The 230686-nt window shown below is 56.7% G+C and carries 166 protein-coding genes, 7 tRNA genes and 1 pseudogene (1 of these 174 cut by a window edge); 110 read left to right on the forward strand and 64 right to left on the reverse strand.

The annotated features are described in order from the left end of the window. Positions 1 to 461: 461 nt before the first annotated feature. Positions 462 to 3356: a glycoside hydrolase family 3 N-terminal domain-containing protein gene (locus tag NBH13_RS07065; protein WP_250779414.1), complete on the reverse strand. Its 2895-nt coding sequence runs from the start codon at positions 3354 to 3356 to the stop codon at positions 462 to 464. A 450-nt stretch (positions 3357 to 3806) separates the two neighbouring features. Here NBH13_RS07065 and NBH13_RS07070 point away from each other — a divergent pair, with 450 nt between their 5' ends. From NBH13_RS07070 to NBH13_RS07100, 7 genes are all read left to right on the forward strand, one after another. Beyond that, the gene (locus tag NBH13_RS07070; RefSeq protein ID WP_144163974.1) at positions 3807 to 5849 is read left to right on the forward strand and encodes a serine/threonine-protein kinase; all 2043 of its coding nucleotides are present in this window, start codon (positions 3807 to 3809) and stop codon (positions 5847 to 5849) included. Between the two features lie 167 nt (positions 5850 to 6016). Continuing rightward, positions 6017 to 7000, forward strand: a complete 984-nt coding sequence (locus tag NBH13_RS07075; protein WP_099571570.1) for a DsbA family protein — start codon at positions 6017 to 6019, stop codon at positions 6998 to 7000. 156 nt (positions 7001 to 7156) lie between these two features. Then, positions 7157 to 7230, forward strand: a tRNA-Thr gene (locus NBH13_RS07080). Between the two features lie 275 nt (positions 7231 to 7505). Beyond that, positions 7506 to 9011, forward strand: coding sequence for an aggregation-promoting factor C-terminal-like domain-containing protein (locus NBH13_RS07085; RefSeq protein WP_144171119.1), 1506 nt, complete (start codon positions 7506 to 7508; stop codon positions 9009 to 9011). A gap of 74 nt (positions 9012 to 9085) precedes the next feature. Further along, complete coding sequence (gene rsmA, locus NBH13_RS07090; protein ID WP_099571572.1) at positions 9086 to 10015, forward strand: 16S rRNA (adenine(1518)-N(6)/adenine(1519)-N(6))-dimethyltransferase RsmA; 930 nt, start codon at positions 9086 to 9088, stop codon at positions 10013 to 10015. After that, the gene (locus NBH13_RS07095; RefSeq protein ID WP_250779416.1) at positions 10012 to 10920 is read left to right on the forward strand and encodes a 4-(cytidine 5'-diphospho)-2-C-methyl-D-erythritol kinase; all 909 of its coding nucleotides are present in this window, start codon (positions 10012 to 10014) and stop codon (positions 10918 to 10920) included. The genes rsmA and NBH13_RS07095 overlap by 4 nt, the downstream gene beginning before the upstream one ends. 44 nt (positions 10921 to 10964) lie before the next feature. Next, positions 10965 to 11588 carry a LytR C-terminal domain-containing protein gene (locus NBH13_RS07100; RefSeq protein WP_099571574.1) on the forward strand — a complete coding sequence of 208 codons (624 nt, stop codon included), beginning with the start codon at positions 10965 to 10967 and terminating at the stop codon, positions 11586 to 11588. Positions 11589 to 11721: 133 nt separating this feature from the next. On the opposite strand, the gene NBH13_RS07105 is transcribed toward NBH13_RS07100, so the two are convergent. Continuing rightward, on the reverse strand, positions 11722 to 13143 hold the full coding sequence (locus NBH13_RS07105; protein ID WP_099571665.1) for a CCA tRNA nucleotidyltransferase: 1422 nt from the start codon (positions 13141 to 13143) through the stop codon (positions 11722 to 11724). Positions 13144 to 13216: 73 nt separating this feature from the next. On the opposite strand from NBH13_RS07105, the gene NBH13_RS07110 reads away from it, so the two are divergent. The 4 genes from NBH13_RS07110 to NBH13_RS07125 are packed head-to-tail and all read left to right on the forward strand — an operon-like array spanning position 13217 to position 19798. After that, on the forward strand, positions 13217 to 13879 hold the full coding sequence (locus NBH13_RS07110; protein WP_180753446.1) for an NUDIX hydrolase: 663 nt from the start codon (positions 13217 to 13219) through the stop codon (positions 13877 to 13879). Then, positions 13843 to 16005: a DUF6049 family protein gene (locus NBH13_RS07115; RefSeq protein WP_250779417.1), complete on the forward strand. Its 2163-nt coding sequence runs from the start codon at positions 13843 to 13845 to the stop codon at positions 16003 to 16005. Before NBH13_RS07110 ends, NBH13_RS07115 begins: the two co-directional genes overlap by 37 nt. Then, positions 16002 to 17717 carry a murein biosynthesis integral membrane protein MurJ gene (gene murJ, locus NBH13_RS07120; RefSeq protein ID WP_250779419.1) on the forward strand — a complete coding sequence of 572 codons (1716 nt, stop codon included), beginning with the start codon at positions 16002 to 16004 and terminating at the stop codon, positions 17715 to 17717. Before NBH13_RS07115 ends, murJ begins: the two co-directional genes overlap by 4 nt. A 41-nt stretch (positions 17718 to 17758) precedes the next feature. Further along, positions 17759 to 19798, forward strand: coding sequence for a hypothetical protein (locus NBH13_RS07125; protein WP_180753728.1), 2040 nt, complete (start codon positions 17759 to 17761; stop codon positions 19796 to 19798). 205 nt (positions 19799 to 20003) lie between these two features. On the opposite strand, the gene NBH13_RS07130 is transcribed toward NBH13_RS07125, so the two are convergent. Further along, entirely contained in the window at positions 20004 to 20639 is a 636-nt protein-coding gene (locus tag NBH13_RS07130) for a 5' nucleotidase, NT5C type (protein WP_250779421.1), read from the reverse strand. A gap of 552 nt (positions 20640 to 21191) precedes the next feature. Here NBH13_RS07130 and NBH13_RS08685 point away from each other — a divergent pair. Both NBH13_RS08685 and trxB read left to right on the forward strand, forming a co-directional pair. Further along, a complete protein-coding gene (locus NBH13_RS08685) occupies positions 21192 to 21314 on the forward strand; it encodes a hypothetical protein (RefSeq protein WP_260805169.1) in 123 nt (40 codons plus the stop codon). A gap of 291 nt (positions 21315 to 21605) precedes the next feature. Next, positions 21606 to 22541 (forward strand): thioredoxin-disulfide reductase, encoded by a 936-nt coding sequence (gene trxB / locus NBH13_RS07135; protein WP_099571670.1) that lies wholly within the window; start codon positions 21606 to 21608, stop codon positions 22539 to 22541. Positions 22542 to 22774: 233 nt separating this feature from the next. Here the strand turns inward: trxB and NBH13_RS07140 are convergent, their stop codons facing one another. The 8 genes from NBH13_RS07140 to rpmH all read right to left on the reverse strand — a co-directional run bounded on the left by NBH13_RS07140 (position 22775) and on the right by rpmH (position 28934). Beyond that, positions 22775 to 24130 carry a ParB/RepB/Spo0J family partition protein gene (locus NBH13_RS07140; RefSeq protein ID WP_250779423.1) on the reverse strand — a complete coding sequence of 452 codons (1356 nt, stop codon included), beginning with the start codon at positions 24128 to 24130 and terminating at the stop codon, positions 22775 to 22777. A gap of 2 nt (positions 24131 to 24132) precedes the next feature. Continuing rightward, the gene (locus tag NBH13_RS07145; protein WP_099571671.1) at positions 24133 to 25077 is read right to left on the reverse strand and encodes a ParA family protein; all 945 of its coding nucleotides are present in this window, start codon (positions 25075 to 25077) and stop codon (positions 24133 to 24135) included. Between the two features lie 278 nt (positions 25078 to 25355). Next, positions 25356 to 26168 carry a 16S rRNA (guanine(527)-N(7))-methyltransferase RsmG gene (locus NBH13_RS07150; protein WP_410050772.1) on the reverse strand — a complete coding sequence of 271 codons (813 nt, stop codon included), beginning with the start codon at positions 26166 to 26168 and terminating at the stop codon, positions 25356 to 25358. A gap of 214 nt (positions 26169 to 26382) precedes the next feature. Next, positions 26383 to 26910, reverse strand: coding sequence for a Jag family protein (locus NBH13_RS07155; protein WP_099571581.1), 528 nt, complete (start codon positions 26908 to 26910; stop codon positions 26383 to 26385). A 143-nt stretch (positions 26911 to 27053) separates the two neighbouring features. After that, positions 27054 to 28088, reverse strand: a complete 1035-nt coding sequence (yidC, locus tag NBH13_RS07160) for a membrane protein insertase YidC (protein ID WP_099571582.1) — start codon at positions 28086 to 28088, stop codon at positions 27054 to 27056. Then, positions 28088 to 28393 carry a membrane protein insertion efficiency factor YidD gene (gene yidD, locus NBH13_RS07165; protein ID WP_004222749.1) on the reverse strand — a complete coding sequence of 102 codons (306 nt, stop codon included), beginning with the start codon at positions 28391 to 28393 and terminating at the stop codon, positions 28088 to 28090. Before yidD ends, yidC begins: the two co-directional genes overlap by 1 nt. A 26-nt stretch (positions 28394 to 28419) precedes the next feature. After that, complete coding sequence (gene rnpA / locus NBH13_RS07170) at positions 28420 to 28782, reverse strand: ribonuclease P protein component (protein ID WP_099571672.1); 363 nt, start codon at positions 28780 to 28782, stop codon at positions 28420 to 28422. A gap of 17 nt (positions 28783 to 28799) precedes the next feature. After that, complete coding sequence (gene rpmH / locus NBH13_RS07175) at positions 28800 to 28934, reverse strand: 50S ribosomal protein L34 (protein WP_003807168.1); 135 nt, start codon at positions 28932 to 28934, stop codon at positions 28800 to 28802. Positions 28935 to 29251: 317 nt separating this feature from the next. Between rpmH and dnaA the strand changes: the two genes are divergently transcribed. From dnaA to NBH13_RS07210, 7 genes are all read left to right on the forward strand, one after another. After that, positions 29252 to 30727 carry a chromosomal replication initiator protein DnaA gene (gene dnaA, locus NBH13_RS07180; protein WP_099571583.1) on the forward strand — a complete coding sequence of 492 codons (1476 nt, stop codon included), beginning with the start codon at positions 29252 to 29254 and terminating at the stop codon, positions 30725 to 30727. Between the two features lie 555 nt (positions 30728 to 31282). Further along, on the forward strand, positions 31283 to 32407 hold the full coding sequence (dnaN, locus tag NBH13_RS07185) for a DNA polymerase III subunit beta (protein ID WP_099571584.1): 1125 nt from the start codon (positions 31283 to 31285) through the stop codon (positions 32405 to 32407). A 164-nt stretch (positions 32408 to 32571) separates the two neighbouring features. Further along, entirely contained in the window at positions 32572 to 33774 is a 1203-nt protein-coding gene (gene recF / locus NBH13_RS07190; RefSeq protein WP_099571585.1) for a DNA replication/repair protein RecF, read from the forward strand. After that, on the forward strand, positions 33774 to 34259 hold the full coding sequence (locus NBH13_RS07195) for a DciA family protein (RefSeq protein ID WP_099571586.1): 486 nt from the start codon (positions 33774 to 33776) through the stop codon (positions 34257 to 34259). The genes recF and NBH13_RS07195 overlap by 1 nt, the downstream gene beginning before the upstream one ends. A gap of 270 nt (positions 34260 to 34529) precedes the next feature. Then, positions 34530 to 36647 (forward strand): DNA topoisomerase (ATP-hydrolyzing) subunit B, encoded by a 2118-nt coding sequence (gene gyrB, locus NBH13_RS07200; protein ID WP_236824500.1) that lies wholly within the window; start codon positions 34530 to 34532, stop codon positions 36645 to 36647. Between the two features lie 53 nt (positions 36648 to 36700). After that, positions 36701 to 39406, forward strand: coding sequence for a DNA gyrase subunit A (gene gyrA / locus NBH13_RS07205; RefSeq protein ID WP_250779427.1), 2706 nt, complete (start codon positions 36701 to 36703; stop codon positions 39404 to 39406). 75 nt (positions 39407 to 39481) lie between these two features. Further along, complete coding sequence (locus tag NBH13_RS07210) at positions 39482 to 40021, forward strand: DUF3566 domain-containing protein (protein WP_099571589.1); 540 nt, start codon at positions 39482 to 39484, stop codon at positions 40019 to 40021. A 522-nt stretch (positions 40022 to 40543) separates the two neighbouring features. Here NBH13_RS07210 and gdhA read toward each other — a convergent pair. Further along, a complete protein-coding gene (gdhA, locus tag NBH13_RS07215) occupies positions 40544 to 41890 on the reverse strand; it encodes an NADP-specific glutamate dehydrogenase (RefSeq protein ID WP_250779429.1) in 1347 nt (448 codons plus the stop codon). A 241-nt stretch (positions 41891 to 42131) separates the two neighbouring features. Between gdhA and NBH13_RS07220 the strand changes: the two genes are divergently transcribed. After that, entirely contained in the window at positions 42132 to 42635 is a 504-nt protein-coding gene (locus NBH13_RS07220; RefSeq protein ID WP_099595722.1) for an MscL family protein, read from the forward strand. Between the two features lie 433 nt (positions 42636 to 43068). Here NBH13_RS07220 and NBH13_RS07225 read toward each other — a convergent pair. The 3 genes from NBH13_RS07225 to NBH13_RS07235 form a co-directional block, all read right to left on the reverse strand. Continuing rightward, positions 43069 to 43141, reverse strand: a tRNA-Ala gene (locus NBH13_RS07225). Position 43142: 1 nt separating this feature from the next. Next, positions 43143 to 43215 (reverse strand) — tRNA-Ala (locus NBH13_RS07230). A 39-nt stretch (positions 43216 to 43254) separates the two neighbouring features. Continuing rightward, positions 43255 to 43328: transfer RNA gene (locus NBH13_RS07235), tRNA-Ile, on the reverse strand. A gap of 102 nt (positions 43329 to 43430) precedes the next feature. On the opposite strand from NBH13_RS07235, the gene NBH13_RS07240 reads away from it, so the two are divergent. Then, positions 43431 to 44207, forward strand: a complete 777-nt coding sequence (locus NBH13_RS07240; RefSeq protein WP_502801763.1) for a YgjP family zinc-dependent metalloprotease — start codon at positions 43431 to 43433, stop codon at positions 44205 to 44207. Between the two features lie 319 nt (positions 44208 to 44526). Further along, on the forward strand, positions 44527 to 45510 hold the full coding sequence (locus NBH13_RS07245; RefSeq protein ID WP_250779431.1) for an L-lactate dehydrogenase: 984 nt from the start codon (positions 44527 to 44529) through the stop codon (positions 45508 to 45510). Positions 45511 to 45673: 163 nt separating this feature from the next. On the opposite strand, the gene NBH13_RS07250 is transcribed toward NBH13_RS07245, so the two are convergent. Then, positions 45674 to 47005, reverse strand: a complete 1332-nt coding sequence (locus tag NBH13_RS07250; RefSeq protein WP_250779433.1) for a hemolysin family protein — start codon at positions 47003 to 47005, stop codon at positions 45674 to 45676. Positions 47006 to 47378: 373 nt separating this feature from the next. On the opposite strand from NBH13_RS07250, the gene NBH13_RS07255 reads away from it, so the two are divergent. Further along, entirely contained in the window at positions 47379 to 48713 is a 1335-nt protein-coding gene (locus tag NBH13_RS07255; protein WP_099595718.1) for an ATP-binding protein, read from the forward strand. 13 nt (positions 48714 to 48726) lie between these two features. Here the strand turns inward: NBH13_RS07255 and NBH13_RS07260 are convergent, their stop codons facing one another. Together NBH13_RS07260 and NBH13_RS07265 are read right to left on the reverse strand one after the other, a co-directional pair. After that, positions 48727 to 49422, reverse strand: a complete 696-nt coding sequence (locus NBH13_RS07260; RefSeq protein ID WP_099595717.1) for a carbonic anhydrase — start codon at positions 49420 to 49422, stop codon at positions 48727 to 48729. Positions 49423 to 49774: 352 nt separating this feature from the next. Continuing rightward, entirely contained in the window at positions 49775 to 52531 is a 2757-nt protein-coding gene (locus tag NBH13_RS07265; protein ID WP_099571597.1) for a phosphoenolpyruvate carboxylase, read from the reverse strand. A 361-nt stretch (positions 52532 to 52892) separates the two neighbouring features. Between NBH13_RS07265 and NBH13_RS07270 the strand changes: the two genes are divergently transcribed. Both NBH13_RS07270 and NBH13_RS07275 read left to right on the forward strand, forming a co-directional pair. Continuing rightward, positions 52893 to 54629 (forward strand): threonine/serine exporter family protein, encoded by a 1737-nt coding sequence (locus NBH13_RS07270; protein ID WP_236824354.1) that lies wholly within the window; start codon positions 52893 to 52895, stop codon positions 54627 to 54629. A gap of 324 nt (positions 54630 to 54953) precedes the next feature. Further along, on the forward strand, positions 54954 to 56582 hold the full coding sequence (locus NBH13_RS07275; RefSeq protein WP_144171125.1) for a sodium/proline symporter: 1629 nt from the start codon (positions 54954 to 54956) through the stop codon (positions 56580 to 56582). 120 nt (positions 56583 to 56702) lie between these two features. Here NBH13_RS07275 and trpS read toward each other — a convergent pair whose 3' ends face one another. Beyond that, a complete protein-coding gene (gene trpS / locus NBH13_RS07280; protein WP_250779435.1) occupies positions 56703 to 57803 on the reverse strand; it encodes a tryptophan--tRNA ligase in 1101 nt (366 codons plus the stop codon). 127 nt (positions 57804 to 57930) lie between these two features. Between trpS and NBH13_RS07285 the strand changes: the two genes are divergently transcribed. Further along, a complete protein-coding gene (locus tag NBH13_RS07285; protein WP_250779437.1) occupies positions 57931 to 58311 on the forward strand; it encodes a DUF3073 domain-containing protein in 381 nt (126 codons plus the stop codon). A gap of 110 nt (positions 58312 to 58421) precedes the next feature. On the opposite strand, the gene NBH13_RS07290 is transcribed toward NBH13_RS07285, so the two are convergent. Continuing rightward, complete coding sequence (locus NBH13_RS07290) at positions 58422 to 58859, reverse strand: sterol carrier family protein (RefSeq protein ID WP_144165972.1); 438 nt, start codon at positions 58857 to 58859, stop codon at positions 58422 to 58424. Positions 58860 to 59214: 355 nt separating this feature from the next. Between NBH13_RS07290 and NBH13_RS07295 the strand changes: the two genes are divergently transcribed. Next, positions 59215 to 61659, forward strand: a complete 2445-nt coding sequence (locus NBH13_RS07295; RefSeq protein WP_250779439.1) for a glycogen/starch/alpha-glucan phosphorylase — start codon at positions 59215 to 59217, stop codon at positions 61657 to 61659. 117 nt (positions 61660 to 61776) lie between these two features. On the opposite strand, the gene NBH13_RS07300 is transcribed toward NBH13_RS07295, so the two are convergent. Further along, entirely contained in the window at positions 61777 to 62004 is a 228-nt protein-coding gene (locus tag NBH13_RS07300) for a hypothetical protein (RefSeq protein ID WP_080788031.1), read from the reverse strand. A 186-nt stretch (positions 62005 to 62190) separates the two neighbouring features. Between NBH13_RS07300 and NBH13_RS07305 the strand changes: the two genes are divergently transcribed. Together NBH13_RS07305 and NBH13_RS07310 are read left to right on the forward strand one after the other, a co-directional pair. Beyond that, on the forward strand, positions 62191 to 62985 hold the full coding sequence (locus NBH13_RS07305; protein WP_099595711.1) for a rhomboid family intramembrane serine protease: 795 nt from the start codon (positions 62191 to 62193) through the stop codon (positions 62983 to 62985). A 377-nt stretch (positions 62986 to 63362) separates the two neighbouring features. Then, positions 63363 to 64712, forward strand: a complete 1350-nt coding sequence (locus NBH13_RS07310; protein WP_250779441.1) for a THUMP-like domain-containing protein — start codon at positions 63363 to 63365, stop codon at positions 64710 to 64712. Positions 64713 to 64976: 264 nt separating this feature from the next. On the opposite strand, the gene crgA is transcribed toward NBH13_RS07310, so the two are convergent. Then, positions 64977 to 65489: a cell division protein CrgA gene (crgA, locus tag NBH13_RS07315; protein ID WP_180753442.1), complete on the reverse strand. Its 513-nt coding sequence runs from the start codon at positions 65487 to 65489 to the stop codon at positions 64977 to 64979. 90 nt (positions 65490 to 65579) lie between these two features. On the opposite strand from crgA, the gene NBH13_RS07320 reads away from it, so the two are divergent. The 3 genes from NBH13_RS07320 (at position 65580) to NBH13_RS07330 (ending at position 68311) form a co-directional block, all read left to right on the forward strand. Further along, the gene (locus tag NBH13_RS07320) at positions 65580 to 66347 is read left to right on the forward strand and encodes a DUF881 domain-containing protein (protein ID WP_099595708.1); all 768 of its coding nucleotides are present in this window, start codon (positions 65580 to 65582) and stop codon (positions 66345 to 66347) included. Between the two features lie 39 nt (positions 66348 to 66386). Beyond that, positions 66387 to 67478 carry a class E sortase gene (locus NBH13_RS07325; protein WP_250779442.1) on the forward strand — a complete coding sequence of 364 codons (1092 nt, stop codon included), beginning with the start codon at positions 66387 to 66389 and terminating at the stop codon, positions 67476 to 67478. A 188-nt stretch (positions 67479 to 67666) separates the two neighbouring features. Then, on the forward strand, positions 67667 to 68311 hold the full coding sequence (locus tag NBH13_RS07330) for an anthranilate synthase component II (protein WP_144171169.1): 645 nt from the start codon (positions 67667 to 67669) through the stop codon (positions 68309 to 68311). A gap of 214 nt (positions 68312 to 68525) precedes the next feature. On the opposite strand, the gene pknB is transcribed toward NBH13_RS07330, so the two are convergent. The 7 genes from pknB to NBH13_RS07365 are packed head-to-tail and all read right to left on the reverse strand — an operon-like array spanning position 68526 to position 77508. After that, positions 68526 to 70613, reverse strand: a complete 2088-nt coding sequence (gene pknB / locus NBH13_RS07335; RefSeq protein WP_250779443.1) for a Stk1 family PASTA domain-containing Ser/Thr kinase — start codon at positions 70611 to 70613, stop codon at positions 68526 to 68528. Further along, positions 70610 to 71554 (reverse strand): serine/threonine-protein kinase, encoded by a 945-nt coding sequence (locus tag NBH13_RS07340; RefSeq protein ID WP_144165958.1) that lies wholly within the window; start codon positions 71552 to 71554, stop codon positions 70610 to 70612. Before NBH13_RS07340 ends, pknB begins: the two co-directional genes overlap by 4 nt. Continuing rightward, entirely contained in the window at positions 71551 to 73017 is a 1467-nt protein-coding gene (locus NBH13_RS07345; RefSeq protein ID WP_250779444.1) for a peptidoglycan D,D-transpeptidase FtsI family protein, read from the reverse strand. The genes NBH13_RS07340 and NBH13_RS07345 overlap by 4 nt, the downstream gene beginning before the upstream one ends. Beyond that, the gene (locus NBH13_RS07350) at positions 73014 to 74639 is read right to left on the reverse strand and encodes an FtsW/RodA/SpoVE family cell cycle protein (protein WP_250779445.1); all 1626 of its coding nucleotides are present in this window, start codon (positions 74637 to 74639) and stop codon (positions 73014 to 73016) included. Before NBH13_RS07350 ends, NBH13_RS07345 begins: the two co-directional genes overlap by 4 nt. Next, positions 74636 to 76252: a PP2C family protein-serine/threonine phosphatase gene (locus tag NBH13_RS07355; protein WP_250779446.1), complete on the reverse strand. Its 1617-nt coding sequence runs from the start codon at positions 76250 to 76252 to the stop codon at positions 74636 to 74638. Before NBH13_RS07355 ends, NBH13_RS07350 begins: the two co-directional genes overlap by 4 nt. A gap of 5 nt (positions 76253 to 76257) precedes the next feature. Continuing rightward, positions 76258 to 76773: an FHA domain-containing protein FhaB/FipA gene (locus NBH13_RS07360; protein WP_099595705.1), complete on the reverse strand. Its 516-nt coding sequence runs from the start codon at positions 76771 to 76773 to the stop codon at positions 76258 to 76260. A gap of 27 nt (positions 76774 to 76800) precedes the next feature. Continuing rightward, positions 76801 to 77508 (reverse strand): FHA domain-containing protein, encoded by a 708-nt coding sequence (locus NBH13_RS07365; RefSeq protein ID WP_099595704.1) that lies wholly within the window; start codon positions 77506 to 77508, stop codon positions 76801 to 76803. A 213-nt stretch (positions 77509 to 77721) separates the two neighbouring features. Here NBH13_RS07365 and NBH13_RS07370 point away from each other — a divergent pair, with 213 nt between their 5' ends. After that, a complete protein-coding gene (locus NBH13_RS07370; RefSeq protein WP_250779447.1) occupies positions 77722 to 80127 on the forward strand; it encodes a prolyl oligopeptidase family serine peptidase in 2406 nt (801 codons plus the stop codon). Between the two features lie 295 nt (positions 80128 to 80422). Here the strand turns inward: NBH13_RS07370 and NBH13_RS07375 are convergent, their stop codons facing one another. From NBH13_RS07375 to NBH13_RS07385, 3 genes are read right to left on the reverse strand one after another with little or no spacing between them, the layout of a single operon-like run. Then, complete coding sequence (locus NBH13_RS07375) at positions 80423 to 81655, reverse strand: sensor histidine kinase (protein ID WP_250779448.1); 1233 nt, start codon at positions 81653 to 81655, stop codon at positions 80423 to 80425. Positions 81656 to 81689: 34 nt separating this feature from the next. After that, positions 81690 to 82349: a response regulator transcription factor gene (locus NBH13_RS07380; protein ID WP_022244653.1), complete on the reverse strand. Its 660-nt coding sequence runs from the start codon at positions 82347 to 82349 to the stop codon at positions 81690 to 81692. Between the two features lie 4 nt (positions 82350 to 82353). Next, on the reverse strand, positions 82354 to 82518 hold the full coding sequence (locus NBH13_RS07385) for a hypothetical protein (RefSeq protein ID WP_155497134.1): 165 nt from the start codon (positions 82516 to 82518) through the stop codon (positions 82354 to 82356). 141 nt (positions 82519 to 82659) lie between these two features. Between NBH13_RS07385 and NBH13_RS07390 the strand changes: the two genes are divergently transcribed. Both NBH13_RS07390 and NBH13_RS07395 read left to right on the forward strand, forming a co-directional pair. Further along, on the forward strand, positions 82660 to 83730 hold the full coding sequence (locus tag NBH13_RS07390; RefSeq protein ID WP_250779449.1) for an alpha/beta fold hydrolase: 1071 nt from the start codon (positions 82660 to 82662) through the stop codon (positions 83728 to 83730). Positions 83731 to 83828: 98 nt separating this feature from the next. After that, positions 83829 to 84812, forward strand: a complete 984-nt coding sequence (locus NBH13_RS07395; RefSeq protein WP_250779450.1) for a DMT family transporter — start codon at positions 83829 to 83831, stop codon at positions 84810 to 84812. 165 nt (positions 84813 to 84977) lie between these two features. Here NBH13_RS07395 and NBH13_RS07400 read toward each other — a convergent pair. The 3 genes and pseudogenes from NBH13_RS07400 to tgt form a co-directional block, all read right to left on the reverse strand. Further along, positions 84978 to 85121: pseudogene (locus NBH13_RS07400) on the reverse strand (NAD(P)-dependent oxidoreductase); the annotation flags it as partial. A gap of 146 nt (positions 85122 to 85267) precedes the next feature. Further along, a tRNA-Leu gene (locus NBH13_RS07405) sits at positions 85268 to 85353 on the reverse strand. Between the two features lie 465 nt (positions 85354 to 85818). After that, positions 85819 to 87186 carry a tRNA guanosine(34) transglycosylase Tgt gene (tgt, locus tag NBH13_RS07410; RefSeq protein ID WP_186291038.1) on the reverse strand — a complete coding sequence of 456 codons (1368 nt, stop codon included), beginning with the start codon at positions 87184 to 87186 and terminating at the stop codon, positions 85819 to 85821. 274 nt (positions 87187 to 87460) lie between these two features. On the opposite strand from tgt, the gene NBH13_RS07415 reads away from it, so the two are divergent. Both NBH13_RS07415 and NBH13_RS07420 read left to right on the forward strand, forming a co-directional pair. Beyond that, complete coding sequence (locus NBH13_RS07415; protein ID WP_250779451.1) at positions 87461 to 89455, forward strand: S1C family serine protease; 1995 nt, start codon at positions 87461 to 87463, stop codon at positions 89453 to 89455. Positions 89456 to 89829: 374 nt separating this feature from the next. Then, entirely contained in the window at positions 89830 to 92265 is a 2436-nt protein-coding gene (locus NBH13_RS07420; RefSeq protein ID WP_250779452.1) for an HAD-IC family P-type ATPase, read from the forward strand. A gap of 176 nt (positions 92266 to 92441) precedes the next feature. On the opposite strand, the gene NBH13_RS07425 is transcribed toward NBH13_RS07420, so the two are convergent. Together NBH13_RS07425 and NBH13_RS07430 are read right to left on the reverse strand one after the other, a co-directional pair. Continuing rightward, on the reverse strand, positions 92442 to 93452 hold the full coding sequence (locus NBH13_RS07425; protein ID WP_250779453.1) for an asparaginase: 1011 nt from the start codon (positions 93450 to 93452) through the stop codon (positions 92442 to 92444). 218 nt (positions 93453 to 93670) lie between these two features. Beyond that, entirely contained in the window at positions 93671 to 95170 is a 1500-nt protein-coding gene (locus NBH13_RS07430) for an amino acid permease (RefSeq protein ID WP_250779454.1), read from the reverse strand. 446 nt (positions 95171 to 95616) lie between these two features. Between NBH13_RS07430 and NBH13_RS07435 the strand changes: the two genes are divergently transcribed. The 5 genes from NBH13_RS07435 (at position 95617) to NBH13_RS07455 (ending at position 100429) form a co-directional block, all read left to right on the forward strand. Further along, positions 95617 to 97086: an FAD-dependent oxidoreductase gene (locus NBH13_RS07435; RefSeq protein ID WP_250779455.1), complete on the forward strand. Its 1470-nt coding sequence runs from the start codon at positions 95617 to 95619 to the stop codon at positions 97084 to 97086. Between the two features lie 294 nt (positions 97087 to 97380). Further along, a complete protein-coding gene (gene htpX, locus NBH13_RS07440) occupies positions 97381 to 98481 on the forward strand; it encodes a zinc metalloprotease HtpX (protein WP_250779456.1) in 1101 nt (366 codons plus the stop codon). Positions 98482 to 98766: 285 nt separating this feature from the next. Then, positions 98767 to 98840 (forward strand) — tRNA-Gly (locus NBH13_RS07445). Positions 98841 to 99277: 437 nt separating this feature from the next. After that, a complete protein-coding gene (gene yddG, locus NBH13_RS07450) occupies positions 99278 to 100195 on the forward strand; it encodes an aromatic amino acid DMT transporter YddG (protein ID WP_250779524.1) in 918 nt (305 codons plus the stop codon). Between the two features lie 96 nt (positions 100196 to 100291). Next, positions 100292 to 100429 (forward strand): hypothetical protein, encoded by a 138-nt coding sequence (locus NBH13_RS07455; RefSeq protein ID WP_186291039.1) that lies wholly within the window; start codon positions 100292 to 100294, stop codon positions 100427 to 100429. Between the two features lie 67 nt (positions 100430 to 100496). Here the strand turns inward: NBH13_RS07455 and NBH13_RS07460 are convergent, their stop codons facing one another. Together NBH13_RS07460 and NBH13_RS07465 are read right to left on the reverse strand one after the other, a co-directional pair. Next, positions 100497 to 102821, reverse strand: coding sequence for a YhgE/Pip family protein (locus NBH13_RS07460; RefSeq protein WP_502801766.1), 2325 nt, complete (start codon positions 102819 to 102821; stop codon positions 100497 to 100499). 2 nt (positions 102822 to 102823) lie between these two features. After that, positions 102824 to 105523, reverse strand: coding sequence for a YhgE/Pip domain-containing protein (locus NBH13_RS07465; RefSeq protein WP_250779458.1), 2700 nt, complete (start codon positions 105521 to 105523; stop codon positions 102824 to 102826). A gap of 308 nt (positions 105524 to 105831) precedes the next feature. Here NBH13_RS07465 and fbaA point away from each other — a divergent pair, with 308 nt between their 5' ends. The 8 genes from fbaA (at position 105832) to NBH13_RS07505 (ending at position 116530) form a co-directional block, all read left to right on the forward strand. Further along, complete coding sequence (gene fbaA / locus NBH13_RS07470; protein ID WP_250779459.1) at positions 105832 to 106899, forward strand: class II fructose-bisphosphate aldolase; 1068 nt, start codon at positions 105832 to 105834, stop codon at positions 106897 to 106899. A gap of 210 nt (positions 106900 to 107109) precedes the next feature. Continuing rightward, positions 107110 to 108396: an adenylosuccinate synthase gene (locus NBH13_RS07475; RefSeq protein WP_250779460.1), complete on the forward strand. Its 1287-nt coding sequence runs from the start codon at positions 107110 to 107112 to the stop codon at positions 108394 to 108396. A 312-nt stretch (positions 108397 to 108708) separates the two neighbouring features. Beyond that, on the forward strand, positions 108709 to 110283 hold the full coding sequence (locus NBH13_RS07480; RefSeq protein WP_144089970.1) for a ClC family H(+)/Cl(-) exchange transporter: 1575 nt from the start codon (positions 108709 to 108711) through the stop codon (positions 110281 to 110283). 384 nt (positions 110284 to 110667) lie between these two features. Then, a complete protein-coding gene (locus NBH13_RS07485; RefSeq protein WP_250779461.1) occupies positions 110668 to 111795 on the forward strand; it encodes a fluoride efflux transporter FluC in 1128 nt (375 codons plus the stop codon). Beyond that, positions 111795 to 112187, forward strand: coding sequence for a fluoride efflux transporter FluC (locus NBH13_RS07490; protein WP_250779462.1), 393 nt, complete (start codon positions 111795 to 111797; stop codon positions 112185 to 112187). Before NBH13_RS07485 ends, NBH13_RS07490 begins: the two co-directional genes overlap by 1 nt. 538 nt (positions 112188 to 112725) lie before the next feature. Next, positions 112726 to 113811 carry a LacI family DNA-binding transcriptional regulator gene (locus NBH13_RS07495; protein WP_250779525.1) on the forward strand — a complete coding sequence of 362 codons (1086 nt, stop codon included), beginning with the start codon at positions 112726 to 112728 and terminating at the stop codon, positions 113809 to 113811. 390 nt (positions 113812 to 114201) lie between these two features. After that, positions 114202 to 115716, forward strand: coding sequence for a sucrose phosphorylase (gene gtfA, locus NBH13_RS07500; protein WP_099595684.1), 1515 nt, complete (start codon positions 114202 to 114204; stop codon positions 115714 to 115716). 157 nt (positions 115717 to 115873) lie between these two features. Further along, positions 115874 to 116530, forward strand: coding sequence for a YesL family protein (locus tag NBH13_RS07505; RefSeq protein WP_163237315.1), 657 nt, complete (start codon positions 115874 to 115876; stop codon positions 116528 to 116530). Positions 116531 to 116645: 115 nt separating this feature from the next. Here NBH13_RS07505 and NBH13_RS07510 read toward each other — a convergent pair whose 3' ends face one another. Continuing rightward, a complete protein-coding gene (locus NBH13_RS07510) occupies positions 116646 to 118547 on the reverse strand; it encodes an alpha-amylase family glycosyl hydrolase (protein WP_237919522.1) in 1902 nt (633 codons plus the stop codon). Positions 118548 to 118885: 338 nt separating this feature from the next. Here NBH13_RS07510 and NBH13_RS07515 point away from each other — a divergent pair, with 338 nt between their 5' ends. The 6 genes from NBH13_RS07515 (at position 118886) to ilvC (NBH13_RS07540) (ending at position 127048) form a co-directional block, all read left to right on the forward strand. Beyond that, positions 118886 to 120172, forward strand: a complete 1287-nt coding sequence (locus tag NBH13_RS07515) for an ABC transporter substrate-binding protein (protein ID WP_250779463.1) — start codon at positions 118886 to 118888, stop codon at positions 120170 to 120172. An 85-nt stretch (positions 120173 to 120257) separates the two neighbouring features. Continuing rightward, a complete protein-coding gene (locus tag NBH13_RS07520) occupies positions 120258 to 121136 on the forward strand; it encodes a carbohydrate ABC transporter permease (protein WP_250779464.1) in 879 nt (292 codons plus the stop codon). After that, positions 121136 to 121993, forward strand: coding sequence for a carbohydrate ABC transporter permease (locus NBH13_RS07525; protein ID WP_237919520.1), 858 nt, complete (start codon positions 121136 to 121138; stop codon positions 121991 to 121993). Before NBH13_RS07520 ends, NBH13_RS07525 begins: the two co-directional genes overlap by 1 nt. A gap of 331 nt (positions 121994 to 122324) precedes the next feature. Continuing rightward, positions 122325 to 123926 (forward strand): MFS transporter, encoded by a 1602-nt coding sequence (locus NBH13_RS07530; protein ID WP_250779465.1) that lies wholly within the window; start codon positions 122325 to 122327, stop codon positions 123924 to 123926. A gap of 451 nt (positions 123927 to 124377) precedes the next feature. After that, the gene (locus tag NBH13_RS07535) at positions 124378 to 125727 is read left to right on the forward strand and encodes an MFS transporter (protein WP_250779466.1); all 1350 of its coding nucleotides are present in this window, start codon (positions 124378 to 124380) and stop codon (positions 125725 to 125727) included. 268 nt (positions 125728 to 125995) lie between these two features. Then, on the forward strand, positions 125996 to 127048 hold the full coding sequence (gene ilvC, locus NBH13_RS07540) for a ketol-acid reductoisomerase (RefSeq protein ID WP_250779467.1): 1053 nt from the start codon (positions 125996 to 125998) through the stop codon (positions 127046 to 127048). Positions 127049 to 127506: 458 nt separating this feature from the next. Here the strand turns inward: ilvC (NBH13_RS07540) and ilvC (NBH13_RS07545) are convergent, their stop codons facing one another. Further along, on the reverse strand, positions 127507 to 128547 hold the full coding sequence (gene ilvC / locus NBH13_RS07545; protein WP_144165905.1) for a ketol-acid reductoisomerase: 1041 nt from the start codon (positions 128545 to 128547) through the stop codon (positions 127507 to 127509). A 274-nt stretch (positions 128548 to 128821) separates the two neighbouring features. On the opposite strand from ilvC (NBH13_RS07545), the gene NBH13_RS07550 reads away from it, so the two are divergent. Next, complete coding sequence (locus NBH13_RS07550) at positions 128822 to 130639, forward strand: sialate O-acetylesterase (RefSeq protein WP_250779468.1); 1818 nt, start codon at positions 128822 to 128824, stop codon at positions 130637 to 130639. Positions 130640 to 130872: 233 nt separating this feature from the next. Here NBH13_RS07550 and NBH13_RS07555 read toward each other — a convergent pair whose 3' ends face one another. After that, positions 130873 to 132057 carry an SGNH/GDSL hydrolase family protein gene (locus NBH13_RS07555; protein ID WP_250779469.1) on the reverse strand — a complete coding sequence of 395 codons (1185 nt, stop codon included), beginning with the start codon at positions 132055 to 132057 and terminating at the stop codon, positions 130873 to 130875. 458 nt (positions 132058 to 132515) lie between these two features. Here NBH13_RS07555 and NBH13_RS07560 point away from each other — a divergent pair, with 458 nt between their 5' ends. From NBH13_RS07560 to NBH13_RS07590, 7 genes are all read left to right on the forward strand, one after another. Continuing rightward, positions 132516 to 133883, forward strand: coding sequence for an ATP-binding protein (locus NBH13_RS07560; RefSeq protein WP_250779470.1), 1368 nt, complete (start codon positions 132516 to 132518; stop codon positions 133881 to 133883). A gap of 115 nt (positions 133884 to 133998) precedes the next feature. Then, complete coding sequence (locus tag NBH13_RS07565; protein ID WP_226852107.1) at positions 133999 to 135366, forward strand: GH1 family beta-glucosidase; 1368 nt, start codon at positions 133999 to 134001, stop codon at positions 135364 to 135366. A gap of 486 nt (positions 135367 to 135852) precedes the next feature. Beyond that, complete coding sequence (locus tag NBH13_RS07570; protein WP_250779471.1) at positions 135853 to 137226, forward strand: ABC transporter substrate-binding protein; 1374 nt, start codon at positions 135853 to 135855, stop codon at positions 137224 to 137226. 131 nt (positions 137227 to 137357) lie between these two features. Further along, entirely contained in the window at positions 137358 to 138407 is a 1050-nt protein-coding gene (locus NBH13_RS07575; RefSeq protein ID WP_126015824.1) for a carbohydrate ABC transporter permease, read from the forward strand. Next, positions 138404 to 139300 carry a carbohydrate ABC transporter permease gene (locus NBH13_RS07580; protein ID WP_226670914.1) on the forward strand — a complete coding sequence of 299 codons (897 nt, stop codon included), beginning with the start codon at positions 138404 to 138406 and terminating at the stop codon, positions 139298 to 139300. The genes NBH13_RS07575 and NBH13_RS07580 overlap by 4 nt, the downstream gene beginning before the upstream one ends. A 115-nt stretch (positions 139301 to 139415) precedes the next feature. Continuing rightward, positions 139416 to 142148: a glycoside hydrolase family 2 protein gene (locus NBH13_RS07585; protein ID WP_250779472.1), complete on the forward strand. Its 2733-nt coding sequence runs from the start codon at positions 139416 to 139418 to the stop codon at positions 142146 to 142148. Positions 142149 to 142376: 228 nt separating this feature from the next. Beyond that, on the forward strand, positions 142377 to 143420 hold the full coding sequence (locus NBH13_RS07590) for a LacI family DNA-binding transcriptional regulator (protein ID WP_144165889.1): 1044 nt from the start codon (positions 142377 to 142379) through the stop codon (positions 143418 to 143420). A 48-nt stretch (positions 143421 to 143468) separates the two neighbouring features. Here NBH13_RS07590 and NBH13_RS07595 read toward each other — a convergent pair whose 3' ends face one another. Next, on the reverse strand, positions 143469 to 144089 hold the full coding sequence (locus NBH13_RS07595) for a YesL family protein (protein WP_144165887.1): 621 nt from the start codon (positions 144087 to 144089) through the stop codon (positions 143469 to 143471). A gap of 171 nt (positions 144090 to 144260) precedes the next feature. Here NBH13_RS07595 and NBH13_RS07600 point away from each other — a divergent pair, with 171 nt between their 5' ends. Further along, positions 144261 to 146462: an alpha-galactosidase gene (locus NBH13_RS07600; RefSeq protein ID WP_250779473.1), complete on the forward strand. Its 2202-nt coding sequence runs from the start codon at positions 144261 to 144263 to the stop codon at positions 146460 to 146462. Positions 146463 to 146658: 196 nt separating this feature from the next. Here the strand turns inward: NBH13_RS07600 and NBH13_RS07605 are convergent, their stop codons facing one another. Together NBH13_RS07605 and NBH13_RS07610 are read right to left on the reverse strand one after the other, a co-directional pair. Beyond that, a complete protein-coding gene (locus NBH13_RS07605) occupies positions 146659 to 147408 on the reverse strand; it encodes a hypothetical protein (protein ID WP_250779474.1) in 750 nt (249 codons plus the stop codon). Positions 147409 to 147681: 273 nt separating this feature from the next. After that, positions 147682 to 149151 carry an amino acid permease gene (locus NBH13_RS07610; protein WP_250779475.1) on the reverse strand — a complete coding sequence of 490 codons (1470 nt, stop codon included), beginning with the start codon at positions 149149 to 149151 and terminating at the stop codon, positions 147682 to 147684. A 263-nt stretch (positions 149152 to 149414) separates the two neighbouring features. Between NBH13_RS07610 and NBH13_RS07615 the strand changes: the two genes are divergently transcribed. Continuing rightward, positions 149415 to 152582, forward strand: coding sequence for an FtsX-like permease family protein (locus tag NBH13_RS07615; protein WP_250779476.1), 3168 nt, complete (start codon positions 149415 to 149417; stop codon positions 152580 to 152582). A gap of 120 nt (positions 152583 to 152702) precedes the next feature. On the opposite strand, the gene NBH13_RS07620 is transcribed toward NBH13_RS07615, so the two are convergent. Beyond that, positions 152703 to 154196, reverse strand: coding sequence for a cation:proton antiporter (locus NBH13_RS07620; RefSeq protein WP_250779477.1), 1494 nt, complete (start codon positions 154194 to 154196; stop codon positions 152703 to 152705). 297 nt (positions 154197 to 154493) lie between these two features. On the opposite strand from NBH13_RS07620, the gene NBH13_RS07625 reads away from it, so the two are divergent. The 6 genes from NBH13_RS07625 to NBH13_RS07650 all read left to right on the forward strand — a co-directional run bounded on the left by NBH13_RS07625 (position 154494) and on the right by NBH13_RS07650 (position 163657). After that, positions 154494 to 154955, forward strand: a complete 462-nt coding sequence (locus NBH13_RS07625; protein WP_099571141.1) for a hypothetical protein — start codon at positions 154494 to 154496, stop codon at positions 154953 to 154955. A gap of 17 nt (positions 154956 to 154972) precedes the next feature. After that, on the forward strand, positions 154973 to 156145 hold the full coding sequence (locus tag NBH13_RS07630) for a class C sortase (protein WP_427187769.1): 1173 nt from the start codon (positions 154973 to 154975) through the stop codon (positions 156143 to 156145). 388 nt (positions 156146 to 156533) lie between these two features. After that, the gene (locus NBH13_RS07635) at positions 156534 to 158948 is read left to right on the forward strand and encodes a DUF7604 domain-containing protein (RefSeq protein WP_250779478.1); all 2415 of its coding nucleotides are present in this window, start codon (positions 156534 to 156536) and stop codon (positions 158946 to 158948) included. A 149-nt stretch (positions 158949 to 159097) separates the two neighbouring features. Next, positions 159098 to 160717, forward strand: coding sequence for an isopeptide-forming domain-containing fimbrial protein (locus NBH13_RS07640; protein ID WP_250779479.1), 1620 nt, complete (start codon positions 159098 to 159100; stop codon positions 160715 to 160717). A gap of 332 nt (positions 160718 to 161049) precedes the next feature. Beyond that, a complete protein-coding gene (locus NBH13_RS07645; protein ID WP_250779480.1) occupies positions 161050 to 161556 on the forward strand; it encodes a hypothetical protein in 507 nt (168 codons plus the stop codon). A gap of 586 nt (positions 161557 to 162142) precedes the next feature. Continuing rightward, on the forward strand, positions 162143 to 163657 hold the full coding sequence (locus NBH13_RS07650) for an amino acid permease (RefSeq protein WP_250779481.1): 1515 nt from the start codon (positions 162143 to 162145) through the stop codon (positions 163655 to 163657). Positions 163658 to 163784: 127 nt separating this feature from the next. Here the strand turns inward: NBH13_RS07650 and NBH13_RS07655 are convergent, their stop codons facing one another. From NBH13_RS07655 to thiS, 3 genes are all read right to left on the reverse strand, one after another. Continuing rightward, positions 163785 to 164699: a thiazole synthase gene (locus NBH13_RS07655; protein WP_003833695.1), complete on the reverse strand. Its 915-nt coding sequence runs from the start codon at positions 164697 to 164699 to the stop codon at positions 163785 to 163787. 82 nt (positions 164700 to 164781) lie between these two features. After that, positions 164782 to 165495 carry a sulfur carrier protein ThiS adenylyltransferase ThiF gene (gene thiF / locus NBH13_RS07660; RefSeq protein ID WP_250779482.1) on the reverse strand — a complete coding sequence of 238 codons (714 nt, stop codon included), beginning with the start codon at positions 165493 to 165495 and terminating at the stop codon, positions 164782 to 164784. A 127-nt stretch (positions 165496 to 165622) separates the two neighbouring features. Next, positions 165623 to 165817, reverse strand: coding sequence for a sulfur carrier protein ThiS (gene thiS / locus NBH13_RS07665; protein ID WP_284703045.1), 195 nt, complete (start codon positions 165815 to 165817; stop codon positions 165623 to 165625). 555 nt (positions 165818 to 166372) lie between these two features. Here thiS and NBH13_RS07670 point away from each other — a divergent pair. From NBH13_RS07670 to NBH13_RS07690, 5 genes are all read left to right on the forward strand, one after another. After that, positions 166373 to 167338 carry an aldo/keto reductase gene (locus tag NBH13_RS07670; RefSeq protein ID WP_099571134.1) on the forward strand — a complete coding sequence of 322 codons (966 nt, stop codon included), beginning with the start codon at positions 166373 to 166375 and terminating at the stop codon, positions 167336 to 167338. A gap of 126 nt (positions 167339 to 167464) precedes the next feature. Further along, positions 167465 to 167959, forward strand: a complete 495-nt coding sequence (locus tag NBH13_RS07675) for a MarR family winged helix-turn-helix transcriptional regulator (protein WP_126015846.1) — start codon at positions 167465 to 167467, stop codon at positions 167957 to 167959. A gap of 305 nt (positions 167960 to 168264) precedes the next feature. Then, on the forward strand, positions 168265 to 170232 hold the full coding sequence (locus tag NBH13_RS07680; protein ID WP_099571132.1) for an ABC transporter ATP-binding protein: 1968 nt from the start codon (positions 168265 to 168267) through the stop codon (positions 170230 to 170232). 1 nt (position 170233) lies between these two features. Continuing rightward, positions 170234 to 172066, forward strand: coding sequence for an ABC transporter ATP-binding protein (locus NBH13_RS07685; protein ID WP_126015850.1), 1833 nt, complete (start codon positions 170234 to 170236; stop codon positions 172064 to 172066). Positions 172067 to 172278: 212 nt separating this feature from the next. Beyond that, positions 172279 to 173418 carry an ATP-binding protein gene (locus NBH13_RS07690; RefSeq protein WP_250779484.1) on the forward strand — a complete coding sequence of 380 codons (1140 nt, stop codon included), beginning with the start codon at positions 172279 to 172281 and terminating at the stop codon, positions 173416 to 173418. A gap of 16 nt (positions 173419 to 173434) precedes the next feature. Here NBH13_RS07690 and NBH13_RS07695 read toward each other — a convergent pair whose 3' ends face one another. Continuing rightward, positions 173435 to 174451, reverse strand: coding sequence for an FAD:protein FMN transferase (locus NBH13_RS07695; protein WP_099571129.1), 1017 nt, complete (start codon positions 174449 to 174451; stop codon positions 173435 to 173437). A 217-nt stretch (positions 174452 to 174668) separates the two neighbouring features. Between NBH13_RS07695 and NBH13_RS07700 the strand changes: the two genes are divergently transcribed. The 8 genes from NBH13_RS07700 (at position 174669) to NBH13_RS07735 (ending at position 184814) form a co-directional block, all read left to right on the forward strand. Continuing rightward, positions 174669 to 176093 (forward strand): MFS transporter, encoded by a 1425-nt coding sequence (locus NBH13_RS07700; RefSeq protein ID WP_502801764.1) that lies wholly within the window; start codon positions 174669 to 174671, stop codon positions 176091 to 176093. 392 nt (positions 176094 to 176485) lie between these two features. After that, positions 176486 to 178258, forward strand: a complete 1773-nt coding sequence (locus NBH13_RS07705) for an FTR1 family iron permease (protein ID WP_250779485.1) — start codon at positions 176486 to 176488, stop codon at positions 178256 to 178258. Positions 178259 to 178352: 94 nt separating this feature from the next. After that, a complete protein-coding gene (locus tag NBH13_RS07710; RefSeq protein ID WP_154035484.1) occupies positions 178353 to 179009 on the forward strand; it encodes an iron transporter in 657 nt (218 codons plus the stop codon). 345 nt (positions 179010 to 179354) lie between these two features. Next, on the forward strand, positions 179355 to 180626 hold the full coding sequence (locus NBH13_RS07715) for a DUF2318 domain-containing protein (protein WP_250779486.1): 1272 nt from the start codon (positions 179355 to 179357) through the stop codon (positions 180624 to 180626). A 16-nt stretch (positions 180627 to 180642) separates the two neighbouring features. Beyond that, positions 180643 to 181998, forward strand: coding sequence for an ABC transporter permease (locus NBH13_RS07720; RefSeq protein ID WP_250779487.1), 1356 nt, complete (start codon positions 180643 to 180645; stop codon positions 181996 to 181998). Positions 181999 to 182123: 125 nt separating this feature from the next. Continuing rightward, positions 182124 to 183344, forward strand: a complete 1221-nt coding sequence (locus NBH13_RS07725) for an ABC transporter permease (protein ID WP_250779488.1) — start codon at positions 182124 to 182126, stop codon at positions 183342 to 183344. A 2-nt stretch (positions 183345 to 183346) separates the two neighbouring features. Continuing rightward, positions 183347 to 184168, forward strand: a complete 822-nt coding sequence (locus NBH13_RS07730) for an ABC transporter ATP-binding protein (protein WP_099571124.1) — start codon at positions 183347 to 183349, stop codon at positions 184166 to 184168. An 88-nt stretch (positions 184169 to 184256) separates the two neighbouring features. Further along, on the forward strand, positions 184257 to 184814 hold the full coding sequence (locus tag NBH13_RS07735; protein ID WP_099571123.1) for an FMN-binding protein: 558 nt from the start codon (positions 184257 to 184259) through the stop codon (positions 184812 to 184814). 139 nt (positions 184815 to 184953) lie between these two features. Here NBH13_RS07735 and NBH13_RS07740 read toward each other — a convergent pair whose 3' ends face one another. Genes NBH13_RS07740 through NBH13_RS07750 form a run of 3 tightly spaced genes read right to left on the reverse strand, consistent with a single transcriptional unit; the run spans position 184954 to position 190540 of the window. Then, on the reverse strand, positions 184954 to 185607 hold the full coding sequence (locus tag NBH13_RS07740) for a TetR/AcrR family transcriptional regulator (RefSeq protein ID WP_099571122.1): 654 nt from the start codon (positions 185605 to 185607) through the stop codon (positions 184954 to 184956). Continuing rightward, the gene (locus tag NBH13_RS07745; protein WP_250779489.1) at positions 185604 to 187796 is read right to left on the reverse strand and encodes a YhgE/Pip domain-containing protein; all 2193 of its coding nucleotides are present in this window, start codon (positions 187794 to 187796) and stop codon (positions 185604 to 185606) included. The genes NBH13_RS07740 and NBH13_RS07745 overlap by 4 nt, the downstream gene beginning before the upstream one ends. Next, positions 187793 to 190540 carry a YhgE/Pip domain-containing protein gene (locus tag NBH13_RS07750; RefSeq protein ID WP_250779490.1) on the reverse strand — a complete coding sequence of 916 codons (2748 nt, stop codon included), beginning with the start codon at positions 190538 to 190540 and terminating at the stop codon, positions 187793 to 187795. Before NBH13_RS07750 ends, NBH13_RS07745 begins: the two co-directional genes overlap by 4 nt. Positions 190541 to 190912: 372 nt before the next feature. Here NBH13_RS07750 and NBH13_RS07755 point away from each other — a divergent pair, with 372 nt between their 5' ends. Then, entirely contained in the window at positions 190913 to 192184 is a 1272-nt protein-coding gene (locus NBH13_RS07755) for a putative ABC transporter permease (protein WP_250779491.1), read from the forward strand. A gap of 160 nt (positions 192185 to 192344) precedes the next feature. On the opposite strand, the gene NBH13_RS07760 is transcribed toward NBH13_RS07755, so the two are convergent. Together NBH13_RS07760 and NBH13_RS07765 are read right to left on the reverse strand one after the other, a co-directional pair. Then, positions 192345 to 192581, reverse strand: a complete 237-nt coding sequence (locus NBH13_RS07760) for a glutaredoxin family protein (protein ID WP_003833732.1) — start codon at positions 192579 to 192581, stop codon at positions 192345 to 192347. Between the two features lie 432 nt (positions 192582 to 193013). Continuing rightward, a tRNA-Lys gene (locus tag NBH13_RS07765) sits at positions 193014 to 193086 on the reverse strand. Between the two features lie 147 nt (positions 193087 to 193233). Between NBH13_RS07765 and NBH13_RS07770 the strand changes: the two genes are divergently transcribed. After that, positions 193234 to 194889 carry a C69 family dipeptidase gene (locus tag NBH13_RS07770; protein ID WP_250779492.1) on the forward strand — a complete coding sequence of 552 codons (1656 nt, stop codon included), beginning with the start codon at positions 193234 to 193236 and terminating at the stop codon, positions 194887 to 194889. A 357-nt stretch (positions 194890 to 195246) separates the two neighbouring features. Here NBH13_RS07770 and NBH13_RS07775 read toward each other — a convergent pair whose 3' ends face one another. Both NBH13_RS07775 and NBH13_RS07780 read right to left on the reverse strand, forming a co-directional pair. Beyond that, complete coding sequence (locus tag NBH13_RS07775; protein ID WP_250779493.1) at positions 195247 to 196278, reverse strand: glycosyltransferase family 2 protein; 1032 nt, start codon at positions 196276 to 196278, stop codon at positions 195247 to 195249. A 304-nt stretch (positions 196279 to 196582) separates the two neighbouring features. After that, positions 196583 to 197392, reverse strand: a complete 810-nt coding sequence (locus NBH13_RS07780; RefSeq protein ID WP_250779494.1) for a TetR/AcrR family transcriptional regulator — start codon at positions 197390 to 197392, stop codon at positions 196583 to 196585. Positions 197393 to 197572: 180 nt separating this feature from the next. Here NBH13_RS07780 and ftsY point away from each other — a divergent pair, with 180 nt between their 5' ends. The 10 genes from ftsY to NBH13_RS07830 all read left to right on the forward strand — a co-directional run bounded on the left by ftsY (position 197573) and on the right by NBH13_RS07830 (position 211253). Beyond that, complete coding sequence (gene ftsY / locus NBH13_RS07785; RefSeq protein WP_250779495.1) at positions 197573 to 198835, forward strand: signal recognition particle-docking protein FtsY; 1263 nt, start codon at positions 197573 to 197575, stop codon at positions 198833 to 198835. 329 nt (positions 198836 to 199164) lie between these two features. Beyond that, a complete protein-coding gene (locus NBH13_RS07790) occupies positions 199165 to 200460 on the forward strand; it encodes an ammonium transporter (protein ID WP_250779496.1) in 1296 nt (431 codons plus the stop codon). Position 200461: 1 nt separating this feature from the next. Continuing rightward, positions 200462 to 200800, forward strand: coding sequence for a P-II family nitrogen regulator (locus tag NBH13_RS07795; protein ID WP_003807443.1), 339 nt, complete (start codon positions 200462 to 200464; stop codon positions 200798 to 200800). Between the two features lie 193 nt (positions 200801 to 200993). Then, positions 200994 to 202820, forward strand: a complete 1827-nt coding sequence (locus tag NBH13_RS07800; protein ID WP_250779497.1) for a [protein-PII] uridylyltransferase family protein — start codon at positions 200994 to 200996, stop codon at positions 202818 to 202820. 419 nt (positions 202821 to 203239) lie between these two features. Then, positions 203240 to 204688: a replicative DNA helicase gene (gene dnaB / locus NBH13_RS07805; protein WP_250779498.1), complete on the forward strand. Its 1449-nt coding sequence runs from the start codon at positions 203240 to 203242 to the stop codon at positions 204686 to 204688. 2 nt (positions 204689 to 204690) lie between these two features. Next, positions 204691 to 206217 (forward strand): Mur ligase family protein, encoded by a 1527-nt coding sequence (locus tag NBH13_RS07810; protein ID WP_250779499.1) that lies wholly within the window; start codon positions 204691 to 204693, stop codon positions 206215 to 206217. 105 nt (positions 206218 to 206322) lie between these two features. After that, positions 206323 to 207081, forward strand: coding sequence for a type 1 glutamine amidotransferase (locus NBH13_RS07815; protein ID WP_250779500.1), 759 nt, complete (start codon positions 206323 to 206325; stop codon positions 207079 to 207081). A 197-nt stretch (positions 207082 to 207278) separates the two neighbouring features. Then, entirely contained in the window at positions 207279 to 207527 is a 249-nt protein-coding gene (locus tag NBH13_RS07820) for a phasin family protein (protein WP_250779501.1), read from the forward strand. A 210-nt stretch (positions 207528 to 207737) separates the two neighbouring features. Then, complete coding sequence (locus tag NBH13_RS07825) at positions 207738 to 209591, forward strand: ABC1 kinase family protein (protein ID WP_250779502.1); 1854 nt, start codon at positions 207738 to 207740, stop codon at positions 209589 to 209591. Between the two features lie 597 nt (positions 209592 to 210188). Next, the gene (locus tag NBH13_RS07830; protein ID WP_099571110.1) at positions 210189 to 211253 is read left to right on the forward strand and encodes a glycerophosphodiester phosphodiesterase family protein; all 1065 of its coding nucleotides are present in this window, start codon (positions 210189 to 210191) and stop codon (positions 211251 to 211253) included. 115 nt (positions 211254 to 211368) lie between these two features. Here the strand turns inward: NBH13_RS07830 and upp are convergent, their stop codons facing one another. The 4 genes from upp to NBH13_RS07850 form a co-directional block, all read right to left on the reverse strand. Then, on the reverse strand, positions 211369 to 212010 hold the full coding sequence (gene upp / locus NBH13_RS07835; RefSeq protein ID WP_099571109.1) for a uracil phosphoribosyltransferase: 642 nt from the start codon (positions 212008 to 212010) through the stop codon (positions 211369 to 211371). A gap of 320 nt (positions 212011 to 212330) precedes the next feature. Further along, a complete protein-coding gene (locus NBH13_RS07840) occupies positions 212331 to 213074 on the reverse strand; it encodes a hypothetical protein (protein WP_250779528.1) in 744 nt (247 codons plus the stop codon). Position 213075: 1 nt separating this feature from the next. Next, on the reverse strand, positions 213076 to 214164 hold the full coding sequence (locus tag NBH13_RS07845) for an NUDIX hydrolase (protein ID WP_502801765.1): 1089 nt from the start codon (positions 214162 to 214164) through the stop codon (positions 213076 to 213078). Positions 214165 to 214260: 96 nt separating this feature from the next. Further along, positions 214261 to 216495 carry an RNA degradosome polyphosphate kinase gene (locus tag NBH13_RS07850; RefSeq protein ID WP_250779504.1) on the reverse strand — a complete coding sequence of 745 codons (2235 nt, stop codon included), beginning with the start codon at positions 216493 to 216495 and terminating at the stop codon, positions 214261 to 214263. An 826-nt stretch (positions 216496 to 217321) separates the two neighbouring features. On the opposite strand from NBH13_RS07850, the gene NBH13_RS07855 reads away from it, so the two are divergent. The 8 genes from NBH13_RS07855 to NBH13_RS07890 all read left to right on the forward strand — a co-directional run bounded on the left by NBH13_RS07855 (position 217322) and on the right by NBH13_RS07890 (position 223064). Beyond that, positions 217322 to 218152: a P-loop NTPase gene (locus NBH13_RS07855; protein ID WP_099595829.1), complete on the forward strand. Its 831-nt coding sequence runs from the start codon at positions 217322 to 217324 to the stop codon at positions 218150 to 218152. Further along, positions 218133 to 219122, forward strand: a complete 990-nt coding sequence (locus NBH13_RS07860; protein WP_144090859.1) for a TadA family conjugal transfer-associated ATPase — start codon at positions 218133 to 218135, stop codon at positions 219120 to 219122. The genes NBH13_RS07855 and NBH13_RS07860 overlap by 20 nt, the downstream gene beginning before the upstream one ends. A gap of 14 nt (positions 219123 to 219136) precedes the next feature. After that, positions 219137 to 219886: a type II secretion system F family protein gene (locus tag NBH13_RS07865; RefSeq protein ID WP_427277611.1), complete on the forward strand. Its 750-nt coding sequence runs from the start codon at positions 219137 to 219139 to the stop codon at positions 219884 to 219886. After that, the gene (locus NBH13_RS07870) at positions 219886 to 220410 is read left to right on the forward strand and encodes a type II secretion system F family protein (RefSeq protein WP_250779506.1); all 525 of its coding nucleotides are present in this window, start codon (positions 219886 to 219888) and stop codon (positions 220408 to 220410) included. Before NBH13_RS07865 ends, NBH13_RS07870 begins: the two co-directional genes overlap by 1 nt. 212 nt (positions 220411 to 220622) lie before the next feature. Beyond that, positions 220623 to 220910 carry a DUF4244 domain-containing protein gene (locus tag NBH13_RS07875; RefSeq protein WP_099571102.1) on the forward strand — a complete coding sequence of 96 codons (288 nt, stop codon included), beginning with the start codon at positions 220623 to 220625 and terminating at the stop codon, positions 220908 to 220910. A 3-nt stretch (positions 220911 to 220913) separates the two neighbouring features. Then, on the forward strand, positions 220914 to 221282 hold the full coding sequence (locus NBH13_RS07880) for a TadE family type IV pilus minor pilin (protein ID WP_099571101.1): 369 nt from the start codon (positions 220914 to 220916) through the stop codon (positions 221280 to 221282). A 146-nt stretch (positions 221283 to 221428) separates the two neighbouring features. Further along, positions 221429 to 221818, forward strand: coding sequence for an Rv3654c family TadE-like protein (locus tag NBH13_RS07885; RefSeq protein WP_099571186.1), 390 nt, complete (start codon positions 221429 to 221431; stop codon positions 221816 to 221818). A 115-nt stretch (positions 221819 to 221933) separates the two neighbouring features. Further along, positions 221934 to 223064, forward strand: a complete 1131-nt coding sequence (locus tag NBH13_RS07890; protein ID WP_144165622.1) for a diacylglycerol/lipid kinase family protein — start codon at positions 221934 to 221936, stop codon at positions 223062 to 223064. A 200-nt stretch (positions 223065 to 223264) separates the two neighbouring features. Here NBH13_RS07890 and NBH13_RS07895 read toward each other — a convergent pair whose 3' ends face one another. Both NBH13_RS07895 and NBH13_RS07900 read right to left on the reverse strand, forming a co-directional pair. Continuing rightward, positions 223265 to 224248: a DUF5692 family protein gene (locus tag NBH13_RS07895; RefSeq protein WP_250779507.1), complete on the reverse strand. Its 984-nt coding sequence runs from the start codon at positions 224246 to 224248 to the stop codon at positions 223265 to 223267. Positions 224249 to 224297: 49 nt separating this feature from the next. Then, positions 224298 to 224894, reverse strand: a complete 597-nt coding sequence (locus tag NBH13_RS07900; protein WP_099571098.1) for a TetR/AcrR family transcriptional regulator — start codon at positions 224892 to 224894, stop codon at positions 224298 to 224300. Between the two features lie 271 nt (positions 224895 to 225165). On the opposite strand from NBH13_RS07900, the gene dnaX reads away from it, so the two are divergent. The 4 genes from dnaX to NBH13_RS07920 all read left to right on the forward strand — a co-directional run bounded on the left by dnaX (position 225166) and on the right by NBH13_RS07920 (position 230145). Further along, entirely contained in the window at positions 225166 to 227763 is a 2598-nt protein-coding gene (gene dnaX / locus NBH13_RS07905) for a DNA polymerase III subunit gamma/tau (RefSeq protein WP_250779508.1), read from the forward strand. Between the two features lie 64 nt (positions 227764 to 227827). Next, entirely contained in the window at positions 227828 to 228430 is a 603-nt protein-coding gene (gene recR, locus NBH13_RS07910) for a recombination mediator RecR (protein ID WP_099571096.1), read from the forward strand. Between the two features lie 302 nt (positions 228431 to 228732). Continuing rightward, positions 228733 to 229494: an aspartate kinase gene (locus NBH13_RS07915; protein ID WP_099571095.1), complete on the forward strand. Its 762-nt coding sequence runs from the start codon at positions 228733 to 228735 to the stop codon at positions 229492 to 229494. An 84-nt stretch (positions 229495 to 229578) separates the two neighbouring features. Beyond that, positions 229579 to 230145 (forward strand): ACT domain-containing protein, encoded by a 567-nt coding sequence (locus NBH13_RS07920; protein WP_099571094.1) that lies wholly within the window; start codon positions 229579 to 229581, stop codon positions 230143 to 230145. A 245-nt stretch (positions 230146 to 230390) separates the two neighbouring features. On the opposite strand, the gene asd is transcribed toward NBH13_RS07920, so the two are convergent. Further along, positions 230391 to 230686 carry the 3' portion of an aspartate-semialdehyde dehydrogenase gene (gene asd, locus NBH13_RS07925; RefSeq protein WP_099571093.1) on the reverse strand. It continues 799 nt past the right edge of the window, so 296 of the gene's 1095 nt are visible here — the last part of the coding sequence; its start codon lies off the right edge, out of view; its stop codon occupies positions 230391 to 230393.

Here is a 230686-nt window from a genome sequence, read left to right on the forward strand (position 1 = left end):
CACTCACCCACCTCAGGGAACCCCAGCCGGGGAACCACTCGCTGAGCGGCAGCAAGAGATAAACCTACAGCACAACGGCCGGCAACGCAAATCGGACATCCACGAACACCACGAAAACCATTGCAAACACTGGACTCCACCGGCGTGTCGAAAACGCGGGAAAAGCGGGCAAGGAACACCATCGCGCGGCAAAAGACCGTCGGAAAAACCTCAAAACACCCCACCGCAAGCCAACATCCGGGCGTGTCGGCACTACATAAGGAACATATGAGGAATCCAGCACCGCTTTACGAAGGCAAAAATAGACCTGGCCACACTGGAAGTGACATACGCAATGAAATACACGTTGAAATACAGCGAGGGCCGCCGACTGGGGAAAGCTGGCGACCCTCGCTGTATTTCAGCTGCTATCTTCAGTTGTTATTCAGTTATTGATGTTGATCCACTAGAAGGAAACGAAATCAGGCGGAGATTTCAGCCTTGGCCTTCTTGCGATTCATGTAGCGCTTGATAGCCAGAGCCTCAAGTGCAATCACCAGAACAGCGGTCACGCCCCAAGCCACGTACATGGCGGTCTTCCAGATCGGGGTGGCGACCTTCGGCTCACCGTCTGCATACTGCCAGCTGTTGGCGGCGGTGTACAGAATGTTGTGAGCAGCGGTACGCATGGCCTTCACGGAGGTTGCGGACTTGTCGGTGATGTGGTTGGTGATCTTGGTGGTGGCCAGCATGGAATCGTTACCGTTACGAATCTCCTGATCGGCATTCTGGTAGCCGTAGCCGCCGAAATAATCGGTCAGGACGAAGCCCTTGAAGCCCCACTCGTCACGGAGCACGGTGTTCAGCAGGTTGTTAGAAGCGCCGGCATAGGTGTTGCCGATGTAGTTGAAGGAGCTCATCACGGCCTGGGCGCCGCCTTCCTTCACGCTCATCTCGAACGGCTTCAGATAGATCTCACGCATGGCCTGCTCGTTGGTCCAGGTGCAGAGCATCTCGATACGCTTGGTTTCCTGATCGTTCAGTGCGAAGTGCTTCATGAAGGAGTACACGCCCTTCTCCTTGGCACCGGCGATCTCGTTGGAAGCCATGGCACCGGAGAGCAGCGCATCCTCAGAGAAATACTCGAAGGTACGGCCGGAGAATGCGTTGCGGTGGATGTTCATGGCCGGAGCGTACCAGCCGGCAACGTGCATGTCGTGAGCCATGTCGCCGATCATCTCGCCGAACTGCTTGGCCAGATCCTTGTTCCAAGTGCAAGCGAATGCGGTGGAAGCCGGGAATCCGATAGAACCGACGCCGGTGAAGTTGTTGTTCAGCGAGGCCGGGCCGTCAGCATCGGTGAGCTGGATCTTGCCGACGGAGGAGACGGCCGGAGTGCCGTAGCCGCCATTGGCGATGAGGTTGTCCATATCGTCGAAGGTCAGCTCGTCAAGCAGCTTGTCCCAATCAGCGTCGTCATAATCCTTGCCGTACATGTCGGCCAGACGGAGACCATTCTTGGCGCCAGTGGTCGGCATTTCGTCGGAATCATCGTTGAACTGAGACGGATCGTAGTTGGTGTTGTTGTAGAAGGTTTCCTTGGCGGAGTCAGACATTTCGAAGTTGGTCGGAGCCGCAGTGGCTTCCTTGTAGTTGGCGAAATGTCCGGCACGGCTCAGGTAGGTCACATCGCCAGCGGCGTCATCGAACTGGTTGGTGGCCACGGTCTGGTCATCATTGTGGGTGTTCGAATCGGAATCGTAGGTAATGGTGTCTTCCACGGTGATCTTCTTGGAATCAATCACGGTGTGGGAGTCGGAGTTGATGGAAATGTCGTAATCGCCCTTTTCGAGCACGTACGCCTTGGCATTCTGGTAATCGTAGGAAGCCATGTCATCGTCGTCGAATTCGACGGTCACGGTCTCGGAAGCGCCCGGCTTGAGTTCTTTGGTCTTTTCGAAGCCAACCAGGTTGGTGCTGGCCTTCTCGATGCCACCTTCGGTGTACGGCGGGTTGTAGTAGACCTCGACAACGTCCTTGCCGGCAGTATCGCCGGTATTGGTGACGGTCACGTCAACGGTGACCTTGCCATCCTTGTACGTTACATCGTTGAGCTTCTGCTCGAAGGTGGTGTAGCTCAAGCCATAGCCGAACGGGAAAGCGACCATGGAATCGTAATCGATAGCGCCTTCGGTGGCTGCGGTCTCATAGAACTTGTAACCCACATAGATGCCTTCGGAGTAGTTGACGAAGCCCGGGATGGCGGTGACTTCATCACCGGTGAAGCCCTTGTACTTGGCGGCCTTGTCATCCATGTTGGTGTATTCGAACTTGCCGAAGTTGTTGTAGGACACCGACTGGGTGAGATCCTTCAGGAAGGTGTCGGAGGTCTTGCCGGACGGGTTGGTTTCGCCAGCGAGCACGTCACCAAGCGCGGAGAAGCCGGTCTGGCCCGCAGGCGGGCACCACACCACAGACTGGATCTGCGGATAGTCGTTCAGGAAGTCGAACTGGAAGGTGTTGGCGCCGTTGTACACGAGCGTGACCTTGCTGAAGTTTTTGGTGACCAGATCAAGCATGTCGCGCTCGGTCTGGCTTAGCTGCAGGAAGCTCTCGCCATCCTTGAAGTCCTCGTAATCCTTGGAGTTGTTCTCGTAGGTAATGCCTTCGGCCTTCATGTTCTTCGGCAGGTCGGCACCTTCACCGCCAACGCGGGTGAGCACCACAACGGCCTCATCAGAGAAGCTCTTCGCATCGGAGATCAAGGAATCGGAATACTGGTCGGCCGGAACCTCAGGCAGGGTCCAATCCTGAACGGACATGCCAACAACTGGGCGATCTGCACGGTAATCGGTGTACAGCTTGGTCAGGTCGGCGTTGGTTTCAAGACCAGCTTCCTTCATGCCATCAAGCAGGGAAACGGTGTCGTACTGGTCAGACATGGAGCCGGAGCCGGTGCCGCCATAAACCGGGTTGGTGGAACCCCAACCGAACACGTTGACCTTCTTGTTGCTCAACGGCAGGTTGGAATCGTCGTTCTTCAGCATGGTGATGGCTTCCGACTGCACTTCCTTGGCCAGCTCGTTGGCCTTGGAAACAGTAGCATCAGACAGCATGTACTTGGTGGCGGTCGCGTTGTTGAGCAGCGTCGACAATGGACCGGACAGCATCATGGAAACCGCGACGACAATACCGACCAGCGCCACAAGCCAAGACTCGGAGTGGATGATCTTACGGGTCGCCACTTCCTTCACCGTCTTCTTATTGACGGCAAAAGTGATGATCAGCGCGAGCACAAATATTACGCCAATCGCAATCAGGTACGGCGTCAACGAACCAATAACGTTCATGACGTCAGCCATGTTGATCTGCAGCATGGTCTGCCTCCTCCTTGATTCTCATAACCAAACGACATACAGGCCCCGATTTCCTCATCGAAACCAAAAATCACGTAACGCTGCCCCGCACCGCATGATTTTCAGAAGTGAAGACACTTCTTCATGTCGATGTTTTAATTTCACCAAAATCCGCGGAAAAAGCGTCCTGATTTTTCCCAGCCTGTCGTTTCACGCGCATAATCTGCATGCCACTTGCGCATGCAAAACCACCGTTCGCGCACATATAGTCCTGTTGCATGATTGCGTATGCAACAATATGCATTTCTCCGCAGATTGTTGTAAATCCTTGCTTATCTTACTGAATATCGTTGCTATATTGCGTAAATCTCTGTTCTTAATCGAACGTTGGATGCACGATCGCGGTTTTTATGATGATTTCGGCACACTGCGGCGAGCTGCTTCAACGGCAACTGACGCAAGGCAAGTACCATGGGTTCCATGAGCGACTTAAGCGCATTGAATCTGGAGGCGGGCAGCCTCGTTGGCGGATACACGTTGATTTCACGGCTTGGATCGGGGGCGATGGGATCGGTATGGCGCGTGCGCGATGACGGCGGACACCAGTATGCGATGAAGATCTTGCGCGATTCCCTTGCCGAGGAAGATGCATCCGGCGAACGTTCCCGCGATCAGCTGACCGCACGCGAGCGTCTGCGCAGGGAGGCTATGGCGCTGCAGAAGGTGCGTCATCCGGGCGTGTGCGGCATTGTGGATATGGAATTGGATGATGCTCTGGCCTTCATTGTGACCGAGTTGATCGAGGGCAAGAATCTGCGTGAGGATGTGCGAGCCAACGGCAGGTATGTGGGCGACGATTTGGAGCGGTTGGGGCGCAAGCTGATCGAGGCGGTGAAGGCCGTGCATGCGGCCGGTATTGTGCACCGCGATATCAAACCGACGAATGTGATGGTGTCGAATACCGGACCGGTATTGGTGGATTTCGGTATTGCCATGGGCGAGGGCGAAAGTCATGTGACGCGCACGGGTTTGGTTATGGGCACGCCGGGATTCATCGCACCGGAGATCATTGATGGCGCGGAATCCGATGAGATGAGCGACTGGTGGTCAGTGGCGAGCGTGCTGGCGTTTGCCGCTACCGGCGAGCCGGTGTTCGGTACGAAGCCGATGATGACCGTGTTGGAGCGTGCCGCTGCGGGAAGCGCGAATTTGGCCGGGCTCCCGGCGGGAACCATGGCCGCGTTCCGTTCAGCGTTGAATCCGGATCGTACGAAACGTTGCACGCCCGACGAATTGTTGCAGGCGATTGCGTTGGATGCGTTGAATCCGCAAGCTTGGGATGCTGCAGATACTGCCAGTTCAGCTGCGGGCACACCGGAGGCGATGCCCCCTTTTGCTGAATCGCCTGACAATCCACGAGAGCTTTGGCGGGCGCTGGATCACGTAACGGGCGAAGACGCCATCGGCACACGCACCTTGCCGCAATTCGTTGAGGCCACGCAGCCAATCGGAACAACCGGTATTGCTGACATAACCGATACCGTTATTGCCGATGCGCCCGATGCCGGCACCTCGGTCATGGATATCAACGCACATACCACGACGATTCCTCTTGGCACCGGCACGCGCATGCTGCCTGTTGATAGCGGAGATACCAGCGTGCTGCCGCAAGATGCACCACTGGACACACCGCAATCCACGCGGGTGATGCCGGTGCAGGATGCGTGGAATCCCACTCAAGAAGCCACGCAAATCGATCCGGCCATCAAACCGGCGTTGCAACGCATTGCCAACCAGCGACCACCGGCGGTAATACCGAATGCGTCGGTTGAAATGGCGCAAAACGTGCAGGCGCAAGACATACCAACGTCCACTATGCCAGTTATGCCGGCCACTCCGATCACGCCGACAGCCCCGGTGGCCCCGCTCAACCCGAATGCGCCGCAGCCACCGAATCCAGCCGATGTACTTCGTGGCGAGCTGTTGAGCCGAGGCACGCTCCTCTGCGCGCTCTTGGCCATTCCCGTAGCGATATTCGGCTTGTTCTCGCCTTGGCTGGCATGGGCTGCGGGCGCACTGCTGGCTTGGCTGCTCACCACCATAGGCTTCAATATGGAAGCGCAGCTGGAACGCGAGGGACGCCGTGGAGGCAGCCGCAAAGCCTCTGATTGGTTCGCACGCGCCGCCACATTGCCTTGGCATGTGCTCAAGGGGCTGGGTTATGCGGTGCCGCGCGCATTGATCATGGCTGCGATCGCCGCATTGGGATTGGCGATCGCCACAGTCGCATTGCAATTGCCGTTCACCATGGTGGATACCGCAATATTCGGATTCACGATTCCACTGCCGACTTGGATTGAAGGACCGGTTTCGCAAAGCGGCGTCGTCCAGGCTGGTTGCTGCGCCATCGGTTGGCTGGTCTCCGCCCTCACTCCGGGAGCTCTGGTGTTGCGATTGGGAGCTGGAACGCTACGTGGTCGCCCGAAATCCAGCACTCCTGCGGAATCCATATGAAATGTAGCGAAAACCAAGAATCGGCAAACGTTTGCAATCCTCAGAAAAACGTCAGACAATCGCACGTAGTATGGCAACGTAAGCTTTTACGAAATACTTCATTCAGCAATAACGCGCCCACACTACTATGGTGCGCAGCAAACGATGAAACATCGAAAGGAATGTGGATGGCCCAGAACAGTAAGGATGCGCAGAAGCGCGCCAGCCGCGCCGAGCGTAGGGCCGCTGAGGCCGCGGCCATGAAGGCCCGCGCCGAACAGATGGAAAAGGAACGCAAGCAGCAGACCATCATCGGTGCCATCGTGGTGGCCGTGCTGGTGATCCTGGTGGCGATCGGCGCGTTCACCGTGTATCACAACATGCACAAGAATGCCGAAACCCAAGCTTCCACCCAAACCGTGGAAGAGGCATACGACAAGCTGCAGAAGGCCGAGAACACGCCAAAGCTCGTCGACAACAAGGGCGGATTGCTGATTTCGAAGGATGGCTACGGCAAGTCTGTCGAAGGCGCTCCGACGGTTGCGATCTACATGGATTTCCTGTGCCCCGGTTGCGGCAATCTGCATCGTCAGCTTGATGCGGATCTGCAGAAGATGGTCGACGCCGGTCAGATCAATCTTGACTTGCATTTCATGGCGTTCATGGACAAATGGTCCACTGACGAATATTCAAGCCGTGCCGCGAATGCCGCAATCTACCTGGCCGAACATGACAGCAATCCAACGCATCTGATCACGTTCATGGAAAAAATGTACGCCGAGGATTTCCAGCCTGAGGAAAGCTCTAACTACAAGTCAGTCAGCGATGATCAGATCAAGAAGCAGATGATCGCTTCCGGCGTTTCCGAAGAGGTTGCCGACAAGGCGTTCGGCCGTGACTACCAGGATTGGCTCGACGCCATCGATGCCTATACGCCGAAGCGTTCCGAACTGTGGAACACGTCCGGAAACTACAAGGGCAGCATGACCACCCCAACGGTGACCATCAACGGCAAGTTCTGGGATATGAACCAGCTGAGCACCGCGCAGGAGACCATCAAGGAAGGTCTGCTGGAGGCCATTGGAATCAAGTCAGACGATATTGGAAAGGAAGGCGTGATGCCCTCCATCGGCTCCGACAAGGATCCGATCTCCAACACCACTGGTAAGTGATCGGCCCTCCTACTCAATCCTCATAATCGAAAAATAATAGCCCCCTACTCGCCAGCGTGCCAGCCAAAGCGCAGTTCCAAGTTGACGGCATCGGGCACGCTGGTTATGCTATTCAATCGTTGCCGTTTTTATGCATTATGCTAGAAAGCGGCACAAGCCTCCTTAGCTCAGATGGCCAGAGCGGCCGCCTTGTAAGCGGCAGGTCGTCGGTTCGATCCCGACAGGAGGCTCGAAACCCGTTTTGACGGGCTTTAACCTCTTACCATGGGTAAGTGATCCAGAAGTCTTCCCCCAACTTATGGCTTCTGGTAACCGGACAAGGCTTCCCCCAACCTGCCTCGTCCGGACAGGGGGCAGGATATCCCCTTCTCTCCTGCCCCCTTTTTCTTTATTCCTTTTCCTCAAAAATGTGGCGGTATAGATAAAACCAGCGGGAACCATGCCACTCGTCCCGATCTGACCGTTACAATGACGGCGATGTAGGCAGTCGCTGGAAAGAGGACGTATGACAAGAAGGTGGACCCCCCGGAGATTTGTGACGCTTCGGCGTGTTCGTGTGACGGCATGCGTGGTCTCATTGACGCTCGCCTCGACGCTCGCATTCGGCGTAGGCGCGCGCAAAACCGTAGCTCTGACCATCGATGGCAAAACCACCACAGTAACCACATACGCGATGAGTGTCGACCGTCTGCTGCAAGAGCGTGGCGTGAAAGTCAAAACGCATGATCTTGTGGAATCCACCAGCCCCACCAGCATGCTGAACAACCATGACGTGGTGACTGTACGAAGCGCCTACCAGACCACCATCACCATCAACGGGCAGGAAGTACCTTTCTGGACAGTGGCGACCAGCGCGGATCAGCTAATCGGCTTTTTCGAACAAAATGAAGCAGACGCAGCAAAAGTCACCGTCAATATCGACAACGTGTACAACAAACTCACCGGCGGACTGATCATCAACCAAAACGGGCCGGTCACCGTCATCGCAGACGGGCAAAGCTCCGCAGCACCAAATGGCAAACTGCCGGCGGCCTCCATTCTTGACTCCAAAGGCATCACGCTGAACAAGGAGGATCGCGTCAGCGTCGAAAAAGACAACGGCGAAACGATCCTGCGCGTCCGCCGCGTGACGCACGGCGAGGAGACACGCACGAAAGCGGTGCCATTCGGCACGCAAACCATCATCGATCCCAGTCTGCAGCCTGGCGAAGTCGTAGTCAGGCAGGAAGGCGAGGAAGGCGAAATCCAGCAAACGTACGACGTCACGTATGTGGATGGCGAGAAGGAAAGCGAGACGCTGACCAACGAAACAACCACGAAAATCGCCCTTGACCGGATCATCGCAGTAGGACCGGCAGCATCTTCCGACGATTCTGGTTCTGGTGGCGGATCCGGCAATTCCGGAGATACCGGCAATGCCGACAATTCCGGGAAAAAGGATAATTCCGGAAAGAACGATAATTCGGATAAGAACAACAATTCCGATAATTCCGACAAGAAAAACGATTCGAACAATAATTCCGATAATACGAACAATTCGGGCGACAACAATAAAGACGACAGCAAGAAAGACGATTCCGGATCAAAAACGGACCCGGATCCGACGCCAACTCCGGACCCGGCCCCCACACCGGATCCGACACCGACGCCCACCCCGACACCGCAACCTTCCGATCCTTCGGCAGGATGCCGCCTCTACCACCCTTCCCCCGCGCAGGCACAGGCCTACGCAGCCGGAGCCGCGGCGCAATATGGCTGGACCGGGCAAAACTGGACCGATCTGGTGAAACTGTGGACGCGCGAATCAAGCTGGCTGTGGTATGCGGAAAACGCATCTTCCGGAGCTTACGGCATCCCGCAATCGCTTCCAGGCAGCAAAATGGCGGCATTCGGCGCAAACTGGCGTGACGATGCGGCCGTACAGATCGACTGGGGTCTAAGCTACATCGCGCAACGATACGGCAACCCATCGAAGGCATGGGAGCATTCCGAGCAAGTCGGATGGTATTAAACAACGCCGATCGCAACAATACGCAAACGTAACAACACACACTTTTTCATACCAGTTGAACGGATAATGAGGTAATGACAGAAAACGCGAACGAAACCAACGAAACCGACGAAACTGTGCAAGGCCACCTGTTGGGGGCTGCTGACATTCGCCGTATCGCAGCCGAGGCCGGTATCAGCCCGACAAAAAAATTCGGGCAGAATTTCGTAATCGACCCGGGCACGGTTCGTCGTATCGTGCGCGAGGCGGGTGTGACCGCCGACGATCACGTGCTGGAAGTCGGACCTGGATTGGGTTCACTGACATTGGCGATTTTGGAAACCGGTGCAACGATGACCGCCGTGGAGATCGACCCGCCCGTTGCGGAACGACTGCCTGGCACCATCGCCGAATTCATGCCGGACGCGGTGGATCGTTTCCGTGTAGTCAACCGTGACGCACTGACCGTAACGCCGGAAAATCTGCCTGATTTCAATAATGACGATTCGTTCACCCTCGTAGCAAATCTGCCATACAACGTGGCCACGCCGATTCTGCTGACGTTGCTGGAACGTTTTGACAATCTCGGAACTTTTCTGGTGATGGTGCAGAAGGAAGTCGCGGACCGACTGAGTGAAAAACCCGGTTCAAAGATCTACGGCACTCCAAGCGTGAAGCTCGCATGGTACGGCACCGCGGAACGTGTGGGCATTATCGGGCGCAATGTGTTCTGGCCGGCGCCGAATGTGGATTCCGCGCTGGTGCTGTTCAAACGATACGAGGGCGGGCACACGCCTTCCGCCAACAATCCCGACGGTTCCGTGGTGGACCGCGAAACCGTGTTCCGTCTCATCGACGCCGCATTTGGGCAGCGACGCAAAACCCTGCATGCCGCGTTGAAGAAAATCGTACCTTCCGAAGCGTTTGAGCGGGCAGGCATCGATCCGACGCGACGCGGCGAGACGCTTACCATCGACGAATTCGTGGCACTGGCACGAGCCATGGGCGAGGTGCCGGAAGCATGAGCGGCAACGGCAACGCAATCAACACGGTCAGTGTGGACTGCCCGGCGAAAACGAATCTGACCTTGCACGTAGGCAAGCCACGCAGCGAATGGGGCGGCCGGCACGAGCTGGACACCATTTACTGCGCCGTCAGCGTGTACGACACCGTCACCGCCAGCCGCAAAAGACCTGGATCCGGGTTTTCACTGAACCTCGAAGGCGCCTATCTTGGCGACCTGGCCTCCTCAGGCAACGATATGCGACGCAACCACGCAGTACTTGCCCTGTTCGCTTTGGCCGAGGCGAGCGGCCATGAACCGGATGTGGCGTTGAACATCGAAAAACGCATTCCCGTCGGCGCAGGCATGGCGGGTGGTTCCGCGGATGCGGCTGCCACGATTTTGGCGTTGAACACGCTATGGAATCTTGATTGGCCCATCGAACGGTTGCAGCAGGTTGCCGCCACATTAGGCGCGGATATGCCGTTCTGTCTGACCGGAGGCTACGCGCGAGGCACAGGCTTCGGCGAGCAGATCGAACAGCTCAGCGAGTACAGCGACGACGTGCGAAATCTGACGAGACAGGGTTTTGCAGGCCGCCTGCTGGTCGGCGCATATCAGGCGGAACTGCGCACGCCGGAAGTGTATGCCATGTTCGACCAAATCGGCGCCGACCCGGGAGACAACAATCATCTGCAACAAGCGGCGATCTCACTGCACCCACGTAGCGGACAGGCGATTGACGAAGCATTGCGAGCAGGCGCAAAGCAAGCGTTCGTCTCCGGATCCGGCCCTTCCGTAATCGCATTCGTACCAACCGACGATGCCGCACACGCGGTGCAGTCGGCATGGCAGGAAAGCCGTTGCGTCGACCGCATCATCGCCACCAAGGCACCGGCCCATCCGATTGTGCATATCATCGCGTAACAGTAAGGTTGAAGTCAACAGATTTTTTGGAGAAGGACTCGTACATGACTCAGGCTAACGATGAGCGCGCCGCGCGCAAACAGTACATTCGCCGCCGTCAAAAGGTGGCGTTCACCATAACTGGCGCCATTTTGACGGTCGCATTGGTGACTTCCCTGCTGTTCTTCTTCCATGTTGGAGGATTGGGCAGGGTCAAGTCGGCTGCAGTACAACCGAATTACGGCCAGCAGGCTCCTTGCGCCACCCAGGAACAGGACGGAAGCAACGGCAAATACGTGGAGAACCGCAACATCACCGTGCGCGTGCTCAACGGCACTGAATTCTCCGGCTTCGCACAAGCCGTCAGCAGCGCGCTACAGAATCGCGAGTTCAACACCCAGGCCGCCGGCAACTACACCAGTTCCCAGGTGGAGCGCACGATGATCATCTTCGGCAAGAACGCCGTTAATCAGGCGTACACGGTGAACAGCAACTTCACCGACGCGAAAATGGTGATGGACGATCGCGAGGATATGCTGATCGACGTTGTGGTTGGCGCAACCTTCGACAATCTGCAGGATCAAAAGCAAGTGCCGACCGCCGGCAAGAAGATCGAAAGCTTCGAAGGATGCGTTACCGTCGACAAGATGGCCGACGTGCAGAAGGCCCCCGAACACGACGCCGTGTGATTTGCAGATTTTTTTGATTTGCAGATTCTTGGATTGACCTCGCGATTTTCATTTTCTGACCTCATGATTTCGATTTTTTACTGAAAATCAAGATCATGAGGTCAGTTTGCAAATCGTGAGGTCAGAAGGCGGATTATTCGGCCTGCTGTTCCTCGTACCAACGGTTCAACTCGGCAACAGCAACATCACGCTCGACCGGGCCGTTATCGAGACGATATTCCAGCATGTGCTTGTACGCCTTGCCAACCAGCGGTCCCGGTTCAATGCCGAGCAGCTGCATGATTTCGTCACCGTTCAGATCAGGGCGGATCGCGTCGAAATCCTCCTTCTCCTTCAGATCGCGCACGCGCTGTTCCATCTCGTCCATCGCCGACGAGAACACCATGGCCTTGCGCTTGTTCTGCGTGGTCGCGTCGGCACGCGTCAGGCGGTTCAAACGCTCGTACAGCGGGCCTGCGTCTTTGACGTAACGGCGGACCGCGGAATCCGTCCACGGCTCCTCCACGTATCCGTGGAAACGCAAGTGAAGGTTGACCAGTTCGCTGACGTCCTCGACCATATGATGATCGAAATGCAATGCCTTAAGGCGCTTGCGGGTCATTTTCGCGCCGACCGCATCATGATGATGGAAACTCACCTTGCCGCCCGATTCGAAACGACGCGTCTTCGGCTTGCCGATATCGTGCATGAGCGCGGCAAGACGCAACGTCAGGTCTGGAGCTGGCACAGGACCGTCCGGGCCGGTTTCGAGAGCGACAGCACGATCAATGACGATCATGGTGTGCTCGAACACGTCCTTATGACGATGATGTTCGTCGATTTCGAGCTGCAATGCCGGAATTTCCGGGAAGACGATATCCGCAAGACCGGAATCGACCAGCGCTTCGATACCTGCACGCGGTCGATCGGACAGCAGCATTTTGACCAGTTCGTCACGTACGCGCTCGGCGGAAACGATTTCGATGCGATCGACCATGTCGGTCAACGCTTCGGCGGTTTCCGGTTCGATGCGGAAGCCCAGTTGCGCCACGAAACGCACGGCGCGCATCATGCGCAGCGGATCGTCATCGAACGACTGGCGAGGATCGACCGGCGTGCGCAACACGCCCTTGGCCAAATCGTTCGCACCGCCGAACGGATCGACAAATTCCAGTTCGGGCACGCGCAATGCCATGGCGTTCACCGTGAAATCACGGCGGGAAAGATCGCCTTCCAGCGTGTCGCCATAATTAACTTCCGGCTTGCGCGAGTCGGGGTCATACGTGTCGGAACGGTAAGTCGTTACCTCAACCTGCACTTCCGTGCCATCCTCGCGACGGCGCATCGCACCCAGCGTGCCGAATTTGCGTCCCATATCCCAAAAGCCATCACGCCCAAAACGGCGCAAAATATGTTCAAACTGCTCAGGACGCGCCGACGTGCAAAAATCCAAATCATGCGATTTACGATGCAACAGCAGGTCCCGGACGGGACCTCCCACCAACGCCAATTCATAGCCTTCCGCGGCGAACATACGCCCTAATTCAATGGCCTCTGGCCACACTTCGAAGTTCACGCCATCCCTTTCCGACACCACAAGTTTCTGCCTTACTAGCATACCGTTACCCCACCTGCACACAGAATTGAGTATGGTTGGAATCATGATTACGCCCGCAGACCTTGCACGCATGCTTGCCCATGCTGCGGACGACCATACCCAAAATCCGATGGAATCGGACAAACTGCTGTACACATCGCAGTCCGTTTCCTTGCGGCAAGAGACCATCATCACGCCCAGCGCACCCACCCCAGCAATGATGCCGCAACGGCGCGCCACAGACGGTCCGACCACATTCGCCTCGCTCGACGCGCAGGAACTGCCGGTGGTACGCGAATATTCGGCGGGCGGTCTCGTGTTCGATGACAAGGGCCGTGTGGCGATCATCGCACGTCATTCACGCAGCGGGCATTTGGAATGGTGCCTGCCGAAAGGTCATATCGAAAAAGGCGAGACACCGCAGCAAACCGCCGTTCGCGAGGTACATGAGGAAACCGGCATTTTGGGTGAAGTGGTCGATTCCATCGCTACCATCGACTACTGGTTCACGGGAACCAGCCAGCGCGTGCACAAGCTGGTGCATCACTTCGCATTGCGCCAGATCGGCGGCGAGCTGACGGTGGAAGGCGACCCGGACCATGAGGCAGAAGACGCGATTTGGGTGGATTTTGCTGATTTGGACGACGTTCTCAGCTACCCGAACGAACGAAAGATAGCATGGTTGTACGCAAGGAAACTCAACAGACAGGCGTGAAGGTGAATCAACCCGCACAACGGAACGTTCCGCACGGCATACGTGCTCTTTCGGCAATCCTCGCCATGGTCATGACCATGGCGTTGATGTTGTTATACGCACCTACGCCACATGCCAAAGCCGAAGAAACACAGGAAACACAATCGGGAGCCATGCTGTCAATCGACTCCTCCACAGCCGTGCTGACAGACACTTCCGGCTATCATCTGAGCGCAACGGTGACCAACACCACAGATCAGGAAATCCCATCGGGCACGCTGACCCTCGCCATGAACGCCTTCTACACGTTCGTGTCGCGCAACGATATCCAGGAATGGTCGGAAGGCATCGGGCAGATCCCAACGCCCAATATCGTGGGCCAAAGCGAGGTTCCCGCGCTTCAGCCGGGAGCTTCAGCGAACGTGCGCATCGACGCGGAATCAAGCCAAGAGGCACTGGCATCCATCAACTCCTGGGGTCCCAAGCCCATCACTCTCAGCTATGAGGCCGGCGGAGTCCAGCAAGACAAAGCACACACTTTCGCAACACGGACCGGAGCTGGAATCAATACCCCCGACACGCCCGCGATGAATATCACCATCGTGCAGCCGCTCGAAGCGCAAGGATGGACCACCGACAACACCATGCTGGAACAGCTCGTCAACAAAGGTGGCGTCACTTCCGCAGAACTTTCGAAAATCGCCGTTCCCGGCAAAGAAGACGAGGCACGACTCAAGTCGCTGGAACAGACGTTCACCAAGCATGACAAACTGCAGGTGGTGGCCGATCCGACCTATCTGAAGGCGATGCCGATGCCGACGCAAGTCGACGGCATCACGCAACCGGCCCTATTCGACATCACCGCCTATTCCGCGCTGAACGACAGCAAAACCTATGATTCGGCAAGCGTCGGCACCTCGCAATGGAACGCCGAACAGGCCTTGGAAAACTATCAATCGGCGTTGGGCGACCCGAACGCAAGTATGACCACGTATGCATGGCAGGGCACCGGCAATTGGACGATCGAGGCGCTCACGAAAGCCAAGCAGCAGGGGTACGACACCGTCATCGCCACGCATGATTTCGAAGAGAACGATGCGGCTACCGCAGAAACAGGCAAGGCCATAGTGGCCACCGACGCGGGCGACGTCACCGTACTGACCGCGCAAAGCGTGCTTTCCAACCTTGCACAGGGCAAGGCGACCAGTGCCGACGCCGAAGCGGATGGCGAGGGAACAACGGCCGGGCGTCTCGCACGATTCGTCGCGCAAAGCGCGTTCTACCAAATGGAACAGCCGTATGCGGAACGCAACCTGCTGGTCTGCCTAAACGACAATTCCGACCCAGCCGTCGTGGATGCGCTGATGACGGACGTCGAACAATCGCCGTGGCTGAACATCACCGATCTGAACACATTAAGCAACGCCGACCCCGCCTTGAGCGATGACGATGCGGCCGCGATCGTACCACAATCCGACGGAATCAATGATGCGACACAAGCCAATCTCAGGCAGACGCTCAACACGCTGGCAGCCTCGACAAGCGACATCAAACGATTCAACGCGTCCATCCTCACCGACGTCGCCGACGATGCCAAGCAGTCCCCCGCAGGCCTCAAAGCGTGGCGCAGACAGCTCGTCAACGCGCACGGCATCATGGCCCTGCACGCGCTAGGCGGCGAAAATCCAGCCGGAAGCACCATGGTGGAAGGAGCCGGGCAACTGGCGTCCCTGCTCATCAACGGAGTGACCATCACACCGACGGAAAACGTCAACGTGGTCAGCGAAACCGCGCAAATGCCCGTTACCATCAGCAACAGCCACCCCTATCCGGTCACGGTAAAAGTCTCATCATTGACCAACTCCATGCAGATTGTCACTTCGCGTTTCGACACCGTGGAGGTACCCGCAAACGGCGAAGCCCAAGTGGCATTCATCATCCGTGTGGCCACCTCCGGCACCGCGGACGCCACACTCAGCCTGCAGGACAGGCAGGGCATCGCATTCGGAGCGACACAAACCACCCACATCACCAGCGCATTGCAAATCAGCGACAAAACCGGCTTCATCATCATCGGCATCGCCGTGCTGCTTGGAGCTTTGGGACTGTGGCGCCAATTCCACCGTAAGAAGGATCCCGACGAATGAGTTCTTCCGTTGGCCGTAATTCACTGATCATGGCCTCTGGCACCGCGGCCTCGCGCGTGACCGGGCAAATCCGTACCATTCTGCTCGCCTGGGCTTTAGGCACCACCGGCTATGCGGCAAACGCCTACCAGGCCGGGTCCATGATTCCGCAGGTCATCTACACCCTGGTTTCCGGCGGTATTTTCAACGCCGTGCTCGTGCCGCAGATCGTGCGCACGTTGAAGGCGAAAGACGCCGAAACCAAGCTCAACAGGCTCATCACGCTCGCCATCACCATGTTGTTGGCGGTGACGATTCTGATGGCGCTGTGCACGCCACTGCTCACCAGACTGTATGTGAACGGCGGCCCGGAAACCATGGCGTTGGCAACCTCGTTCACTTTGTGGTGCATGCCCCAGATCTTCTTCTACGGCCTGTATACGGTGATCGGTCAGATTCTCGCAGCCAAAGACCACTTCACCGCGTATGCGTGGAGTTCGGTGGGTGCGAACATCATCAGCTGCATCGGCTTCGGCACATTCATCGCATTGTTCGGCCGCGCCACGGAGCATCCGCTTGATTTCTGGACCGCCGACAAAATCGCTTTGACGGCCGGAACATGGACATTGGGCGTGGCATTCCAAGCGTTGGTGCTGTTCATTCCGCTGACCAAAATCGGATTGAAATACCGCCCGCAATTCGGACTTCGCGGCATCGGCTTGCGTTCGATGGGACCGGTCGCAGCTTGGAGCGTCGGCATTGTCGTAATCGACCAGCTCGCCAATATCGTAATCACGCGCACGTCCACCAACGCGCCGATGCTCGCGCAGCAGAAGTTCGGTATCAATCCGCTCGATGTGGCCGGCAATGCCTCATACCAGAACGCGTACACGATTTACATGCTGCCATATTCGCTGATTGCCGTTTCGCTTGCAACCGCGATTTTCCCGAAAATATCCCGTGCGATCGCCGACCATAATATCGCCGAAGCGCGCACCGATTTAAGCCAGGCAATGCGCAATATGGGCGTGATCATGTGTTATTTCTCGGTCGCTTTCGTAGTGATGCCCGTTCCGATCATTCTCGCGTTGCTGCCGTCTGTGAGCGTCAGAGAGGCGATTCTTATGGCGGGACCGTTGGTCACGCTTGGCGTGGGACTTCCGTTCGCCAGCGCGTATCTGATTATCCAGCGCACGTTCTATGGATTCGAAGACGGCAAATCGCCGTTCATTTTCATGCTGTTCGCCATGGGCATTCAAGCGGTAGGCGTGATAATCGGCGCGAAGCTACTTCCCCCTACCGAATGGACGACAATGATCGGCACGGTAGGAGCCATAAGCTACATACTGCCGATTCCCGTCCTGTATGTCATGTTGCGCAAACGTTTCGAAAACAATATCGACGGTCCGCGCATAGCCATCTCGTATCTGAAATCGATTGGCGCGGCAGCAGCTGCCATGCTCATCGGCGTGATGGCACGTGACAGCGTCTACCAGCTCGTCGGCGCCCAAATCGGAGCGGTGGACGGTCATATGAACTGGATTCAGGCAGTGGTGTGCGCTGCGCTGTTGACCATAGTGACTTTCATCGTTTACGCGGGCATGTTGCGGCTGCTGCGTTCTGAGGAATTCGACGAGGCGATCGTACTGCTTTCCTCACGTATTCCCGGACTTCGCAAGCCGACCAGCCCCAACGATAGACTGGAGCAAGGCGACGCCGAAAACGGCGAGTGACCATAGGCAGAACAAACGTTTACAAAAAGTTGAAGGAACCCATGAAACCTCAGCTGGGAGATACCATCAGCAATCGCTACGTGCTCGTTTCGCCGTTGCGCGAAGAAACCGGACTGCAGGTCTGGAAGGCCAGCGACCATGTGCTCGCACGGGATTGCCAGCTGTTTATCGTCAGCAGCAGCAAGGCATTGCAGGAAGTCAACGCAACCGCTTCCATGCTGGCCATTTCGCACGACTCCCACTTCACAAAAGTGTTGCAACTCCAGCATGTCGGCAAGGTCGCGCTGGTGGTGACACAGCTTGACGAAGGCATGGCCCTCAGCGAATATCTTGCGCTGAACGCCAACCAGCCGTTGAGCTATACAGCCATGCGTTCCATCATTGGCGAAGTCATCGAATCGTTGCATGTGCTGCAAAAAGACAATCTCACGCATTTCTCCATCAGCACCGACACGGTGCGCCTGACCCGTTCCGGCATTCAGATTGCAGACGCTCCGGTGAGCGTCATGCTTGCCGACACTTCTCGCGCGCAGGCTTTGGAAAATCGGGAACAGCTTGCGATTCGGCAGATTGCGGCATTGTTGTATGCGATGCTGACCCGCCGTCCGTCCACATTGTCGACTGATTTCCGTCTGGACGCGCTCGCGCCGACCACGCCGATGGAATTCCGTGTGATCTGCAAGCGCGGACTTGAGCTTGAAGAGGCCGACGGCTTCCCCACCGTTCCGATGGCGACTCTCGCGGAATTGGAGGCGCTGCTTGGCGAGTACCAGCCGCTGTCATCGTTGGGGGGTATGGATGTCACGTTGCCTTCCATGGATTCGGAGTGCTCGATCGCCAATGTTCCGTTGCTGCAGATCCTTGAGAAGGATACGCTCCTGCTACCGGATACGCTGGCGGTGACTGGAAGCATTCCGGAAATGACGTTCACGGCTCCCGAACCGCATAACGATTTTTCCGATGGCAAGGAGGCTTTGGCGAAAAGCGTCGCAGCCACCAGCGGAGCGGTGAAATCGTTGTGGAGCAGCGGCCGTGAGCTGCTGAGCGAAGAAGACATCGATGGCGTGACCGACACCAGCGATTCCCCCTTCTCCTTCCCTATCAGGGTTTCAGTACCGTCCGACGGCATGTCGTCAGACGATTCCCAGTTGGAAAAAACCGGCCGCATTCCAGTGATCGGCGCGGACGGTCAGGTCATTCAGCCCGGCGAGGAGTCCGCTCGCGCGTTGAAGGCAGAGCAGGAGGCGATCGACGCCGCGTATGCCGCCGGTCGAGCCGCAGTTCCGCCGAGCTTCACACCGAAGAATCCTTCTCCCACGTCGGCGAGTACTGACGTTGCCGACGCGAAACTGTTTGGCAAGCTGAAAACGAAGGTCGTTGCGATTATCGTTGCCGTTCTTGTTGTTGCGGTAGCGCTTGGTTTCGCTATTCAGGGTTTGATGAAGCCTTCAGATTCGGTTACGACTGATTCCGAAGGACCATGGCCGGAAATAAATCTTGACAAGGTGCCGTTCGGCGAGGGCGATCAGACGGATGCGAATTCCGCGGATTCTTCCAATTCTGATAAGTCCGGCAATACCGATAAGTCCAACAATACCGATTCGTCCAATTCCGCGGATTCTTCCGATACTTCCGCCAATGCGCCGGCATCTGGCGATTCATCATCCAAGAAACTCAAGAAAACCGAAGACAAGGTCGTGACCGCTGACAAGCAGTCGAAGAAGGTACCGAATCCGAAGCAGCCGGAAAACACGACTGCATACGAAATCGACAATCGTCAGTTCCTGTCGAACCCTGACGGACAGCAGGGCTACGGATATTACGTGCACCTGAGCCAACCGCAGAACGTGTCTCGCATGGTCATCAAGATTCGTTCTTCGGGCGGCCAGGGATACATTCGCGTAAACGCGACGAACAGCCCGTCCCAGGGTGAGCAGGTGGCACAGTTCAAATTCGACGATTCCGGCACTACCGAAGTGAAGTTCGACAAGTCTGTGAAAACGCAGGACATCATGCTGTGGGTGCCGCTTGACAGTCTGCCCGGCAGCCAGCTGTACATCGATTCCCTGCAGATCTTCTAATCGTTGTCACCGTCTTTCTAACGTTTTCCGGAAAAGACGCGCATGGAGGGCACGTGTAATATGCACGTGCCCTCCTTTGTATCTGCCACTCGATTGTCTGCCGAAATCGTTGATGTCAATCAACTACATATCCCAAATTAGTGGTCAAATCGACTTGTGCAGACATACAACCGGGGTTGTACAGACAATCCGCCGCGCAGACCACTTACTCCGGCCAGTGTTCGAAGAGGGTGAGGAGCTTTTCGACGTTGACGTCGCTCCAGCTGTCGATTCGAGGACCATCGTACGCGCTGTTGTACGGCTGATCGAACACAACCACGTGCTGCCCGGCTTCGCGCAGGGTTTCGATGTTCGCCGGCGAATCGTCGATGTGGATCGTGGCCTGCATACTGTCTTTCAGCCCAGTGAAGCACAGGCTCATGTACGGAATGTGATTGCTATCCAACCATTGCGCGGTGTCGGAAACGACCATCTGATGCTGGCCGGACACGAACAGCCGATGCGTGACGATGCGAATGTACACGTGCTCGCCCGCCAATCGTTGCAGCGCCTGCGCTACCCCCGGAAGCGGCTTCATCGTCGCATACAGATGCTCACGTTCCGCGGCTTTATGCGTTTCGATGTAATCGTCAAGCGTGTCGAACGGCCATCCATCCTCGCGGGTGAGATTGTAGCGCGCGGCCCGCAACGCACGTTCCGGCACGTCAATGCCCTGCCGATGCAGATAATCGCGGATCGCACCTTTGTAATCCGCGCAGACGCCGTCCAAATCGAGATTGAGCACGCGATATCCCTGCACGCCCACGCGCTGACTCTCGTATTGTTCAGGAATAGTCGCCATATCACGTTCCTTTCTTATGCCTGATGCCGATCAGCCCGTCGAATAGCCACGCCAATCAGCTCGCTATCAATCAATGTACCGTGACATTCGTCGGCAACAAGCGCAAATACTCCCGCAGGTAAGGAAGATAGAAAAGGGATAGAAAAAGACGAGATTGCCAAAAATCTTACAGAAGAACGATTTTGAGACTTTCATAAAAAGACAGAAAATTCAAAGATCACACCACTTCTTTTTGCGACGGCGATACTGCCCGGCAATCGACGATCAACTTTCATCACAGCATCATTACGTTTATTTCAAGATTAGCCGATGAAAATACAAAAGAATCAACGATCGTTGCATGACATTGACGGTTGCACCTGCCTATAATGAAGGCACAACAGAACAAAGAGACACGATGCGGCAGGGACCGGAGAGAAAACCGGAACCGCACCCCACACGCGGGGAAACGGCAACGCCACCCGCGCTGAAACAATAAACAAGACTTACGGCAGCGGCCAGAGGAAAGAAAAGAAAACAAGAACGCCGCCAAGCCGAACGAAAGGAAACATCATGAAGAACAACACTTTCAACCAGATCGTCAACGCCAACCTCGCTTCCATCGATCCAGGCTTCGGCCAGTTCGCACTCGCCAAGGCTAGCGCCGATCTGTTCAAGAAGGTCATCAACAAGTGACCCAAGGCCTGCACAAGCAGGCGTCACACTTAAATAACCAAAGGGCTTGCGTTCCGCATGGAGCGCAAGCCCTTTTCTCATGTTCCGCTCAAGCACTGCCAAGAATCCAGCCACCACCAGCAACTGCACACACAGCCCCTCACATAACCACACACAACAACTCGTGTTTCACGTGAAACTCTGTAGATGATCCGATTCGGAAGGTACTTGATAATACGCCATAAGAAAAAGGAATGCGCGAAATCGTGAGATGCGTGGATGTCCGTTTTGACGATTCGCTACAGTGGGAATATGAGTGATTTGCGAGATGCGATTATTGTCGGGTCCGGCCCTGCCGGATATACCGCAGCCATATATTTGGGCCGAGCTGGATTCAAACCACTGGTCATCGCGGGCGCGCTGACCCCAGGCGGGCAGCTCGTCAACACCACCGAAGTGGAGAATTTCCCAGGCTTCCCCGATGGCGTTATGGGACCGGAACTCATGGACAATATGCAACGCCAAGCGGAGAAGTTCGGCGCAGAAATCATTTGGGATGACGTTGTTTCCGTGAGCAACGATGACGCCACCGGCGTGAAAACCGTGCGCGTCGATCTGGGAGACGTTTTCGAAACCCGTGCTTTGATCATCGCAACCGGATCGGAATACCGCAAGCTCGGCATCCCCGGAGAGGCGGAATATTCCGGCAAGGGCGTGTCATATTGTGCGACTTGCGACGGCTTCTTCTTCCGAGATAAGCCGATTATTGTGGTCGGCGGCGGCGATAGCGCATTCACTGAAGCTGATTTTCTTTCCCGATTTGGATCGTCGGTGACGTTGATTCATCGTCGTTCCGAATTCCGCGCATCGCAGATTCTCGTGGAACGCGCTCAACAGAATCCGAAAATCACCATCATCACAGATTCCGTGGTGGAGGAAATATTGGGAGACGACAACGGAGCACAATCCGTGAACATTCGCAACGTCATCACCGGAGAGATTGGCACGATTGCCGCAAACGGTATTTTCGTAGCGATCGGCCACTCCCCCGCCACAACTTTTATTGACGGCATTGTGCAGCGAGATGCGGCTGGATATATTCAGGTGGATGGCGCCAGCACACGCACCAGCACTGCCGGTATTTTTGCAGCAGGCGATTGCGTTGACAGTATTTACCGTCAGGCGATCAGTGCCGCCGGCATGGGCTGCCGGGCTGCCCTTGACGCCCAAGCCTACCTAGAGCAGTAGCACTCCCCATGACGGTCATTCATACAGTCATCTCACAATCATGACTGTATGAATGACCGTTATGTGACCGTGATACACGGTCATGCCCTGCAAAAACTGGAAAAACGAACGGAAGGGCGGCATATTCTGTTCACGACTGTAAGCTTGGTCAAACAGCCTTGAGTGTGTCGTGAATAGAATATGCCGCCCTTCTGCGAACATCACACTGATCAGACAGAGAAACTCGAGAAATACTATTCTTCAGCAGAAGGCATGAGCATGTCGACAATGCGCTTCATGTCGTCTTCGGATTTGAACACGATTTCGATGCGACCATGTTCCTTGGATCCCTTGATGGACACCTTCGTGTCGAACCTCTTTTCAAGGCCGACCTGCATTGGCGTTCCCGCCCACGGATTCAGTTTGCTGGTCTTCACCTTCTTCGGCTGATCCGATTCGGCGGCCTTCATCGACACGATTTCCTCGGTGCTGCGAACAGACAGTCCTTCGGCGATAATGCGCGTCGCAAGCTGTTCCATATCAGCTTCGGCCGGCAATCCCAGCAGCGCACGCGCGTGACCTGCCGATAAGAGTCCGGAAGAGACCTTCTTTTGCACGGTTGCAGGCAGATTCAGCAATCGCAAGGTATTTGCGATCTGCGGGCGTGATTTCGATACAGATTTCGACAATTGCGCCTGTGTCAGACCGAAATCGTCGATCATTTGCTGATAGGCAGCCGCTTCTTCCAGCGGATTCAACGCAACGCGATGCAGATTCTCCAGCAGAGCGTCACGCAACATGTCATCGTCTGCCGTGGTTTTGACGATCGCAGGAATCGTTTTCAGACCTGCGATCTGTGAAGCACGCCAACGACGCTCGCCCATGATGAGCTCATACATGCTATCCATGCGACCGTCGAACATATTGTGCGGCTCGGCATTGTTGGCGGCGTTCTCCTTGCGCGCGGCCTCAATCTGCGAGAGTGGACGTTTCCGTACGACAATGGGCTGCAGCACGCCGACTTCCTTGATGGAATCGGCAAGTTCACGAAGATCATCCTCGTCGAAAATAGTACGCGGCTGATGCAGGTTGGGTCCGACGTCACTCAGACGCAATTCAACCAAGTATCCACCCTGCACCGGCAGCAGTTCCGGTTCGCTGTTCTTTGCATCTTCGTTCTTTTTTACCGCTATAGTTTCACGTGAAACACTCCCCTGCTTCACATCGGCAGAAGGAGCGACAGGACTAGTGGCACCGAAGAACATGTCAGCTGGATGAGCCGCTTCGTTCAGCGTGATGGAAGGCATGCTGGCACGATGAACGCCTCCCTTCTTGATTTCACGTGAAACGTTTTTCTTCATGTCGCGGACGGCATCGACGGAAGCCTTGGCTGTCACCATGGAGCTTTTAGCGCCTGCATTCTTTTCCACAGACGGCACGTCGGCACTGTCAGCCATATTTCCGGAAGTTTTCGCGGACGATTTGTTATCGGCCTTCACCCCTGCAGCAGGAGTAGCCGGCTCAGCGGCAGCTTCCGATTTTGCCGACTCTCCTGGAAGAGACGGAAACAGCGCGCCGAGACCCCTGCCTAAACGTGATTTCGTAGCCATAATCAGTTCTCATTCCTTCTTGCATCGATAGCCTGCAACACCGTCTGCGAGCGACGTGCGAGTTCCAACGCGGCCTCGCAGTAGGAGATTGCACCCATGCCCTTGGGGTCGTAGGCGATAACGCTTTGATTAAAGCTTGGCGCTTCCGATATTTTCACCGTTCGTGGAATCGTGGTGTCCAACACGATGGTCGGATAGTGGCTTTTGACCTCGTCATGCACTTCACGGCTGAGCAGGGTTCGCTTATCGAACATGGTAATCAGCATGGTAGAAACGAGCAGTGACGGATTGAAATGTTCCTGCACCAGCCCGATGGTATTGATAAGCTGGCCAAGCCCCTCCAACGCATAGTATTCAGCCTGGATCGGAATCAGCATCTCATGCACCGCGCACATGGCATTAATTACCAGCAGTCCAAGGCTTGGAGGGCAATCGATAATCACGTAATCGTAGTGTTCCTCGCTGTTCTCAAGAAACTCGTCAACCGCGGTTTTCAGCAGCACATTGCGATTTTCCATGTCGGCGACTTCCAGCTCGGCACCACTCAGATCAATGGAGGCCGGTACCACATCAAGCAGATCGAAATCAGGGCAGGCACGCTTGACTTCGGCAATGGTTTTCCTACCTTCGATCACGTCGTATACCGACGGCTCTCCCGACGCATGCGGAGCACCCAACGCGGTCGACGCATTGCCCTGTGGATCCATATCGATCAGCAGCACTTTGGAACCGAACTGAGCCAACGCAGCGGAAAGATTCACCGCAGACGTGGTTTTGCCAACGCCGCCCTTCTGGTTAGCGACCGCAATCAGTCGCGTCTGCTCCGGCTTTGGGCAAACGGCCTTCTGCAAGGCGCGATAGCGAGACGATTCGTCGGCGATCTGCGAACCAAGAGGAGAATCCGATCCTCCGAAAATTCGTTTGATGGTTTCCGTTGCCGATTCCATCGATGTCAGGTTATCTGGTCCTTCAGGTCCAGTCATACGTCAGCCTTCCTTACGATATGCTTAACATTCAAGTTTCATCATTTGGGTGGACAGAATCAGCCCATCTCACCCATTGTGCGCAAATGTGGATAACTGTGGATAGTCAGTGGATAACTTGCGCTACTCACAAAAAGTTATCCACAGATATTTTATTGCCATTCCAACATTTTCTCTGCGGTTTATTTCAACGATTCCCCAGCTGTGGATAATGTGGACAACTCGCCTAAATTGTGGATAACTTACTTTTTATCCACCATGAGCACATGGGTCGATTCAAGCCCCGGACCGACCTCGGCATTCACCACTCGCGGACGAACGCCGCCGCGCTTGGCGATCTCCATGGAGGCTTTTTCGATCTCCTCCTGAGCGGATCTTCCCTTCAATGCGACCAGACATCCACCGCGTTCAAGCAACGGCAACGTCCACCCGGATAGTTTGGTCATCGGCGCAACGGCACGACAGGTCACCACGGCGAACGGATGCCTTGCCTGAATGGGCTTGCCATCCAAATCCAGTACAGGACCGCGGGCAACCGCTCCCCTGCCGTTCCTGCCGCCTTTGCCGTTTCTACCGTTTCTGGCGTTCCCATTGCCACGGTTGCCGCCTTGAGTGCCAGACGCACCCACAATGGCCTCGATCATCTCATTGGCCCTGGCACGCACCACCGTAACATTCTCCAGCTCCATGTCCGCCACGCACTCGTTCAGCCATTCGATACGCCGTTCCATAGGCTCTACAAGCGTGAACTGGTGATCCGGCAGGCATGCGGCCGCAACGATACCGGGGAAACCGCCACCGCTGCCAATATCGGCAACCGTTTTAAACTGCTTATTGGCCGTGGATTCCCTCACGAAAGGCACAATGGCAGCCGAATTCAGAATATGGCGTTCCCAAATAATCCCAACGTCTCGTGGCCCAATCAAGCCACGGGGTTCGCCTTCTTCGGCAAGTTTCGCATGAAAGACACGCAGCTTGTCCAACGCATCCCCCAGCACTTCCTCAAGAATCGGCGAATCATCAAGTTCGTCTGTCACATCACTCATGGGCACCATCCTATATCCTGCTCTTCCTCATTGCTGGTATTCCAGCCATTACTCCCCGACCAATGCCGGCAATATCGCACGGCCTACGCAGACCGTAAGCAAGTCCATGCGCACATAGGCGTCACGTATCCAGCGCACGACTCGCGTGCAGTCATTCACCAATCGCAATAAAAAAAAGCGCCACCAAATAGTGACGCCATGTTTCACGTGAAACGAGCCGAACTCAGGCCTCATCCTCGTCTTCGGTTTCCTCGGCGGCGGAAGCCTTGAGATACACCGTAACGTAACGATGTGGCTCCTCGCCGTGGGAACGGGACTTCATGCCTTCCTCACGCACCACGTCATGCACGATCTTACGCTCGAAGGAATTCATCGGCTTCAGGTCGACCGGCTCTCCGGTCTCGTGCACCTCGTCGATGGCGTCCAGCGCGATGTCATGCAGACGCTGACGCTTGCGCTTTAGATAGCCGTCGACGTCCACAATGAGATGGGAACGTTCGCCGGTCTTCTGCTGCACGGCAAGTCGCGTCAGCTGCTGCAATGCGTCGACGACCTCGCCGTTGCGTCCGATGAGATGCTTGATATCCGTATCATCATCGGCGACGATTTGCACGGTAGGACGATTGTTGCGCACGCCCATTTCGATATCACCTTCGTAATCAACGATATCGAGCAGTCCTTCAAGATAATCGGCAGCGATATCAGCTTCCTCATTGAGCTGATCGATGGTCTTTTCCTCATCTTGCGCCATGGTGGTTGTACTCCTTTGAGCGGGGTTTCTATTACTAAAAGTCTTGCTATGTAAAGTCTAATTACTGTTTACCACGTCGACGATAAACGCTGATAAAAGTGGTGTGTCCCGCGTTTCACGTGAAACACGGGACACACTCTTACTCACTTCTTTTTCTTTTTACGGCTCGGCTGATGACGCTGGTAGCCGTTCTTTTCCTTCACTTCGGCGGCTTCCTTGGCCTTCTGCAGCGCCTCTTCCTCGAGGGATGGCAGACCGGCCTTGGCTCGGCGGGCGTTCTCATGAACATGATCACGCTTTTCCTTCGCTTCGGCGGCCGGAGATCCCGGAGTCGGGAAGACGTGGATCTGCCAGATGGAACGCAACAGATTGCAGATGTTGTTGGTGAGCCAGTACACCAGCACAGCGAACGGCATGGCAATACCGGAGACAATGTACATGATCGGGAACATCCACAACATCATCTTCTGCATCATTTCGGTCTGCTTGTTTGCCGCAGACTGAGCCATGTTACGCTTCATGCTGTTGTACTGCATGAACCACAGGCAGAAGCACATCAATGCAACGAAGATGGCGATAACTACTTTGCCATGCACGGCGGCGGTCGTGAAGTTATCAGCCACGTTCACACCAAACACTGTGGTGGACGTGAACTGCTTGGCTGTGGCGATGTCGAAAGCGCCAAGACCCTGTCCGTCCCTGAATTTGCCGCGTGCGATGTACGGAATGGCTGACAGCGTATAGAACATGCACATGAATACGGGACCCTGCACGAACATAGGGAGCATGGAAGTGCAGCCACCCATCGGGTTCGCATCATTGTCCTGGTAGAGCTTCATCATCTCGCGCTGCATGGCTTCCTTGCTGGCGGGATCGTTCTTGCCCTTGTATTTGTTTTGGATACGCTGCATCTTTGGCTGCAGGACGGCCATCTGGGCCTGCATCTTGCGCATACCCTTCATGGACTTGTAGAACAGCGGAAAAACGCATGCCTGGACCACAAGTACTAGGAATACGATGGACATGACCCACGAGAAACCGATCTCGTTCATGCCCAGCATCACCAGGAACTTATGGAATACGGCCATGATCTGCGTCATGAGCCACTCGACGGGATACAGGAGCTTATACAGCCAGCCCCAGAAACCGCTGTCGAGGAGGAATTGATTTTGATTCATTACAGGCCAGTCTCCTTATCGCCTATAGGTTTTTCTACGTTCAGAGGCGTGAGCCGAGGTTCCTCGTGTGCCTTCGACCACGAACATCTGTAAAACAAGGAATAAAGCTGCGGAACGTCGTCAATTCCCCCACGGTTCCACTGATTGCAGCGAAGAAGGCGCAATAACGCAAGAAGGCCACCCTTAAGGCGGCCAAATCGTTCAATCGCCTGAATCGCATAATTGGAACAACTTGGATAATATCTGCAGCAGGGTGCGGTATTCGCGGAAATATGACGTTGGTACCAGCGAATGGCGCGAATCATCCAATTTCCGTCACAACCGGCGTTCATTACTGACGCACGGCCTTACGATTCACCGCTTCAAAACATGCTACGATCTGCTGTTCCAACGATAGAAAATCAGCATGTGCAGCACTTGGCTTTGCACGCAACACGATATCGCAGGATTCAGGTAAGGCAGATTCGTACTTTCGCGCAAGCACGCGGAAACGACGTTTAACGGCATTACGCGTTACTGCGTTGCCGACAGCCTTGGAAACGGCCAAACCGACACGTCGGCCCCGCTTCGCCGTGGAATCGTCAATAATGGCATCGTCGTGCATCAAATAATGCACGACGATGTCTTCTCGCGATACCCTACGACGGCGTTTGAGCACCGCGACAAAATCGCGATGGCTTTTCAGCCGTTCCACCACTCTATGCCGTTAAATCAGGCAGCGAGGGACTTGCGGCCCTTGGCGCGGCGACGGTTGATCAGAGCGCGGCCTGCGCGGGTGCGCATGCGCTGACGGAAACCGTGCTTCATGTGGCGACGGCGGTTGTTCGGCTGGAATGTCCTCTTCATAATTAATGCTCCCGGTGTTTTAGCCATGCCAAGGCACGGCTCCTCATGAGTCAAGCTCTACCAAATTACTCTGACCCCTGAACAGAGTAATTGCCTCCGCTAATTCCTTCACATTTTCATGGGGACTCTCCCCACAAAACAATCCACAAAAAACGTTGGTATATCGCCAAACTCCCCACAAAAGTTATCCACAAACTACATCACTGTTATTCACAATTCAATTATTTCAACACGCTTACCGGTGGATAACTCGGGGAAAAGAGAGTACAAATAAACAGTTGCACTACTGGTAGAAGTCTGTCGAGAAAGGGGAATCCGTGGCCGATACGACAACCGATCCTCTCGATCAGGCTCGCGGAGTATGGTCCGACGCGCTGGCGTTGCTGCACCAGAATCCCGCGCTTTCCGTACGTGACAAAAGCTGGCTGGAAAATGTTTTTCCGGAAGGCATGTGGGGTCCCACCATCGTGTTGTGCGTGCCCAGCGCGGCCGCGCAGCAGACGTTGCAGAACGAATTGAGCCAACCTTTGCTGAAGGCGTTGCGAGAGGCCGCCGAACAGGATATTTTCCCCGCATTCAAGATCGTGGAAAAGAAGGAACCCGCCCAGCCGGCCGTCGAGGAATACCCTCATTTTACCCCCGCGCCTCATGTTGAGGAAACCACGCAGGGCCAGCTTCCCATTCCGGTCGTCATGCCTCCGGAACGCCCCAACACCTTCCAACGAGGCCAGAACAGGCCTTTGCTGGATCCTAAGACCCACCTGAACAAAAACGCCACCTTCGACACCTTCGTTCCTGGCGATTCCAACCGTTTCGCGCGCACCGTCGCATTGGCCGTCGCGGAAGGTTCCGGCCATGATTTCAACCCGCTGTGTATCTATGGCGGCTCCGGCCTGGGCAAAACCCACTTGCTGAACGCCATCGGCAACTACGCGCTGGTCAAGGATCCCTCACTGAAGGTCCGTTATGTGACCAGCGAGGAGTTCACCAACGAATTCATCGAAGCATTGGGCGACACCAACCAGAATTCCGGCCAAATCAAGGAATTCAACCGTCGCTACCGTGAAGTCGACGTGCTGCTGATCGACGATATTCAATTCCTCAGCGGCAAAGACGCGACACTTGAACAGTTCTTCCATACGTTCAATACCCTGCACCAGGCGAACAAGCGCATTGTGATCGCATCCGATGTGCCTCCGAAGGATCTGCAGGGCTTCAACGAACGCCTGATCTCCCGCTTCGAATCCGGCCTGACCGTCGACGTCAAGCCGCCGGATCTGGAGACGCGAATCGCCATTCTGCGCATGATCGCCCATGGGTCCAACGTTCAGGACGACGTGCTCAACCTTATTGCGGAACGTTTCACCGAGAACATCCGCGAGCTGGAAGGCGCACTGAACCGCGTGACTGCCATGGCTTCCCTGAGCGGACAGCCGGTGACTCGCGCGCTGGCGGAGCATACTCTGCAGGACTTCTTCGCGACCGATGTGGAAATCAAGCCCACCGACATCATCACCCAGGTGGCGAAATACTTCTACATCACGTTCGATGACATCGTCGGCCGTTCTCGCACGAAGAAAATCGCGCTGGCCCGCCAGATCGCCATGTATTTGGTGCGTGAGCTCACCAGCATGAGTCTGAACGACATCGGCCAGGTGTTTGGAGGCAAGGACCACACCACGGTGATGCACGCCTACACCCGTATCAGCGATGAAATGCAGGAAAAGCAGGAAATCTACAACTATGTGACGGAGTTGACACTGCAGCTCAAGCAGCGTTCCGGCGAGAAATAACGTTTCCCGCGACTTCGCTCGTTTACGTGTGTTTTTGGACGCCTCAAAAACGATTTTGGCGTTTTCCGCCTTTTTAGGCGCATTTCAGACGCTAAGTGTGAATATTAGTAAAACCTTTATCGGCTACTTTACCGACCGGGCTGACACGCCGGGCTGTGGAAGATTTTTATTGAAGTTATCCACATAGTTATACACAAATTAGGGATTTCTCGGTGGAAAACCCGTTGGAAACGCGAAAATTGGCGGTGGATGAATTGTGGACTATACACAGGCTTCTGTGGATAACTTTTTCTCATTGCCGAGCCTGTGGATAACCCCATGATTTGTCCACACTCCATTCAAAAGTTATCCACAGGTAGTGAGGTGAACTGAACCCTTGCAAAATGTGGGGTCTAATCACTTACCCACATTATCCACAGGCCTTATTATGACGAATATAGATTGTTATAAGAAAATCATCATCGTCACCATAAGTGGGGAATTCCCCACGCTTCGTCAAAACTCTGACAGCTCGCTAAAATGACTTATGGACCGAATGAAACGAGGAAATTAGCCATGAAAGTTGAAGTCAATTCCCAAGCGCTGGCCGACGCAGTAGCCTGGACCACCCGCGTGATCGACGCTCGTCCTGCATCCCCCATTTTGGCAGGCGTCCGTTTGGAGGCCATCGACGGCACTCTCCAGCTTTCCGCCTTCAATTACGCCATTTCCGCCCGCCATCACATTGAAGCAGGCATCGATGAAGCCGGATCCGTTTTGGTGCTCGGCAAGCTGCTGGCGGATATCACCAAGTCGCTTCCTGCTGCGAAAACCTATCTTTCCACCGATGGATCGACCATGACCATCACCTCCGGCAAGTCCACTTTCACCATGCAGCTCATGCCAGATGCCGAATATCCGGATCTTCCGGTAATTCCGGCCAAACTGGGCCAAGTGGACGCACAAACCTTTACCCAGGCCGTCACCCAAGCATCCGTTGCCGTTTCCCGCGAGGAGAATCGCCCCGTGCTCACCGGCATCCGCGTGCAGTTCCAAGGCGACAAGGTGATCATGAGCTCCACCGACCGTTTCCGTCTGTCTCGTTCGAGCTTTACGTGGACGCCGGAAAACCCGGACACAAACGCCACCGCACTCGTTCGCGGCGCACTGCTGCGCGACGTGGCACGCTCTCTGGATGAGCACCAGAACATCGTTGTGGACTTCGACACGGAGAATCCGTCGCTACTGGGCTTCGAGAACGCCGGACGCGTGTCTACCTCGCAGCTGATCGACGGCGAATTCCCCGCGGTCGACCGCCTGTATGCCGACGAATACCCGATTCATGCGGTCATCAACAAGCAGGATCTCATTAGTGCCATCAAGCGCGTCTCCCTCGTCGCCGAGCGCAACGCACCGATCCGCATGGCCTTCACCAGCCAGGAGCTCACGTTGACCGCAGGAACCGCGGACGAAGCCCAAGCCAAGGAAATCCTCGACATCGACATGGATGGAGAAGACATCACCGTGGCCTTCAACCCGACCTACCTGATCGAAGGCCTGAGCGCCATCGCGGAACCGTTCGTGCGCATGAAGATGACCACCGCTGTCAAGCCTGTGGAATTCAACGGCCAGAAGGAGTCGGATTCCGCGGAATCCATGGACTACCGTTACCTGCTTGTGCCCATGCGTTTCAACAGCTGAACATAAACCGCTCCGCACAAAACGTGGGTGCATCGCAAAAACAGGGCTGAACATGGCTATTACTGCCGGTTCAGCCCGTTTGCATGAATATTCATGAACAATCATATTCGTAAATAATTGCGACTGTCCACGTAAGAAATTTGCTTTATTCTCAAGGATTGTGAATGTATATTTCCCGCCTAGCGCTCGACCACTACCGTTCTTGGGAACATTGCGTGCTCGACTTCGAACCGGGAATCAACATTCTGCAAGGAGCCAACGGACTCGGCAAAACCAATATTGTGGAAGCCGTCGAAGTGCTTTCCACGGGATCAAGCCATCGCACGTCATCATCATTGCCGCTAATCGAAAAAGGGTGCGCTTCGGCCACCATCCGAGCCAATGTGGAAGACGACGAAACGCAACACACCTATGAAGCGACCATCGTGGCGCGAGGTGCGAATCGGGCGCGAATCGATGGCGGAAAATCGCAATACATGCGCGATCTCATCGGGCGCACGCCCTCCGTCTCCTTTACCCCCGAAGATCAGCGTTTGGTAGCAGGCGACCCAGCAACCCGACGTAACTTCATCAACCAGGCCGCTTCCCTGCTGCTCCCCCACTACGCGCAGCTGCTGCAACAATTCACGCACGTGGCGAAACAACGCACGGCACTGCTCAAACAACTCGGCGACGGCACGAATACCGATTTGCAATACAGCCAGCAGACGGTCTTAAGCGGGTTGGAAATCTGGACAGGACAATTCATCGATCTCGGCATGAGACTGACACAGGAACGCAACGATGTAATCGCACGCTTAGGGGAGCCTTTCGCGCGAATCTACGCGTCTTTGGCAGGCGACGGCGAGCGGGCGGCGCTCGCATACGAGCCATCCTTCGACGAAGTGATGCTGTTCGACGATCCGGGCGCGGAAATCAGCCGTCATTTCCAGCGCATCTACCCGGGCGAAGTGGCACGCGGGCAGAATCTGATTGGCCCGCATCGCGATGACCTGACCTTGCTGCTCAACGACATGCCCGCCCGTGAATTCGCGTCCAACGGCGAGATGTGGACCATGGCTTTGGCGTTGAAAATGGCGCTATATGAAGCGGTTTCCGCACAATTCGAAAGCAAGCCGATCGTGATTCTCGATGATGTGTTCGCACAGCTTGACGAATCCCGTCGTGGACAGATCCTCGATTTCGCGATGAGGCAGGATCAAGTGCTGATCACCGTCGCTGCGGCAAGCGACATTCCGCAAACGGACGTCGTGCACGCGCATGTAATTGACGTGTCCGCGTTGCGTCGGCAATCGCAAGATGGCGGCGATGCCGATTTGGCGGCGATGATGGCGCAGCTTGCGGCAAGAAGGGAGACTGACCGCTGATGCCTAATCCTCCAATCTGCGAAACATTGCATCTCGACCAACGCAAGTTGCCCGCCGAAGTGTTCGAACGCATCAGCAAACGCGCCGGACGTTACAAGGAACGTGAGGAACGTGCGCGGCAGGCATGGGAGAATTTCGGCAAACCCGGACGCGACCCGCAGACGGTCGGCAATATCTTCAACGTGATCGCAACGCAAGGTTCGTGGACGCCGCATTTGAAAATCGCGCAGATGCAGAATCATTGGGACCAGGTGGTCGGTGACGAAAACGCACGCCACTCCTACCCCGTCGACCTGCGCGACGGCATTCTGACGATCCGATGCGACAGCCCCGCATGGACCACCACCATGACGTACATGATTCCGCTGCTGACCGACACCATTCGCAGGAGACTCGAGGGCCTGACCATCAACGAAGTGCGCGTCACCGGCCCCCAGCAACAGGGATTCAGCCGAGGGCGAATGGCCAGAAGGACCCGATATTAGCGAAATATCACGCGATATTGGTGTGATAGTTGGTTTGCGATCAGCCATTCGTCGAATATGTCCCGGAGATGACCTTTGCGAGGGTTGGAAGATACTTTTCCGAACGTAAAAGACAGGGGTAAACGGCTGAATTTCAAGGATAAATGCCTCTGGCGTGCTGTCCCCCTGCATGAGTAGAATATCAAGCAGTGTATGTAAACGCCTAGAAGGGGCCTTTATTTGCGTTCTAGGTGGTATCACCTGCGTGAATGACCCTCATTGGCGGGAAAAATGCAGGAAGGAATCTCTGTGGTAGACCTTGATGCGGATTCGCTGAACGAATCAGCTGAAAACACGCAGGAAGATCGGAACCAAAACGATCAGCTCGAAGATGCGCAGCTCGACGACACTTTGGCTCCGGAGCATTACGACGCGTCCGATCTGAGAGTGTTGGAAGGCCTTGAGGCGGTGCGAATCCGCCCGGGTATGTACATCGGCTCCACCGGCCCCCGTGGCCTGCACCACCTAGTGTATGAAATCGTCGACAACTCCGTCGACGAGGCGCTGGCGGGCTATGCCTCGCATATCGAAGTGACGATTCTGCCGGACGGCGGCGTGCGCGTGGTCGATGACGGACGAGGCATTCCGGTCGACGAAGTGCCAGGCGAAGGTGTTTCCGGTGTGGAAACCGTGATGACCAAGCTGCACGCAGGCGGCAAGTTCGGTGGCGGCGGCTACGCGGTCTCCGGCGGTCTGCACGGCGTGGGTATTTCCGTGGTGAACGCGTTGTCGACCCGCGTCGACATCGAAGTGCGCCGCCAGGGCTTCCACTGGACCCAGACCTACATCGACCAGAAGCCGACCTCACGTTTGGTTAAGGGTGAACCGATGGGTGAAGACGAGTCCACCGGCACTTCCGTGACCTTCTGGGCCGACGGCGCGATCTTCGAAACCACCACCTACGATTTCGAAACCCTGCGCAACCGCTTCCAGCAGATGGCGTTCCTCAACAAGGGTCTGAAGCTGTCCCTAACCGATCTGCGCGAGCCTGACCAGGCAGGAGACGAAGTCGCAGGTGACGGTGACGACAATGCCGAACCGAAGCATCAGGCAGTCACCTACCAGTACAACGACGGCATCAAGGATTACGTCGATTACTTGGTGAAATCCCGCAAGGCAACCCCGGTCGAACCGGATGTCATCGATTTCGAAGCGGAAGATCTGAAAATCGGCATTTCCGCGGAAATCGCCATGCAGTGGACCACCGCATACTCCGAAGCGGTGCACACCTTCGCCAACACCATCTCAACCACCGAAGGCGGCACCCACGAAGAAGGCTTCCGTGCGGCTCTGACTTCGCTCGTCAATCGTTACGCACGTGAAAAGAACATCCTCAAAGACAAGGACGAGAACCTTTCCGGCGACGACGTGCGCGAAGGCCTGACCGCAGTGGTGTCGGTGAAGCTCACCACCCCGCAATTCGAAGGCCAGACCAAGACCAAGCTCGGCAATTCCGAAGCGAAAACCTTCGTACAGCGCGTGATGACCGACAAGCTCGGCGACTGGTTCGATGCGCATCCCAGCGAAGCCAAGAACATCATCCAGAAGGCCATTGAAGCCTCCCGTGCGCGTCTTGCAGCCAAGAAGGCACGTGAGAATACCCGCCGTAAGTCAATCTTCGAATCCGCGGGCATGCCAGACAAACTGAAGGATTGCCAGTCCAACAATCCTGAAGAGTGCGAACTGTTCATCGTGGAGGGTGACTCCGCAGGCGGCTCCGCAATTCAGGGACGCAACCCGATCACGCAGGCCATTCTGCCGCTGCGAGGCAAAATCCTCAACACTGAGCGTGCAAGCCTTGACCGCATGATGAAGTCCGAAACCATCGAATCGCTGATCACTGCGGTCGGCGGCGGTTACGGCGAGGATTTCGACCTGAACAAAGTCCGCTACCACAAGGTCATCATCATGGCCGATGCCGATGTGGACGGCGCGCATATCGCAACCCTGAATCTGACGCTGTTCTTCCGTTACATGCGCCCGATGATCACCGCCGGTTACGTGTATGTGGCCATGCCGCCGCTGTACCGACTCAAGTGGACCAAGGGTGCGCACGACTTCGTGTATACCGACGCCGAACGCGACCGCGTGCTCGCCGAAGGCAAGGCTTCCGGCCGTCAGCTGCCGAAGGGCGAAGGCATCCAGCGTTACAAGGGTCTGGGTGAAATGAGCTACCAGGAACTGTGGGAAACCACCATGGATCCTGACCACCGCATTCTGAAGCAGGTGCAGATCGAAGACGCGGCCGCAGCCGACGAAACCTTCTCCATGCTCATGGGCGACGAAGTCGAACCTCGCCGCCTATTCATCCAGCGCAACGCACGCAACGTCAGCTGGATCGACGCGTAGGAATTTCAAGGACTTCAGGCAAGGTTTCATAAGGATTTAGAAGGACTTAGAAGTTGGCAGACGAAAACAACAGCAACGAAGACGGCCAGTTCGTGCCTGACGGCTCCATGGAGCCGTTGAGCCCGCAGGAGGCCGACAACACCGATTACGGCCTGATGGTGGGCGAACGTATCCAGAAGAAGGATCTGCAGCAGGAAATGCGCGATTCCTACCTGGCATACGCCATGTCCGTGATCGTGGACCGTGCGCTCCCGGACGTGCGCGACGGCATGAAGCCTGTGCATCGCCGTGTGATCTACGCGATGTACGACGGCGGCTACCGTCCCGACCGCGGTTACTCCAAGTGCGCCCGCGTGGTCGGCGAGGTCATGGGTAAGTACCATCCGCACGGCGATGTCGCGATCTACGACACGTTGGTGCGTATGGCACAGTCGTGGTCGATGCGTTACACGCTGGTCGACGGCCAAGGCAATTTCGGCTCCCCCGGCGACGATCCGGCCGCAGCAATGCGTTACACCGAATGCCGTATGGCTCCGCTCGCCATGGAAATGGTGCGTGACATCGACAAAGACACCGTCGATTTCCTGCCGAACTACGATGGCAAGACGCAGGAGCCGACCGTGCTTCCAGCACGATTCCCGAACCTGTTGTGCAATGGTTCGTCTGGCATCGCCGTCGGTATGGCCACCAACATTCCTCCGCACAATATGCGCGAAGTGGCCGAAGGCGTGCATTGGGCGCTTGACCACCCAGACGCAAGCCGCGAAGAGCTGCTCGAAAACCTGATCCGCATCATCAAGGGACCGGACTTCCCTACTGGCGCAACGATTCTCGGACACAAGGGCATCGAGCAGGCCTACCGTACCGGCCGTGGTCTGATCACCATGCGCGCGGTGGTGAACACCGAGGAGATCAAGGGCCGTATGTGCCTCGTGATCACCGAACTGCCATATCAGGTGAACCCGGACCGACTGGTCGTTTCCATCCGCGAAGCGGTGCGTGACGGCAAGATCCAGGGCATCGCAGACATGCGTGACGAAACCTCCGGCCGTACCGGACAGCGTCTCGTGCTCGTGCTCAAGCGCGACGCAGTGCCGAAGGTTGTGCTCAACAACCTGTACAAGCATTCCCAGCTGCAACAGACCTTCGGTGCCAACATGCTGGCACTGGTCGATGGCGTGCCACGCACGCTGTCTCTGGACGCGTTCATCCGCCATTGGGTGGGCCACCAGCTGGAAGTCATCGCACGCCGTACCGCCTACCTCAAGCGTGAGGCAGAAGAGCGCGACCACATTCTGCAGGGCTACCTGAAGGCCCTCGACATGATTGACGAGGTCATCGCGCTCATTCGTGCGTCCGAATCCGCGGAAGTCGCACGCACGGGCCTTATGGACCTGCTGGACGTGGACGAAGTGCAGGCCGACGCCATTCTGGCCATGCAGCTGCGCCGACTGGCCGCATTGGAACGTCAGAAGATTCTCGACGAACACAACGAGCTGATGCGTCGTATCGCCGACTACAACGACATTCTCGCCAAGCCGGAGCGTCAACGCAAAATCGTGGGCGACGAGCTTGACGAAATCGTGTCCAAGTATGGCGACGAACGTCGAACCAAGATCCTGCCGTACTCCGGTGAAATGAACGTCGAAGATCTGATTGCGGAAGAAAACGTGGTCGTGACCGTCACCCACTCCGGTTTCATCAAGCGCACCAAGGCCGACGAATACCGTGCGCAGCACCGTGGTGGCAAGGGCATCAAGGGAGCCAAGCTGCGTGAGGACGACGTGGTCGACCACTTCTTCCTGACAAGCACTCACAACTGGCTGCTGTTCTTCACCAACAAAGGACGCGTGTACCGTTTGAAGGCTTACGAGCTGCCGGAGGGGTCGCGCGATTCCAAGGGACAGCATGTGGCCAACCTGCTGCAGTTCGGCCCTGACGAGACGATCCAGACCGTGCTGTCGATTCCGAACTACGAAGTGGCCAAGTACTTGGTGCTCGCCACTCGTTCCGGCAAGGTCAAGAAGACCGCGCTCGCCGAATACGATTCCCCGCGTCAGGGCGGCCTGATCGCAGTGCGTCTCATGGCCGACGAAAACGGCGAGAACGCCGACGAGCTAATCGGTGCCGCACTGTGCAATGCAGAGGATGACATCATTCTCGTGTCGAAGCTGGGCATGAGCCTGAAGTTCCAGGCCAACGACGAGCAACTGCGCCCGATGGGACGCCAGACTGCCGGCGTGCAGGGTATGAAGTTCCGCGAAGGCGACGAACTGCTGGCCATGGACGTGGTCTGGGGCGATTCCGACAAGGATCTGTTCGTGGTCACCAACGAAGGCTTCGCCAAGCGTACCGCCATCAGCGAATACCGCCTGCAGGGCCGTAATGGCTTTGGTGTCAAGGCCGTGCAGCTCGCCGAAGGCCGTGGTTCCCTCGTGGGCGCGGTGATCGTTGAGGAAGATGACCAGATCATGGCCATCATGAAGTCCGGCAAGGTCATCCGTTCCAACGTCGACGAGGTCAAGCGCACTGGACGTACCACTCAGGGCGTGACGTTCGCTAAGCCTGACAAGAACGACGAGATCATCTCTATCGCGCGTAACGAGGAAAAGGACGACGACGAATCCGCGGAAAACGTGGAAAATGCGACCGTGGACGCAACTGCGAACGAGGGTACTGCGCAATCGCCTGAATCTGCCGTTGAAGCCCCTGCTGAAACCAACGCCGAATCCGGCGATGGCGAGAATGTAGAGGCCTGATCGAAGCACGGACAATCGTCTGTGAAAACTGGTAGCCTCAGCTAAGAACTGGGCACAATCTTGCAAGGAGCAACGATGAGCGAGAACAACGAAGGACAGCAAATGCCGGAGGATGGGCATGCACCGCGCGTGGCACGTTCCGCTTCCAGCCAGCCGCTGATTGGTGAGGATCAGGTTCAGGCACATGAGGGTGTCTCCTCCCCCGCTTCCGGCGGCGTGAAGGTTCGTGAGAAGCGTCGTGGCGGTACTCCGCGCGCACGCCGTATGAGCCTGTCTCTGACGCGTATCGACGCATGGTCGGCCGCTAAGGTGGCGTTCATGCTTTCCATCGCGGGAGGAATTATTCAGATCGTTGCGGCAGCTATTCTGTGGGGCATGCTGAACGTGGTTGGCGTGTTCGACCAGGTTACGCAGATCGTGTCCTCCACGGGCTTGGATGCCGGCGGATTTGATTTGACGAACGTGTTCTCGCTGAGCACCGTTCTGAGTGCCGTCACCATCTTCTCCATTGTGGAAGTGGTGCTGATCACCGTGCTCGTGGTGATTCTCACGCTGCTGTACAACGTGGTGAGCACCCTCGTCGGCGGCATCCACGTCACGCTTGGCGACGATTAATAGCTCTGCGGGCTGTTAACAGCAGCGAGCGGCGATAGTGAGTTCAAGCGCAACAAGGCGGTCTGTATCGTGATTCCAATCACGGCACAGACCGCCTTCGTATTTGCCAAAACAGTCTCTCTTGCGTCTCTCCCCTGCCCATATCTGCCCTATCTATGGCAGATTTCGTCCTCTGACCGGTGACATCTCGCTTATATATGGCAGATCAACTTGCGAAAAAGCCAGTTCGGGGGTATGTTTTGGGTTGTTTTGCCTACCAAGGCTGCCATATATAGGCGAAATATCACCGTACGAACTCTCAAATCTGCCATATATAAGCGAGATAGCGGAGCTGTATGAGAGGAAGTTGCGGTGATAGCTAAAACTATCATGTTTTTTGAGTGGTTGTTTCAGATATGATTGAAACTAGATTGGGTGCGCTGAAATACGTGTTGAAATACGAAAAGAGGGTCTGCCTGGAATAAACCAGACAGACCCTCAATTTCTTCCCGATAATCAGCCGTATTGGCTAAATCGACTAGATCACAGCACGCCCTGGGCGACCATCGCGTTGGCGACCTTGACGAAGCCGGCCGCGTTGGCGCCGAGCATCAGATCACCCTCGTGGCCGTATTCCTTGGCGGCTTCCAGGGAGTTGGCAACAATGTTCTCCATGATGGACTTGAGCTTGCCGTCAACCTCTTCGAAGGTCCAGGAAAGGCGGTAGGAGTTCTGGCTCATCTCAAGGCCGGAAACTGCCACGCCGCCCGCGTTCGCGGCCTTAGCGGGGCCGTAGAGCACGTTGTTGGACTGGTAGACGGCGATTGCCTCCGGAGTGGACGGCATGTTGGCGCCTTCGCACACCACGGTGCAGCCGTTGGCGATAAGGGCCTTGGCGGACTCCTCGTCGATCTCGTTCTGGGTGGCGCACGGCAGGGCGATGTCGCACGGAACGGTCCACACGCCCTTGCAGCCCTCGTGGTACTCGGAGCCCGGCACGCGCTCTGCATATTCCTTGATGCGGCCGCGATGGCCCAGCTTGATGTCCTTGACCACGTCAAGCTGAATGCCGTTCGGATCGTAGACGTAGCCGTTGGAATCGGAGGCGGTCACAACCTTCGCGCCGAGGGCCTGAGCCTTCTCGGTGGCGAAGATGGCCACGTTGCCGGAGCCGGAAATGACCACGGTTTTGCCTTCGAAAGAGTCATTGCGCAGCACGCGCATTGCCTCGGCGGTGTAGTAGCACAGGCCGTAACCGGTGGCCTCAGTGCGAGCCAGGGAGCCGCCGAATTCGAGGCCCTTGCCGGTGAGCACGCCGGAATACTCGTCGCGGATGCGCTTGTACTGGCCGAACAGGTAGCCGATCTCGCGGCCGCCCACGTTGATGTCGCCGGCCGGAACGTCGGTGAACTGGCCGATATGACGGCACAGTTCCGTCATGAAGGCCTGACAGAAACGCATGACTTCGGCGTCGGACTTGCCCTTCGGGTCGAAGTCGGAGCCGCCCTTGCCGCCGCCCATCGGCAGGCTGGTCAGGGAGTTCTTCAGAATCTGCTCGAAGCCGAGGAACTTGATGACGCCCTCGTTCACGCTCGGGTGGAAGCGCAGGCCGCCCTTGTACGGGCCGATTGCGGAGTTGAACTGGATGCGGTAACCGCGGTTGACCTGCACCTTACCCTCATCGTCGGTCCATGCGACGCGGAACTTCACCACACGTTCCGGCTCGACGATGCGCTCGAGCACACCCGCCTTCTCATATTCCGGATGCTTCGCGACCACCGGTTCGAGGCTTTCGAAAACCTCGCGAACGGCCTGCAGGAACTCCGGCTGGTCGCCGTCGCGCTTTTCCACCTGCGCGTACACGCGCTTGACGTACTCATCAGTGAGCATATTCTTCCCCTTCGGGATAGTTAGGTTATCAATAGACGGCCTCATTCTATGTGCACGAATATGGGCAGCACAAGACCTTGTTCAGGATTTGGAGACGCTTTTGGCGAGCGCTGGTTCCGAACTTGCTTCTTTTTACGGGATTGCCATGCCTTGCGTTGACTATAGGATGGAAATGCGGAAAGCGTGGGAGAGAGTACGTCCGTAACAGCATCTCGTAATCTCACATACTGGGAGAATCATCATGATTGAAGGATTCAAGAAATTCATTGCACGCGGCAACATGATCGACATGGCGGTCGGTGTCGTCATGGGCGGTGCCGTCACCACGGTGGTTAATTCGATCGTCAACAACGTGATTAATCCGTTCATCGCCATGATTTTCGGCAAACCGAATATGGATGGTCTGCTGGCAATTACATTCAATAATGCGACGGTTTCGTTTGGCGCGGTACTTGGCGCGATATTGAATTTCCTGATTATCGCGGCGGCCGTGTATTTCTGCATTCTCGTGCCGATCAACAAATTCCGTGATGTGACCGAGGCGTTGCTCGCCAAAACCAAGCTTTCGGAAGAACGGAGCAAAGCCGAGGAGGAAGCCGCCAAAGAGCCGGAAATCTCCACCGAAGAGCAAACGATCCTGCTGTTGCAGCAAATCCGCGACGAACTTGCCAAGCAGAATGCACAGGATGCACAGAACGTGCCGAACGATTCTGGCACGGTTGCCGGCGCGGACGTAGTGCGGTAGTCATCGTCAGCAATCGTAAGTATCGTCAGCAATCGTAATAATCAATAATCCGAGGCCGTTTCAAGCGGTGATGCAAGTCCCGTCTGAGACGGCCTTTTGCAATGGTCTTTCAGCGGGTAATTCTTCCATGCGCTGGAATAATACGGACTCTGGAAGGTGCCTCAGCGGGTCATTTGTTCCAGTGACTGGGGGAATCTGGACTGTGGGATGTCTGGTTGCGTCTAGTTTTCTCCAGTGACTGGAGGTTTTGGGATGCTGGGAGGCTTGTTGGCGGGAGGATTCTTCCACTCGGTGGAGGTTTTTGGACTGTGAGGTGCTTGGCTGCGTCCGGTTTTCTCCAGCGGGTGGAGGAATTGGGATGCGGGTTTGGATTTTGGATTTTGGATTTGGGTATGAAAAAAGGGTTTCCGGAAATCACCGGAAACCCTGCCTGTGGAGCTAAGGGGATTCGAACCCCTGACCCTCTCCATGCCATGGAGATGCGCTACCAGCTGCGCCATAGCCCCGTGGAGCTAGCCGGGTTCGAACCGGCGACCCTCTGCTTGCAAAGCAGATGCGCTACCAGCTGCGCTATAGCCCCATAGTTGAAAAAAAGCGGCCGCGCCGCTCTTAATCACTGTGGGCCCGGGAGGACTTGAACCTCCGACCTCATCCTTATCAGGGATGCGCTCTAACCACCTGAGCTACGGGCCCGTTTCTGCTGCACTGTTAAGCACAACGAATTGAAATAATACGTGATAATCAGCGAAAGTCAAAATCCGGTGCGTCTTCGGCGTGTCGTGACATAATGCAGACATGCTGAACAATCATCGTAGCCAGCGTAACAACAGTGGGAGAGCCAGTAGGGGAGCGCGCAATCGTAATCGCACGCTATCCGAAGAAACCACGCAAATCGCTGGAATGACGGTGATCATCATGCGCAAGTCCATCAAAAACATGTATTTGCGCATCAAACCGCCGAACGCGCAAATCGTCATCTCCGCACCTTCTTGCATGTCACAAGCGGCAATCGCACGATTCGTGACGGAACGCAAACCGTGGATCGAACGTGCGCGACGCACCATGCTGCAAGCCAAGGATGAACAGATCCGTCAAAGCGATTTCAATGGTTTGGACGGTGTGAATGGTTCGAATGGTCCGGAAAATCTGAATGGCCTGGAAAATTCGGGCGACGTGGGCGATCGAAACAATCCAGGCGATCCCAATAGCTTGAATAATCCGCGCGCTTTCGTGTGGAGCGACGCGGCGAAGGAACGGGCCGTACAGGCCATCAATGCGCAACTGCCGGCTCTGCTTGCGAAATGGTCGCCGATTATCGGTCGCGAGCCAACGCATGTCACACTGCGCATCATGACGTCGAGGTGGGGATCGTGCACGCCGAAAACCGGCCGCATCCGACTCAACCTGCAACTCGGTCTTATGGACCCCAGATTCCTGGAATACGTGCTTGTGCATGAAATGACGCACCTGTGGGAAAATGGGCACGGAGAGGGCTTTCAGCGACGTATGAGCGCATATTTGCCGCAATGGAGGCAAGTGCGGCGGGAGCTGAACCGTCATGTTGTGTTGTGATGCTCGCGATGCTGTTGCGTTTGCCGTCATGCTGCCATGCTGCGATGAGTTTGCGTAGGGCGATGTTGTTGCGTTGTCTGGGATGTTGAAATACTTGCGATATCGCGCCGTTGCCGTCACATTGTGCAGATTGCCATGACTTGTCACGGCTTGCGAATGTTTGATAACGACGTATAGGTGATTCGTATAGCTTTTTGTGTCCATAAGATGTTCAAAATGCTGAACATCCGCGATTTGCAAGCCTACAATCATGTCAGCTGAAACGTTTGCATGCGAACAGTCATGCAGAAAGATCGAACAAGTGAGGAAGGGACCGGCCATGGCTGTATTGAGAAAAGTCGGCATTATCGGAATCGGACACGTGGGTGCGCATGTTGCAAATGCCGTGCTTTCCGCAGGACTGGCCGAAGAACTGAAACTGTGCGACATCAACGATCAAAAGGTAGTCAGCGAATGTCAGGATTTAAGCGATGCGTTGAGTTTCTACCCGCATAATTGCGTGATCGGCAACTACGGCACGCAATACGAGCAGCTAGCCGACTGCGACGTGGTAATCAACGCTGCCGGCGACGTGAAAACCAGTGCCAAAAATCGTGACGGCGAACTGTTCGTCACCACCGACATTGCACGCACCTGGATCTCCCGACTGTTCAACGCAGGCTTCCACGGTGTGATCATCACCATCTCAAATCCGTGCGATGTGGTCGCAACCGCAATCTGGCACATCACCGGCTACGATCCGCGCAAAATCATCGGCACCGGAACCGCGTTGGATTCCGCACGACTGCGCAACGCCATTGCGAAACGCGTCAACGTGGACCAGAAATCAATCTGCGCATACATGCTGGGGGAGCATGGCAATTCGCAGTTCGCCTACTGGTCGAACGTGAACATCGCAGGCAAGCCGCTCACTCAGCTCGCGCAAGACAATCCGCAACGATTCACTCTTGACGAGGAGGAAACTGAGCAGGACGCCTGCCGAGGCGGATACCGCGTGTATGCCGGCAAAGAGTGCACGGAATACGCCATTGCAGCCACCGCGGCACGCTTTACGCAAGCCGTGCTCTGCGACGAACACTATGCGACCGCCTGCTCCACGCTGCTTACCGGCGAACAAGGCGAAAGCGGCAATTATGCAAGCCTGCCGTGCATCATCGGCGCGAACGGCGTCGAAGAAGTACTCAATCCCACACTCACCGAAAGCGAACAGGCCAAATTCCACGCGTCCTGCGAGCATATCCGCGCCAATATCGCGCAACTTGCATGGTGGGATGACGAATGTCATTCCACACTGCGTAGCTGAATCTGTAGTAAATCGACAGATTTAATAACATGACAAACGTAATAGACAGACTTGCGATTACTGATGTTGATATTGATGTTGATCGTACGAAAAATCAACATTTACATAATCGCAAGCCTGTTTTTATTTCGATTTATCTCAATTTATTTCGATTAATTTCAGATTATTTTGCAGTCTTTACGGATTTCGCAGTATCGTCATCAACCGTATGCTTGCGGATTTCCAACGTTTCGATACGACGGCCGTCCACTTGCGTGACAGTCATGTCGTAACCGTCGTCGGAAGGTAACGTATCGCCGACTTCGCCCATCTTGCCAGTGTGCGCCAGAAAATAGCCGGCAACCGTCTCGTACGGGCCGTCCTCAAGCTCGATACCAGTCAAATCAGCGAAATCCTCAATCGTCATACCACCTTCGATAGTGGCGACGCCATTGACGAACGCAGTACGTTCCGTGCGTTCGCCACCCTTCTCCTCTGGCAGATCGTATTCGTCGCGAATATCGCCGACCAGCTCCTCCGTCATATCCTCCAACGTGACGATGCCGTCGGTGCCGCCATATTCGTCGATGACCACCGCCAGATGAATGCCGCGCTTTCGTAGCAATTCAAGGCTTGGCAGCAGCTTCGACGTGCCCGGCAGCGAAATGCCCTCGCGCGTCACGTCGGCAACCGTCCGTGCTTTGGGGTCGCGGATGTCAAGCAGATCGCGCACGTGCACAAAGCCGAGCACATCGTCGAAATCCTTGCCGGTCACCGGATAACGAGAGTATGGCATTCCGCGTACGTACGCGGCCGCCTCCTCGATTGGCATGGCACCATCCAGAAACACCACGTCGGCGCGCGGGCGCATCACTTCCGCCACAATCGTTTCGGACGCGTCGAACACGTCGTCGAGGATCGTGCGTTCGTCTTTGCTCAAGTTCGTATTGGTGTTGACGAGTACGCGCAGCTCCTCGTCGGACACTTCGCTGTCGGTCTCGTTCGGATCAAAACCAAGCATGCGCACAATAATGTTCGTATTCTTGCCGATCAGCCAAATAATCGGCTTGCACACCTTCGCAAACACGTGAATCGCGGGCACCACGGCACGCGCGATCTGCTCGTTGCGCTGCATGGCGATACGCTTCGGCACCAACTCCGAAATCACAATCGAACAGTATGAAATGATCAACGTCAGCACAATGGTTGTTAGGGGAGCGGCCACGCTCGTCGGCACGCCCCAACTTTCGACGATCGGCACAATGTATGGCGAAATCGACGATTCGCCGAACGATGCGGAAAGAAAACCGCTCAACGTCACGCCGATCTGCACGGTCGACAGAAACGTGTTCGGATCGCGTGCGATTTGTGCGACGCGCTTGCCGCGGGCATCCTCCTGTTCCATTTGGTCGATCTGCGATCCGCGCAGACTGACCAACGCCAGTTCGGTGCCGGCGAACACGGAACCGAGCAGCAGGAAGATGAAGATCAGGAGGATATTCAAACCGAGTGACATGGTTCCAATCTAAAGCAACGGCATGTCAAAACAGCGCGACGCAACGGACTTGGAAGCTGTCTTTTCCGGAAAAACGTCAGAAGCTCAATACTCCGACTTTTCCGGTGTCGAGCTGGTAGCGTGCTCCGGTGATCATCAGCCGGTCCTTGTCGGTATTCGGTTGCTCCTAGTCCAGTGGGGCAACATGACGTCGATATGATGTTGATATGGAGATTATGTATGTGTAAACTTTTAATTTCCCCTAGAAAATGTAGCTTAAGCTGGTGATTATCCCCTAGAAAATGGTATTTTTGTTTAAAACGACTATTCCTGTCAATTCGCCATTCCGACAGCAAATGGTGTATTGGGAAAGTTGATCGAGCGAGGTGCATCTATGAAACGTTGGATGATGAAACGGCTTATCGCATGGAAGAACGATGCGCATCGCAAGCCTTTGATTCTGGACGGTGCCCGACAGACCGGTAAGAGCTGGTTGGTTAAAGAGCTCGGACGCACTCAGTTTGAATCGATGGCGTATGTCTCACTGGAGAACAATGAGGCTATGGATCAACTTTTTTCCGGTTCTCTGCGTCCTGAACGGTTGATTGCAGGTATCGCTTTGGCTTCGCGAACGCGCATTGAACCCGGGAAGACTTTGATTGTGCTTGATGAGGTGCAGGCGATTCCCAGAGCCGTCGAGGCGTTGAAATATTTCGCAGAGGAAGCTTGCGAATACGCGCTGATCGCAACCGGATCATCGTTGGGCATCACCGTGCATCCAGGCACTTCCTATCCCGTGGGGAAGGTGGATCGCTACCGTCTATATCCGATGAATTTTCTGGAATTTCTGGACGCCGTTGGCTGCCATAATCTTACGGAAATCATCGAAAACGCGGATCTGGACATGATGTCGGTATTCCACGAGCAGCTCATGGAATGGCTGAAATACTACATGGTGGTAGGTGGCATGCCGGAAGCCGTCGAGATTTTCGCCGATACATATCCTGGTGCTGATTTCAATCGGATAATGCAGGTGCAGGAAGACATCCTGCAGGGCTATCGCGGTGATTTTTCGAAGTATGCCGATGCGATGCCGAGGGGATTTTCCTTGCGCCTTGCACAGGTTTGGGATTCAATTCCCTCCCAGCTTGCGCGTGAGAATAAGAAGTTTCTTTATGGTGCGGTGCGTTCCGGTGGACGTGGCAAAGATTTTGAATTAGCGATTCAGCGGTTGCTTGATTCATCGATCGCATTGAAGGTCGCGCGGGTCACCGCTCCGGAATATCCGCTCAAATCATTCGATGATGTCGATGCGTTCAAGCTTTATACGTCCGATGTCGGTTTGTTGCGTACCATGAATGGCGCGAGTCCGGAGAGTATTTTGGATGGCGATTCGGTATTTGGTTCAGCGAAAGGCGCTTTTGCCGAGCAATTGGTATGTCAGGAACTTGTTTCGTATGGATTTGAGCCCCGCTATTGGACGAATGCCAATTCGACGAACGAACTTGATTTTCTTGCGCAGAACGATCGGTATGTTATACCGATTGAAGTGAAGGCCGGCATCAATCTTCACGCGAAAAGTCTGAAGGCCGCCATCAAACGATTCGGCTTTGAGCATGCTGTGCGGTTCTCGCCGTTGCCTCCACGCAAGGATGGTGACATACAGGATCTACCGTTGTATGCGGTGGCTGTGCTTGCACGTACAACGGCAGATCGACGTCTGTCATGAATCGTATAGAAAATCAGAAGCTCAATACTTCGACTTTTCCGGTGTCGAGCTGGTAGCGTGCTCCGGTGATCATCAGCCGATCCTCCGCCAGCGCGCGCTGAATCACCTCGGACTGCTCCACCAGTTGCTCGATGGTGCGTGCGATGTGCACGCGCTCGAAATCCTCCGTCGATTCCAGCTCCGACTCGTGCGCCTGCCAAATCGAAAAACCGACGGTGCGCAGCATCAGCGATTTCGCGTTCAGAATACGTTCGTCAAGGTCGGCAACGCTGTCAGCGGCCATCAGCGAATCCTCCGCGTCGGCGGTCAACTCGTGCAACAACGCCTCGTATTCCTTGCATGCCTGCTTGATCGCGCCGCAATTCTGATGGCCGAGCACCACCAAAAGGCGCACGCCGAGCACATCCACCGCGTATTCCAAAGAGGCGATCACGGCATCGTCTATGACCTGCCCTGCCGTGCGCACGGTGAACAGATCGCCGATGCCTGCGTCGAAAATAATATCGGGGCTGACACGTGCATCAGAGCAGCTCAATACCGCCGCATCCGGCTCATGCGTGTCGATAACCGCCTTGCGTGCTTCCGCACTGCGGTTCGGATGTTCCAGCTTGCCTTCCGTGAATCTACGGTTGCCCGCCAACATGCGGCTCCACACGCCGTTCGCCGTGCCCTCCACGTCGTTCTGGTTCACAAATGTTTCGTCCGTCATTGATTCCACCTCTTTGTCATTTCATCACAGGCTATGGTTCATCATAAACGGTGTTTCTGAAGTTGTTTCGATTGAATCGCCATCTAAGGCAGGGGCTGAGGACGTTTTCTTGGGGATAATCACGCAGCTATTCCTTGGCTCTGACGGTATCGTGCCGGACTCATCCAACCGAGCGACTGCCCCGGATTCTAAATAGACGTGCAACGCCTTGTCTAGGTTTGGAAGTGTTCAGTTTCTAATTTAAGAAGGCGTTGCGCTTACAAGTTGAATCCGGGAACGCGAGCGGGGAGGCCCGCGCCGTTTATTGGCACGGAACCTCCCCGCTCGCTTTTGTCAGGCGGTCAGCCGAAAATCAGCCGGTGTTCTGCAGGCCTGCTGCGACACCCGACACGGTGCACAGGATCAGGTAGGTGTAGTTCGCCTTCTGTCCGTGCGTGAGCTCTTCCTTGTCCACGCGCTTACGCAGCGAACGCAGGGCGAGCACCTGGGTGACAGACAGTGCGTCCACATACGGCGAGCGTATGCGGATGGCCTGGCCGAGCACATGGCGGTGCTGCAACGGCCATTCGTCGCCGACGATCTTGAGCACCCATTCACGGGTGAGCTCCATCTCGTCGAGCACCTTCTTGTTGAGATCCTCACGGTCGCCGAGTGCCAAGTACATCTTGGCGATACGCTCGTCGGTCTTAGCCAACGACATCTCGATATTGTCGATGAACGTCGAGAACAGCGGCCAATCCTCATACGCCTGACGCAGGGTGGCGAGATCGCCGAACGCTTCGCAGGCGGATCCGAGGCCATACCATGCGGCGAGGTTGATGCGTGCCTGAGCCCAAGAGAAGATCCACGGAATGGTGCGCAGATCGTCCAAGGACTTGGCGCCGAGACCACGCTTTGCAGGTCGGGAACCGATCGGCAGCAGACCGATTTCGGTCAGCGGCGTGACGGTGGAGAACCACGGTGCGAAATCCGGAGTATTCAGCAGATCCAGGAAGCGATTGTGTGCGACTTCGTCGAGCTTGCTTGCCATGTCGGCATACTTCTCGGTCATGTCGGTGTTGCGCTTCTCCACGCTCGGAGCGGATTGCAGCAGCGTTGCGGCCGCCACGGATTCTACGTGGCGGATGGCCAGAACCGGGTTGCCGTAACGTGCGAAGATGACTTCGCCCTGTTCGGTGAGCTTGAAACGGCACTTCACGGAGCCGACCGGCTGTGCGAGCACGGCACGGTTGGCCGGGCCGCCGCCACGGCCAACGGCGCCGCCGCGGCCATGGAACAGGGTCAAGTCGATATCGTGCGATTCGGCCCACTTGGCGATGCGCTCCTGTGCGGAATGCAGTGCCAGAGTTGCGGACGTCGGGCCGGCATCCTTCGAGGAATCGGAGTAGCCGAGCATGACCTCAAGCTTGCCGCCGGTGGCCTTCAGACGAGCCTGCACTTCAGGAATCTTGATCATTTCCTCAAGCACGTCCACCGAATTCTGCAAATCCTCAAGCTGTTCGAACAGCGGGATTACGTCGATGGTCGGCACATCCTCGGGGCGTGCGAACGACAGACGGTTCAGCTCGTACACGTCCTTGATGTTCTGGGCGCTCTTGGTGAACGAGATGATGTAACGGCGGGCGGCCTTGACGCCATTGCGCTTCTGGATTGCGCCGAGCGCGCGGAAGGTGTCGAGCACTTCGTGGGTCATCGGCTGCAGTTCGCCGCGTTCGCCGTGCAGACCATGTTCGCGGATGTCTTCCAAAGCGCGGGAATGCACCACGGAATGCTGACGGAACTCCATCTCGACCATATGGAAGCCGAAGGTTTCGGTCTGCCAGATCAGATCCTGCAACGGGCCGTACGCGGAACGCTTGGCGTTGGCGTCGGCGAGGGAACGCTGCACGATCTTCAGATCGGCGATGAAATCCTCGCAGGAATGGTACATCAGGTCGACATCACGGTCGATGGTGGCGCGAAGACGATCGGCCATAACCAGCATGACTGCGCGGTGCAGTTCCTTGGTGGAGATCAGAGCTGCCTTGTCGGTAAGGCGTTCGCTCATCTCCTTCTGACGGTTCCACAGGCTCTTGAGCTCGGCGCTCGGCGGCGTCGTGGTGGATTCCATGGTCAGGTTCTTGCCGATATGGCGGGTCTCGATCTCGAGCGCTCCCAGCACATGATCGCTGAACTTGCGAGCCACCTGACGGCTCACCTTGGCGGTGACGTTCGGGTTTCCGTCGCGGTCGGAACCGATCCAGCTGCCCGGATGGAAGAACGCGGGGCACACCGGCGGCACCAGGCCGGCCTTGTCTCCGAGGATCCAATCATCGAAACGGCGATAGACCTGCGGAATGGTGTAGAACAACGTGTTGTCGAAAATGTCGAGGATGGTATCCGCTTCCTCAACCGGTGTCGGCTTCTTCAGTGCGATCGGGGAGGTGCGGAACAGCGCGTCGATCTCGTTGAAGAGACGACGGGAGTTTTCCTTCTTGTCCGAGCCGCCAAGCAGCTTATGCGCTTCGAGCAGCTGGGAGATACGGCGAATCTTGCCTTCCACGGCCTTACGGCGGGCTTCGGTCGGATGCGCGGTGAACACCGGGTGGAACTCGAGCTGGTCGAGCAGTTCCTTTGCCTTGGCCGGACCGAGCTCGTTGATGAGCTGGTGGTAGGCGCAAGTCATTTCGTTGACTGGATCGACGGGCGCGGTGTCCTCAACCTTGGATTCGCGCTGATGCAGCACGGAAACGCGATAGTTCTCCTCGCACAGATTGGCGAGATGGAAGTAGGTCGTGAATGCGCGGGCCAGCAGCTGTGAGTCTTCAACATTCATCTTGTCGATGGTGTTGACCGCGTTCTGCAGGTCGTCCTGCTCGGAATTGGTATCAGTCAGAATGCCGGCGAAGCGTTCGGCGCTGGCATTCAGTGCGTATTCGCGCACCTCATCGAATGTCGCCAGCAGCTTTTCGTCGAATTCGCCGAGGACCTCGCGAAGAATCTGCAGACACAGATCCATTTCTTCTTTGAGGGATGCGGGAAGATCGCGCTCTTCGGGACCCTTGGTTCCCGTGCCGGACGAGACGATAGCTGCGTCCGCAGGCGTGATCTGTTGATTATTATCTGCCATCAGATCTCCTTCTCCGAACCATCGGGTTGCCCGGTCTGTTGGTCCTTCGCGGCACCTCCGCGATTGTTTTGGCCATCTGTTGCGAGCCCACAGCCCTAAGTTCGGTCGGTAATGCACGACCATTGTATGCGCGGCAAATCGACAGTTTGGTTACGGAAATACCGAAAATGTCCGCATCGTGGTCCAGTGGTGTCCACAAGGTGAAATCGACGGAAATTTCGAAAATCCTCCGACCAGCCCACACGTTAGACCTGAACTTGTGAGCGCACAATACGAACATGAACATGAGACGAATTTCGAAAGCGCGGAAAAAAGCGCTTCGGCCGTCAGCAAATTCCATACACACTCCATTCCGCTCGATATGGAAGATATTGAACGGGATTGGGACAAGCCGGTTGCTGAAGCGGGAATCGCAGCAAAAGCCAGCGTGATCGTACGCGTCGGCATGCTCGATCTCGGCGCGGGCACCGGAAGTTTCCGTGTCCGCGAAATGATGCACCGCATCGCCTACCCGCTCGGCGTGCACGTACGCGCCGACGTGAACCTCACCGACATCGAAGCCTCCTGCACCGACGGCAAAGACCGCATCACCGAAGTCATCGACCTGCCAACCACCGGCGTCAATACGGAACGCATTTGGCTGCTCGAACACTTCGCTGACTGGTTCAACGTGAACCTCGGCAAAGGATCGATGTACCACAGCCAATCCGACGTGTCAGAAGGGCTTATGCAGCATCTCGACAAGCGTGATGCGTCGCAGGTGTCGGCCGACCTGTCGAAGCGTCTTCGCGAACGTCAGAAAGCCGAACAGAATCAGGAGGGATCCGACGATCCCGTGCTTGACGCGCTTGAAATGGTGACGGAGCGCGCCGAAGCGACCGATACCACCGCGCAGCCGTTGCACTTGCGTGACATTGAAGCGGCAAGCGAGCATAATCGCGGTGAACGTGAAGCTGAACGTGAAACCAAGCGTGAAACCGCCAGCGCGGCCAACGTTACGTCAAGCGAATCGACCACGAAAAAAGCGCGCAAAAATCGCAATCATAAGCCGCCAAAAGGCCAATACGCCGAACATTTCGACCATGTCGGCAAAGAAGCGGACCAATCGCAAGGCATCACCGTTCGTCAAGCGCACGAACGACTCAACATGATCGAACGGCGCAAGCCCCTGTATTCGCCGGCATTTGCAGGATTCGCCTCGGCCTGCGCCTGTGCATCCTTCGTGTTCCTGCTTGGAGGCGGCCCCTTCGACATGATCGGCGCGTTCATTGGCGCGGGACTTGGCCACTGGCTGCGCCGCCGCCTGTTCGCCCACCATCTCAACCAGTTCTTTGTGACGTTCGTATGCGTGGCCGTCGCGGCACTCGCCTGCACGGGCACCCTGCGATTGATTGGTATTTTCGAGCCCGTCGCATTGCAGCATGACACGGCTTACATCGGTGCCATGCTGTTTGTGATTCCTGGATTCCCGTTGATTACGGGCGGACTTGATATGGCGAAGATTGATTTTCCGTCAGGCATTCAGCGCGTTGCGTACGTGTTGTGCATTATTTTGATGGCGACGCTCGCAGGGTGGATGGTCGCTTCGATCGTGCATTTGAATCCGGAAGGATTCGAGCCGTTGGGACTCAATCCGGTTGTCAATTGCCTGTTGCGTTTCGTGTTCGCATTCATCGGCGTCTGGGGCTTCTCCACTATGTTCAATTCCCCGCAGCGCATGTGTCTTGTGGCCGCCACCATTGGCGCCATTACCGACACCTTGCGCTTGGAAATCGTTGACATGGGAGTTCCCGCCGAAGCCGGCGCATTCATCGGCGCACTGCTCGCAGGCCTGCTCGCCTCCGCATGGCGTTCCGCGGTTCATCGCAGCTGGCTCGCCCCACATCTCGGCTACCCGCGCATCTGCCTGACCGTGCCGTCCATTGTGATCATGGTTCCCGGTTTGTACATGTATCAAGCCATGTTCCACCTCGGCCAATTCGACACCTTGAACGCCCTCGACTGGGCTTTCCGCGCCTTCATGGTGATTATCTGCCTGCCGATCGGTTTAGCCATGGCCCGCGTTATCACCGATAAGTCTTGGAGATACGACATCTGAAAATCTGGCAATGGAGCGTTATCTGCGTTGTTCCTCGGTCGACGTACTTTCGTGCGCCTTCCTTCGGTACGCCTTGATACCGCACGCATTGCCAAATTTTCCCTAGAATCCAGAACGGTGCATAACAGAACGGTGCATAACAACTCGCAGAATTTCGGAATTTGGGCGAGTAAATGAGATAAATGCGATTGTCGCAATGTCCGACCGGTACATTGGGACAATCGCATATTTTTCAGAAGAGATTCGAAAGAAATTCGTTTCGACAGAGATTTGAAGAAAGAGATTCGAAAGAAATTCGGCTAGAAATCTAAGAAGAGAGAATTCATGGTTACCAAAGATTTTTGGGTGCTGCTGGCGATGGTCATCTATTTTGTGGCCATGCTCACCATCGGCTTCATCTACTCCAAGCGGTCCAATTCCTCCACTCGTCAGTATTTCGCGGGCGGTCGTGGCGTTGGTCCGTGGCTGACGGCATTGAGCGCCGAAGCCTCCGATATGAGCGGCTGGCTGCTCATGGGTCTGCCGGGCGTCGCCTACTTCACCGGTGCCGCCGACCCGCTGTGGACGGCCCTCGGCCTGGCTCTCGGCACCTACCTCAATTGGAAGCTCGTCGCACGGCGTTTGCGCCGCTACTCCGTGGTGGCAGGTGACGCGATCACCATTCCGGACTTCTTCTCCAAACGATTCCATGACAAACGCAACATCGTCTCCACCATCGCGGCGCTGATCATCCTCGTATTTTTCTGCGTGTATGTCGGCAGCTGCTTCGTGACGGTCGGTAAACTCTTCTCGACCCTGTTCGGCTGGGACTACCACCTGACCATGGTGATCGGTGCGGCCATCGTGTTCGCCTACACCTTGATCGGCGGCTATCTTTCCGTGGTCGTGACCGACTTCATCCAAGGCTTGCTCATGTTTTTTGCGCTGGCCGTGGTGTTCATCGGTTCCGTGGCGTCCGTCGGCGGAGTCGACAACACCGTCGCCTTCCTCAAAGGCATTCCAGGATTCCTTGACGGCACGCAAATGGCCACGCCAATCCTGAACGAGGCCGGCGAGCAGATCATCAAAGCCGGTCAGGCCATGTTCGGCGCTCCTACCGAATACGGCGTGATCACCATGATTTCCATGCTTGCGTGGGGCCTTGGCTATTTCGGTATGCCGCAGGTGCTCGTGCGATTCCTGTCGATCCGCAGTTCTGAAGAGATCAAAAAGTCCCGTATCATCGCAACCACATGGTGTGTGGTGTCGCTTGCATGCGGCGTGTGCATTGGCTTGGTTGGCCGTGCGATGATGCCGACGCAGTTCGTCACGCAGTCCGCTGCGGAGAACATTTTCATTGTGGTTTCGCAGGCGCTGCTGCCAAGCTTTATGTGCGGCATCGTGGTGTCGGGCATTTTCGCTGCGTCCATGAGTTCGTCTTCATCGTATCTGATTATCGGTGCTTCCGCGGTTGGTGAGAATATTTTCCGCGGATTGCTCTACCGCAAGGCTACTGATCGTCAGGTGATGATGGTTGCCCGCATCACACTGCTGGTTATGTTCGTTTTCGGCATTGTGGTTGCATTCGATCAGAATTCGTCGATTTTCCAAGTTGTTTCGTATGCGTGGGCTGGTTTGGGCGCTTCATTCGGTCCGCTGATGCTGTGTTCGCTGTATTGGCGTCGTACCAATAAATTCGGTGCGATTGCGGGCATGCTTTCCGGTACTGCGACCGTGCTGATTTGGCATAATTTCATCAAGCCGCTTGGTGGTGTCTTCGCTATTTACGAGCTGCTTCCGGCGTTCATCATCTCACTGTTGTTCATTGTGGTGGTGTCGTTGTTGACTCCGGCTCCCGATGCTGAAGTGTTGCACGAGTTCGATCATTATCTTGATGATCCCGATGATCGCAAGGTGGATGACGATTTGGTTGCAGCGGAAATCGCTTCCGGCGAAAAGCGCGCGCAAATCTAATCAAACATAATGTGGCACATGCCACTCAAACGCAACAAAGGCCGGATTGCACAATACGCAATCCGGCCTTTGTCGATGCTGAAACGCTGTTTAAAGCGTGATTATGGCGTTTCTGGAGCTTTAGTAGCGCATGCCCATGGCGTCGCGGACTTGCTCCAAGGTTTCGTTGGCGATGGCGTTGGCCTTCTTGTTGCCTTCGGCGAGCACATCGCGCACGTAATCCATATCCTTGGCGAGTTCCTCGCGACGGGCGCGATGCGGCTCGAGGAAGCTGTTCACCGATTCGATCACATACGCCTTCAGCGCGCCCGCACCGGAATCGCCGATCTCCTCGGCGATCTCCTTCGGATCACGACCGGTGACCAAACCGGCGGTCGTCAGCAGTGCGGAAACCTGCGGACGTGCGATCGGATCGAACGTGATGCGACGCTCGGAATCGGTCGGACTCTTCTTGATGAGCTTGGCGGTCTCCTGCGCGGTGGCACCCAACATGATGGAATTGCCGTACGACTTGCTCATCTTGCGGCCATCCAAGCCTGGAATCTCCGGCGCTTCAGACAGAATCGCAGCCGGCTCGGGGAACACCGGATGCTTCTTGGCGTAGCGTTCGTTGAACCGACGCGCGATGGTGCGCGTGATTTCGACATGCGGCAGGTTATCCTTGCCGATCGGCACCACATTGGCCTTGCAGAACAGAATGTCGCATGCCTGATGCACCGGATAAGTCAGCAGCAGGCCGGTCAGCGCATGGCCGGAAGCTTCCATTTCCGACTTCACCGTAGGATTGCGATGCAGCTCGGCCTCAGTCACCAACGACAGGAACGGCAGCATCAGCTGGTTCTCCGCAGGAACGGCGGAATGCGTAAAAATCATGGTCTTTTCCGGATCGATGCCGGCAGCCATGTAATCAAGCACCAAATTGAGCACATTGTCTTCGATATGCTCGGTCGTGTCACGATCGGTGATCACCTGATAATCGGCGATGATGATATTCGAATTCACGCCACGATTCTGCATGGCGACGCGCTCGCGAATCGAACCAAAATAATGGCCGAGATGCAGACGTCCGGTCGGACGGTCGCCGGTAAGCATGGTGAACTTGCCCGGATTCTGTTCGATTGCGGCGAGCGTTGCGTCGGAACGCTTCTTCGCTGCGAGGAAGCTCGCGCTCATTTCATTGCCGACAGCGGTGACCTGCTGCTCCTGGGTTTCGTCCGTCATACGTGTCCTTTTCTTAAGAAAATCAGCGATTTTATCGTAAAAGTCTGAGCCGACAACGAAATATGGCATAACAAGTGGTACTCTCTTGTTTGATGAATTGATAGCACAGTAATCCTCAGGGGGTCAGATGGGCCGCGGACGTCAGAAAGCCAAACAGCAGAAAATAGCCCGAAAGCTCAAGTACCTGACCACCGACACCGACTACGATGAGCTCGCCAAGGAGCTCGGCGCCCAGGAGCCTGGTTCGGGTTCTTTCGATCCTTTCGCCGATATCGAAGCAAAATATTCTCACGATGCGGACGCTGAAGATGAGATTTCTGAAGATGTTCAGGAGTCCGCGCAAGCCGACGCCGAGGATGACCTCGACGAGTATGCGAAGTGGGCCGCGGAGGCGGCGGCGAAGGCCACGAGCGGAGAGTTCCCGGCAGCCAAGTCCGCTGCGTCGAAGTCGCACAAGCCCATCCCGATGCCGATGCCCAGCGCGCTGAAGCCGAAGAAGCAGGACTAATCGGCATATCAGGTACTTTGTGAAACCGCGATGCGGATATGCCTGCTGGGTGTATCCACATCGCGGTTTTGCTATGCGTTTTTGCGCCTGTGACGGTCTTCTCGCAGCCTTCACGCCAACGGCAGCAAGCCGCTTAAATCGTCGCGTTCGCCAACGGCCGTGATGCGTCCCGCCTCCTTCTCCTCAGCCCAGCTGGTAATGCCCGTGGCGAGTCTCATCCACACGTCCGGTTCCAGTTCGATCACGTCCGGCGGCGTGAGATTATGCGGATCGGATGCCGGCCCGTCGAGAATCTTGATGGCGCCCCACGGTGCGACACGCACTTCCACGCCCTCTCCGGGCGCTTTTTTCTCCAGCAGATGCAGCGAGTAGCGCACCGCCATCGCCCACAGCTGGCGTGGCAATCGTGGAGAGAATTCCAGACGGAAATCGCGGGCCGCGTCGGTATTTGCAGGAATACCGTCGGCGATCATGCGATGAGACGTTTGCAGCCATTGCGCAAATGCGTCATGTCCCTTATGCAGATCTTGTTCTCGAATAACAGCCATACGTGTTATTTTGTCGCTTGCAAGCGACTATGATGGGGTGTTGCAGACAGCGTAGTCACAACTGAATAGGGGTGTGAAGAGAGGAAAAATATTTGCGATTGCTGACAGCGTTCTCAATTTTGTTGCATGTCGTTTGCATGTTGTTCACAACGTTTTGGCAGCCGGTTTGCATCATTTTTGCAAACGAATGCTGACCTGTAATCGCTTGAAATTTCGTCTTTTTTCTGATTATGTAGTATGCTATGTATGAGAACGTATGCATGATGTTACTTAGTGTTCATGTAGCCGCTAATGCAAGGACGCTGGAGCAAGGCATAATGTTTCTGGAGAGTAATCCGTCAAAGGGAGTCGATTAATGACTGAAATTACCGCACCGAAGTCCGCGATTACCGCGGAGCAGTTCGCAGATGAGATCCGCGAGCAGCTGAAGTACACCCAGGGCGTCACCGTCGAACAGGCCAAGCCGGCCGACGTGTATGTCGCCGCGTCCGCCGCGGTGCGACGCCACCTCATGGATTCCTGGTTCAAGACCCAGGCTGACATGGTCAATGGCAACACCAAGGCAGTCGGCTACCTGTCCGCAGAATTCCTAATGGGTAAGCAGCTGCGCAACGCTCTGCTCAACGCCGGTCTGACCGAGCAGTTCAATGCCGCGGTCAAGGAACTCGGCTTCTCCGTGCAGGACGTCGTCAACGCCGAGCACGAGCCAGGCCTCGGCAACGGTGGTCTCGGCCGTCTGGCCGCCTGCTTCATCGATTCGCTCGCTTCGCTGGGCGTGCCGGCATTCGGTTATGGCATCCAGTACAAGTACGGCATCTTCGAGCAGAAGTTCGACGAAAACGGCAAGCAGATCGAAACCCCGGACTACTGGCTGACCAACGAAGAGCCATGGGGCCACATCGACTACAACCGCGACCAGAAGGTCTCCTTCGGCGGCGAAGTCGTCGAAGAGAACGGCAAGAAGGTTTGGAAGCCGGCTTGGTCCGTGCGTGCAGTCCCGGTCGACTACATGGTTCCGGGCTATGCTTCCGGCCGTGTGAACACCCTTCGCCTGTGGACCGCCAAGAGCTACGACGAGTTCGACCTGCTCACCTTCAACAAGTCCGAGTACCTTGATGCCGTCAAGCCGCAGGTCGAAGCGGAAAACATCTCCAAGATCCTGTATCCGGAGGATTCCACCCCGCAGGGCAAGGCGTTGCGTCTCGAGCAGCAGTACTTCTTCGTGTCCGCCTCCATCCATGACGCCATCCGCGTCTTCTACTCGGGCCAGGACAAGCCGGATCTGACCACCTTCGCAGACAAGATCACCTTCCAGCTTAACGACACCCACCCGGTCATCGGCATCCCGGAGCTCATGCGCGTCCTCATGGACGAGTACGGCTACGATTGGGATACCGCCTGGACTGTCACCAACAAGACCTTCAACTACACCTGCCACACCCTGCTTCCGGAAGCCTTGGAAGTGTGGCCGTCCAAGCTCATCGGCGAACTTCTGCCGCGTCACCTCGAAATCATCGAGAAGATCCAGGACCAGTTCGCAGCCGAGCTCAAGACCAAGGGCGTCGACGAAGCCACCATCAAGGACATGGCCATCTACACCGGCGACTCCGTGCGCATGGCCTATCTGGCCACCTACGGCGGCTCCCACGTCAACGGCGTTGCCGAGCTGCACTCCCAGCTGCTCAAGGACGTCACCCTGAAGAACTTCTCCGACGTGTATCCCGACAAGTTCACCAACGTGACCAACGGCGTGACCCCTCGCCGCTTCGTCAAGCTCGCCAACCCGCGCCTGTCCGACCTCATCACCGAAGGCCTCGGCACCGACAAGTGGGTGAGCGACCTCGAACTGCTCAAAGGCCTCGAACCGCTTGCCGCAGACGACGAATTCGTCAAGAAGTTCGCTGCCGTCAAGCAGGCCAACAAGGTTGACTTCGCCAACTACGCCAAGCGCGAATACGGCTTCGACATCGACCCGAACACCATGATCAACACCATGGTCAAGCGTCTGCACGAATACAAGCGTCAGGCACTGAAGATCCTCGCCGTGATCGCACGTTACGCCGACATCAAGTCCGGCAAGATCTCTGCAGACGACGTCATGCCGCGCACCATCGTGTTCGGTGCCAAGGCCGCTCCGGGCTACTATCTGGCCAAGCAGACCATCCAGCTGATCAACAACGTCGCCCGCGTCATCAACAACGACCCGGACGTCAAGGGCAAGCTGAACGTCTACTTCCCGTGGAACTACAACATTCGCCTCGCACAGCACCTCATCCCAGCCACCGACCTTGACGAGCAGATCTCCCAGGCCGGCAAGGAAGCCTCCGGTACCGGCAACATGAAGTTCGCTCTCAACGGTGCCATGACCGTCGGCACCCTCGACGGTGCCAACGTCGAAATCCGTGAGCGCGTCGGCGCTGAGAACTTCTTCCTCTTCGGCATGACCGTCGACGAGGTGGACGCCCTCTACGCCGAAGGCTACGAGCCGAAGAAGTACTACGAGGCCGATCCGCGCCTCAAGGCCGCCATCGACATGGTCGCAGACGGCACCTTCTCCAACGGCGACAAGACCGTGTACGAAGACCTCGTCCACGATTGGCTCACCAAGGACTGGTTCATGACCCTCGCCGACTTCGGTGCCTACACCGCCATCCAGTCGGAAATCGAGGCTCTCTACGCCCAGCCGCTCGAATGGAACCGCAAGGCCCTCATCAACGTGGCGAACTCGGGCTACTTCAGCTCCGATCGTTCGATGGAGGATTACCTCGAGCGCATCTGGAAGACGGGTCCGCTCGCCTGATAGCGCTAGATAAGGCGTGATGACGAAGGGACGATTCTTTGGAATCGTCCCTTTTTGTGTCTAAATAACAAAAAGCCCTGCGCGAAAGGGCGGCAGGGCTTTGAAAAGAAGTAGGAATCAGGCGGCTTCGGGAGCGGCAGCGGCCTCAGTGTCGGCTTCCTTGGCTTCTTCGGCATCCTTGGTCAGGCCAAGATCGACAGGAGACGAGCTGTTCTCCCACGGCTCCTCCCATGGATCGTAATCCGGATTCTGCTGCTTGTACACATACAGACCGATGACACCGGCAAGCAAAGCTCCGAAGAGCAGTGCGAAGAACTTCCAACCGTTAGAAGACTTGTTCTCCATGACGGCTCCTTTCCCAAATATCGGCGAACATTGGCTGACCTGCTCGTTCAAGCCAACTCTGTTCACTATATTAATTCCTTGAATGTGTTGATTGGGTGGATTTACGCGCCGAGGATTCACAAGAATGCAATCATTTGCAATGATTTCGCGGATTCGCGGATTCGCACGTTCCAGTAGGGTTGAAACATGGCTTATCAACGTTTCAGTCTGTTTCCCGATTCCCCGTCGTTCAAAGACCTCTTCTCTGCACGTTCCATGAGGTACCGCTGGCGCAACGGCGATCCCGTGATCACCGTCGCGATCATGGTGATATGCGTCGCGGTCTGGATTGTCGAAACACTATTGAAAATCGCCTGGCCGGCCAGCTACAACTCGTTCGTCGGCGCAGGCGTATTCATGCCCGCGCTGGCGACCCACCGCCCATGGACCTTCATTACGTCAATGTTCCTGCACCAGCCGGCCTCCCTATGGCACATTCTCTTCAACATGCTGACTTTGTGGTGCGTCGGGCCCGTATTGGAACGCATGATGGGGCATCTGCCATACCTCGCGCTATATGTGCTGTCAGGACTCGGCGGAGGTGCCGGCATGATGGTCTGGGCACTGTTTTCGCAAGACGGTTGGGTAACATCTTCATACGGCGCTTCCGGTGCGCTATTTGGCCTGTTCGCGGCCATTCTGGTGGTATACCAGCGCATTGGTATCGATATTCGATCCATGATGATCTGGATGCTCATCAACTTCCTGATGCCGATCATCACGCCGAACATCGCATGGCAGGCGCATGTTGGCGGATTCATCATCGGAGGCGTGTTCGCTTGGCTGCTGGTTTCGGGCCTGCATGCGTTGCGCGGCAAAAGCCTGCAGCAGCGCACGCTGATTTACGGCGCAATCATGTTGGTCGTGATTATTGCGATTGTCGTCGTATGCAATATGGGTAATCCATTTCGCGTAAACCCCCTTCTTGGTATGTTCTTCTAGTCGGTAGGTAGAAAAAACAGATTCGGGGGAATTGCAGATATGCACTTATCCACATTTGTGGATAACCTTGTGGATAAGTAAGGGTTGAACTGTGGGTAAGCCGGGGATAACTCGGTGCATTATCCACAGGGATATTCACAAAACGGCGAATTCCCCGGCTTTTCAACGGTAGAAAATGTGGATAAACCGTCTGTGCATAGCGAAAAAATGGGGAAAAATGCCGTTCTATATCTTGTGGATGGCCGTAAGACTGTCCACAAGATATAGACGCTATCCACATTCGTCCACAATAATCCACGACTTATCCACATAGTGCGAAACTAAAAAATCCCCATAATAGATGACGAATCAACAAAACGAAATCAGGTGCGTCACCAATGACAGTCATGAATGACAAGACGCGCGAATTCGTGGCGATGCATCGCGACGAGGACGTGCGCGAACTGGCGTTGAAAGCCAAGCGTGTAGACGGACTCGATTTGCCGTTGGCGCTCGACCAGATCGCCGGATGGCAGATCGCAAGCAAAAAACTGCCGCAATGGGCCTCCTGCGAGGGAATCGTATACCCTCCGCACATTTCCATGGAACAGTGCTCCTCGCAGTTCACCGCCCAATACAAGTCTGAAATCACACAAACCCTGCTCGTACCATCCGCAACCGTGCACGCCAGAGTGTCCGATTCTGCCGAATCGGACACTCAAGAGGCTAAAACGGGCTTACGGATGTCCGATTCTGGAGAATCGGACACATTGGTGGCGAAGAGGGCTATGGCGGATCTGACGGGCGGGTTCGGGGTGGACTTCTCGTATCTGGCGCGCGGATTCAGCCAAGCCACTTATGTGGAACGGCAACGACACCTGTGCGAACTGGCCGAACACAATATGGCCGCGCTGGGGCTTGACCAGGCTCGCATCGTGTGCGGCGACGGTGTGGAATACCTCAGTCAGATGGATCCGGTGGACTTTATCTACCTTGATCCGGCCCGTCGCGACGAGCATGGCTCGCGCACTTACGCCATCGAAGATTGCACACCAAATGTGCTCGAATTGCGCGACCTGCTGCTCGCCAAATCGCGCTTCACGTTGGTCAAACTCTCGCCGATGCTTGACTGGCGCAAAGCAGTCGTCGATTTCGACGGGGCCGTACGCGAAGTGCATATCGTGGCCACCGGCAACGAATGCAAGGAACTGCTGCTGGTACTGGGACGGCCGGCGCAGGCGAATGCGCGCGACAGCGTGGATGGTGCGGGTTCGTACCAGTGTCTTGCGCCGCACGTGTTCTGCGTGAACGATGATCAGCGGATCGACTATGATTCCGCCGAATATACGCAAGGCCTGCGCATTGGCGGCAAACCGCTGCCGGATGCGAAAAGGTACTTGTATGAGCCGAATGCGTCGATTATGAAGGCCGGCTGTTTCGATCTGGTCGAAGAACGATTCGGTGTGACGCAGATCGGTCCGAGCAGCCATCTGTTCGTGTCGGAACAGCAGATAGCCGATTTTCCGGGACGAGGATTTACGATTGAAGCAGTCGGAAGCATGAATAAAAAAGATACAAAACGATTGCTGAATGGTATGAAACAAGCGAATATCGCGGTACGTAATTTCCCGCTTACGGCACCGCAGTTACGCAAGAAATTGAAGCTTGCCGACGGTGGAACGGTCTACCTGTTTGGTACCACCATGCAAGGTGGCGGTCATGTGCTGCTGCGCACGTCGAAAATCTGAACAAGCAAACCGGAAATTGAGAGAAGCACGAGACAAGTGATAGGCGAGTCGCAGAAATAGCAAGACGATTGCGAAAGATGATAGTGTCCGAAAGATTACGCAATCTCACCGAAAGCACGACAAGTGCGAAAAATTACGAAAAGCTTGCGAAAGGATCGTAAAAAGGGTATGCGAAAAGGGCGTCTGACTGTACGAAGAAGTGCAGACGCCCTCGCTTCAAACGTGCTACTGAGGCTGCCTAAACAGTAAACGCGAAACGGTGGGTCAGCGCCACCACATGGTCATGATGAATCCGATCATGATGATCGAGAACGCGATGGCCAGATTCCATGCGCCGATGTTCGGAATCGGGTAGTCAGAGGTTAGGTAGTAGACCACGGCCCAAATCAGGCCGATGACCATCAGCGTGCAGAACAGAGGCACAAACCAGCGTGGATTGGACTTGGTGCCCTTGATGGTCTCCTCCACGCGGCGGGTGTTTTCCGCCTGACGGTTCATCATGCGCTGCATCTGCGGGGTCAGAGCATCCTTGTCGACAGTGGCGTTCAGCACCGCTTCGACGCGGTCCATCGGAATGTCGAGATCGTCATCGTCGTCGGAATCAGTGGAAGCGGATTCGACGGTGGTTTCCTCAGCGGCATCCTGAACGGTTTCGTTGCCCTCTTCAACGGCAGCGGTGTCACCCGTGGACTGCAGATCGTTCTGATCGTCCGCGGTGGTTTCGTGCAGCTCTTCGTCAGCCATCAGCATAGTCTCCTTTAATAGGCTAAAAGTCATAATAGTGGGTAGACTCGAAAGCGGCGAACTCACAGCGTAAAAACTGTTCTCAATCACAGCGAATGCTTAACAGGAATCAGGAAGGTCCGCATGGCGAAGCACACCGGAAAGCACGCCGCGAAACGGTCGAAAGTGGCCGGAGCGGTGGCATTCCTCGTGCTCATGTTCTCCGGATTCCTACTCGCCACGAACCTGCGCGTGAACCGTTCCGTCGTGGTGTCCAACGATACCGCCGAACTCGTGGAACAACGCGTGAAAAAAGTCAACTCCCTGCAGACGGAAGTCGACGCGCTCAGCTCCCGCGTGAACGATCTGAGCAAAACACTGAGCAGCCAGGACGACACCGACCTGAAAGACAGCGAAAGCGCAGGCAACGGCACCCTGCTGCCCGCGGTGGAAGGCCCCGGACTCGTGGTTACGCTCGACGACTCGCCGCTCTGGGAAAACATGGTCGACTCCAGCGGGTCGACATCCAACATCAACGATTACGTGGTGCACCAGCAAGACATCGAAGCCGTAGTGAACGCGTTGTGGGCGGGCGGCGCGGAATCCATGATGATCATGGACCAGCGCGTGCTCTTCAACTCCGCGGTGCGCTGCTCCGGCAACGTGTTGCTCCTGCAGGGCAAAAAGTATTCGCCGCCATTCACCATTTCCGCGATCGGGCCGGTCGATAATATGAAAAAAGCGCTCGACAGTTCGCAGGACGTGACCATATACCGGCAGTACGTCAGCGCGTTCGGCTTGGGCTGGCAGGTCGACGAAAAAGAAAAACTGCATTTCGACGCGACCGACGCGCTGCAACAGCCGCTGCAATACGCACAGGCGATGAACAAGGAAACGGGCGAAACACAGTAATCACAAGATGTGCAGGAATCGCAAGAGGGGAAGTAAACGATGAAGCACGTGGCACGCAAACAACGTCGCAAAAGCGTGGTCTGGACGATACTCGGCATACTCGCCGAACTCATGCTGACCGCAGCGGCCATCTGTGCGCTCTACATCGCATGGCAAATGTGGTGGACGGGCGTGCAAGCCGAACACAACCAAATCGAAACGCGTCAATCCGTATCATGGTCCGACCCGGGCCAATCCGACAACGTCACCATCGCGCAGGCGCAGGAAGGCGACCCGCCAACGCAACCGCAAAGCGCGCAGGAAGGCGAGCTGATCGCCCAAGTCTACATTCCGCGATTCGGCAGCCAATGGCAACGCAACCTCGTTGAGGGAACTTCCCTCACCGAACTCAACAAACACGGCCTCGGCCACTACAAAGACTCGCAAATGCCCGGCCAAATCGGCAACTTCGCCTTCGCAGGCCACCGCAACGGCTACGGACAGCCCCTCGGCGATGTCGACAAACTGCAGGAAGGCGACCCGATCATCATCCGTACGCAGGATTACTGGTACGTGTACCACTACACGAGCTACAAAATCGTGCTGCCGACCGACATCGAAGTGGTCGCCGCCAACCCCGAAAATCCCGGCGCTACACCGACCAAACGCATGCTGACCATGACCACGTGCGAACCGAAATATTCCACGCCGACGCACCGCTGGATCAGCTACGCGGAATTCTCATACTGGGCGAAAGTGTCCGACGGCATTCCCCAGGAGCTCGCATCCACCGACTCCAACGGCAAAGTCAAATTCGTCAACAACGAAAAATCGTCGATCGTCGCATCCGTCAGCTCGCTTGAACCGTGGATTTTCGGCGCACTCGCCGCATACGTGATCATCTTCCTTTCCGCGCTCGCGGCATGGCGTTGGCCGTACCTCGCCGACGTGCGTGCGGGACGTCGTGAAAAGCCGGAATTCAGCCTGTACGGAGGATTGATGCGATTGCAGCCGGGCGTGCTTCCGATTCGACTCGTGCTGATGGCATTGCTGATTTTCGCGGCGGCCGCATCATGCTTTGAATGGCTGTTCCCGTGGGCCGCGACGAATATTCCGGCATTGCGAGAAATGTCGAATTACACGGCCGTATAAGGCGTTTTTTGCAGTTGCTGCGGTTGCTGCGTGAGACGCACGTCATGTCATGACATGTTGCGTACGTAGACTGCTGTTCAAACGCAAGTATTCGCACAACGCAAGCATTCGGAATATTCGAGAGATTTGAAGCATTCGAACGATTCGAAATATTTGGATGCTGGCATTCCAACGTCGATAGGAGCATGATGACCGATTCCGCACGCATTCTGGTCGTGGATAATTACGATTCGTTCGTGTACACGATCGTCGGATATTTGAAGACGTTGGGTGCCACGGTGACGGTGGTGCGCAACGATGCGATCGACCCGGGCGAGACCGGTGTGATCGACGAATACGACGGCGTGCTGATCTCCCCAGGGCCTGGCGCCCCGGCGGAATCCGGTGCCAGCGAAGGCATAATCCGCCTGTGCGCAGAGCAGTCCAAGCCCATGTTCGGCGTTTGCTTGGGTATGCAGGCACTGGCCGAAGTGTTCGGCGCCACCGTAAGCCATGCTCCGACCATCATGCATGGCAAAACCAGTCTGGTGGAGCATGTCGACGACGAGATCTTCGAAGGAGTGGCCAATCCGATGGTCGCCACTCGCTACCATTCGCTGGCAGTGGAGCCTGATTCCGTGCCGGAAGAGCTGGTAGTGACCGCGTGGACGCAGAGCGACCACATCGTGCAGGGCATCAAGCACCGCAGCAAGCCGATGTATGCGGTGCAGTTCCACCCCGAATCCGTGATGACGCAAGACGGCTACCGATTGCTTGCGAACTGGCTGAAGGTGTGCGGGCAGGAGAACGCGGTGGAGCGTTCCGCCGGATTGCAGCCGAAGGTCGCGGCCTGAAGGCGCGAAAACGTAAGGTGTAAACGCGAAAACGCGCGAAACGTAAGGACTGTAGGGAATCGCGGAATATGTGAACCGCGCGAAAAAATCGGGAACGAATCTCGGAAAAACGTGAGTTTCGTAAAACGTAATCGTAAGCATGAAGGCCCGGCTGGGGATTTCCAGTCGGGCCTTCATCGTGAATTATGGCGGCTATCGCGGTTGTGGTGATCGATCAGTTAGTGGTGCCTCCACTGGTGCTTCCGCCGGTGTTGCCGCCGTTGTTATTTCCGTCGGTGTTACCTCCGGGGTTGCCTTCATTGTTGGTGTTGGAGGATTTGGTGGTCAACGTGATCGTGGCTCCGCTATCGGACTGGGTACCGGCGGTTGGAGACATGCCCGTGACGGTGCCATCCTCCGGACCGGAAACCGTGACCTGGAAGCCGTAGCTTTCCAGCAGGCTCTTGGCATTCGCATAGCTCATGCCGGCCACGCTGGGCACGCTGATCTGCTGCTTGCCGGTGGACACCCAAATCGTGACCGCGGTACCAGCCTCGACCGTGCTTCCGACACCCGGATCGACGCGGGTCACAGCGCCGGAAGCGATGGAATCGGAATACTCGTTTTCGATGGTGATTTGCGTCAGACCGGCCTGCTTGAGCTGCTCAATGGCCGAATCCTTCGGCTGTCCTATCAGATTGTCGGGAATCTGGGTCATGCCGGACGAAATGTACAGCGTGATGATCGTGCCCTTGGTTTGCTTCGAATTGGCCGCAGGATCGGTGCTTACCACCTTGTCTTTTTCGATGGATGCGTTGTCTACCGTACGCACGTTGCCCACTTTGAAGCCGGCGGCCTCGAGAATGGACTTCGCGTCGTCCTGGCTCTTGTTCGACACATCCGGCACCGCGACCGACTGCGGGCCGGTGGAGAACCATACGGAAACCGTGGAGCCCTTGGCGACCTTCTTGCCGCCCCTGGGATTCTGCTTGGTGATTGTGCCCTTCGGCTTGCTCGAATCGGAATCCTCGCGGGCGTCGAGCTTCAGGCCTTTGGCTGCGAGCTGCTCTTCGACGCGCGCCTCGGAAACATTCGTCGTGGCGGTGAAATCAGGCACTTCCACCATGTCGGCGGCCGAGTCGCTCTTGTTCAACATGAAGAACACGCCCAGAATGACCAGCAGAGCCACCAGACCGCCCACGACGGAGCCGATGATGATCTGCTTCTTCTTGCGTGCCTTCGCGGCCTCCGCACGCTGTTCCGCACGGGTTTTCGTGGCAACGCCGTTCTGCGGGTTCGGCACGGCCTCAAACTGGCCTGTGACGGGATTGAACGCCTGCGTTACGGTCGTTTCGCCGGCAGGGGTCATGGCCACGGTATTCGCGGTCATTTCGGCCTGCTTGCGTGCCTTCATATTGGTCAGATCGGTCAACGGATTGAACGCGGCCGCCATCGGCACACCGCCGTTCATGAACGTCAGCAGATCGTTCTTGAATTCGGAAGCCGTGGCGTAACGGTTCTGACGATCCTTCGCCATCGCTTTCGCGCAAATCGAATCCCACATCTTCGGCAATCCTGGAACAACCGAACTTGGGGGAGTGGCGACCTCTGAAACATGCTGATAGGCGATTGCCACTGCGGAATCGCCGGTAAACGGCGGCCTTCCGGTAAGCATTTCATACAGCACGCAACCTGCGGAATACAGGTCGGAACGCATGTCGACGCTTTCGCCGCGCGCCTGCTCGGGAGACAGGTACTGCGCGGTGCCGACCACGCCCTGCGACTGCGTCATCGTGGCTGCGGAATCGTCGAGCGCGCGGGCGATGCCGAAGTCCATGACCTTGACCACGCCCTGCTCGGAAATCATGATGTTGCCGGGCTTGATGTCACGGTGGATGATGCCCATGCGGTGCGAATACTCGAGCGCGTTGAGCACACCCATCATCACCTGTTCGGCGTCGCGCTGGCTCAAAGCGCCGTTCACTTTGAGAATGTCGCGCAAGGTCTGGCCCTTGACATACTCCATCACCAGATACGGCAGATGCTCGGTCTGGCCGGTTTCGGTGGTGACGACTTCCTCACCCGAATCGTAGATGTTCACGATGTTGGGATTGTTCATTTGCGCCACGGAATGGGCTTCGCGACGGAAACGCTCAAGGAAGATCTTGTCGTTGGCGAAGTCGGCGCGCATGATCTTGACCGCGACGGTACGTCCAAGACGCGTATCGAGTGCCACGTGCACTTCGGCCATGCCGCCACGGCCGACCAGTTGGCCGAGCTGGTAACGTTCACCAGCCAAAGAGGTAGGCATGTTGATGTTCATCCCTGTTCCTTCCCATCAGTACTCAAGAAGATATGAGGTCTGCTGACCACGCGGCGCGGAAGCCTTCCACCTGCAGGCACCACCATCGTGTCAGCCAATTGTGTCTGCTGGTCGAGCAGACGGCGTTCGATGCGGGACAATGTGCGCGACACCGTCAACGCGTCCTTCGGACGGTCAAGGGGATCCTTGGCCAGCATCGACATGACGAATTCGCGCAGCTGTACATCGACGGAGTCAGGCAGCGGCGGAACCGGATTGTTGACATGGGCTGCGGCGATGTCAACCGGCGTGGCGCCAGTGAATGGACGATGTCCGCACAGGCCCTCGTAGGCAACGACGCCAAGCGAGTAGATATCGGATTGAGGCGTGGCCTGTTGACCCTGCGCCTGCTCCGGGGAAATGTACTGCGCGGTGCCCACCACCATGCCATCCTGCGTGATCTGCTCCTGATTGGTGGAGTAGGAGACGCCGAAATCGGTGATCTTCACCTCGCCGGAATCGGACACCATGATGTTCGCCGGCTTCACGTCGCGGTGGATCACGCCATGCGAATGGGCGACGAACAGGCCACGCGCGGTCTGGATGAGAATCGGCAGCAAGCGGGTCGGCTCCATCGGGCCGTTCTGCTCGTGGAACAGGTCGGCCAACGACTTGCTGGGCACATACTCCATAATGAGGAAGCCGATGCCGTCATGCTCGTAGTATTCGAACAAAGCAGCGATGTTCGGGTGTGCAAGATTGGCGGAATTATGCGCTTCCGCACGCAAACGAAGCAGTTTGGCCTCCTGCGTGACCCCTAAATCGCCACGCAATGCCTTGATGGCCACCGGGCGGCCCAACTGGATGTCGTAGCCTTTCCACACTTCGCCCATGCCACCTTGGGCCAGACGGGCGTCCAACCTGTAGCGTCGGTGGATGAGCTGTCCTTCAATCAGTTTCACTCTGCCAGCGCCTCCTGCATCATCGCTTTCATAATCGGTCCTGCGGCGAACGAGCCGTACAAGTCCACGTTGTGTACCACTACGGCAACGGCGATCTTCGGATCGTCCGCAGGGGCGAATCCTATCACCCAGCCGTCGATGGACGTGTTGCCGTCGCCGATCTGCGCGGTACCGGTTTTCGCTGCCACCTGCACGCCGTCAATGGCCAGATTCGGGTTTTCCTTGGTGACCACGGCTTCCATCATCTGCGTGAGCTTGCCCGCGGTGTCCGAACTGAATGCGCGGCTCATGACCTGCGGCTTGGTCTGTGAGATGACCGACAAGTCGGAGGAACGCACGCAATCCACCAGCGTCGGCTGCATGACCTTGCCACCGTTCGCCACTGCGGCGGCCACCAGCGCGTTCTGTAGCGGGGTCACCACGGTGTCTCCCTGGCCGATGGACGCCAAGGCGAGCTTGTCGTCGGCTGCATCGGTTGGGAACTTCGACGCCACGCTCATCCACGGCGTGCCCGTGGACTCGGAACCATCGATGGCGATAGGACTGTCGAAACCAAGCTTTTCGGCCATGGATGAGACCTTGTCGCCACCCAAAGCCACTCCCAGCTGGGCGAAAGCGGTGTTCGACGAATACGCCATCGCGTCTTCTAACGTGATCTTGCCATCCGAACCGTCGGCCTGCGACACCGCGTTCGTCAGCTGCGTGGCCGTACCCGGAAGCGTGTAGCTCGATCCGGCAGGAATCTCAGTGTCGGTCTGATATTCGCCCGTTTCCAACGCAGCGGCCGCCACCACCGTCTTGAACGTGGATCCCGGAGGATACAGCTGCGAGGTGGCGCGGTTGAGCATCAGGTTCGACTCGTTTTGCGAGAGAGTGGAATAGTTGCTGTTCGCCTCGGACGTGTCATGGCTTGCCAGCTGGTTCGGATCGTAACTTGGTGTGCTCACCATGGCGAGAACACGGCCGGTCTTCACCTCGATGGCCACGGCTGCGCCGTCATTGTTGGAGAGGCCGTTGTAGGCGGCCTGCTGGATCTTCGGGTCGATGGACGTTTCGATGGTCGCGCCCTTGTTCTCTTGGCCGGTGAACAGCGATTTGAACCGTTGCCACATCAGTTGGTCGGATTGGCCCGACAGCAGTGAGCTGCGCGAGGCTTCGATACCGCTCCAGCCGCGCTGGCTGATGGAGAAAAATCCGGTGACCGGCGCATACAGCTCGCCGGCCGCATAGGAGCGCTGATACGAGAACGCGTCGTTCGACGGGTCGGATTTGGCGATGACGGAGCCGTCCGACGCAAGAATCGAGCCACGCGGAGCACCATACTCGTGGTAGAGGGCGCGGGTGTTGCGCGGATCGCCGTTGAGCTGGTTCGCGCGGATCGCCGTGATGATCGTGGTGGACATGCCCAGGATGACGAACAGCGCCACCACGATGGTGAACAGTTGGCGGAGTGATTTATTCATGCTTGGCTCCCCTCTGACGTGTTGCCCGATGGGCTCGGTGTGCTCGGCATGTCAGATGCGCCGAACACATTCGATGGGGGAGCAGGGGGTGTGATTGGCATGCCTGCGACCGGCGTTTCCGCGGAAATGATTTCCGTTGCTTGCGATTGCTGCATGGCGGCCGGTACGGCGACTTGCGGAACGTCTTGCGTGGCTGCTTGCGAAACAGCTTGCGATTGTGCATCGGATTGCGCAGAGGCGACGCTTCTGCTGGCGCGGCTCTGCTTGCGGGCGCGCAGCGCCTGCATCGCCTCGTATTGGAACGTGTCGCTATCGATATCGGATTCGGGTTTGTTCGCCGAGTTGGAAATCACCACTAAGAGTGCTGCCAACATGTAATTCGCTATGAGTGAGGATCCGCCGGCGGCCATGTACGGAAGAGTCAAACCCGTAAGTGGTATGACTAACGTGATGCCTCCCACCACAGTGAACACCTGGAAGGCCATGGTGAACACGAGGCCCGATGCGAGAAGCTTGCCGAACCCATCCTTGATTTTCATCGCAGTGATCATCCCGGCGGCGATGATGAGCAAATAGAGCATCAGAATGGCCATCAGGCCGGTGAGGCCCAGCTCTTCGCCAAGTGCCGCGTAGATGTAGTCGGAGTTGGCGATCGGAGTGAGCGACGGGTGACCTTGCCCAAGGCCGGTGCCCATCAAGCCGCCTGATGCCAGGCCGAAAATACCCGTGACGAGCTGGTATGAGCCGCCATACTCCTTGTTGTACTGTGCCGAGTCGAACGGATGCAGCCAGGCGTCAACACGGGCGCCGACATGGCTGAAAATGTTGGCCGCCGCGAACGCGCCCACGGCGAACGCGATGAAACCAATCACAATCCAACTGGTACGCCCCGTGGCCACATACAGCATGGAAACGAACATGGCGAAGAACATGAGCGACGTGCCCAAATCGTGCTGCACGACCAGCACGCCCATCGACACGACCCACACCACGATGATCGGCCCCAGATCCTTGATGCGCGGCAACTGCAGGCCCAACACCTTCTTGCCGCCGACGGCCAGCTGGTCGCGGTGGTCATATAGATAGGAGGCGAAGAAGAATGCGAGGAACAGCTTCGCGAATTCGCTTGGCTGGAACGATCCCAAACCAGGAATCTTCACCCAAATACGGGCGCCATACTGTTCGGAACCGACCACCGGAAGCATCGGCGACAGCAGTAACACCAAACCGATCACCATGCTGACGTACGAGAACCGCCGCAGCACACGGTAATCCTTCATGAAAATCACCAGCAGATTCGCCAAAACCAGCGCGATCGACAGCCAAAGCAACTGTTTGAACGCGACAGACGTGTTCAAATCCTGATCGATGCGGGCGATCATCATGACGCCGGTGCCCGTCAGCACCATCACGCAGCACATGATCGCCTGGTTGGCGTACGGCTGGAACCGCAGCAGCAATCCCCAGGAAGTCAGGAACAATGCGCCGATGAATGCGAGCATCCACAGGTAATTATGCGGAAAACCGCCGGTGGTGCGTTCGAACATCTGGAAGAACGCGACGCCGCAAATCAGCATGCTGAACAAGAGCAGGCCGAATTGTCTCAGACGGGTTACCATCATGACTGGTCACCGCCTGACTTGTCTGACGAAGCGTTGCCCGAATCACCTGATTTGCTTGACGATTTGTCGGAAGCCGTATCAGAGGATTTGCTTGACGACGTGCTATCGGATCCGCTGTTCGTCTTGTCTTGCTTCTTCTGCGCTTCGTCGTCCTGCTGCTGTTTCAGCTGCTTTTTGATCAGGCGCGTATGCGTTTTCGCCTCGCCGTACGTGTCGAAGGAAATGCCCTGCGCGAGCTGCTCCTGCCAACTTGGCGGCAGTTCGCTCGTCTTCATATTGGTGTCGGTGATGGCATGCGACAGCTGGAAGCCGAACAGGCTGGTCGGCACGCCTTGGAAAATCGACACCTCGCCGTTATTGTCGCCGATATAGTACTTGGTTTGGCTCCATCTGTAGGTTGCGAAAGCGCCGCCCGCCAGCCCCAGCAGTATCACGATGGTGACGATGATGGTGATCACGCGGTTGCGTTTGGTGCGTGACCGCTTCGTCTTGCGCTGCTCGATATGCTCGTTGTGGATGGCTTTGGCGACTTCCGGATCGTTTGGATCGGCGGAAATACGGCCATCATCCTTTTGCACGACGGGGATTTCGCCGGTATCGGGATTGATACGGTCGCCGTTTTCCTCGCGTATCGTGGAGGGCTGTGCCACGCGCTGTTCCGGAGGATTGTCGTTTTCGTCGGGATTCTTGCCGTTGCGCAATGCCGCCGCACGAGCCGCCGGCGACTTCTTGCCTTCGCGCAGTGCGGGCGCGGATGCGACCGGCTCGTTGATGATGTCGGCGATCGGTTCGAGGCTTGCGCTGGCCGCGCCGCCGATCAGCGGCGTCTGATGTGGCATGTCGAACGCATCCGCGTCGAGGGCGAGCGTCGCGTCGGCGATGACCGCGGTGACGTTGTCGGTGCTGCCGGCACGAAGCGCCATCGAAACTAGCTGTTGAGCGCATTCTTCCTGATCGGAGCAGGTGGATAGCACCTCCTGCAACGTGGAATCCTCAAGCACGCCGCACAAGCCGTCGGAGCATAGCAGCCAACGGTCGGACGGATGCGCCTTGCGCACGGCGATGTCCGGGCGCGAATCGATATCGAAATCGCCCAAAACCCGCATTACGACGTTGCGCTGCGGGTGATTGCGCGCCTCGGACTCGCTGATGCGGCCGGTATCGATCAGATGCTGCACATAGCTGTGGTCGGTCGTCATGCGGATCAAACGGCCGTCATGCAGTAGATACGCGCGGGAATCGCCGATATGTGCCAAAACCCAATATCCCGCAACCAACGCGACGGAAGTGACGGTGGTGCCCATGCCCGCGAGACGACGTTCGCGCTTCGCCTTGCCGACGATCGCGTCATGCGCGGCCATAACCGAGGTTTTCATCATGTGGGCAATAATCTGGACATCGCCTTGCACATTGTCTTGTTCGATGTGGGCCAGCGAACGGATGGCGATGGTAGAGGCGGTGTCACCTCCCGCATGGCCTCCCATGCCGTCGCAGATGGCGATCAGATGCTCGCCCGCGAACGCGGAATCCTGGTTGTTGGAACGTACGGTACCCACGTCGGAAACGACGGTGGAATACATGAACAGCGGTTGTGAAGCAGGAGAAGTCGGCAAACGGGTCACCTCAATTCGAAGGTGGTTGCGCCAATGCGTACGGGAACGCGCGATCCAAGGATCATCGGCGCGTTCAGACGCTGCTGGTTGACCACAGTGCCGTTGGTGGAACCCAGATCTTCGACGGCCCATTTGCCGGTGACGGGATCCGTGTAGACGCGCGCATGGTGGGACGAGACGAATTCGTCATCCAAAACCACGGTGTTCGACGCAGAACGGCCAAGCGTGATGGTGTTGCCGGTCAGAGGGACGGAACTGCCGGCAAGAGGACCATCGATGATGACCAGCAAGGTGGGCTTGGCGTTTGACGCGGCGCTGGCCACCGGCGCGAGGGCGGCCACGGGCGCTGGCGCTTCAACGGCCTTGCGCGCGCGACGCTCCTTACGGCGATGAGCCCGCGACTTGCGCGGGCTGAGCGTTTCCACATCCCTGTACAGCGAACGTACCGTACAGGCCACGAAGATCCAAAGCAGTACGAGGAAGCCGTACTTGAGGATCGCGAAAGTAAGTTCAGTGAGCATAGAGGCAACTCCCGAGGTTGGGGTTGGTTACTCCTGATCCTGCGAAGATGCCCAATACAGGATTCGGGTGCGGCCGATGGTGATGGTGTTGCCGTCGAGCAGCGTGGCCGCCTCGACATGGTGGCCTTCGACATACATGCCGTTGGTGGAGCCCAGATCGCGCGCGATGACGGTGCTGCCGTTATCGGTGATGTCGATCTCCATATGGCGGCGGGAGATGCCCGGATCGTCGATCACGATGTCGCAGTCAGAGCCGCGGCCGATGATGGTCTTGCTTTCCGTGAGCAGATACTGGTGCTCGCCGATCTCCAGCATCGGGCAATCCTCGGTCTGTGCCTCGGTGGTGACGGGCACGGTGTTACCCTGCACGGATTCGCTCGTCAGCTTGAAGTTGCTCTTGGTCAAGTCGAGTTCTTCTTCGAAGATCACCACGACCGGGCCTACGAACGCGTAATGCTGGTCCTTCGCATACTGAGTGAGGTTGTCGGCCAGCTCGTTGGCCAGCGCTTCGGCACCCCAATCGACGATGTTATTGAAATCCGGCGTGCTGAGCTTAAAACGGTACTCGTTCGGCGCCACGGTGCGGTCGCGCGTGACGGGCATGGCCTCTTTGTCAATCTCACGTTCCAGTGCGCTGGAAAGGTCGACGGGCTGCAGGTCCTTGGACCCGAACTTGGCAAAAACCCCGTTGACGGCGCCTTCCACGCTCTTCTCAAATCGGTCGAGAACACTCATGCTTGTCCCTTTCTATCCTCACCCATCCTACGCGGTAGAGTGCCGAGCGCCAATTCATAAGCCTGTTAATTGCAAAAATTTCATGCAATATTTCGGTCTTTATACCATCTAGGGGGTATATGGTTCTGGGTTTGTCTCCATAATCTCGATTCCCACGCTGTGCGATGGATGTCTGTGGAAAAGGGAGATATGGAATGGTGATAGGTTGGGAATATGACAGATGCGATTCGACAGTTCCCTCGTAAAAAAGCACGTACCTTGCGATTCTCCTGCGGTGCGCCACGTTCGGCCCGCGCGATTGCAGATGGCTCTCGCGTGCTGTTCCTGCGTTCCGACGGTCCGGAAGATACCGTCACCTCGCTGTGGATGAGCGCGATCGACGAAAACGGCCACGCCAGCGAAACGCTGCTCGCCGATCCACGCACGCTGCTCGCCGATGCCGACGCCGAAGACGTTCCCGCTGAAGAACGGGCGCGTCGCGAACGTGCGCGCGAAGGCGGTTCCGGAATCGTCGGCTATTCCACCGACGCAAGCGGCAACCGCGTGACCTTCACCATCAACGGACAACTGTTCCTCACCGATATTTCGGCGGGCGTGACGCGAACCATCGAAATCGATGAAGACGAACTCAAGCCGGTACTGAACCCGCGCATCAGCCCCGACGGACATCATGTGATGTACACCACCGGAACATATCTGGTCGATGTGGATCTCGCCGACGATGAAGAAATCGGAGACGCGATTTCGGTAGTCGCTTCAATCCCGCAAAACGGCGAATGGAAGATCGGATTGGCGGAATTCGCCGCAGGCGAGGAAATGGACCGCTACGACGGATTCTGGTGGTCCCCGGACTCCAAATATGTGCTGTTCGAAACCTACGACGAATCCCCCGAACCAATCTGGCATCTGTCGGACCCCGCGAATCCAACCAATCCGGCGCAAGCCAACCGCTATCCGCAAGCGTTGACCGCCAATGCCGACGTGCACCTGACCCTGCTGGAACTCGGCTTTGACAGCGATAACTGCTGCTACGGGGCAATCGCCAACGAAGTGGTCTGGGACCACGAAACCTACGAATATTTGGCCGCAGTCAGATGGACAAGCGGGCATGAGCCGATCATGCTTGTGCAAGATCGCCTTCAGCAGCACGATCAGGTGCTCGCCATCCACGTAGGCGAGCCGATCGCCACCATGCGCGACGCGGAGAACGACTTCACCGATAGCGATGGCGACCAGGTCGAAACCTTCTCCATCGCCATCCCCGAATACGCGGAAGGCGAACGGCCGGGCACCACGCGCGTGCTCGAGGAACATAGAAACGACTACTGGCTCGACCTGATTCACGGCACCCCCGCATTCACGCCGGACGGACGCCTGATCTGCGCGATGAACGACATGGACGCCGATATGAACCGACTCACCGTCGACAGTGTTCCGTTCACCCCAATCGGACTCCAGGTGCGCGAAGTGCTCGACGTGACCGACGACGACGTGCTGTGCGTGGTACAGCGAACCCCTGAACTGTTGCCTGACGACAGCCTGCCATTCCTCTGGCAGTCCAACGCCGCCGACCATAGCGCCCGCAGCTTCGACGTGGTGTCAATCCGCTATGACGGCACATGGGAGCCTCTCACCTACACGCCCGGCCAGTGGACCATGTCCCGCGCAGGAAACGGCTGCGTGGTGACCGGACGTGGCATGGACGACGCGACCGTGCAAATGCAGCATTGCATGAACATCGCCACAACCGACGAAAATGGCACGGACATGGCGTCAATGGTGGTCGCACCAATCGAAAACCATGCCGAAACACCCGGATTCACGCCGAACGTGCACTTCGCCCGACTCGGCGAACGCGGGCTGTACACGGCAATTGTGCTTCCCTCGACAGGCAGCGAATACGCGCATGCCGACACTCTGCCGGTACTCATGAAGCCTTACGGAGGTCCAGGATTCCAGCAAGTCGTCGAAAGCCAATCCTTCTACTGGGATGCGCAATGGTGGGCCGATCAGGGCTACATCGTGGTCACCGCCGACGGGCGCGGCACCACCGGACGCGGGCCGAAATGGGATCGCGCCATCTACGAAACCATGAAATCCGTGACGCTCGAAGACCAAGTCGACGCCGTGCACGCGCTGCCGGAAGCGTTGAACGCGCTGGCTGAAGGCGACGCGGCAACCACCATTCCACAACCCGACCTCAACCGAGTCGCCATGATCGGCTGGTCGTACGGCGGATTCCTTTCCGCGCTCGCCGTGCTGGAAGCGCCGGAAACGTTCGCTGCGGCCTGCGCGGGCGCACCTCCGACCGACTGGACGCTGTACGACACGCATTACACCGAGCGCTACCTCGGCCTCGACCCGGCCGTGTACGAACGTAACAGCATCATCGCCGACGCGCCGCAACTCGATCGCCCGCTCATGCTCATCCACGGATTCGCCGACGACAATGTGACGATTGCGCACAGCCTGCGTTTGAGCCAAGCGCTGATGGCTGCCGGACGCAAGCACACGTTCCTGCCGTTGACCGGCATCACGCACATGACCAACGATGAGACGGTCGCCGAAAATCTGCTGATCCTGCAGCGCGATTTCCTCGCGGAAGCATTGAAGCGGTAGTGCTGCTCCGATAGCGCTGTAATGATAATTGCAAAAGCGCAAGCAAAAGCAACGAACAAAAGCAAAACGCGTTCCCCTGCGACTTCCGGACTGCCAAGCATCCGAGCGTCGTGGGCGAACGCGTTCCCTTCTCGATTGCCAACATAAAACAGGCGAAAACGACTTCGCAAGCGAGGGGGTACCACATTTGTGTACCCCTCTCCAAGTTGGGCTTGAGAAAGCCGAAAATCGTAGAAAAAGAGCAAAAATCAAGCAAGAGCAAACGAATAGCGTCAGATCTGCAATGCAGATGCGATCAAACCTGCACTTGTTCAAGCAAACCGGGCGAATCGTCGATGACGGTCACCGGAATGTACGCAAACAACGTCCAACTGCCGTCCTGCGCAGACGTGGTGAGCATGCCCTGATACGATTCGAGCTGCTTCTTGAACGAGGCGAGCCCGTGGCCGCCCGGTAGTTCGTCATCGCGCTCGTCAGCTCCAGCCATGTCCTCTTTCATGGGATTGATTTGCGTGATTTCGATGGCATTCGGCCGGAGCATCACCGAAAGATCGACCTTGCTTCCCGGAGCGGCATGGCGTGCGATATTCGCATAGATCTCGCGCAGCAGATTATTGGCAAGTTCGGCGATTGCTTGCGATGCGCTCGGCTTGCCGCCCGCGCAGTGCCGGATGGACGTGATATTGAAGCCAAGCTTGCGCAAGCGACGATCGCCGTCATCCAGTGTTGCTCGCAGCAGATTGGACAACGCTTCGCCGTCGGCGTCGCCGGGGAGAGTGGTGGCGTCCATATTCAATTCGTCGATGACGCGATGCACGTTCGTCAATGCGGAAAGAATATATTCGTTGATTTGACGCCAGTCTTCGGCATCGGCTGTTGCGGTTGCCGTAGTTGTGGTTGCGTTGGCAGGGTCAGCAGCGACGCCAGGACTGCTAGAGTTGCCACCGATATGCCGTTGCGCTACAAACGTCGCCGCTGACAAATCGCCCGTCACCGCATCGTGAATGGCATCGGCAATGCGTGCGCGGCTTTCCAATTCCTGCAGACGATTCTTGTTCTGCGCCGCTTCGAAGCTTTTCTGCGTTGTTTTTTCGCTCCAACTCAACGCCCGACCAAGCAGTAGCACCATGGCATACATGCTGACCATGGCGACGGGGTTGGTATTTGGGCCAGGGGGGTCAATCAGCAGAATGTTAACAACGTAATATGTGAGTAACGTTGCCACGATAATGGCATTAGTGCTGTATGCGAGCATGCCATAGGCGTAAAGCTGCGCGGGAAGAGAATTGCCCAAATGCGCGTAGGGAGTAAACAGATCGCCTATGGAGGCAATCACAAGAATCGCCACCGATGCGCTTTTCAGAAACAGCGGAGACAGTACGAGCGCCGTAACCAGCATCGCAGCCCATATCACGCCAAATATGTCGGTAGGAGGCTCGTAGCAAACGCCGTATATGGTCCATGCAAGCACGATCAGCATAATGGCGAAACGGATTGGATGCCACAGGTTCGGATGCTGCGTGCGCATACGATTGCGCCACGCAATGTACTGAGTTGCGGGTTTAGAGCGCATTGGACCTCACCCACAGTGCCACTGCCTGACGCGAGGTCTTGCAGTTGAGTTTTCTTAAAATACTTTGCATATGTTTGCGGATGGTGGCTTCGGAAATCCCCAAACGCTCGGCGATGTCCCGGTCAAGCATGCCCTCCGCGCACAAGGAAATAATCTGCTCCTCACGAACGGTAAGCGCGGGAGTGGTCTCAGCCTCCCTGCTGATACGCAGATTGGCCAACGCAGGCGGCTCAAATCCCTCCATCACCTCGCCATTGCACATACGCATAATAATCTGCGCCAACTGGTCGGCATTCTCCTTACCAACCAGCCCTTGCGCACCAGCCTCAACCAGCTTGTCCCGATAACTATTGATGGAAAAACTGGTTGCACCGAGAATCGGCATGCGCTGGCCCATCAAACGCAACCGACGACATGTGGCGGGGCCTTGCAATCCCTCCATCGACATATCGAGAATCAATAAGCTGACATGGCCGTTCGCATCCTGGCAACGTTCTATCGCCTCACAGCCTGAAGTCGCCGTCCACACCACATACGCGGTCGGCACTTTGCTGGCAATGACGGCACTGAGCGAATCCAGCGCTCGCGGATCATTGTCGACCAGCGCGATGCGGTGAATCTTGGGATGCTTTTCCCGCGTGGACATCATGCGATCACTTTCCTTTTCCGCACAGCCATTGCAGCCATGTTGGGCAGTTGGAATCTTGGGCAGCGGAGATATCGCCGTTGTTGTCAACGGGGGTTGCCGCCGCGTACGCATACGTTGGTGTGCCGGTGAGAGACAGCGTTACCACCATCAGCAGTGAAACAAACTTCATACCTCCATAGTATGCGAGGATGGCGCGCGGGGGTGAGGATTCGGTTGTTCCGGTACGCCGTTGATGCACTGACGCATCGTTATACAGCGCGCATGCCTGTGCTTAGTTTCGTCTTGGCGCCGTTCGCCTAAGATGGAATTTATGACTATCACGCTCATCGATGAGGCGCGTTACGACGCCGAAATGGACGAAACGGTACTGCCTGCGCTGCGTAACTGCATGACGGAAGGCTGGATGGAACCTGCCACCGTTGATTGGGACGGCAATATGCTGCCTAAGCTGGAGCATCCTGGACGGTTACATTACTACTGCTACGACGCGCACAAATTCGACGCATTACGTGAAGACGGCGCGTCGGGCATATTCCGCGGTGCGGTGGTGATTTCGCACGGATTCACCGAATTCGGTCGCAAATACAGCGAAATGGTGTGGTACTTCTTACTGGCCGGCTACTCCGTATGCGTGTTCGAACATCGCGGGCATGGCCATTCCACGCACGACATGAGCAACCCGAGCTTGGTGTGGATCGACGATTGGCGCCGGTATGTGGCCGATTTCGCCAAATTCGCGCAGACCGTGGGACGTGAGACGGCCGGTGATGGCCCGATGTACTTGTACTGCCATTCCATGGGCGGCGGCATCGGCGCGGCTGTGCTGGAACGCTACCCGTCGCTGTTCGACAAGGCGGTCCTGTCCGCGCCGATGATCGCGCCGGTGGTCGGCATGCCAACGTGGATCGCACGCATTGTGGTCGGCGTAATCTGCGGGCTTGGCTTCGGCAAATCACGCGTGTTCGGGCATGCCGATTTTGACGGAAACCTCAATCTCGACGATTACGAGGGAGCCTCCGAAGCGCGCATACGCTGGTTCCACAAGCAGCGCTTGGCCGACGTGACGTGCCAGACCAACGCGGCCACGTTCGATTGGGCAAACCAGGCGATGGCGCTTTCCCGAGCCGTGCTCAAACCCGATATGTGTGGAGCTATCGAATCCCCGGTATTGCTGTTTCAAGCCGGACGCGACGTGTGGGTGCTCAACGGACCACAAGATGACTTCGTCGAACGTGTGCGAGAAGGCGGCGGTTCCATCGAAAAAGTGCGATACAGCCAGTCATTGCACGAAATTTTCTCCATGCCGAATGCCGTGCTCGGACCATATCTCGGCAAAATCCTCGATTTTTTGTCGGCGCCGAACGCAAGTTTGGCGGAATAAATCTGTTTTGTATGACTGACGTTTAATATGCATACCGTCTGCGCTACAATCGCCGTGAATTTGCCGTGAAAGCCGTGGAGAGAGAGCGAGGGCAGTCCGTGGCAAAGCAAACGTCGGGACAGGCGTCGCAATCGCAGAAAACTTCCGAATCGCAAAAAACCGCGAAAAAAACCGCGAAAAAAACGGAACATGTGCTGGAACAGACGCCGAAAAGCCTGCTCATCGGCACTGGCATGACATTGCTGGGCGGTGCCATGTGGGGTATGAACAGCACCGTGGCCAAACTGCTGATGCGTGACTACCAGCTGGATCCGATCTGGCTTTCCTGCGTACGCGCGCTATTCGCCAGCCTGATCTTCCTGGTCGGATCGGCCATCACCACACCGCAGAAACTCGCCGGAGCGGTCAAAGATGTCAAATCGTATCCGAAATATTTGGTCACCACGCTGACATGCGTGCTTCTGGTGCAGGTCTCCTACCTGATGACCATCGACTGGACGAATTCCGGAACCGCCACCGTATTGCAGACGCTCAATCTGATCTTCGTGCTCGCATGGGTATGCCTGCGCGGCAAACGACTGCCCCTCAAGCGTGAATTGGTCGGCGTGCTCCTGGCGTTCGCAGGCACGTTCCTCATCGCCACCGGTGGCAACTTCGCCTCGCTGTCGCTGCCATGGCAGGGGCTCGCATGGGGACTGGTTGACGCGGTGAGCACCGCGGCCATGTCCATCCTGCCGGTCATGCTCATGCTCAAATGGGGCAACATGACCATCAACGGCATCACATTCCTCATGTCCGGACTCGTATTGTGCCCGTTCGCGCAACCGTGGGCGAACATTCCCGCACTGGACGCGCGAGGTATGCTCCTGCTGCTCTACGCCATCGTATGCGGCACATTCCTCGCGTTCTGGCTCTACATGGCAGGCGTGATGCGCGTCGGAGCGGTGCGTGCCACCATGCTCGGCACCAGCGAACCGGTCATGGCCACCGTCACCGCAGTGGCATGGGCCGGCGAAACGTTCACCTTCACCGACCTGACCGGCTTCGCCATGATCATCATTATGGTCTTCCTCGTGCGCTGACCATTCTCCACAAACTGTCCGATTCTGGAGAATCGGACAACTGTAGAGTGTTTGGCCTAGTCTGGTTGTCCGTTTCTCCAGAATCGGACATTCAGGGCATAAAAAATGTGCCGTGGATGACCGATTCTGCAGAATCAGACATGCACGGCACAAGAGAAGGAAGTACTACTTGGCGTACACGGAGATGCGCTCGCCCACGTGCGCGGCCTGCTCGGCCTCATCCACCACGGCGATCGCGTAATCCGCGTAGCTGATGTAGCTCTGCCCGGCGGCATTGACGGTGAACTCCTCACCGGCGAGTCCGTACTCCGTGCAATCCGCCGAAACAACCAATGACAGATGAAAGGGATTCGGCATCCTGGAGCATTCCTGCCGGAAATGTTGGGAGCTGCTGAGTCCTACTGCTGCTTGGAAAACGAAAAGGCCGGAACCTTCCGGCTCCGGCCTTTTCGTTATGGTGCGAGCGGGGGGAGTTGAACCCCCACGAGCATACACTCACTGCCACCTGAAGACAGCGCGTCTACCATTCCGCCACGCTCGCAGACAGTCGACTAATTTACACCAAAACCCACGCAACCTCAAATCGGCGTGTCGCGCCGCCATTTTCCGTAGGAAAATTCAAGCGGCGCGACGCGAGGAGGGAGGAAGCTCTGGGAGCTTCCGTACGACGGAGCCATCCTTAAATTCCGCCATTTTCCGTAGGAAAATTCAAGCGGCGCGACACGGCTCGTCCGATTCTGGCGTTTCGGACATTCGACGAATGTTTTAGGGCGCTTGCTTGTCCGATTCTCCAGAATCGGACAACCGGGAGGGGCGGTATGGGCATTAGATGTCTGATTCTGGAGAAACGGACACATTGGGTGGTGGATGGGGTGAGACGGATGGGTGTATGCATGACATGCGCGGAACACATGAAAAAAGACGCCGACGGGTCTGTTCGTCGACGCCTTGGAACGCGGAAGTGTGGCTCAGCATTCGTTTGGGCGGAAGGCCCAAGTGAAATGCATTATCCGCGGGATCCGTTGGCGTAGAAGCGGGTCAGGGTTTCGTCGCGGAATTCGTCGAAATATCCGCCGTCAATCGACGCGCGAATATCGTCCAGCAGCTTCACGAAGAAATGCTCGTTGTGGATCGTCGCCAATGTGAAACCGTTGAATTCGCGGGCACGCAACGCATGATCCACGTAAGCGCGCGAATAATGCGTGCATGTGTAGCAATCGCAGCCCTCTTCAAGTGGTCCAAAATCATGCTTGAATTGCGCGCGCTTGATGTTGTAACGTCCGTCGCGCGTGAAAATCGCGCCATTTCGGCCACAACGCGCCGGTGCGACGCAATCGAACGTATCTCCACCATTCTCGACACATGCGAAAATATCGTCGACCGCGGCGATGCCGAGCACGTGGCGCGGTCGGCTTTCTGGCATTGCATCGCAAATCCAAGCGCAAGTGTCGCCGATAATGCGTTTTTCGATCGCACCGCCGATACCGACGCCGTCGAAGTCCAACGAAGCGATCTGTTCGGCCGCATGCCTGCGCAAATCCTCATAATTCGCGCCCTGCACCACGCCATACAGCGCCTGATACGGCTTGCCGACGCGCTCTTCGGTAAGCCTCTTATGCTCGGCAACGCAACGCTGCGCCCAACGGTAGGTGCGTTCCACGGAACGCTCCTGGTAGCCGCGCGTGTTCATCAGTGTGGTCAGCTCGTCGAACGCGAACATGATGTCGGCGCCGATCTTATGCTGGATTCCCATTGAAATTTCGGCGGAAAAACGGTGCAGTGAGCCGTTGAGCGGCGATTTGAACGTTACGCCGTCCTCGTCTACGAACGCGAGGCGCTCTTTGCCTTCAGCGATCACGTCGTCTGATTTCATTCCGGTCACATCCATGGCGAGGGTTTTCTTGAAGCCTGCGCCGAGCGAAAGCACTTGGAAACCGCCGGAATCGGTGAAGGTCGGACCGTTCCAGTTCATGAATTTGGCAAGGCCGCCGGCTTCGTCGAGCACTTGCTCACCGGGGCGTTCATACAGGTGAAACGCGTTGGACAGCAGGCATTGCGCGCCGAGGTCCTTCATGGTTTCGGGCAGCACGGCTTTCATTGCGGCCTGCGTGGCCACGGGCACGAACGCCGGAGTGTGAATATCGCCGTGGGGGGTATGAATGGTACCGGTGCGGCCGTATCGTGCGCCGCCGCGTCCCTTGCCGTCGGCCGCGTCGGGAAGGCGGGTTTTCTGTTCGAAATAGAAGGCGTCGCGGCGGCCCGGCTTGCCTGGTTCCGCTCCACGCGGATGTTCGATGAGATTCTCGGACACTGCGGTTGCCGCGTTTTGCGTGTCTTGCGCTGTGTCGATAGATGATTCGGTAAGGCTTGTCATGCGGAATATTTTATGCGATAGCGGCGATTCTTGAAAGTGCTGCAAAGAATGCGATTGGTGAAATGAAAATAAGGAAGATGCGGAAAGCGCGATGAAGACGCCGATCGCATTTTGGTGCGATTTTCAGATTCAATGGTGATGTTGAACGTATTTGGTTGCTACTTTCAACAAACATTCAGGAAACTTCCAGAGCGAGTATCTTTACTCGTAGATAGCAGTTCGAGCGGCACGATTGCTGATTTGTGAAATGCCGCGAGACGAATAAGGAGCGAAAATGGCTGAAGAGAACGACCAGAACGCCGTGCAGCCGCAGAATGACGAACAGCAGACCGTGCCGATGCCGCCGGTTGATGCGGAACAGACGCAAACTTACGCAGGCGAGCCGTATGCCGCAGAGTCGGCTACCGAACCGATTGACGTGCAGGGCGGTATTGAGGATCAGCCGACGGCCGCCATGCCTGTTGCGAACGATGGCGCTTCGACGGAATCCGCGGCTGCGGCGGACGATACGCCGGATTATGCTTCTGCAGCGGGCGAACGTACCGTGGTCGACGGCTCCGCGCAGGATGCGCCGACCCAGCAGTACCGTCCGGCACCGGAATATGGTGCGTACGGTCCCGTACCGACGCAGCCGGCTGGTGGCACCGCCTCCGCGAACGGTACTGCGAATGGCGCGCCGAACATGCCTCCGCAGCCGCAATATGGCACGTACGGGCAGACTCCGCAGCAGCCGCAGCGACCTCGTAATCCTTTCTTCGGAAATCCGTATGCGGGTGGAAATCAGCAGAACGATCAACAGAACACGCAATCGAATAACGGCAATCCGTTCATGAAGCCCGCTGCGCAAGGCGGTGCCAACGTGCCGCCGGCCGGGCCGAATACTCCCAATAACGGCAACCCGTTTGGGAATCCGAATAACGGTAATCCGTTCGGTGCCCCGCAGCAGAATGGCGCTGCAGCCAAGCCGAAGTCCGCTTCCGGCGTGACCGGGCATGTGATGACCGGCGTGGTGGCGGCGCTTGTTTCCGCGGTCCTCTGCCTCGGCGTCGGCTACGCGGCAATCACCAATGGATGGGTGACCGTACCCACCTCCAGCTCACTGACCAGCGTGAAGTCCAACACGTCCGGATCCGGTTCGGCTAAAGCCAAATCCGGCGAGGCCGCGGACTGGAGCGCAGTGGCGAAAGAAGTGTCCGATTCTGTGGTGTCCATTGACGTGGCGACCAGCGACGGCAGCGCCAAAGGCTCCGGCGCAATCATTAGCGACAAAGGCTACATCGTCACCAACAACCATGTGATTTCCGGCGCGAAGCAGATTCAAGTGACGCTCGCCAACGGCACCATCTACTCAGCGCAAATCGTCGGCACCGACACCACCACCGATCTGGCCGTAATCAAACTCGACAATCCTCCGAGCAATCTGAAGGCCGCAGAATTTGCCGATTCCGACAATCTTGCCGTGGGTGAATCCGTGATGGCCATCGGCAATCCGCTCGGCTACGATGACACCGCAACCGTCGGCATCGTTTCCGCGCTCAACCGCCCGGTGACCGTGTCCGATGACAACAACAACGACATCGTCACCAACGCCGTGCAGATTGACGCGGCCGTCAACCCAGGTAATTCCGGCGGTCCGACCTTCAATGCGGCCGGCCAGGTGATTGGCATCAACTCATCCATCGCATCCACCACAACATCTTCCGGCACAGCCGGATCCATCGGCATCGGCTTCGCCATTCCGTCGAACCTGGTAAAGCGCGTGGCCAACGAAATCATCGACAACGGCACCGTGCAGCATGTGGCGCTCGGCGTCACCATCAAGAGCTCCACGGTCGAGGCGGACGGCGTGACCCGCGGTTGCACGCAGGTGCAGTCCGTGGTCGACAACAGCCCGGCGGCCAAGGCCGGAGTGAAGGCCGGCGACTCCATCGTGGCGTTCAACGGCAAGGCGGTGAACAACAACTATTCGCTGCTCGGCTACGTGCGCGCCTCCGCCATGAACGACAAGGTGACATTGACGGTCGTGCGCGACGGCAACACCATGGAGCTTGACGTGACGCTCGACCAAGAGGAATCCCAGACGAACTCCTCCAACAACCGGAACCAGCAGAACAACGGCAATGATGGCCAGAGCCAGAACGACAATGGCAACGGTTACGGTAACGGTAACGACGGCAATGGCGGCAACGGAAATGGACAGAGCGACGGCAACGGTAGCAACGGCTACGGTGACGGAGGCGGCCTGTTCGACCCGTTCGGCCTGTGGTAAAGCGCAGACCGCCGCGGTTGGCCGTGGAAGGTTGCGGTCGGCTGCGGCGGACTGCAATACGGGTGGCGACCACCCGATAGGCTGACGGCGAAGACGTAACTGGAGTTGCTTAATCGCAAGAACGTCTTGTGAACGTCATCGCGAGAACGGTAAAACCGCGGAAAACCAACGAAAACCAATAAAAGTTAAAAGCAGAAGCAGGACTGTGCGAACAATCGTACAGTCCTGCTTTTCTATTTTTTGGCAATTGCGACACGAAAATCGCAATTGTTTGCTACGCTGGAAATATCTTTTTACGCCGTGTATCGATGGCTCGCGCGGGCGAGGCGCCGATGGGTTAACAAGGCGTCCGATACGAGCGTAAGGAGATTCTCATGCGTAGAATCATCGATATTTGCTGGCGACTGTGCAAGCAGGTTCCGTTACTGCCGATCACCATTCTGGCCGCGATTCCGTTGGCATTGCTGGGGGAGTGGAGGCCGTGGGGCGAGGCTGCGTGGGTTTCTCACGATTTGCATGCTGGCTTTGGTTGGCTGAGCTCGTTTAATCCGGGTGTTGGGCAGTGGATAGTGATCGCGCTGGTCGTATACACGATTGTGGTGACGGTGCGTGGCATGATCGACGATCTACGGAACGGCCATGTTGGCGTCGATCTGCTGGCGGTCGTTGCGATTGCGTCGACGGTTGCAGTGCAGGAATATTGGGCCGCTTGGGCCGTGGTGCTGATGATCTCATCCGGCGAGGCAATCGAGGAATTCGCGCAGTCGAAGGCCGAAAGCAACCTGACCGCGCTGATCGACGCGGCACCCCGAACCGCGCACGTGGTTGCGCTGCCGGGAGTGCGCGGGCATGTGCATGCTACGGGCAGCGAGCATACGGCCGACGTGACAGTCGACGGATTCCGCGCCGTCAGAATGTCCGATTCTGCAGAAACGGACAACCAAGACGGCGAAAAGCATACTTACGTGTCCGAATCTCCAGAATCGGACACAAAAGGTGCTTCGCAAACGTATGATGCGGCTGGAGAGCGCTTCGAAACGGTCCCCGTCGATCAGGTGCGGCTTGGCGACGTGATTCTGGTGCTGCCTGGCGAAACGGTGCCTGTCGACGGCGAGCTGCTGTCGGGTGTAGCCACGCTGGATCTAAGCAACATCAACGGCGAGCCTGTGCCGCGTGAAGTGTATGCGGGCGCTCGCGTGATGTCTGGCGCAGTCAATGGCTCGACCACGTTGACCATGCGTGCCACGCAACTTGCGCAGGATTCGCAGTATCAGAAGATTCTCGAGCTGGTTTCGTCGGCGCAAGAGTCGCGCCCCGCTGTCGTGAAGACCGCGGATATGCTTGCAGTGCCGTTTACCGTGCTTTCGCTTGCGATTGCTGGGATTGCATGGGCGGTTTCCGGGCTGCCGCTGCGATTCGCGCAGGTGCTGGTTCTCGCCACGCCTTGCCCGCTGCTGATTGCCGCGCCGGTTGCGTATGTGGCTGGAACAGGGCGTCTTGCCAAAGCGGGAATCCTGATTAAAGCACAGGACGTGTTGGAAAATCTAGGCCGCGTATCGCATATTTTCTTCGATAAAACCGGCACGCTTACCGTCAAGCAACCGCAGGTCGTGCGCGTGGAGAAACCGTTCGGAACGAGTTCGCCGTTCAATGAAGACCATATTCTCATGATGGCCGGTGTGGTGGAAAGTTACTCGGTGCACATTCTGTCGAAAGGTATTGCGGCGGCCGGGCGCAAGGCCATGGACGACTTGTACGCGCGGTATGCGTCAGGGCAGCGGTTATGCGCTGAGCGTGATTTGCCTGGGCATGGGCGCGACTATCCGGTGGTGAAGAACATTGTGGAGGATTCAGGTAAAGGTGTTTCCGGCGAAGTGAACGGGCACCGGGTGCGTGTGGGGCGTTTTGCGTATGCGACGGCCGACGAATCCGGATTCATGCCGGTGCTGCATGCGCCGAGTGAACGCTGCTTGTCCGATTCTTCAGAATCGGACACTCTAGGAGTACGAGACGGAATGTCTGACGATGCGCAGCCTGCGGCCGCAAACCCCTCCATCACCCCTTCCGCCGAGGCGGCGCAGACGACGCCCGTCCGCAAGTCCGAAACCGCAAACTCGCTGTTCGCTCCGCTTGCGCCGGACGAGATGGCCGCATACGTGGCGATCGACGGCAAACTGGCCGCCCGCATCGTGCTTCGCGACGTGCCCCGTGCGAATACGAAACGTTCCTTGGCCCGTCTGCATGAGCTCGGCATCAAGGAACTGTCCATGCTTACCGGCGACAAGGCCGCGTCCGCCCGCATCATCGCAAATGAGGTCGGTATCGATGACGTACAATCCGAGCTGTTCCCTGAAGATAAGGTTGCCGCTGTTAAAAATGCCACCGAGTCCACGCATCAAAACCGGTCCGTGCTCGCCCGCATCATGCGGCGTATAACTGGCGAATCCAAGAACCGCCAGGTTACCATGATGGTCGGCGACGGCGTCAACGACGCCCCCGTACTTGCGGTCGCCGACATTGGCATGGCCATGACCGACGGCACGTCCACTGCGGCTTCCGAATCCGCGCAGGTGGTCATCATGAATGATGACATTGCCTCTGTGCCGCGTGCCATCGCCATCGCACGTCGTACGAAGAACGTGATGCTTCAGGCGGTGTTGATTGGCCTCGGCCTCGCCATCATTGGCATGGTCGCGGCCGCATTCAACCTGATTCCCGTGGTTGTTGGCGCATTCATGCAGGAGGTGATCGACGTGGTCAGCATTCTGTGGGCGCTCACTGTGCTTTTCGACCGCGGCGAATCCGCGTGATTTGCGGGAAGTGGTGTCATGCGCGCCGCTTTGTGCTGGGTGCTTAAGAAGTCGGAGCCTGGAAAATGTGTCGTAGGGTGATTTTGCGGTCGGTTTAAAGTTTGGATTTGCGCATTTAACCCAGATGAGATACACAATTCGCCTATATATGGCAGATAGGCGCTTTGGGGAAGCGTTTACAACGAGCTTGGCGAGACTTCGCCAGCGATCGATACGCGCATCCACTTGCCAAAGTCGGCTCCGGTCACACCTTGCGACAGCAGGAACATGATTTTCGCATACGTGGCTTCCAGTGTCATATCACCGGATCCGATTGCGCCGGCGCGGGCGATCGCATCGCCTGTCTCGTAATGGCCGAGCAGCACTTCCGCCTGCTGACATTGCGACGCGATCACAACGGGAACATCATCATGTAGCACGTCGGCAATCACGTCAGTCAATCCCGGTTCGTCGCTCGGCACATTGCCGACGCCGTACGCGCGCAACAATACCGCTTCCGGACGCGGCGTAAGCATCGCTTCCAGTCGCGTCGCGGAAATGCCGGGCGCCATATCAATCACGGCAACATCGTGACGGGAGTAAGGCTGAGGTGACGTCCAGCCGCAACCGACCGAAGCGGCATCGCCCGCATACCAATGCCATGGCGTGCCCGTACGGGCCAGCGGTCCGACGGAAGGCGCTGAAAATCCTTCAAACGCCCAACTCGACGATTTGCTCACGCGATTGCCGGCAAACAGGTGATGTCCAAAAAACAGTCCCACACCGTGGAATCGTTCGCTCATCGCGGCGTTCAGCGCGCCCGTGACATTCGCAGTGGCATCCGATTCGATTTTGCCGAGCGGATGCTGCGAGCCCGTGAAAATCACTGGCTTGCCGAAATCAGCCAGTGCATACGAAAGCGCGGCGCTCGAATAGCTCATTGTGTCGGTGCCATGCAGCACCACGAACGCGTCGGCATCATCGCGATGCGCACGCAAGTCATCAACCATCGTCTGCCAATTGTCAGGCGTCGCGTTCGACGAGTCGATAAGCGGATTAAGCTCGGTGAACGTGAACAGGCTTGCGTTCATGTGCGCGTCCTCCAGCAGGCGGAACAGCCATCCGCGAGTGTCGGCGCCCGGAATCAGGCCGTTCGGCGAGTCGATCATGCCGATGGTGCCGCCGGTATATGTGATGTGAATGCGCATTGCCACCTTCTTACGATTGCTTGGTACTTGATAAGTACTTGCTTGCGATTGCGGGATGGGCGAATTACGATATTCCGGATTCCTACATCCCGCGTTTTTGCGACCACTTGCGATTGTACGTGCATCTGCCGCGCTCATCGCGTGCGATTAATGCAGACACGCGTCGGATTCGTTTGGATTCAGCCATATTCGGTTGAATCCAAACGACTTGCGATCGACTACTTGCCCGGCACTTCCGTGGTTTCAAGCACGTCAGGCACGTCGTTGCCATTGTCGTCGAGCATTTCGTCCATCAGATTGCCGTTGATGCGGCCGCGCACGTAGAACCAGCCCGCAACCATGGCGATGATCACCACCACGAACATGGCGAGCGTCCAACGGCCGGCAGCGCTGGTGAGATTCGACAGCACAACAACCGCGAAGAAGATGAGCGAAATATAATTCGTGTACGGAGCGCCCGGCATGCGATAGTCAGGACGAGTCTCCTCGCCAGCCTTCACCTTCTTTAGGAACGTGAGATGCGTGACCAGAATGGCCGCCCACGTTCCGGCAATGCCAATACCTGCCAGATTCATGACGATTTCAAACGCGTCGGCAGGAAGTACCGCGTTCATCACCACGCCGATCAGGCCAAGTGCGGACGTGATGATAATGCCGCCATACGGCACATGATGCTTGTTCATACGTGCGGCGAACTTCGGACCAGATCCGGCCACAGCCAGCGAACGCAACGTACGACCAGTGGAATACAGGCCAGCATTCAGGGAGGAAAGCGCCGCGGTGAGCACCACAACCTGAATCACATCTCCGGCATGCGGAATGCCAATGCCGGAGAAGAATGTGACGAACGGGGACTCATTCGACGAGTAGGCGGCGTATGGCAGCACCAGCGCCATAAGCACCACGGAACCCACATAGAACACGAAAATGCGAATAATCATCGAATTAATGGCCTTCGGCAGCACCTTTTCGGCATCCTTCGCCTCACCGGCCGCCACGCCAACCATTTCAGTGCCGCCGAATGCGAACACCACGCCAAGCGTCAGCGCGAACACCGGAGCGATACCATTCGGGAACAGACCGCCATTGTCGGTGATATTCGCAACACCGGCGTGCGCGTCGCCAACCGGAGCGCCCGTAACAATCGCCCAAATCGCAATAACCATGAACGCGATAATCGTGGCCACCTTAATGGCGGCAAACCAGAATTCCGCCTCGCCGAACATCTTCACACTCAGCAGATTCAGCACAAATACCAATGCCAGCGCGCACAAGGCGATCAGCCATTGCGGCACCCCCTGGAACGCCTTCCAATAGTGGAAATACACGGCAACAGCGGTGATATCAGCCATAACCGTAACGGACCAGTCCAAGAAGAACAGCCAGCCGGTCACATATGCGCCCTTCTCACCCAAGAATTCGCGGGCATACGACACGAACGCGCCCGACGATGGACGGCGAATCGCAAGCTCACCCAATGCGCGAACCATCAGGAACGCGAAAATACCGCACACCGCGTATGCGATCGCAAGACCTGCACCACCTTGCGCAAGACGGCCACCAGCGCCCAAAAACAGGCCGGTGCCAATGGAACCGCCAATCGCGATCATCTGAATATGACGCGGCTTCAAATCCTTCGCATAGCCCGCGTCACTTTTATCCTGCTTCTGCGCAGACGACTGCTGCGTCGCGCTTGGCGAGGTATTGGAATTACTCATAGTAATAGTTCTTTTCTCTATTTCCTCTGGTTTTCTTTTATTTATTTCGACTGCTGCGTCGCATTTTTCCGACGGAGCTATTTTACGAAAGTCGTTCCGCGAAGCTGTTCCGGCGAAGCGGTTTCGCGAAAGCTGGCCGCACCGACGTCATAATTGCTACCCCTGTGTGAATGCCGCATACATTATATGGACGGCTCTTTACCGTTTGTTGACATTCCACTCATAGTGCGTCAGTGGCCACGGTCCGTGCCCCTCTTCCAACGCCAGGTTGTCCGATTCTCCAGAATCGGACAAACGAGACAACCGAGACGTGACGGAAACGACATGACGGATGGGCATACGTGAGAAATTCCAAAGGACGAAACCGGAAGGCGAGGCGAAGAAGTCGTAAGAAAGTGCATAAGCGCCCCTGTCGCAAATGCAGGGAATGCATTAGGCTAGAGCGCGTGACTGAAACTAATGAACTTCGTATTGCTGTAATCGGCGCCGGCCCTGCAGGCGTCTACTCCTCTGACATTTTCCTGCGCCAGTTGAAGAAGCTCGGCGAGGGGCTTGGCCTCGGCACTGCCGCGCGCATCGACCTGTTCGAAAAGCTGCCTGTGCCGTTCGGCCTGGTGCGCTACGGAGTGGCCCCCGACCACCCGTCCATCAAATTCATCGCGTCGGCGCTCGAAAAGACACTCGACAACCCCGACATCCACCTGTATTGCGACGTGGAATTCGGCAAGGACGTGACCCTCGACGAGCTGCTTGAACGTTACGATGCCGTGCTGTTCGCCACCGGTGCCGTTGAGGACAAGCCACTTGGACTGCCGGGTGCCGACCTGGATGGCGTGTATGGCGCAGCCAAGTTTGTGGAATGGTACGACGGTTATCCGACCGGCGCTCGCGAATGGCCGCTTGCAGCTGAGGAAGTCGCCGTGATTGGCGGCGGCAACGTGGCCATGGATGTGGCGCGCGAACTCATGCGCAATGCCGACGATCTGAAGGAACGCACTGATATTCCAGACAATGTGTACGAGGGCATCAAGGCGAACAAGGCTCGCGTGCTGCACCTGTTTATTCGTCGCGGTGTGGCGCAAGCCAAGTTCTCCGTGCAGGAATTGCGCGAGATGGAGAAGCTGCCGGGAGTGCAGCTGATCATCAACGAAGACGATTTCGATTTGGATGAAGACACGATTGAAGAGGCCGGCAAAGACAAGCTGACCCGTCAGATGGTCGAAGAGCTGTTCACGATTCGTGAGATGGCGGAAGACATGGAAGATGACGGTGACGTGGATTACGAGGGTAATCCGGCTGATCGCAAGTATTATGTGCACTTCAATTCCGCGCCGGTCGAAGTGTTGGGTGAGGACGGCAAGGTCGTTGGCATTCGCGTGGAGAAGACCGAAACGTCGGCTGACGGCAAGATGAGCCGCACCGGCGAGTTTGAAGAGTATCCGGTGCAGGCCGTGTACCATGCGATCGGCTACAAGCCGGCCACCGCGCCGGGCATCGCGTACGACGAGCGTCACGCGCATCTGGCGAACGCGAATGGTGACGGACGCATCACCGTTGCTGCTGAGGCTGGAGCTGATGGTGCGGATGCTGCGGTTGAGGTGCGTGAGCGTCTGTATGCGACCGGTTGGGCGAAGCGCGGTCCGGTTGGTTTGATCGGTTCCACCAAGTCCGACGCGTTGCTGATCGTGACCAACATGCTGGAAGATCTGTCGAAGGCTGCCGAGGGTGGCCGTGTGGCCGCTGATCGTGATCCGGAGTCCATCGACCGACTGCTGGAGTCGCGCGGTGTCAAGCCGATCGACTTTGCCGGTTGGAAGAAGATTGACGCGTTCGAACGCGCTGAGGGTGCGAAGGAAGGCCGCGAGCACAAGAAGGTCATCGATCCGGAGCAGATGCGCGCCTTGGCTCACGCCTAAGGCGGGTGTTTGGAGTCCGGTCCGATAGGTTTCAGGCTTTTTCATGCGTCTTGGGTGTCCGATTCTGGTGAATCGGACACCCAAGACGTTTTTTTATCCCGTACTTGCCCGTTTCTGGTGAATCGGATATACAGTATGACGAAAAGCGTGCATGTGTGTCCGTTTCTGCAGAATCGGACATCCGGGGAGAAGCTGAGTATGCGAACTTCCGCAACTGCCCCCTAGTCCTTTCCGCAGTCCAGTCTCCAGCACATATCCAGCAAAAACTCAGGCTCCGTTTCTACGCTAGTGACCATGAACGGCAAATTGCGGGTGCATGGCCATTGCAATGGCTTGAAGACAACGCTGTTATTCGCGTTGATGTGGGGCGTCATCATGCTCATTTGGTGGGCGACCGGTGGCGGCCAGCGTACGCTTGGTATCTACATTCTCATCGGACTTGGCTCAACGTTCGCATCCTACTGGTTTTCCGACAAACTTGCGATTGCATCCATGCGTGCGCAGGAAGTCAGCGAGCAGGAAGCGCCGGTACTGTACAAAATCGTGCGCGAACTGTCGGCGAAGGCGGGCAAGCCTATGCCACGTATTTATATCGCCCCAACCATGAGTCCCAATGCGTTCGCAACGGGACGCAATGAACGTCATGCGGCGGTCTGCTGCACACAGGGCATTCTGCAGATGCTGAACGAACGTGAGATTCGCGGCGTACTTGGGCACGAGCTTATGCACGTGTACAATCACGATATCCTGACGTCTGCAATCGCGTCCGCAATGGCGACGGTCATTTCGTATCTCGGATATTCGCTCATGTATTTCGGTGGTGGCAATTCGCGCGATGATCGCAATGACTCGTCCTCTAATGGTCTTGGATTGCTGGGTGTGCTGTTGAGCACGATTCTTGCGCCAATTGCCGCTTCGCTTATTCAGATGGCGATTTCACGTACGCGAGAATATGATGCTGACGAAGATGGTTCCATGCTTACGGAAGATCCGGAGGCGCTCGCATCCGCATTGAATAAGATTTCGAACGGTGCTGAGGCGATGCCGATGCAGAAGACTGCCGGTACGCAGTCGGTTGCTGCGATGATGATTGCGAATCCGTTCTCTGCGGAAGGTTTTTCTCGCCTGTTTTCCACGCATCCGGCGACTGAGGATCGTATTGCCCGGTTGATGCAGATGAGTCAGGAGATGAAGGCGCAGGGCGTGCAGTCCGGCTATTTGGCTGGCGGTTATGCGACGAGCGGGTATGCTTCGACGGATATTCGTCGGCAGAATGGGGGTATCTCTGGTGCTGGTGCTGGTGCTGGTGCTGGTGCTGGTTCGGGGGTATACTCTGGCGGGGGTTATTCACGAGATTATTCGCAGAATCCCGTGCAAGGCTGGTATGGTCGCTGATCGATGTGCGATTGCAATGTGCGCGTTGCGCAAGTCATGGGTGATTGCATAGGATTCTGCTGATTCTGTTACGAATTGTAGCTGTTTCCTGTGGTTTCCTGTTGTGATGTATTGCATGAATATTCTGATGTCAGCTGACAAGTGACATTAATGCTGTTGTGGCTGTTGCGTGTTGATTGATGTGCGATTTGGCAAATGGGTGACGGTATCGAATATCGGTCGACGGTCATGAATGCTGCGAATGCATGCTAGACTAAATGATTGTGTCCAAAAGGCACGCTTTTTGCGGATGTAGTTCATCGGTAGAACGAAAGCTTCCCAAGCTTTAGAGGCGGGTTCGACTCCCGTCATCCGCTCCAAACGCTTCAACGGTGAGGCTATAAATCATATTTGTTTCAACGTTTTGGATTATGCCGTTTGCTGATCAACTGCAGGGGGCGGTTAAACGTTGTCATGGTGTTGCCACTGTGCCGATGTGATGCCGCTATCGCCGAATATTCCACTCGTACGACGTCTACGGCTCTTCAGCCGTACTTTAGTTGTCCGATTCTGGTGAATCAGACACACAATACGTGTGTGCCGTGGTTTGCATGTCCGATTCTGGAGAAACGGACACATAAGGTGTCGTACGCAGGCCATACATGTCCGTTTCTCCAGAATCGGACATCCGTGACGTGGATGCAGTAACGTGAGACTTGTGAGTACGAACGAGAAGAACCCTGAATTCCATCCGCAGCTTGCGAATCCGGAATCTCCCGAGCGTGGCAATGCCTACAGTCCGCTCAAAGGCCATGCGATCGCACATAGCGGCACGGTTATCGGCCTTCTTGCGATTGTGCTTTGGGGTTTCATGGCCGGACTCGTCCGTCTGGTTTCCGAATCGTTCGGCGCAACGCTCGGGTCCGCGCTTATCTACACGGTTGGCGGAATTCTGCTACTGGTCGTGCGTAAACCGACGCCAATCCGTCGCGCGCCGCGCAAATATCTCATCATCTGCGGAATCATGTTCGTTGCATACGAGGCGTCAATCTCACTATCGATCGGGCTCGCATCGACAGCTGCACAATCCGTTGAGGTCAGTTTGGTCAATTATTTATGGCCGACATTGCTTGTACTGATGACCGCGGCCGTCTCGCATAAACGAGGTGCCGTCTGGAAGGCGCTTCCTGGTGCAATCGTTGCGACCATTGGCGTCGCAATGGCGGTAGGGGGTGAAAGCCTTAACGTTCATGAAGCGTTGCGTAACATTTCCAGCAACCCCCTTCCGTATGCTTTGGCTTTCGCTGGGGCTTTCATTTGGGCAATTTACGCGACGGTGACGCCGAAAATGTCCGACGGATACGACGGCACGACGATTTTCTTCTGCTGTGTCGCTGTTGTGTTATGGTTGATTCACTTCACTTCGGGGGAAGGCCTGCCTGCGACTGCGCCCGGGATTGGTGGTTATGTTGCGTTGGCTGCTTGTGCCGCATCTATTGCGGGAGGATATGCCTGTTGGGGATATGGCATGTTGCACGGAAGCATGGAGACGCTGGCGATTGGGTCGTATGCGACGCCGCTGTTCTCCACGGCTTCTAGCACGGTTCTGTTGGGCGTGGCGCTCGGAGCGTCGTTCTGGATTGGCGTGGCGCTTGTGGTGGGCGGCACGCTTGTCAACGTGTGGCTCGGCAAACCCGCCCCCAGTGTGTCCGTTTCTGGTGAATCGGACGTCTGAGGTGTAATGCGCCCATCTTGGTTGTCCGTTTCTCCCGAATCGGACTTCCAGACCGTGTGCCGCCCACCCAGTGTATCGATGTCCCACAGCACATTCATGTCCACGAAGTCGACCATGCTTTTCCATTGTTCCGCGCCGGAATCGCCGTTGTCGTCCAGGAGTTTGACGGCGGTGGTGTCGGCTGGTATTTGGTATGTGTTGCCGTTGGCGGTGATGGTGATGCGTCGCCAATGACGCGTCCATGTGTGCCAGCCGAAACCGATCTAAACCGGCTTAAACCAGCCCGTTCAAATCCGCCTCGTCACATCACCTTGGTGGACTCCAGATTGCGGCTCACCCAGTTGTTCAACCGGATCACCGGCTTGCGCAACACCAATCCCAGCAGCAGCGAAGGAATCAGGAACAAGGCGAGATACACCATGTCAAGCAGGTACTCATTGCCGTACGATCCGGCCATCGCGGCGTGCATGGCATCGATGGCGTGCGGGAACGGTAGGAACGGGTAGAGCATTTGGAAGAACTTCGGCAGCGTCTCGATAGGGAACGTACCGCCCGAACCGGCGACCTGCATCACCAGCAGCACCACGGCCACGGCCTTGCCGATATCGCCGAACGACACGGTCAGCGTATATACGATATTCGAGAACACGAGCGCGGCAAGCCACCCCACGGCAAGGAACTGCAGCGCATGATTCGCCTGCACGCCAAGGAAATACATGTCACCCAGGCAAACCAGTGTGCCCTGCAGCAACGCGAGCAGTGCGAAGATCGCGTACCGTCCGAAATACTCGTGGTCGAGGCGCAGTCCCCAACGTGAGGCGTTCCCCGGGCCGGACGGGCCGGCGACGCGCGGCAGCGTGTCGCCCAAGCCCAGCACATGCGCCTTCTCGCGGTCCGAAATTGTCACTTTCAGCATGGCGCACAGGATGATCGCACCCACCCAGATTGACAGGATCGTATAGAACGGCGCCATGGCTGAACCGTAGTTCGCGATCGGGTACACTGAGACGCGATGCAGTGCGACGGGCGCGGAAATCAGCGTGGACAGTGTGGACGCGTTGGCGGTGGCCAGTGCACGTAGTTCGTCCGATTCACCCGAATCGGACGAACTGGCGTCGTTGTCACCGTCGCCACCATCGCTGTTGCCGTCACCGGCGTTCCCGCCCGTCTCCAGCTTCGTGATCAGCTCCTTCACCGTCGCTGCCGACGAGTCGAGTTTCTTCGCGATCGCGCCGAGCGTGGAACGGATGGATGTCACATTCGTCCCCACATCGCCCGTCACATCGTCCAGATCGTCGGCGGTGCCGCTCAGCTGGGTGATCATGCTGTCGGTTTGGGAGATCAGCGTGCTGACTGTGGAGGCGAGCGCGTCGATTTTCGGCTTGACGTTCGTGGCGTAATCGTCGCGCACATTGCTGATCGACTGCTTCGCGGAGGTGATGCGGTTCAGGATCTCCTTGCGGGAGCGTTCCGCGGCTGCGGTATCCTGCGTGACCTGCGTGGAAGCGTCTTTCAGCTGCTGCGCGAGCTTCTGCGAATCGCCTTTGGCGGCTTCCAGCAGCGTGATCTCCCGGTCGATGGCTTCCAGCAGCGCCTGTTTCGCGGAATCACTGTCCGGTAGTTGTTCCACCGATTCGTGCATGTGGTTGAGGCTTGTGATGTACGTGTCGTACAGCGATTCGCTGCTGGAGACTTGTTCGCTCAACGTTGTCAACTGGCTGGCTGCGGTGTCTGAGTCCTTGCCGATCGCGTCGAACGCCTTGTTCACCTTGGCAGCTACTTGGTCGAACGCGCTTGACACCTGGTCGAGCGCGGTGTTCACTGAGGAGGTGACGTTCGCACCTGCCGAAGTGAACGACGTGGCACCTGATTTGCCTTGCTTCAACGCGTTCTGGGCCTGTTTGCCCGCCTTGGTCGCCGAGGCGAGCAGTTTGCCCGTGGAATCCACGATGTCGTTCGCCGAGCCGAGCAGCTGCGAATACGACGTTACCTGCTGCGATGCGCCGCTCAGCGTATCCGCCATGGTGGTGAGATTGCCGTTGAGGTTGCGCATGTATTCGGCCATTTGCGGGCTTTGCGAATAGTGTAGGATGCTTGAGGCCAGGTCGAGTCCGACTTGCGCGATCGTTTTGGCGAAGGTTTTGTCGATCGTGTTGACCACGGTTGTCGCGCCCTGATCGGTGATATGCGGGGCGATCGGGTTGATTTTCTCGTTCAGATAGTACTTGAGCTGCGCGTGTTTGATGTCGGGAGAGAACAGCGTCATCATGTCGGCGCTGAAACCTTTCGGAATTACGATCGCCGCATAGTATTCGCCGGATTTCACTCCGTCGATTGCCTTGTCGCTTTTCACGAACTGCCAGTCCAGCTGGTCGTTGGCGTGCAGTGTGCTGATGATGGTTTCGCCCACGTTGACGCGCACCGGTATGAGATCCGACTTGTAACCCTTGTCGTTATTGGCCACGGCGACCTTCAATGCCTTGGTGTTGCCGTAGGGGTCCCAGCTGGCCGCGATGTTGAACCAGGCGTACAGTGCCGGTACCACCACCAGGCCCATCGAGACGATCACGGCGATCACGTTGCGGGTGGCGTGGCACATGTCCCGCTTGAAGATGCCCCAGATTATTTTCACTGTTCGTTCTCCTCCTCACGCAGACTCCTGCCAGCATTTCCGTCCGTGTTTCCAGCCGCATGTTCAGGCGCATGTCCGGCCGAACCACCATGCGCAGCCTCATACAGCCTCGTGCGTACGGCATGCATCGGCTTGTAATGCATGCCCGGCCGGAACAGCAGGTTCTCGTGCAGGATCGCGCTGCGGAACTCTTCCGCACTCATCGCTTCCTCGCCCAGATAATTCGCATACCGTTCGCGCAGATACTCCACCACGATAAGATACGTGTCGATGGCGATGATCGAAATGATCCAACCGAGCAGCATGGCGAGCTTCATGCGCGTGATGAATAGCAACAGCAGGAACACGAACGGCAGCACCGCCAGCGCGAGGAATCCCCAACGCACCAGGCGCGGGTACAGGCGGAAGAAATGAATCGCCCGTCTGCGGACGAGTTCGGGGAACTCCTCGGCGATCTGCTGCGCGGTCTCGGTGAGCCGCAACGGTTCCACCGTGCCTTCGTTATGTTCGGTGATCATCAGATCAGTGTCCGCCAGACGGTTGTCGAACAGGCGGTTGAGGTTCAACGCCAGCTTGCGGACCACCAAGCCGATGAACAGCGCCACAGGCAGATACCAGAACAGCGAGAGCATGTCGATCCAATAATGGTTGGCATACATGCCGCCGATCGGCCCGCGCATCGCGTTGATGCCGTAAGTGAACGGTAGGAACGGTTTCAGACGGCGGAAGAATTCCGGCATCATCTCGATGGGGTAGAGGCCTGCCGCGCCCGGAATCTGGATGATCACCAGAATCACGGCGACGGCCTTGCCGATATGCCGGAACGCCACGGCGAGCGCGTAAATGATGTTCACGTAGACGAACGAGGCGAAAATGCCGGCGAGGATGAACAGGAACGGATGCTCGCATTGGATGCCCAGCGCGAGATCGCCGATCGTGGCGATGATCGCCTGCAGGAATCCGACCGTGACGAACAGCAGCCAACGGCCCATATAGCCTTGGCGTGGCGTGTACATGCGGATCTTCTCATCGCGGTCCACTTCAAGCTTGTAGATCGCGACGAGCACGAATCCGCCGACCCACAGCGCAAGATTCGTGTAGAACGGCGTGACCGCGGAACCATAGTTTTTGACCGGGTAGAGGACCTGTTCGTCCAAATGCACCGGCTCGCCCACGAACGAGCCGACCTCGCTCGCGTCAAGTCCGAGCGCTTGGGAAAGCTGCTGGAACATCGCCGAACTGCTCAACGCGGCCACATCGGTGCGCGTGGTGTTGAGCTGTTTGGCGAGATTGGCGAGCTGCGTCTGCGTGCCAGCAATGGTGGCGTTCGTTTGGGTCACGGTGCGCGACAACTGGTCGAGCAGCCCGTTGCCCTGTTCCAGTGTGCTTTGCAGCGTGGTAAGCGTGCCGGACAGCGACCCATTGGCCAGGCTGAGTGTATCGAGCCCGGTATTGAGATTCGGCATGACCGTGCCGGTGGTGGTCGTGCGTGCGCTCGCCATCGACGCCGTGCCGTTCTTCGCCAGCGTGGTGACATCGTCGTTGAACCCGTTCGCGGTGTTCTTCCCCGCGTTGATCGCAGCCGTGGTGTCCTGCTCGAAGGCGTCGATGCGCTGCTGCTGGAACGTCAGCTGTTTGCGGGCTTCGGCGAGCTGCGCGGAAAGATCCTTATACGTTTGGCTGTTCGGATCCAGCTGGCTGGCCTGCAACGCCTTCTCCACGCCGTCGAGCACATTGCCGGTGGTGGTGTTGACGTGATGCATGGTGCTGGACACTTGGTCGAGCGCGTCCTGCGTGGTGTTCAGTCCGCTGAGCACGGTGCCGGTGGCATTGCTCACGTTGACCTGCAGACCGGACAGTTGCGTGCTGCCGTTGTCGAGCGCTCCGACCAGCGTGTTCGAGAATCGTTCGGTTTGTGTGCGCGTCTCGCTCAGTAAGTCGGACGCCTTGCCGACGGTGTCAAGCGAGTTGGTGATTCCCGAGGCGAGCGCGATGTTGGACTGTTTGGCCGAATCGATGGTGGTGAGGGCCTTGTCGAGCGTGGAACGCGTGCCGCGCAGCTGCTGTTGGACGGTTTCGAGCTGGTTGATGGTGTCGGTCAGATCGTTGATGACGTCGCTTTGCGCGCTTTTCATGCTGCCGGTGGTTTCTCCCGCTGCCTCCTTCACTTCCTTCGCCACGGCGTCGGCCACGCTGGAAACGAAAGTGGTGTTGATCTGCTCGTCGATCGTGGTCGCACCCGTATCGGTGATTTTCGGCGCGATCGCGTTCAGCTTTTCGTTGATGTAGTACGTGATCGACGGTCGGTCGCCTTTACCAGTGACGGTGCCGATTAGTCTGGAGCTGAAGTCTTCCGGCAGTACGATCGCCGCATAGTATTTGCCGGATTCCACGCCTTCGATGGCTTGCTGCTCGGGAACGAAACGCCAGCCGAGCTGATGGTTCTTCTTAAGCTGGTTGACGGTTTGCTGGCCAGCGTCGAGATGACCGACCAGCGTGGAGGTTGTGCCCTTGTCCTCGTTCGCCACAGCGACCTGGATGTTGCTCGTGTTCGCGTACGGATCCCAGTTGGCAAGGATGTTGCACCATGCGTACAGTGATGGGATGATGGCCACACCCAGCGTGACGACGAGCGCCACTGGGTTCTTCAGAATGCGTTTCACGTCTCGAAGGAAGATGGCGAAAACCTGGTGCATCAAGCCTCCTCGCGGGTATTGGTCGCAACATCTACGTGCGGCGGCATGCCCGTGCGGGAATACCCGGTTGGGCTCTTCGTCGCGCGATCCGGTGGATATTCTATGACTTCCGATGGAACGATCGCAATGGTTTCGCCCTGTTTAATGGTCGGTCCCGCAAATGTCGGGATATGAGACGAAAACGCTCGGCATATGGCCCTAGTGGGGCGGGCGAACTGGATATGGAGCGGACGGTCGGGAAAACGGAAAGGAAAGATGGCGAATGTTGTCACATGATAAGTGGGATAGGGTCGGGCGATAATGGAGGCATGACTATTGCAACGCCGGAACGTTATGCGCAAATGCTGGACGCCGCACGCCGCGGCGGTTACGCCTATCCCGCGATCAATGTGACCAGCACACAGACCCTGAACGCCGCACTCCAGGGTTTCGCCGAGGCGGAATCCGATGGCATCATCCAGGTCTCCGTAGGCGGCGCCGCCTACTTCTCCGGGCAACGCGTCAACGACCGCGTCACCGGCTCGCTTGCCTTCGCAGCCTTCGCGCACGAAGTCGCGGCGAAATACCCCAACATCACCATCGCCCTGCACACCGACCACTGCGCCAAACAGTATCTGGACGAATGGGTGCGTCCCCTGCTCGACCATGAAGTCGAACAGGTGAAGCACGGTCAGGAACCGACCTTCCAGTCACACATGTGGGACGGTTCCACAGTGCCGCTGGGTGAAAACCTCGACATCGCAGAAGAACTGCTCGACGAATCCCAAGCCGCGCACACCGTGCTGGAAATCGAAATCGGCGCGGTCGGCGGCGAAGAAGACGGGCACAGCGCCGAAATCAACGACAAACTGTATTCCACGCCCGCGCAAGGCATCGCCGTCGCGCAACGACTCGGCCTTGGCGAGCGTGGACGCTACATGGCCGCCTTCACCTTCGGCAACGTGCACGGCGCATACAAACCGGGCGTGGTGAAACTACGCCCCGAACTGCTCGACGAAATCCAGACCACGGTCGCGCTCGCGATTAAGGCCGGCGAAATGCCCGACCCCGCGCACTCGCTGGATGTCGCTCCCGGTAAGCCGTTCGCCCTGGTGTTTCACGGCGGTTCCGGCTCCGCGCCGGAGGAGATCGCGCAGGCCGTGAGCTACGGCGTGGTGAAGATGAACATCGACACCGATACGCAGTACGCATTCAGCCGTGCGGTGGCCGGTCACATGTTCTCCAACTATGATTCGGTGCTCAAAATAGATGGCGAGGTGGGCAACAAGAAGATGTACGACCCGCGTTCGTGGGGGCGCGAAGCGGAAAGCGCCATGGCCGCACGCGTGGTGGAGGCTTGCAGGCAGCTTGGCAGCGCGGGCAAGGCGTTGAAGTAGTGTGATGCCGCACGCGCCGTGTAATGCATGCGGCGTGTGCGGCACGGTGGGTGTGTCGCGTTGTATGAGACGAAAACGATGGAACTGACTAGTTTCAACGGCCGATCGGTGCATATCCGGCAGATATCCGGTAGAGGGCGCAGGGTAGTCTTTGTAAGGCCTTGGGTAAGGCTTTGAGGCGAAATCGCATACGCGCGGAGGTGCAACAACATGCCTGGAATTGTTTTGATCGGTGCCCAGTGGGGCGACGAAGGTAAGGGCAAGGCGACCGATCTTATCGGCACCAAGGTCGACTATGTTGCGCGTTTCAATGGCGGCAACAATGCGGGCCATACCGTGGTCGTTGGTGACGAATCGTATGCGTTGCACCTGCTGCCCTCCGGCATCATCAGCCCGAACGTGACCCCCGTGATCGGCAACGGCGTCGTCGTCGATCCCGAAGTGCTGTTCGAGGAGATCGACGGTCTTGAAAGCCGTGGCGTGGACTGCTCCCGACTGCTGGTGAGCGAAGCCGCGCACGTGATCGCGCCGTACCATCGCACGCTCGACAAGGTGACGGAACGTTTCCTCGGTAAGCGCAAGATCGGTACCACCGGTCGCGGCATTGGACCTGCGTATGCCGACAAGATTAATCGCGTGGGAATCCGCGTACACGACCTGTTCAACGCCGAACATTTGCGCGACAAGGTTGAAGCAAGCCTGCATCAGAAGAATCAGATGCTGGTGAAGCTGTACAATCGTCGTCCGATTGATGTGAACGAAACCACGGATGAGCTGCTTCGTCTTGGTGAGCGTCTGAAGCCGTATGTCGCCAACACTTCGCTGGTGCTGAACAAGGCGCTTGACGAGGGCAAGACCGTGCTGTTCGAGGGTGGTCAGGCGACCATGCTTGATGTGGATCATGGTACGTATCCGTTTGTGACTTCGTCGAATCCGACTGCTGGCGGCGCGTGCACTGGCACTGGCGTTGGTCCGACCAAGATCAGCCGTGTGATTGGTGTTTCTAAGGCGTATGTGACTCGCGTTGGCGAGGGTCCGTTCCCGACAGAGCTGTTTGGCGAGGATGGCGATTGGCTGCGTGCGCAGGGTCATGAGTATGGCGTGACTACGGGTCGTCCGCGTCGTTGCGGCTGGTTCGATGCGGTGGTGAACCGTTATGCGGCTCAGGTCAACGGTTTGACGGATATTGTGCTCACTAAGCTTGACGTGCTCACCGGTTTGAAGGAGATTCCGCTGTGCGTCGCTTACGATGTGAACGGTGAGCGTCGTGACGATATGCCGACTGATCAGGCTGAATTTGCTGTAGCGAAGCCGATTTACGAGAGTATGCCAGGCTGGTCAGAGGATATTTCTCAGATTCATGATTTCAATGATTTGCCGAAGACCTGCCAGGATTATGTGAAGCGTCTTGAAGAGCTGTCTGGTTGCCGTATTTCTGTGATTGGTACGGGTCCGCAGCGTGACCACATTATTCAGATTAACTCGCTGGTCGACTGATTGATGATCTGATGGGTGATGCCAGATGATGTTGCTGCCCATCAGATGTGTGCCGGTGGGCTTTGCGCCTGCCGGCATTTTTGTTGTCGTACGTGTGCTGTCCAAATTTGTCCGATTCTCCAGAATCGGACGTCCGGAACGTAGGAGAAGTGCAATAGCTGTCCGATTCTCCAGAATCGGACACAGAGCAGACGTTTTGAGGTTTTTGTTTGTCCGATTCTCCAGAATCGGACACAGAGCAGACGTTTTGAGGTTTTTGTTTGTCCGATTCTCCAGAATCGGACACGCGAGGTATGCAGATAGGAGAACCAAATGCCTCAGTCTCCCTCTATCAACCCGCTGATCCCACGCTTCAACCAGCTGAAGTGGAAAATGGCGGGTGCTGGCGTTCTTGTTGGCCTTGTTTCTGGCCTGCTGGTGGTTCTCTATCGTCTCGGCATCGAACAGGCCACTGCCGCGGCCCGATGGATATACGCGCAAATCCGTGAAACTCCGTGGCTGCTGGCGCCGTGGTTCGTCGCAGCCGTCGCGGCGTCCGCCCTTATTGCGTGGATGATTGCAAAAGAGCCGATGGCATCTGGCAGTGGCATTCCGCAGACGAATGGTGTGGTGATTTGCGGCTTGCGGATGCGTTGGCAGACGATTTTGCCGGTCCGTTTCGTCGGTGGACTTTTTGGTGCTCTGTTTGGATTGTCGTTGGGCCGTGAGGGCCCGTCGATTCAGATTGGCGCTTCGGGTGCGCAGTTCCTGTCGCATCGGTTGCGTGGTAGGCGTCGTGAGGACGTGCAGGAGCATTATTTGGTGACGGCTGGTGCCGCGGCTGGCTTATCTGCCGCATTCAGCGCTCCGCTTTCCGGCATGATGTTCGCACTGGAGGGGGTGCATCGTAGTTTTTCTCCTGCGATTCTGATGGGTGCGACGGCGGCTTCATTGACTGCCGATTGTGTGTCGAAGTACTGTTTCGGTTTGCGTCCGGTGTTGGATTTCGGTGATATCGGTCAGCTTTCGCTTGACGAATACGTATGGCTGATTCCGTTGGGTTTGATTGCTGGTTTGGTTGGTTCGATGATGAACCGGTCGCTGCTTGGTTTCCAGACGTTATATGGTCGTGTGCCGCTGCGATTCCGTCCTGTTATTGCGATCGCGCTTGCTTTGCCGGTTGGGATTTGGCTGCCTGATGTGCTCGGCGGTGGTTCGAATCTGATCAGCATGGCTGAGCATGCGAGTGTTGGCTTGGGGATGTTGTGCCTACTGTTTGTAGTGAAGGTGCTGTTCACAAGCACGAGTTTCGGATCGGGTTCTCCGGGCGGTATTTTCATGCCGATTCTTGCGGTGGGTGCGCTTGCTGGTGGTATTTGCGGTGAGATGTTGCATCAGTGGGCTGGCCTGTCTTCTGAAGTGGTTGCGATTTTTGCCGTCTGCATGATGACCGGCACGTTGGCTGCGTCGGTGAAGACTCCGATTACGTCGATTCTGCTGTCTGTTGAAATGTCTGGCACGTTGACGCATATGCTGCCAGTTGCTGCCGTTGCTTTTATTGCGTTGCTGGTTTCTGATTTGCTGCGTACGAAGCCGATTTATGGCGAGTTGCTGGAACGCTACATGCGTGCGCAGGGTGAGGATACGAGGATTCCGAGCCAGGTTGGTAGTGGCGTTATGGAATTGCCGCTGGAGATGGGGGCGATTGCGGACGGACAACGTGTGCGCGATGTCGCGTGGCCGTCGGGTTGTTTGATTATTGGCTTACGGCGCGGAGAACGTGAGATTGTGCCTCGTGGCGACACGTTGCTGCGTGCCGGCGACTATTTGGTGGTGCTGTTCAGCGGCGAGGAGGAGCGTGAGGCTCGTCCTGCGATGCGGAGGCTTTGCGACGCTCCGCTCACCTAGCCATGTGTGCACCGTAAGTGTCCGATTCTGCAGAATCGGACAACCGTAGCGTGAAAACTGTGGTTTGGATGTCCGATTCTGGAGAATCAGACATTGAATGTGTCGTAATCCTGCACTGTTTGTCCGTTTCTCCCGAATCGGTCAAGCAAAGTGTGTTTTCCGTATTCTGCTTGTACGATTCTGGTGAATCGGATGTATATGGCATGCAAAGTGGGGGCTGGATGTCCGTTTCTCCCGAATCGGACACTTTGCGTACGCGTGTAGCGTATGCGTGTAGACTCGTATACGTTAGGAAGGTGGCAACTGCGGCCAGCTCGTTGTTGCACGGCCCGTATTGCGGAACGATGTCGTCCGCAAGAGCAGAGGCCAATACAAGGGAGCGCAATGGAATCGCAAAAAAGTGAGCCTGGATTCTCGCCAAATGCGGGTGACGATCCGAATCCTGCTACGGAGTCGATCGACCGGACGGAAGTTACCCGTGTCGGCATTCGACCGTCTGGAGCGGCTGCAGCGCCGAATCCGCCGCAGATTCCACTCGCTCCGATGAAGCGTGTTCAGGCACGGTTCAATCCTTTGGCGGATGGACTGATGTATCTGGTTGTGTTTATCGGCGGCTTTGTTGGCGTTGGTTGCCGCCACGGATTGGATATGTTGCTGCCGTCGGTGAACGGCACGCCTTTTGTTGTCGGCACATTCGTTTCGAATATGCTTGCGTGTTTTCTTTTTGCGATGTTGACCGAATATATGACGACTGCATCGTGGTTGCGTCGTCGGGTTCGACAGGCGGTCAGTCGCGGTGTTGGTTTGGGTTTTCTTGGCGGATTGTCGACGATGTCGGGAGTCATGCTTGAGATGATGGAGGGGCTGCGCGAGCGTCACGTGGCCAGTGCGTTCGGCTATCTTGCAGGAAGTTTTGTCGGTGGTATTGTTGCAGCTTTGGCTGGTGTGCTGGTTATGCGGTGGCTTTTGGCTAAGGGAACGCGAAAACGTGTGCGAGACGCACTTTTTGTGTCCGATTCTCCAGAATCGGACAACCAGAGGACGAAGATGCGCGCTCAGATGTCCGATTCTGGAGAATCGGACATTCTGGGTGCGGAAATGGACGCCGGCGGTGTGAAACATGTGAAGGTGGCGGATGCGGCGCATTCCGCGGCCCAGGCGGCGCTTGAGGCTGCACAGATTGCGCAACGTGCGGCACAGCAGGCGTCCCAGGCTGCGCAGTCGCCATCGTTGGTGTCGCAGGCCTCACCGATTCTGACATCGTTGGAATTGCAGACACCGGAATCGCAGACACCGGAAGCGGATACACGTATGCCGGCGTCCACTGTGCATTCCACCGTGCAACTCACAACGCAATCCACAACGTATTCCACGACGCAATACAGTGTCCAGCCGAGCACTCAGCCAATCGTTCCATCATCTGCGTCCGCGGATTTGCCGAGCTTCGAGCCGAAACCGGTGACTGCGGAGATCCCGATGGTGCCCGATCCGACCACGGGGGAGGTTCATTGATGATTTGGCTGATTTGCGCGTGCGGTGGCTTGGGCGCCATGGCCCGTTACGTGCTTGACATGTCGATTCAGCGTAGTTGGAACAACTGGCGCGGTCAGAATCCTAATTTCCCTATATCCACGCTCGTCATCAACGGCATCGCATCCCTGTGCGCAGGCATCGCCATGATGTCGTACTATTCGCAATCGGTTGACATGGACACGACCATGATGTTCATCGTGGGATTCCTTGGCGGATTTTCAACGTTTTCCACTGCGATCAACGAGGTGCTTTCGCTGATCCGCACACGCAAATTCGCGCTGGCGATCGGCTACGGGGTCGCTACCGTGGCCGTGCCGTTGATATGCGTTGCGATTGGTTTCGGTATCGCGATGCTGTCCAATCCCGCGTAATTGCCGTGTTTTTCGTGCATTGTGATATTGCGATTGCGATATCGCAATCAGGTAAGGCGTCGGCTTCGTGCCGACTGCCTGATCTGACTGCCACGCAGGCGCGACGGCGTAGCGCGCACGTAAAGTGCCAGAGTGCGTAAACCGTGAAAACGTCGCAAAGTAAGCGTGGGAATCGCGGGCTTTGCGCCGCTTCTTTCGTTGTACTGTGCTGCCGTTTTCCGTGTTGTGGGCGGCATGCGAAAATCTGTATCGGTGCATATGCCGGTAATCGTCAAATGCAACCCGACAAAAATTCGATAACAAAAAACCAATAAAGTGATATTAAAAAAGAAAAGCATGTGGAAAATCGATATTGAAAATCAAGTAAAAGTGTAACCTCGTCAAACGGCATGCACGCCAAGGTGTCGAACGGGTTCGAGAGTATGTAAAATGGTTGCAATATCTCAAAAAATCGTATCTGCGACGTGCGGAAGTGCGATAAATGCGACGAAAGCTAAATAAAGTGCGAAAGGCAGCGCACGATGAGGAGGGTACGATCATGGTCGGCATGCGCGATGTGGCGAAGAAGGCCGGGGTGTCCCTGAGCACTGTCTCGCTGGTGGTGAACGGCACCGGATACGTATCCAGCGATATGCGCGACCGTGTGCGTAAGGCCATGCAAGCCCTCAATTATGTGCCGAACGAGCTTGCGCGCAACCTGTACCACGATCGCACGAATCTGGTCGGCGTCATCGTGCCCACCATCCGCCACCCGTTCTTTGCAACGTTTACCGCACATCTGCAGCATGCGCTCGCCGCGCAAGGACTGCGCACTATGCTGTGCTCCACCGCGGATGAGGCGGACGGCGAAATTCAATATGTCGACATGCTGCGCAGGCACATGATGGACGGCATCGTCATGTGTGCGCACACCTCGCATCCCGGTGATTATTGGACGTCGATTCACCGTCCGATCGTCGCGTTCGACCGCGTGCTTGGAGACGGTATTTCGTCGATCGGATCCGACCACGAGCAGGGTGGTCGGCTGATTTCGCAGATGCTGATTCGCAGCGGCGCGCGTCATGTGGTGATGATTGGCGGCCCACGAGACCAGTTCTTCGATTTGGCGGCGCGTGGTGAAGTTGGGGAGGGGTCGTTCGATTTAGGAAAGACCACGTTCCCGACGGTGCGCTACTACCTCACGTTGGAGCAGGAATTGACCGCCGCGGGCGTGAAATATGAGTATATCGAGGCTGGTGAGGTGATGGATTTCGCCGGTTATCATCGCGCGGTCGACAAGGCGCTCGACGGGGTGGCGACCGAAGGCGTCGATGCTGTGGTCAGTTCCGATATTGGTGCGGCTTTCTGCGTGCGCGAGGCGTTGGGTCGCGGAATTTCGATTCCAGGTGAGTTGCAGGTCGTCGCCTACGATGGCACATATTTGACTGATTTGGCCGGCATGAAGCTGACTGCGGTCGCGCAGGATTTCTCGGCGATTGCGCAGTCAGCCGCCGCCCATGTCGTGCAGGCGATCGCTAATGAGGAAGCGTCCGCAGCCAACGCCTCGCGCAAGAACAAGCCCAAGCCATTCGAGCCGAACGTGCTTATTCCCATCACGTTGGTGCCAGGCGATACCACGCGTTGATGATGCGCGTCTTCATGCGCGTGCCCGGTGTGTATCGCATCGATTTCAGCGGCGTTCACAACCAGCGGACGCCCGTCGATAGTCGTGCTCATCATCCGACTTGTGCATATGTGTCCGATTCTGCTGAATCGGACGTCTGAGTTCCGAAAAAGTGTTCTGTGTGTCCGATTCTGCAGAATCGGACACATTGGAGTCGGACAGGCTAGCTGCATAGAACACCGCATCAAACCGGTTCGACACGCGCATTTCACTGCGCGACTGGACATTGACGTCCCTTTCGAGGTAATATCGAACCGGTTCGATACATACGTGAGTATGCAAATACGTAAACAACAAACAGGCAGATGCGCACGCAAATTGCACCCGCGCCCATGAGCCAAGGGAGGTCCCATGAAAAACAGAGTGCAACTCATCACTTACGCCGATCGTCTCGGCGATGGCACTCTTAGCTCGATGACCGACATCCTGCGCACCCGCTTCGACGGCGTGTATGACGGCGTGCATATCCTGCCGTTCTTCACTCCGTTCGATGGTGCGGATGCAGGCTTCGATCCGATCGACCATACCAAGGTGGATCCGCGCCTCGGCAGCTGGGATGACGTTGCCGAACTTTCCAAGACCCACGACGTCATGGTCGACGCCATCGTCAACCACATGAGCTGGGAATCCAAGCAGTTCCAAGACGTGCTTGAAAAGGGTGAGGAATCCGAGTATTACCCGATGTTCCTGACCATGAGCTCCGTCTTTCCGGACGGCGCAACCGAAGAGGATCTGGCCGGCATCTACCGTCCGCGCCCGGGTCTGCCGTTCACCCACTACAAGTTCGCAGGCAAGACTCGTCTGGTTTGGGTCAGCTTCACCCCGCAGCAAGTTGATATTGACACGGATTCCGACAAGGGTTGGGAATACCTCATGTCCATCTTCGATCAGATGGCTGCATCTCACGTCAGCTACATTCGTCTCGACGCCGTCGGCTACGGCGCTAAGGAAGCTGGCACGAGCTGCTTCATGACTCCGAAGACGTTCAAGCTCATCTCCCGCCTGCGTGAAGAGGGTGTCAAGCGCGGCTTGGAAATCCTCATCGAAGTGCATTCCTACTACAAGAAGCAGGTTGAGATTGCATCGAAGGTCGATCGCGTCTACGATTTCGCGCTTCCGCCGCTGTTGCTGCATTCGTTGAATACCGGTCACGTTGAGCCGGTCGCGCATTGGACCGACATCCGTCCGAACAATGCCGTCACCGTACTCGATACGCATGATGGCATCGGAGTGATCGATATTGGTTCCGACCAACTGGACCGTTCGTTGAAGGGTCTTGTGCCGGATGAAGATGTTGACAATCTCGTCAACACCATTCACGCGAACACGCACGGCGAATCGCAGGCCGCTACCGGTGCTGCCGCGTCCAATCTTGATCTGTACCAGGTCAACAGCACCTATTATTCGGCGCTGGGATGCAACGACCAGCACTATATTGCAGCTCGCGCAGTGCAGTTCTTCCTGCCAGGCGTTCCGCAGGTCTACTATGTTGGCGCGCTTGCCGGCAAGAACGACATGGAGTTGCTGCGCAAGACCAATAATGGCCGCGATATCAATCGCCATTACTATTCCACTGCTGAGATCGACGAGAATCTGCAGCGTCCGGTAGTGAAGGCGTTGAATGCGCTCGCTAAGTTCCGCAATGAGCTTGATGCATTCGACGGCACCTTTTCGTACAGCGCCGACGGTGACACGTCCATCAGCTTCACATGGAAGGGCACGACCACTCAGGCTACGCTCACGTTTGAGCCGGGCCGTGGTCTTGGTGTGGAGAACACCGCGTCCGTCGCCACGCTCGAATGGCGTGATGCCGCCGGTGAGCACCGCACGGACGATCTGATCGCCAATCCGCCGGTCGCGGCCTGACCGCGCATAAATCCATAAATCTGTAATCGTCCTTCCTGTCACCTCTCCTTCAGGAAGGACGATTCGCATTTTCGTTTTTCCGAGAAATCGTCTTATCGGGAAAACAATTTTCCCGGGAATCAGCTGAAATCCCAGCAAAAACGGGTAAGGTGAGCTTATGTCAAAGATGTCAAAGCTTTTCGATCAAGACAACATGTTTTTCGCCATTATGGGCGTGCTGTTCGATCTGATTATTCTCAACGTGCTCACGCTGTTGTGCTGCCTGCCGATCGTCACGGCCGGCGCATCGTTCACTGCGATGCACAGTGTGCTCTGGCGCATGGTCCGACATGAGGAAACGTATGTGGCGCGCCAGTTTTTCGACTCGTTCAAGCGCAATCTCAAGCAGTCGCTGCTGCCGTGGCTTGCGTTCCTGCTGGCGGCGATTGTGCTGGTGGTCGACGGCATGCTCGCCTGGTCCATGGGGTCGATGCGCGGGCCGCTGATGGCGTGCGTCGCGTTCATGGGATTGGTGATTATTGCGATTGCGCAGTACTTCTTCCCGCTGCTTTCTCGCTATGAGAATCCGACTTCCGAAACGTTGAAGAATGCGACGAAACTTGCGCTCGGCTTTTTCCCGCGCACCTTGTGCATGCTGGTGATTTTGGCCGCATTCGCCGTGCTGTATGCGCAGTTTTTCATATATATGATTCCGCTGCTGATTTTGATGGGCGTCACGTTGCCGCAATACTGTTGCGCGTGGATCTACAACTGGATTTTCCGCCGCATCGACGGTGAAATCGACGCCAAGGGGCGCAAGGTAGCGCAGTCCTGAAATTGTTTGCTCGTAAAGGCCGTTCCGCAGATTGCAAGTTCCGCGGAACGGCCTTTACGCGTTTTCGTCGCCTTGATTATCCGATTCTCCAGAATCGGACACGCTGGGGGCAGGATTAGCAGGGGAGGATGGTGGCGCTGCGGGCTGGGACGTGCAGTTGGGTGCCGTCGAAGCGTGCGGGGTTGCCGATGCTCAGCAGTACTGTTTTCTCCGCTGGTTCTTGCGTTGGTTTCGCTGTTGGTTCTTGCGATATTTCCTGCGCCGAGCCGCCAGACAGCAGTTTCACATAGTCGCTCGGCAGTGTGCAGCTTGCGTCGGTGTTTGACGGATTGATGGCGACGATGATGCGCTCGCCACCTGCTTCGCGATTAATCTTGCTGCATGTTTCACAAGGTGTTTCACAGCTGGTTTCGTGTGCTGTTCCGCTGCGTTCTCCGTCAGTTGCGTCGCATTCGGCTTCGCCGACCTTGGAGCTTCTCGCGTACACCAGCGGATACGCGTGATCTTCCGCGTAGAGGAACTCGATGCCTCCGTCGGCCTGCAGTGCGGGATGTGCCAGGCGTAGCGTGTTCAGTGCGCGTACGGTTTCCAGCAGCGAGTCGCTGCGTCCGGTCTGCGAAGCCACGTTCGGGCGCTCGCTGTCGGCATCGATCGGCAGATACAGATCATCGGGCCGGGCTGCGGAGAATCCTGCGTTGGTTGCGCAGCTCCATTGCATTGGTGTCCGCGATCCGGTGCGCTCGTATCCGCCTTCCTTGGATTTGAGCCCGTGCATGTAGCGCATGCCGATTTCGTCGCCGTAGTAGATGAACGGGCAGCCGGGCATGGTCAGCAGGAATGCGAACGCGAGCTTCATTTCATCGGTGGTCAAGGTGTCGCGCATGCGGATCATGTCGTGATTGCCCGACGGAATGCAGATGTATCCAGGCGTTCCGGCGGTGCTGGCAAGCATGGCCGTATATGTGTCCACAAACGCCTTGATGTCGCCGCTCGCATTGCCGACATTGTCGTTATTGCAATTTGGATTGTCTCCGTCGACGACTGAATTGCCGTTGCTGTCGCACCCGCTGCTGCCCGTGCCATCGCATTCGCTGCGTTCGCAGTCGTGTTCCGTTTCGGCAGTTTCGGCGCTGCTCGTAGTTTCGGAAGATCCGGCCGAAAAATACGGATTCTCGCGGAACAGGTCAAGATAATGAGACGGTCCGAAATGCAGCAGGAAGTCCATGTCGAATCCGGCGTGCAACGCCTCTTCGGGGTCACCCCATTCCGATACGAGCACCGCTTCCGGGTAGGTTTCGTCCAGATGCGCCCGCACTTGCTGCCACAAGAGTTTCGTCCAATAGTGGTCGGGGTCTTCCTTGACGAGGCTGCCTGCCATGTCCACGCGGAAGCCGTCCGCCCCCAGCCCGAGCCAGAAGTCCATGATGTCTTGGATGAGCAGCCGGCCCTGCACCGCTTCGGGGGAGTCGGCGGCGAACTGCCAGTCTTCGGTGACGGTGCCGAATCCGTAGTTGAGGCATGCCTGCGTGGAGAAGCAGTTCACGGCCGCCGCGTCGGGACGTTCCGCAATGCCTCCGAGGAATCCGCGGATCGATTCGTAGGGCGAGTTCAGATTCGGCGATTGCGTCATCGGTCGCCAGATGTAGCGGTCGGTCCATGCGTTGCGTTCGTCCTTGCCGGATTCGAGGAACCACGGATTGTCGACTGCGGAATGCCCCGGCACGAGGTCGAGCAGCACGTGCATGCCCAGTTCGTGCGCGCGCTCGAAGAGCCGCTGCAGGTCCGCGTTGCTGCCGTAGCGTTCAGCGGTTATGTAGTAGTCACGCACGTCGTAGCCGGCATCGTAGAACGACGAGTCGAAGCATGGGTTGATCCAGATCGCATTGCACCCCAGATCACGCACGTATTGCAGTTTATCGATGATGCCTTGGAAGTCACCGATGCCGTCGCCGTTCGAGTCGTTGAATGATTGCGGATAGATTTCATAAAAGATTGCGTTGTTGAGCCAGCTTGCCATAAATCCTCCGGTTTTCGCGTCTTTGCCGTTGGTCTACCGATGTATCGCAACATTGGAAACGTCGGTAATCGCTTTTCCGTCATTATAGCCCGTGAAGACACTTTTTAGGGGTGTATGGAATGCCAATGTTTGCAATACGCCAATCGATTGACGCGACACGCTGACGGGCGGCACTGTACACAAGGTTTCTCGAACCGGTTTGACAACTCTCGAACCGGTTTGATATCCTGTACACCAAGGACGGAGAAATTCCGACAACGCGAGTCGGACGTTCACCTCCTTTAACACCTCATTGGGCAGGGCTGCTCGGTGAATAGTGGATAGAAAGGGATTGGAAAATGAGCAAGTTCTCTTCTTGGAAGAAGGCGGGTACCGCTATCGTCGCAACGCTGATGACCGTTGGCATGCTGGGAGCATGCGGATCGTCGTCCAGTTCCAGCGGCACCAAGATCACCATCTTCAACTCCAAGGTTGAAATCGAAAGCCAAATGGAAGACATGGCTGCGAAGTACTCCAAGGAAAAGGGTGTGGACGTTGAGGTCTACTACTCCAACGACACCGTCGCAGCGCATCTCGCCACCAAGTACGCATCCAAGGATCCGTACACCATCTCCATGGTCGACGCCAAGGACATCTACTCCTTGGCTGAAGAGCACGCCGTCGATTTGTCCGACCAGGATTGGGTCAAAGACACTGACTACGCCATCAGCATTAACGGCAAGACCTACGGCTTCCCGGTCTCCATCGAAGCTCGTGGTCTGATCTACAATGCCGACGCCATCAAGAAGGTCACTGGCAAGGAATTCAAGCCGGAAGACTACAAGACCCTCGATGACTTCAAGAAGCTGATCGACGAGCTCAAGGCTGGTGGCATGAAGTCCCCGACCGGCGTCATGAAGGAAGACTGGTCCCTCGCCGCGCACTTCCTGCCAGAAGTCTACGAGGAGCAGGAAGATCCGGACGCCTTCTGCCATGAGCTCAAGGACGGCAAGGTTGACCTCAGCTCCAACGCCAAGTGGAACTCCCTGATGGACTTCTTCGACGTGATGAAGGACAACAACTACGCCAAGTCCTCCGCCGTCTCCGCAGAGCGCGAAGTGACCGAGCAGAAGCTGGCTGAAGGTGAAATCGCCTTCATGTTCGGCGGCAACTGGGATTGGTCCGTGCTGAACCAGTACGACTACACCGAGAACATGGGTCTCATGCCGGTTCCGCAGAACACCGATGACGGCTCCAATGAGAAGCTTGTCGGCGGCGGCTCCAAGTACTTCTTCATCGACTCCTCCGACAACACCTCCGACGAGCAGCGTAAGGCCGCCAAGGACTTCCTGAACTGGCTTGCCGAAGACAAGGAAGGTCAGGAGTTCATCTCCAAGGATGCCGCTCTGATCTCCCCGTTCAAGAACAACAGTATCGAAGCGGCCGATCCGCTGGGTAAGTCCGTGAAGTCCTACGCTGACGCCGGCAAGCTGATCGACAACTACAACTACCTGCCTGACGACCACTTCTCCGTGCTCGGCGCGTCCTTCCAGAAGTGGCTCGCAGGTGAAGAGGACCGTGCAGGCCTCGCCCAGGACATCCAGGACTACTGGAAGACCGCTAAGTTCACCGGCGCAACCGCCTGAACTTCCAAATAATGCACCATGATGCAGGGTCCGCCGCTTCCTTCCTGCGGCGGACCTTACATCCCCGGCACGTATGGGATCCATCATGAAACAGAATAAGCTTTCCTATAAAATCGGCCAGTTTCTGATGTTCGGTGGTCCGGCGACGATTCTTTTCTTCGCCGTGGTGATCCTGCCGTTCTTCTATGGCCTCTATCTGACACTCACCAGCTGGGACGGCGTTTCGACAACGAAGCCGTTCGTCGGTCTCGAAAACTACAAGGCGGCTCTTGCCGACACCGCATATTGGCAGTCGCTTGGACGCACCTTCATCTACTCCGTCATCGCCGTTATCCTCACCAACATCGTCGCCTTTCTGCTGGCCTACCTCGTGACCAGCGGCATCAAGGGGCAGAACTTCTTCCGTGAGGGCTTCTTCATTCCGAACCTCATCGGCGGCATCGTTCTGGGCTACGTGTGGAAGTTCGTCTTCAACCGTGCATTCGTGGCTATCGCCGAAGCAGCGACGCAAACAGACCACGCATCGCTGCTTTCCACTCCAAACGGCGCAATGTTCTGCTTGATCCTCGTTTCGGTCTGGCAGTACGCAGGCTACATGATGCTGATCTACGTGGCAGGCTTCATGAGCGTTGACCAGAGCCTGAAGGAAGCAGCCATGATCGATGGCTGCAACAAGGGCAAGGCCATGTGGCACGTGGTCATCCCGCTGATGCGCTCCTCCTTCGTTCAGTGCATCTTCCTGAGCACCACCCGTTGCTTCATGGTGTACGACCTGAACCTTTCGCTTACCAAGGGCGAACCGTTCAACCAGTCGGTGCTCGCGGCAATGCACGTCTACAACCAGGCATTCGTTTACAAGAACTATGGCACCGGTCAGGCCGAGGCGTTGGTCCTCTTCATCGTCTGCGCAGTGATCGGCATGCTGCAGGTGTACTTCGGCAAGAAGGGTGAGGTGGCAGCATAATGAAGGGTCAAGTCAGCACTCGCACTAAGGTTCTGCATGCACTGATGATCGTCGTTCTGACGATTCTGCTGCTGCTGTTCATCGCACCGTTCATCCTGGTCGTGATTAACGTCTTCAAGACCAAGGCAGACATCAACACCGCTCCGCTGGCACTGGTCGGCAAGCACGGGTTCACCCTGGAGAACTTCCCCAGGGCAATGGACAAGATGAACTTCGTCACCGTGTTCGGCAACTCCGCGATCATCACCATCAGCGCAACCATACTGACCATCCTGTTCTCCGCGATGTGCGCGTACGTAATCGTGCGCAACCCCTCGTGGAAGTTCGGCGGCATGGTGTTTGCACTCATGGTGGCCTCCATGGTCATTCCGTTCCAAGTGCTCATGGTTCCGCTCGTCTCCGTCTACGGCGGCTTGCTCGACGTGTTGAATAGCCGTATCACGCTGATCCTCATGCACACCGGCTTCTCGGTTTCCCTAGCGGTGTTCATGTTCCACGGCGCGATCAAGACGAACATTCCGAACGAGCTTGAGGAAGCGGCCAGCATCGACGGCTGCTCCAAGTGGCGCACCTTCTGGACGATCGTGTTCCCGTTGCTTAAGCCGACCGTCGCCACCGTCGCCATCATCGACGCCATGGCGTTCTGGAACGATTACCTGCTGCCGTCCCTGGTGCTGGGCCGTCGCGAACTGTACACCATTCCGATCGCAACCCAGATCTTCTACGGCACCTACTCCAATGACATCGGCCTGATCATGGCGGCCCTGCTGCTGGCCATGCTGCCGATCCTCATCCTGTACCTGTTCCTACAGCGCTACATCGTCGAAGGCGTGACCTCCGGCGCAGTCAAGGGCTGATCGAACGGTATGGCAAACCGCAATCATAACTGAACAGACTCACACAACCGGCCCGGATGCGAAGCGATAATCGCATCCGGGCTTTTCATGCGATACCGATTCTTATGCGATATCGATATTGAGATTGCCATCGCATGTTTCTGCTGTCTGACAGGACGTATTGATATGGTTGATTTCGCCGAAAAAAACGCTCGAATGCACTGTTGCAGTGCGTCCGGGCGATTTTCATATGTACTGAATATTCGTGTGACATTTCGAAACGAGCAGCGAAATAGAAGCAAGAACGAGAAGCGACAATACAAAACAGGAAAAACAGGAATAGAAACAAGAGATGACTGAAGACAATCAACATAATGCAGATGAGCAGCAGACTCCAATGCAGCCGCAGCCGCTGCCGGGCCAGGTATTTGTGCGCCCCGGCATCGATGACCGTCCCGATTACGAAAAAACGCTGACCGAAGAGACCAAAGCGGCCCTGAAGCGCCTTGCCGTACAGCAGAATCCGCGCGTGCCCGAGGCCTCCAACGAGCGCCCGGAAGTGCAGCAGACCCTCATCAACACGGAAGGCGGCTCCCCGCTGACCGCGTTCGCCCATCTTGACGCCGCCGTGCCGAACCTCGAATCGTCGTTCCTCGACCTGCGCGATCCGATGACCGCGCCCGACGGCACCACGCCCACCAAACCGCAGGTGCATCGTCTCACCGCCGGTTTCGCGCTTGGTGCGCTGCTGTTCACCGCGCCGATGGCCGCGCTCAACTCCGTGCTCATTCCGCAGACCATCAGCCGTCTTTCCGGCACCGACCGCGTCACCGATCTGGCGCTGCTCAGCGTCGTCGGCACGCTGCTGACGTTCCTGATGAACGCGTGGATTTCTGTCGGATCCGACCATTCGTACTGCCCGCTGGGCCGCCGCACCCCGTGGATCATCGCCGGCACGGTGCTGACCGCCACGTCGGTGGCGATTCTTTCCGCATGTGATTTCATGCCGTTGGTCATCGTGTTCTGGCTGTTCACGCTGATCGGACATGCGATGGTGTCGATGCCGCTGGCGGCCGCTTTCGGTGAGCGCGTGCCTGATAAGTTCCGTGATCGTGCGGACGCGTGGCGTGGCGCTGGCCAGGCGTTCGGCCAGGTGTTGGGCATTATCGCGGCCGTTTCGCTTACGTGGGCCGCCGACGATTCCGGTTGGGATGGCACCACGCGTTTCGCCATGATGGTGTTTGCGTTGTGCCTGGTGGTGGCCGGTGTGGCTACATTGCTGGTGTTGCCGTTTGAGGGTTCCAGCAGCTATTTGCCTCGTGAGGGTGTGAAGAAGGGCGATTATTTTTCGCAGTATCGTCCGCCGAAGGGCGCTCCGAAGTTCTTCATTGCGTTTGCCGCGCGCATGTTTGCCATCGCAGCCACTTCCGGCATTGCGATTTACCAGTGGTATCTTGCACAGGATGGTTTGGGTGATGTTTCGCAGGTCACCATGTTTGGTTTGTCCGGAGCGGCCGCGGTTATGTCGATGATGGCCGTTGCCGCGTTCGTCGGCTCGCTGTTGGCTGCGCTGCTGCTTGGCCGCATCGCCCGCGCTTTCAAGGATTCCCGTATTCCCGCGATTGCCGCCTGCGTGTTGTTTGTGGTTGCCGTGGTGCTTCCGTTGACGCCGATCGATAGTGCTATGGCGGTCGCGCTGTATGCGCTGTTTGCAGGTTTCGCGTATGTGGTGTATGACGGCGTGAGCCAGGGGTTGAATCTTGCGACGTTGCCGGATGTGCGTTCCGTTGGTCGTTCGTTGGCTGCGTTCAGTTTGGCGAATACGTTCGGCTCGTTGATTGGCGCTGTCGTTTGTGCGATTGCGATTGCGGTGACTGGCGAGTATCTGCTGATTTTCGCTGTTGCCGCCGGTTGCATGGCTGTTGCGGGCGTGCTGACGTTGTTGCTGAAATGATTTGGATGATCTGAGATAATCCGAAAAACGAATATCAAATTCAAAATTGCGCGTCCACATAGTGAACCTTTAGTAGAAAGGGTATGTGGACGCGCTTATCTTTACGGCTTAGTTCGAGCGGATCGCCCGCCGAATACAAGACTTTGCGAAAGGAGGTTCGCCACGATGAACGGAATGGTTGCACGCGTACTGCTGTCCGCACGAATTATTATTCCGCTTTCGTTGGCGGACTGATTCGAGCAATGCAGCTTCAATCCCTCGCCAGCGGAGGCAGGGTTTGAGGCGCGCAAAACACACACGTTGATGGCCCTGCATACTGCGGGGCCTTTTTGTTGCCGCCCACAAGGCGTAAGGCAACGAAATGAAGACTGCAACAAGAGAACAGAAGAAAGACGTTATCGGCGCATGCTGGGAGCCGGTAGCACATGACAGACGTAACAGGAGTAATCCAATGAGTGCAGTCGAAGCAGCCGCTGGTAAAGCGCAGGCAATGGTGCGCGATTCGGTGAAAACCGTGATCGCCGCTTCCATGGTCGGCACCGCCATCGAGTTCTACGACTTTTACGCATACGGCACCGCCGCTGCGAACTATTTCCCGAAGGTGTTCTTCGGCGACACCACCAATCCGACCGTCGCGCTGCTGGCCAGCCTGCTGACCTTCGCCATCGCGTTCATCGCACGCCCGCTCGGATCCTTGGTGTTCGGCCATTTCGGCGACCGCATGGGCCGCAAGACCACACTGGTGGTTTCGCTGTTGACCATGGGTGTCGCCACGTTCCTGATCGGCTGCCTGCCAACCTACAACCAGTGGGGCATTGTGGCTGTCGCCGCGCTGTGCCTGTGCCGTTTCGTGCAGGGCATCGGTTTGGGCGGCGAATGGTCGGGTGCCGCTTTGGTAGCCACCGAGAACGCTCCGGAAGACAAGCGTGCGCTGTATGGCTCCTTCCCGGAATTGGGCGCCCCGATCGGTTTCTTCCTGTCGAACGGCACCTACTTCCTGTTGGAAACGTTCAACGATAACGATGCGATGCTGGCATGGGGTTGGCGTGTGCCGTTCCTGCTGTCCGCAGTGCTGGTGATCGTCGGTCTTGTGGTGCGCGTGCAGATGGAGGAGACTCCGATCTTCCGCATGGCCCAGGAACAGAAGAAGGTCGTCAAGTCCCCGCTGACCGAAGTGTTCAAGAAGAGCTGGAAGGAAGTCATCCAAGCCACGTTCTTGGTGGCCGTCACCTACACGCTGTTCTACACGCTGGCAACCTGGTCCCTCGCTTGGGGCACCAAGACTATCGAACAGGGCGGCGGTAATCTTGGTTTCACCAATCGTGAATACCTGCTCATGCTGATGCTCGCCATCTGCGTGTTCGCCGCGTTCATTGTCATTTCCTGCGTGAATGCCGATAAATTTGGCCGCAAGCGCGTGATCGTCATCTCGTCCTGCTGCCTCGTGGCATTCGCGCTGCTCTTCCCGTTCCTGCTTGATCCGTCGGTCATCGGCCAGCGTAACTTCGCCGCCAACCTGCTGTTTCTGTGCATCGGCTTCGCGTTGATGGGCACCGCATTCGGTCCGATCGGCGCGTTCCTGCCGGAGCTGTTCGACGCCAACGTGCGTTATTCCGGCTCCGGCATCGGCTACAACCTGGCCGCCATCGTCGGCGCGGCATTCGTGCCGACCATCGCCACTTGGCTGTCCCACCACTGGGGTGTGCACTCCGTCGGTCTGTACCTCGGCGTGATGGCCGTGTGCTGCCTTGTTGCGGTGCTGAGCTGCAAGGAAACCAAGGACGTCGATTTCGCCAAGTGAGCCGCATGTGGTACTTCCGTGTATCACTACGAAAAAACGTTTGACGCAAAACATAACCACTATGTGAACGTCAGCAACCAATATAAAGAAAACGGGACTAGAACAGTTCCGCAGGAGAGGCGGTGTGATTCCTCGGACACAATCCGGGGGGAGTAACATCCTAGGAATCACAAGCCGTTGCAACAACCGAACAAGTAACAGAAATCGAAAGATTTTTCGGGAAAAGTACGATCCCGAAGCGATAGGAAAAATAAAAGGAGCGCCAATCATGGCAGCAACTATCTGGTACGAAAAGGACGCCGATCTGTCTGTGTTCGAAGGCAAGAAGGTGGCCATCCTCGGTTACGGTTCCCAGGGTCACGCTCATGCGCTGAACCTGCGCGATTCCGGTGTGGACGTCGTCGTTGGTCTGCGTCCGACCTCCAAGTCCGTGGATTACGCCAAGGAGCAGGGCCTGGAAGTCAAGCCGGTCGGCGAGGCCGTTGCCGAAGCCGACGTGGTCATGGTCCTGCTGCCTGACCAGTACCAGGCCAAGGTGTACAAGGAAGAGGTTGAGCCGAACCTGAAGCCGGGTGCTGCTCTGGCTTTCGCCCACGGTTTCAACATCCACTACGGCTACATCAAGCCGTCCGAGGACCACCCGATCTTCATGGTCGCTCCGAAGGGCCCGGGCCACATCGTTCGTCGTGAGTATGCAGCCGGCCGTGGCGTCCCGGTCGTCGTGGCCGTGGAGCAGGATCCGGATGGCAAGACCTGGCCGCTGTGCCTGGCTTACGCCAAGGCTCTGGGCGCTCTGCGTGCAGGCGCCATCAAGACCACCTTCACCGAGGAGACCGAGACCGATCTGTTCGGCGAGCAGGACGTGCTCATGGGTGGCATCAACCACTTGTGCGATATGGGCTTCGACGTGCTGACCGAGGCCGGCTACCAGCCGGAGATCGCCTACTTCGAAGTGTTCCACGAGCTGAAGATGCTGGTTGATCTGGCCAACGAAGGCGGCCTGAACAAGGCTCGCTGGTCCTGCTCTGACACCGCTCAGTACGGCGATTACACCTCCACCGTCATCACCGAAGAGACCAAGAAGCGCATGCAGTACCAGCTCAAGCGCATTCAGGACGGCTCCTTCGCCAAGGAGTTCATGGATGATCAGGCCGCTGGCGCTCCGAAGTTCAAGGAGCTGCAGGAAGAGTACAGCCACCCGCACCTGGAGACCGTTGGCCCGAAGCTGCGCGCCATGTTCTCCTGGAACAACCAAGAGGACGCCGATGCCGATATGGCCGAGTCCTTCAACGGCAAGATCGCTCGCACCCAGGTTCAGTGATTTCGCCTGATTTCGAGCTGAGAGCCGGAATCTGAAGCATTAAGACCGTCGCCCGATTCGTTCGGACGGCGGTCTTTTGCGTTGTGTTGGCTCCTTTTGCCGCGCTGACAGGTGTTCGGCGCGATGAATCGGGTTTTTCGTGTATGGGGGTATGGTTTCTTCTGGTTTCTGTCGATTCGGGGCCCCCTTTCCTGTGTTGGCTGGTGATTGGTGGCGAGGATCGCATTTTTTCGAGTACGGGGTTATTCGTTGGAACCGTGGTTCTGGAATCTCGGAACCTTGAAACCTCAAAACCGTGAAATCCTCTGAAAATAGAGGAAGACCGACACCCACAAACGGGCGACGGCCTTCCATTGGTAATTGAGGCTTGCGATCCGGTCCATCGGGACCAATTGACCGGATTCCGATGGACCGAGGCCGCTTGATCGGAATCCCGATCAAGCGAAGCCCTAAGTCACTCAGCCACGGGCGATCTTGCCGGTGAAGGTGGCCATATCGGCGTCGTCATCCTTGCCGTTGTTCCAGGAGAACATAGCGCGCAGCTTCGGGCCAACGGTTTCGATGCGGACGTTGCCGTACTCTTCCTGCAGCTCCTTGAACTTCGGAGCGCCAGCGTCCTGATCATCGATGAATTCCTTGGCGAAGGAGCCGTCCTGGATGCGCTGCAGGTGGTACTGCATGCGCTCACGCACGTGCTCGTCGATGCAGGTGTTGGTGTAGTCGCCGTACTGGGCGGTGTCAGAGCAGGACCAGCGGGCCTTGTTCAGACCGCCCTCGTTCATGAGGTCGACGAGCATCTTCAACTCGTGGCAGACCTCGAAGTAGGCGATTTCAGGCTGGTAGCCGGCGTCGGTGAGGACTTCGAAGCCCATTTCAACGAGCTTGTTCACGCCGCCCATGAGCACATTCTGCTCGCCGAACAGATCGGTTTCGGTCTCCTCGGTGAAGGTGGTCTTGATGGCGCCTGCGCGTAGAGCGCCCAGAGCCTTGGCATAAGCCAAGGTGATGTTCCAAGCGTCGCCACGCGGATCCTGCTCCACGGCCACGACGACCGGGACGCCACGGCCGTTGGCGTACTCACGACGAACGATGTGGCCCGGGCCCTTCGGAGCGACCATGAAGACCGGATGATCCTCGGACGGCTTGATGTAGCCGTAGTGGATGTTGAAGCCGTGAGCGAAAGCAACAGCTGCGCCCGGCTTGATGTTCGGCTCGATGTCATTGGCCCAGATGGTGCGCTGGTACTGATCCGGAGCCAGGATCATGATGATGTCGGCCTCAGCTGCGGCTTCCGGAACGGACTTGACTTCCAGACCCTGTTCCTTGGCGTGCTCGACGGACTTGGAGGTCGGACGCAGGCCGACGACGACGTCGACACCGGAATCGCGCAGGTTCAGCGCATGAGCGTGACCCTGAGAACCGTAACCGATGATGGCAACCTTCTTACCTTCGAGGACCGAGAGATCGCCGTCGTTCTCGTACCAGATTTGTGCAGCCATTGTGATTGGCACTCCTTTTTATGTAGTGGGGTGAACGCCTTCCGACGCTCGGGTTTCTACCATTCGCAGATGAATTCGCGTGTTTTTGTGCATGGATTTTGTCCTGCAAACTGGGGTCTATCCTACCGGAGCCTCCATCTTGCAGCGTGTCTGGTCCACAAAGTGAGCCGCGAAACCGTAAAAATCCGTCGCGGCAACGGCAAGTTTCATGTATTTTGACGGGAAGGCGGCATAGGATACAACGCGTAGGGATTTTTGATTAGGAAGAGATGTCATGGTCACTGCGACTGGTCCTGCGCCCGGATCTGAAATGACGGCGGCAATCGGCGATATTGAGGACCGTAGCACGGCAGGAGTTCTGCACGTCGCCGCGATTTTCGCTTCGCACATGGTATTGCAGCGCAACAAACCCATCGCCGTGTTCGGCGCGTTGGATGCTGATTGTGCCGGACTTGAGGTTTCGGCGGAAATACGCGATTTCGATGGTTCCGTGATTGTGCAGGCGCACGCGTACGCCTCCAAAGAGATCAAGAACAGCCTGTCTCCGTGGCGCGTTATGCTGCCCGCGCAGCCTGAAGGCGGACCTTACACGTTGCGCGTCACCGCAGGCAACGATTTCATCGAATATTACGACGTGCTGATTGGTGAAGTGTGGCTTGCCGGCGGTCAAAGCAATATGGAACTTGAGTTGCGCAATAGCGAAAACGCTGAGGAAGCCCTCGAAAACTGCGCTGATCCGCTCCTGCGTTTTTACAATGTGCCGAAAACCGGCGTGATTAATCGTAATGCCGAACATGCGGCAAGCTGGCAGGAATCATCGCCCGAAAATAGTGGCGTGATGAGTGCCGTAGCGTACTATTTCGCTCGAAAACTGCGTAACGAACTCGATTCCGATCTTCCGATCGGCATTATCGACTGTTATATCGGGGGTACGTCGATTAGTTGTTGGATGAGCGAAGATGCACTGAATTCCAGCGAATCCGGGCGTGGCTATCTTGCTCGTTACGAGCAGGCGGTCGCCGGTAAAACGCAGGAACAATTCGATTTGGAGTATAGCGAATGGCAGTCGCGTTCTGATACGTGGAATGCGTCGATTGCTGCAGCTCGTGAAGCCGATCCTGATGTGACGTGGGATACGCTGACCCAACAGTACGGCGAATGCCCGTGGCCGCCGCCGATGACGCCGACCTCGCAGTGGCGTCCGACTGGTCCGTTCCATGCCATGCTGGAACGCATTGTGCCATACTCCTTGGCTGGATTCCTGTGGTATCAGGGTGAGGAAGACGAACAGTATTGCGGAACCTACCGTGAGCTGTTGGGCATGATGATCGGCGAATGGCGTGCGCTGTGGAGCGAGAATCTGCCGTTCCTGATCGTGCAGCTGCCGCAGTGGATCGACAAGAAGGTCGACGAGGGCGAAGGCGATCCGATGCTGTGGCCGGTGCTGCGTGAGGCCCAGTGGGATGCCGCACAGTCCATCGACAACGTGTTCGCCATTTGCACCATGGATTGCGGCGAATACAACAACATTCACCCGGTTGATAAGCGCACGCCCGGCGAGCGTCTCGGCAATTGTGCGCTTCACCAAGTGTATGGTATGAGCCGTATTCCGGTGTATGGTCCGACTGTGCTGGGCTTCCGCTGCGACGAAGGCGGTCGCGTGCGTCTGTTCTTCCGGTATGCGCACGGCCTGCATTTCAGCGGTACCACGCCCGACAGTTATGGTGATAAGTTCGACAAGAGCCTGCCTTCGTTGGTACGACTGCCGGAACGTTCCGGTTTCGAGCTTGCCGGCGCTGATGGTGTGTTCCATCCGGCCACTGCTGCGATTTTCGTGGATTGCGATATTGACGATTTGATCAACGCGAAGGTCAATGTGGTTGACTATAACGCTACGGAGTTCGGTATTCCGATTAACAGTCGCAGTATCGGCACGATTACGTTGGCCACGCCGGAAGTGCCAGCGCCGGTGATGATGCGCTACGCGTGGCGCAGTTGGGGGCCTGCACCGTTGGCTAATGACAATGATCTGCCCGCTCACCCATTCAAGCTAGACCTGACCGATCACACCGACTCTGATCACGCTGAATAATCACGTTGCATGATTGTCGCTAGTCGACAATGAATAGCGTGCGATTGCTGTGCTTATAGTGTGCGGCAATCGCACGCTTTGTATTGCGATTGAAGTCTTGCTGATCGCACGTCAGTCAAATACGAATCAAATACCAGTCAAATAAAAAATCGTTGAAAAATCAACGTTTCTGCGATTTGCGGCACCAAAATCGCAGAAACGAATCAAATAAAAATATGTCACGAATGCATAGGCTATTGCCACAGATCCGGGCCGAATGATTCCAGGTATGCGGTGAGTTCGGCGGCCATCTGTTCGTCTTCCGGAACTCGCGGATGGCCATCCGTGCCGCAACCGTTGCGTGAATACAAAAAATGTTTCACGTGAAACTCGCCCTCAGTGCGAAGCTTATCGCAGACTTCGCCGATCGCTCGGTCCCAAGCGGCGTCGTGCCGCACAATTGTTGTGGTAAGCACGATCAGCGCTTTCGGGTACTTCTCGCGTAACGCATGCACGAAATCGACATAGCGCGCACGCCAATGCTGCGCCTCAGCACTGTCGTAATCCAGCGCCATGAAATCGCGTGGATGCGCATCGTTCTGACCCAAGGCAACCACCACCACATGTGGCGTGTATCGCGTAAAATCCCACGGCTGTGGCTCGCTGAATTCCGGATTGTAGGTGCTGCGATCCCAAATGCTTTCCATGCCGAGATAGTGCGGTGCGTGAAACCAGCCAATACCGTCGATGAGGCTGGCTCCGCCCTGCGCTACTAGATGAGCTTGAGCGTTGAGGTTGCGTGAGGTGATTGAGGCGTACGAATACCAAGAGTTGCTGTAGCCGCTCAAATCCTCGTCGGGATCTGCCTGCCCCTCGTAGCACAGTGCCTCGCAACGTTCGCCGCAGGTTACGGAATCGCCGTAGAATTCCATGCGACGGCTTGGCTTAGTGGCGCTGGGTGGCAGTAGTTGCGCATTGTCGTCAAGCTCGATGCTGATCATGTCGTAGCGATTGTTGCCTTCATCCTGACGTTTGAAAATCGTGACTTCATGCATGATGTTCGGCAATTGTTCGGCAATGGTGACGTATACGGGTTTGCGAACGTCGGATTGACTGTGCTGCATGTCTGCTGGTTCTGCTGGTTCCGTTGGTTCCACGCGGCTGGGATAGCCGTTTTCCAGCGTGACGGCGTCATGTTCGGTGTCGATGGGGACGGGAATGCGCAGTTGCATGCCATCAACGACGGCTCCCAGAGTGGCTCGCCCATACCCCCAATGGTTGACGAGGCGTACGCCGATGTATGTTCCAGTGCAACGGAATGACACTTGCGTGTACGGGAATGCCCATGTTTGGAATGGCGCGTGCGTGACTGGATCCACGGCATCGCTGACGCGTCCCATATGACGAAGATTCGGATTGTTGAAAGAAATATGCTGCATGTGAGAGTTCCCCTATTGCTTCAATGCTGATTGCGGCAGTGCCTGTTGCCGCAATACATGGAGGACTGGCTGAACGGCAGAGATTTCGGTCAGTTCTTGATATCGTTCCAGCTGGCGGTCGTCGCCTGGCTGATGTGAACGATACGATTGCCTGCGCGCAATATCTTAACCGACTTTACGAAAAGACACGCAGTCGGTTGCTTCATAACGGGTGTGTGCGAATACTTGACTGCCTGTTCCGCGTGTTGTTGTGTGTACGTTTGTTTGCGCAACTGATTACAAGATATCGAAATGCTGGCTGATACTGCCGTTTTCGTGTGGAATCTGCAATTTGACACTGCCGTTTTCGTGCGAAATAATGATTTTGATACTGCCGTTTTCGTGCGAAATCCTTGATTTGACACTGCCGATTCCGTGTAAACCAGTATGAAAATCGTTGCAATATAAGGAGTTTGGCGATGTTTAAGCGTAAGTTCTATGACGAGATGCTCGAATGGAAGAATCGTGATCAAGGTGCAAGCGCCCTGCTTATTGAAGGTGCTCGACGTGTTGGTAAAAGCACGATTGCGGAAGCGTTCGCCAAACGTGAGTATGACTCGTATTTGGCAATCGACTTTTCCGAAGCGCCTCAGGAAGTGCTTGATCTCTTTCGTCAGTATCGGCAGGATCTTGAAACCTTTTTCACTTACCTGTCTGCCTACTATGAAGTGAATCTGGTGCCGCGGCATTCGGTGATTATTTTCGATGAGGTGCAGAGTTTTCCTCCTGCGCGCGAATTCATTAAACGATTGGTGGCTGATGGCCGTTTCGATTACATTGGAACTGGGTCGTTGCTGTCCATCCATCAGAATGTCAAAGATATTGTTATTCCTTCCGAGGAGCAGTCAGGGGAGTTGAATCCCTTGGATTTCGAAGAATTCTTGTGGGCGTACGGGAACGAACAGCTGGCGTATGCCATTCGCGACTCATTCGAGCATATGAGGCCTTTGCCTTCCGCGCTGCATAACAAGGCCATGCGCCTCCTGCGTGAGTACATGCTTGTTGGGGGTATGCCTCAGGTGGTGGAGGACTACATCAAGCAACGTGATTTTGGCTCGGCTGACCGTATTAAACGGCGCATCCTCAACTTATACCGTCAGGATGTCGCCAAATATGCGCAAGGTTATGAAGCTAAGGTGATGGCGGTGTTTGACGCGATCCCTGCACAACTCTCACGTAAGGAGAAGCGATTCCGCATCACTTCAATCGGAAAAAACGCGCGCATGAGGGATTATCGTGATTCCTTTTTCTGGCTGTCCGACGCCAGAGTGACCAACAACTGTTATAACTCCACCGACCCGAATGTGGGGCTGGGGCTTAACGAGGACGAAGCCAAAGTGAAGTGTTATATGGCGGATACTGGGCTTTTGTCGGCGTTGACGTTTGCCGATCGAAAGACGACTCCGGCCTCGCTGTATAAGGACGTTCTGTTCGGCAAGCTTGCATTTAATGAGGGCATGTTTGTGGAGAATCTCGTTGCTCAGCAACTCCGTGCTTCAGGGCATCGGCTGTTTTTCTATTCCTGCGGTAACCATGAAGACAAGTATGGTGCGATGGAGATTGATTTTCTGATTACTCGAGAGTTTGAGAATTCGGCTATGAAGGCGCGAATCAGTCCTATTGAAGCGAAATCTGGTATTCGGTACGGCACTGTTTCGCTGAATAAATTCAAAGAGAAATTTGGCAAGCGTGTAGGTATGAGGTTTGTGTTGGCGCCTAAACCGATGGTTGTGGATAAGGCTGCGGAGTGCATCACGTTGCCGTTGTATATGGCGCATTGTTTGTGATGAGTGTTGCTGGCTGTGCATGATTGGTGCAGAGCGGCTGGTTTGCGCTGTGTCTGGAGTGCTGGCTTATTATATGAAACACAGTACCTTAACCGCTTCATGGAAAGGACGTGCAATGGAGAACACTTTTCCTCAGGATTTTGTATTTGGTACGGCTACGGCGTCGTACCAGATTGAAGGTGCGGTGAACGAGGATGGTCGCTGCCCCTCGATTTGGGACACGTTCAGCCATACCCCGGGTGCCACGCTAGCCGGCGATACCGGCGATGTGGCAACGGACTCGTACCATCGTTGGCGCGAGGATCTGGCGCTGCTCAAGGATCTCGGCGTTGATGCTTACCGTTTTTCGATTGCCATGCCGCGCATCATGCCAACGCCCAACGGCGTCGTCAACGACAAGGGCCTCGACTTTTACGAGCGCATTGTCGACGCATTGCTGGAGAGTGGCATCAAGCCGGTCGTGACGCTCTATCATTGGGATTTGCCGCAGTATTTGGGTGATGAAGGCGGTTGGCTGAATCGCAAAACCGCATACGCGCTGGCCGACTACACCTCTGTGGTGGCCAAGCGCCTCGGCGACCGTATCGACACGTGGACCACGTTGAACGAACCGTGGTGCTCCTCATATTTGAGCTATGGTGCAAAGGAGCATGCGCCGGGCTTGGGTCTCGGCCCAGGTGCATTTCCCGCGGTGCATCACTTGAATCTCGCGCATGGTTTGATGGTTCAGGCCGTGCGTGCCGAGCTGGGGGAGAGTGCCAAGTGTTCGGTCACACTGAATCTTGCGTTGAACCGCGGTGACGCCGATGCCTGCCATCGTCTCGATCTGATTTCCAACCGTGCGTTCCTTGACCCGATGCTGCGTGGCCGTTACCCCGACGAGCTGTTCGCCATCACCAAGGGCATCTGCGATTGGAGTTTCGTGCAGCCGGGCGATCTTGAGCAGATTCATCAGCCGATCGACGTGCTCGGCATCAACTATTACTCCACGAATCTGCTGGCCATGAGTGACCGACCGCAGTTCCCGCAGTCCACGGAGGCTTCCACGGCTCCTGGCGCGTCCGACGTCGACTGGTTGCCGACGGAGGGGCCGCATACCGATATGGGTTGGAATATCGATCCTGATGGCCTGCATGATCTGTTGGTGCGTGTGCATGACAATTACCCTGAAGTGCCGCTGATGGTCACGGAAAACGGCATGGCCTGCAAGGATCAGTTGGTGGTTAACGACGATGGCAGCAAGTCGGTGCACGACGCTGACCGCATCGACTACCTGCAGCGTCATCTTGTCGCGGCTCGTCGCGCGATGAGCGAGGGTGTGCCGTTGACCGGCTATTTCGTGTGGTCGTTGCTTGACAATTTCGAATGGTATTTCGGCTATGCCAAGCGATTCGGTATCACGTACGTCGATTACGCTACGCAGGAGCGCATTCCGAAGGATAGCTTCCTGTGGTATCGCAATTTCATTGCGTCCCGTGCATAGCTTTGCTCATGTGAGGTTGGAGTTGCGGATGCGCTTCTGAAAATCGCACTGAACGACATTGGCATGTCGCGTCATTTTGAAGACGTGACATGCCAATTTTTGTTGATTCTCCAACGGTTTTGCGGATACTGCAGCATGACTTAATCGCTTAATGACACTCCAGTAAATAAAATTACATTAATCGCATTAATGTTAACCTACTGAATACTTGTTAGATTGCAGATAAGTAATCGAAAGCCCAGTAATATCAACTTTTTTGCAGACTAAACAAAATCGCGTAATGTTGAGAAAGCATCGTAAAACTCATTTCGGGGGTATTGACGCACTACTTAAGCGCTTGACAAGCTTAAGGGGTTCAGTTATCGTAAGTATTACCACTTCATCAAGGGCAGGCAGAGAGGCCTGAGATGAAAGGCATCACCAACGGAGAATCGGTGCCGAGTCTCCCGAAGTGATGAACAGTGATTCATAAGGAAGGATCAGAAGATGAATCTCAAGAAGATTGTCGCAGCCGGTGTCGCAGCCGCCTGCATGATGGGCATGGCTGCTTGCGGCGGCAGCGACAGCTCCTCGCAGTCCACGGATCTCCAGTACAAGGACATCACCCTTGGCGAGACCGGTAAGGACATCAAGGCCAATCTGAAGCTGTACAGCAACCGTACCGATATGCTCAAGGACGACTACAGCGGCACGACCTGGAAGCAGTACCTCGCTGAGTTCAACAAGATGTATCCGAACATCAAGATCTCCATCGAAGGCGGCACTGATTACGCCAACAGCGCGCTGACCCGTCTACAGGGTGGCGACTGGGGCGACATCATGATGATCCCGGCCGTTGATAAGTCCGAGCTGGGCAACTACTTCCTGTCTTACGGCTCCCTCGACGACGTGAAGAAGGAAGTCAAGTATGCTACCGACAAGGCCTACGACAACAAGGTCTACGGCATCGCTTCCACCGGCAACGCCTCCGGCATCGTCTACAACAAGAAGGTCTTCAAGGACGCCGGCATCGACAAGCTGCCGACCACCCCGGATGAGTTCATCTCCGACCTGAAGGCCATCAAGGAGAAGACCAAGGCCATCCCGTTGTACACCAACTATGCCGCTGGTTGGACCATGGGCGCATGGGATGACTACATTGGCGGTACCGCTACCGGCGATGCCAAGTACCTGAACCAGGTGCTTGAGCACACCAAGAATCCGTTCAAGGATCCGGGCGACGGCACCCACGCCTACAACGTCTACAAGATTCTGTACGACGCTGTTGCCGATGGTCTGACTGAGGACGATTACTCCACCACCGATTGGGAATCTTCCAAGGGCAAGATGAACAACGGCGAGATCGCTACCATGGTGTTCGGCTCCTGGGCAGTCTCCCAGATGCAGGCCGCTGGCGACAACGCTGAAGACGTCGGCTACATGCCGTTCCCGATCACCGTCGACGGCAAGCAGTACGCGTCTTCCGGTCCGGATTACGCATTCGGCATCAACAAGAAGGCTTCCGCTGACAATCAGGAAGCGTCCATGATCTTCGTCAAGTGGATGACCGAAAAGTCCAACTTCGCCTACAACGAGGGTGGCATCCCGATCTCCGCCAACGACGACAAGCTTCCTGACCTCTACGCCAACTTCAAGGATGTCGAGCTCATCGCCGACGAACCCGCCAAGTCCGGCGAGGAAGATCTGTTCAACGACCTCAACTCTGATTCCGAGCTCAACCTCAAGAACGGCGGCGACGCCCGCGTTCAGGGCATCGTCGAGCACGCTGCCAACAAGGACCAGACCTATGACGAACTCGTCCAGGAATGGAACCAGAAGTGGAACGACGCTCTCGACTCCGAGGGTGTTGACGCCAAGTGAGCTTGATGCTCAATCTGTGATTGCTTTCAATCATCACTGAGGACTTCGGCTCGTTCTCAGCAGGAACGGTCGAAGTCCTTTTCTTTCACTAACAACAAGGCAGAGAAGAAAACTCACCTGAGGGGGATATCATGACTGCAGCAGCAGTGGAACCGGCCGAGAAGGTCGAGATCCCATTCAATAAGCAGCCCCGAGATTGGCGCAAGGCCGGTATTATCGTCGCCTTCTGCGCAGTTCCGGTCGCACTGCTCGTAATCTTCACGTATTGGCCGTTCGGATCCATGATCGGCTACTCGTTCTACAAGATGAAGTACATCGGCCCGCGTGAATTCGTCGGCCTCAAGAACTACATTGATGTCTTCACCCGTCCCGACACGCTCTCCTCCCTGAAGTTGAGCCTTTACTACATGGCCGGCGCGCTGATCCAGGTTGGCCTGGCCCTGTACCTGTCCAGCATGCTGGCGTTCAAGGTCCGCGGCGGCAGCGCTTTCAAGGCCATCTACTTCTTCCCGTACCTGATCAACGGCATTGCAGTCGGCTTCATCTTCAAGTTCTTCTACACACGTGGTTACGTGTTCGATACTGTGCTTCAATGGTGCGGATTCCAGCTTGACAGTCTGCCCTACTGGCTGAAAGACCAAAGCGTGAACAACTGGTCGCTGGTGGGCGCGTCGATCTGGCGCTACCTCGGGCAGAACGTGATCCTGTTCATCGGCGCAATGATGTCGATCGACGGATCGCTGTACGAGGCCGCGGAAATCGATGGCGCCAACAAGTTCCAGCAGTTCCGCCATATCATTCTGCCGGGCATCAAGACCATCCTCGTGCTGAACGTCATCCTTTCGATCACCGGCTCGTTGTCCGCCTTCGAAGGCCCGTACGTCATCACCACCGGCGCGAACGGCACCGCCACCTACTTCGTGCGCATGGACCGCATCGCCCACACCAGCCAGAAGGTCGGCCTGGCATCCGCCATGGCAATCGTCCTGCTGATCATCATTCTCATTTGCGCGCTGTTGCAGCAACTGTTCTTCAACTACGCGTTTAAGGACGCTGACGACGGTGTGGAGAAGGCAAAGAAGAAGGCCGCGAAGATCGAGCGCCAGCGCGCCCGCATGGCCAAGAAGAACGCTCCGATCTTCAAGAACGGTCCGAGCAAGACTGAAAAGGCGGTGGCATGATGACTGACGCAGTGGCACTCGCGAAGGAACGCTCCGCAGCCAAGACTTCTGGCTTCTGGTACAAGTTCAAGATTGGTTTCTTCGTTTTCGTCAAGTATCTTTCCCTGGTTTTCGTGGCATTCATGATGCTGTTGCCTCTGGTCAGCTGCTTTGTGACCGCCGCCAAGACGGACAAGGAATACCACAGCACATCTGTTATGGATATGCCGAAGAATTGGCTCAATTTCGACAACTATGTGCAGGCGTTCACCACGTCGAACATGGCAGTCGCATTCCGCAACTCCATCATCGTGGTGGTTGTAGTCCTGATCGTCACCACGATCATCGGCACCATGCTTGCCTACGCGTTGAGCCGTTTCCGCTTCCCCGGTAACACCTTCATCCGTGGCATGTTCACCATCGCGGCCCTGCTTCCGGGCATCGCAATGCAGGTCGCGCTGTACAAAATGATGGTCAACTTCCACGCAGTCAACACGATGTGGGGATACATCCTCATGCAGTGCGGCACCGACGTCATCTCCATCTACGTATTCATCCAATTCTTTGAGAATATCCCGGTGTCTATGGATGAAGCCGCAATCATGGATGGCGCCTCGTACTTCACCGTCTACTACAAGATCCTGCTGCCGCTGCTGAAGCCGGCAATCGTGACCTGCGCAATCCTGAAGGGCGTCGGCGTGTACAACGAATACTACGCGGCCAACCTATACCTGCAGAATGCCGATCTGAAGACCATCGCAATCGCGTTGTACTCCTTCACCGGTCCTATGGGCAGCAAGTACAACCTGATCTGCGCCGGCGTGATCATCACGCTGCTGCCAATGCTGATCCTGTTCCTGATCTTCCAGAAGCAGATCTACAGCGGCATCGCAGCAGGCGCCGTCAAGGAATAAAAACGTATAACTGAACCTCCTTTTCCATAACCGGGACCGCACCGAGATTGAGATCGCGGCGCGGTCCTTCCTTCATCTTTCCTCGTTAACTTTTTCGCAAAAAGGATTCACAACCATGTCTCACATTCCCAGCACGTTTGCCCCACTTGCAGAAGGATGGACGCTGACGGCCGTCAACCCAGAAGCCGCCCCAGAATCGCTGCGTGAAACGCTTACCGTCGGCATTCCGGCAACCGTGCCGGGAGAGGCGACCCTGGACCTGCTGAATGCAGGACTGATCGCCGATCCGTTCGACGGCGCCAACGAGAATGATCAGCAGTGGATCGGCGACATCGACTGGCGTTTCACTTGCCGTTTCGACTGGCACGACAACGGCGCCGATCGTCATGACCTGGTGGCCTACGGCCTCGATACCATCGCCGACATTGTGCTGAACGGACGCCCGGTGGCCTCCACCAAGAACTTCCACCGCTCCTACCGTTGGGACGTGGGCGAACTGCTGCGAGAGGGCGCCAACGAACTGACCGTCACCTTCACCTCTCCGGTGCGTGAATCCGACCGTATGGAGCAGGCCCGCGGCTACTACCCGCACACCGAGCATCACGCGTTCAACCAGATTCGCAAGCCGAGCTACTCCTTCGGCTGGGATTGGGGCATCGATGTGGCAAACGCCGGCATCTGGCGTGAGATTGGCATCGATTCCTGGTCCGACGTGCGTTTGGTTTCCGTGCGTCCGTTGGTTGATGTTGCCGCTGATGGTACCGGCCTGCTGAATGTGCACGTCGAGATCGAACGTGTGGGCAAGGGTCGCATCATGTCCCCGTATGATTCCCATCCCGTGCGTCAGGCGGTGCCGGTGCATGCGGAGATTTCCGGTTTCGGTGTTGCTTTGGCTGCCGACGGCATTGTTGGGGAAGGCCGCGATAGCGCGGTGATTACGATTGCAGTGCCAGAAGCGAAGTTGTGGTGGCCGATTGGCTACGGCGATCAGCCGCTATACGACGTTGCCGTCACCGCCGGTGAGGCCGCTACCGCAGAAGCCGCCGCCTGGAACGGCCATGTCGGTTTCCGTACCGTGCATGTCGACACCCGCGCCGATGAAGTCGGCCGTCCATTCCAGATTTATGTCAACGATGTGCCGGTGCACGCGCACGGCTACAACTGGATTCCGGATGATGCGTTCATCGCACGCGTTTCCAACCGCGATTACGAGCGCGGCATCCGCGACCTGGTGGAATCCAACTCCAACATGGTGCGTGCATGGGGCGGTGGCATCTACGAAGCCGACGAATTCTACGATTTGTGCGACAAGTACGGCATCATGGTGTGGCAGGACTTCATGCTGGCCTGCGCGGCCTACCCGGAAGACACCGAAACCAAGGCCGAAGTCGAAGCCGAAGCCCGCGAGCACATCACCCGTTTGAGCGAACATGCCAGCCTGATTGTGTGGAACGGATCCAACGAAAACTATGTGGCCTATGCGGAATGGGGCGGCTACAAGCAGGCCCTGCGCGACGACGACCGCAAGGCCAACGAGTTCGGCTACGGAGAGAAGCCGTGGGGCGACTACTACTATTCCGAACTGTTCCCGGCCCTGCTCGCAGAGCTCGATCCGGCACGTTCCGTCTATCTACCAAGCTCTCCGATGAGCTTCACCAAATTCACGGGCGCCAACTTCGACACCGACGGCACCATGCACATCTGGGATGCTTGGAACCGCGCCGATTACACCGTATATGCGCAGTACACCCCGCGCTTCGCCGACGAATTCGGCTATCAGGCCCCGCCGGCATGGAGCACGCTCACTAACGCAGTGCACGACGAGGTTCTCGAACCGTTCGGCAAGCAGATGCTGGTGCATCAGAAGGCCATGGGCGGCAATTACAAGCTGGCCCGTGGCATGCGCTCGCACATCACCCCTGGCCATCTTGACGACGTGAGCTTCGGCGGCGTGGTCAACGGCAAGCCGTCTGACGGCGAGCACAGCTGGCTGATTCCGACCGACAATTGGGCCGATATAGAGGATTGGCATTGGGCATGCCAGCTGCAGCAGGCGCAGGCCATGCGTTTCGGCGTGGAGCATATGCGCTCCCTCGAGCCGGTCAACGCGGGCGCGCTGATTTGGCAGCTCAACGACGATTGGCCTGTCGTTTCCTGGGCGGCCGTCGACTTCGATGGACATCGCAAGCCGGTATGGTACGCTTCCCGCGACTTCTTCGCGCCACGCCTGGCCACCATCCAGCCGCGCGTGTCCGACGAATACCGTGAAACCCACAGCTGGGAAGGCACGAAGACCGCCAACGACCACTTCGAACTCATCGTGCTCAACGACACCCGTGAGGCATGGAAGGGCACGTGGAAGGTCGAGCGCGTCACGCTGGCCGGCGAAGTGCTCGCTACCCAGAGCTTCGACGATGTTGAGCTTGGCGCCGTTTGCCATATCGGTCTGCCGCTCGCCGAGGACATCGTCTCCTACGGGGATGCCGGCAACGAGCTGGTTGTGGCGACCCCGTCCGACAACGCCTTCGCCCGAGTGATCTTCAATCCGACCGAAATCATCGACCAGAAGCTTGCCGCCCCGGCTGAAGCGTTCAGCATTGCGGCCGTTGCTGTGGAAGATGGTGTGGAACTTACCGTTACGGCCAAGAGCTACGTGCGTGACCTGTTCTGCATGGCAGACAAGGTCGACGCGAAGGCTTCGGTGGCCGAGGGCATGGTCTCGCTGCTTCCGGGCGAAAGCGTCGTGCTGCACATCACCACCACCGATGCTGGGGCGCTTGCCGATCCGAACGTATTCGCAGCTGCCAACGTGCTGCGTTCCGCCAACGATCTGAAGCGCGAATGGTGAGATTCCGCGAATACGCCGTCTGCTGAAGCGGTAGAAGAGTGGATAGAGGACTACTGAAATTTCAGTTGACGTGTTCGGTTGAGTAAAAACATAAGTTGAAGCGCCACCGACCTTAAGAGACGAAAGTGTTGTGAGCACTGACTTTTCAAGAGGTTGGTCGGCGCTTTTACTGTATGATGTAGATGAATCGTTTAAGTTGCGATTTAAGTTAAGAAGAAGGACGCGGACATGCCTATTCAAAAAAGCAAGGTGACGATTTTTGACGTTGCCCGAGCTTCAGGGGTCTCCAGTAGCGCTGTTTCATATGCGCTCAACGGCAAGTCTGGTGTTTCCGATGTGACCCGAGACAAGGTGTTGAAGGTCGCACACGAACTGGGATGGAAGCCAAATGGCGCGGCACAGGCGCTGGCCAAGTCGAAGACGCAGCGCGTGGGTCTGGTGTTGGGTTACGACCCGAAGCTGCTTTCCGTCGAACCCTACATGATGGAGCTTATTTCCGGTCTTGGCGCCGAGTTGGAAAAATACGATTATTCCTTGCTGGTACGCATGGCCGTTGACGAGAATGCGAAGCTTGCGATCATCGACGATTGGATCGCCACCGGCAACGTCGATGCCATGCTGCTCGTCAATGTGGAACTTGGCGATCCTTGCGTCGCCCTGCTTGAGGAGCATGAGGAAATGCCGGTGCTTGCCATCGCCGACGCTTCCGTGGCCGGCAATCTGCCGAGCCTGTCAAGTGCCGATGCCGATGCCGTGCGCCAAGCGGTGCGATACCTGTATGATCTCGGGCATCGTCAGATCGCCCGCGTCGGCGGTCCCGAATCGCTTGCGCACTCGTATATTCGTGATTCCGCCTTTGCAGATGTCGCTTCTGAGCTGGGCATGCGTTACCGCTGCCTGCACACCGACTACACGCCGGAGACTGGTAGCGAGGCCACGAAGCGTTTGCTGTCGTTCCCAGAGCATCCGACGGCGATCATCTACGACAATGATGTGATGGCGTTGGCAGGCCTTGGCGTGGCAGCTTCGCAAGGCATCAAAGTGCCGGAGGAAATCTCCATCATGTCGTGGGATGATTCCTTCATGTGCACCGCGGCCTATCCGAATCTGACCGCCATGGGCCGTGATGTGGTCGATACCGGTAAGCAAGCCGCCGGATTGCTGCTCAAGCTGATCGACGGTGAGCGCGTGGGGCATCTGATGGAAGGGCCGTACGAATTGCGTGCCCGCGCTTCGACCGGTCCCGCTCCGGCAGAGGAAAAGATGCGATGATGAGTTTAAAAATTGCGATTGCGCATTTGCTGCGGCAATCGCAATTTTTTATTCGAGGGCGAATGTTTTGCGTACGAGCATCATCTGCAGATAGAAGCTCGCTCCGGCCGCGACGAGAATCCACAATAGGGGGATGAGCATCAACGTCTGCTGCGGTGCTATCAATACCACGATAATCGGCCAGATGTCCAGCAAAAGCACCGCAAATGCGATATGAGGGCGCATCAACGCGAGTCTGACGGATTGCTTGATTTGCTCGCCCACGCTGAGTTTGCTGCGGCCCGACAGGGGCAGGATGAAGGCGAACAGTGAGCCGATCACCGCGATCACCGCGAGGGTCACGCCATACAGGATCGCGACGGTGTTGCCGGATTGCTTCGACAGATACCACAGGTCGAACAGCGCGAGTCCCCAGAACAGCGCAAGAATGGCGGTCAGTGCGAGATTGGTGGGGAAGCGGCGCTTGAACGCGGCCCAGAAACTGCGGAAAATGCCCTTGGACGAGCCTGTCTGCAGTTCGCGTGCGACTTCACAGGCGGCGGATGTGGACGCTCCGATCGTTACGACGGGGATGGAGCAGACCGTCCATGCGACGCTGATCATGGCCATGTCGCCGATGGTGCTCATCAGATCGTTGAAGGGATTGTCTTGACTGAAGATGTTCGCCATGGTTCCTCACTTTAATGCATGTTCGTAATTCGGCGGAGCGGCTGCGTTGGCGTCACGCCGTTTTGCAATACTTAAGCGCTTAATATATACTGAATCCAGTTAAAAGTCAAAAGCCTGAAAAGCTGGGCAGGTGTGCCTGGCTTGCATTTTCCATACCCGAAGGAGACAACGATGTTTGATCAGGGACCCCATGCCGTGCTGCGCCGAGATGGCGTGTGCATCGTGCTGAAGACCCCTACCGACGAAATGCCGCAAGTCGAATACTGGGGTGCTGACTTCGGCCTTTCGCCCGACGAAGCCGCACTGACCCAGCTTGACGCCATGACGCTGAGAATCACCCCTCCGAACGAAAAGCCCGACGCGGCCCTGCGTCCATCGCTGCTGCCACAAGGCGCCGAAGCGTTCGCCGGCCGTCCGGGGCTTGAAGCCTACCGTGGCGGACGCCCGGTGTTCGTGCGCTGGACTTCCGTGACCACATTCCTTGCCGCGGAAGATCGCGAAACCGAGGCGACGGCAATCACCGTCGCTGCGGAAGATAGCGTGAACAAAGTACGTCTCAATCTCAAGCTTTCGCTGAAAAAGGGCGGACTTGCGATGGTCGAACAGACCGTCAGTAATATCGACGGTGCGAATGGCGGCGAAAACAGCGAAAACGGGCCATTGACCGTCAATTGGCTGGAATCTACTATGCCGATGCCCCGTCGTGCAGACACGCTCACGCAATTCACCGGTCGTTGGCCGCTCGAAAAGCAGCCGCGTACCGCTGCTATGCCGTCCGGTTCCGTGACACGCGAATGTCGCCACGGCAAAACCAGCCATGAAAGCCCGTGGATGTTCATCGCATCCGACGGCGAACCGAAGTGGGCGAGCGGCGAAGTGTGGGCCTGCCATCTGGCGTGGAGCGGCAATCAGACGTACCGCATCGACAATCTGCCGCCCCATGAAACGCTGATTGGCGCCGGCGAACTGCTCGGCCCCGGTGAAATTCAGCTTGCGGCCGGCGAATCGTATGAGGCTCCGCAGGTCTGCTTCTCATACTCCGCAACCGGTCTTGACGGCATGGCCGCACGCTTCCATACGTGGCTGCGCTCGCTGCCGAAGCATGTGTCAAGCCCTCGTCCGTTCACCATCAACACGTGGGAAGCGGTGTATTTCAACCATGACGAAGCCACGCTCATCAAGCTGGCCGACCGTGCCGCAAGCATCGGCGTCGAACGTTTCGTGCTTGACGATGGCTGGTTTCACGAACGTCGTGACGACACCAGGGGCCTCGGCGATTGGGTGGTCGATCCGGAAGTCTGGCCGAACGGCCTCGACAATCTCGCTAAGCATGTGCACGACCTTGGCATGCAGTTCGGCCTGTGGTTCGAGCCGGAAATGGTGAACCTCGACTCCGACTGCGCCCGCGAGCATCCGGATTGGATCCTCGCCGCGCCTGAAGCGGTGCCGTACCGTGAAGACGTCTCCTACCGCACCCAGTATGTGCTTGATCTGGCCAATCCGGCCGCCTACGAGCATGTGCGCGGGCAGATGGCGGCACTGGTCGAGCAACTCGGCATCGACTACATCAAGTGGGATCACAATCGTGACGTCACCGAGCCGGTGCACAACGGCCGTTATGGTCTGCACGAGCAGACGGAAGCCTGCTATAAGCTGTTCGACGATCTGAAATCGCAATTCCCGAAGCTGGAAATCGAAAGCTGCTCGTCTGGCGGCGCTCGCACCGATGCCGGCATTCTGCAGCATGCCGATCGCATTTGGGGATCCGATTCCAACGATCCGCGCGATCGCGTGGACATTCAGCGTTACACCGAACTCGTGGTGCCGCCGGAAATGATCGGCGCGCATGTCGGCCCGTCGCCGGCACGCTCCACCTGGCGTGCCACCGAATTGAGCTACCGTGCGGCCATTTCGCTGGAAGGCTGTTCCGGCTTCGAATGGAACATTCTTGAATGCTCCGATGACGAGGTTGAGCAGCTGCGCGCATTCGTGTCGCTGTATAAGGAGTTGCGTGGCGTGCTGCACCACGGCACGGTGATGCACGCGGACTTCAAGGATCCGGCGCTGCGCGGCCGCGGTGTGGTGTCCGACGACGGCAAGCGGGCCGTGTGGGTGGTGGCGACCGTCACCAACCTGCGTGACGTGCTTACTGAGCGCCTGCGCATGCCGGGATTGGACCCCGATTGCATGTACCGTGTGCGTTTGCGCGACGAGGTCGGCGAGGTGCGTTGGGGCTGGAACACCCCGCAATGGATTTCCGCGGCGCAGATGGACAGCTTCAAGGTCTCCGGCCGCCTGCTGAACGAAATCGGCCTGCAGGTGCCGCCGCTGTGGCCGCTTGAAGCCATTGTGCTTGAGGTCGAGGCGCTGTAATGCGATTGCCGCGCTGAAATCGGCTTTGCCGAGGTGTTGCTGAAGTTTCGCCGAAACCGAAAAACGGTACCGTTCTCAATCGACGGTACCGTTTTTCAATTGAAGGTACGAATCTGCAATGTACGTCGCATAATATGCGAATTATTTTGTGATAATTTGTTGGAAAATGACGAAATAGATCCGGCAATCCTCATTATCATTCGTTCAGATAGTCAATGAATTGCTGTGCGATGCCGCGATTCTGCGATTCCTGCACAATGCCGATGATTGCATCGGATTTTGCGGATTTCAGCGTGCTCCAGCGTTTGAAATCCGTCATGGAAACGCCGAACGGTTCCACCCTGCCTTTGCCGCTGCCGTTGTAATCGGGGTCGTCGGAATCCTTGAACCCCTTCAACGTTACGAAATCGCTGGAAAGCGTCGTGCGCTGCGATTTGGTCAGCGACGAATCAAGGTTCGTCAGATAGCCGTATCCGGACAGCTCCTTATAGGTTTTCGGGGTGGCCACGATCACGTCGATTTCATGGTTGGCGATCATGGTTTGCAGCTTGCTGATGCCGTTTTCGTCGCTGGAGAAGTAGGTGTCGATGAGCACGCCGCCCTTGCGCCCCTCTGGTAGATCGAGTTTGCTGGCGACCTGCGATTGCAGGGTTGCGGCCTCCTGCTGGCTGACAGCGTCGTTGAACACGGCAACGTAGAGTTTCGGTGTTGCGGTCGGCGTGAGGACCTGTATTGCGATATAGATGACGACGCACACGATGGCGACGGCGGCCGCGGAGCGTGCGAGCAGTTGGTCACGGAAATACTTCCACTTGCGGCCCCAGGGCAGTTCGAGCAGTGTGATGATGCGCGATTTGCCTTTGTATTCGTTGGCTGAGGCGAGCGTGCTGATGGCTTCGGCCTGCTGGCTGTTGATTTCGCCGCCCTTGTATGATTCCGCGCTCATTGCCGCCTCCTTGCTGCAGTAATCCCGCTTGCCGATACCCGCCCAACATCGTATAGTGTCAAGCTTAAGAAAAGCTTAAGCGATTAAGTTTGGCAAGTCAACTACGATACGGAAGTGAAATTTGGAATTTGAAACGTGCCGATCGCGGAATACGCAATGAAAAGCGGGAATCGTAGATTGGAAATCAAAAACTGAAATCTGAAATCGTAATCTGAAATCAAAATGCGCCCGTACCCCTCGCTTGAGGCACGGGCGCATTGCTGCCCTATGACTTCAGGCGCGCTTCTGTGTGATCTGATAGGCGGCGAACAGCACGGCCAGCCAAATCACGCCGGCGACCACGGCGATGCGATAGCTTGCGGAGAAGCACATCAGCACCACGACCAGCAGCATGAACGCGATCACCACATATGGCGTCACCTTGGCGAACGGCAGCTTGAAAGTGAGCTTGTCAAGTGCTTCCTGGCCCTTCAATCCCTTCAAATCATTCGGACCGTCGCCGGCGGCGACAACGCGACGGAACTTAATTTCCGTAATCATGATCATGATCCAATTGATCGCAGCGGCGATCGTGGCGATCGACATCAAATAATTGAATGCGAAATCAGGCCACACGAACACCACGACCACGGCGATCGCAATAATGATGGCCGACGTGATCACACCCCCGACCGGAACGCCGCGCTTGTTCAGACGGCCCAGATACGCGGGCGCATTGCCCTGCTTCGCCAACGAATACAGCATGCGCGAGTTCGCGTACAGGCCGGAGTTGTACACGCTCATCACGGCGGTCAGACACACGAAATTCAGAATGCCGGCGGCCGCGTGCACGCCCACCGAGTCGAAAATCTGCACGAACGGGCTGGAATTGCCGTCGATCGTGCTCCACGGGACCACGGCCATGATCACGCCGAGCGCGCAGATGTAGAACACGAGAATACGCCAGATAATGCCGTTCGTGGCCTTCGGGATGGTGGTGCGCGGATTTTCGGTTTCGCCCGCGGTGATGCCGATGAGCTCAGTGCCACCGAAGCTGAACATCACCACGACCAGCGCCATCAGCAGGCCGGTCCACGTGCCGTCCGCATTGCGAGACATCAGGCCGTGGGGCAGGAATCCGCCGTCAACGGTGAACCAGTTGGCGAACGACGCGCGAATACCCGAAGCTGTCGGCACGTTCGTGATGATCACATACAAACCGCCGAAAATCATGGCAAGCACGGCCACGATCTTGATGATGGCGAACCAGAATTCAAATTCGCCGAACTTGTTCACGCCCATAAGATTCAGCGCCGCGATGGCCACCAGGAACACCGCCGCCGACACCCACTTCGGAATGTTCGGGAACCAGTAATTTACGAACGAGCCAACCACTGCCAACTCCACCATGGCCACGAGCACGTAGTTGAACCAGTAATTCCATCCGGAAATAAAGCCGGCGCGCTTCGACCAGTACTGTGTAGCGTAATAGCTGAATGCACCCGCCTTCGGATCCTCGACCGCCATTTCGGACAGTGCGCGCACGATCAGGAAAATCGCCAGGCCGCCGATCAGATAGGCGAGCAGAATGGCCGGGCCCGCAAGCTGAATCGACTCGCTGGAACCATAGAACAGGCCGGTGCCGATCGCGCCGCCCAATGCGATCAATTGAATATGACGATTCTTCAAAGACTTGCGCAGCGTCGGCGGAACCGGCACATCGTCGGTTTCGCGCGGTTTCTTCGCAACGGTTGCGTCGCTCATGAATGCTTCCTCTTCTTGGGTGCCTCGGCAATATTCGGCAATATTCGGCAAATTCAGCAAAAGTTTGGCGATCTTGTGATATTGCGTTCGGCAGTAGTGGTAGGTGACGCGCCTATGGTTTTTGGCATGGCACGTCTTCCCCGATTGTAGCTGTAGCGCGTGGATTCGGCTTCGTAGTGTTCAATAGTTCGATAGTCCAATAAAATGAGGGTTTTGAGAGCAATGGTTGATGCTGCTTGAACGCTGCGGGGCTGGAGGTCGTCATGGCATTCGTCAAAGACATGGTGCGTATGTGGTTGCATGCGTGGAAGCGATTCGTCTCCATCGCCATGATCACATTGCTGGGCGTTGCCGTGCTTACCGGCATTTACGCGGGATGCCGAGACGCTTTTCTCGCGACGGATCGTTTTTTCGACACCCAAGGATTGCACGATATTCAGGTGTTGTCGACGGCCGGATTGACTGACGACGATATTGCCGCGCTCCGTAAGGTTTCCGGTGTTGCGAAAGTGCAGGGCGAACGTTCGCAAACCGTGACGGTCGATCTGAACGGCAAAAAAACCGTGACCATGCAGGAGATCGGCACGAATGGCATTGGCCAGCCGTATCTGCAAAGTGGCCGTATGCCTGAAAAGTCCGGCGAGATTGCGGTGACGCGCAAATTCATCAAGGATTCCGGATATAAAAAGGGCGACCATATTACGGTGACGCCCCAGGATTCGGCGTCTTCTGCTTCTTCTGTATCCGATTCTGCAGAATCGGACAACCAAACGGGCGAAAACGGGTCCCAGATGTCCGATTCTGGAGAATCGGACACGCAGGATGGCAAAAGTGCCGCACGGGTGACCGATTCTGGAGAATCGGACAACCAGACACCGAGCTTCCCTACCGAACTGACCATTGTGGGCGTGGTGCTTGACCCGCAGGATCTCACCAATCCAGACGGCTATTCGGGTACGAACGCGTTCCGTTCCTCCGCCACCAGCGACTACACGTTCTTTGCGCCGTCCGACGGTGAGACCGGCAGCATGTACACGGCCGTCACCATTCTCGTGAAAGGCGCCGCCGACAAGGACTCGTTCAGTGACGCCTATGACGATACCGTCAGCGAAGTGGCTGACCGTATCGACGGCACGGTGCGCAAGAATCGCCAGCAAGCACGCCATCAGGAACTACTCGACGCTGGAACCAAACAAATCGACGAGGCGAAAGCGCAAGCCGACAAACAGTTCGCCGCAGCGCAACAGCAGATCGACAGCAATCGCAGTCAGCTCAACCAGCAAATCGACCAAATCGTCAATATGCAGGCGGGCGCGGCTGCAGGATCCCTCGACGAAACAACCCGTGAAACACTACGTGAAACGGCAATTACCGCAAGCCCGCAATTAGCGGAAGCCAAAGCGCAACTCGACCAGGCGCAATCGCAATTGGACCAGCAGAAAAACGAAACCGAACAGACGCTGCAATCCAAGCGGAAAGAGATGGAAGACAGCATTCCGCAAGTGCGCTGGTATGTGCAGGACCGGTCGCAAATCGGCGGATTCAGCTCGCTGAAATCCGATCTGGAATCCATCCAATCGCTGGGCAACGCATTCCCGATTGTGTTCCTGCTCGTGGCCGTGATGATGAGCCTGACCGCCATGGCGCGCATGGTTGAAGAGGATCGCGGGCTGATCGGCACGTACACAGGGCTCGGCTACGGGCGTCTTGCGGTCGCCTCACGATACCTGCTGTTCGCGCTGCTCGCCTGCCTGATCGGCGGTGGATTCGGCCTGATTGTAGGCTTCCTTGGCATTCCAGCGTTCCTGCTTGTCGTATTGCGAGGCCTGTATGTGATGCCGGACGTACGCTTGGAATACGACTGGCTGTACGGAACGGCCGGAGTCGCGCTGTTCGTGGTCGGCGTGCTTGCTGCAACCGTGTATGCGTGCGCGCAGGAAATGCGGCAGAAGCCGTCCAGTCTCATGCGTCCGAAAGCGCCGCGTGCAGGATCGCGCATTCTGCTGGAGCGTATCAAGCCGTTGTGGAATCGCATGAGCTTCCTCGGCAAAGTCACGGCGCGCAACATTTTCCGCTTCAAATCGCGTCTGATCATGACGGTCGGCGGCGTGGCCGGCTGCACCGCGCTGATTGTGTGCGGACTTGCGATCAACGACACCGTTGCCGCATTGGGCGCGAAACAGTATCAGGACGTGTATCAGTACGATTTGATGGTGGTCGCGAACGATGATGACGCTGATGCGATGCGGCAGAAAGTCGCTTCGGATGGTCGCGTCACGTCGAGCATGGACGTGCGCGTTGAATCGGGTGATTTGACCGGCGATTCGGGGAGCGAAAGCATTCAGCTGGTTGCCGTGCCCGACAGTGAACGCAGCGAGTTCGGCAAGATGGTCACGTTGCAGCCGGTGCGTTCCAGTTGGGTGGATGGTGCGAAGTCGTTGTTCAGCGGGAAGTCCAGAACGTCTTCCTCTGCGTCTTCGTTGTCCGATTCTGGAGAATCGGACAACCAGACGGGTGAAAACGGGTCCCAGATGTCCGATTCTGGAGAATCGGACGCGAATGGTACTTCCGGTACGAAGGACGCGATAAGCCTGGGCGATGACGGCGTGATCGTATCGCAGTCCGCGGCAAGCGCGATGGGCGTCAACGCGGGCGACACGGTAACGCTGACCAACGGTGACGATACGCAGGCCGAAGCGCATGTCAGCGCGGTAATCCGCAGTGTGATCGGATCGGACGTGTACGTCAGCGAAACCTACTATCACCAGCTGTTCGACACTGCTGCATCCGGCACGTCTTCCGCATCTTCCGCGTCCGATTCTGGAGAATCAGACAACAAAAACGGCAAATCCGGTACCTCGAATGGCGCATCGTCAAACGACCGGCAACTGGTGTGGAACGCCATGTACGCGAAGCTCAAAGGGTCGGGCGAATCCCAGGCCGCCTACGCGGGAAAGCTGGAAGACGATGACGCGGTCATGAAAGCCGTGAGCTGCGCGCACATGGCGGAAAGCTTCAAATTCGACCTGATGGGCGCGGTGGTCGCGCTGATCGTGGCGCTCGCGGGCGGGCTTGCGCTGGTGGTGCTGTTCACGCTCGCCAATACCAACGTGTCAGAACGTGAACGCGAGATGGCCACACTTAAGGTGCTTGGCTTCTTCGACAAGGAAGTGCATCATTACGTGAATCGCGAAATGATGGTGCTCACCATGATGGGCGTGGTGTTGGGCTTGCCGCTCGGACGTTTCGTCGGCGGATTGCTGACGGCCGCGTTGAACATGCCCGCACTGTATTTCGAAGTGGAATGCAAGCCGTTGAGCTATGTGATCGCGGCTGTCGCGACCATGGCGTTCGCGCTACTCGTGCAGCTGCTCGTCAACCCTGTACTTGACCGCATCGACCCGATCAGTTCTCTCAAGTCCGTCGAATAGTCGCATGCATGGTTGTCCGTTTCTGCAGAATCGGACAAGTAATGCGTCGAAAGTGCCCTGTGGTTGTCCGATTCACCAGAATCGGACACTTAGAGTGCCGGAAAAGCTCGGATTCGTGTCTCAGTTCTTCGGATAACGGTAGTTGTGTGGCAGTTGCGTGGTGAGCTGCGGGTCCAGGCCAAGTTCCTTCAACTGCCGGTCGATTTCGCGGCGCGCGCGTTTCACAAGTTCGGCTCGATGTTCATCGCGTTCGGCGTTGCCATGTGCCGCATCGCCATGCCCCATCGTTCCCATCGTCTCCAGTGCGTCCAACGTTTCCGCCATACGCTTGAGCCGGTCCTGATGGTGCAGCAGCGCACGCACCTGCGCATGTTCGTGTACGATTGTCCGCCAATCGGATGGCGTGTGTGCAATCTCCCGAACCGCGGTGACCGGATGCACGTCGGCCACCTGATATGTGATTGAGCCAAGCAGCGGCATCAGGAATACCGTAATCGCGCCGGCTGCGACCAGTGTTGACGCGGTGTCGCTTTGCATGGTGCCGACCTTCACCGCCAGCGACGTGACGGCGACGATGATCGGCAGCGCGGTCGTGCAATACAGCGCTACGGTGACGCGATGATGCGATGACAGCGGATTCTCGCGTTTGTCGAGCGATAACGCAACATATACGGGCACCGCGCGAATCAGCATGAGCATTACGATGAACGCGACGAGCAGCGCGGGTCGGCCTGCCACGGCGCGCACGTTGATCGCGGCGCCTGACACCACGAAGAACACAGGAATAAGGAAGCCATAGCCGACGCCTTCCAGTTTCATTTCCAGCGACTTGCTGCCGTCGGGAATGATGTAGCGCAGGATGAAGCCTGCGGCGAACGCGCCGAGTACCGCGTCAAGTTCGAACAGTGCAGAAATGGTGACAAGGAAGATGAGCAGGAATGTGGTCAGTCGCATGAGCGTTTGCGATGACGTGTTCGCATTGTCCGTAAGGAAACGGTACAGGCGATGGCCGGTTTTCAGTGCTTTCGTGGGTAGCATTGCGCACAGTAGGCAGATGGCAAGGAACGCGCCGAGCACGAGCATGGTCTGCCAGCCGGTTCGGGTGGATAGCAGGATGGCCATGGCAAGGATTGGGCCGAGTTCGCCCCACGTTCCGTACGAGATGATGGCGTCGCCGATAGGGGTGCCTTCGAGGTTGCGTTCCTTGAGAATCGGCATGAGTGTGCCGAGAGCGGTGGTGGTAAGTGCTATTACCGTGGCGATGCCGTCGATGCCTTGCCTTGCGAAGAATGGAAGCAGGGTCACGACGAGTCCGGCGAGCCCCAAGGTGATGATCCATGTGACAAGGCCGACTTTGCCTTGATGTCCGGCGAGTCGTTTCGGGTCGATTTCGTAGCCGGCGAGCAGGAATAGGAACGCCATGCCGAGTTCGCTCAAGAGTTTCACGGCGTCGTTCACCTCGATCACGCCCAGTCCGTACGGACCGAGTGCGGCTCCGGTGACGAGCAGCAGCACGGTTTGTGGAATGAACCTTCCCGGAATCAACTGCGCCACAATCGGGCTGACGGCTGCCACCGCCATGATGATAGTCAATGAAACGAGCTCTTGCGTCATGTTTCTAGCCTAGTGAGTCTGCATGACGGTATTCAGAGATGTGATACCCCATGATGTACCAAAAGGGTGCGCTAGGGCAAGGTTAAGTTTTTGTAAATTTTATGGGGGGGGGGGGCAATTCTATGAGCGTTGCTACCTGTGAAAAATGGCGGAACTTTTTTGTTTTGAAGATGGAACTCCTTCTTTTCATTGGGGGAAGGGCGGGCTTTATTCGAGGGTTTTAACGAGGGTACCAATGGGGAAAGCTCCGATATGATTCTGAACCAAGCTGTTTAGGCAATACAGGGGGAGGGAAGAATGGTTGATGGAAAATTCACCGCAAAGGAGCGCGCATATTTGGCCAGCCTTCCCGCAGTGGAAAGCGTGAGCGCGTCGCATATCCGGTATGCTGACAGTTTCCGCATCGAAGTCATGTGCAGATACAATGCGGGCGAATCGCCGGCCGCCATCTTCCGCGAGGCGGGTCTCGACCCGAAACTCATCGGATACAAACGCATTGAGCGGTGCATTGCACGCTGGAAAAAGCAGGGGGAACGCGACCGTCGCGGCGGTGAGCGTGCCAATCGCGACGATCTGCGCATCATCCGTCATCATGATCTTATGGGCGATGACGCGCAATCATCGGAAATGGAATCGCAGGATATGCTTTCAAAACTCACCCAGGCGCAGCTCATCATCAACCAGTGCGACGAATTGATTGCGAAGCAAGCATTGCGCATCGACGAACTGGAACGTGTGCTGCGAAAGCTTGTCGGGTGACGGCACGCTTGCGTGAGATGGAGAAAGCGGTGGAATGGCATGACGGTCGCCAGCCGTCGTCCGAGGAAGTTTCGGTGGACGGTCGACTTTTGACGGCTGGCTGTTTTCTGTCATTTGCAGAGGCGATTGATGTTGACGACGAAATGCGTCAACGACGTCGCGCACGCGGTACAATGCTGGCGATGCGTGCGGTTGCGGCGTTGCTGATTGTTGCTGCGGTTTGTATTGGCGGATTCCCGGCAATGTTGCAGTATTGGTCGGCGCGTGATCTGTCGGAAACGTCGGTAAGATCCGCGCAGACGGTTGCGGGCTGGCCGTATCCGCAGGCAGATGACGCGTTCGCCGCGGCCCAGGACTATAACAAGTGGCTTGCGGAATCCGGGCAGCCGATTTTGGGTGAGGCGAAGGATCCGTTCGCTGATGTGCGCGGCGGATCGCGTGCCAGCGTGTCCGATTCTGCGGAATCGGACAATCAGGTGGGTGAAAGTGGATCACAGATGTCCGATTCTGGTGAATCGGACAACCAGAGTGGTGCGGACACAGGCGCGGACGCCGGTTCCACGGACGCCAGTTCCGCAAGCGCCAGTTCGGCGGACGCGGAGTACCAGAGTCTGTTGGATTCCGGCGGTGGCGTGATGGGTACGATCCGTATTCCGAAAATTTCCGTGAAACTGCCGATCTACCATGGCACCTCCGAATCGGCGCTCGCTTCGGGCGCGGGCCACCTGTATGGCAGCAGTCTGCCGGTCGGAGGCAAGAACACTCATGCGGTGCTCACGGGGCATCGCGGACTGGTCGAAGCGGCCATGTTCACGCGGCTCGATGAAATGCGCGTCGGCGACTACTTCTATATAGAGGTGATGGGCCGCACGCTCGGCTACCAGGTGGACCGTATCACGGTGATCGAGCCGAACGACACGTCGCAGCTGAAAATCGTGCCTGGTGAGGATCGTGTGACCCTGATGACCTGCACGCCGTATGGCGTCAACACGCACCGTCTGCTGGTTTCGGCCACACGTTCCGCCATTCCAGATGAGATTCCCGCCGAAAACGACGCGGTGAAGGACGCTCGTACGATCGGTGTGATCGCAGGTGTTGCGACTCTTGGATTGGGCACGTTGTTGGTTTGGCTACGACGTAGGCCGTGGCATATTCGCAGACATGCGGCTTGGTGGCCGAAGCGCGGCTGACGCGGCTGCTGCATGAAGGCATGCCTGACATGCAATTTGAATATAAAAACGTGGTTGGCGCACAAAAAATGCGTGATTTCCATTATTGACTAATGGTTACGAAAGTATGAAGAAGCGTCATTTTGGTGATTATCCCATCGTTTCTTTGCGGTGACGTCGGGTGCTTTTCGCGGGTGACTTGTGTTGCAATTCAGCAATTTCCATCGATTGTGCGCTACCCGACTTTCCCGCACTTAGGGTGTACGCATGGCAGTCTCTTTTCCTCTAGCTTCCAGAGTTGAAGCACTGTCAGGATTTTCCGGGCACGTAGAAGATGTTGCGAATCTTGGCATGAAGAGAGGTTGCTCGTCGTAAGACGCGTGATTGCACAGGATTTAAGGGGATGCTCATGAGGCATGCACATGAATATGAGGCGAAGCCCAGGGGAGGACTTGCCAAACGTATAGTGGCTGTGTTCGCATCGGTCGCCATGCTCGGCGGCATGGGCTACGCCACCACTTCCGCCGCTCTTGCGGAAGATGATCAGACATCTTCTGGCGATACTTCTACTTTGCAGCCGGCAAATAGCAAGAGCATTGCCAAAATCGGAGATGGCGACGGCGATCAGTATGCGTTGCATCTGACCGCATCCGGCGATAGTTCGTCATCCACGGTTACGGCCGCGGTGCCTGCCGACATTGTGCTGGTGCTTGACAAGTCCGGCAGTATGGAAGGCTCCCGTGACACGAATGCGAAAAACGCAGCCACGGCATTGGCCCAGAAGCTTCTGACGGGTGCGAATAACGCTCTTTCACCCAATCAGCAGGTGCAGATGGCTGTGGTGACGTTCAGCAAGGAGGCGCAAACGACTTCGAATTTCACGACTTCCTCTGACGCTATCAGCGGGGCTGTCAGTGCGGCTCCAGACGGCGGAACCAACTGGGAAGACGCTCTGAGAACGGCGAACAGTCTATCGTCAGGGCGTGCTGGTGTGCAGAAGTATATCGTCTTCCTGTCTGACGGCAATCCAACCTTCAGAAGCACATCCTATTCCGGATGCTTCGCGTGGGGGAAGGAGCATCCGGAATACAAGACCCAGGCAGCGTGCGAGGCTAACAATGAGTGGTGGGAACTGTTCCCCTCCTACCAGTGGAAAACCGACCCGGACGGCTCGGACGGAAACATCCACGGCAACGGCAGTGACGATGGCTACGGTTACAACTATGCGGCCGCGCTGGCGGCAGCCAACGAACGTGGGAACGCAGCCCTGTACGTGGTGAAGGTTTCGAAAGACGCCAATAAGATGAGCGACCTCGCCAAAGGCGCGCACGCCGTCACCGGCAAGGAATACGACGGAACGTCCGCGGAAAATCTGACGAATGCATTTGAACAGATCTACAACACCATCACCACTACTGCGAAAATCAGGGCGTATTCCATCACCGACGCCCTGTCGCAATGGGTTGACCCAGTCGATTTCGCAAATGCGGTAGACGGCACCGACATTACGAAATATGTGACGGCAACCAACAATGGCGCAGCCATAAGCGGATATACGGCCCTCTACCACGTCGACGGCAACGGCAATCGCACGATCACCGTGACCTTCAACAATGACGACGGCATGATTGTCGGCAAAAACGAAACCATCGACGTCTCCTTCAAGGTCAAACCAAACGACGCCGCATATGCGGACTACGCAACCAAGCAGCAATATCCGAACACGGGAGAAGCTGCTACAGGTGACGAATCTGCAGGAAAGCAGGGCTACTTCTCCAATGCCGAAGCGCATTTGAACTACTGCGTGGTCACATCCGTCAACGACCAGGAATCGGAATGCACCAAACCGCAGACGCTTAACTATGCTAAGCCGGTCGTGCAAGTCAAACTTGGCCAAATCACCATCAACAAAACGTGGTCCGACGATGTGAACAAGCATGCGGATGACACGGTGAAGGTCCAGCTGCAGCGTACGAAGACCGGTGAAGCGACCGCACAGACGGAAAATGTAGCTTCGATCAAGTTGAACACGTCGAATAATTGGACGGCCACCGTCGGCAACCTGCAGCCCGGATACACCTACAGTGTGGCGGAAATATCGGAAGATAGCCGTTATGTGGTCTCCTACCAGTACGGCAACGCTGCAGCCGACGCGACCGGCGTGGCCCTCACCAAAGCCATGGTCTGGCAGAGTGACGGTAATGGCGGCAATATGACAGCTACGTTGACCAACACGTTGAAGACTACGACGCTGTCCAACGCGATCACCGTGCGGAAAAACCTCGAAGGACGCAATTGGAAAGCAGATGATTCGTTCGATTTCGAACTGACTGCAGACGGTAACGCGCCGCTGCCGTCCGATTGCGCGCAACAGGCGCAACCGTCGTGCAAGGTGACGGTCGCCTATGATGCTGATTCCCCGGATAGCCAGCATTCCGCAACGTTCGGTGACATCACCTACAACGCTGGAAAAGCCGACTACACGTACACCATTACGGAAAGCAACGGCAATATCGCAGCCCTGCACTATTCGGGCGCGAAATACCAGATCGTGGTCACCGTTGACGAAAAGGACGGCATATGGACGGCTTCGGTGAAATCCGTGACGAAACTGCTCGACGACAACGGCAAGAACGTTTCCGACTCGCAGAAAACCGACAATCCGATCGCATTCACCAATACGTATGTGGCGGTGTCGGCGTTGCCGTTGACGGGCGGAACCACGGATCGTCAATGGCTGCTGGTTGGCGGCTCGATCGGCGGACTCGCAATACTGCTGGTTGGCGCGGCTGGCATCTGGAACAGCAAGAAGCGTCTCGTCTGAGACGGTTCCTCGGGCTGGACTGCCCTACCAACCTTCACAGGGCAGTCCAGCCGCACATCACAAATTTTGTGGATCCAGAGCATGTTGGGCTTCAGATCCCGTTAGCAAAAACAAACACAACATCAACAACACAAGGAGAGGGGATTCTCATGAAGATGAGGAAACTTTTCGCAGGCATCGCCGCCGCTGCGACGTTGCTGGGCGGCATGGCCCTGGGCGCAACCAGCGCACAGGCTGATGGCGCCGCGACGACCGCTGGTACTGCGGCCATCACGGTGAAGAACTCGCAGACAGGTCATACGTACTCTGCCTACAAGTTCGCCACGCTGACGGTGGATACGGACAACAAGGGCAAGTCGGTGCAGGTTGGCACCGACACGGCTTGGAAGACGGCTGTGCAGCAGGCCGTGAACGCGGCCAATAATGCTCAGCAGCCTGTGCAGACCATGCCGGCTGAATATGCGGGCAACCCGGCCGCATACGTGGCCATGAAGACCGGCACCGCCGACGAGGCTTGGTTCCGCGCGTTCGCGGCCAACATGAATGTGCCGCAAGGCGCGGACGCCAATGGCACGGTTTCTGGCAAAGGCGATGACGTTGCGATCAACGGTTTGGGCGAAGGCTGGTATCTCGTCACCGATACGTACATGAAGGACGACCAGCAGACGACCGGTGTCAACGCGATCGTCGCAACCACGCTGAGTGGCATCGCCAGCGACTTCAAGGTAGTTGGTGACAAGGGCACTGGCCAAGGCACCATCCATGCCGTTGGCATGTTCGTCGCCAAGAACGAGAACACCCCGACCATTGACAGTAAGACCGTCGATTCAGCTGATCCGAATGTCTCGTTCGACGGCAAGACCGTGAAGATTGGCCAGCAGCTGACCTACACCGTCAAGGCGATCGTGCCGAAAACCGCAGCCGGCTACGATTCCTACCCGTATTACATTCAGGACGTCGCATCCAAAGGCCTGACCATCCACAAAGACTCCATCAAGGTGATGGCTGGCAACAAGGTCGCGAACGACTATGAGATTACCTCGACCGTCGACCAAAACACCGGCGAGACCACCACGACCATCACCTTCGCCAATGCCAAGGATTACGCGGGCCAGCAGCTGGTCGTCACCTACAACGCGACCGTCAACGATCAGATCCTCGGCAATACCAACAGGGTCACCAACACAGCCAAGGCCTCCCATGACGGCATGTTCGACGGCGCTGGCAAGACCGTGACACTGTACACCGGTAATCTCGAATTCCTGAAGTACGGCGTTGACACCGATACCAGCAAGCTCGCAGGCGCAACTTTCAACGTGTACGCAGGAGACAAGGCCGAAGGCACTCCGCTGAAGTTCTCGAACATTGCAACCGGCGTGAACGGTGTGTACAAGTTCGATGTCAGCGGTTCCCCAGCCGTTGTTTCCGGCGCCGACGGCAAGGTCGTGCTGAACGGTCTCGCCGCAGGCAAGTACACCTTCAAGGAAACCGGTTTCGTTGCCGGCTACGCCAAGAACATCGTGCCGGAGTTCACCATCAAAGTGGCGATCGCTAACGATGGCGCGGTCACCTACAATCTGACCACGGACAATAACAAGCTTGGCCTTGCCAGCACCGTCGACAAGGTGATCAAGGTCAAGAACGTGAAGAACGTCACCCAGCTGCCGCTCACCGGTGCTGCGGGTACGACCCTCTTCACCGTGGTGGCGCTGCTCGTGGCAGGTGCCGGCGTTGCCGTCGCGCTCAAGTCGCGCCAGCGCATGCGCTGATACGCGCTCAATCGCTGAAACAATAAGCGCAAAAACGAAATAAGCGGGCATTCGCGGAAACCATCCGTGGATGCCCGCTTTTCATGTCTTTTCGTGCCTTTCCATACTTTTTAGGGGTGAAGGTTTTGTATGGGGCAATATGGGATCGAAGCGGGTGAAATTCGGTACCAAACGGCGAAATCCGGCATGAAAAAGGTATCCGCAAGTGGCAACTAGGTGGCAAAACAGTCGTTAAAAAGCAACCATACAGGGGTTACGGGTGGGGGTATTTCGCGACAATACCACCCTACAATCGCAAGCACGTCCATGAAAACAGAGGAAAGGCGGGTGTCATGGCACGAGGTGGGGGAGCATTCAGCGACGAGGAAATCCAACTATTGCGCGGACTGCCGGCGGTCGCCAACGTAACGCGCAATCGCATCACCTACGCCGATTCGTTCAAGCAAGTGTGCACCATCCGCTACTTGACGGGCGAATCGCCGACCAAAATCTTCCGTGAAGCGGGACTTCCGCCGGATCTCATCGGATACAAGCGCATTGAACGGTGCGTTGACCGTTGGAAAACGTCGGCCATCAAATCCGTGGCCGGCAGCGGCAACATGAGTGACAGCGAGATCATCGCGCAACTTGTCAACCGGTATGAACACGCGTTCGTGATGAGGCGCAACCTCGACAGCATCGCCAACAGGCCGATGGAACATATTCCCGTCAACACGCAAGGCAACGACGGCATCGATTCGGGAACGGCGAGCATCATCATCAAGCAGCAGGCTCGCCGCATCGATGAACTGGAACGTGTGAACGCCGAACTGCGCGGGCAAATCGCCGCCACCGTCTGACCCAGACCATCGTTATGCCTCATAAGTGTCCGATTCTGCAGAATCGGACAAGTGCACAGGCAAAAACGGGTCTCAGTTGTCCGTTTCTGGTGAATCGGACAAGTAATGCGGCGAAAGTGCGTTGCGGATGTCCGTTTCTCCAGAATCGGACAACTGGAGTACTGAAAGTGTGCTGTGGGTGTCCGTTTCTGCAGAATCAGACAAGCAAGGCGCGATTTGGGTCGAGCGGTTGGGCGTATTTCGCCTATATATGGCAGATTTGCACATGTGTCATGAGCTATTTCGCATATATATGGCAGACAGCTTACGGAAATACGCCCAAAACGTACCCCTAAGTGGTGTTTTGCCGTGAGCAAGTGCCATATATAAGCGAGAAAGCAGCGGTCAGCCTCGGGAATCTGCCATATATAGGCGAGATAGGGCAGTATGGGGGTATGGCGAGGTGGAAAAAACGGGAATAAGGTGGTCGGCTGGGCACGGTTGGTCACAAACGGGATGCGCCAGTGCCGCAAAATCTGCGTACGTGCCCAAAAACAAAGCTTCGGCGGGCGCAATGTGCGGTTCGCGGGGTAGGGTAGTGAACATTATGACTTCCGAGAACACCAATTCCGCGGGCTCAAGCGCCGCGCACATCAAATCCGTCGAAAGCCTCGACCAAAGCAATGAAATGGAGCGAGGCCTGAAAAACCGCCACGTCCAGTTCATCGCCATCGGTGGCACCATCGGCACCGGCCTGTTCCTAGGCTCCGGCAAGTCGATCGCGCTGACCGGCCCGAGCATCATTTTCGTGTACATTGGCGTCGGCCTGATCATGTTCCTGCTGATGCGTGCCATCGGCGAAATGATGTACAGCGACCCCAGCCAGCACACGTTCATCAATTTCATCACGCGCTATCTCGGCCGCGGGTGGGGCAAGTTCGCCGGCTGGACGTATTGGATCGTGCTCATTCTGACCGGCATGACCGAAATCACCGCTGTAAGCACATATTTCGTAACGTTCTTCGGCACATTCGGCATAGACCTGAACTCGTGGAAGTGGTTGATCGAACTATGCTTCCTCGTAGCGCTCACTGGCATCAATCTGATTGCGGTGAAAGTGTTCGGCGAGGCGGAATTCTGGTTCTCCATGATCAAGATCACGCTGATCGTCGGTCTGATCGTTACCGCCATCGTGATGCTGATCATCGGCTTCAGCTACCCCGCCACGCACATCGAAGGCGTGGACGGCACGGTGTCGGGCGCCGCGGTGAGCCTCACGAACATCACCGACGGCTTCCAGCTCGCGCCGAACGGCTGGATGAACTTCTTCATGAGCTTCCAAATGGTGTTCTTCGCCTACCAGCTCATCGAATTCGTGGGCGTCACGGTGTCGGAAACGCAGAATCCGCGCGAGGTACTGCCGAAGGCCGTGAACGAGCTGATCATGCGTATTCTGATCTTCTACGTGGGTGCGCTGATCGCGATCATGGCTATTGTGCCGTGGCGTAACTTCCACGAGAATTCCGACGGTTCGTTCGGATCTCCGTTCATCATGGTGTTCAAATATGCGGGTCTTGATTGGGCTGCCGCACTGGTGTTCTTTGTGGTGATTACGGCTGCCGCGTCGGCATTGAATTCGCTGATTTATTCGGCCGGACGCCACTTGTATCAGCTCGCTTCGGATTCCGAGTCGCCTGCGATGGCGCGTTTGGCTGAGGTTTCCGACCACAAGGTGCCTGCGAAGGCGATTGTCGCTTCGGGTTGCATGATTCTGTTCTCCCCGATCATCAACGCGATTCCGGGCATTTCCGGCGCGTTCGTGCTGTTCGCTTCGGCCGCCAGCGCTGTGGTGATTTTCATTTACGTGCTGACGATGCTCGCCCACCACAGGTATCGTCAGAGCAGCGATTTTCTGCCGGACGGTTTCGTCATGCCCGCTTGGCAGGTGTTTGATTGGATTGCGATCACGTTCTTTGTGCTCGTGTATGTCACGTTGTTCCTGTCGACGGACACGATTGGTTCTGCGATCGCCGGTCTGATTTGGCTGGTTGCGTTCGGCGGATATTGCCTGCTGCACGAACGATTCCAGAATCGCGATCTTAAGGAAGCCTTGCAGCAGTAGCGTTTGCAGGTAACGCAGGATACAAGTAAGGGACGTTCGCCGAACGTGAGTGCATCACGTACGTTCGGCAAACGCCCCTTTTCAGTATGGTCTTTGCGCGAATCCCCATTATGGGATTCAGCGCAAATCAGCCGATGTAGTCGGCCTCGTTCGTCGGGCTGGACGGCACGGCATGATCTTCCGTAACCTTGCCCAAGCCAGACAAATACGCTTCGCGACCCGCTTCGATCGCCTTCTTGAACGCGCGTGCCATCAGCGGAATATTGCCGGCGGAAGCGATGGCCGTGTATGCCATCACCGCGTCCGCGCCCATTTCCATGGCTTCCGCGGCCTGGCTCGGACGGCCAATACCAGCGTCGATGATCACCGGAACATTGGAATTCTTAATGATCACTTCAATGAAATCGCGTGCACGCAGGCCCTTATTCGAGCCGATCATCGCGCCCAGTGGCATCACGCAAGCCGCACCCGCGTCCTCAAGACGCTTCGCCGCGATCGGATCGGGGAACATGTACGGCATGACCACGAAGCCTTCTTTTGCCAGCTGTTTCGTGGCCTTGATGGTTTCCTCATTGTCGGGCAGCAGATACTTCGCCTCATGTTCGATTTCCACCTTCACAAAATCCGTCTGGCAGACTTCGCGCGCGAGACGGGCAATGCGCACCGCCTCTTCGGCATTGCGTGCGCCGGACGTGTTCGGCAGCATGGTGATGCCCTTCGGAATGTAGTCGAGCAGATTGTTTTCGGTGGTGCGGCAGCGGCGCAACGCCATGGTGACGATCTGCGTGCCTGCGTTCTCAATGGTCGCCTTGATGAGGTTCAGATCGTAGCGGCCGGATCCGAGAATGAAACGGCTTGTGAACTTGTGTCCGCCGAGAATCAGCGGATCGGCGTCACCGGTGGCGATTTCGTCATATGCGTGCGCATCCGGCTCCGGCAGCAGTGCGGTATTCGTGGTGGTGCCGACCAGCTCGTCGAGTGTGGCGTTCGGTGCTGCCGCGAAGTCCTTTTCCGCGGTGGTGATCGTGTTTTCGGTGCTCATGGTTAATCCTTACTATGCGATCAGTGTCGTGTTATTCGTTGTAATTTGCGTTTGTGGTTGCGTTTGTGGTTGCGTTCCGCTGTCAGGCGTCTTCTTCGCCAAGAATCAAGCGAGTGATCATATTGGCTTCGTGGCAGGCGACCACACCCACGCGCGGTGCCATCAGACCAGCACCCGGCACCGGAGCGGTTTCGCCATCGCCGCAGAAGTAGAAATTCTTTGAAACGCGACGAGTATTCACCAAATTGGAGCTGCGGAATCCTGCCATTCCAGAAGCGCTCACCAACTTCTTATTCGGCAGATTCTCAAGCACGGCGTTCACCAGCATCGTCTTGTTTTCCGGCACGTCGAACGCTTCGCAAATAATATCTTCATTGTCGAACAGCGTCGGCACGTTCTCGTCGGTCACTTTCACGGTATCAATGGTGATATCGATAAAAGGATTGATCTGACGCAAGTTACTGCGCAATGCTTCCGTTTTGTACTGCCCAAGATCCTTCAAAAAATACTGCTGACGATTCAGATTCGTCATATCCACGCGATCAAAATCAATCAAATGCAGGTGACCGACGCCGATGCGGGTCAACGCCACCGCAATCGTCGATCCGAGACCGCCGCAGCCGCAAATGGCCACGTGCGCCGCGTCGAGCTTGTCTTGCGTGGCTGCGGTATGGCGGTCGAGCAGGGCTGCGCGGATTTCTTCGCGGCTGACGAGCATGGCCGGGGCGGGCTGGTTGTCGAAAGCGTGCTGGCGGGCGTCGATCTGCGCCTGCGATGCGGATGGTTCAAAAGTCATGGTTGTTCTCGTATTCTCGCTTTCCGTTCGTGCGTTGTTTTTGCCGGGTTGGCCGTGTTTTGTATGTTCTTGCGATTGTTACGCGTGTATTGCGCCGGTCGTAATCGCAAGAAATTTTGAAAGTAGTTCAGCCGCCCTGCACGAACGTGACGATTTCCAACGTATCGGTGCCCTTGAGCTGCGTCTGCGTACGCTGGGTGCGAGGCACGATTTCGCCGTTGAGCTCGACAGCCACGCGGTCGGCGCGCAATCCCTTGTTTTCGATCAGTTCGGCCACGGTGATTGGCGTGGCGACGTCCTCTTCCTTACCGTTGATGATCATTGCGGTTCCCTTCTGTGCCTGTCGTGACACATGCTTCCTGCACTCCAAATGTCCGTTTCTGGTGAATCGGACATCCGGAGGTTCATTTTTGGTCTCTAAATGTCCGATTCTGCAGAATCGGACACGCACGGCATCTATTTCAGTCCACGGATGTCCGTTTCTGGTGAATCGGACACTTAGGTGCTTATTTGAGCCGCTTGTGCGCCCGTTTCTGCAGAATCGGACACTCAAGGTTGGTACGAAAAAAGGGTCGCCGAAGGAACCGTACCCTATGAGGTGGTGCGCCCCTCCGTGACCCTAATCACGCGATATTCGGTTATCGCGAACGGAAGATGAGATACGCCTTGCGGCGTGAACAACCCGTCTCCTTACGGCGGCATTACCCGCATCAAGTCCTCGGTCGAAGCTCTATGAGCTCCCTCTCAGCCTTTCGGCTCCCGTTCGGTTGTGTTTTTATCTTCGCGCACGCGCCCGACAAGCTTGCGCCGGTTCACGTTGGGTTAGTCTTGAGATGAACGTGTACGAATCGGCTATGTTCTTGCAAGGAAGGGGAAGATGATGATGAACGGCGAATTGGCAGGATTTACGATTCCTCGGCTTGGCATGGGAACAATGGCTTTGGCGATTGAGGGGCGCCCGGATCGCGATACTGCGATTCGTACGATTCATGCCGGTTTGGACGCGGGTGTTCGCTATTTGGACACGGCTTGGTCATATTATCTGCCGAGTGAGCCTGGCACCGGTACTGCGGAAGATTTGGGGTACGGCGAAAAGTTGGTGCGTGATGCGCTCGCTTCGTGGAATGGCCCCAGAGATGAAGTGCTCGTCGCCACCAAAACCGGCTATCGCCGTACTTGCGAGGCCGTCGCGGCCACTGATGGCACATATGCGGTGGGTGCTGATGAGAGTCGCCCGCAAAGTCAGCGTTTGCAGGCCGAAGGCAGCCGTTACGGTTGGATTGCCGACTCCCGCCCCGAAACCATGATTCGTGACGCCAAGGAATCCGCACTGCACTTGGGCGTCGATACGCTCGACCTGTTGTATTCGCACGGCCCCGACCCCGCGGTTCCTTACGAAGACCAATGTGGCGCGTTGAAACAGCTGCTCGACGAAGGCGTGATCAAATATGCGGGCATCTCCCGTGTGAATAACGAGCAGATCGACCTTGCACGCAGCATTATTGGCAGCGGATTGGTTGCCGTGCAAAACCAGTTCTCGCCGTCGCATCCCGATCCGGAACATACGATGGAGCATTGCGCCGAATTGGGGCTCGCATTCGTCTGTTGGTCGCCGCTCGGTGGATTCCTCGATACGTTCGATCAGAGCGCGTACGATCCGTTCCGCACGGTTGCCGCGCAACGTGGTTGCTCCTACCAGCGTGTGGTGCTGGCGTGGGAATTGACTCGTTACGAACGTCTGTTCACCATTCCCAGCGCTCGCAATCCGCAGGAAATCAACGATTCCTTCGCTGCAACGCAACTTCAGCTCACTCAAGAGGAACTTGTGATTCTTCCTCGATGATTATCGTTTATCGTTTCCTTTTTGCGCGTTTTTCTGTACTCGCATGCTGCGATCGGGGAAAAATGTTTATAGTAAAAGATATTATTGAGATGTAACTAGCGAGCATTGAATAAGGCGAGGTGAAGCGTGGGCTTCGAGCGGGAGTCGTTTGACAGGTTGATGAAAGCGGTCTGGGGCAAAAAGTCGCAGATGCAGCAGGCGATGTCGCGCGATTCCAAGGGTGAGCCATTCATTATTCGCGAGCTCGAGTTCAGGGGTGCGCAGACGCCGTCGCAGTTGGCCGCTGCGTTGAAAGTCACGTCTGGCAGGATTTCCACGCTGTTGGCTGCGTTGGAAAAAAAGGGTCTGATCGAGCGTGAGGTCGATCCCAACGACCGCCGCATTGTGCATGTGAATCTCACCGAGCAGGGGCGGGCGAAGGCCAAGCAGCAGCGTGAGGATATGTACGACGCCATTTGCTGGGTCTTTTCGCAGATGGGGGAGCGTCGCACGTGCGAATTTGTAGACCTTACCGAAGAATTCGCCACATATATGACCATCTGCATCCCCGGTCGGCCCCGCCCTACCGCCGAAGAGGTGAAGCGGGCTTTCGCGCAGGCCAATACTGAAGATCCGGCGTAGGGACTGCCCGTCGCATAAGTGTGCGCCTAACATGTGCCGTTCGCGACTGTAAGCTTGGCCAAACGGCCTGGAGTGTGTCGCGAATGGTATATGTTGGCCGCGCGCGACCGAGCTGAGAAGAATCGCTCTCAGCAAATACACAGAAATATGAGATTGTCTTACACTGTAAGTAATTAAATATCGTAAGACAATTCAATAGGACTTATGTAAATCATTAATCGCAATTCGATCAACTCATGTAGTTGATCCAACCAATCCATCAATCGCAAAAACTTCAAACGCAACACAAGAGAAGGAATCCAAGCATGTTCCGCATTATGCGATACCTCTCCAAAGCGGAGATAGGCCAGATGCTCATCGCATTGGTCAGCATCGTCGGGCAGATCTGGCTTGACCTGACCCTGCCGGACTACATGTCCGACATCACCACCCTCGTGGAAACCCCCGGCAGCGAAATGCACGATATTTGGATCGCCGGCGGCAAAATGCTGCTTATTTCGCTTGGATCGGCAGCATGCGCCATCATCACCGGCTATTTCGCGGCACGCATCGGCGCATCGTTCAGCCAGCGTCTGCGTTCCATGGAATTCCGCAAGGTAGAATCATTCGGACCGGCTGAAATGAGCCGATTCTCCACAGCCTCGCTGATTACGCGTTCCACGAACGATATTACGCAGATTCAGATGTTCATCACCATGGGATTGATGATGATCGTCAAATCGCCGATTATGGCGGTTTGGGCCGTCTGCAAGATTGCGGGAGACGGTCTCGAATGGACGCTCGCCACCGGTATCGCGGTAGTGGTGCTGCTGGTCTCCATTACAATCCTCATGGTTCTCGTCATGCCGAAGTTCAAGTCCATGCAGCGACTGACCGATAACATCAACCTTGTGGCGCGCGAGAACCTCACCGGCCTGCGCGTGGTGCGCGCCTACAATGCCGAGGATTACCAGGAAGCCAAGTTCACCAAGGCCAACAAGGAACTCACCGACACCCAGCTGTTCACCAACCGTGCCATGGCCTTCATGATGCCGTTGATGAACACCATCATGAACGGTCTTATGCTTGCCGTGTACTGGATCGGCGCCTACCTGATCGACGCCGCCGACGCGGCCGACAAGCTCACCACCTTCTCCAACATGGTGGTGTTCTCCAGCTACTCCGTGCAGGTGATCATGAGCTTCCTGCTGATGAGCATGGTGTTCGTGCTGTGGCCGCGAGCGGACGTGTCCGCACAGCGCGTGCTCGAAGTGCTCGACACCGAACCGCTGATCACCGACGGCACCCGCAGCGACGCCGGCGAAGCGGGCAAGCAGGGCGAAATCGAATTCCGCAACGTGTGCTTCACTTACCCGGATTCGCGCGAAGCCATGCTCGAAGGCATCAACTTTACCGCCAAGAAGGGCGAAACCGTGGCGTTCATCGGTTCCACCGGCTCCGGCAAATCCTCGCTCATCAACCTCGTGCCGCGTTTCTATGACGCGACGCAAGGCGAGGTGCTCGTCGACGGCGTTAACGTGCGCGACTACACGCTCAAGGCATTACGAGACAGAATCGGATATGTGCCGCAACAATCCTTCCTGTTCAAAGGAACGATCGCATCCAATGTCAGCTATGGCGACAATCCGCTCGACACCACCGATGCCGGCATCGTCGACATGGCCGATACCTCGACCGCGGCCGGCAGAAAGCGCGAAAAAGAGCTGATCGCAACGCAAAACGAGCATCGCACACTCACTTCGGAACAGCGCGCCGACGTGCGCAACGCATGTGAAGTCGCGCAGGCGACCGAATTCATCGCAACCAAGGAAAAGCAGTACGATTCCGCGATTTCGCAGGGTGGATCGAACGTGTCGGGCGGGCAGAAACAGCGTCTGTCGATTGCACGTGCCGTCTATCGTCATCCGGAAATCCTGATTTTCGACGATTCCTTCTCCGCACTTGATTTCAAAACCGATCGTGCCGTACGCGACGCGCTCGCCAAGGAAGCGAAGGATTCCACCAAACTAATCGTCGCGCAGCGCATCGGCACCATCATGGATGCCGACCGCATCGTGGTGCTCGACGACGGCAAGGTGGTCGGCCAGGGCACGCACAGCGAACTGCTGGAAAACTGCGATGTGTACCGTCAGATCGCGCAGTCTCAGATGAGCGAAGACGAATTGAACGGCGGCAAGTCGGGCGAAAGCAAGCTGCCGGGCGAAACCGGCAAACCGATTGAAACCGGCAAGCCGTCCGTCGAAAGCGAATTGAACGAAAGCGAGGGTCGCTGACATGCCAGGAGGACCTATGGGACGCGGCCGCAGAGCCGTTGAAAAACCGCAGGATTTCGGTGGTGTGATGAAGAAACTGGTGCATTTCTGCCGCCACTACATTCCCGCCATCATTGTGGCGCTCGTATTGGGCGCGATCGGCACGGTATGCCAGATCGTCGGTCCGGACAAGCTCAAGGACATGACCAACGAGATCGCCAAAGGCCTGCCTGCGCTAGTCAACGGCAAGCCGGTGCTCGGTGCGATCGATATGGACGCGGTCACGCACATCGCATGGCTGCTGGTGGCGCTGTATGTGGGGTACGCGGTGCTGTGCTACGTGCAAAGCTGGATGATGGCGAACGTCACGCAGCGCACCGCACAGGAGCTGCGCGAAGCCATCAGCGTGAAGATCAACAAGCTGCCGCTCAAGTATTTCGACAAGGTCAGCTACGGCGATGTGCTCAGCCGCATCACCAACGATGTGGACGCCATCGGCCAGACGCTCGGCCAGTCGGTCGGCTCGCTGATCACGTCGGTCACGCTGTTCGTGGGCGCGCTCATCATGATGTTCTACAACAATGTGATTATGACGGTGTGCGCCATCGTTTCCAGCCTGGTTGGCCTGCTCATCATGGGTGTGATCATGAAGGTTTCGCAGAAGTACTTCTCGCGCCAGCAGATCGCGTTGGGTGATGTCAACGGTCACGTCGAAGAGATGTATGCCGGACACACCGTGGTCAAGGCGTATTGCGGCGAGGCTGATTCGATTCGCGCGTTCGAAAAGTACAACGGCGATTTGTACGATTCGGGATGGAAGAGCCAGTTCCTTTCCGGCCTGATGATGCCGTTGATGAATTTCGTCGGCAATTTCGGCTACGTGGTTGTGTGCGTGGTTGGCGCTGTGCTTGCGATGGATGGCAAGATCGAGTTTGGTGTGATCGTTGCGTTCATGATGTACATTCGACTGTTCACCCAGCCGCTTTCCCAGTTCGCGCAGGCATTCCAGAACCTGCAGCGTTGCGCGGCCGCTTCCGAGCGCGTGTTTGGCTTCCTTGAAGAGCCGGAGATGGCCGACGAATCCGACAAGCAGGCGCTGCTCGGCGTGAACGGCAAACCGGTGCGCGGTGACGTTGAGTTCAGTCATGTGAAGTTCGGTTACGATCCGAGCAAGACGATCATCAACGATTTCTCCGCTTCGGTGAAGTCCGGTCAGAAGGTTGCGATTGTTGGTCCGACCGGTGCCGGCAAGACCACGATGGTGAATCTGCTGATGCGTTTCTATGAGATTTCGGGCGGTTCGATTGCGATTGATGGTGTGGATACGAAGTCCGTGCCACGCTGGAACGTGCATGACCAGTTCTCCATGGTGTTGCAGGATACGTGGGTGTTCCGTGGAACGGTGCGTGAAAACATCGCGTATTCGAAGCCGGGCGTCACTGACAAGCAGATCGAGGACGCATGCAAGGCCGTGGGTCTGCATCACTACATCATGTCGCTGCCGAACGGTTATGACACCGTGCTTGACGACAAGGCCACGCTTTCGCAGGGTCAGAAGCAGTTGCTCACCATTGCGCGAGCCATGGTTGAGGATGCGCCGATTCTGATTCTCGACGAAGCTACTTCTTCGGTTGATACGCGTACGGAAGAGCTGATTCAGAAGGCCATGGACGCGCTGACCGTGGATCGCACGTCGTTCGTGATTGCGCACCGTCTGTCCACCATCCGCGATGCGGACATGATTTTGGTCATGAACCATGGCGACATTGTGGAAAGCGGCACGCATGAGGAGCTGCTCGCCAAAGGCGGTTTCTACGCCGACATCTACAACAGCCAGTTCGCCCTCACCGACTGATTCACGGGGTCGACTGGTTCACGGAGCCGCACGCCCCCCAAAAAAAAAGACGTGCGGCTCCCGTTATTTGCGTCATCTGTTTCACCCGTCCCGTGTACATTCGTACACTTTCGTATACTTTCGTATACATCGGTATACTTTGGTATATTTTCGTGTACATTGGTACATATTCGTGCGTAGTATTCATGCGAAAGTCGAGGTAAGGCAGCCCCATGGCGATGAACCCATTCAAGCCGACCGCTGGCAAGATGCCTCCGGTGCTGGTCGGACGTGAATCTGCCATTGAACAGTTCGCAGAAGCGCTTGACAACGGTGCAGGTGCTCCTGGGCGAATCATGTTGGTCATTGGCCAACGAGGTTTTGGCAAAACAGTGCTGCTCACGGAATTTCGGCGTATTGCGTCCGAACGCAAGTGGGAAACCATCTCCGAAACCGCATCTCCCGGTGTGGCGCAGCGTCTTATCGAAGCACTTGATTCGCATAATTTGCGTATTGATCAGGCAAGTTTGAATCCTTCCGTGAATATCGCAGGAATTGCGGGAGCAAGTCTTGGATCAATCGCCATTTCGTCATCTGCCTCGCCATTGAACCTACGGAACGCAATTGCCAAACGACTGGAAAGCAGCAAAATAGGCAAAGGCAAAGGCATTCTCATCACCATTGATGAAACGCAAGCGGCCTCGCTTGATGATCTTGTTGCCATCGCCACCGCTGTGCAGCACGTCATTACTTCCATTGATGAAACCAACGTGCCTGACAGCGAGAAAAAGGGTATTGCCATCGTATTTGCGGGACTTCCGTCGATCGTCAATGATCTCATCAACGATGACGTCATCACATTTCTTCGCAGAGCCGTGCAATGCAAACTAGACAATGTTCCGTTATTGGACGTCAAGAACGCTTTTCTTGAGTCCGTTGTCGATTCCGGCAAAACGATCAGTGATGACAATGCATGGAAGGCCGCTCAAGCGAGTGACGGATACCCGTACATGGTGCAGCTCGTCGGGTACTACATGTGGCAGTCGGCGCAACGGCGGCATTCGTCGGAAATCACGTTGGATGACGTTGATGCGGGCATTGCGGATGCACGGATCGCTTTTGATGATGCCGTTTGCGCTCCGGCTTTGGACGGTTTGAAATCGGCGGAATTGGAGTTTTTACAGGCAATGGCGGTTGATGTTCCCGACGTTACTGTAGTTAGCGACATTGAGGCTCGGACGGGCCACAGTCGGAGCTGGGTGAATAAGTATCGTGCCGCACTGATTAAAGATCAGGTTGTTCGCGCTGCGGGGCATGGCAAACTTGCGTTCGCGGTACCGCATTTGGGGGAGTATCTCAAGAAGCAGCTTTAGATTTGGGATTCGGCTGTTATGCGGATCGCAGGAAAAGTTCGGCCGGGAAGTTGCGGCTGGCTGCGATTTGACGGGATTCGTTCAATGTTGCGTATGCGAAATCGAACGTGCGTTGCAGTTGTGCTACTTCGGAAACGAACAGGGCCGTGGCCAGGCCGTCCGCGACGGCGGCGGGGTAGTCGCGCGCAATGTCGGGCGTTGCGTTTGCCGACTTATCGGCAGTATGGTGCAACTTGTTGAAATGCTGCGGATTGCAGGGAATGTATGCCCAGCTGGCTTCGGTCTGCTGTGCTGGCAGTCCGTCGATGGCATTGAGCAGATGATGAATGGCGATTTGGGTGCGCTCGTTGACGGCTACGTTCCAGTGGCGTCGGCTGGGTGCGCTCGCGCACAATGCACCATTTACGATGTGCGCAACTCCAATCGCACGAGATGAATCTTCCGGATCCTCAAGTGCGATGGAAATAGGCTGTTCCGCATGAATCAGCAAATCACCCCCCGCATCAATCACAAACTGTGTCGACCGCAACATGCGCCCAAGCAAATCGACAAGATAGCCTTTGCCGCATGCGCCGAAATCCAACTGCACCGGGCCGCGCGTGACCAGTGTTGTTCCGTGACGCTCCACATCCTGCCCCCATGTGGCGCGTCCACGCAATGCCCCCAAATGTTCGGGTGCATCCTGCGTAACCGTGAAACTCATCGACGCATCGTATCCAAGTCGGATCAAATCCTCGCCGACGCATGGATCAATCGCACCGGAAGTGGCGGAAAATAGCGCATCATACAGGTCGAACAGCGGCGCGCACCAATCCGGAAAATCGAAACTTCCGCCATGCTCGGCCTTGCCAATCGTTGCGGTCAGCGAATTATTGCGGAATCGAGACAGCACGCGTTCGTAATCTTCAATGAGCGATTCCATTGCGGAACGCGACTCGTCACCGATCGGCGAATCCGCGGAAATCATCATGCCGGTGCCGAGTGCTTTGGAAAACGCCGTAACATACGGCATGCGCTGCCCCAAAAAATCCATGCTTCCGATGCTAGCGTGTGTGCAATGAGAAATCAGCTGATTCTGACCGCACGATTCAGGGTTTCGCTCTTTCTGATCGCATGATTTCGATTATTTGACCGCACGATTTTAAAAAAGCGGCGAAAAACAAAATCGCGAGGTCGGCAGTGTCGAGAAAGAGACGAAGCTGTAAGTCAGGTGGTACAGTGGTTGACAAGGTGTCAACAGGGAGGTTGGTATGGGGCACGTCGATAACGCAGGTACGGTCACGAACGCAAACACAACCACGCGCACAACAAAAACGGTGAAGAGCCTGCCGATGCCCAAAGTCTGGGCTTTCGCCGTCGGCCAATTCGGCTGGGCGCTACTTTCCGGCATTATTTCGAATTGGCTCGTCTACTTCTACCAGCCTGACAACGAAACCATCTCGCAAGGGCAAACCGTGTTCGTACCGCAGGGTCTTGCCGTATTCGGCGTGGTGACCGTAGTCGGCGGCATCACCGCGTTCGCCCGCTTCTTCGACGCATTCGTGGATCCGGCAGTGGCAAGCCTTTCCGACCGTTGCACGTCGAAATCCGGCCGTCGCATGCCGTTCCTCAAGTTCGCGGCCCTTCCGCTCGCACTCGTCACCGTGCTCGTGTTTTGGAGTCCAATCAACAACACAAGCTGGATCAACGGCGCGTTCCTGTTCGTCACGGTGATCGGCTACTACATTGCGCTCACGTTCTACTGCACGCCCTACAACGCGCTGATCGCCGAGCTTGGTCACGATTCCAAACAGCAGCTCACCATCTCCACCGCCATTTCGTTCACGTGGGTGGCCGGCACCGCCATTGCGTACGTGGCACCGGTGATTTGGGCTGGTTTCGTGCCGGGCTTGGGGCGTGTGAACGCCATTCGTTTGACGTTCACCATCATGGCGGCCATCGCATTCGTGTGCATGCTGGTTCCGCCGTTCACCATCAAGGAACGCGATTACGTCAACTCGCAGCCCACGTCCGAGTCGACCATCGAATCGCTGAAGCAGACGTTCGGCGACGGCGAATTCCGCAAGTTCGTCTGCTCCGACGTGGTCTATTGGGTTGCGATCACTACATTCCAGACTGGTTTGCCGTTCTTCGTGACAAGCCTGCTCAAACTTCCCGAGACCACGACCACCATCTATTTCGTGCTCATGACCGCGGTTTCCGTGCTGTTCTATCTGCCGGTGAATCTGTTGGCGAACCGTGTTGGCAAGAAGCGGATTCTACTGGTTGCTTTCGTGATTTTCACATGCGCGTTCGCATTTGCCGGTGCGCTCGGTTCCGGCTTGCTTGCTGCGATTCCGCCAATGGCACAGGGCTTGATTCTTTCGATTGTCGGTGCGATTCCGATGGCTGCATTCGGTATTCTTCCGCAGGCGATTGTTGCGAATATTGCCGACGCGAGCTCGAAAACGACCGGTCAGGATCGTCAGGGCATGTTCTATGCGGCTCGCACGTTTGCGATGAAGATGGGTCAGTCGGCGGCGATGCTGCTGTTTACCGGCGTGAGCACGATTGGCATGGCGTCGGGCGCCGGCTATCGTATCGCGGCTGTTTGCGCCGCGGTTTTGTGCGGCATCGGCGGTGTGGTGTTCGCGTTCTACAACGAACGCAAGGTGCTTGACGTGCTCGAATCCTGATTCCGTCCATGCGCCCGCTGACCTCACGATTTTGTTTTTCGTTGCTTTTTCGGAATCGTGAGGTCACCAGGGCGGAATCGTGAGGTCAGAAAGTCCAGCTCCATCCCAAATCTCCCAATTCCCGAATCTTCCAATCGCACGAATATGCATGGAGAGGAACGGCGAAAGCGCCTCAAAAAATCACTATGTGAGACGACGCGCGCGGATCGCAGAAAATAAGAATGGCGGAATTCCACCGTTTTATGGGTGTTTACAACAAAACTGCCAAAAAATCAAGACTGTTATTTCAATTTTTTTCGTTCTATCTTGTGAAGTCGGTGCGCACTGTGCGTACGGCAAAGATGGCGCACATGCGAATCGGATTATGAACGGCTGAGAGAGGAAGCGGTCTTATGTCATCCTGCGATACGCAGCGGGCTACAGGTGCGTTCGGTCGCCTTGTCGCGTTCATCGCGGCATTGCTGATCGCATTGACCACGCTTTTCGCGACTACCGTGGTCCCGCAGTCGGCAATCGCCGCCGATGACAGTCAAACGAATTTTGATTCCTGGGCTGCCGCTGCGAAGAACATCGAAGACCAGCTTGCGACCGCCGAAAAAGACTACAATGACGGCAATTACGGTCAGGCTGGCACTGATTTTCAGACCGCGCATTGGATTGGCTACGACGCGTCCAATTTTTCGAAGGTCGTCAATGACACAATCAGCGCTGACAAGCAGAAGGAACTGCTGCAGCAATTCACCGATCTTGAAGGTCTTGCCTACCAGCAGGACCAAGGCGACGCCATTGCAGCCAAAATCGACGCGCTGACCGCCGAAATCAACGCAACCGCGCAAACGCTCGACACGAACGCAGACCTCGCCAATCCTAAGGAATACGCGAAGCAGCGTGCCGCGCAAACCGCGGAAGAGCGCAAGAAGCTCGACGCGGCCAAGAAGAATTCTTCCAAAGGCAAAGGCGACCGCACGTGGAGTGACGTTGCCGGCGAAATGACCGTCATTCTCGATCAGGCGTACGAAGCCGCCGCTTCCGGCAAGGGCAACGAAGGCTCCACGCTGGTCAACAACGCCTACTACCAGTACTACGAGAAACTCGGCTTCGAAAAGAACGTGATGAACGTGATTTCCGGCGACCGTGTTTCGCAGGTCGAATACCAGTTCAAGATGACTCGTAAGATCATGCGCGATGGCGGTTCCGACAAGGAAATCAAGCAGCATGTCGACGATTTGAAGAGCTGGATCGTGGAAGACGCGGCCACCCTTGACGGTGGCGCGTCCGGCAATGTCAACGGCTTCACCAAGCTCGTCACCAGCTCCGCCGGCCAGGCGTTCCTCATTCTGATCCGTGAGGGCCTCGAAGCGCTGCTGGTGGTGGCCGCAGTGATCGCCTACCTGGTGAAGTCCGGCAACGAGCGTTTCACTAGGTGGATCTACCTTGGCGTGGTCGCAGGTTTGGCCGGTTCCGGTTTGGTCGCCGTACTCTTTACGTTCCTGTTCGGCGGTTCCGGTCCGATCCAGGAGATTTCCGAAGGCGTGTGCGCGCTTATCGCCACTCTCATGCTGCTGTGGACCAGTAACTGGATGCTCAACAAGAGCTCCGTGGAAGCGTGGAACAACTACATCAGGAATAAGACCGAAGCGGCTGTGGCCGGCGCGCAAAGCAAGGTCGAATCCGGTCAGAGACTGGGCTTGGGCATGATCACCTCGCTTGCCATGCTGAGCTTCCTCGCCGTGTTCCGTGAGGGCGCCGAAACGGTGATCTTCTACGAGTCCATCTACTCCATGAGCCAGGATGCGCACGGCATGTGGGTTGGCGGTCTGGCCGCCGCCGCGGTGCTGATCGTCATCTTCCTGATTCTGCGATTCACTTCGGTGAAGATTCCGATCGGCCCGTTCTTCCTCGTCACTTCGATTTTGATGGCCGTGCTGGTTGTGATTTTCGCGGGTGGCGGCATCCATGCGCTCATCGAGGGTGATCTTATTGAAGGCACCTACTTGAGCAGCGTGCCAACTAACGATTGGATCGGCTTGTATCCGTACGTCGAAACGATTACGGCACAGGTGATTGCCGCGATCGCGGTGGTTGTGCTGTTCGTGGTCGGTTTCATTAAGAAACACAGGATGAAGTTGGCCGTACAGACGGAACTGGTTGCACAAGCCGAGTAAGCGCCAATCGCAATTAAAAAAATCAGTAAAGATTTAGAGATTTCCATAAGTTTCCAACGTTCCTCAAGGAACCAAAGAAAAGGAAGAGAACACAATGAAGAATAAGAAGATCGCCGCCCTGCTCGGCATCCTGCTGGCCGGCTCCATGGCCTTCTCCCTGTCCGCATGCGGCAATTCCGACAATGCCGCATCCAGCGGCAAGTCCAGCACCTCCACGTCGGAGACCAAGGGCGCCGACGACTCCAGCTCCAGCGATTCCGGCGCGGGCTTCGAGGAGATCCAGGTCGATGAGAACCATTCCGACCAGGAAGTCGGCCCGCTGACCGTCAACGCCGTGTACTTCCAGCCGATCGACATGGAACCGTCCGGCATGGGCCTGAAGGCCGCCGACGCGAGCTTCCACCTCGAAGCCGACATCCACGCCAACAAGAAGGGCACCGAGCTCGGCTACGGCAAGGGCGACTTCGTGCCGGATCTGACCGTGAACTACGAGATCATCAACAACGCGAACAACGAGACCGTTGGTTCCGGTACCTTCATGCAGATGAACGCTTCCGACGGCCCGCACTACGGCGCCAACGTCAAGCTCGACGAGGCTGGCTCCTACAAGCTCGTGCTGAAGATCGAATCTCCGGAGAAGAAGGGTTGGATGCTGCATGTTGATCCGGAAACCGGCGTTAAGGGCCGCTTCTGGACCGAGCCGCTCGAGGTCACTTTCCCGGAGTGGAACTACACCCCGCAGGAGTGGTGATCTGAAACGTGAGTTCCGGCACATGCCAAGCGAAATGGTTTGGATGTAAGCCTGAATTCATGTTGAGATTCAACTCGTGGTTAACGCCGTTCACGTATCGCGAAACGTATGCAAGTAGCGCGAATATGGGTACGGCGTTCGCGGTTGCCTGGATAGTCGTTCGACGCGCTCAAGGCCGTTTGGCCGAGCCTACGGTCGAACAACCATCCAAGCAACCGCTCTCTTGCGTTTTAGGGGATACGCTTTTGGGAGATAACGCGCTTTTGGGGGAATCTTGGTAAGGGGGTTCCTTTTGTGTGCCGAATTCACTAGGCTTTGACAGGGATATATAACGAAAGGTGTGAGATGCTGACGCAGTACGTCACGGTGTTGCAGGGAACGCTGGCACCGGCTTTGCTGATTATGGCGCTGAACGTGATGCTCACGGTCGGTGAGGGGCGTGACAAGCCGTTGAGCGCGTACTGGCGTCTTGCGGGCTTTGTTATCGGATTCGCGGGTGCCATTGTGTTCGCCGCGTTGCGTGCGTCCGCGGTGATCAATCAGCGTACGTTCGTCAATTACCCTACGTTGTGGTGTTGTGTGATTTTCGATATCGCGGTGTTCGTTATTGCGCTGTTCGCACGTCGCATCACTACGAATTGGCATGATCATCGCGCGTTGCTTGATATTGCGAATCTTATTGGCTCTCTTGCAATCGCCGCCACCACCTTCCGTGCATTGCCTGATGTTATTTTGCGACTTACGATTTTCGTGGAGCCGGGAGATCCGATTTTCACTTCGGATATGCTCCTTCGTGCGCTTGGTTTCGCGTTGGGTGTGGTCACTGCGATTGTTGCGGCGTTGATTTTCCGTACGATGCGTTCCACTGCGATTCGTTGGTCGTTCACTACGGCTGTGCTGCTGTTGATTGCGCTGCTGTTTGTTTCGCATTTCACTGATCTTGCGCAGATTCTGCAGTCCAAGCGCATTGTTCATTTCCCTACGGAAGCGTTCCTGGCGTTGGTGTGGTGCATTAATCATCAGCGTCATATGGCCATTGCCATGGTGCTGGTGTTCATTATTCCGGTGATTGCCAGCATTGTGATGGGCTTCAAGATCAAGCCGGAAGGTGCCAACGAGGCCATTGTGCGATCGCATATCGCGTTCCGTCGCCGTGCGAAGGCGGCCGGCGCATGGAGCCTTGTTGCGATGATTGGCATCACGTTCGCGCTCACGTATGGTGTGGTGCAAACGAAGAAGGTTATTACGCTGTCTCCGCCTGAGGATTATTCGCTGAGCGACGGCGTGGCCACCATCAAATTCAGTCAGATCAACGATGGTCATCTGCATCGCTTCCAATATAAGGCGAAAGACGGCACGGTGATGCGTTTCATCATCATCAAAAAAAATGGTGGAGCGTACGGTGTCGGTCTTGACGCATGTGACAACTGCGGTGACGCGGGCTATTACGAGAAGGATGGCAAGATCATCTGCAAGAAGTGCGATGTCGCCATCAACCTCGCCACTATCGGATTCAAGGGCGGATGCAATCCGGTACCGTTCGATTATCAGGTTGAATCCGGCAAAATCGTAATCCAAACTTCAACGCTCGACGCATTGTCGACGCATTTCCAGTGAGCGGAAAGAGGTAGCCATGTTCTTTCTTCGAATGATTTTCCGCTCGTTCAGCAGGCAGTTCAAACGCAGACTGCTGATCGCGGTCACCGTGTGCCTGTCGGCCACGGTCAGCGTGGCCATGCTGGGCGTGGTGTTCGACGTAGGAGACAAGCTGAACGCCGAACTGTCGACGTATGGTTCCAACATTATCGTGCAGCCCAAGGCTGATGCCGTGGTCAACGACCTGTACAACACGGATGGTGACGCTGACAGCAGCGCTTCCGGCACTTCCCAATCCGATCCGACCACATTTTTGAAGGAATCGGATACGCCGAAGATCAAAACCATCTTCTGGGCGTTCAACATCACGAATTTTGCCCCCGAACTTAATATCCATGTTGACGTGAACTGCGCGTCCAAATCGGCGGAATCCAGCTCTTGCAAGGCTTCCAGCGTGCCGATCGTGGGCACATGGTTCGCCAAAACCCTGAATATGGATTCCGGCGAATCCACCGTGGCGGGCATGAACGGCATGCGTTCGTGGTGGAAGCTTGACGGTTCCTGGCCGAAAGACGATAGCGCGCAAGGCCTGATTGGCACCACGCTCGCATCCAAACTCGGCGTAGGCAAGGGAGATACCGTAACCCTCTACAAAACCACGGCCGATGGCAGCCGCAACAAGCAGCAGATCACCATTACCGGCATTTACGATTCCGGCGATAGCGACAACAATGCGATGTACATTCCGTCATCCACCGCGCAGGTGCTTGCGAATCTGCCTGATTCCATCGACAAGATCGAAGTCAAGGCTCTGACCACGCCGGACAATGATTTGGCGCGTAAGGCGTCGAAGAATCCGAACGCGCTTACGCAAGACGAGTGGGAAACCTGGTATTGCACCGCGTACCCTTCGTCCATCGCCTACCAGATCGAAGAGGTTATTCCCGGTTCCGTAGCCAAGCAGGTACGTCAGGTGGCCGCATTGCAGGGCGATGTACTGCAGAAAACGCAGGCGGTGATGGTGCTGATGACCGTGCTTTCGCTGGTTGCGGCCGCTATCGCGGTGGCGAATCTGATGGCCGCCTCGATTGGCGAACGCGGTTCCGAATTGGCGTTGCTGAAGGCGATTGGTGCCACCGATGGCGCGGTTTCTCGCCTGATGCTCGCTGAAACGGCTGTGATTTCGTTGGTTGGTGCGATTGTCGGTGCGCTGTTGGGTTCCGGTGTCGCGCAGATTGTGGGACATGTGGTATTCGGTTCCGGCATTACGATGCGTCCAATGGTTTTTGTGCTGGTGTTCGTATTGTTGACGCTCACCGTGCTGATCGCCTCGTTCTCGTCGATTCGTTCGATTCTGGGACTCAAACCCGCGGAGGTCTTGCATGGCCGCTGATTTCAACTTGGGTTCCGTAAACTCGGCCGCGGCTGCGGCCTCGGTCACGAACAGCGCACTGTGCTGTTCGTCCGCGGAGGTGTTGCATGGTAGGTGAGTTCAAGACAGTCCGTAAGGGGCATGAGATGACTAATCGCAAGATGTTCTTCACCATGCTGTGGGGTGCGGTGTTCCGCCGCCGTTCTCGAGCCGTTATGGCCGTGATCGCTTCCATGGTGGGCGCTGCCACGCTGTTCTGCCTTGCGGCAACGTGTATTGCCGTTCCACAGCAAATGAACGAGGAAATGCGTGCGTATGGCGCGAATCTTATCGTCACGCCGTCCGAATCAGCCGAAAAGTCCCACGGCATCGACACCGATACCGTCAAAGCGTTGAACCAGATGGTGAAAGGTTCGTACAGTGCCCGTTCCGCCGCCTACCGGTATGAAAGCGTGCGCATCAATTCCGCGCCATACACGATGGCCGGCATCATAACCAAAGACGTGAAGGCGCTTAACCATCACTGGAACGTAACCGGCGACTGGCCTAGCGAAGGCAATGTGATGCTCGGCCGTGATGTGGCCGACGCGCTCGGTGTCTCCATCGGTTCGACCGTAACCATCGGCTACCGCGCATCCGACGATGCGCAGGATTCCGGCGCTCTCGGCCAAACCGAAGCGCAAGTCACGGAAAACGGCCGTGTTTCGTCCGACATTATGGAGAACACCGGCACTGAATTTCGTGTCGGAGGCATCGTCGATACGGGCGGCAGCGAAGACGAAATCGTCTACGCAGTCAACGCTGACGTGGCCAAACTGGCCGGTTCCAAACGCGGTGCGGACGTGATCGAATATTCCGTCAATGCGGTAGGTAGCGAACTCAACGATGTCGTCAAATCGATTAATGCGAATCCGTCAACCGGCGTGAAAGCACAGACCGTCACCAAAATCACCTCATCCGACACTCGTATCATCGCCATGCTGCAAACCCTGTTCTGGATCGTGTCGCTGGTCGTGCTCGTGCTGACGTTTGTGGGCGTGGGCACCACCATTAGTTCCATCGTGTCTCAGCGACGCAACGAAATCGGCTTGCGCAAGGCGTTAGGCGCATCGTCGCAGGCCATCGGCATTGAATTCTATGTGGAATCCGCCATCTACGGACTGATTGGCGGCTTGATCGGCACTGCCATCGGCTACCTGCTGGCCCGCGTGCTGTGCGTGTCCGTATTCGAGCGTGCCATCGGCTTCAACTGGCTGTTGGGCGTCGCCTCGCTGCTGTTGAGCGTGCTCATCGCCGTCATCGCATCCATCCCGCCGGTTCGCCGCGCAACCCGTATCGACCCCGCCATCGTTTTGAGGGAGGAATAATCATGAGTTCCGAAAATACGTTGAATACGTTGCTTGAATTGGATCATATTTCCAAGATTTACGGCGATTTGCGTGCCGTCGACGATTTGACTTTGACGGTTCCGCAAGGTGAATGGCTTGCGATTGTCGGTTCGTCGGGTTCCGGCAAAACCACGCTGATGAACATGATTGGCTGCATGGATACTCCTTCGAAGGGTTCCGTCATGCTGGAAGGCCGCAAGTTGGAGGATTTGAACGCCAAGCAGCTTGCCGACGTGCGCAAGAACATGATTGGCTTGGTGTTCCAGAAGTTCTATTTGGTGCCGCATCTGACGGCTGTGGAAAACGTGATGGTGGCGCAGTACTACCATTCCGTAGTCAACGAGCAGCAGGCGATGGAAGCGTTGGAGCGCGTCGGTCTGAAGGAGCGTGCCCACCATTTGCCCGGTCAGCTTTCCGGCGGCGAACAGCAGCGCGTGTGCATCGCACGTGCGCTCATCAACTGTCCGAAACTGATTCTTGCCGACGAACCGACCGGCAATTTGGACGAAAAGAACGAGAAGATCGTGCTTGACCTGTTCCGCCAACTGCACGAACAGGGCACTACCATCATCGTCGTGACCCATGATGCGCTTGTCGCATCCTGCGCCCAGCGCGAGATCATGCTCAACCATGGCGTGCTCGTCGGTGAGAAGTGGAATGATGAAGCCGCAAAGAAAGCCTATGAGCAGGCGGGTGGCAAGCCGGCATACACCGGTTCCGCTGCGGAAGGCGCACAGAATGGCGAGACGGCCATCAGCTTCGCCGACCCGACCAAAGCCGCGAAAACCGGTGGTGAGGAATAAGCTGAAATCAGCCGAAATCGCGTTGAAATCGTACTGAAATCAGCCGAACAATCCAAGCCATAGCACTGACGAATCGTACGGAGCGAACATGAGCAACGAATCATCGAATGCGATCAAAGTAATCGCACTGTCTGCGGCAAGCCTTGCATTGCTGTCGGCATGCGGCGAACCCAAGGCGACGCCAATGGACGACGAATATGCCGGAAATTCCGGCGAAAGCGTGCAATCGCAGGAAAAAAATTCGAAGAACAGCGGTAGCGCCACCGACTCCGGCGATTCTGCGGATACGGACGTCAAAAACCATGCCGACGATCCGAACAGCACTACATCCGACAAGCAAGACACCGGCAACTATGCCGACGGTACCTATTCGATCAACGGCCAGTACGGGCCTGTGGGCGAAGACACCATCGACGTGCATGTGACGGTCAAAGATCAGACCGTCACCAATGTGGAGGTTATCGGGCATCCGTTCACGTCCATCTCCAAAAAGCACCAGAATGCGTTCGCCGAAGCCATCAACGGCGTGGTGGACGGCAAGCCGCTCAAAGATCTCAAGGTAGACAAGGTGGCCGGTGCCAGCTGGACGTCGGAAGCGTTCAACAAGGCGTTGGACGTGGCCCGTCAGGAAGCGTCGATCCAGTAGGCCCAGTAGCGGCGAAAAGTCTGCAAACGTACAATGAGCGCCCCGGCTACAGCCTCACCCAAAGAGTGATTAAAGGCCGTAGCGGGGGCGCTCATTAGTTTCAGATACTACTACGTGCAACTCTGCTCTGCAATGCCTTTCAGACGGCCATAACGGGCCACAGAACATCCGCCATGTTCTCAGGCCAAGGAATACTCGCGTCGCCATGCAACGCCTTACAGGCGAGCATGGAGCCGAGTATCGTGCTGAACAGGAATTGCGGGTCCAATCCATTACGGAACATTCCGGCTTTCATGCCGCGTTCAACAAACTCAGAAAAACGCTTTTCCGCAGGAACAAGCACTTGATCGGCAATCGCATTCAACGAAGGATTATCGGAAGAAAGCACCACACCGACGGCCTTCAAACCAAGCTCACTGTCGAAAAAACAGCCCTGAATGCGTTGCAGTATCGTCAGCAGACCGTTTTTCGACAACTCGACATCGCTGAAATCCGGCAATCCCGCAACTTCCAGCTGCACGCGGCGCAACAGATCATCCGCATTCTTATAGCGGCGATAAATCGTGGTTTTCGCAACGCCGGAACGACGAGCGACCTCTTCGATGGTCACCGCGCCGACGCCATCGGAAATCACAATCGCAAGCGTGGCCTTCATAATCTTATGATCGGTTTGCTCACGAAGCTGCTCGCGGCGGCTATGCACCTTGCGAACAGCCACATGCACGTCACTGACCGCGTCGGAAACCACATCGGAAACGGCTCCGGAAACCGCCTCATGCACTCCGGTAATCATGAGATCACCTTGGTGCTTTCCACTTTCGCCACATACCACTTATTGAACTTGACCAGCGGAATACGCAGCACCAAGCCAATCAGCAGCAGCGGAATCAGGAACAGCAGCAGCGAGCCGAGCGCATGCCAATAATCGTTGTTGTAAATACCGGCAATGGCCGCACGCAATGCCGTAATCGCATGCGTGGCCGGCAGGAACGGGCTGATATCGCCGATGATCTTCGGCAGCACGGCAAGCGGATACGCGCCGTTCGCGCCGGAAATCTGCAACACCAGCGTCAGCACGCCAATGGCCTTGCCCACGTTGCCGAAGCTCGCCACCATCGTGTAGGTGAAGAACGAGAACACGAGGGAGGCCACCCAGCCGGTCAACATGAACAGCCACGGGTGCACCGCCTGAATGTGCAGGAACAGCAGGCCGCCGCCCAGCGAGAACGTGCTCTGCAGCAGCGCGATCACACCGAACACGCCATAATGGCCGAGGAACAGCTGATGCGGCTTCGGATTGTCGAGCTCCTCACGGTTCTTGCGCGACACCGTGGTCTTGAGTGTTACGGCCATAAGCAGCGAACCTACGAACAGCGGAAGAACCGTGTAGAACGGTGCCAACTGCGAACCGAAATTCTTAACGGGGAACACAGCCGTGCGCTTCACCTGGACGGGCGCCGCAAGAGCCGCCGCCAACGAATCCGTGTTGTTGCCGAGCACTTCCTTGACGGTGCCCATATTGCCGCTGTTCAGCGCGTCGGAAAGCGTGCCATTGAACGAAGACAGCGCGGTGCTCGCCTTAGTGAGGCTTTCGGCGGTGGAATCAAGCACCGTGCGAATATTGGTCAGCTGCTTGCCTGCCGACTTCGTGGTGCTGTTGAGATCTCCCAACGCGCCCTTCAGATCGGCGGCCGTGCTGCTCAATGCGGTGGCCGTGCTGCTGATCGAATCGGAAATATCGTTGAGCTGCGGCTTGAGCTGGCTGTCGAAATCGGTTTTGATGCCGTCGATGGAGGCCTTCGCCTGCTGGGCAAGCTGGCTCACGCGCTCGCGGTCGGCTGTGGTGTCGCTCACTTTCGCGTCAATATTGTCGGCGCTGGTGTTGAGTGAGTTCGCTAGATCGTTGAGTTGCGTAATGGTCGCGCCCACGTTGGTTTTGAGATGATTGATGGCGATTTTCGCGACTTCCGGCACCAGATTGTTGTTGCTGAGCTCGTCGAGGGCATCGTAGATGTTCTGATAGCCTTGCGCCTGCTTGGATACGTTCGCAGCCTGATTGCGCAGGGCTGTGGCCGTATTGCCGGCTTGGGTGCCCGCATTGTTGAATACGCTGTCAATATCGGTGGAGACAGCGCCGAAGCTGTTCGATGAGCTGCTCAATGCGGTGCTCAACGCATTCGTGCTGGTTTTGACGGCTCCGGTCAGATCGTTGATGCCGTTCTTCGACTGTTTGAGCTCGTTGACGGCGTTCTTCGCGCTGCCGCTCACGTTGGAAAGCAGGCTGTTGGAACTGTCGAGCAGGTTCTGCGCGCTCAACGTCAGCGAGCTGAACGTGGTCAATGCGGACGACGTGTCTGTGAGCGTGTTCGCGAAATTGCCCATGTTGTTGCTGAAGTTGGTGAGCGTGGCCTGCGATTCCGGTTTGTCAAGCTCATCGGCCAGCTGCGAGGCGATGTTGAGCGCGGTGCTCGTCAACGTTTCGGAGAACATTTCGTTGATCTGTGCTGCCACGGTGTCGGCTCCCTGGCCGGTGATCTTCGGAGCGAGTGCGTTCTTCTTCTCGTTGTTGTAGTAGGTGAGCGTGGCATGGTCGCCGTCCGCGGTGAAGAACGTCATCATGCGGGTGCTGAAATCCCTCGGAATCACCACTGCCGCATAGTATTTGCCGGATTTGGTGCCGTCGATGGCCTCTTTTTTGGTGGTGAAGGTCCAGTCCATCTGGTCGTTGGCGCGCAAGGTGTTGACCACCTGGTCGCCGATGCTGATCTTCACTGGAATGAGGTCGGACTTGTAGCCTTCATCGTCGTTGGCGACGGCGAATTTCAGATTGCCGGTGTTGGCGAACGGATCCCAGCTTGCGCTGATGTTGAACCAAGAGAACAGACCTGGAATCACCACCAGTCCGGTAACGATGATGATGGAGACGATGTTGCTGGTCAGGCGTCGAACGTCGCCGACGAACAGTTTCCAGATGTTTTTCATGCGTTGCTCCTTTCGCTGTTACCGTTGGGATTGGTGTTGCTTGCCGTGCCGGTGTTGCCGGCTACGTTCATGGCCTGCACCAGTGTTGCGATGCCGTCGGCATCGGCTTGGCTGGTGTCTGCGACGTTGGCGATCGCCTGTTTGGTTTCGTGTTTTCTTCGTTGTGCCTTGCGCATCAGCTTGTCTCGCCTGATTTGTTGCGCGCGCTTCTTGCGGCGCAGCCTTGCAGCTTGGCGTTCCACCAGCTGTTCGCGAATCGCTTCGTCACTGAGGCTGCCGAGTTCCACCTGGCGTTGCAGGCTGAAACGCATATATTCGATGACCATCAGGAATCCGATGATGAGCAGCACCCAGATGATCCAGGTGGCAAGCACTACGCTCTTCTCGCCGTTGGTGAAGGAGAAAATCAGCACCAGGATCACCGGCACAATGAAACCGGCGATGAGCGCGCCACGCTTGAACTTCGGATACAGTTCAGCGAAACGGCTTGCGCGTTCCTCGATCGCCTCACGGTAGCCGCCCTTGTCGGCAAGCACCTGAATGGCTTGGGATACGTTGTATCCGCGTTCCGGAAGCTGCACTTCCTCGCCGATGATCATGTCGCTTTCCTTGATCTGACGGGCGAACAGACGGTTGAGATTGACCAGCAGCGGGCGAATCGCAAGTCCAATGAAGAACGCGGCCACGGCGAACAGCAACAGCGTGCCAATCGACTTGAGCCAATGCCCATCGTAGAAGCCGGCAATCGTTTCGCGGAACGCGTCAATCGAATAACTGAATGGCACGAACGGGTAGACCATGCGGAAGAATTTCGGCATCATCTCAATCGGATACAGGCCGGAAGCGCCCGGAATCTGCACGATAATCAACGCGACGCACAATCCCTTGCCGATATGCATGAACGTGGTCGATAGGGCGAATGTGATGCTCAGATATACCAGTGATGTGATGATGCCGGTAAGCACGAACAACGGTGCATTCACGGTCTGCACGCCAAGCAGCAGGTCGCCGATGGTGGTGATCGTGCCTTGAGCCGCGCCCATGATGCCGAGCAGCATGTAGCGGGCGAAATACTTTTCGGAAGCGGTCAGGTCGAGGTCTTCGAGGCCTTCATCGTCGACTTCCACCTTGAAGATCACCACGAAGGCGAACGCGCCCACCCACAGGGCCAGATTGGTCATGAGCGGGGCCATGCCGGAACCGTAGGAGTTTATCGGGTATACGTTCTTCGTGTCGATCACGGTGGGGGACTGCATGAACGAGGCGATTTTCTCCGTGTCGAGGGAGCTGCCGCCGGTCAGGTTTTTCAGCATGTCGACGCTGCCGAGCGCTTTCAGATCGGTGCTGACGGTGATGAGTTTGTTCTCCACCTGTTCAAGCTGCTTGTCGGTGTTCTGCAACGTGGTACGGGTGTCGTTCGCCACCTGGTCGAGTTGGTCGAGCACGGCGGAGGTCTGGTTGACCACGGTGGTCTGGCTGGTCACGGTGCCAGACAGCGTGCCTGCGGTCATGGCGAGCGAGCTCAGACCGGAGTTGAGCTGGGGGAGCGCACCGGAATTCAACGTGCTGCGGGCATCTCCCATGCTTTTCAGCGAATTTTGCGTGCTGGTATTGAAGTCGGTGGCGAGCTTGGCGACGCTGTCGGACGTGGATTGCGTGTTCTCGCTCAACGTTTTGAGGTCGTTGAGCGTGCCAGCGGCCGTGTTGTTAGTGTCTTCGAGCTTCTTGATGATGTCTTGGTACTGCGTGTTGTCGCTGACGCCTTTGAGCTTTTCGATGAGCTGGGCGTTGCTGTCGGTCACGCTTTGCATGTTGCTAACGGCCTGCTGTGCGGTGCCGCTTGCGGAAGAGACGGCCGTGGTCACCTTGTTGATGCTGGTGGTGGTGTCGCTGGTGGCCTGCGAAATCAGACCGGAACCGTTCTCCAAAGCGGTGTTGGCGTTGGAAGTGAAGGTATTGAGGCCGTTTTGTGCGGTGCTGATGGCGGTGGCGGTGTTCGCCAGGCCCTTGCCCGCGCTTGCTGCGGCCAGCTGCACGTCGTTCATTGCCTGACGGGCGGATTGCGTTTGTTGCGGCACGTTGGCGAGCTGTGCGTCAAGATCTTCGATGGTGGAGCGGATGAGGCTTACGTTCTTCTGGGTTTTGTCGAGTTCTGCTGTGGTTTCGTTGACGAAGGAGTTGGTTTTGCCGTTGATGGTGTCATTCGCGGAGTTCACGGCTTTAGTGAGTACTTCGCTGACGGTGGAGACGAAGGTGTTGTTGACGGTACGGTCGACGGTGGTCGCGCCTTGATCGGTGATTTTCGGGGAGATCGGGCTCGATTTTTCGTTGACATAGTATTCCAGCGTCGGCCGGTTCTTGCTGTCGGTCACGACGTTGGCGAGATCCTCGCTGAAATCGGAGGGGATGATGATCGCTGCATAGCAGTCGCCGGACTGTACCGCTTCCATCGCTTCGGCCTTGCCCATGAATTCCCAGCCAAGCTGGTCGTTGTCTTTCAGCGTGTCTTCGATCTGGTCGCCGAGGTTCATTTTGCCGAGCAGGGCGTTGTCGGTGCCCTCGTCGACGTTGGCCACGGCAACTTTGATGCCTTGGGTATTGCCATACGGATTCCAGAATCCGTAGATGTTGAACCATGCGTACAGCGGCGGAATGATGGTTATGCCGATCATGATGACCCAAGCGGCAGGTACGGTGACGAGTCGTTTGAGGTCACGACGCAGAATCTGCAGTACGTTGCGCATTGTCTCCCCAGTCCAATGGATGTTCGACCGTGTTGGCACGTAGCGATACGTTATTCGTAGCGCTACGCCTCCCGTATCGTAATACCCGCTCTCGGACAAATTTGGGCACAGGCGTAAATGCGCTCCGTCCATGACTGAAATAAACACGACAAACCGCGGCAGGACTGTGAATCTTGCTGTTGGCGACCGCGTAACTTGCATTCTGTGTATGTGCACGTCGAGTCTGCTGTCTGCACATCTTGTGATTGCGGGATGACATGTGACTTGCGCAGACAGAAATCGCAGGTTGTGCGCGTTGCGCGCAAACAATCATCTCGTGTAGCGCACTGCGATTGGGTTTTGGTAGCGTTGTTCTAGGGAGGACGAACAAGCATGAGCAAGATTGAAGATGTGAGCGAGGCCATCGCCGACGAAACCAAAATCGCAGCCATCGAAGAAGCGGGCATTATTACGCAATCGCAATCAGCGGAAGATGATGACAATCCGGCTGATCGCAGACTGCCGCTGATTGCACGCATCTACGGCATCGTCATGCTGGTCGAAGGCGTGGTGACGTTGCCGATCATCGTGATTTCCTGCCTGTACGCAGTCCGCGCCGCGCTTTCCGGCAAACTGGCGTTTGGCGCGCTGAATCTCACCACTATTCTGTCGATTATTCATGCTGCAGTGCTGCTGGTCTCCACCGCATGCCTTGCGATTTTCGGCGTGCTGCTGATTCTCAACAAGCGTCGGCATATCGCGCAATGGACGTATTTGATGATTCCGCTCACGCTTGCGGAAGGCCTATTGTCGTTGGCGTTGCAGGGTTTGGGCGTGAATTTGATCAGTCCGACCGTGCAGCTGCTCGTATTGGTTGCGTTGCATATCACGGCTGATCCGTCGCTGCGCGAGGAACGACGTTTGCGGTTCGCGCTTCGTCGTTTGGATGCGCGCAGCGAGTATGAGACGGCTGTTTCGAAGGGTATGGCCGGCCGTGATCTGACTGGCAAGGGCTACATTTCGTTGGATTTCTTCAACTTGTTCTGGCTGTTTGTGGTCGGTTGCGTGTTTGGTCTGGTAGTGGAGACGCTGTACCACTATGTGCTGTTCGGCGTATGGCAGGATCGCGCCGGTTTTTTGTGGGGGCCGTTCTCGCCTATCTACGGTTTTGGCGCGGTGATTCTGACGGTGTTGCTCAACCACTTGTGGCGGTCGAATTGGATGCTGATTTTCTGCGCGAGCGCGGTGATTGGCGGCGCGTTCGAATATTTCACCAGCTGGTTCATGGAGGTTGCGTTCGGTATTCGCGCGTGGGATTACACGGGTCAATGGCTGTCGATTGATGGGCGTACATCCGGCAAATACATGTTTTTCTGGGGAATACTCGGCTTGGTGTGGGTGAAGCTGGTTCTGCCGCATTTGCTTGCGATGATTCAGCGTATTCCGTGGAAGATTCGCTATACGTTGACGGCGGTGTGTTTCGCTCTGATTTTCGTTGACGGTGTGATGACGTTGATGGCGCTGGATTCCTGGTATTCGCGTATGGCGGGTATTGCGCAGAATTCGCCTGTTGCGCAATTCTTCGCCACGTATTTCGACGACGACTTCATGGCCAATCGGTTCCAGACCATGACGCTCGACCCGTCCACGGCCAGCCGCATGTAGTGTCTGACTGTTTTATGGATGACTGCTTTATGGACTAGATGGCGAAGCTTCGTGGAAGAACGTGTATGGTGCGTCCGCTATTGGTTGCGCCGTGCACGGCTGCATGTGACCTGTGCCCGCACTGCCTTCGCGGACTCGGTGCACTGCGACTTCTACTTGCTTATGCGGCGAAGCTTTGTGCGAGCTGGCGAATCAGATCTGGCCTGTGTCCGCTCCACGAGGAGTTTGGTGAGATGACTACCGGAATCTGCTTGAATCCGGCGTTTTTAATCTGTTCGAACGTGGATGGGTTCTTCGTCAGGTCGACGGTATCGTAACGCACGCCCAGCTTTGCAAGCTCCTGTTCGGTGGCTTCGCATTGCGGGTTGCTCGGATTGGTGAAGACGGTCACGGTCATTCGATTTCCTCCCTATGCAAATGGCTTTCGTCGTCTGTGAAAGCCGTGTCGGCCACGTTCTTCGGTTATGCTCGCTTACGCAATCCACTATCTAGCATACACACTACCGGTAGTGGTGTGTCGTGAGTTTCCTCACTGTATATAGTGGGGAATTCCCCAGAATTCCCCAAAATACGAACGTTTGTTCGAATATGTCTAGTGTACCCCAAACCACGGAATTCGCGCCCGCGCGCATGTCGAAACTGTTTCTAATGCTGTCGGATGGGCGCAAGATGCGTTGCGGACGGTCATGGAATGACGTCGAGTCTGCGATGCCTGTAGCGGTGAATGTACTGGGTAAATGCTGGGTTGCGGCCTTTGACCCATTAGACCGCAAAAACAAGAAAGCCTCGGAGACTGTTGAAAACATTGGCTTCCGAGGCTTTTCGCATGTGCCCCCCGTGGGATTCGAACCCACAACCCACGACTTAAAAGGACGCTGCTCTAACCGTTGAGCTAGAGGGGCAACAGAGAGCTAGTATACAGCATATTTACGCAAAACGCCACACGAATAAGTCGGAAGTGACGAAAAACGCGAATCATCGTCGAAATATCATCAAATTCCCGCGAATCGCAGCATCATTTCTGCATATCTGCTCGTACAGTGGAACGCATGTCATGTACCACGATTCTTGTAGGAAAGAAAGCCAGCTACGACGGCTCCACCATCATCGCACGCGACGATGATTCCGGTTCCGGCCGTTACGACCCCAAGAAATTCATTGCGGTCGCACCGCAAGACCAACCGCGGCATTACCGCAGTGTGCTCAGTCATGTCGAAATCGATCTTCCCGACAATCCATGCCGATACAGCATTGTGCCAAACGTGCTGCCAAATCGCGGAATTCTCGCGGAAGCGGGCGTCAACGAGCGCAATGTGGCGATGAGCGCCACCGAAACCATCGCAGTCAACGAGCGTGTGCTAGCCGCTGATCCGCTCGTTGAACTGCAACCGGCGAACGAAGCCGCTAATACCCCCGAAGTCCCGGGCGGAATCGGAGAAGAAGACATCATCACCCTCGTGCTGCCTTACGTCACCACGGCACGCGAAGGCGTTGCACGTCTCGCCGAACTGCTTGAAACATACGGCACCTACGAATCGAACGGCATCATCATTTCCGACGTAAACGAAATCTGGTATGTCGAAACGATCGGCGGGCACCATTGGATCGCCCGCCGCGTGCCGGACGACTGCTATGCGACCATCCCCAACCAGCTCGGCATCGACGATTTCGACTTCGACGACGCCTTCAACACCCAACGTGAATTCATGTGCAGTGCCGATTTGCGCGAATTCATGGATGCGCATCACCTTGACCGCACTATGAGCGCGGCTGCAAGTAGCGGCTTCGGATTCCAGCCGACGAGTGCTTTCGGAGACGCCAGTATGAACGACGGCGGCAATAGCAGTAGCGGCGCGACGCTGGACCACAGCCATTTCAATCCGCGCACGGCTTTCGGCACCGCCACCACCAAAGACCGCATCTACAACACTCCGCGTGCCTGGTACATGCAGCGCTACCTCAATCCAAGCGCGGATTGGGATTCGCCGGCCGCCCGCTACACGCCCGCGTCCGACGATATTCCGTGGTGTCGCGTGCCTGAGAGCGCTGTGACGCTCGAAGACGTCGACTTCCTGATGAGCGCACACTTCGAGGGAACCCCTTACGACCCGTACGGCACGCTCGGAACGTCGGAAAGCCGCCATCGCTACCGTCCGATCGGCATCAACCGCACCGGGCATATGGTGGCCATGCAGATCCGCCCGTACGCGCCGGAGACAAGCCGTTCGATCATGTGGATTTCGTACGGTTCCGGCCCCTTCACCGCGGCCACGCCGTTCTATGCGAACGTCAACGATACGCCCGCCTACCTGCGCGACACCACGCCGGAAGTCTCGACCGACAATCTGTACTGGGCGAACCGTTTGATCGCCGCGCTCGCTGACGCGCATTTCTACGAAACCAGCAATGCGATCGAAGAATTTGCGGAATCGGCCCGCGCTTACGGCCATCGTCTGGTGGAACGTACTGATGCCGAATTGCGTGAGATGTCCGCGCAAACGAGCGTGTCCGAATCGCAAGAGAGTGCAGAGGCCGCGGAGATTACGGAAAATACAAGTATTGCAACCATCGCCAGACTGCAGCGGTCCAACGAAGAAATGGCGGAATATTTGCGCATTCACGTCACGAAACTGCTCAACGACGTGCTCTACACGTCCAGCAATCTCATGCACAACAGTTTCGCCATGTCCGACCGCTGGAACTGAGCGTAAAGCCCCGAAATCCGGCAAACCTCGTCCCAATGGGCCAGGTTTCCGCGCTCGGGGAGGTTCCGCATGAACGTAGGCTGTTGGAAGCGTCGGTGTTGCTTCCAACAGCCTCACGACTGCATCCGCATCCTCGTACGTCAGTTTTTGCCCATATCTTGCTTATATATGGCAGATTTGAAGAGTTGACATGAGGCATTTCGCTTATATATGGCACTCGTGCTTGTAGGCAAGGCGACTTCGGGGGTAAAAATATACCCTCTAAGTCACCTTGTTACCAAGGATATCTGCCATATATAAGCGAGATATCATCCGACGGACCCGCGAATCTGCCATATATAAGGCAGATGGCGCCGATCAGTTGAACCCGACGACGTGTTCCGCCACGAAATATCCCTTGCGAATCACGAAACGACCGATCGACCCGCGCAAATTCAACGCACGAGACATGGCCTTCTTGCGCACATCCTTGTAAATAGTGGGGGAGTACGCCTTAATGTCGTCCCACATATCCTTTTTCTTCTCATAATTTTCCGGATCGCGAGACAAAATCATGAACACACTTGCCACGGAACTTTCAATCGCCAGAAAGTGGATCATATAACGGTATAGGCCGTCTGGCACCGTGTTGTGTTCCGGAGTTGCACGCACCATGCACTGGTTGACGAGGCGCAGCTGGTCGACGCGGCGGATCATCACGTCGGTCTGCACGCTTTGCCCGTCGCGCCCGATGAAATAGTGGTAGAACGGCGTATCCAAATACTTCATGGTCTTCACCCAAGGGAATGGCTGGTACGCGTAAATGAAGTCCACGTAGAACGTGTGTTCCGGCAGTTGCATGCCGGACTCTCGCACCACGGCGGTGCGGTACGTCAGCGCGTGCATGAGAATGTATTCAGCCAAGCCGAAATGCCCAAGATCGTTCCAAGTCAGGCGCTCGCCGGCCTTCATGGCATGTCGGAAGTTCACTACATGCTTGTTGCGCTTGCCAACCTTGTCATACACATAATTAGTGACGAGCATGTCGATCGGCTCGGTGGAATCGGCCTCTTCGCGCAGCACGGCCATGACCTGTTCGAGCGATTCGGGGCCAACCCAATCGTCGGCGTCCACAACTTTCACATACATGCCGCTTGCCGCCGCGATGCCGGTATTGACGGCCCCGCCGTGCCCCTTGTTTTCCTGATGAATCGCGCGCACGATGCCCGGATAGCGGGCCTCGAATTTCTGCGCCATTTCCAGCGTGCCGTCGGACGAGCCGTCATCCACGATCAGCACTTCGATGTCGTCGTTGCGCTTCGCTGCGATTAACGACATGACGCATCGTTCCAAATATTCGGTCATGTTGTACGCGGGCACCACAAAGGTGAGCGTCTTCTTCTCCTGCATAGTCTTCCTTGGTTGGCCGAGGTGACCTTCCGCGCGCGGCGCGTGGTCACTGCGTAACGAAACTAACGTAGCACCTTGTTCGCTTCAGAGGAACGGTTTGTACGCAATAGGCACCCTGAATAGCGCAATCTGCACCTGAAATTTCCCTTAAGGGTACCGTTGTTGACGATTCGTCAGTTTTCGTCGATGCTTGTTGGCTTGTGCGATGCTTGCGATTCCCCTGTTGCTGGTACTGTTCGATTCTTGCGTCTGGCGCCTGTTGGCGTGGGCTGCGATGCTTACGATGACTGGGTGCGGCTGGGTTTTACGACTGCTGTTCGGCTTGCGTGCCTTGGCTTCCGGCTGCGCCTTGTTCGGTATTCTGTTCAGCGTTCTGCTCGGCTGGGCTTTCCGTATTGTTTTGTGATTGTGCCTCTTTTGCGGCCTTGCGCTCGCGTTTCGCGATTTCCTTGATTTCGCGCCTTTCCTGCTTTTCCGCCTCTTTTGCGGCTTTGTCGCTTTCGAAACGCAGTTCCGGCTTGGCTTCCATGCGGCTCAAGCCATGCCAGGCCAGATTCACGATGTGCGCGGCAAGCTGTTCTTTGCTGAGTCTGCGCTGGTCCGCCCAATACTGGCAGGTATATACGGTCATGCCGATGAGCATCTGCGCGTAGTATGGCACGCCCTTGGCCGGCAGATGCTGGCGTTTGAACGCTTCGGCGAGAATGTCTTCCACGCGCAGGGCGATGTCTCCCAAAAGCGAATTAAACGAGCTGGCCGGATCGGTTTTCGGCGAATCGCGGGTGAGAACGCGGAATCCTTCAGCATTCTCCTCAACATAGGTGAGCAGTGCCAGCGCCGTTCGTTCCACAATTTGACGGGGGTGCGCTTGCGGGTCGGAGAGCGCGTTGACGAGCGTGTCGGTAAGCGCGCGCATTTCGCGGTCCACCACCACAGCATATAGGCCCTCTTTGCCTCCGAAATGCTCGTACACAATGGGTTTCGACACTTTCGCGGTGGCGGCGATCTCTTCCACGCTCACTGCTTCGAACCCCTTCGACGCGAACAGCGAACGACCAATTTCGATGAGCTGCTCGCGTCGCTGATACGACGTCATTCTGGATGTATTGGCCATGCCGTCCAGTTTTTCACGCCCCGTGGATAGCTCCTTGACCGTCCTACCTCCACGTATCGTCCGATTCTGCAGAATCGGACACGTGTGTCATATTGACAATGCTTACTTGTCCGTTTCTCCCGAATCGGACATTCTGAACGGTAGGTGAAGAGTGTCCGTTGCGCTTTTTAGGCTGGAGTCATGGATACGAATGTGATTATTGCGATTGTCGCTGTTGTCGTTATTGCGGCAATTCTGGTGATTGGTGGTTGGTGGCTCGGTAAGACCCGCAAGAACGCCATCAACAAGTCCACTGAGGATGCGAAAGCGGCTGCTGATGCCCGTCTTGCTGCGGAAGCAAAGTCGGCTGCGGCTGATTCTTCCACGGTGAAGCCGTCCGTTGATTCCAATGTTGATGCAGCTGAAAAAGCTCTGGCTGAAAGTCAGCAGAAGTCCTCAGCTCAAGCTTTCTCTTCCGAAACGGCGGCTCCTACACCAGCCACCGAAGCCAAGCCCGAACCGGTTCATGAAACTCCTGAAGCCGCCGGCACGCGCATGCAGCGTCTTAAGGCGCGCCTGTCGAAATCCGGTAATCCGTTCGGCAAGGCTCTGTTCAACATTCTTGCGAAGGATCAGCTTTCCGAAGCCGACTGGGAAGACGTTGAAGACACCCTCCTGCTTGCCGACGTGGGCGCGGAAGCCAGCGAACAGCTAGTTGAAGAACTGCGTAACGATGCCCGAATCTCAGGCCAGTCTGACCCGGCTGAAGTGCGTGCCGCGCTGAAAGACAAGCTGTTGAAGCTCGTAGGCACTGACACGGATCGCCGCCTCAATGCCGATAAGGAAGGCGCGAACAAACCGAGCGTCATCATCATGGTCGGCGTGAACGGCACGGGCAAAACCACCACTGCGGGCAAGCTTTCCCGCCTGCTTGTTTCCGAAGGCAAGCAAGTCATGCTGGGCGCTGCCGATACCTTCCGTGCGGCGGCCGCCGACCAGTTGGAAACTTGGGGCGCCAAGGTCGGTGTTCCGGTCGTGCGTTCCGACAAGGACGGCGCCGATCCGGCGTCCGTCGCATTCGAGGCCAGTGCCAAGGCCAAGGAAGAGAACGTCGACGTGCTCATCATCGACACTGCGGGCCGCCTGCAGAACAAGGCGAACCTCATGGACGAGCTTGGCAAGATCCGCCGCGTCACCGAAAAGAACCTTCCGGTCGACGAGGTGTTGCTCGTGCTCGACGCCACCACCGGCCAGAATGGCATGACGCAGGCCAAGGTGTTCGCCGAAGCCATCGGCATTACCGGTGTGGTGCTCTCCAAGCTTGACGGTTCCGCAAAGGGCGGCATCGTGATTTCCGTGCAGAAGGAGCTTGGCGTGCCCGTCAAGCTCGTCGGCCTTGGCGAAGGCCCGGACGATCTCGCCCCGTTCGATCCAGAAGGCTTCGTCGACGGCATCCTCGCCTGAGCTGATTACGCTCTCGAGAAAGCCTCCCCGCGTGGGAGGCTTTCTTTTTACCCCCGACCAGTCCTATCTCACCTATATATGTATATATGGTAGATACGCTGAAAAATGGGCTGATATTGGTTTTGTCTGGGAGCGGTGCGCAATCTGAAACAAAACATGCCAGCCGCTTTATTCCGCCATTTTCGGTTGGCGTAATGGCGAGATGGCGTTACCTTGCTGTAACACGTCGTAACGTTTTCAAAACGCGGGCGGCGTTCCATACCGTTTTGTCAGCCCCATACGATGGGGCCGGAAATGTGAACTCAAAAAGAAAGAAAGAGGAGGGTGACATGGGTCAGCTTGATTCTGGAAATGCCGCGTGGATTTTGACTTCCGCGTCCCTTGTGTTCCTCATGACGCCGGGTGTGGCGTTCTTCTACGGTGGCATGGTCCGCGCAAAGGCCGTGCTGAACATGATGATCATGGAGGCGGCCGCTCTGTCCGTCACAATGGTGATCTGGGTGCTGTGGGGCTGGTCCATCGCCTACGCAGGCACTTCGGTCGGCGGTGTCTTCGGTGATCCGGCCACGGGCTTCCTGTTGAAGGATTCCATGGTTTCCGACGGTGGCGTCTTCACGTCGGCTTCGCTGAACTCCAACAATTACCCGGTCAGCGTCGATGTGGCGTTCCAGTCCGCATTCGCCATGATTACCGTCGCTCTGATTTGCGGCGCTATCGCTGAACGTGTCAAGTACTCCACTTGGATGATTTTCGTCGCGCTGTGGATTACCTTCGATTACGCTCCGCTCGCCCACATGGTGTGGAATGGCGGTCTGCTGAGCGCTGACGGCGCAATCTCCCAGGCCATCGGCGCTGCCGCCCACGATTTCGCAGGTGGTACGGTCGTGCACATCAACGCTGCAGTCGCCGCTCTGGTGATCGTGCTGATCATCGGCAAGCGCAAGGGCTTCGGCACCCAGCCGTTCCGTCCGCACAATGTTCCGTTCGTGATGCTTGGCGCTTTCCTGCTGTGGTTCGGATGGTTCGGCTTCAACGCTGGTTCCGCTTTTGCCGCCAACGGCACCGCAGGCTACGCTTGGGTTTCTACTTCCGCTGCAACCGCCGCCGCAATGCTCTCTTGGGGCTTCACTGAGAAGATCCGTACCGGCCACTACACCGCCATGGGTGCCGCTTCCGGTATCGTTGCAGGTCTGGTCGCCATCACCCCGGCCGCCGATGTGGTTTCCCCGCTGTGGGCCATCGTGATCGGCGCCATCGCTGGCGTGCTCACCTGCCTCGCTTGCGGCCTGAAGTTCAAGCTCGGCTACGATGATTCTCTCGACGTTGTCGGCGTCCACGGCGTCGGCGGCTTCACCGGCACTGTGCTCATCGGCTTCTTCGGCGAAGGTACCGGCCTGTTCGCGGGCGGCGACTGGAAGCAGCTGGTTGTGCAGCTCCTCGTTGCCCTCATTGCCATCATTTGGTCCGCTGTTGTCACCGGCATCATCGCCTTCGCTCTGGAGAAGACGATTGGCTGGCGTGTCACCGAAGCCCAGGAAGTCGGCGGCATCGATCTTGCCGATCAGGGCGAACGTGCTTACGATTTTGCTGGTACCGCCAGCTCTGTTCTCAAGGAGGTGAAGTGAGATGAAGCTCATTACCGCTATCATTCAGCCGCATAAGCTCGACGATGTCAAGGAAGCCCTCGCTGCCGCAGGTGTTCACGGTCTGACCGTGTCTGAGGCTAACGGCTACGGCCGCCAGCGTGGACACACCGAGGTTTATCGTGGCGCAGAATACACCGTGGATCTCATTCCGAAGATTCGCATCGAGGTGCTGTCCGACGACGCCGACGCCGAGACTCTGGTCGGTGTGATCGTCAAGTCCGCCGGCTCCGGCACCATCGGCGACGGCAAGGTCTGGGTCGCCCCGCTTGATTCGGTGACCCGCGTGCGCACCGGCGAGACCGGCTCTGCCGCTATCTGATAATTCATTCGGATAGATATTAAGGCTCCGGGCTCAGGTTCGGTTTATCAATAGACAGATCCCCGTACGTGCTTCGCGCCGTGCGGGGATTTTCATACGATTTTCGAGTCAGATTTTCTGCCTCGGATTTCCCACTTTCGCTTTTTACCTGCTCAGATTAGCTTGCTTTTGCGAAGATTCATAAGGATTTGCTATGACTTCAGCGGTTGATGGTCTTAAACAACGTTTCATGGATATGAGTCAGCCGGATGCCGACGGCGTGTACCGCAATGGTGCGGCGAAGCGAAAGGCCCGTACGGATTTGGCCATGGATTGCCTGACGAAGTTGTGGCAGGAGGCCTGCCAGACGGTTTCTGTTGACGTTCCACAAACTGGTATTGGTCTTGGTGCGGTGGGCTCGTTGGCTCGCGGCCAGGTGGGCCCGAGTTCCGATCTTGACTTGGTGGTCATTTATGAGCCTCACGCGTTCACTGACCAGCAGCTCAATGAGCTTGCCAACAAATTGTGGTATCCGATTTGGGATTCTGGTCTTGATCTTGACCAGTCGGTGCGTACCTGCGCGCAGTGCGAGGCGGTCACCGACCATGATCTGCCCGCCGCGATGGGTTGGCTGGATGTGGTGCCGATCGCGGGCGATACGCAGCTGATCGAATCCACGGCTGTCTCCATTTTGGAACGTTGGCGTAGGGCCGCCCGCAAGCGCTTGCCCGAATTGTTGAGTTCCGCCAAGTCTCGTTTGGACGAGTTCGGACGTATGGCGTACGGCAATCAGCCTGATATTAAGGAGTCTCGCGGTGGTTTGCGAGATTCCGTGCTGGTCTCCGCGCTTGCCGCTTCTTGGCTTGCCGACCGCCCGCACGGCCAGTATGATGATGCTGTCGAACGGTTGCTGGATGTGCGTGACTGCATTCATTTGGTTGCCAATAAAGACACGAATATGTTGCTCGCTCCCTATCAGGCGAGGGTTTCGGCGATGTTGGGTTTGGCTGATCCGACGTTGCCGAGCGGCGAGCGTGAGGTGAAGTCGATTGATGATTTGCAGACGTTGCTTGCGCGTGTTGGCCGTCAGATCGCGTTTTCGCTTGATTCCACGGCTTCCCGTGCCGAGCATTCGTTGACTCATGAGAAGCCTCGTTTTGCGTTTTTTCAGGTGTTCCAGCCTCGTGGCGGCGGTAAGCGTCAGGCGCCTACGTTTGATGTGGTCGCGCCCGGTATTGCCAAGCATGAGGAGGAGATCGTACTTGCGCCGGGTGCCGATCCGAAGTCTGATCCGTGCCTTGCGTTGCGTGCGGCTGTTGCTGCGGCTGAGTTTGGTCTGCCGATTGCGCCCGGCACGTTGCAGAATCTGAAGTCATGTCCGATTGATGATCGCACGTGGAATGATGAGTCGCGTAGTCTGTTCTTGCGTTTGCTTGCGAGCGGTCCCGCATTGTTGCAGGTGTGGGAGGAGATTGATTTTGTTGATATTCCGGGTCGTTTGATTCCGGAATGGTTGGCGATTCGTAATCGTCCGAGCGCTTCGGCCGTGCATCGTTACACGATTGACCGTCATTCGGTTGAGGTGGTCACGCGGCTTGGCCGTGAAACACCTCGTGGAAACCGTTATGATGATCGGCATTATCAGGCGTTGCTGTTGGCTGGTATTTTGCATGATATCGGCAAGCGTCCGGGGGTTGCCGATCATGCTGCGGAGGGTGCCCGCCATGCGTCTACGGTGTTGAAACGTATGGGTTTTGACCGTGACATTATTTGGTGGGTCACGTTGCTGGTGCGCGAGCATCTTACGTTGTCGGAGTTTGCGACTGGTCAGAATCCTAATGATCCGAATGTCGGCGACGAATTGGCGTCCCGTCTTGACCATGATCCGCTGCTGCTTGACATGCTCTTTGACCTGACTCGTGCTGACGGTTCGTCGTTGGGTGCCACGTCCGGCGAGACTATTTCCAAACAGTACGGATGGAGCAAATGGCGCGAAACCCTTGTCCGAACCATGTACAACGCCACCCGCTACCACATGTGAGGCCGCGTAGGCTGTGAGCGAATGCCCGGCAAAGCGACATGATTGCCGATGCGGTACCCGCCGCGTCGTCGGAAACCCATCGTTTAAGAAAAAGTGGGGAACATATCACCTTCAGTTCACTTAAGCAAGTCAAAACCAGGGGAATGGGCACCCGTACGAAAGATGTCCCCAAGTTGTCCACTTGGTTATCCCCATTTGGTGGATAACTCGATATGTTTTCCACATAGTTATCCCCAGTATGTGGATAACTCGGGTTTTTTCGGCTTTCTTATCCACAGCGAACCGATTCGCGCGTGTTGGGTGATTTCGATCCTGCCAATGCGGAGATTCCTCCAGAATCTCATCGCAACATCATTCGTGAAGCGGCACAGGTATTATGGTTTTTCCCGGTACACCACACATCGAAGAGCTGGAGAAGCATGGCGGAGAGCAATTCTTGGAACAACGGCCTGAATCAAGGGCAAAGCCGCGGTTTTTCAGGCAATGGCAGCACTTCCGGAACATCCGGAGCGGCTATTCGCGACGCCATCTTCGACCGTGTGCCGCCACATGACGACGCCGCCGAAATGGCGGTGCTCGGCGGCATGCTCATGAGCAAAGACGCCATCGGCGAAGTCTCGCAGATGATTGACATCACCGACTTCTACCAGCCGCGCAACCAAACCGTGTACGAAGCCATCATCAACCTGTTCTCCGCATCGCAGCCCGTCGATGCGGTGCTGGTGGCCAACCAGCTGCTCAAAGACGGCGACCTCGAAAAAGTGGGGGGATCCGACTATCTGCACAGCCTCGTCGCATCCGTGCCGACCGCAGCCAACGCAACCTTCTATGCCGACATCATCCACCAGCGTGCCATCTTGCGCAATGTGATCGCAGCCGGCACCAAAATCGCGCAGCTCGGCTACACGGCCGAAGGATCCCAAGCCGAAGACGTCGTCAACCTGGCACAGGCCGAAGTCTACGAAATGTCGACCGGCAAAGTGAGGCAGGATTACGCGCCGATCGGCACCGTCATCACCGACACCCTTGACCAAATCGATCGACTGCAGAACGGCGAAGTCTCCAAGGGCGTACCAACCGGATTCCGCGACATCGACGAAGTGACGCAGGGCCTGCAGCCGGGCCAGATGATCGTCGTTGCAGGACGCCCCGCCATGGGCAAGTCCACGCTCGGCGTCGATTTCGCACGATCCGCCGCGTTGCACCACAATATGACATCCGTGATCTTCAGCTTGGAAATGAGCAAAAACGAACTTGCGCAACGAATTATCTCCGCGGAAACGAATATTCCGTTGGCAGCCATGCGTCGAGCGGAAGATATTACGCAGGAACGTTGGAATATCCTCAATAATCTGCAAGACAAACTGCAGAACGCACCATTATTCATCGACGATAGTCCGAACATGAGTTTGATGGAGATTCGTGCGAAATGCCGCCGATTGAAGCAGACGAACGATCTGAAATTAGTGGTGATCGACTACTTGCAGCTCATGACTTCCGGCAAGGCCGTGGAAAGCCGCCAGCAGGAAGTGTCCGACTTCTCGCGTGCATTGAAGCTGCTTGCCAAGGAATTGGAAGTGCCGGTGGTGGCGTTGAGCCAGCTGAACCGTGGTCCCGAAATGCGTCAGGATAAGAAGCCGCAGCTTTCCGACCTGCGTGAATCCGGTTCTATCGAACAGGACGCCGACGTGGTGTTCCTCGTGCACAGGCCGGACGCCTACGACAAGGAGGACCGCCCGGGCGAGGCCGACATCATCATGGCGAAGCACCGTAACGGCCCGACCGATACCTTCAATCTCGCGTTCCTTGGCGCATACTCCAAGTTCAAAGATATGCCGCAGGACTATCAGAGCCAGCAGGAGGTATAAGCATGACGTGGAACTCATTCGCAACGCCGTTGATTGGCAAAGCCGTGCGTGCGGCCTCACGCCTGGCGCATGGCGGCGGCAGCGCGTTCCCCGGCAAAATCGTGGAACAGATCGACCCGCAATTCCTCGCACGCACGCTACAGCAACTGCCGCTCGGCGTGGTGCTCGTATCCGGAACGAACGGCAAAACCACCACCACTCGTATGGTGGCAAGCATGCTGGAATCGTTGGGATTAAAGGTGTTCACCAACCCGACCGGATCGAACTTCACCCGTGGCGTGGTCTCGTCGCTGCTGGCGGAAGTTTCGCTCGGCGGCAAACTGGACGCCGACATCGCCGTATTGGAACTCGACGAAGCGTACGCGGTGCATTTCGTCAAACAAGTACAGCCCGACTACTGCCTGCTGCTCAACGTGATGCGCGACCAGCTCGACCGTTTCGGCGAAATCGACAATACCGCGAAACTGTTGAGCAAAGTCGCCGAAGCGACCACCGGAACCGTGGTGCTCAATCGTGAGGATCCGCGCATCGCACGACTTGCGGACGTCACACATGCTGAAGATGGTGTGGAAGTGCGCTATTTCGGACTTGACGAGTCGTTGCGCAGCTTCTTTCCTTCCGACGATGACATGCGCACGACGGTTGATACGGAATCGGCAACTGATACTGAAGCTTCAGTTGGTATTGACTTGTCCGAATCTGCAGAATCGGACAAGAATATTGAGATTGACGATTCCTCGGCAATTGCGAAAACTGGGGGAAATGCAGAAAATTCGAAAAATGCAGAGTCTGCGGAACAGCTACCGGCTGACGTGACCCTGCTTGCCGTAGGCGACCATCGTGCCAGCTTCGGCATCGACGGCGAAACGTACGAAACCGGCGTGAAACTGGAAGGTGTGTACAACCTATACAACGCGGCGGCCGCACTGGCCGTCGTGCGAGCGGTCGTAGCCGACGCGCAGGCAATGTTCCTGCCGTTCGAAGAGAACGTAACCGACGAACTATTGCGACAAGTGGGAATCTCACAGCGCATGATCGATTTTGCACACGCCACCACGCAAGCCATGATCGACGCGGCAGCCGAAGTCACTCCGGCGTTCGGACGCGGCGAAGTCATCGACGTAAACGGTTCGCCGGTAGAACTGCTACTCGTCAAAAATCCCATGGGATTCCGTCTGTCGCTCGCATCCTTCACTCCTGAAGGCTGCGATACCATGATCGCCATCAACGACGAGTACGCCGATGGGCGTGACATGAGCTGGTTGTGGGACGTGGATTTCTCCTCGCTGCGAGGCACCGGTGTAGCCATGGTTTCAGGCGTACGCGCATGGGATATGGCGTTGCGCCTCGAATACGACCAAGTGCCGGTGAACAGCGTCAACACGGAACTTGAAGAGGCCGTCTCAACGTTCGTGAACGCAAATCCGGGTACCCCTAAGCACATTTACTGCACGTACACGGCGATGCTTAAAACGCGAGCGGCGCTCGGCAAAATCGCCGAAGTCGCCGACGCTGGCGTGGGCAAGTGACGGCGCGTATCCGCACAATCCGGCAAGACGTGCGAAAAACGCATGAAAATCGGTGCAACGCATGAAAACGCATGAAGAACGTATGAAACGCATGAGGGAGACGATATGAGCCAGACAATCGACATCGTGTCGCTATATCCGAAAGACATGAACATCTACGGCGACTCCGGCAACGTACTCACCATCCAGCGCCGACTCGCGCTGTACGGCTACGAACCGCACGTGCACGCCTACAATCAGGGCGACGCGTGGCCCGAACACGTCGATATGATTCTGGGCGGCGGCGGGCAAGACACCGGCCAGAAGAAAATCGTCGACGACTTCTTCAAACGCGCCGACCTGCTGCGCTCGCTGGCCGCAGACGGCACCCCCATGCTCATGATCTGCGGCCTGTATCAGCTGTTCGGCGAATATTTCGAAACGGTGGATGGTTCCCGACTTGACGGCATCGGCGTGATCGGCGCGTACACGGTCGGTCAGGAAGTGCGCATGATCGGCAATCTGACCGAGCATTCCGCCGATTTCGGCGATATCATCGGCTACGAAAACCATTCCGGCCAGACCTTCCTGCGCGAAGGCGTGCAGCCGCTCGGCACTGTCGACGCGGACGGCACCGGCAACAATGGCGAGGATCATACGGAAGGCGCGCGCGTCAACAATGTGATTGGCACATACATGCACGGCTCGCTGCTGCCGAAGAATCCCGCGATCGCCGATTTTCTGATCCGCACCGCCGCAGAACGCCGGTATGGTTCGTTCGATCCGGCCGCTGCAGGGCAGACGGAAGCGCAGCGTGCGGAACTTGATCGCATCAACACGATTGCCAGCAATGCGCGTCGCGTGGCCATGTCACGTCCGCGCTGATCGGCCGCTCGTTTTTTGGGTGAGTTTCGCACGATCTCACTGTCCTGCGTTTTGCGGCTTCGTTTTCGTTTTTCCGTACGCTGTGGGCATACGGCAGCGAACTTTCCGCAGAATTGCGACAATTGACCAGTTTCGTTGACTTTATTTGTGAAGATAATGCGATAGAGTGGGTACCACCATCACCTAAGGAGGTAATCATGGCTGATTTTGATTTTGGTGACGGCCTGCGTAAGGTCTTTCTCGCCGGCGTTGGCGCTTTGGCGACCACGGTTGAGAAGAGCCAGGAAATCGTTGACGATCTCGTCAAGAAGGGCGAGCTGACCGTCGAACAGGGCAAGGCCCTCAACGCCGAACTCAAGCACAAGGTCGCGGAGGTCAAGGAAGCCTCCGAAGCCAAGACTGCAGAGGAAGTCAAGGAAGCGGAGTCTGAAGCCAAAGCCGAGTAACGTTCAATCGTTCCCATCGCCGTCTGCGCGTCGCATCACGTTCAGACGGCGATTTGCTATGCGCGCCATACGAAACTTGCACGGCATGCGAAACGTTCGAAAAATCGCGTGCGAATCGATAAGAAACGTGCGAATCGCATGAAATACGTGGGACGCAAGCCCCCATGAATCCCACTCATCGTAATCCGACCAACGTTTGCGAGCAGCGATATGTCTTTGAATTCCCCAATCGAGCCGGACGCGGTCCGCCCCGAAAGCGTAGAACCGGTCACACTTTCTGACCGAGTCAACGCGGTCATCAATCCCGCGGCAGACCCCTCGCCCGACGCGGCAGCGGCAACGGCAGCCAAATCCGCGGAAAAAACGGGAATCCCGCAATCGCGCAAACAGAACAGCGCAACCTTTACGCAACCCGAAACCATCGGACTGTTCGGCCCTCGCAAAGACTCATTCTCGCAACGCTACCACCTGACCCGACGCGGCAAACTGAAACGACTCGCGCAAATCGCGCAAATCGTCAACCAGTTCGACATTGTGCACGGACTGACGCCCATCAAAATGCGTCTTATGTTCGAAGCGCTCGGCCCGACCTTCGTGAAAGTCGGACAGATCCTATCCATGCGATCCGAAATCCTGCCCCAATCGTTCTGCGACGAGCTGTCCAAACTGCGCGCCGATGCCGATCCTATGCCGTACGGTACGGTACTGCAGGTGCTTGAGGACGAATATGGTCGTCCTGTTGGCGAGATCTTCGAACATATCAACGCCACGCCGCTTGGCTCAGCGAGTCTTGCGCAGGTACATCGCGCGAAACTTTCTACCGGCGAGGACGTGGCCGTAAAAGTACAGCGGCCGGGAGTGCGCGAAACCATGGCACAGGATGTGTCCATCATGCGCACCATCGCACGAATAGCCGCCAAAACCATGCACAGTGCGCAAGTAGTCGATCTCTCCGGCGTGGTCGAGGAATTGTGGGACACCTTCGAATCGGAAACCGACTTTTTGATCGAAACCCGCAATTTGGCGGAATTCAAACGATTCTGCGAACGCTACAAATACATGGACTGCCCGAAGCCCTACCCGGAACTGTGTACCGAGCATGTGGTGGTCATGGACTATGTGGAGGGCATCTCCGTTTCGCACCCCAACGAACTTATTGAAGCGGGCTACGATCTGAAGGAGATAGGCACCAAACTTGTGGACAACTACGCCACGCAAGTGCTTGACGAAGGCTTCTTCCATGCGGATCCGCATCCGGGTAACATCATGGTGCGCGGCGGGCAGATCGTGCTGCTTGACCTTGGTATGACGGGTCGGCTTAATGCCAAAACCCGTTCCGTGCTGAAGGACATGATCTTTGCCGTCGCCAAACAGGATTCGCCTGCGCTTGCCGACGGTCTGCTGCGTTTCGCCGGTGCCGAGGCCGATCCGGAGGATTATCCGGCGTTATTGGCCGACTTGGACGTGATTGTCAAGGAATTCGGCACAGTGGATTTGGCCGAGCTGGATATCGCCGCCATGCTCACCGCATTGACGCAAATGGCGCAACGCCACGGCATTGAAGTGCCGAGCACCGTCACCACGGTCGGGCGTGCGCTGGTCACTTTGGAAGGCCTGCTCGACGAGTTCATTCCAGACGTGAATATGATTCAGATCATCTCCGACCATATCGCGGCAAGCACGTCGAAGAAGGATTTCGCCAAGGATGAGGCGAAATCGCTGGTTATCGAAGGTCATCAGGCGCTACACAGTCTGCTCGCTGCTGCCAATGAGCTGAAAGTGGCGTCCCGCATGCTCACGCGCGGCCAATTGCGCGTGAATATGGAGATGGTCGGCTCGCAGGAACCGATTCATCTGCTTGCCAACATGGTGAACAGGCTTACGATGGCGCTGATCGTCGTCGGATTGTTCATCGGCTCGTCGATTGTGTACTATGCGGGCATCAAACCGGTGATTTTCGGTATTCCGATCGTTGGTTTCCTCGGCTATGTGATCGCGTTCATTTTGTCCGTCTGGATAGTGTTCGACATTTACTTCAAGGGACGTTCCAACAAAAAACGGTAGTTTTTGTGGTTTTTAGCCCCAGTCTCTGGGCTGAATGTGTGTGCTTGATGCACTCAAGGCACCGCTACGCGGTCTTCGCGGCAAGCCGCTCACTTCGCCTGAGGGAAACCCACTGGGCTTTCCTCTTCACGGCTCAGTGGCCAAGCCTACGGATCCAGCATGCATGTTCGATTCACCGTCCTTTGGGAGTCCGAACCCCACGGACCTGGTGAACTGGGACGTCATCAGCCTCCAATCTGCCCATAACTCGCTTATGTATGGCAGATTTGCGGGTCTGTCCGGATGTATTTCGCTTATGTATGGCAGACACCTTTGCTAAAAAGCCATATAGGGGGTATGAAAACGCTTGTTTTCTGACCCTGTGCTGCCATATATAAGCGAGATGCCTCGTGACACAACTCAAAATCTGCCATATATAGTCAAGATATGGCTCGGCTGTTGGTGGCTTGAGACGGCGACATACGATCGCGGATCGCGTAGGTGGTCGCCGTTTTTGTGATTTATGGGCTAATCTCAGAAGAGACAGATTCGATGGCCGCGAACGGTGCGAACCAATGCGAGAGAATGCGTGAACGGCCATGTAAGGGAGGAAAGCCCATGTCCAAATCATTCGTCAATAAAGTGTTGGCGGGCGGTGCGCTCGCCGCAGGTGCCGCAGTATGGGCGATTGCCCCGCGTACCTTCTCCGACAAGCGTCGCAACTACGTGCCGTCCATTCCCGACGTGTGGTATGCGCACCGCGGTCTGCACGACGCAGGTTCCGGCCTGACTGCGCAATATGCCAATGAAAGCGGCGAATACGTGGCGCTCGCCCGACGTATGGCCATGAAGGCGGGCTATGGCAGTCCCAGCGTGACTGGTGCGATCGCTCCGGAGAACTCGCTTGCGGCGTTTGCCGCGGCCTGCGAGGCGGGTTACGGCATCGAACTTGACCTGCAGATGACCGCCGACGGCGAAATCGTGGTGGTGCATGACGGCGATCTGATGCGCGTCGCCGGAGATCCGCGACGCATCGCCGATCTCACATACGATGAGCTGACCCGTATTCCGCTGTTCCCAACCGACGCCCCCGGTGCCGCCGTCGCCGCGCCGCTGCCGGGCTCGCTTGAGAATCCGCCGCTGGTCACCACACCTGACAGCGCTCCGGAAGGGTATTTCCAGCATGTGCCACTGTTCGCCGACGTGCTCAAGGTAGTGGCGGGCCGTGTGCCGCTGATCGTCGAATACAAGTTCGACGACAATTCCAAGTGGAATCCGCGCGATGTCGAGCTCATGGAAAAGGGCGACGCACTGCTGCAGGCCTATTCCGGCGCGTACGTGATCGAATCGTTCAATCCGGCCGCCGTCAACTGGTACAAGGAGAACCGTCCGGAAGTATGCCGTGGTCAGCTTTCCTGGTGGCCGCAGGGGGAAGAGAAGCCGTCTGATCCTGCTGCGCTCGCCAAGGAATATGCGGCCGGTGCGTTGATTTTCGACTGGATTTCCCGCCCTGATTTCATCGCCTATGATTGGCACGGCGGCAACAGCCCGCAGGTGCGTCTGGCTCGTTTCATGGGTGCCGTTCCCGTGTCGTGGACGGTGCGTAGCCGCGACGAGCTTGCGCAGTGCGACGACTGGTTCGATTACCATATTTTCGAGGCGTTCGTACCGGACGAGCAGTAGAGGTTTTTACATATGATTTCGGCCTGCCGCCGCATGATTTGCGTTGTGGCAGGCCGTTTTTTATTCGATTTACTCGATTGACTGATTGGACCGATTCGGTTGAGCTCTGATTCGGTCAGTCGATCACGCCATACAGACGGTCGCCGGCGTCGCCCAAGCCCGGCACGATGTAGCACTTGTCGTTGAGCTTCTCGTCGACGGCACACAGCACCAGCTTGAACTTGATGGACGGATCGAGGTTCTCCTCAACGAACTTCAGGCCTTCCGGAGCGCCCAGAATGCACACGGCGGTAACATCCTTCGCGCCACGCTCGGCCAGATAATGCGTTGCTGCGACCAGCGTGCCGCCGGTGGCGAGCATCGGGTCGATCAGGAAGCATTGACGGCCGCTCAGATCGTCGGGCAAGCGGTTCGCGTATGTGATCTGCTGGGTCGGGTTCTCCTCGTCGCGCTTCATGCCGAGGAATCCGACTTCGGCGGACGGAATCATCTTGGTCATGCCGTCAAGCATGCCCAGGCCCGCGCGCAGCACAGGCACAATGATCGGTGCCGGGGAAGCGATGTGCTTGCCTACCATAGGAGCGACGGGGGTTTCGATCGGCTTGTCCACGACTTCGATATCGCGGGTGGCTTCGTAAGCCTCAAGCATCACGAGTTCGGAAATGAGCTCGCGGAACGTGGAGGACGGGGTGTTCTTGTCGCGAAGAACGGTGAGCTTGTGGTCCACCAGCGGGTGGTTCAAAACATGAATATCCATGTTTTCTAAGCGTAGTCCATAATTGCGAAGAAAAATGCAGGAACTGAGAAAGGCGCCAAGAAAGACGCTGAAGAATCTTATGAAAAAGCAGTGAAATTTAAAAAGAGGGAAAGCGCCGAACCACGAAAGCGCCTGTCGGCGCAAAGGCCGCTCGCAGCGGCAAAAAATGGAGCCCGGGGCTATGCATGGCCCGGCGCGAATTCCTATTCTACAGATGCTGCAGACCGCACGGTACGCCGTGTCGCGAATTGATATTGCGATTGCTGTGCGGCACATTTAGTAGGGGGTGAAAGAAGCGGATTGCGCTACTCCAGATTGCGCTACTCCAGTTTTCCTCGCCTCCACAGATTCGCCCCATGGCGAAAATCCTTGGCCGTAACAAACAGATTGCCGGCCGTGTGCATCAAGCGGGCCGCTTTCGTGCGTGCTTGCTTTTTCGTGGCGTCCGAGCTTTCCGCTTGTACGGCCTCTGAATTCACCGCCTCCAAGCGTGAGGCCATATTTCGTGCCTCAATGCGCAATCCCAACGCAACCACGTCGGTGAACGCCGCCGCACGTTCCAATGCAATCGCGAAATCGCCGGTGAATGCGCCCGTCAGAATCGAATCGGCGGTATGCGCAATGTCATCTTCCGTGGGTGCCTGGTCAACGCCTGCAATCGCCGAAGCGGTAGTTGCAACCGGTTCTCCGACACGCCACAATCGCGCGATCGACTCACGATTCTTCCTCATCCACGTGCGCAGCACATACAGTCGCCACAGAATGCCCGGCAATGAATCCGGTTCGGCGCTGCTCCACAGTTCGGCGATCACGTCAACGCCCTCGCGGTCCACCAGCGTGAGCACGCGCTCCACGAGTTCGGCATCCTGCGTATGATGCACGCGGTCCAACAGTGCGGCCGCCGAAGCGTGGCTCATCTCGTTGATTTGCGCCGGATCGGCACCTCCCGCGATATTGTCGGCCATCATCTGGTCGAGTTGCCCCGGGCGGGCCGGACGCGGCGATCCGGTGTTGGTGAAACCGGCGGAACGGCTTGGAATAACCGATCCGGAACCGTAATGCATGTTAGTAGACAATGGGCGAAACCTTTTGAATATCGATAATGCTGGGACCTTGCGGCGTATCGATTATAAACAGCGCTACGGCGGTGCCGGTAGGCATGAACGGCGTTTTGGCGATGAGCTGCTTGGAGAGCGCTTTGCGGGCGCATAGTCCGCGCAAGTGATCGAACATGCCTCCGATAACCGGTCGGTGCATGCAGATCGCCGTGGTTTCGCGGGTTTCGAGCGTGAGCTGGATCTGCTTGAGGAACGCCAGCCATGCGATGGTCGGGTGCTCGGCGAAGGCGTCTTCCGTGAGCGCGTCGATGTGTTCCATCGGGCGTTCGGTCTGCCAGCTAAGCACCTGCAGTGTTTCCTGGCAGCGCAGCCATGGTGAGGTTGCGAGGCGGGTTGGGTTGTAGCAGGCGAGTTCGCGGTTGAGTGCGAATGCCGCGGCCGCGCCTTTCGGAGTGATCGGCCGGTTCGCGTCGGTGCCTTTCCAGGATTTGCGCGATTCGGCCTTGGCATGACGCACGATCAGCAGATTCTGCGCGGTCGCGGCACCCTCCTGTACGCGGTCCACGAAGATGGCGAGGGTGTCTTTATCGGTGGAATGCGTGAGGATTTTACGTGCTTCACGTACGGAAACCCACACGATATCGTTGATTTCGCCTACATCTGCGCGATGCACAGGGCCGAATGCGTCAAGCAGATGTTCCGCATCATCTCCGGAAATCGGTTGCGCCATCCAATACAATGTGTGCTTGGTGTCGACGGTGCGATCGTGCGAATGCCGGGTTTTCTTGCCTTCTTCGGATAACGGATACTCGACTTCGCACAGATAAGGGCCGAGTGCAATGGAAACGCCTGTCTCCTCGCCGATTTCTCGTACTGCGGCATGACGATGCGATTCGCCTTGCTCAAGTTTGCCTTTCGGCCAGCTCCAGTCATCGTACTTTGGTCGATGCACGATGCACACTTCAATGTTGTTGAGTTGTTCTTTTGGAGATTTCTGTGCTGCGATTGCCGGATTTTCAGCGATTTCGCTGCCGGCTTTCCACCGCCATACAATACCCCCGGCGGCTTCTACGACGCGTCTCATGTTCTCTCCCATATCTTTCATTGTAAGTGGTAGGCGCGGTTATTGTTCATGATCGAGCAATGAAAATGGCCGATCCTGCAATTGCAAAATCGGCCATTTTCGCGGAACTTAGTGCCTTGCCGGTCGGCGCGTATGCTTCTTGATGAGATATTCCTGGGAATCGACCAGCGGGCGACCCTCCTCATCCTTCGCATGACGCACGTAGGTGCCGTCGGCTGCCATGTGCCACGAGGTGGTGGAATCGGCCATCTGCAGATCCACGTACTTGATCAGTTCATCGACCTGCTCCGGAGCGGTGATACGCACCAGCGCTTCGACTCGACGGTCGAGATTGCGGTGCATCAGATCGGCGGAACCGATCCACACTTCCGGACCTGCGGCCGGGCCTTCACCGATCTGTGGACCATCGGAGTTCGCGAATGCGTAGATACGGCTGTGTTCGAGGAAACGGCCCAGAATGGAACGCACGCGAATGTTCTCGGAAAGTCCCGGAACACCCGGCTTGAGTGCGCAGATGCCGCGTTCCACGATGTCGATCTTCACGCCGGCTTGGCTTGCACGGTACAGTGCGTCGATGGTCTTCTCGTCAACGATGGAGTTGACCTTGATCTTGATCCATGCTTCCTTGCCTGCGCGTGCGGCATCCTCTTCGCGGCGGATGCGCTGAATCAGGCCGGAACGTACGGTACGCGGCGCCACCAGCAGACGGTGGAAGCTCGACTTCGGAGCATAGCCGGACAGCTGGTTGAACAGGCGGGTCATATCCTGGCCGACCACCGGGTCGCACGTCAGCAAGCCGAGATCGGTGTAAATACGGGCGGTCTTCGGGTTGTAGTTACCGGTGCCCACATGGCAGTAGCGGCGCAGGCCGTCGGCTTCCTGACGCACCACAAGGCTCAGCTTGCAGTGGGTCTTCAGTCCCACGATGCCGTACACCACGTGCACGCCTGCGCGTTCCAGCTTGCGTGCCCATGCGATGTTGGCGTCTTCGTCGAAGCGTGCCTTGATTTCGACCAGTGCCAGCACCTGCTTGCCCGCATGTGCCGCGTCGATGAGCGCGTCGATGATCGGGGAGTTGCTGGACGTACGGTACAACGTTTGCTTGATGGCGAGCACCTTCGGATCCGCCGCAGCCTGCGCTAGGAACGCCTGAACGGAGGTAGAGAACGAATCGTATGGGTGATGCAGGAGGATATCGCGTTCGCGAATCGCTGCAAAAATGTCTTGCGCGCGGGACGACTCCACCTCAGCAATCTGACGATTGGTGGTCGGCACGAACGAACGGTACTTCAAGTCCGGACGGTCGATGCCGCCAAGTTCGAAGAGCACGGTCGCATCGAGCGGTGCCGGCAGACGGTACACCTCATCGGCGCTGACGCGCAGCTGGTCGGCGAGCAGCTGGGAAAGGAACGGGCTGGTCTCGTCGGAAATCTCAAGACGGATCGGCGGTCCGAAACGACGGCGCAGCAGCTCCTTCTCCATGGCGTTGAGCAGGTTTTCTGCATCATCCTCTTCCACGTCGATATCTTCGTTACGGGTGACGCGGAAGGAACGTGCTTCCTTGATGATCATGCCTGGGAACAGGGATTCCAAGTGCGCGATGATCAGATTCTCCATGGTGATGAAGCCGTAGCGCACGTCGGTGGCATCGTCGTCGGTCATGTCGTCGACGGGCACGAGACGGTTCAGGTTTCCAGGAATCTTCACTCGTGCGAAGTGGGACTTGCCGGAAGCTGGATTCTCCACGAGCACAGCGAGGTTGATGGAACCGCCGGAAATGTACGGGAACGGATGGGCCGGGTCCACGGCGAGCGGCGTCAGAACAGGGAATACCTGCTGACGGTAGTAGCGAGACAGGCGCTCCTGCTCGGCTGCGGTGAGCTTGTCCCAGCTCAGAAGCACGATCTGTTCCTTCGCCAGGTCGGGAAGAATGTGATCGATCATGTAGTGCGCGTGCTCGTCCTGCAGGCGGTGCGCCTGCTCGCTGATGGCGCGCAGCTGCTGCCTTGGGCTCAATCCGGAGGCTGCCGTCACGGCGATGCCGGTGTCGATGCGGCGCTTCAGGCCTGCGACGCGAACCATGAAGAACTCGTCGAGGTTGTTCGCGAAGATCGCGGCGAAGCTTGCGCGTTCAATGATCGGCAGGTCCTCGTCCTGAGCGAGTTCGAGGACGCGCTTGTTGAACTTCAGCCAGCTCAACTCGCGGTCGAAGAAGCGGTCGTTCGGCAACGGTTCTTCGCCGGCCTGAAGCTCACGCTTATCGTTTTTATCGGTCTCGGCGATATGCTCAGCTATCTGGCTGCGCAAGATCGCCTTTGAGGGTGCGTCAAAAATCTGTGCCATACTTTCCTACTTTATCCTTAAGTAGCGGGACATGCCGTCAAAAGCGTCAAAATTTAGCAGGAGTTAACATTCGTTCGTTCGTATGCAAAATAAAGCGTCGACACGCCGTCTTTTTGCAGCAAACGCACGCAATCAAACAAACACGCCGCGCGTTTCGCACATGATGAAACATTTTCGTGATTCTTGCGATCGCAAAGCAACAGTTGCGATAAATAGGGAACATCAGCCGATTTCGGTTTGCGATTGCCGGATTGCTGAGCATAATTACAAAGTACAAGAACAACTTAAGAGCAGAGCCCACAAAGAGTGTATGGCCAAGATAGGTCGTTACGTTGGACGGGCATTGGATAGACTTACCGTTACGACGATGTTGTTGTGCAGAGATTCTGCTTTTAAAGTTTCTTGCAAGGAAGGCCCGCTTCGGCGGGTCTTCCTTTTTGTTTTTTTTTTTAAGCGTGCTGGCATGTGTCCGTCCCGTTTTCCGAAGGGAATCGACAGACGTGGATACTTGATGCCCTGTGGATAGCTGTGGATGACACGCCGTGGTTGTGGATAACTAGCGTCCTCCGACCACAGGGCCGGTTCGGCTTGCGATGGTATGCATCGGGACTTTTCAATCGACGGTATGAGTAACGCAACGTCTTTTCCTAATATGCCTCCGGTACCACTGCCGTCGGGCGGACTGATGCCGGTCGCGAGCTCGGCCACATCGCGATCGGCACCTCCGGCGCAGCGCAGAACCGTCTCTCCGCAACGGTTCTATACGTCACCTGGATTAGTCCAAGGCGGAGCGACACCGGTCGGCGCGATGCCTGGAACGTACGGCATGGTTGCCGAGCGTGGCCGTACGGTGCGAGAACAGCGCTGCGATGTGAGCAATGTGGTAATCGTTGACTCCGTGGTGGCGGGAGTGGGAGCGAGTACCCTGGCGGCCATCTTGGCTCGTGAGCTGAACGAGCGTGGACTCAAATGCGTACTTGTCGATGCCGATCTGCAAGGCGGAGGCCTTGACGTGCTTCTCGGCGTGGAAAACGAGGACGGCTCGCGACTTGGGGAAATCAGTGCACCGCTTGGCACCATCGACGGCAAGGCGTTGCTGCGGGAGTTGCCAGTCTGGGATGGCGTACCACTGCTGTCCTGCGATCCCTGGAAAACCGAAAATCCGCAATCCTGGGAAGTGCAGGCATGCATTCGTGCGCTATCGCAGGTACGTAGCGCGGTCATCGTCGACATGGGGCAATGGAACGGACTGCAAGATCTGACAGAACTACGACAGGCCATCCGCATCACCGTGGTCGAAATGACGGTACTTGGCCTTGCCCGTGCCAAAGCGAACATGCAGTCGCAACGTAATCTAAGCGATCCAATCGGAGAACACGATGCCGCAACGCAGGAACGGGAGTTTCTTGTAGGCATGCAACCGCGCGGAACCATACGCGACCATGGTGTGACGGCGGTCGAGGAAGCGGCGGAATATCTCGACTGCGATATCACCGCGTTCATCACAACGGACGCCAAACTTTGTAGCGAACTGTTGGAAGGGCTCGGACTTCGCAAACCTAATCGTGCGAATGCAAAAGCCATCGCAACGCTGGCTGATCTCATTCAGGAGGCATTGGGAGAAAAGAGCGTCAACCATGGAACTCGGCCCGCTTAGCGACATCGCATCCGAACCGGGCGTCACCGACATTGCGGTGACCTGCGACGGCACCGTATGGGTGGATCGCGGCCAAGGGATGCGGCCGTACGCGTTGCGTGTGCCATTCGCCAATCCGCAAGCCATACGCGATTTCGCCGTACGATTGTGCTCGCAGCTCGGCAGAAGGCTCGACGACGCATGCCCGATAGCCGACGCCTCCACCGTGGAAGGCGTGCGCGTGCACGCGGTTATCGCACCGCTCGTTCCACAAGGCGCGGCCATCAGCATACGATTGCCGGACGCGGTTGCGCCCAGTCTGGAATCCTTGGCGAAAAACGGCATGTTTCCAAGCAAATGGATGCCTTTGCTGGAAGGATTCGTGGAACGCAAGGCTAGCGTGCTTGTGACCGGTGGCACCGGAGCTGGCAAAACCACGCTGCTCAAGGCAATGCTTATGCGGTGCGCGCCGGGGGAGCGCATCATCACTGTGGAAGAGGTGCGCGAACTTGGCATGCTCGACCACGACAATCGCGTGTCGCTGGTGACGCGAGACGCCAACATGGAGGGCAAAGGTGCCATAGGACTGTCGCAATTGATATGCGCGACATTGCGAATGCGACCTGATCGCATTGTGGTGGGCGAATGCCGAGGCGGAGAAATCGTGGACCTGTTGCGCGCGCTGAATTCCGGGCATCGCGGAGGTATGACCACCTTGCATGCCAACCAAGTAGCAGCGGTCCCTTCGCGACTGGTGGCATTGGGACTGCTTGCCGGGTTGAATCCGCAGGCTACTTCGGCGCTTGCTCAAGACGCATTTGACGTGGTGCTGCATGTGGGTCGGGTGGGAGGGCGTCGGCGCATCACGCAAATCGGGCGGCTCGAATTTGCGGAAGGCAAACTGCGTGGAAACCTGCTGTCCGGATGGAACGGCAGCCAAATGCGGGCCTCTCAGCAGTGGCCCGATTTCGTACGTGCATGGAGTCGTTGAATCGAGGTGGATGGATGGGAAGTCTTGGCGTTATCGCCGCGATATTGTTCGGACTGGCCGTATGGCTATGGCCACGCCGAAACACATACGATGTAGGTGAACGAACGGGAGATGGTCCGGGGTGCGCAGTCGGTCGATGGAGTGAGGAACATGGCGGGAAGCAGGGATTGAACCCCGAAGGAATCGACGACTTGAATGAGTCGGCGAGCGCATTGCCCGCCATCGGATGTATGGCATGTGTGGCGTCTCTGCGAGCCTCCGTGCGTAGCGGAGCCACATTGGTGCAGGCGTTCGAAGAACTTGGAGGAACGCCGTTCGCCACGGCTGAACTCACCAGACTGCGCATAACCATGGTGATCCGCAGTCGATGCCCGCCCAACGAGCAATCCGGGAGATTCGGGCAATCCGGCCAAGTCGAACGGCTGAGCGGCGAGTTGCATGCGGCCTGCCAGCTGAGCCTGACGCTCGGATGCGAAACTGGCCGTTGCCTGCAGGCGGTGGCTGAATCATTGAAACGGCAACGATTATTGGATGATTTGCGTTCCAACGCGTTCGCCATGCCCAAGGCGACGGTGAAACTCCTGATGGCGTTGCCGCTGCTCACTGTGCTCTTGGGAGAAGGTATGGGCGCGCATTCATTGGCTTTCCTTGTTTCAGGTGTCAAAGGCTTGGCATGTCTCGGATTTGCTCTCTGTTGCTACACATTCGGACTTATCTGGATACGTGCGTTGATGCGGCAGGATGATATGAAAGGAGCCATGTGATGACTGGCTTATGGATGCTGACGGCGGTGGCGTGCGCGGCCGAAGCGATATGGCTGAAGCAGTGGAGGCCGGTTCGCGCGCCCTCCGGCCTTGCGTCCGCCGAACGAATGCGGGAACTTCCTCTGCCATTGATATTAGAGATGCTCAGCGTCGCCATACGGCAGGGATCTTCCATTCCACGTGCGCTGATTGCCGTGGGAGATATTGCGGCAGGAGAATTCGGTGCGGGACTGCGATCGGCCGGAGAACAGTTGAACAAAGGTGTTTCCTGGGATGATGCGTGGCCGGATGATGGCGATCTTGCGGTAGTACGCGATGCGTTCGCCTCCTCATGGCACAGTGGCGCCTCTCCAGTGGAACGTTTGGAAACAGCCGTCGAACAATTGGATTGGGATGAGCGCGCGCAGATCGAACAGGCTGCGGCGAAATTGTCGGTTCGTTTGTTGTTGCCGACTGGATTGTGTTTTCTTCCCGCATTTGTTGCGGTTGGAATCATTCCGTCCGTCATGTCGTTTGTGCAATGACGATGTGCGCGTAACGATAGCGGAAAAGCGGGGAATGTCGAGATCCGATAATTCACGAAGTTTTGTGGATAACTGTGGATGACACGCCGAGGGTGTGGATAACTCACATCCTCCGACCACAACCTTGGAAAAACGCTCCCGCGAGCGTGATGATGCGCAACACTGGGTGCACTCGGCCGTCCGGCCGGGGTTGTTCGAACGAAAGGAACGCCATGAACAACGTAACGCCAATCAATGTCGATGGCTTGCCGGGCCTGATGGGCAGGGCAGGGCAACGGCTGCATGCCATGCGGGAACGGGCCGACAAGGCGATATGCCTGTTGGATGCGCGTATGCGCACGCTGACCGCCGAACCGGAAGAAGGCGCCGCCACCGCCGAATATGCGGTGGTGCTGGTTGCCGCCACCGGATTCGCAGCCGTTTTGGTGGGCATTATGAAATCCGATGCCATCAAAACGCTGCTGACCAACATCATCAAGAAAGCGCTGAGCGTCGGGTGATTCATGCTGAGGCAATGGTGGAAACGCCATACCGATGATGCCGATGAGGGAGCGGCCACCGCGGAATTCGCGGTGGTGCTCCCCTGCGTGGCGGCGGTGGCGATTTTGGTGTTGTGCTTGGGGCGTGCGTCCGTGGTGTCTATGAACTGCCAGGATGCGGCCGCGGCCGGTGCGCGGGCCTTCGCGGTTGATGATGCCGGCGGCGAATCGAAAGCAAGGGCTGCCGCTGTGGCTGCGGCCGGCGATTCGGCGACAGTACGGTTTGACCGTGGTGCGGATTCCGTCACCGTTACGGTGCAATGCCCTGTAATACCTGACCCAACCGGTGTGCTTCCCGCACGGGTCACAGGCAAAGCGACCCGCTACTTCTAGCGCCTCGCCTTGTGTCTGCGTGATGCGGGGCTGCTGGGGTGTGGGCTATACGCGGGTCTTCGGTGTCGAAAACTTGCAAGCACGACATGCGAAACATGCCGTGAAACACTGCTGGAGAGCGTCCGATGGATGCGAATCAGAAAGGAATGTATGATGTGAAACGCTTTGTGAAACATTGGTTTGCTTGGATTCGCGGATCCGATGAAGGTTCGGGAACCATATCCGGTGTGGCGCTGATCGCGGTGGCGGCCATAATGCTGAGTGCGGTCGCGTCGGCAGGCAATCTGTTGCTTTGCCTGCATCACGCGCAGAATGCGGCCGACCTAGCGTCGGTGGCGGCGGCCAACGCGCTATATGGAGGCTCTGCCGACCCCTGTTACGTGGCGGAACGTACCATTTCCGGTAATAATGCGACGATCGGATCCTGCACGATAGAAGGTGAGGATGTGTTGATCGAAGCGCAGGTCGGTACGCAAGTGCCATTCGTATCCCACGTCAGCAAGCGGTCGAGAGCGGGACCGATCGTCTGCGAATAAGTATCGCCTGGAAAAGCGTCTCATGGCGGAAAATCGTCACGCAAAACGTGGTCATCTGTCTGGAAAGCCGTTCATATGTGGCGTGTGGCGCGAATTGCGATTATCGTACTGAAGTATGAGCGAAACGTCCTGTGTGAATGCGACCGTTGCCGTTGTCGGCAATCCGACGTCGAACAAAGGCAAGGGCGCTGAAGTCGGCAATCAGGTGATCGGTCTGCTGCGGGAAGCCGGGCGCAAGCATGGCTTCAACGTTATCGATGCAACCGGTGAGAGTTTTGAAGGCTCTTTGCTGAACGCCAGAAACCGTAGAGACGAATATGACTACTTGGTGGTGGTCGGCGGTGACGGCATGATTGCGCTCGGCGCCAATGCCGTGGGCTGCTCCGGCAAGCCGCTTGGCATAGTGGCGACGGGTTCTGGCAACGATTTCGCGCGTGGACTTGAACTGCCGGTCAATCGTGTGGAAACCGCTGTCGATGGCATTGTCGGCGCGATTGTTCGCGGCACGCATATTGACGTCGATATGGGCTTAGCCACGTCGTTGCAGGGTGGATATGCCGTCGATTCCAGCACCGGTGATGAGTTGGTCGGAGATTCGGATGTGCCATTGCATCCGGCGGTCAATCGCTTCTATGCGGGCATGCTCTCGTGCGGTTTGGATGCGAGCATCAACGACCGTGCGAACCACTCGCGTTTGCCGAACGGTTCGTTGCGTTATTTCGCGGCCGTGCTTGTGGAATTGACTCATATGAAGCAGTACGGGTACCACGTCAAAGCCACGTTGGCCGATGGCACGGTGGAAGAGAAAGACATTATCTCGCCGCTGCTCACGGTGGCAAATTCGCGGCATATCGGTGGTGGCATTGAGGTTTCGCCGTATTCGCGGTTCTCTGATGGCTTGCTTGATTTGGTGTGGCTCGACCATGTGCCCAATGTCGCCGAATGCGCGGATGCGGTGGCGCGCGCCTACAGCGGCAAGATCCTCGGATGCAAGGTGTTTGGCTGGAAGCGTGTGCGCGATATCGAAATCACCCGCGCGCAAGAGGGTGACGAGCCGCCGGTCTTGATGGCGGACGGCGAATATGTTGGTCGCCTGCCTGTCAAGGTCGTGGCCCAGGGGCGTGCGTTGCGTGTGCTCGTGCCGCCGGCCGTGGTGGAAAGCCAAGCTTCCAATACCGAGGAAAAAGTGCTGGAAATCATCAAACGAGACCATCGCGACCCGATTACCGGCGAATTTCTTCAGTGATCTTCAGCGACGTGCGGTGATCTGCAGTGTGACAGCAGCCAGCGTGTGCTGTTGCGTGACATCAAATATGTCGTAAGTTATCTCTTGTCGATAATAGAAATCCGATATTCGTGAGAATTGCATCTTACGAATACCGGATTTTCTGTAATTAGCGAATGGCGTAATTAGCGAATGCTGTAACTAGCGAACGCGGATTGGGATTAGGCGGCGACTTTTTGGCGGGCGATGGCCTGCTCGTAGTCGCGGGTGCCCTTGAAGACTTCCTGCAGCCACGGGTTGACGTGCTGCTTCTTCGCACGGTACAGGATGTAGCCGAGTGCGAGCACGTTGGCCACGAGTGCGATGATCGACACGGTCAGATTCACGTTCGGATTGTTCACCGACTGCACGGCGAACTTGGACTCATCCTGGAACATGGGGAACACTTGCGCGAACATGCACCAGATGGCGAGCGTGTTGGCGCGGTTCTGAATCCAGCCGCCCTTGTTCCAGAAGAAGTTTGCCACGGTCGGGGCGAGCAGCAGCGCGAGGCCGCAGTACCAGGAGTGGGTTGGCAGGCAGTTGTAGGTGTAGCAGAAGTTCCAAATATCGTATGCGACGATGAACACCCAGGTCATGTCGGGCCAAAGCATGTCCGGCTTCTTCTTCGACACGTAAATGCCGAACCAGCCGGTCATGCAGGCGATGTTGATCAGGCCGGCAACGCCGTTGAACACGTTGTGCCAGCCGCCATACAGCGTCACGCCTTCGGTGGAAACCCACGTGGTACCCCAGGCGCGAATGGCGGATTCGAAGTCGGAGACCACGGCGATGAGAATGTTGATGGCCACGATCACGAACGGGAAGCATTTGAACCACTCGGACTTGCCGATCTTGCCCCACTTGTATTTGAGCGCCATGAAGCCAATGCAGCCCGCGGTGGCAGCATACAGTTTGGCATAGTGGAACCAGCTGGTCATATGAACGTAGGTCGGGTTGTTGAGCGCCCACTCGGCGCCCATAGCGGCGGCCGCGTAAATGGTGATGAAGTAGATGGTCAGAATGGCCGGCACGATCAGGAACGCGACCACGCCACCGGTTTTGGTGCGGCGGGCCAGCTCATTGGCACCGATGAGGCAGCAGAATACGAGGATCCAGCCGATCCACTGGTATACGGCGGTGTCGCCATAGACTTGGAACAACATCGCTTTTCCTTTCTCTCGACACACATGCGCGCGCGGGTTGATTCCGCGTTTACATGTATTCGTTCAGATGCAGCGTCTGCGCTGCGACCTGTCTGATGACGGTGTCTTCAATGTCTGGGTGCAGTCTGATCAGCGAAATCAGTCCAACGATGAGCGTGTAGAACGTCTCATGTTCGTTGGAGATGGGCATGCCATGCAGTTTTTCGAAATCACGTACGGTTGAACTGCAGATGTATTCCGCAATGCGATCGGCCACGAGGTCGATGAATTTGATGTACAGTCCCGCGTTGCCGTCTTCGATCATGCGCTGGCTGAACGGTCCCTCATCGGCGATGAGGGACCGGGTCAGTCGCACCACGTCGTCGAGCGCTTTCGAAATATTGCCGACTTCGCGATTCGCGTTCCACTCTTCCAAGTGTGTGATGACTTCGTCGATAACGTCGTCGAGTACGGCGTCCGCGACTTGGTCCTTGTCTTGGAAATAGTGATAGAAGAGAGATCTGGTCATGCCGACGCGACTTGCGATATCGCTGATAGTGACTTTAGAAAAGCCCTTTTCCAGGCAAAGTTCGCGGGCTGCGTGCACGATTTGCGCACGGCGTGCGTCTCCGACTGTCATCGCGGAAGCGTTGTGCTGTCCGTCCATGGCTCTCTCCTTCGCTTGAGTGGCGTCTCTCACCTACGCGACACGTTGACACTCTGTCAATTTCTTGACTGTCCCCAGTCTAAACCTGAAATTGACACTCTGTCAATTTTGGAATGTCGGTGTTGCTGTATCCAGCTTAAACTCCATCGTGAGCCTTTTCTTTCGGGACACGCGCCCACACCTGCGCGAGTATGCGGTTCGACGGTTTTCTGCGCCCGCACGTGTCGTAATTAATCGGTAGCCTAGTGGCACTACTGCGGAAGGAATTGCGATGGCACTGGCACTCTATAGAAGGTATCGTCCCGACACGTTCGACGGCGTGATCGGTCAGGACCAGGTCACGGTTCCGTTGATGCGCGCGCTCGACGAGAACAAGCTCACGCATGCCTACCTGTTCTCCGGCCCGCGCGGTTGTGGCAAAACCAGTTCCGCTCGCATTCTTGCGCGATGCGTCAACTGTGCGAAAGGTCCGACCTCGCATCCGTGCGGCGAATGTGAAAGCTGCAAGGATCTCGCCACGGGTGGCCCCGGTTCCATCGATGTGGTGGAAATCGACGCGGCCTCGCATAACGGCGTGGACGACGCCCGCGAACTGCGTGAGCGCGCTGGTTTCGCGCCGGCCCGCGACCGCTACAAGATCTTCATTCTCGACGAGGCCCACATGGTTACGCCACAAGGCTTCAACGCGCTGCTGAAAATCGTGGAGGAGCCGCCGGAGCATGTGATGTTCATCTTCGCCACCACCGAACCAGACAAGGTGATCGGCACCATCCGCTCGCGCACCCACCATTACCCGTTCCGCCTGGTGCCGCAGGAGGTTATGGGCCCGTACCTCGAGCAGATTTGCGAAGACGAGCATATCGAGGCCGAGCCGGGTGTGCTGCGCCTTGCCATGCGTGCCGGAGGCGGTTCCGTGCGAGACACCCTTTCCGTGCTTGACCAGCTCATGGTTGGTGCGGTTGACGGCAGCATCGCATACGATTCTGCGGTTGCGTTGCTCGGTTTCACGCCTGACGCTCTGATTGGCGAGGCCGTCGACGCCGTTGCCGACAAAAACGGCGAAGCACTGTATGGCGTGATCCAGAAGGTTGTGGTCGGCGGTTTCGATCCCCGTCGATTCGTTGAGGATTTGCTTGCCCGGGTGCGCGATTTGCTGGTGCTCACGTTGGGTGGAGCGCGCGCGGAAAGCGTGCTTTCCGACGATGCGGCCGCCGAGAACGTGGATGATTTGCGTCGTCAGGCTTCCGCTTTGGGATTATCCTCGTTGACGCAGATGGCTGACACGATCAATGCGACGCTTGCCAATATGACCGGTGCGATTTCGCCGCGCATGCGACTGGAATTGCTTGCCGCGCGCTTGCTGGCCGGGCGTGAGGAAGGGGTGGCTGCAGTTGCGTCATCTTCCGGTATGCCTGATTTTGCTGGCGATTCCGAGGAGGCCGCCGCTGCAGAATCGCTGCGTGGATCCATGACCGGCTCGCGTCGCCGTGCGGCGAGACGTACCGCCGGCGTTCAGCCACAGGATTCCGCATCGGCAATTGATGCTCCTTCCGCGCCTGTGAAACCGGCTGTGCAGCCGTCTGCGGCGCCGATGAATCCCGCTGACGCCGTCGCTTCCGGAGTGGCTTCCATGCTTGCGGATGTTCAGCAGGCGATGAATGCGACGTCTTCCGTCGCGGCCGCTGCGCCTGCCGCAACTCCGGCGCCTGCGGCAACTTCCATACCTGCTCCAGTACATGACGACCGTACCCCCGACCAGAAGTGGGATGCTTTGGTGGCCGCACTTCCTGAGGATGTGCGCGGTTATGTGAACCGAGAAAAAGTGCCTCGTGTGCTGTTGCGTGGTGACAGCTTGTGGATCAAATTCGACAAGGCGCTCAGCAAATACGCGTTCGCCAAGGGCGTGGCGAAGGAGTCGGTGGATGGAACCACCGAAGTGGTGAAAATCGTCCGCGCCGAAGTGCATAAGGTGTTCGGCCCGAATGTCACGCTTGCCCCCGCCAAAAAGCTGGCGGACGGTTCCGAATCGGTGCCGTGGAGCAAGCTTAGTCCGGAAGAGCAAAGCAAGATCAACGTGCAGCTGGCGCAGGAGCGACTCAAATCCGCAACACTGCTGACGGCGAATCTTGGCACCGCCGCAAGTCTTGAATCCTCCGGCAAAGAACCGGCAGACGAGGGCGCGCAGAAAACCGAGAATGGCGGTAATGCAGAGGATTCTAACGATGAGGAGGGTCACCGAGCCGTTGCGGACGCAACCGCCGAAAACGATCCATGGGCGGTCTCACAGCAGACCGCAGTAGTCCCATCGCAACTGGATGACGATCCGTGGGCCGTGCCAGCGCAACAGGTGCAACCGCAATCGGTGATCGCAAGCGGCGTCAACGACGTGAAAGCGCCGGAGCAACACGTGAAACATGTGGCCGTTCCCGATACCAGTGATAACGTCGATCCGTGGGCCGTACCAGCGCCGGTACCGCAGCAGCCGCCGGTGGACGACGATCCTTGGGGTGCCCCCATGCCAGTTCAGGCAGGGCCGGCGGACGCTATGCCCGTGTCAACGGAATCTGAAACGGCCTCCAAGCATGCCAATCATCAGCATCGCGCACCTCGGCAGGAAGCGGCGTCTCAGCAAAACCAGCCGAACGCCGACCCATGGAGCCAACAGTTCTCCACGCCTGCGCAGCCAACACCGCAGGTCGCCGCGGAAGATGACGAATATTCCATGAGCGACGAATCGATCGGAGCGTCCAACGCGTTAAGCGTTGACGATTTGACACGACTATTCGAAGTGAAAAAAGTCGAGGATTTCGGCCCCGACGACGCCAAAAACCCGCGCAACATGCAGCAGAAGAAGAATCTCGACGATTAGCGGCACAATCGCGAATCCTACGGGAATGACCGCGAATCTTACGGCAACCAAGGAAAGGTGAACCATGGCACTGGCCTATGACGGCGCCATCCAACGACTGATCGACGCATTCGCGCACCTGCCCGGCATCGGGCCGAAAGGCGCGCAACGCATCGCCTTCTACCTGCTCAACGCATCCGACGAGGAATCGCAGACCCTGATCGACGCCATCACCGAAGTCAAGGAAAAAATACGATTCTGCGATGTTTGCGGCAACGTGTGCGAAACCAGTCCATGCCCGATCTGCGTCGATCCGCGCCGCGACCATAGCGTGATTTGCGTGGTCGAAGAACCGAAAGACGTGATGAGCATCGAACGCACACGCGAATATCGCGGCCTATACCACGTGCTCGGCGGCGTCATCAATCCGATGGCCAACGTGCAGCCGAGCGACCTCAACATCGCCAAACTCATCGAACGGCTCAAAGACAGCGAAGTCACCGAAGTGATTCTCGCGCTCAATCCGAACGTGGAAGGCGAGGCGACCACCAGTTTCCTTTCGCAGCTGCTGTCGCAAACCGACATCAAGGTCACGCGCTTGGCGAGCGGTCTGCCGGTCGGCGGCGACCTCGAATATGCCGACGAAATCACGCTCGGACGTGCGTTGGCCGGGCGTCGTGCGGTCTGACATCACATTCGCCACATGCGTTACATATGCCGGCATATGCTGGCGGCTATTGGCGATTGCTGGCGATTGCGTAGGCGTTGCGCAGGCGATTCGCCAAAGATTTCGTGCGAAACTCACGCTGAAGAATCGTACGAAACTCACGCCGGAATATTGCGTGGATTTCATGTATTGTTCCGCATGTTGAGCATGTATTGTTTCGCATGTTGGGCGTGCAGGGGCTTGACAAATCGGATTTTTCCTATAATCGACCAGCCTGCCTAGAATGGTTGGCAGACAACACATTGAAGAAGATTGGATAAGTTGTGGCTCTCATCGTGCAGAAATTTGGCGGCTCTTCCGTAGCCGACCCAGAGTCGATCAAGCGCGTGGCCCGACGCATCATCGAAACGAAGAACGCCGGCAATGACGTGGCCGTGGTGGTCTCCGCAATGGGAGACACCACCGACGACCTGATCGATCAGGCGCTCAGTATCGACTCCAACCCGCCGGCACGCGAGATGGACATGCTGATGACCGCAGGCGAGCGTATTTCGATGAGTTTGCTCGCAATGGCAATTCATGCGGCCGGCTCTCACGCCTACTCCTTCACCGGTTCCCAGGCTGGTTTCATGACCGACGCCCAGTTCGGTACCGCACATATCAAGGCCGTGAAGCCTGACCGCGTGCGTCGTGCTCTCAACAAGGGCTCCGTGGCCATTGTGGCTGGCTTCCAAGGCGTGAACGAGGGCGGCGACGCCACCACGCTCGGCCGAGGTGGGTCCGATACCTCCGCAGTGGCTTTGGCTGTGGCGCTGGACGCCGACGTATGCGAGATCTACACCGACGTCGATGGCGTGTTCACCGCCGATCCGCGCATTGTACCGACCGCACGCCGTATTCCCGTCATCGACTATGAGTCGATGCTGGAAATGTCGTCCTGCGGTTCCAAGGTGCTTGCCCTGCGTTGCGTGGAATACGCGCAGCGATTCAACATGCCGTTGCATGTGCGCAGCTCCTTCTCCCACCGTAGCGGCACGCTGATCGTGCCGGAAGGTGTCGATCCGCGCACATTGCCGAACATCTGAGATATCTGAGATTCGCATTCGGCAATCGCGAGACATCGCAGGCAATCGCAAGAAAATCAAGACTTTACAAACAAAGGTAAGAACATGAGCGAAAACAACAGCCAGTCCTTGGGTGACCTGTTCCCCGATCTTGGACCGGAAGTCCCGATCATTTCCGGCGTTGCGCACGACAACACCGAATCGCTGGCCACCGTGCGCCGTGTGCCGAACGAGCCGGGCATGGCCGCCAAGGTGTTCACGATGCTGGCTGAGGCCGGCGTGAACGTCGACATGATCGTGCAGGCCTCCGCTTCTACCGGCACCGCCGACATTTCCTTCACTGTGCCCGGTTCCGCCGCGGCCAAGGTGCAGGAAGTGTTGCAGGAGAAGCAGGACGAACTGGGCTACCAGTCCTTCGACATTGACGCCAACGTGGGCAAGGTGGCCGTGGTGGGCGTGGGTATGAAGACCCACTCCGGCTTGGCTGCCAAGTTCTTCAATGCGCTGAGCGACAAGGGTGTGAATGTGCTGATGATCTCCACGTCCGAAATCCGCATCGCTGCGCTGGTTCCGCTCGAGCAGTTGCAGGACGCCGTCCGCGCGCTGCACACCGCCTACGGCTTGGACGCCGATCAGGTGGAAGCCGTGGTGTACGGCGGCACCGGTCGCTGACGCAATAGCACGTAATATCAATCGCAAGAAAGACTTGACTGGATTGCCTTAGGCATCTCAGTCAAGTCTTTTTGTATTCCCATATCTGTTTTGCAGATATTTTTTGCAGATAATCTGCAAATAAAAAGCGGAGGATCGCTGAATAATCAACAATCCTCCGCAATATTATGTTCTGCAGAAATCAGATATCACAATGTGCAATCATGCACGATCATGCGTAACTGCAGAACATATGCAGATTGCCATCACTTCTTGGTGATGTAGCCGAGTGCCTTCAGCATTTCGGCGCTTTCCAGCGCACCGCCGGCGGCACCGCGCAGGGTGTTGTGAGCCAAGCCAACGAACTTCCAATCGAAAATGGAATCCTCACGCAGACGGCCGATGGAAACACCCATGCCGCCTTCGTAATCCACGTCCTTCTTGACCTGCGGGCGATCATCGTCGGTCAGGTACTGGATGAACTGCTTTGGTGCATGTGGCAAGCCAAGCTCGGAAGCCTTGCTCGTGTAGTTGACCAGGCGATCGATGAGCTCTTCCTTGG

The organism is Bifidobacterium intestinale, assembly GCF_023656765.1.
GTDB classification, from domain to species: Bacteria; Actinomycetota; Actinomycetes; order Actinomycetales; family Bifidobacteriaceae; genus Bifidobacterium; species Bifidobacterium hominis.

What these genes read in the sequence shown, in the direction of transcription:
- NBH13_RS07065 (WP_250779414.1), bottom strand. Translation starts at nt 3,356, where the DNA reads ATGCTGCAGATCAACATGGCTGACGTCATGAACGTTATTGGTTCGTTG.
- NBH13_RS07070 (WP_144163974.1), top strand. Translation starts at nt 3,807, where the DNA reads ATGGGTTCCATGAGCGACTTAAGCGCATTGAATCTGGAGGCGGGCAGC.
- NBH13_RS07075 (WP_099571570.1), top strand. Translation starts at nt 6,017, where the DNA reads ATGGCCCAGAACAGTAAGGATGCGCAGAAGCGCGCCAGCCGCGCCGAG.
- NBH13_RS07085 (WP_144171119.1), top strand. Translation starts at nt 7,506, where the DNA reads ATGACAAGAAGGTGGACCCCCCGGAGATTTGTGACGCTTCGGCGTGTT.
- rsmA (WP_099571572.1), top strand. Translation starts at nt 9,086, where the DNA reads ATGACAGAAAACGCGAACGAAACCAACGAAACCGACGAAACTGTGCAA.
- NBH13_RS07095 (WP_250779416.1), top strand. Translation starts at nt 10,012, where the DNA reads ATGAGCGGCAACGGCAACGCAATCAACACGGTCAGTGTGGACTGCCCG.
- NBH13_RS07100 (WP_099571574.1), top strand. Translation starts at nt 10,965, where the DNA reads ATGACTCAGGCTAACGATGAGCGCGCCGCGCGCAAACAGTACATTCGC.
- NBH13_RS07110 (WP_180753446.1), top strand. Translation starts at nt 13,217, where the DNA reads ATGGTTGGAATCATGATTACGCCCGCAGACCTTGCACGCATGCTTGCC.
- NBH13_RS07115 (WP_250779417.1), top strand. Translation starts at nt 13,843, where the DNA reads ATGGTTGTACGCAAGGAAACTCAACAGACAGGCGTGAAGGTGAATCAA.
- murJ (WP_250779419.1), top strand. Translation starts at nt 16,002, where the DNA reads ATGAGTTCTTCCGTTGGCCGTAATTCACTGATCATGGCCTCTGGCACC.
- NBH13_RS07125 (WP_180753728.1), top strand. Translation starts at nt 17,759, where the DNA reads ATGAAACCTCAGCTGGGAGATACCATCAGCAATCGCTACGTGCTCGTT.
- NBH13_RS07130 (WP_250779421.1), bottom strand. Translation starts at nt 20,639, where the DNA reads ATGGCGACTATTCCTGAACAATACGAGAGTCAGCGCGTGGGCGTGCAG.
- NBH13_RS08685 (WP_260805169.1), top strand. Translation starts at nt 21,192, where the DNA reads ATGAAGAACAACACTTTCAACCAGATCGTCAACGCCAACCTCGCTTCC.
- trxB (WP_099571670.1), top strand. Translation starts at nt 21,606, where the DNA reads ATGAGTGATTTGCGAGATGCGATTATTGTCGGGTCCGGCCCTGCCGGA.
- NBH13_RS07140 (WP_250779423.1), bottom strand. Translation starts at nt 24,130, where the DNA reads ATGGCTACGAAATCACGTTTAGGCAGGGGTCTCGGCGCGCTGTTTCCG.
- NBH13_RS07145 (WP_099571671.1), bottom strand. Translation starts at nt 25,077, where the DNA reads ATGGAATCGGCAACGGAAACCATCAAACGAATTTTCGGAGGATCGGAT.
- NBH13_RS07150 (WP_410050772.1), bottom strand. Translation starts at nt 26,168, where the DNA reads ATGGTGCCCATGAGTGATGTGACAGACGAACTTGATGATTCGCCGATT.
- NBH13_RS07155 (WP_099571581.1), bottom strand. Translation starts at nt 26,910, where the DNA reads ATGGCGCAAGATGAGGAAAAGACCATCGATCAGCTCAATGAGGAAGCT.
- yidC (WP_099571582.1), bottom strand. Translation starts at nt 28,088, where the DNA reads ATGAATCAAAATCAATTCCTCCTCGACAGCGGTTTCTGGGGCTGGCTG.
- yidD (WP_004222749.1), bottom strand. Translation starts at nt 28,393, where the DNA reads ATGATTCGCGCCATTCGCTGGTACCAACGTCATATTTCCGCGAATACC.
- rpmH (WP_003807168.1), bottom strand. Translation starts at nt 28,934, where the DNA reads ATGAAGAGGACATTCCAGCCGAACAACCGCCGTCGCCACATGAAGCAC.
- dnaN (WP_099571584.1), top strand. Translation starts at nt 31,283, where the DNA reads ATGAAAGTTGAAGTCAATTCCCAAGCGCTGGCCGACGCAGTAGCCTGG.
- recF (WP_099571585.1), top strand. Translation starts at nt 32,572, where the DNA reads ATGTATATTTCCCGCCTAGCGCTCGACCACTACCGTTCTTGGGAACAT.
- NBH13_RS07195 (WP_099571586.1), top strand. Translation starts at nt 33,774, where the DNA reads ATGCCTAATCCTCCAATCTGCGAAACATTGCATCTCGACCAACGCAAG.
- gyrB (WP_236824500.1), top strand. Translation starts at nt 34,530, where the DNA reads ATGCAGGAAGGAATCTCTGTGGTAGACCTTGATGCGGATTCGCTGAAC.
- NBH13_RS07210 (WP_099571589.1), top strand. Translation starts at nt 39,482, where the DNA reads ATGAGCGAGAACAACGAAGGACAGCAAATGCCGGAGGATGGGCATGCA.
- gdhA (WP_250779429.1), bottom strand. Translation starts at nt 41,890, where the DNA reads ATGCTCACTGATGAGTACGTCAAGCGCGTGTACGCGCAGGTGGAAAAG.
- NBH13_RS07220 (WP_099595722.1), top strand. Translation starts at nt 42,132, where the DNA reads ATGATTGAAGGATTCAAGAAATTCATTGCACGCGGCAACATGATCGAC.
- NBH13_RS07240 (WP_502801763.1), top strand. Translation starts at nt 43,431, where the DNA reads ATGCTGAACAATCATCGTAGCCAGCGTAACAACAGTGGGAGAGCCAGT.
- NBH13_RS07245 (WP_250779431.1), top strand. Translation starts at nt 44,527, where the DNA reads ATGGCTGTATTGAGAAAAGTCGGCATTATCGGAATCGGACACGTGGGT.
- NBH13_RS07250 (WP_250779433.1), bottom strand. Translation starts at nt 47,005, where the DNA reads ATGTCACTCGGTTTGAATATCCTCCTGATCTTCATCTTCCTGCTGCTC.
- NBH13_RS07255 (WP_099595718.1), top strand. Translation starts at nt 47,379, where the DNA reads ATGAAACGTTGGATGATGAAACGGCTTATCGCATGGAAGAACGATGCG.
- NBH13_RS07260 (WP_099595717.1), bottom strand. Translation starts at nt 49,422, where the DNA reads ATGACGGACGAAACATTTGTGAACCAGAACGACGTGGAGGGCACGGCG.
- NBH13_RS07265 (WP_099571597.1), bottom strand. Translation starts at nt 52,531, where the DNA reads ATGGCAGATAATAATCAACAGATCACGCCTGCGGACGCAGCTATCGTC.
- NBH13_RS07270 (WP_236824354.1), top strand. Translation starts at nt 52,893, where the DNA reads ATGGAAGATATTGAACGGGATTGGGACAAGCCGGTTGCTGAAGCGGGA.
- NBH13_RS07275 (WP_144171125.1), top strand. Translation starts at nt 54,954, where the DNA reads ATGGTTACCAAAGATTTTTGGGTGCTGCTGGCGATGGTCATCTATTTT.
- trpS (WP_250779435.1), bottom strand. Translation starts at nt 57,803, where the DNA reads ATGACGGACGAAACCCAGGAGCAGCAGGTCACCGCTGTCGGCAATGAA.
- NBH13_RS07285 (WP_250779437.1), top strand. Translation starts at nt 57,931, where the DNA reads ATGGGCCGCGGACGTCAGAAAGCCAAACAGCAGAAAATAGCCCGAAAG.
- NBH13_RS07290 (WP_144165972.1), bottom strand. Translation starts at nt 58,859, where the DNA reads ATGGCTGTTATTCGAGAACAAGATCTGCATAAGGGACATGACGCATTT.
- NBH13_RS07295 (WP_250779439.1), top strand. Translation starts at nt 59,215, where the DNA reads ATGACTGAAATTACCGCACCGAAGTCCGCGATTACCGCGGAGCAGTTC.
- NBH13_RS07300 (WP_080788031.1), bottom strand. Translation starts at nt 62,004, where the DNA reads ATGGAGAACAAGTCTTCTAACGGTTGGAAGTTCTTCGCACTGCTCTTC.
- NBH13_RS07305 (WP_099595711.1), top strand. Translation starts at nt 62,191, where the DNA reads ATGGCTTATCAACGTTTCAGTCTGTTTCCCGATTCCCCGTCGTTCAAA.
- NBH13_RS07310 (WP_250779441.1), top strand. Translation starts at nt 63,363, where the DNA reads ATGACAGTCATGAATGACAAGACGCGCGAATTCGTGGCGATGCATCGC.
- crgA (WP_180753442.1), bottom strand. Translation starts at nt 65,489, where the DNA reads ATGACTTTTAGCCTATTAAAGGAGACTATGCTGATGGCTGACGAAGAG.
- NBH13_RS07320 (WP_099595708.1), top strand. Translation starts at nt 65,580, where the DNA reads ATGGCGAAGCACACCGGAAAGCACGCCGCGAAACGGTCGAAAGTGGCC.
- NBH13_RS07325 (WP_250779442.1), top strand. Translation starts at nt 66,387, where the DNA reads ATGAAGCACGTGGCACGCAAACAACGTCGCAAAAGCGTGGTCTGGACG.
- NBH13_RS07330 (WP_144171169.1), top strand. Translation starts at nt 67,667, where the DNA reads ATGACCGATTCCGCACGCATTCTGGTCGTGGATAATTACGATTCGTTC.
- pknB (WP_250779443.1), bottom strand. Translation starts at nt 70,613, where the DNA reads ATGAACATCAACATGCCTACCTCTTTGGCTGGTGAACGTTACCAGCTC.
- NBH13_RS07345 (WP_250779444.1), bottom strand. Translation starts at nt 73,017, where the DNA reads ATGAATAAATCACTCCGCCAACTGTTCACCATCGTGGTGGCGCTGTTC.
- NBH13_RS07350 (WP_250779445.1), bottom strand. Translation starts at nt 74,639, where the DNA reads ATGATGGTAACCCGTCTGAGACAATTCGGCCTGCTCTTGTTCAGCATG.
- NBH13_RS07360 (WP_099595705.1), bottom strand. Translation starts at nt 76,773, where the DNA reads ATGCTCACTGAACTTACTTTCGCGATCCTCAAGTACGGCTTCCTCGTA.
- NBH13_RS07365 (WP_099595704.1), bottom strand. Translation starts at nt 77,508, where the DNA reads ATGAGTGTTCTCGACCGATTTGAGAAGAGCGTGGAAGGCGCCGTCAAC.
- NBH13_RS07370 (WP_250779447.1), top strand. Translation starts at nt 77,722, where the DNA reads ATGACAGATGCGATTCGACAGTTCCCTCGTAAAAAAGCACGTACCTTG.
- NBH13_RS07375 (WP_250779448.1), bottom strand. Translation starts at nt 81,655, where the DNA reads ATGCGCACGCAGCATCCGAACCTGTGGCATCCAATCCGTTTCGCCATT.
- NBH13_RS07380 (WP_022244653.1), bottom strand. Translation starts at nt 82,349, where the DNA reads ATGATGTCCACGCGGGAAAAGCATCCCAAGATTCACCGCATCGCGCTG.
- NBH13_RS07385 (WP_155497134.1), bottom strand. Translation starts at nt 82,518, where the DNA reads ATGAAGTTTGTTTCACTGCTGATGGTGGTAACGCTGTCTCTCACCGGC.
- NBH13_RS07390 (WP_250779449.1), top strand. Translation starts at nt 82,660, where the DNA reads ATGACTATCACGCTCATCGATGAGGCGCGTTACGACGCCGAAATGGAC.
- tgt (WP_186291038.1), bottom strand. Translation starts at nt 87,186, where the DNA reads ATGACAAGCCTTACCGAATCATCTATCGACACAGCGCAAGACACGCAA.
- NBH13_RS07415 (WP_250779451.1), top strand. Translation starts at nt 87,461, where the DNA reads ATGGCTGAAGAGAACGACCAGAACGCCGTGCAGCCGCAGAATGACGAA.
- NBH13_RS07420 (WP_250779452.1), top strand. Translation starts at nt 89,830, where the DNA reads ATGCGTAGAATCATCGATATTTGCTGGCGACTGTGCAAGCAGGTTCCG.
- NBH13_RS07425 (WP_250779453.1), bottom strand. Translation starts at nt 93,452, where the DNA reads ATGCGCATTCACATCACATATACCGGCGGCACCATCGGCATGATCGAC.
- NBH13_RS07430 (WP_250779454.1), bottom strand. Translation starts at nt 95,170, where the DNA reads ATGAGTAATTCCAATACCTCGCCAAGCGCGACGCAGCAGTCGTCTGCG.
- htpX (WP_250779456.1), top strand. Translation starts at nt 97,381, where the DNA reads ATGAACGGCAAATTGCGGGTGCATGGCCATTGCAATGGCTTGAAGACA.
- NBH13_RS07455 (WP_186291039.1), top strand. Translation starts at nt 100,292, where the DNA reads ATGTCCACGAAGTCGACCATGCTTTTCCATTGTTCCGCGCCGGAATCG.
- NBH13_RS07465 (WP_250779458.1), bottom strand. Translation starts at nt 105,523, where the DNA reads ATGCACCAGGTTTTCGCCATCTTCCTTCGAGACGTGAAACGCATTCTG.
- fbaA (WP_250779459.1), top strand. Translation starts at nt 105,832, where the DNA reads ATGACTATTGCAACGCCGGAACGTTATGCGCAAATGCTGGACGCCGCA.
- NBH13_RS07475 (WP_250779460.1), top strand. Translation starts at nt 107,110, where the DNA reads ATGCCTGGAATTGTTTTGATCGGTGCCCAGTGGGGCGACGAAGGTAAG.
- NBH13_RS07480 (WP_144089970.1), top strand. Translation starts at nt 108,709, where the DNA reads ATGCCTCAGTCTCCCTCTATCAACCCGCTGATCCCACGCTTCAACCAG.
- NBH13_RS07485 (WP_250779461.1), top strand. Translation starts at nt 110,668, where the DNA reads ATGGAATCGCAAAAAAGTGAGCCTGGATTCTCGCCAAATGCGGGTGAC.
- NBH13_RS07490 (WP_250779462.1), top strand. Translation starts at nt 111,795, where the DNA reads ATGATTTGGCTGATTTGCGCGTGCGGTGGCTTGGGCGCCATGGCCCGT.
- NBH13_RS07495 (WP_250779525.1), top strand. Translation starts at nt 112,726, where the DNA reads ATGGTCGGCATGCGCGATGTGGCGAAGAAGGCCGGGGTGTCCCTGAGC.
- gtfA (WP_099595684.1), top strand. Translation starts at nt 114,202, where the DNA reads ATGAAAAACAGAGTGCAACTCATCACTTACGCCGATCGTCTCGGCGAT.
- NBH13_RS07505 (WP_163237315.1), top strand. Translation starts at nt 115,874, where the DNA reads ATGTCAAAGATGTCAAAGCTTTTCGATCAAGACAACATGTTTTTCGCC.
- NBH13_RS07510 (WP_237919522.1), bottom strand. Translation starts at nt 118,547, where the DNA reads ATGGCAAGCTGGCTCAACAACGCAATCTTTTATGAAATCTATCCGCAA.
- NBH13_RS07515 (WP_250779463.1), top strand. Translation starts at nt 118,886, where the DNA reads ATGAGCAAGTTCTCTTCTTGGAAGAAGGCGGGTACCGCTATCGTCGCA.
- NBH13_RS07520 (WP_250779464.1), top strand. Translation starts at nt 120,258, where the DNA reads ATGAAACAGAATAAGCTTTCCTATAAAATCGGCCAGTTTCTGATGTTC.
- NBH13_RS07525 (WP_237919520.1), top strand. Translation starts at nt 121,136, where the DNA reads ATGAAGGGTCAAGTCAGCACTCGCACTAAGGTTCTGCATGCACTGATG.
- NBH13_RS07530 (WP_250779465.1), top strand. Translation starts at nt 122,325, where the DNA reads ATGACTGAAGACAATCAACATAATGCAGATGAGCAGCAGACTCCAATG.
- NBH13_RS07535 (WP_250779466.1), top strand. Translation starts at nt 124,378, where the DNA reads ATGAGTGCAGTCGAAGCAGCCGCTGGTAAAGCGCAGGCAATGGTGCGC.
- ilvC (WP_250779467.1), top strand. Translation starts at nt 125,996, where the DNA reads ATGGCAGCAACTATCTGGTACGAAAAGGACGCCGATCTGTCTGTGTTC.
- ilvC (WP_144165905.1), bottom strand. Translation starts at nt 128,547, where the DNA reads ATGGCTGCACAAATCTGGTACGAGAACGACGGCGATCTCTCGGTCCTC.
- NBH13_RS07550 (WP_250779468.1), top strand. Translation starts at nt 128,822, where the DNA reads ATGGTCACTGCGACTGGTCCTGCGCCCGGATCTGAAATGACGGCGGCA.
- NBH13_RS07555 (WP_250779469.1), bottom strand. Translation starts at nt 132,057, where the DNA reads ATGCAGCATATTTCTTTCAACAATCCGAATCTTCGTCATATGGGACGC.
- NBH13_RS07560 (WP_250779470.1), top strand. Translation starts at nt 132,516, where the DNA reads ATGTTTAAGCGTAAGTTCTATGACGAGATGCTCGAATGGAAGAATCGT.
- NBH13_RS07565 (WP_226852107.1), top strand. Translation starts at nt 133,999, where the DNA reads ATGGAGAACACTTTTCCTCAGGATTTTGTATTTGGTACGGCTACGGCG.
- NBH13_RS07570 (WP_250779471.1), top strand. Translation starts at nt 135,853, where the DNA reads ATGAATCTCAAGAAGATTGTCGCAGCCGGTGTCGCAGCCGCCTGCATG.
- NBH13_RS07575 (WP_126015824.1), top strand. Translation starts at nt 137,358, where the DNA reads ATGACTGCAGCAGCAGTGGAACCGGCCGAGAAGGTCGAGATCCCATTC.
- NBH13_RS07580 (WP_226670914.1), top strand. Translation starts at nt 138,404, where the DNA reads ATGATGACTGACGCAGTGGCACTCGCGAAGGAACGCTCCGCAGCCAAG.
- NBH13_RS07585 (WP_250779472.1), top strand. Translation starts at nt 139,416, where the DNA reads ATGTCTCACATTCCCAGCACGTTTGCCCCACTTGCAGAAGGATGGACG.
- NBH13_RS07590 (WP_144165889.1), top strand. Translation starts at nt 142,377, where the DNA reads ATGCCTATTCAAAAAAGCAAGGTGACGATTTTTGACGTTGCCCGAGCT.
- NBH13_RS07595 (WP_144165887.1), bottom strand. Translation starts at nt 144,089, where the DNA reads ATGGCGAACATCTTCAGTCAAGACAATCCCTTCAACGATCTGATGAGC.
- NBH13_RS07600 (WP_250779473.1), top strand. Translation starts at nt 144,261, where the DNA reads ATGTTTGATCAGGGACCCCATGCCGTGCTGCGCCGAGATGGCGTGTGC.
- NBH13_RS07605 (WP_250779474.1), bottom strand. Translation starts at nt 147,408, where the DNA reads ATGAGCGCGGAATCATACAAGGGCGGCGAAATCAACAGCCAGCAGGCC.
- NBH13_RS07610 (WP_250779475.1), bottom strand. Translation starts at nt 149,151, where the DNA reads ATGAGCGACGCAACCGTTGCGAAGAAACCGCGCGAAACCGACGATGTG.
- NBH13_RS07615 (WP_250779476.1), top strand. Translation starts at nt 149,415, where the DNA reads ATGGCATTCGTCAAAGACATGGTGCGTATGTGGTTGCATGCGTGGAAG.
- NBH13_RS07620 (WP_250779477.1), bottom strand. Translation starts at nt 154,196, where the DNA reads ATGACGCAAGAGCTCGTTTCATTGACTATCATCATGGCGGTGGCAGCC.
- NBH13_RS07625 (WP_099571141.1), top strand. Translation starts at nt 154,494, where the DNA reads ATGGTTGATGGAAAATTCACCGCAAAGGAGCGCGCATATTTGGCCAGC.
- NBH13_RS07630 (WP_427187769.1), top strand. Translation starts at nt 154,973, where the DNA reads ATGGAGAAAGCGGTGGAATGGCATGACGGTCGCCAGCCGTCGTCCGAG.
- NBH13_RS07635 (WP_250779478.1), top strand. Translation starts at nt 156,534, where the DNA reads ATGAGGCATGCACATGAATATGAGGCGAAGCCCAGGGGAGGACTTGCC.
- NBH13_RS07640 (WP_250779479.1), top strand. Translation starts at nt 159,098, where the DNA reads ATGAAGATGAGGAAACTTTTCGCAGGCATCGCCGCCGCTGCGACGTTG.
- NBH13_RS07645 (WP_250779480.1), top strand. Translation starts at nt 161,050, where the DNA reads ATGGCACGAGGTGGGGGAGCATTCAGCGACGAGGAAATCCAACTATTG.
- NBH13_RS07650 (WP_250779481.1), top strand. Translation starts at nt 162,143, where the DNA reads ATGACTTCCGAGAACACCAATTCCGCGGGCTCAAGCGCCGCGCACATC.
- NBH13_RS07655 (WP_003833695.1), bottom strand. Translation starts at nt 164,699, where the DNA reads ATGAGCACCGAAAACACGATCACCACCGCGGAAAAGGACTTCGCGGCA.
- thiF (WP_250779482.1), bottom strand. Translation starts at nt 165,495, where the DNA reads ATGACTTTTGAACCATCCGCATCGCAGGCGCAGATCGACGCCCGCCAG.
- thiS (WP_284703045.1), bottom strand. Translation starts at nt 165,817, where the DNA reads ATGATCATCAACGGTAAGGAAGAGGACGTCGCCACGCCAATCACCGTG.
- NBH13_RS07670 (WP_099571134.1), top strand. Translation starts at nt 166,373, where the DNA reads ATGATGATGAACGGCGAATTGGCAGGATTTACGATTCCTCGGCTTGGC.
- NBH13_RS07680 (WP_099571132.1), top strand. Translation starts at nt 168,265, where the DNA reads ATGTTCCGCATTATGCGATACCTCTCCAAAGCGGAGATAGGCCAGATG.
- NBH13_RS07685 (WP_126015850.1), top strand. Translation starts at nt 170,234, where the DNA reads ATGCCAGGAGGACCTATGGGACGCGGCCGCAGAGCCGTTGAAAAACCG.
- NBH13_RS07690 (WP_250779484.1), top strand. Translation starts at nt 172,279, where the DNA reads ATGGCGATGAACCCATTCAAGCCGACCGCTGGCAAGATGCCTCCGGTG.
- NBH13_RS07695 (WP_099571129.1), bottom strand. Translation starts at nt 174,451, where the DNA reads ATGGATTTTTTGGGGCAGCGCATGCCGTATGTTACGGCGTTTTCCAAA.
- NBH13_RS07700 (WP_502801764.1), top strand. Translation starts at nt 174,669, where the DNA reads ATGGGGCACGTCGATAACGCAGGTACGGTCACGAACGCAAACACAACC.
- NBH13_RS07705 (WP_250779485.1), top strand. Translation starts at nt 176,486, where the DNA reads ATGTCATCCTGCGATACGCAGCGGGCTACAGGTGCGTTCGGTCGCCTT.
- NBH13_RS07710 (WP_154035484.1), top strand. Translation starts at nt 178,353, where the DNA reads ATGAAGAATAAGAAGATCGCCGCCCTGCTCGGCATCCTGCTGGCCGGC.
- NBH13_RS07715 (WP_250779486.1), top strand. Translation starts at nt 179,355, where the DNA reads ATGCTGACGCAGTACGTCACGGTGTTGCAGGGAACGCTGGCACCGGCT.
- NBH13_RS07720 (WP_250779487.1), top strand. Translation starts at nt 180,643, where the DNA reads ATGTTCTTTCTTCGAATGATTTTCCGCTCGTTCAGCAGGCAGTTCAAA.
- NBH13_RS07725 (WP_250779488.1), top strand. Translation starts at nt 182,124, where the DNA reads ATGACTAATCGCAAGATGTTCTTCACCATGCTGTGGGGTGCGGTGTTC.
- NBH13_RS07730 (WP_099571124.1), top strand. Translation starts at nt 183,347, where the DNA reads ATGAGTTCCGAAAATACGTTGAATACGTTGCTTGAATTGGATCATATT.
- NBH13_RS07735 (WP_099571123.1), top strand. Translation starts at nt 184,257, where the DNA reads ATGAGCAACGAATCATCGAATGCGATCAAAGTAATCGCACTGTCTGCG.
- NBH13_RS07740 (WP_099571122.1), bottom strand. Translation starts at nt 185,607, where the DNA reads ATGATTACCGGAGTGCATGAGGCGGTTTCCGGAGCCGTTTCCGATGTG.
- NBH13_RS07745 (WP_250779489.1), bottom strand. Translation starts at nt 187,796, where the DNA reads ATGAAAAACATCTGGAAACTGTTCGTCGGCGACGTTCGACGCCTGACC.
- NBH13_RS07750 (WP_250779490.1), bottom strand. Translation starts at nt 190,540, where the DNA reads ATGCGCAACGTACTGCAGATTCTGCGTCGTGACCTCAAACGACTCGTC.
- NBH13_RS07755 (WP_250779491.1), top strand. Translation starts at nt 190,913, where the DNA reads ATGAGCAAGATTGAAGATGTGAGCGAGGCCATCGCCGACGAAACCAAA.
- NBH13_RS07760 (WP_003833732.1), bottom strand. Translation starts at nt 192,581, where the DNA reads ATGACCGTGACCGTCTTCACCAATCCGAGCAACCCGCAATGCGAAGCC.
- NBH13_RS07770 (WP_250779492.1), top strand. Translation starts at nt 193,234, where the DNA reads ATGTCATGTACCACGATTCTTGTAGGAAAGAAAGCCAGCTACGACGGC.
- NBH13_RS07775 (WP_250779493.1), bottom strand. Translation starts at nt 196,278, where the DNA reads ATGCAGGAGAAGAAGACGCTCACCTTTGTGGTGCCCGCGTACAACATG.
- NBH13_RS07780 (WP_250779494.1), bottom strand. Translation starts at nt 197,392, where the DNA reads ATGGCCAATACATCCAGAATGACGTCGTATCAGCGACGCGAGCAGCTC.
- ftsY (WP_250779495.1), top strand. Translation starts at nt 197,573, where the DNA reads ATGGATACGAATGTGATTATTGCGATTGTCGCTGTTGTCGTTATTGCG.
- NBH13_RS07790 (WP_250779496.1), top strand. Translation starts at nt 199,165, where the DNA reads ATGGGTCAGCTTGATTCTGGAAATGCCGCGTGGATTTTGACTTCCGCG.
- NBH13_RS07795 (WP_003807443.1), top strand. Translation starts at nt 200,462, where the DNA reads ATGAAGCTCATTACCGCTATCATTCAGCCGCATAAGCTCGACGATGTC.
- NBH13_RS07800 (WP_250779497.1), top strand. Translation starts at nt 200,994, where the DNA reads ATGACTTCAGCGGTTGATGGTCTTAAACAACGTTTCATGGATATGAGT.
- dnaB (WP_250779498.1), top strand. Translation starts at nt 203,240, where the DNA reads ATGGCGGAGAGCAATTCTTGGAACAACGGCCTGAATCAAGGGCAAAGC.
- NBH13_RS07810 (WP_250779499.1), top strand. Translation starts at nt 204,691, where the DNA reads ATGACGTGGAACTCATTCGCAACGCCGTTGATTGGCAAAGCCGTGCGT.
- NBH13_RS07815 (WP_250779500.1), top strand. Translation starts at nt 206,323, where the DNA reads ATGAGCCAGACAATCGACATCGTGTCGCTATATCCGAAAGACATGAAC.
- NBH13_RS07820 (WP_250779501.1), top strand. Translation starts at nt 207,279, where the DNA reads ATGGCTGATTTTGATTTTGGTGACGGCCTGCGTAAGGTCTTTCTCGCC.
- NBH13_RS07825 (WP_250779502.1), top strand. Translation starts at nt 207,738, where the DNA reads ATGTCTTTGAATTCCCCAATCGAGCCGGACGCGGTCCGCCCCGAAAGC.
- NBH13_RS07830 (WP_099571110.1), top strand. Translation starts at nt 210,189, where the DNA reads ATGTCCAAATCATTCGTCAATAAAGTGTTGGCGGGCGGTGCGCTCGCC.
- upp (WP_099571109.1), bottom strand. Translation starts at nt 212,010, where the DNA reads ATGGATATTCATGTTTTGAACCACCCGCTGGTGGACCACAAGCTCACC.
- NBH13_RS07840 (WP_250779528.1), bottom strand. Translation starts at nt 213,074, where the DNA reads ATGCATTACGGTTCCGGATCGGTTATTCCAAGCCGTTCCGCCGGTTTC.
- NBH13_RS07845 (WP_502801765.1), bottom strand. Translation starts at nt 214,164, where the DNA reads ATGGGAGAGAACATGAGACGCGTCGTAGAAGCCGCCGGGGGTATTGTA.
- NBH13_RS07850 (WP_250779504.1), bottom strand. Translation starts at nt 216,495, where the DNA reads ATGGCACAGATTTTTGACGCACCCTCAAAGGCGATCTTGCGCAGCCAG.
- NBH13_RS07855 (WP_099595829.1), top strand. Translation starts at nt 217,322, where the DNA reads ATGGTTGCCGAGCGTGGCCGTACGGTGCGAGAACAGCGCTGCGATGTG.
- NBH13_RS07860 (WP_144090859.1), top strand. Translation starts at nt 218,133, where the DNA reads ATGGAACTCGGCCCGCTTAGCGACATCGCATCCGAACCGGGCGTCACC.
- NBH13_RS07865 (WP_427277611.1), top strand. Translation starts at nt 219,137, where the DNA reads ATGGGAAGTCTTGGCGTTATCGCCGCGATATTGTTCGGACTGGCCGTA.
- NBH13_RS07870 (WP_250779506.1), top strand. Translation starts at nt 219,886, where the DNA reads ATGACTGGCTTATGGATGCTGACGGCGGTGGCGTGCGCGGCCGAAGCG.
- NBH13_RS07875 (WP_099571102.1), top strand. Translation starts at nt 220,623, where the DNA reads ATGAACAACGTAACGCCAATCAATGTCGATGGCTTGCCGGGCCTGATG.
- NBH13_RS07880 (WP_099571101.1), top strand. Translation starts at nt 220,914, where the DNA reads ATGCTGAGGCAATGGTGGAAACGCCATACCGATGATGCCGATGAGGGA.
- NBH13_RS07885 (WP_099571186.1), top strand. Translation starts at nt 221,429, where the DNA reads ATGTATGATGTGAAACGCTTTGTGAAACATTGGTTTGCTTGGATTCGC.
- NBH13_RS07890 (WP_144165622.1), top strand. Translation starts at nt 221,934, where the DNA reads ATGAGCGAAACGTCCTGTGTGAATGCGACCGTTGCCGTTGTCGGCAAT.
- NBH13_RS07895 (WP_250779507.1), bottom strand. Translation starts at nt 224,248, where the DNA reads ATGTTGTTCCAAGTCTATGGCGACACCGCCGTATACCAGTGGATCGGC.
- NBH13_RS07900 (WP_099571098.1), bottom strand. Translation starts at nt 224,894, where the DNA reads ATGGACGGACAGCACAACGCTTCCGCGATGACAGTCGGAGACGCACGC.
- dnaX (WP_250779508.1), top strand. Translation starts at nt 225,166, where the DNA reads ATGGCACTGGCACTCTATAGAAGGTATCGTCCCGACACGTTCGACGGC.
- recR (WP_099571096.1), top strand. Translation starts at nt 227,828, where the DNA reads ATGGCACTGGCCTATGACGGCGCCATCCAACGACTGATCGACGCATTC.
- NBH13_RS07920 (WP_099571094.1), top strand. Translation starts at nt 229,579, where the DNA reads ATGAGCGAAAACAACAGCCAGTCCTTGGGTGACCTGTTCCCCGATCTT.